This is a genomic window from Pseudoalteromonas sp. LC2018020214, from assembly GCF_016598755.1.
Lineage (GTDB): Bacteria > Pseudomonadota > Gammaproteobacteria > Enterobacterales > Alteromonadaceae > Pseudoalteromonas > Pseudoalteromonas distincta.
Genome location: NZ_CP066804.1, coordinates 3,056,591 through 3,287,276, shown reverse-complemented (window position 1 = coordinate 3,287,276; position 230,686 = coordinate 3,056,591). Strand labels below are relative to the sequence as shown.

Below are 230,686 nucleotides of genomic sequence, written 5' to 3'. Positions count from 1 at the left end.
TGGAACAAGATTTTCGCAGTGACCTGCGCGAAGAAAAACTACGTTATCGTAGTGTTCGCCGCGTAGCAGGCTCCGATCGTATGCGTGTAGAAATGCGTACCGAAGAAGACAAAAATGCTGCAGAGAGTTTCTTAGAAACTCGCTACCCGCTAAATGTCTACATTGATGACAGCAGTAACGATAAAGCATTTTTTGCGACAATGAGTGAGCAAAAACTCAAAGAAATTCGTGACTACGCTATCAAGCAAAATGAAACGATTATTCGCAACCGTATCAACCAAATTGGTGTTGCAGAGCCTAACGTACAACGCCAAGGCGCTGAGCGTATTATTGTTCAACTACCAGGTATTCAAGATACTGCACGTGCTAAAGAAATTTTAGGCGCGACAGCAACACTTGAATTTCGTGAAGTAGACGAAAACGCAGATATTAGCGCTGCTGCCCAAGGTCGTATCCCAGCGGGTACTGAAATGATCATGAGCCGCGACGGTTACCCTGTTGTACTTAAAAAGCGTATTATTTTAGAGGGCAGCCATATTACGGGCGCGCAATCTGGCGCTGATGAATACCAACGTCCGCAAGTAAGTATTACGCTAGATAGCAAAGGTGGGGCAAAAATGAATGCCTTTACCAAGCGTGCTATTGGTAAGCGTATGGCAACGGTATTTATTGAGTACAAGCCATCAGGTAAAAAAGATGCAGACGGTAAAGCGCTTCCGCCTATTAAGGTTGAAGAAGTTATTAACGTAGCAACGATTCAAGCCCGTCTTGATCGCTCGTTCCGTATTACCGGCATTGATAACCCAGCAGAAGCACATAACTTAAGCTTACTACTTCGTGCTGGTGCACTTGTAGCGCCAATTCAAATTGTTGAAGAGCGCACAGTAGGTCCAAGCTTAGGACAAGAAAATATTGAAGCGGGTATGACTGCGGTTGCACTTGGTTTTGCGTTTGTACTTGTGTTTATGCTTGTGTACTACAAAGGTTTTGGTATGGTTGCAAATCTTGCGCTTGCGGCTAACTTAGTACTAATTGTAGGTGTTATGTCTTTAATTCCGGGCGCTACACTTACGCTACCAGGTATTGCCGGGATTGTATTAACGGTAGGTATGGCGGTTGATGCTAACGTACTTATTTTTGAACGTATTCGTGAAGAGCTGGCCGATGGCCGTAGCCCTCAACAAGCGATTCATTTTGGTTACGATAGCGCATTTAGCACTATATTTGATGCCAACATCACGACACTAATTGCTGCCATTATACTGTTTGCAGTGGGCACTGGTCCGATTGCGGGCTTTGCAGTGACACTTGCGATTGGTATTTTAACTTCAATGTTTACAGCCATCGTTGGTACCCGTGCGGTAATTAACTTATTTGTTGGTGGTAAACGCATTGATAAACTTTCGATTTAAGGAGCAGACATGCAAATTTTAAGTTTGGGTAGTAGAACCCTTCGTTTCATGTCTCTTCGAAAAGTGGCTATGGGTTTCTCGACGCTACTAATTTTAGCGTCGTTTGCATCAATTTTTATCAAAGGCCTAAACTTTGGTTTAGATTTTACCGGCGGTACTGCGGTAGAAGTGGGTTTTTCACAACCGGCTGACCTTAAAAAAGTACGTGATGCACTAGCTGATAATGGCTTTGCTGATGCATCAGTGCAGCTATTTGGTTCAAGCCAAGAAATTTTAGTTCGCTTAGCACCACGCGGTAGCGATGTAAAAGCTGAGGTGATTGGTAACCAAGTAATCGACGCACTTAAAAAAGCAGACGACAGCGTAGTAATGCGCCGTATTGAGTTTGTAGGCCCAAGTGTAGGTGAAGACTTAAAAGAGCAGGGTGGCCTTGCCATGTTAACTGCGCTTATTTGTATCTTAATCTACGTTGCGTTTCGTTTTGAATGGCGCTTTGCAGTAGGTGCGGTAGGTGCACTATTACACGATGTTATCATTACTGTGGGTTTATTTTCGGTATTAGGTTTAGAGTTTGATTTAACTATATTAGCGGCAATTCTTGCGGTAATTGGTTATTCACTCAATGATACGATTGTTGTATCAGACCGTATACGTGAAAACTTCCGTAAGGTACGCATTGACGATACGATAGAAATTATTGATATTTCACTTACGCAAACACTTAACCGTACACTTGTAACATCAATCACGACTATTTTAGTATTGATTGCCTTGTTTGCATGGGGCGGACAAACCATTCATGGTTTTGCAACTGCATTACTGTTTGGTGTGTTTATTGGTACTTATTCTTCGATTTATGTTGCAAGCTCTGTTGCTATAGCAATGGGCGTAAGCAAAGAAGATTTAATACCTGAAGTGATAGAAAAAGAAGGCGCAGACCAAGACGCTATGCCGTAACTAGGTTTGTACTTAATAAAAACCGCTCTTATGAGCGGTTTTTTTATGAGCGCATTTTTTTGCGCAATAAAAATGTCATACACACTTGGTACTTTATTGCTCCAATCAAAATAGTTGTAAGGCAAATACGTGACGATTCAGCGCAAAGTATTAGAGTACATTTTAAAAAGCGGTGAAATAACAACGCTGTTTCAGCCTATTTTTGATATTAGTAATCAAGTTATTTTAGGTTACGAAGCACTTAGTCGAGGACCTAAAAATAGCCCGTTAGAAATGCCTAATACGTTATTTAAAGTTGCCCATGAGGAATGTTTAATTTCGGAGCTTGAATTACTATGTCGCTCTAAAGCGATTGAAAACTTTGTAAGGCTTAACCTACAAGGTAAATTATTTTTAAATGTAAGCCCTAAAACACTACTAGACCCTTGCCACCCTAAAGGGGAAACATTGCACCTAATAGAGCAATTTGGCTTAGCTGCTAACCGTGTAGTTATAGAGGTTACTGAGCAAGAAAAAGTAGATGATGGCTTCTTGTTATTAAAAACGATAGCCCATTACCGAGAGCTCGGTTTTACTATAGCAATAGATGATTTAGGCGCTGGGTATTCAGGGTTAAAGCAATGGTCTGAACTATGCCCTGATTTTGTAAAAATTGACCGCTATTTTATTGATCATTGTGATGAAAGCGAAGTTAAAAAAGAGTTTTTGAAATCTATTACTATTTTGGCCAGAGCTACTAATACTCAGGTTATTGCCGAAGGCATCGAACGTCCAGAAGAGCTTACATTTGTAGAAAACTTAGGCATTAGTAATGTACAAGGGTTTTTACTCGAAAAGCCAAGCATAAAGCCAAGTGAAGATTTTAGCTCAGAGCAACTAAAAGCTCTTTCATTTACGCAATCAAACACATTGTTTGATCAATCTATGGCCATAGGTCGCTTATCGGTTACGCAACCTGCAATAAGCAGCGACACTCGCTGTAAAGATGCGCATAAGCTCTTTGAGCAAGATAAATCACTCATAAGCATTGCAGTGTTAAATACTGAAAACCAGCCAGTAGGGTTACTTCACAGAGATCAATTAACAGAAGTTTTTGCAGCGCCCTATGGGCATGCTCTTTACGATAAACGCCCGGTTACTGCACTGATGGATAAGCAGCCCTTAGTCGTTGACGAAAACCAATTACTCGATACCGTAAGTAAGCAAATAACTGAGCAAGACTTTGATATACGCCGCCATATAGTGATAACCAGAGAAAACGCTTATTTAGGTTTAGCGCCGCTTCGCGATATTTTAAAACACATAACCGAAGAAAAAATACGCCATGCACAACACGCTAATCCACTGACTATGCTCCCTGGTAATGTGGCAATTAATGAAGCTATAGAGCAGCGATTAAAAGGTAGTAATCCGTTTTCACTCGCGTATATAGACTTAAATCATTTTAAGCAATTTAATGACTTATACGGCTACGCTAGCGGCGACAGTGTAATTAAACTATTAGCTGATGTAACAGTGCAAGCGTGTAAAAATAGTGCTAACTTTGTAGGACATATAGGTGGCGATGACTTTATGGTGGTGTTTGATCAGCACAACGCGGTTGATATATGTAATACCATTATTGAGCAATTTCAACTCCAGTCTCGTATATTTTTTACACCTGAGCACATAAAGAGCGAAGGGTATTGGGCCACAAATCGTGAAGGAGAAAAGCAATTTGTGCCTCTACTAACGTTATCGGTTGGCTTAGTTGAGCCTGATTTACAACAATGTAAAAACAGTCACCAAGTTGCAGCACTCGCAACTGATGCTAAAAAAGAAGCCAAACGTTATCGCCATAGTTATTTGTTTATTTGCAAACGTAAAGGGCCTGCGCCCGCAGTGGTGCGCCTAGCAAGCAATAAGCAGGTAATTTAAATAAAAGTAGGTAATTATTATGTTGCCAATAAAAATCTCGACCAGTGTACTTGGTCTGCTTGCAAGTTTTGCACTTATGGCGCAAGAGCAAATAATTAATGTAGCCCAAAAGCAAGATACTCAAAACGCACGAGAAGAGTACTTAAGTGAGTTACTGGTACGTGCACTTGAGAGTGTTAACTATCCTGGGGTTATTAGGATGACTCCGATATCAGATCAGCAAAAACGTAAGCTCATAAACCTAAATGATAACGAACTAGATATGTATTGGAGTATGAGTAGTCCAGAGCGAGAGGCACTTGCTTTAGCTATTAAAATACCACTATTTAAAGGTTACATAGGAAAGCGGGCTTTACTCACTAATAAACAAAACGTAGCACGCTTTAAAGACGTAAAAACCCTAGAGCAGCTAGGAGAGTTTTCAGCAGTGCAGGGTCACAACTGGCCAGATACAAGAATAATGTCCTATAACGGCTTACGTGTAAGGCCGCTTACTAATTACCAAGCCATGTTCACTTTAACGAGCCGTGGGCGAATAGATTACTTTCCTCGCTCGTTTATTGAGGTTAATTCTGAGCTTATTGAAAACAAACAAAGTAACTTAGTCGTTGTGCCTAATTTATATATAAGCTACCCAACGGGTATATATTATTTTGTGACTAAGAGTAAACCCGAATTGGCAAAGGCTGTAGAGGAAGGCTTAATATTAATGCAGACAAACGGCGAGTTTGATGCATTATTTAATGAATACTTCGCAAAGGATTTAAATACACTACCTTATACAAAAGGTAAAACGATAGAGATTAAACTCGATAACCCTTATTTTTAAGCACAAAAAAAAGGAGCCTGGGCTCCTTTTTAGTATGCTATTAATAGCATTTAATTAGCGAAGTAACGACTCAGTTAATACTGGACGAATTTCGCGGATAATTGCTTGAGTCAGTTTTGGTGAACCACAGATAATATTGCCGCTGTGGTTATAGTTATTACCACCAGCGAAATCTACAACCATACCGCCCGCTTCTTTAACCATTAGTTCGCCCGCAGCAGAGTTCCAAGGTTTTAAACCAATTTCAAAAAATCCATCAACACGGCCAGCTGCAACGTATGCCATATCCAAAGCAGAACAACCTGCACGGCGAATATCAGCAGTGTGTACAAATAATGCTTTAAACGCTTCAGTGTATGCATCCATGTGGTTTTTGTTTTTGAAAGGGAAACCAGTAGCAAGTACAGTTCCTGCAAGAACCGTAGTTTTGCTAACGCGTAGACGTTTACTGTTTAACTGAGTGCCTTGACCGCGAGATGCAGTGAAAAGCTCACCACGAATTGGATCATAAATAACAGCTTGATCTAAACGACCTTTAACTTTAAGTGCGATAGAAACCGCGTAATGAGGGATACCTTTGATGAAGTTAGTTGTTCCATCGATAGGATCTACAATCCATTGGTAATCATCATCCTTGCCTTTATGCTCACCTAGTTCTTCACCAACAATTGAGTGAGTAGGGTAAGACTGTAAAATAGTGTCACGAATTACGGCTTCGGCTTCTTTATCAATGTTAGTTACTAAGTCGTTAGCGCCTTTTTGTTGCACTTCAACTTTTGATAAATCTTCACTTGCGCGAAGTAAAATTTTGCCTGCGTTGCGCGCAGCGCGAACCGCAATGTTTAACATTGGATGCATGGTATTACCTTTGGGTTGTAAAAGAACGTTTATATATTTCAGCCGGCGTATTTTAGCGACTTTTGCCATAAAGTAAACAATAAACCCTAAATACTTGTGTTTGTTTTTTATACAAGATTGAAAAGTTTAAATATTTTTAAAAAATAATTATCTGAATTTAAATAAATTAATTTTAAATAACACTTTACCTAAAGTTAACTTGAGGTTTTATCGTACTCCTAACTTAACTGATAGGATAACATTATGTATTTAGAGCACGTAAACTTAGTCGTGAGTGATATAGATAGTATGCTTACATTTTATCGCGCTGTATTTCCGCATTGGTCTATTAGAAGTGAGGGCAGAGGCGATTGGCATGGAAAACCAAGACGCTGGGTACACTTTGGAGATGACACGCATTACATTGCGATAAGCAGTCATGGTGAAGGTGAAAACAGAAACTTATCGGGCCATCAAATTGGTTTTGCACACTTTGCTTATGTAACAAATAACTTAAGCGCAGTAGTAATGCGCTTAAATAAAGCGGGTTTTACTCTAAGCAAGCAAGGTAGCGAGAATCCATTTAGGAAAAACGTTTACTTTATTGATCCTGCAGGGTTTGAAGTTGAGTTTGTAGAGTATTTAAGTGATATACCAAGCGAGCGAAATAACGATTTATAATAAAATACTAAGCAGCACGCTAAAGTGCTGCTACTCAATTATAGTGAGCGGTTATTATTACCCGTGCCAAACTGGGTTTTTAGCTCATTTGCAAAGCTTATAAATTTTTCTTTAATTGTGCGCTTTATTTTCACCTCAACCGAGCCCATTACTGCCTTTCCTTCAATATGAATTGTAGGGCCTTGGCGTTTGTTAAGCGACACAGATTTATTTTCAAGGCTACTTAAAATACAAAACATTTTAGACACTACATTGACATGCTCTGGTACGTAAATTTCATCGCTACCAAAAATACAGTTAACGTGAATAGTTACATTTTGATGCGCAAAAATAGCATCAGTGAAATCAAGCACCACCGATCCCATAAAGTTACTCAAATATATATTTTTTGGCACAACCCACTGACCACTTCGCTCGTTAGATCCTAAAATACTGCGTAATGTAAAATCATCATCACTGTTTTGCTGTGCACTATAATGTGGTGTAAATTGCGATTGTTTTTCTGCTTTATATTGCTGATCGGTATTAAGTGTTAAGTCTTCTACTAAGGCTAGCAGTGCTTCGTTATTAGGTGCATCCATCGCATTATCTAAACGTCTTTCAAATGCATCAACAGAAATAACACCATGACTGTAATTATAAATTAATTGATCAATCACTTGTTCGCGTACTTGCTCTATTGGGCGGTCTTCAACTTTTACAGACATGAGTTATTCCTTCTTATATTTACTATTGATACTGCTCTCGTAGTTAGGCTGCAAACCGCGTACCAAATATAATTTCATTAATTATCAATTGGTTATTTTTTAACGGTGTTTTTTGTTTTGTTATATTAACGATAGATTAACCAAAAGAGCAATTATCTAGCTATTTTCACTATTTGAGAAAGTTTTACCGAGTAGCCTGTAAATAGTTACACAAACATAGATAAGGTTTTATCTCTTAATTAATTCAAGTTATTGAATTTTAAGTATAAATAAAGTTGGCCTGAAGCTCGCATTAGTTAAAGTGTCTTTAATCAAAAGGAGAAAGATTATGAAAACATTTAACAAATCTATTATCGCAGCTCTAGTTCTTGGTACTACGGCTATGGGTGCCCAAGCAAACAGCTGGGAAAACGAAAGTAAAGATGCTTGGATTGATGGTAAGGCAGAAACCGTTCTACTTATGAACACTAATCTAAACAACTTTGACATTAACACTGATGTAAAAAATGGCAAGGTAGTACTTACAGGTAAAGTTAATAGCGAACTTGATAAAGAGCTAGCAGAAGAACTTGTACTTAGCCTAGATGGTGTAACTGATGTTGATAACAGCCTTACTGTTGTTAAAAGCATGGACACCGAAGATAAAAGCAACGACATGATGGACGATGATGATAACGACCTAACGGACGCTAAAATCACCACTGTAATCACAACTCGCTTCCTGTTTGACTCAGAAGTAGGTGGTACAGACATTGATGTTGATACCGACAACGGTGTGGTAACTCTGAATGGCTCTGTAGAGTCTGAAGCTGAAAAGCAACTAGCAGTTAAAATTGCTAAAAATGCTGAAGATGTTCGCGATGTAGTTGATAAACTAGCTATTGTTGCTGAATAATACAGTATAATTAAGGCCCAGTAATGCTGGGCTTTAAGTCTTTTCAATGTTTAATTTAAATGGAGTTTGATCATGGATATTATTCGTATAATACTTTCGGTTTTATTACCGCCATTAGGTGTGTTTTTGCAAGTTGGCTTAGGTATGCATTTTTGGTTAAATATTCTATTAACACTGCTAGGTTATTTCCCAGGGTTAATACATGCAATCTACATTATTGCGAAAAAATAATGACAGATTATATATTGTGCAAGCCGACTACTGAGGTTTAGCTAAATACTTTAGTACCGATCGGCTCACAATATTAGTTTTTAAAGAGTTTTTAGATAGTTTTTAGGTTAAATCCAATTTTTAAAGCTCTTCAACCCATTAATTCACTTCCTTAACTCACTCCCAATATTATTTTAAAACTATACTTATTGTTTACTAATAAGCTTTCCAGCTAACAGTCGCGCTCAGATTCTGACTTGATGCCATTTAGGAAATCTTCAACATTAGTGTGTTTATACATCTACAATATACAATTAAATACCTTATTATTTAGTGACAATATTACCTTCACTTCTAGGGCGTGTTGATCTTTGTGGATTGAAATTTGTTCAATCTAGGGGCGATTAAATCGCGGCGCGAGGTTTGTAACCTAGTGGGCTAAGTAAAAACCGAGCAACAAAGAGTTAATCGTCCCTAGAAAGAACCCAAAGGGCAGCGCATGTTTGGTATTTATGCTGCGTTATCGCCTATTCATGGGGAATAACCACACTACATAGGCTCCGCCTTGCCTAAAAACCAAACATACTGCTGCAAATTCACCCACCAAAGATCAACACGCCCTAGTGTTATCATTAAACTAGGTTTTAGGTATATTGAGGTAGTTAATTGAATATTCGACTTATAATGTCAGGCGTTGTGTCTTTCGTTTTTTATTTTAGTTGGGCCTACTGGGCAAATAGTGCGGCAGACATTGCTAAATCGGTCACTCTTCAAGCTGCATTAGTGCAAGGTTTGTATAGTGGATTTGTAACGCTGTTTTTTACCTTTATTTTAGAAAAGGTCGTCAACAAGTATAAGTTTAGTTATGTAACGCTTGCGTTCGTAACTCCAATTATTTGTATGTTTCATTCTAAAACACCACAAAACGTAGCAATACGACAAAGCTTCAATAATGCAATTAACTCTAGCGCCTCGTATTTAAGTAACAAAAAAATAGCAGGTGTACTTTTTGCGCCTATTATTCCGATTACTGTTCAATCGAGCTTAGTGATTATGGTGAATGTAATTAATCAGACACCTAATTTGGCACTGACAGTAGCCCCAAGCATATTTTTTACAGCCTTATATGCCTATACATATATGTTAGCTTTGCTTAAAAAGTAGAGGGTTAAATATAAAAGACTATATGGGATAGGGGTTTTTATAATTTAATGCAGTGAATAGCACGGTAAATATCTTACATTTTATGTTTATTCCCACTTAAAAGATTACTATTTAAGCAGTTAGCTTGTTGATTGTTAAAATAAAGGTTTTTGGTAGTGACAAGCACCTAAAAAGTTTTTATACTGCAACCCGCTTTAGTCGCTCTGTGACTGAACGCTTCAAAAATTAACTGCCTAGCAGTTATATAAAGTTGGCCCCTTAGCTCAGTTGGTTAGAGCACACGACTCATAATCGTTAGGTCCCCAGTTCGAGTCTGGGAGGGGCCACCACTTTTACAAACTTTCCAAAAAATACCTACTCAAATTATTTAAAGCTACATGAACTTAATATCGTGTAATTTATTATTCTTTATTTACCCCTAATAATAAATATAATTTAAATAAAGTTAATCCATAGATTAAGCTAAGCTTTCTTAAATTTGAAAGAGTGCGAATGCACTATTAAATTCCAGCGTTAGATCGGACGCTATTCATGCTCTGTCTTGTAAATAATAATGAGCTGCATCTGATTTCAGAATACAAAAAAAGCCCCTATTGGGGCTTTTTACTTACTAGTGTTTACTTTTATTGCTCAAAACTACAAGAGTTAACTAATTTTTACGGTATATCTCATGCTCAATATCGTAAATATTTACGCTTAGACTGTCTGATGCTCTGCAATATGTTTTTAAACATGAAAGTAGCAGTTCGCTTAACATTTGTTTTTGCTCAATTGAGCGTCCTGCCAAAATATGTACCGCGATATGTATAAACCCTGATTTTCCTGCGCCAAGTTGATATTGCTGATAAGCAATAGCACGTGTTTTTATGGTTTCTAATTCAAATAAGTTACTTTCGAAAGCGGTTGTATGAATTTTTTCTACCAGTACTTGAGGTAAAACGGGGAGGTCTTCTGAGTGTTCAATAATAATGTGCGGCATTTAGGCGTTTCCTATTATGAGTTACTGCATGAGCGAGAGGTAATTGTATCAAATACAAGAGGGGTCACTAAACCCTGAGCTATCTAAAATCTTTACTTTAAACTAATTTAGTCGTATTTATTTTTGATGTTAGTATAAAAACAAACAGGTGAACCTTCGCTTAGTAACTCATCTACTAAGTTACCTATATATTGATTAAGGATAAGTATGAAATTACCACAAAAATTTAAACGTTTAGCTTTACTTGCATGTGCAATTGTTACGTTAAGTGCTTGCTCTGACGATGTTGCGTCGGTAAGCCTTGGGTTATTTACAACTAAAGATGTTGTGGTGAATTCGCAGCAAGATCCTATTATTGAGGGCGTTACTTGTCATATTAGTCATATAGAGGCTAATTTGGACTTTTCAGATCCATCTGATATGTCTATAGCGTGTCGTCAAACGGGGCCAATTACAGCGCAGCAGCTACAAAAAATAGACCGTAGCAAATCGGGCGAGGTGATCTTTAAATCATCTAAAAGTATATTATTTAAATCACTAAAAGTGCGTCGTATTTACGATGCTGAAAATCGTACTTTATTGTACTTATCGTACTCAACTAAAGAGTCCAGTGGTAGCCACCACCATGCGCTATCAACAGTGCCGCTATACAATACTCAAGCGTGGGACTGGGCGCTTACACAAAAAGACTAAGTTAGCACCTACGTAAGCACCTAAACTAAAACCTAAAAGAGCACACTATGTTAGCTTTATTTAAATCAAAGCCATTATTAGAGCAGCAAGAGCAGCAATGGCTTATTGATACATTTATTTGGGCTGTAGAAAACTTTGATGCTGAGTTTTTTACAAAGCACACTCAAATAATACTGCCAACGGCCACTTTTTTCCCTGATTCGGTATCGAGCATTGAAGAAATGGCGAGCAATGTTTTTAACCGCGTTACTAATTACGCGGGTATGAACGCATGGCCTATTCAACTAGTTGCACCGCAGCAATTACAACCGCAAGTTTTTCCACACTTTGAATTTAGCAATGAAATACGTGGCGAAGGCAGCCATTTAATTGTGCCGCCAAGCCATACGATTAATATTTCTTTTAATCCTAATCAGATTAATCAGCCACAAGATTTAGTGGCAAGTTATGCGGGTACTCTGGCCACCATACTTATTCATCACGTTGGGGTGCTGCCGCCTGGTGGTAGGGAGTATTTACCACAAGCTGCTGATGCACTTGCTTGTTTTTTAGGGTTTGGTGTGATGATGAGCAACACGGTGTATCAGTTTAAAGGCGGGTGTGGCTCTTGCTATAACCCATACGCTAACCGTGAAGCTAAGTTAAGTGAAACGCATACGGTATTTATGCATGCCCTAATTAGTTACTTTAAAAACGATAAGGTGTCTAAAAAGCACTTAAAGCCGCATTTACGTGGTCAGTTTAAAAAAGCACAAAAAGAAATTAAAGCATTGGTAAATAACTCGGCCAACCCGCTGTTATTAGCTTATTCGCCAAACTAGCAAGGATTTGCGTGGAATACTTAGATGAATTTTTACTGATTGTTATTGCTCATTTTTTTGCAGTAGCAAGCCCAGGGCCCGACTTTGCCGTAGTACTTAAGCAAAGTGTGCAACAAGGAAGGCGCAATGCATTGTGGACAAGCGCCGGTGTTGGCGCTGCTATTTTACTGCACGTTGCCTATTGCGTTTTAGGTGTTGCGCTTATTTTAACGCAATCGCCTAGTTTATTTATGGCGCTTAAGTACCTTGCTGGTGCATATTTAGCTTACTTAGGCGTACAAGCTCTTAGAGCTGGAAAACCGCCTGCAAGTAATGAAGGCGAGGCTGTAAAAGATGTTGAAAACAAAACCGTTCAAGAGGAACCCGTTTGGGTGGCTTTTAGGCGCGGCTTTTTCACCAATGCATTAAACCCAAAAGCCACGTTATTTTTTATGTCGTTATTTACACTCGTGATTAGCCCAACAACACCTACTAGCATACAGATTGGCTATGGCGTGTACATGGCATTGGCTACTTGGGCGTGGTTTTCAATGCTTTCAATGATGCTTTCTCGCGATAATGTAAGAGGCTTTTTCCAACAACGCGGTTATTGGTTTGACCGTGGAATTGGCATTATTTTAATTGCACTTGCAGTACGTGTTGTTATTTAACTTATTCAAAAAGCGCAGGAGATAAAATGCCGCTATATAATTTTTCGTTTGGTTCTAATATGTCATCTAATCGTTTGTTAGCGCGCTTGCCCAATGTAAAGCGTGTAGGAACTGCGATACTTAAAGACTACGAGCTTACTTTTGATATGCTATTTAAAGATGGCTCAGGTAAATGCAGTATTTGTCCAAGCGATAAAGAAGGTGCATTGGTTTACGGCGTTATTTATGAGCTCAATGAAGAAGAAAAAGCTATTTTAGACAGTATTGAAGGGCCAGGTTACGATTGTGTAGATATAGCCCCAACGCTTTTAACGGGTGAGACTGTAGCCGCACATTGTTATATAGCTAATACCCATGACAGCGATGTACTCCCATATGATTGGTATATAAAACACGTTCATCGCGGTTCACTTGAAGCGGGCGTACCAAAAGAATACAGTGATGCCATATTAAATCGCGCACAAAAAAGCGACACCAATCAAGAGCGCGCAGCAATTGAATTTGCAGTTCATCAAAAATAATAAAATAGGATTGATATGAAATTAACCAAACTTGCCGCAATTGCACTATTAGCAGGCACTACGTTTAGCAGCTGGGCACAAGTTGATACCAACAAAATTGACGACGTAATTAAAGCGTCAATGGCACGTTTTGACGTACCCGGTATGGCAGTTGCCATTGTTGAAAACGATAAAGTAATATTTGCTAAAGGCTTTGGTGTAACTAATCTCGATACCAACAAAAAAGTAAACAAAGACACTTTATTTGGTATTGCTTCAAACACAAAAGCATTCACTACTGCGGCACTGGCAAAGTTGGTTGATGAAGGTAAATTAAGCTGGGATGACCGCGTAATTGATCATTTACCAGAGTTTAGATTGTACGACTCGTACGTAACACGCGAAATGCGTATTCGTGACTTATTAAGCCATCGCAGTGGGCTTGGGCTTGGGCAAGGCGATTTAATGATTTGGCCAAGTACCGATAAATCAGTTGATGAAATTTTAGCGGGATTACAGTATTTAAAACCAGCGAGCAGCTTTCGTAGTAAGTACGCTTATAACAACTTGATGTTTGTTACCGCTGGTGAAGTGGTTGCACGTGTGTCGGGGATGAGCTGGAATGATTACATCGAAAAAAATATATTACAGCCGCTGCACATGGATAACTCACGCGCGGGCTTTTCACGTATTCCTAAAAGTAATAAAAACTGGGCGACAGGTCATATTCCTATGGATGGCACGCTTCATCCATTTTTTGTGAACTACCTTGAGGACTTTAGAGGCGCAGGCGCCATTGCTTCAAGTGTAAGCGACATGAGCCAATGGCTTCGTACGCAATTAGCAGGCGGTAAAATGCCAAGTGGCGAGCAGCTATTTAGTGAAAAGCAACAAGCGCAAATGTGGCACCCACATATTACATCTATGGCGTCTAAAAGTGCGTTTGAATCGTATCATCAGCAGTTTAGGGGTTATGGGTTAGGCTGGAGTATTGAAGACTACCACGGCTTTAAAAAGCTAGGTCACGGCGGTGGTATTTTGGGAATGGTATCGCAAGTTACTTTATTGCCTGAGAAAAACCTCGGTATTGTTATTTTATCTAATCAACAAGCTTTTGGTGCACTTTCGGCAGTAACCCATGAAGTACTTGAAGGTGCACTTGAACTTGAAGATAAAGACTGGGTAGAGGATTTAGCTAAAAGTCATTTTGAAGGCAAACAACAAGCGTATGCTAATGCAAAACCAGAAGCCCCCGCTGACTACCAACCACAATTACCAAATATTAATTATACTGGTACATTGCACGATGATTGGTATGGCGATGTAATTATTGAGCAGTTAGATGGTAAATTACGCATTGATTTTACCCACACTAAACGCTTGAAAGGCACTCTGGAGCATTACACTGGCAATACATTTATTGTTAAGTGGGATGAAAAGCTACTAGAAGCAGATGCGTTTATTCGTTTTGAAATGAGCTCACAAAACCGTGTAAACAGTGCCAAAATGCGTGCAGTATCAACACAAGTTACCGATTTTAGCTTTGATTTTAGAAACCTGCATTTAAAAGCAAAATAGCTAATAATATTGATATTCAAGGTATCGATATTTAAAGTGTCGATATACACCAAAGTCGCAAAGCCACCATTAGGTGGCTTTGTTATATTAAACACTCAATTTACTTTGGCTAGGAGCATTTTATGCGTACTGCAGTTATTTCACACCCTCATTGCCGTAAACATAAAATGATAGACGACCACCCTGAGTGCCCAGAGCGCTTAGATGCAATTACCGACCGATTATTAGCCAGCGGTGTAGATGTTGGCTTAACGCACCTGCAAGCACCTAAGGCCGAGCGTGAACATTATTTACTTGCTCACGATGAAGCTTTAGTTAAGCACGTAGAAAATACACTCCCAACCGAAGGACTCGCTAATTTAGATGGCGATACGTGGTTGTGCCCCGATTCGTTTAAAGCGATTGAGCGAGCAGTAGGTGCGGGGTTGTTAGCTGTTGATGAAATACTTGCCGATAAACTCGATGCTGCTTTTTGCTCAGTACGCCCGCCAGGGCATCATGCTAATAAAAACTCATCATCTGGGTTTTGTGTGTTTAATAATTTAGCTATTGCCGTTAAGTACGCACAAAGCAAAGGGGTTAAACGCATTGCGATTGCTGACTTTGATGTACACCATGGGAATGGCACACAAGACATTTTTATTGATGACGAAAATGTACTGCTTTGTTCGTTATTTCAGTATCCGTTTTATCCAAATACAGCGGTTAAAAATAATAGCCATATAGTTAATTCACCTCTGCCAATTGCCAGTAATGGCGACGATTTAAAAGAGGTGTTTACTGGGCAATGGCTACCAAAATTAAAAGCGTTTAAACCTGAATTACTTTTTATAAGCGCAGGGTTCGATGCTCACCTAGAAGATGATATGGCAAGCTTAAAATTTGTTGAAGATGACTATATTTGGCTTACCGAGCAACTATGTGGTGTTGCTAAAGAGGGCGGTTGCAAAGGGGTTATTTCGTATTTAGAAGGTGGCTATGCGCTATCAGCTTTAGGTCGCAGTGCTGTAGCGCATATAAAAGTGCTTACTGAGGTTTAAATAAAGAGAGTGTTTATAGCCCTAGTAAATCAAACGCCTGCGCTGTGCTTAGGGTTTTGATTTTACCAAGGCAGCATTGTCCTTCATTTAATAAGTAAGCTGTAACAAGCTGTGCTAGTTGCTCGCCATTCAATTTAGGGCAAACAGTGCCTTGTAAATTAAGGTAGTCACCTTGCTTGTTAAGTACTCGCACATCGCTTAGCTCACTTTGCGTAACGCTGTGTAAGCACTCTTGTTGCTCTTGTTCGTTATGGGCTATCTCAAGCTCATTATAAATAACCAATAATTGTGGGTAGCTGTTTAACATAGCCCGTTAGCCTACGGTTACTTCATAAGACGTAAATTTACGTATATTAATAACGCCTTTTTCAAAGATTAAGTACTGACCTTTAATACCTTGTAAAACACCACTTACAACAGGGTCTTTATCAAAGTTAAATGAGCTGATTTTTGTTGGGTATTCGGTTACTGGAAAGTTTAAATCAACCACATCTTCATCAAGTTGCTCTATGGCTGTTGCGCCAAATAATTCACTGAGCTCGTTTAGCTTTTCGCTAATTTGTGGGATCAGCTCGGCTGCCGCTGCCTTTAAGTCAATTGCGTCGTTTTGACCTTTTAGCATATTGCGCCAATTAGTTTTGTCGGCAATAAATTCAGCCAATGCAACTTCTACTAAACCGGATTGCAGGCGAGTTTGCACTTTAAAAATAGGTAATGCCTGAGTAGCGCCTTGATCAACCCAGCGAGTCGGTATTTGTGTGTGGCGGGTAATACCTACCTTTAAACCTGAGGTGTTAGCGAGATATACATAGTGTGGGATCATGCAGTTTTCTTCGCCCCACTGCGGCTCTCGGCAAGTGCCTTGGTCGTAGTGGCAGGTTTCTGGTTTCATTATGCACATATCGCAACTAGCAAGCTTGCGCATGCATACAAAACAGTGACCTTGAGAATAGCTTTTTTTTGTTTTTTTACCGCAGTTAGAACATAAAATAGTGCCACTAAAGGTAAGCGTAAGCTCCTTACCTATAAATGCATTTAAGTCTACTAAGTGCTCACCCACAGGTAAGTGATATTGTACTGGTTCGGTTAAGCTCGATTTTAGTTTACGCAGTGTGCCTTGCATCTTTACTTGGCCCCTAAAGATGTTAAAAAGAGGAGTCTAACATTTTTAAGCTATATTGGCTTTTTAAGAAGTGTAAATAGTCGGTGTAAGGCAGTGCTTTTGCGTATAAATAACCTTGGGCGCAATCAGCGTTCATATCTTTGAGCAAGTGATGGATTTCTTGGGTTTCTACCCCCTCAATTGTTATTGATAAATTGAGGTTATGCGCCATATCAATGGCTGTTTGTACAATAACTTGGTGAGTTGCGTTATTAGGTAAATCAAAAACAAATGACTTATCTATTTTAAGCTCACTAAAGTGATAATTAACTAAGTAGCTAAGTGACGCGTAGCCTGTCCCAAAGTCATCCAGTACCACTTTAATACCTAATGCGGTTAACTCATCAACTAACTTTATAAGTGCATCTTGACTATCTACGAAGGCCGATTCGGTTAGTTCAAATTTAAGTAAGGGTGCCGGCACTTGGTATTTAATTAAAATATTTTCTACTTTTTCGGCTAAATTATTTATGGTTAAGTTTTTAGCACTTAAATTTACGCTAATTGTGTGCTCGTTATAGCCATTTTTTGTAAGCTCAACTATGTCTTTACAAGCTTGCTCTATTACCCACAGTGTTAGCTCGTTAATAATACCTGTGTGTTCAGCAAGTATTATTAGCTCTTCAATTGATAAGTTGCTGTAAGTTGGGTCGGGCCAACGTAATAAAGCTTCAGCACCACTTACGTGGTTACTTAATAAGTTTATTTGAGGTTGGTAGTAAAGCGCCAGTTGATTTGTTTTTATGGCTTGTTGCAGCTTAGCGGCTAAAGCAACGTCCATCATCAGATTATTACCGTTTGACGATGACCCAACTTGATTAACGCTACCTTTTGCTTTTTTAAGCGCTAAATAACCACGCTTTAACCAATATTCAAAGTCGTTACTCTTGCCTGCACTACTAATACCTATACTGTAACTAAGCTGCAGGTTTAGCCCTTTAATTTCATATTGTTTTGGTAGGCTACTAATTATTTTAGTCAGTAGTGCTTCTAGCATTTCTTGGTTTTGTGTTTTTGTAGAAATACAGGCAAATACACCACTGCTTAAATCGGCTAAGCGAGGACTGGTGTTTAAATCTGTTTCGAGGTTTGTAAATTCACGTTCATGGCTGAGTTCTAATTCAAGCTCTTTGGCTATATGCTTTATAAGTGTGTAGCCCTGAGAAGAGGTAATAATCGTATTGAGTGAATTAAAGTGACGTATTTTTATTAAACACAACGTTGTTGAGCGATTTTGGCTTTGTAGTGCCATAAATGCTTGTTTTAGCTTGGAGCTATTAAGTAATCGTGTTTGTTGTGTATGCGTGGCATGATAAAGCGCACGTTCGCGCTGATACCTTACCCTGTCTGCTAATGCCATCGCCATTAAAATAACTTCACACAAAATAGCGACTAAAAAGGCATGGCGGGTTGCAAAGGTATACGGTAAAACACCAGTGAGTTCCATAGGCTGAATTGCCGCACCAAAAATTAGCGGTATCCATGATAAAACATAAAACTTAGCCCACCTAAAACCACTGCGTAACTTGTTATATATTAAAATAATACAGGTAATATAAAGCAGAACCATTACACCAAAAAATATAGGAGCCGCTATATTTTCAGGAATAAACAAGCTACATACAGCAAGAGTAAACATAAGCCAAAGTAGAGCTATGCTCATTTTGTAACGCCAACATTTATCTTTATGATAGCGCAAAAACATGGTGCAAAAAGCAAGGGTGAAAAAGGCGACCCCATAATTACTAAATACAATTTGTTCGTGAATAAAGAGCTGCCATTGCTTAGGCCATAAATAAAAACCAAAGCCCAATACTGCACCCATTAGTGTAATAGCGCTGACGATGTAGCCAATATAAATTAAATAAACACGGTCTTTTATACCAAAATAAAGCACCAAGTTATAAAGTGCAGCCATCAATAGCACGCCTACAAAAATACCCCAGATCCCAGTTTGAGATCGCACTAAGTCAATAAACTCTTTATCACGATACAAGTTTACAGGTGTTTTACTTATGCCGATTGTGTCTATTTTTATTACTAGGCGTTGTGATGATTTTCTTTCTACTAAAAAGCGAATATGCGGCACGCTGTATTCAAATAAAGAGAGGGCTTCTTCTTTATCGCCGAGTTTGTATGTTTCAACTAGTTTGTTATTTTTATCGAGGCGATAAACCGTAAGGTGATCGACCATAGGGTTGTCAAAATGTGCCACAACATTTTGCTTGTTAAGGCTTTTATTTTCTAAATCAAGAAACAACCAATAATTTTGTTGGCTAAAGCTCCATGGAACATCTAAAAATGGTTGATGAGTAAGTAATTCAGGTTGGTTAATGATGGTATCGAATGTCTTAGTTTTGGTTTCGTCAATATAGTAGGCGTAATCGAGGTACATTGGAGCCGTTTTATCAATTGTATATCGTGTAGGCACGACTAAGTTTGATGCCAATGTACTGATTATAAAAAATATAAAAATCAGTATGGCAACAGCAATTGCATGGTAACGTAAAGTTCTTAGTTCCAACGTTAATTTACTTTTAAAAAACCTTTTAATTAGTGTAGCACTAAAAAAGCGCAGGGAAACTGCGCTTTTTTAGTTAAATTAATTGGTTATACCAATGAATAGGTATTATAGGCTATTGCTCGCGTGCAATAGCACGGTAAGCTATATCTGTACGATATTCCATACCATCCCAGCTAATTTGTTTAACAAGCTCATAGGCGCGTTGCTGCGCTTGCGTAACAGTGTTACCAAGTGCTGTTGCGCATAATACGCGACCGCCTGCGGTTACAACGTCATTGCCACTTTGTTTAGTACCCGCATGAAATACTTTTTCACCTGCAGGGTAATCCACTTTTAGCCCCGAAATAGCGTCACCTTTAGGGTAATCACCAGGGTAGCCTTTAGCGGCAAGTACAACACCAACGGCTGCGCGTGGGTCAAACTCAATTGTTGTTTTATCAAGTTCTACACGGTTAGCAGCTTCAATCAATTCAACCAAATCTGATTGCAAACGTAGCATCATTGGTTGAGTTTCAGGATCGCCAAAGCGACAATTGTACTCAATTACTTTAGGGGTGCCTGTTTCGTCAATCATTAAACCTGCATATAAAAAGCCGGTGTACGGATGGCCTTCGCTTGCCATGCCTTCTACCGTAGGGTAGATCACTTCGTTCATAATACGCTGGTGGATTTCATCAGTAACAACTGGCGCAGGTGAGTATGCACCCATGCCACCCGTGTTAGGACCCGCATCGCCATTGTAAGCGCGTTTATGATCTTGGCTGGTTGCAAATGGTAATACGTTTTTACCATCAACCATTACGATGAAAGACGCTTCTTCACCGTCTAAAAACTCTTCAATAACAACACGACTTCCCGCATCGCCAAAAGCATTACCCGCAAGCATATCGCGGATCGCTTCTTCGGCATCGGCCTCTGTCATGGCTACAATTACGCCTTTACCCGCAGCCAAACCATCTGCTTTTACAACAATTGGCGCGCCTTTCTCTTTTAAATAAGCAAGGGCAGGCTCAATTTGTTCAAACGTTTGGTAGTCGCCCGTTGGGATTTTATGACGTGCTAAAAAGTCTTTAGTAAACGATTTCGAACCTTCAAGTTGAGCTGCGCCCGCCGTTGGTCCAAAAATAGCCATGTTATGTTCACGAAACTTATCAACAACACCCAGTACTAACGGTATTTCTGGACCTACAATAGTAAGATCTACCTTATTTTGCTGTGCAAAACTAAGTAAACCATCTAAGTCGTCAACGTTTATAGCTACGTTTTCAAGTTTTGGCTCAAGTGCAGTACCTGCATTACCAGGGGCTACAAATACAGTATTTACTTTGGTGTTTTGAGCGGCTTTAAACGCAAGTGCGTGTTCGCGGCCGCCGCTGCCAATGACTAAAACATTCATGGCGAAAATTCCTATTTAAAGCGGTTTCTTAAATTTCAGCGTCATGCGGTCGCTTTCACCAATGGCTTTATATTTGTCAGCATCTTGTTCGCCGAGTCTTAAGCTTGGTGGTAGCGTCCATACACCTTTAGGGTGATCGGCTGTATCTTTTGGATTTGCATTTATTTCACTGCTTGCTACTAATTCAAACCCAGCTTGTTCAGCAAGATCTACTACGTAGCTCTGCTTCATATAACCTGATGTTTTTTGATCTTCATCAGCACGCTCTTCAGCTAAACGGTGTTCAACTAAACCTAATGTACCGCCTGGTTTAAGGGCTTTATAAAAAGCTTGGAATGCACTTAATGCACCGCTTTTATCTTTGCCCATATACCAGTTATGTACATTGCGAAATGTTAAAACCATATCGGCACTGCCAGCTGGCGCAATATCTAAATGTGTTACAGGTGCAAACTCAGTAATTTTAACGCTACTAAAGCGCTCATCTTCAGCTACTTTTTGTTTAAAGCCTGCAAGAGAGCGTTGGTAGTAGCCAACTGATGAATCAGCAGGAAAGTGCGCGGCATAATAAGTGCCTTGCTCTTTTAATGCTGGCGCTAAAATTTCACTATACCAACCACCACCGGGTGCAATTTCAACAACTGTCATGGTTGGTTTAAAGCCAAAAAATGCAAGTGTTTGAGCTGGGTGACGATATTCATCACGAGCGCTGTTTTTAGCATTGCGTTCGCTTGATTGAAGTGCATGTTCAAGGCTTGATTCGTGGTTATGGCTAAGCGCCATAGTCGATGTCATTGTTAGTGTGGCTACAAGTAGCGATTTTAGCGCAAATTTCATTGTTTGTTCCTTCACATTATAATTTTAAATAGGTTATTGAATAATCAGAATACGTGAATTTATAGCAAACAAAAAGGGTTAAACCAACGTTTAACCCTTTGTGTGATTAGTGGCGGAAATGGCGCATACCAGTTAGTACCATTGCCATGCCAGCTTCATCAGCAGCTGCAATCACTTCTTCATCACGCATTGAGCCTCCAGGCTGAATTACCGCAGTAATGCCAGCGGCTGCTGCTGCGTCAATGCCATCACGGAATGGGAAGAATGCGTCAGACGCCATAACTGAACCTTTAACTTCAAGGTTTTCGTCGGCGGCTTTTATACCTGCAATTTTAGCTGAGTATACGCGGCTCATTTGGCCTGCGCCTACGCCAATGGTCATACCGTCACGGGCATAAACAATTGCGTTTGATTTAACAAACTTAGCTACTTTCCAGCAAAACAGTAAATCTTTAAGTTCTTGCTCAGAAGGCTGGCGCTTAGAAACAACTTTTAAGTCGCCTTGCGTTACCATGCCTAAATCGCGGTCTTGAACTAAAATACCGCCGTTAACGCGTTTAATATCTTGGCCAGCGGCTTTACCTGTCCACTGTCCACACTCTAATAGACGCACGTTCTTTTTAGCTTCAACAATTTTTGCAGCGTCGCTCGAAATACTAGGTGCAATAATTACTTCAACAAACTGACGGTCAACAATTGCTTGTGCAGTTGCTGCATCTAGCTCTCGGTTAAAGGCAATAATGCCACCAAATGCTGATGTAGGGTCTGTTTTAAAAGCGCGCTCGTATGCTTGTAGAATATTGTCCCCAATTGAAACACCACACGGATTAGCATGTTTTACAATTACGCACGCAGGTACGTCAAATTCTTTAACACATTCAAGTGCTGCATCGGTATCTGCAATGTTGTTAAACGAAAGGGCCTTACCTTGCAATTGAGTTGCTGTTGCAACTGATGCTTCAGCAATGTCATTTTCAACATAAAAAGCAGCATCTTGATGTGAGTTTTCACCGTAACGCATATCTTGCTTTTTAGTGAACTGCATATTGATAGTACGTGGGAATTTAGTCTCTACAGCAGCTTCCTCGGTGTAATCAGGCACCATTTTACCGAAGTAGTTAGCAATCATGCCATCGTATTGTGCAGTGTGCTCGTAGGCGGCAATCGCTAAATCAAAACGTGTTTTGTACGTCGTTGAACCATTGTTGTTTTGCATTTCGCTAATAACACGGTCGTAGTCGCTCGCGTTTACCACGATTGTTACATCTTTGTGGTTTTTAGCTGCTGCACGAACCATTGTAGGGCCGCCAATATCAATATTTTCAATGGCATCTTCAAGGCTGCAGTTTTCTTGAGCGACTGTATTCGCAAAGGGGTATAAGTTAACTACAACTATGTCGATAGCAGAAATGTTGTTATCTGCCATTACGCTTTCATCTTGTCCGCGACGAGCTAATATGCCGCCGTGAATTTTTGGGTGAAGAGTTTTTACGCGACCATCCATGATTTCAGGGTGGCCTGTGTGATCTGATACTTCAGTCACTTTTATGGCGTTATCAGCAAGTAGTTTACATGTGCCGCCAGTTGATAAAATATCAACGCCTTGCGCTTCAAGTGCGCGGGCAAATTCAACAATACCGGTTTTATCAGACACACTTAATAGTGCGCGACGAATGGGACGATGAGTATCCATTGTAGTTTGATTTCCTCAGTTAATGAGCTAGCTTAGAAGCGGGCATTTTAACTGATTACTACTCAAAAAACGACTTATAAAGGCTCAATAAGCGTGAGCATTTTGCAATTTAGTTAATAAACTGTAGGCATAAAAAAAGCACCCTAAGGTGCTTTTTTTGCATAATACCAGTTGTATTGGATTAGTAAGTAGTAATAACGATAGAAAAACAAGTCTATAACAAGGCAAAAATTTTGCAGTGTAGTTATTCTACATAAAAAATTTTTAACGACGTTATGGGCTTGTTTAGCTCGTAAGAATACTTACGCGTTCAATATAATTGGTATTAGTTCATGCCGTATTTTTTAAGCTTTTTACGTAAAGTACCACGGTTGATACCTAGTAAAATTGCTGCACGAGTTTGGTTACCACGTGTATATGTCATTACTTCTTCAAGTAATGGCGCTTCTAGCTCTGAAAGAACAAGGTCGTAAACGTCTTGCACATCTTGACCGTTAAGCTGCTTTAAATAGTGGTGAACAGCTTTTTTTACTGCATCACGCAATGGCTGCGGTTTCTCGTGTGACTGAACATGAGGGTTAGTGATAAATGGAGAAGTCACGTTTTGTTCGAACATTATTAAGTCTCTTTCTTTCTTAGTTAGCTGCTAGTGTTTTAAAGTATTGCTCTAATGCGACGACCTGTGCCTGTGGGTTGTCGAGCGCATTAAATACTCGCCTAAACTGACCATCACTGTCATGGGTTTGCAAATACCAAGATACATGTTTGCGAGCAATTCGCGCTCCCATTGGCTCACCGTAAAACATATGGAGGTTTGTTAAATGCTCCATTAATATACTGCGCACCTCTGCAATAGCAGGTGGCTGTAAATGTTCCCCAGTTCGCAAATAGTGGTCTATCTCCCTAAATATCCAAGGGCGACCTTGGGCGGCTCGGCCAATCATAATGGCATCTGCACCCGTATAGTCTAAAACCTGTTTTGCTTTTTCTGGTGATGTAATATCACCATTGGCAACAACAGGAATCGACACTGAACGTTTTATATCCCTAATCGTGGCGTACTCAGCATCACCTTTGTACATACATGCGCGCGTACGCCCATGTACAGCAAGTGATGCAATGCCATAACGTTCAGCTATTCTCGCAATCTCTACACCATTACGGTTATCCGGATCCCATCCTGTACGGATTTTAAGTGTCACAGGTATATCAACAGCATTAACGACTGCATCAATAATCTCTTCCACAAGTTCAGGAAACTGTAATAAGGCAGAGCCTGCGAGTTTCTTGTTCACTTTTTTTGCTGGGCACCCCATATTGATATCTATGATCTGTGCACCATTAGCAACATTGAATTGTGCGGCCTGCGCCATAAGCTCAGGATCTGCTCCTGCAATTTGCACCGCGCGTATACCCGACTCACCGCTGTGATCCATACGGTTCATCGACTTTTCTGTTTTCCAAACCTTAGGATTTGACGATAGCATTTCAGACACAGCTAAGCCCGCACCTAAGCGTCGACAAAGTTGTCTAAATGGTCTGTCTGTAATGCCTGCCATTGGCGCGACAATTACATTATTCTCAAGTTGGTATTTACCGATACGCACTATATTCAATAGGCCTCTTTTCAAGGGGCGCTAAGTTTACGGTTTTTTTCACAAAAATCAAAGGCTATAAATTGAACAAAAGTAACTTTTTTTTGCCCTTTTCGTATTGACATTTGATAACCACATGACAAGTAGGTTGATTTGTTTGAAATTCATACAGATTTTATTTTTTACAAGATAACTAGAAAGTTTTTAGATATGTAAAAAAATAGTAAAGCCTGTTAAATACAGGCTTTACATGCATGTTTTGAGTTAATGCTCTAGATTTGATTGTTCGATTTATTACACTTTTTTAGTGCCATTTACTCGAGTCCAATCACCTTCAACGGCAATGTCATCTAGTTCAATAAACGGTGCATAAATGTCAGCAACCGATTGCGCTTGTTCTTCTAAAATACCCGACATGGCAATTTTACCACCTGGCTTTAATAACCCTAAAATCACACTATGTAATTCGCGAAGTGGCTGGGCTAAAATATTAGCCACTACTATATCTGCACTAAACTCAGGTTGGTTTTCTGGAAGGTATACTTCAAGTTTGTCTGCAACACCATTTCGGTTCGCGTTATCAAGGCTTGCTTCAAGCGCTTGAGGGTCAATATCTATCCCGATCATACGCTCTGCACCTAGTTTTATAGCTGCAATACCTAAAATGCCTGAGCCACAACCAAAATCAACAACCGTTTTACCCGTCAGATCTTGGCTTTCTAACCATTTAAGGCACAAGGCCGTTGTTGCATGTGTGCCCGTGCCAAAAGCAAGGCCAGGGTCTAGCAATACATTTACTGCATCAGGGTCAGGAATGTCGCGCCAGCTTGGGCAAATCCATAGTTTTTCGCCAAATTGAATAGGGTGGAAGTTATCCATCCATTCACGTTCCCAGTCTTTATCTTCAAGTTGCTCGATTTTGTATACTAAATTGTCTTTTAGCTCATCATGGCGCTTTAATAACGCAACGACTGCGTTCATATCATGATTAGCTTCGAACAAGCCAATAACTGTGGTATCAGCCCAGAACACAACGGTGCCAATTTTAGGCTCGTAGATAGGGGTGTCTTTTGCGTCAATAAAGGTTACTGAAGCACTACCAGCTTCCATTAATAGGTCGCTTACGGCATCAGCTGTTGCAGCATTGGCATTAATACGAATTTGGATCCAAGCCATGGTTATTTCCTTCAAATAGAAAAAAGGCCGCTATAGCGGCCTTTTTAGTTTATATAGTAGCGCTAAAATTATTTAGCGTCTAAAAAGCTTTTCAGTAAATCTGAGCGAGAAGGGTGGCGTAATTTACGCAGCGCTTTTGCTTCTATTTGACGAATACGTTCACGTGTTACGTCAAACTGTTTACCTACTTCTTCTAAGGTGTGGTCGGTATTCATATCAATACCAAAACGCATACGTAGTACTTTAGCTTCACGAGCTGTTAAGCCTGCAAGTACATCGTTAGTTGCGCCACGAAGAGATTCCATTGTTGCCGAATCGATTGGCGAATCAATAGTTGTATCTTCGATAAAGTCACCTAAGTGAGAATCTTCATCATCACCGATTGGTGTTTCCATTGAAATCGGCTCTTTAGCAATCTTAAGTACCTTACGGATTTTATCCTCAGGCATCATCATGCGTTCTGCTAATTCTTCTGGATTTGGCTCACGACCCATTTCTTGTAACATTTGACGAGAGATACGGTTAAGTTTATTAATCGTTTCAATCATATGCACAGGGATACGGATTGTTCTTGCTTGGTCAGCAATAGAGCGTGTGATTGCTTGACGTATCCACCACGTAGCATAAGTAGAGAACTTATAACCACGGCGATATTCAAACTTATCAACCGCTTTCATCAGACCAATGTTACCTTCTTGGATTAAATCTAAGAATTGTAAGCCACGGTTTGTGTATTTTTTAGCAATTGAGATTACAAGACGTAAGTTAGCTTCAACCATTTCTTTTTTCGCACGGCGTGCTTTCGCCTCACCTATGCTCATTCGACGGTTGATGTCTTTAATACGCTCAATGCTTAAACCTGTTGTTTGTTCAATAACAGATAATTTATTAATGCTACGAATGATTTCTGGCTTAACTTCTTCAAGTTTAGCTGAATACTTTTCGTTACCTGAAATTTCTAAATCAACCCAAGAAGCGTCAGTTTCGTTATTAGCAAAATGCTTAACGAATGTTTTCTTTGGTAATTTAGCAATTTGAACAGCTTGCTTCATGATTAGGCGTTCTTGAACACGAACACGATCCATCATTTCACGCATGTTATTTACCATGCGGTCAAACTGTTTAGGTATTAATTTAAATGTTCTGAAAAGCTCACCAATTTCAAAAATGGCTGCTTGTGATTCAGGATGCGAACGACCTTTAGCTTCAAACGTATCACGTGCTTTATTATATAAATCACGTAAATTTTCAAAATGAATACGAGCTTCTTCAGGATCTGGTCCTGTGTCTATCTCTTCTTCATCTTCATCATCGCTATCAGCATCATCTTTGTCATCTTTATCGTCGTCCTCAAGTTGCTTAGCACTTAATTCTGAACCGATGTTAGTTGCTGAAATTGGCGCTGTATCTTCATTAGGATCGATAAAGCCAACGATAATATCGCTTAAACGCATTTCTTCAGCTTCAAACTTATCCCACTGCTCTAGTAGGTAAGTGATTGCTTCAGGGTACTCTGCAACAGAAATCTGTACTTGATTAATGCCTTCTTCAATACGTTTAGCGATTACAATTTCGCCTTCACGTGTAAGAAGTTCAACAGTACCCATTTCACGCATGTACATGCGAACTGGATCCGTTGTACGGCCGATTTCTTTTTCTACAGTCGCAAGGGCTGCTGCGGCAGCTTCAGCTGCGTCTTCGTCTGTCGTTGTTTCTTGCATCATTAATTCATCAGCATCAGGCGCGTTTTCGCTAACCTTGATACCCATGTCATTAATCATGCTTATGATATCTTCTACTTGATCTGAGTCTATAATGTCTTGTGGAAGGTGATCATTTACTTCTGCAAAAGTTAAGTAGCCTTGCTCTTTACCTTTCTGAATCAGAAGTTTTAATTGTGACTGAGGAGTTGGATCCATAGAGATTGTTTCTTCCACTCTGATAAGTTGATACAACAGGCGCCATCATGTAGTTTGCATTAAAGCTAACTAGAATAATGTGACGCAGTGAATAGCACAGTATAACAGTTTAAATCAATTTTGACTAGGGTCTGTTGGTCTTTCAGGATTAAAGTTTGTTCTATCCAAGGGTGGTTTAATCGCGGCGCGAGGTTTGTAACCTAGTGGGCTAAGTAAAAACCGAGCAACAAAGAATAAACCTCCCTTGGGTCGAACCCAAAGGGCAGCGCGTGTTTGGCATTTATGCTGCGTTATCGCCTATTTATGTGGAATAACCACACTACATAGGCTCTGTCTTGTCTAAATACCAAACACACTGCTGTAAACTTAACTTCGAAAGATAAACAGACCCTAACTGTTAGTCGCTTTTAACGCTGTCATTAACAAATGACACTCAAGCCTTTCATCGCTACTGAGGCCTTGCGTCTTGTCCTTTATTAATAGGGTCTCGAGTCGATAATTTAAACACTGATCTTCAATAAACTTGAAAGTATTTTTAAAAACCGTCTCTAAACGTTCTTCATTTATCTCATGTTGCCACGTTGCAAGCTTGATTAATGGCTCGTAATCTTCAGTTCCTCGAAAAAACTCGAGCAGTTGCGCTGTGGTCACATTTTCTTTTTCTAAAGCTTGTTCTTGTAATCGTAATAACAGCCCTATGCCAGCAATGTTCATTTGTGCAAGCTCAGGTAAATACGGCACACTTTTAGCTAAATTAGGGTGCTGGATCAATATACCGATAGCTTGGCGCATAGGTGTTATTTTAAATTTACGTTCAATAGAGTGTTGCTGTTTAGGCGTTTTTAAACGGCTATTCAACTGCTCACGCGTTCTGCCAATTAAGCGTCCTAATTGTTCAAGAATGTTTTCTTGATAAAACTCACTTGGAATTTTTTCAATTAGTGGAAGTGCTGCACTAAGAAGTTTAGCTTTTCCTGAATCGAGTGTTAAATCAACTTCTTGGCTTAATTTATTAAACAATACTTTGGTAAAGTCATCTGCTTGGCTTAGGCGCAATTCGAATTGCTCCTTACCTTCTTTTTGTACAAGCGAGTCAGGGTCTTCGCCATCTGGTAAAAATGCAAATTGTAGTGCTTTACCATCGTTTAAATAAGGGAGTGCATTTTCAAGTGCCCGCCAAGCAGCATCACGGCCAGCCCTGTCGCCATCGTAACAACAGATTACTTTATCAGTAGTTCTAAATAAAGTGTGCATGTGCTCGCTTGTTGTTGCTGTCCCCAGTGATGCAACTGCATATTCAATCCCTTGTTCAGCTAAGGCAACAACATCCATATAACCTTCAACAATCATTACATGATCAAGTTTTTTATGGGCTTGCTTTGCTTCGTAAAGTCCATAAAGCTCAAAGCCTTTATGGAAAATTCGGGTTTCTGGCGAGTTTAAATATTTTGGCCCTTGGTCGGCTTGCATTACACGCCCACCAAATGCAATAACGCGTCCGCGTTTATCGCGAATAGGGAACATTAGGCGATCGCGGAAAAAATCAAATTGTCTGCCTGGTGTTTTTTCTGAAGCGAGCTTTAGCTCAACCAATTGCTCTTTTTGTTCTTTATTACGACCAAGCTGTAGGCATAGCCCATCCCATTCACTGGGAGCGTAGCCAATCATAAATTTTTTAACAGTTTCACCGCTTAAACCACGGCCTTTAACATACTCAATAACAGCAGCAGAATTACTATGGTGTTTTAATTGGTGCTGATAAAAGCGAGCAGTATGAAGCATTAAGTCGTAATCGGAGCGCTTTTGCGCAGCCGTACGCTCTGGTGCTGAATTTGCGCCTTGTTCTCGAGGTACTTCTAAATTAAGCATGCTGGCTATTTCTTCAATAGCATCTACAAACTCTAGCTTTTCGTACTCCATTACAAACGAAATAGCATTACCATTAGCGCCACACCCAAAGCAGTGATAAAACTGTTTGTCTTGCGATACAGTAAATGAGGGAGATTTTTCGTTATGAAATGGGCAGCAAGCTTGATAATCCTTACCTGCTTTTTTTAGACCTACTTTTGAGTCTATCAGGTCGACAATATCGGTTCTGGCAAGTAAATCGTCTATAAAGTTACGTGGGATCTTTCCGGCCATTAGTAAAATACAGTCCTGAAATAATAAGAAGAAGAACGAATATGAAATTTACTTTTTTATACTTGCTTGATGCAAAATATAGTGTGCTTTAACTTACCAAAATGACAGCGAAATAAATAGGGAAGCTATAAAAAAGTTCATTTCAAAGTAACCTAATCGGTGTACTTTTTATTAAAGTTAAAAACAAAGAAACCGAGCGCTAGGCTCGGTTTACTTCAATCATACTTTAATGTATGTGGGAGTATTAGGCAGTTAATCTTTGCTTAATTAAACCAGAAATCTTACCCATATCGGCTCGACCTTCAGCTTTGCTTTTGATTATACCCATTACTTTACCCATGTCTTGCATACCTGCTGCATTAGTATCAGCAATAGCCGCGTCAATGAGAGCAATTATTTCTTCTTCACTCAATTGTTGAGGTAAAAAAGTTTCAAGCGCTACTATTTCATTGGCTTCAATATCAGCTAAATCATCACGCCCAGCATCTTTGTACTGAGTGTAAGAGTCACGACGTTGTTTAACAAGCTTCACTATAACGGAGGTAATACCTGCGTCGTCTAGCGTTATTTGCTCGTCAATTTCACGTTGCTTGATTGCAGCAAGTACCATACGAATAGGGTTAAGACGTTGCTTGTCTTTAGCTCTCATCGCATCTTTTTGCGCATCTTTTAGCGTTATTAAAAGGCTCATTTATACAAGACCTAATATATTAGTATAATTTAACGCGACGAGCGTTATCACGAGAAAGTTTTTTCATGTGACGTTTAACTGCAGCAGCTTTTTTACGCTTACGCTCAGCTGTTGGTTTTTCATAGTGCTCGCGACGACGAACTTCTGAAAGGATTCCTGCTTTTTCACATGAACGCTTGAAGCGACGAAGTGCTACGTCAAACGGTTCGTTCTCTCTTACTTTAATTACTGGCATTAAAAATTCACCTACCTAAATTATGAGCGTTGCTCAAGTTGATCAAACATTGATCAAGTGGTTCAAAAATGGTGCGGTATTGTAATCCGAAGCAACACCACATGTAAAGGACAATATTAACAGAAACGCATTACGTTAAACAGTATTAATTTGCTTGTCGCTGGTACAGTTGGCAAAGTACTTGTCCCGCCTTTTTTTCTTTAATTAACAACCAGTTGCTTGATGTTTCTAAGGCGGCTAGCTCTGCCTCTACTTCAACATAAATTAATGCGTCGTTGCTTAACCATTGGTTTTTTTCTAATAAATCGCAGGTTGTTTGCGCTAAATCTTTACGAAATGGTGGGTCAACAAATACAAGATTAAAGGCTTCGTTTGTGTTTTTTTGCTCTAAAAAGGAGAGCGAATTGGTATGTTTAACGTATGCGTTGTCGAGCTTTAAAGTGCTAATATTTTGTTCTAATTGCTTAGCAGCTAATGAGTCGAGCTCGATAAATGTAGCGCTTTTAGCAAATCGAGATAGTGCTTCAAATCCCAATCCACCAGAACCTGCAAAACAATCAAGTACATTTGCGTCACGCGTATCTTGCATTAGCCAATTAAATACAGTTTCTTTAATTCGATCGGTAGTAGGTCTCAAGCCTTCTACGTTTTTAACAGGGAGTTTACGGCCTCGAAATTGACCACTAATCACTCTAATAAAGCCATCATTGGGCTTGTTAGCAGCTTTATTTTGCGTTGTTTTTTTTCTCATTTAGCTCACTAAAAAATGGTATATGGTATCTAGCTCAGATAATATTATGGGCGATTACGTGTAGCTTCATTTTTCAACCGTATTAAAAGTGTTACTATTGAACACTTACGTTTTGAATGGTTGTATTTATTAGCAACTATTGCTGGGCATTGCCAAGCTATTTCAAATTTTAGTTTATCAGATTTTTATAAGTGGTTATTAGCAAGTATGACAAAAAAAAGTAAATTCATGTCGTGGCTCGGTTTTGGCAAGTCAGATAAAAAAGAAGCAGAGCAAAAAGCAGCAGCTGATAAACAACAAGTATTAGCGCAAGAAGAGGCGCAGAAGCTAGAGCAAGAAAAACTAGCGCAGCAAGCTGAAGCTGATCGTTTAAAAGCTGAGGCTGAAACAGAGCGCTTAGAGCAAGAGCGTATCGCTGCTGAAAAAATTGAAGCAACACGTTTAGAGCAAGAAAAACTAGCGCAGGAGCAAGCTGAAGCTGAACGGTTAAAAGCAGAGGCTGAAACAGATCGTTTAGAACAAGAACGCCAGCGTGCTGAAAACGCGGAAAAGATTGCCATCGAGCAGGCCAATGCTGAACTGCTTGCAAAACAGCAAGCAGATGCCGAGGCGCAAAGACAAGAACATGCACAACGTTTAGCCGATCAAGAAAAAGAGATGCGCTTAAAGCAAGAACGATTAGCGGCAGAAAAAGTAGAGGCTGAGCGACTAGAGCAAATACGCCTAGAAAAACAAGATGAGGCAATCAAAGCCGAAAAGCTTGCAATAGAGCAAGCGAATGCTGAGTTATTAGCAAAAGAACAAGCGGATGCTGAAGCTCAAAGGCAAGAGCAGGCGAAGCGCTTAGCAGAACAAGAAGCGCAGATGCTTGAACGTATTGCAGCTGAAAAAGCAGAGCATGAACGTTTAGAGCAAGAACGCCTTGCAGCTGAAAAAGCAGAAAATGAACGTTTAGAGCAAGAACGCCTTGCAGCTGAAAAAGCAGAGAATGAACGTTTAGAACAAGAACGCCTTGCAGCTGAAAAAGCAGAGAATGAACGTTTAGAGCAAGAACGCCTTGCAGCTGAAAAAGCAGAGAATGAACGGTTAGAGCAAGAACGCCTTGCAGCTGAAAAAGCAGAAAATGAGCGTTTAGAGCAAGAACGCCTTGAAGCTGAAAAAGCAGAGAATGAACGTTTAGAGCAAGAACGCCTTGCAGCTGAAAAAGCAGAAAATGAGCGTTTAGAACAAGAACGTATCACAGCAGAACTTGCAATTGAAGAAGCTAAAAAAGCCGAAAAGCCAAAAAAAGAAGGGTTTTTCTCTCGTCTTAAAAAAGGCTTGTTAAAGACTCGCGTTAATATAGGTTCTGGTTTTGCGTCTATTTTTAGTGGAAAAAAAATAGACGACGAATTATTTGAAGATCTTGAAACTCAATTACTCACCGCCGATTTAGGCGTTGATACCACCATGAAGTTGATTGATCGTTTAACTGATGCAGCGAACCGTAAACAGTTAAAAGATGGTGATGCGCTTTATGAGTTAATGAAACAAGAAATGGCTGCGATGCTTAAAACGGCAGAACAGCCTTTAGTCATAAGCGAAGATAAAAAGCCGTTTGTTATTTTAATGGTAGGCGTAAATGGTGTTGGTAAAACAACGACTATTGGTAAAATGGCTAAGCAATTTCAAAACGAAGGTAAGTCGGTTATGCTGGCTGCTGGTGATACGTTTAGAGCGGCAGCTGTTGAGCAGCTTCAGGTTTGGGGTGAACGTAACAGCATTCCCGTTATTGCACAGCATACAGGTGCAGATAGTGCATCAGTTGTGTTTGATGCATTCCAAGCGGCTAAAGCACGTAATATAGACGTGTTAATTGCTGATACAGCTGGACGCTTGCAAAATAAAGATAATTTAATGCAAGAGCTTGAAAAAATAGCTCGTGTAATGAAAAAGATTGATCCTGATGCGCCGCACGAAGTGATGTTAACTATCGATGCAGGCACAGGGCAAAATGCAATTAGCCAAGTAAACCTGTTTAATCAATGTGTTGGTTTAACTGGTATTACGCTTTCAAAACTTGATGGAACTGCAAAGGGTGGTGTTATTTTTGCGGTTGCAGATAAGTTTAATATTCCAATTCGTTACATTGGTGTTGGTGAAGGTATTGATGATTTACGCGCTTTTAAAAGCGATGACTTTATTGATGCGTTATTTAGCCAAGATGAGGACGACGTTTAATTTACCAAAAAAGGGAGCTAGCTCCCTTTTTAATTGCGAGGAATACTAATTTCATTAATGTGTTAATGGAGTTGGCATAATAAAAAGATGATAAATTTTCAGCAAGTAAGTAAGACCTATCCTGGAGGGCACCGCGCCCTCGAAAAAGTTAATTTTCATATTAAACCGGGTGAACTTGCCTTTTTAACTGGCCACAGTGGTGCGGGTAAAAGTACGTTGCTTAAGTTAATTAGCTTAATGGAACGTCCTTCAGCAGGTAGTGTATTTATCAACGGTGTTGATTTAAACAAAGTAAACTCGCGTCAAATTCCTTATGCTCGTCGTGATATAGGTATTATTTTTCAAAATCATAGGTTATTAGAGCGCTATACTATTTTTGATAACGTGGCATTACCTCTCATTATTGAGGGGACTCACCATAAGCAAATAGCTAAACGGGTTCATGGTGCGCTTGACAAGGTAGGCCTAATTGACAAAGTGAAATGTCATCCTTCAATGCTCTCTGGAGGCGAACAACAACGTGTTGGTATTGCCAGAGCTATTGTAAACTCCCCACCAATCTTACTAGCTGATGAACCAACAGGTAATCTGGACCCAGAGCTTTCAATGGAAATACTCAAGTTGTTTGAAGACTTTAATAAACACGGTACCACTGTTCTTATCGCAACGCATGATTTGGGTTTGGTTGCACGTATGAAGTATCGTAGCTTAACCTTAAAAGATGGCCGTATGCTTCAAGACCCGCTTGCTGAGGGGGCACTATGAGTTTACTTTTTAAAGGTCGCCAAAATAGTAACGACAAGCAAAAAAAATCAGTATTAGCTGGCGGTTACTTTTTTATTATTAATATTTTTCGCCAAGGTGTGCATAGCTTAGGTGAAATGTGGCGCACGCCGCTTGCGTCTATGATGACTATCGCTGTACTTGGTTTGAGCCTAACGTTACCTGCAACACTTTACTTAGTCGTTAAAAACGTACAGCAAGTGAGTAGTGGCTTTGAAGAGGCGAGTGAAATATCGTTGTTCGTTAAAGAAAGTATGAACGAGCAAGAAACGCAAACATTAGTAAAGCGTTTAGCACTTTACCCAGAAGTGGAAAGTGTTGAGTTTATTTCAAAACAACAGGCATTAACTGAATTTAAAGATGTATCTGGCTTTGGGCAAGCTTTAGAGTACTTAGATAAAAACCCATTACCGGATGTGGTACTCGTTACTCCTACAAAACGTCACAGACACCCAAATGCCGCTAAAGTACTGCTAACTAAATTAGAAAGTGAACGTGAAGTTGATTTTGGTAAGCTCGATATAGCCTGGTTAGAGCGTTTAAATGCATTACTAGATTTACTCAAAGAAAGTGTAATAACCATTGCATTATTACTACTTACCTCAGTGACACTTATTATTGGTAACACCATTCGTTTGTCGATCATGGATAAAAAAGAAGAAATACAAGTAATGAAGCTAGTAGGCGCAACGAACACCTTTATACATGCCCCATTTTTGTGGACCGGTATTTGGTATGGTGTAATAGGTGGTTTGTTTGCCTTTATATGCGTAGGACTGATGATGTGGTGGCTTTCAAGCGCTGTGAGCAGTGTGGCGGGGGTGTATCAAACAAGCTTTTCGTTAATAGGATTATCGCTTAATGAACTCGGCTTTTTAGTGTTACTTGCAACAAGCTTAGGATTTGTAGGTTCGTACCTTTCTGTAAATCGATATATTAAAGAAATAGAACCCGATAAAGTATAAAAAACCCTGCAAACTATAAGTGAACCAACCCAGCTTGATATGCGTATCGTATCGGACTGGGTTGTACCTCCGTTATTAAAACTGTCATATTTGTGTACTATCCTCCCATAAAGTAATGAGTTGTAAATAAGGTGATGCGGTTAGGTTAATTGGCTGCAATCCCTCAATTCATCACTTATTCAGTCGCTTGTAGTAGACTAAACACATACTAAAAACTGCTTGATTTATACTTTTAAAAAGTTTTAAATTGGGGTTAGCACTCTTAGAGAAAGAGTGCTAAGATAGTTTCAAATGTTTATCACCGAGGTGAAAAATGAGTAAAGATTTATACGCAATGGCACTTACAGTCGGACAACAAAGCGCAAGCATGGACGGTTACCTTCAAGCGGTAAGCACTATTCCTATGCTTAAAGTTGAACAAGAGCAAGAACTTGCTAAAAGACTTCAGGAAGAAGGCGATCTTAGTGCTGCCAAGCAACTCATTATGTCGCATTTACGCTTTGTAGCACATATTGCTAAAAGCTACTCGGGATACGGCTTACCACAAGCTGACCTTATTCAAGAAGGTAATATAGGCCTGATGAAAGCGGTTAAACGTTTTGACCCTACAGTGGGTGTACGTTTAGTGTCGTTTGCAGTGCATTGGATTAAAGCCGAAATTCACGAGTTTGTTCTTAAAAACTGGCGCATAGTTAAAGTTGCAACCACTAAAGCGCAACGTAAATTGTTTTTTAATCTTCGTAAAAACAAAAAGCGTTTAGGCTGGTTCAACCAAGCTGAGGTTAGCACTGTTGCTAGCGAGCTAGGTGTGAGTGAAAAAGAAGTACGTGAAATGGAATCGCGCATGAGCGGCCAAGACATGGGCTTTGACCTAACTGGTGACGATAACGACGATGCACCAACAAGTACATACTCTCCAGTACAGTATTTAACAGATGGCGCAGCAGACTTAGCTGACGACGTTGAACAAGAACAGTGGAAAGAGCAAGCGCATACTCGTTTATTTAGCGCACTTAAAACACTTGATGAACGTTCACAAGATATTGTTAGCGCACGTTGGTTGTCTGATGATAAAGCAACCCTTCAGGAGCTTGCACAAAAGTACAGTGTATCTGCTGAGCGTGTTCGTCAGCTTGAAAAAACAGCGATGAAAAAGTTACAAAGCGCTATGAGCTAATATTGCTCAAGCAGCAAAATTTAAAAAGCCCTGCATGAAAATGCGGGGCTTTTTACTTTTGAGTAGGTTGGTTTGAGCGAAGCGAAACCCAACCATAAAATATCTAATCAAGTAATACCGATACTCTGCATTATTAAATGGTTATACCAATCCGCAATAATACTTAATCATTTTGTGGGGTTAAACGTGTCGCTACCTGCGTTAAAAATTATCATTTAGAACAACTAAATAGCGAATTTTTTGCCTAGCTATCAACACGTTTTTCCGCCCTCAAAATAGACCACTTAATTAAGCGAATTGGTATTAGTTTATTATTCGGATATAGCATTATTTAAAGCTTATATTACCGAGCACTCACTCCTTTTCCCTCAGCATGCGCTAACTGAATGTACTTACGTTCAACTAATTGCGAAACCGGTACGAGTTCAAAACCTTGCTTAGTTAGCTCTGGTAAGGCATGGCGTAAAAATTCGATGGTTTCAGGGTAGGGATGAGCAATTGCAATGGCAAAGCTATGGGAAATGGCTAATTGTTTTAACTCTTCAAGCCTTAGCTGCAGTTGTTCTGGTGTAGTTATGTTGTCTAAAAACACTTGGCGACTAATATTAGCAACACCCAAAAAGTTAGCGGCATTTTGTGCCTGGCTCAAATCGGTTGTGCGACTATCTAAAAAATATAAATGACGCTTTTTAAGTACTTCCATTGTCCACTTCATAGCTTGGCTTTTTTGCGTAAGCGCTGAGCCCATGTGGTTATTAACGCCTTTAACTTGCGGTAAACTAGCGAGAGCTGTTCCAAGAGTTTGCTGAAGCTGCTCTTTATTCATATTTAAAGTAAGCGCACCAGGCCCTAGTTCTTTACCGTTAAGTGCTTGCATAGGTATATGAAGCAATAACTCTTTATTTGATTGACTGGCAAGTGTTGCAAAAATTTGCGAATAAGGGGTATGGGGCAAAATTGAATACGACAATTGCCCAGGTAAGGAAAGGAACTCTAAGTCCCGTTGATGATAGCCTATATCGTCTATCACTATTGCTATTTGCTTGGCGCTAATTGTTGCAGAGCTAAAACAAATAACTAATGTTAGCCATTTTATTATTTTCACGTTTATAGTTTTTATTATCTTTTTAGCTTTGTTTAACAGCTTATACAAGCTATTGCATGCTGAGTAATTGTTTGGCTTTAACCAACTGTAAATCGGTTAGATTACCAGTAAGTAATTGCGCATTATTGTTAGTGTGTTCATTTTTTATTATAACGGCTTTATTACTTTGTGAAAGGTTTGTTTGATTAACCGCCACATCTGGGGTTATTCCTATTCCATCAATCGATTTACCTAACGGTGTGAAGTATTTCGCTGTGGTGAGCTTTAATGCGGTATTGCCATCACCGAGTGGAATGAGTGATTGTACAGAGCCTTTCCCAAAAGATTGGCTGCCAACAATGGTTGCTCGTTTATTATCTTTAAGTGCTGCTGCGAGTATTTCGGCTGCAGAGGCTGAATTTTCGTTTATAAGCACAACTATGGGCGCATTTTTTAGAATGTCTCCACGCTTTGCATAAAATGCTTGGTTAGCATCGTAAAAGCGTCCTTTAGTCGTCACTATAGTGCCACTTTGTAAAAATAGGTCTGATACAGCCACTGCGCTTTGTAATGTCCCCCCTGGGTTATCACGTAAATCAATTACTAAGCCTTTAAGTGGGTAGCCAAAATGGCTTTGCAGGGCGGCAACTTGTAGTGCAACTTCATGTAATGTGTGGTTAGAGAAGTTATTGATAGCTATGTAACCAGTTCCAAAATCTAAACGTTCGCTTGTTACACTTTCGAGGTTTATTTGGCGACGTGTGACATGAAAAGTGAGTGGGTTTTTATTGTTATCGCGATTTACAATTATATCTATATTCGAAAATTCACTGTCTCTTATTAGTGTTGCTACTTCGTCGATAGTACGGTTTTGAGCTGCGTTGTTGTTTACACTTACAATAATATCGCCTGGTAAAATACCTGCCGCTTTTGCGGGCGAATTATTAACCACGTTAACAATAGTCATATTCTCGTCTATGTTTTTAACTTCTATACCAATACCTGTGTAACGACCATTTGTGTTATCAAATAATGAGGCTAATTCATACTCATTTAAGTACTTAGAATAGGAGTCGAGTTTTGAATATAAACGCTCAAACTGCTGGTTGTTATATTTAATATGGTGGCTATTTTGTAAGGTGAGATCTTCAACGTAATAGGTATGAATGTTAAAGAGTATTTCGTCTATTTGTTGTCTTTTAAGATCTTTAATTGAGCTTGCTAGTGCATTACTAGTAAAGGTAATTAGGGTTAGTAATACAAGCAAGTACAGACTTATATAAAAGTCTGCACTTTTTTTATTAACGGTATATATTGTGTGTTTTTTAGTTGTCATCAGCTGCTCCAAGGCGGTGCAGCGATTTATCTAATTAAATACGTTTGCACCATTTTACAGGATTTACTGCGCGTCCTTTGTGGCGTATTTCAAAGTATAGACCAGAACTTGCCTGTCCGCCGCTTTGGCCTACCAAAGCGAGGGTTTCGCCTTCACGTACCATATCCCCTACATCTCTTAGTAGCGTTTGAGCGTGGCCATATAGGCTCATAAAACCTTCACCATGGTCTACAACAATTACCCACCCATAGCCTTTTAGCCAATCGGCAAATACAACTTGGCCGTTGTGCACGCTATTAATATTAGTGCCTTCTTTTGCACCAATTAATACGCCTTTCCAATCAATACCACCATGTTTACGTTGGCCGAATGTGTGCTCTAACTTGCCTTTGCTCGGCCAGTCTAATTTGCCCTTACTCTTATTTAGGCCAAGTAGTTCTATTTTTTGTGTTTTTTCTTTTTCGAGCTCTTTAATCGTTGTTACTAAAGTTTGTTGGTTTTCTTTTAAATAATTTATTGAGCTTTTAGTGCTGTTGAGCTGAGCTTGTAAGTTTTTAAGATTAGCTTGGCGTTCACTTTGTGCATTAAGTAATGCAGTTTGGCGCCTTTTTTGTTCATCAAATAAAAGCTCTAGTTTTTCTTGCGTTTTAACGAGCTCTTCTTGGTTTTGTACTATTTGCTGTTGAAGATCTTTTAGATCTTCGATTTGTTCAATACGGGCTTTATTTAAGTAATTGTAATAGCTAAGTGTGCGCTCAAACTTGGCTGTGTCTTCTTGATTCAACAGCATTTTAGAGTAGTCGTCGCCACCGGCCATATAGGCACTTTTGAGTTGCGCGGCTAAAATTTTCTGAAACTGAGTGTGCTTTTTATCAAGCTCATCGGCTTTACTTTGTAACTCTTTTTGCTGTGTTTTAGTCTCTTTTACGGATTGCTCTGCCATGTTAAGTGCTTTAGCATTTTTAGCTATATCGAGTTCATGGCTTTTTAGATTTTTTTGTAGCGACGCTATTTTTTTTCTTTGGGCGTTATATTCAGCTTGGCTTTGCTCAAGTGCATTTTGAACCTCTGATAAATCTTTTTTAGTACGATCTTCATTAGCAACTGCAGATGCAGCCACTAATGAAGTTAGTATCAAACCGCACTTAATTAACCGGTTAATACGTTTATTCATGTGTTATTTCAACATCATGATAGGCGTACCAGTCATTTCTTTTGGTTGCTCCATACCCATTAAGTGAAGCATTGTTGGGGCTACATCACTTAAGGCTTTACCTTGCATTGGCTCTGCATCGCGACCTACATAAATAAAATGCACCGGTTCGCTAGTGTGGGCAGTATGTGCTTGGCCAGTTTTGAGATCAGCCATTTGCTCAGCATTACCATGATCGGCTGTAATTAGTGCTTCACCACCAAACTCTTCTAGTGCATCAACGACACGTCCGATACAGCTATCTACAGCTTCACAAGCTTTAACAGCGGCTTCAAATACACCTGAGTGACCAACCATATCGCCATTAGGGTAGTTACAAATAATAGCATCGTATTTACCGCTTTTAATTGCTTCTACTAGTTTGTCGGTTAGCATTTCTGAGTTCATTTCAGGTTGTAGGTCGTAGGTTGCTACTTGCGGCGAAGGAATTAGCTCGCGTGTTTCACCTTTAAATTCACTTTCACGTCCGCCACTAAAGAAAAACGTAACGTGTGCGTATTTTTCGGTTTCTGAAATACGAAGCTGTGTTTTATTATTTTTTTCAAACCATTCACCAAGTACGTTTATTAGTGGTGTAGGTCCAAATGCAACAGGTGCGTCTATATCGGCTGCATACTCTGTCATCATTACAAATGCGCTAAGCTCTGGCGTTCTTTTTTTAGTAAAACCATCAAATTCAGGCTCAACAAAAGCGCGGGTAATTTCGCGGGCTCTATCTGCTCTAAAGTTAGCAAAAATAACGGTGTCGCCATCGTTTATTGAAGCCGGAGTGGCACCTGTTGGCGTAATAGTCGTAGCTGCTACAAACTCGTCGTTTTCGTCGCGCTCGTACGCTGCATTAAGTGCTTCAACACCATTATCAAAGTTAAAGTCGCCTTCGGCGAGCGTCATTACGTTGTAAGCTTTTTCTACACGGTTCCAACGGTTGTCTCTGTCCATTGCGTAGTAACGGCCAATAAGTGATGCTAAACGTCCGCATTTAAGTTTACTAAATAACGCTTCAATTCGTTCGATTGATGCTTTTGCGCTACGTGGAGGTGTGTCACGGCCATCTAAAAATGCATGGAAATAGACTTCTTTAGCACCACGTTTTGCCGCCAGCTCAATACTTGCAACTATATGATCTTCATGGCTATGCACACCACCTGGGCTTAAAAGACCCATTATGTGAACCGCTTTACCAGCACTTACTGCTTTGTCTATGTTTTCAACTAAGGCTGGGGTTGAATCAAACTCGCCATCGTTAATTGCTTTGGTGATACGGGTAAAATCTTGATACACAATGCGCCCTGCACCTAAGTTTACATGGCCAACTTCTGAGTTACCCATTTGACCATCAGGAAGACCAACATCTAAACCCGAAGCAGATATTAATGTGTGTGGGCGGGTGGCCCATAAGTTGTCTAATACAGGTGTGTTAGCTGCAAGAATAGCATTACTTTGCGTATCTTCGCGGTGTCCCCAACCGTCTAAAATCATTAATACCAGTGGTTTTTTATGCTCTGTCATAATAGCTCCTGAAAATTAGTATCTGTTGATGGATACTGTGCACCTAAAAAGGTTTATTAGCGTGGTTTTAGCATACCGTGTTTTTAAGCTAGGATCAGCATTGAAAACAAGATATTAAATATTTTTACTTATACCTTATTGACTAACATGAACTCTGCTTGAGATAGATTTATTATCCAGAGTTCTGTTAACTATATATGGGGGGCTTTATCGTTTTTTAAACGTCTCTAAGTGCTCCTAAACTCGCATTTTAGGTTGGTTTGGGTATACTTGCGTGGCTAAAGTACAAAATCCTTAAAATATTAGGGCGTGTTGCACTTTGGTGGTTGAATTTGCAGCAGTATGTTTGGTTTTTAGGCAAGGCAGAGACTATGAAGTGTGGTTACTCCCCATAAATAGGCGATAACGTAGCATAAATACCAAACATACGCTGCCCGTTGGGTTCTTTCTAGGGACTATTACCTCTTTGTTGCCTACATGGATGTAGGTAAGGGGCGTGAGCAGGATGCGGAAGCTTTGCTCGGTTTTTACTTAGCCCACTAGGTTACAAATCTCGCGCCGCGATTTAATCGCCCCTAGATTGAACAAATTTCAATCCACAAAGGCCAACACGCCCTAGGTTTAAAACATAATTTCATAGTGGAAGTAGAATGGATCAATATATTGAATTTATTACAAATCATCCCATTTTAAGCCTTGCTTGGGTTGGTATTGTTTTCCTTATTGTTAGTGGCTGGATAAAAAGTAAGCTTTCAGCTGTTCGTCAAATAAATCCCCAGCAGCTTACGTTACTTATTAACCGTGATGACGGTCAAGTAATCGATATACGTGCGCAAAAAGAGTTTAATGCAGGGCGTATTTCTGGTGCTGAGCACTTAAGCCCAGAGAATGCGAAAAAATCTGACTTTTCAAGCCTTGAAAAGTACAAGACTAAACCCATTATAGTTGTATGTACTACAGGTATGACTGCCCAAGGTACTGCAGCCGCTATGAGTAAAGCTGGTTTTGAACGAGTTTACTTATTAGCAGGTGGCATGGGTGCGTGGCAATCTGCCAGCTTACCAACTACAACAGGTCGCTAACCAGTTTAGCTAGGCCGATAGAGGATTTATTATGAGTAATGTTGTTTTATACACCAAGGCGTATTGTCCATTTTGTCAGCGTGCTCTTTCGCTTTTAAACAGCAAAGGCGTTGAATACACAAATTATGATATTGGTGTGCAGCCTGAGCTACGCGATGAAATGATTGCCAAAGCAGGTGGTGCAAGCACAGTACCGCAAATTTTTATTAATGATGAACATATCGGTGGCTGCGACGACATGATGGCTATTGAAGCGCAAGGTAAACTTGACGCTAAGCTAAACGCTTAATTTAATTATAATAACGAACAAGTTAGGAATAACAATGAACGAAGAAAATCAAAACGTAGCAGCTGCAGAAGCTGGCGCACAATTTACTATTCAACGCATTTACACTAAAGATGTATCGTTTGAAACGCCAAACTCTCCGGCCATCTTTCAAAAAGAATGGACACCAGAAGTTAAGCTAGACCTAGATACACGCTCAAACAAGTTGGACGAAGGTGTATTTGAAGTTGTTTTGGCGCTAACTGTAACTGCATCTATTGGTGAAGAAACTGCGTTCTTATGTGAAATTCAACAAGCAGGTATTTTTACTATTGCTGAAGTTGAAGAAGTGCAACTTGCGCACATGCTAGGTGCATTTTGTCCTAACGTGTTATTCCCATATGCACGTGAAGCTGTTTCAAATCTTGTTAACCGTGGTACTTTCCCACAGCTTAACCTTGCGCCAGTTAATTTTGATGCGTTATTTGCACAATACATGCAACAACGTACTGCGCAAGCTGACCAGGCTTCAGCAGACGCATAACTTATGAGTACAGCAACTACAGCTGTTACTGTATTAGGGGCGGGGTCTTACGGCACCGCCCTTGCTATTTGTTTAGCCCGAAATGGTCACCAGGTGACACTTTGGGGAAGAAATAGCGACGACGTTGCCACGCTTGCAGCTGAGCGGAAAAATCAACGTTACTTACCTGATGCTCCTTTCCCAGATACTCTTACTCTTGAAGCTAACTTACAACATGCCGTTGCTAGCAGTGCTATTGTACTTGTTGTTGTGCCAAGCCATGCTTTTGGCGACACGCTTGCGCAGATAAAACCTGCATTGCAAGACGGTGCTAAAGTAGCGTGGGCAACTAAAGGGCTTGAGCCTAATACTGGACGTTTGTTACAAGAAGTTGCTTTGCAAGAATTAGGTGATGACATTCCACTTGCGGTACTTTCGGGTCCCACGTTTGCAAAAGAAATGGCGATGGGCTCACCTACAGCTATTTCAGTGTCTTCAACGTCACCTGAATTTGCGCAGCAACTGGCTGATTTACTTCATTGTGGTCGCTCATTCCGTGTGTATAACAATGATGACTTTATTGGTATACAGCTCGGTGGTGCGGTTAAAAATGTAATTGCAATTGGCGCCGGTATTTCGGACGGTGTAGGTTTTGGTGCTAATGCGCGTACCGCGCTCATTACCCGAGGCCTTGCAGAGCTCACTCGTTTAGGTTGTGCTCTGGGTGCTAAGCCAGAAACCTTTATGGGAATGGCAGGCCTTGGTGATTTAATACTAACCTGTACAGATAACCAATCACGTAATCGTCGATTTGGTTTGGCGTTAGGTAAAGGCGAGAGCGTTGATGCTGCTATTGAGTCTATTGGCCAAGTAGTTGAAGGCTTTAGAAACACTAAAGAAGTGTATTTACTAGCGCAGCGTGTTGGCGTAGAAATGCCAATCACTGAGCAAATTTATAAAGTACTTTATGAAAATAAAGACATGAAAGAAGCCGCTATGGCTCTTTTAGGACGAGAACAACGCGCTGAATAAGCGCTTGAGCTAGGCCTTAAATAAAAAACCGACATTATGTCGGTTTTTTATTGCCTAACGGATTATATTTACTGGGCGTTAGGGAAGCCCAACTGACGCCACGACTCGTAGACAAACACGGCGACTGCATTTGACAGGTTCATACTACGACTATTTGCTTGCATAGGAATACGTACACGTTGATCGTTTGGTAATGCTTGAATCATTTCATCAGGTAGGCCGCGTGTTTCAGGACCAAACACTAAACAGTCGCCAGCTTCGTAACTTGCTTCATGATGAAATTGACTGCCTTTAGTTGTACAGGCATACACTTTTTTAGGTTTGCATTTTTCAAGGTAGTCCTCAAATGAGGCATGGCGTTGAACATGGCTAAATTCATGGTAATCAAGGCCCGCACGTTTCACGCGTTTATCGTCCCATTCAAAACCTAATGGCTCAATTAAATGTAATGCGTAGCCAGTATTGGCACATAGGCGAATAATATTACCTGTGTTAGGCGGTATTTCAGGTTGGTATAAAACAATATCCAGCATAATGAGCCTTATAAAATAATCTGTAGTTTGACGAAGGGCAGTATACACGAAACCTTTTAAAAAAATGATATACTCAACACATTCAATACAGTGATTAATGGATACACGCGTGCATAACCGTAGCTACGAATTTTGGGTTAAAACTTCCAGCATTGTTACCATGGTCATGGTTAGCTTAATGATCGGCGCAAAAACATGGGCCTGGCTGGCTTCTGGCTCGGCTTCAATGCTTGGCTCGTTAACTGATTCGTTAATGGATATTACTGCCACCGCTATGAGCTTTTTAGTGTTGGGTTACGCACTGCGCCCAGCAGATGATGACCATAGATTTGGGCACGGAAAAGCTGAAGCACTTGCAGGACTTGGCCAAGCCGCATTTATTGCAGGATCAGGTTGCCTACTTGCTTTTCATGGTATTGAGCGATTATTTAACCCTATACAGTTAAGCCATTCTTTATTAGGTGTGTGGGTAAGTATTTTTGCTATTGCGTGTACGCTCGTCATTGTATTTGTACAAAACAAAGTGGTTAAGTATACCGATTCAATTGCTATAAAAGCCGACTCAGTGCATTACAAAGGCGATTTAATATTAAACGCTGCGGTGCTGTTAGCTATTTTGTTAGCTTATTATGGCGTGTTGTATGCAGATCCTATTTTTGCAATAGGTGTAGCGGGTTACTTACTTTATAACAGTTGGGATATAGCTCGCGATAGTGCTGATCATTTAATGGATAAAGAACTCCCTGATGATGAAAAACAAAGCATATTTGACATAGCCAGAGCCCATGCCGATGTACATGGTGTGCATGATATTCGTACTCGCCAAGGTGGAAAAGTTAAGTTTATTCAAATGCACTTAGAGCTTGATGATCATTTAAGTTTGATTCGCGCGCACAATGTGGCTGATGAAGTAGAGGCAATGCTCAAAGAACGTTTTGAGTCTGAGGTAGATATACTGATCCACCTCGACCCTTTGTCAGTACTTGTTAAGCCGTCACCGACTCACAAAATTGATAAAAGTTAGTTAATAGCGGCTTTCGAATTTCATCACGTTCAAAAAGTAGCTCGTGTTTAGCCCCTTCAAAACTCTCAATCGTTGCATGAGCATGCCTTTTTGCAAGACTGTACTGTGCTTCGTTGTTTACCACTGTATCGCTAGCTGCACTAGCTATAAACAAAGGGATTGGTACGTTTAGATTATCAACAGACTTTAAAAACGATATTGTAGCTGCTAGCCAGCCAAACGTAACGCCACCTAATTGTATGTTAGGTTCTAATTTATAGGTTTGCCTAAAGTAGGTGTAACGCTTCTCGCTGCTAGTAAGTACGTTTTCGGTAAATGGGATCGGGTTGTAGTTGCCTTGTCCAAATGCATAGCAAGAGTGTAAACCAAGTAAAGTGGCTAATTTAACAATGAACTTCGTTGGTATTTTTGGTACGTCTTTTGTAAAAATATCAAACATAGGAGCAGACAAAAACACGCCTTTATAGCTATTTTCAAATTTTGCTAAATAATCAATAGCAATGGCGCCACCCATTGAATGAGCCAGCATGACTTTTTTACCTTGCCAATGCTTTGAAACTATTTGCTGATCAAAGTTATTTAGGTCACTGCTGTAGTTATTATAATGTTTTACAAAGCCTTTATGTTTATTTTTAAGGTGCCTGTAAGAGCGACCCTGACCTTGATGATCCATAATAAACACAGCAAAATTATTACAATACAGCTCCCATAGCAGTTCTTTATATTTTTCTAGGCCTTCAATACGCCCTGTACTTACTACTATTGCGGTTGTCGCGTTTTTAGGGATTGCGTATGCGTAAAATAGCTTTCCTGATGGCGTATCTAAGTAGCTTTTAATTAAATTTTCAGTATAAAAAACATTAATGGCCTCTTGATTGCTCTCAAGCTGGGCTTCTGAACTATAAAACATGCTTTACTCTTTTATTAATGGCAAGGTTATATTAGCACACAAGCCACCTAGTTCTTTATTTGATAATACTAAACTGCCGCCATGCGCAGTAATAGCATTTTTAGCAATCGCCAGCCCCAAACCCGTGCCGCCACTTACGCGATCCCGCGCATCTGATTGCCTAAAAAAGGGCTCACAAAGCTTGCTCAGTTGATCATCTGGCACACCAGAGCCATCATCACATATTTCTATATAAATGGCATCTGTGTGCTTTAGAGTAATGCTAATTGTATTGTTTGCATATTTAATAGCGTTACGAAGTAGGTTTTCAAGCGCACTGGCAATAAGTGTTTCGTCGCAATTAATATTTACGTCTACAGCGCCCACTATATTGAGCTGCTTATTATTTTGTTTTGCTTCAAACTGCGCATCGTTAATAACGTGATCTACAATTATTTGTAATGATTGTTTTTGCAGTGAAAGCGCTTGGCTTTTTGCTTCTAAGCGAGAAACTTGCAGCACGTCGGCAATCATCTTATCAAGTTGGTTTGCTTCTTTTTCTATGCGTAATAAATACGATTGGCTAGCGTCGTTAGCTTGCATTTGTGCAAGACCGGTAGCCATTTTTAAACGCGTAAGGGGCGAGCGTAACTCATGTGATATGTCGGCTAATAAGCGTTTTTGTGAACTAATTAAAAGCTCTAACTGATTGGCCATACTGTTAAAGTCTCGCCCAAGTATTCCCAGCTCATCTTTTCGGTTTACAGAAATGTCGGCTCTTGCGCTTAGGTTGCCCGCTGATAGTTTAATAGCTGCTTTTTTAAGACTATTTATAGGGGCTATTAAGTTACGGCTAAATACAAAACTTAAAATAAGAGAGGCAACAATTGCGATGACTATTTTCATCCAATTAGGCATAAGCTTAAAGCGCATTAATAGCGGCGGTTGATGGTTAATATCTATTTCATAAAGATAAAAACTCCCTTCAGGCACGTTTATGTTAACAGGGCCGAAGGCTTGATATTTTTCAGTGAAAATAATTTGTGGTGACATATTTTGAGTAAAGTTTAATAAACTTAAATCGATGCTCTCTGGCACCTCTTTACTGCTAAGAGAGTCCTCGCTTTGAGCTGCGCTTAAGTATAAAAGTTTACGCTTTGATAGGCGAGGGTGTACTAATACATCGCTTAGGCTGCGCTTATGTTTAATAGCAGTGCGCTCAATACTTTTGGCGGTATATATTAGGTTTTTTTTCATAGGGCCATAAAGCGGCTCGTTAGTTACCGCGTTAATAGCGGTAATGTTACTTAAAAATATAAGCGCTGCAACGGTGCCGATTATAGTTAACCAAAACCAAATAAATATTTTAAAAAACAGGTAGTGCCCAGGGTGTTTTAACCAAGCAAAGTAAGTGCTTTTATTCGCCTTGGATAAAGACATAACCCGTACCTCTCATTGTTTTAATTCGCTCACCTGGAATATGCTCTGCTATTTTTTTGCGGATATTACTTACATGCATATCGATAGAGCGATCGAAAGAAGCTAAACGCCTACCTAGTACTTCTTCGCTAATTTGCTCTTTACTAACCACTTCACCTGCATTTTTACACAATAGCGTGAGTATTTCGTACTCTGTACCTGTAAGGGTTAGTGTAGAGCCGTCTATTGAGGCTTCTCGAGCTGCAAGGTTAACAGTAATGCCATTAACGAGTAACTTACTCGTTGTAGCTACATTTAAGCTATTAATGTGCTCAATACGGCGAGTTATCGCTTTTACGCGGGCTAGTAATTCACGATGATTAAAAGGCTTTGGAATGTAATCGTCAGCGCCTAGCTCTAGACCAAAAATACGGTCAAAGTCTTCACCTTTTGCTGTAAGCATTATTACCGGTGTGAGTTTTGTTTGCCTAAGTTGTTTAAGTACTTCAAAACCATCAAGCGTTGGTAACATTACATCTAGCAATATAAGGGCGTAGTCATTTGCTTGTGCTAGTTTAAGGCCTTGTTCACCGTCGTGTACGCTTTGTATTTCAAAGCCTTGGGCAGTTAAATATTCACTTAATAGCTCACAAAGGCCAGTGTCGTCATCAATCATTAATAGTTTCATTTACAAACCCTTAGAGTTGTTTATAGCGTTATTTTACCCGCTAAATAGTGCAAAGGTGAATCTTTACACAACCTTTACACTGCTTTGCGTTACTTTGCGTTGAGTTAGGTATAGTTAACTCAGTTGATTAAGCAGTTACAAACAACCGAACTGAACCAATAGTTAAACCAAATAATTAAGGTAATGATTATGACTAAATTAAACACACTTTCAAAATTAGTACTTATCTGTGGCTTAGCAACAGCAACGCTTGGTGCTGGTAGCGTATTAGCTAAAGGCGATGGGCATAAGCAAGGCCATTCTCAAGCTCGTTTTTTACTTTCTGAGCGCGGCGTTGAAAAATTAAACCTAACAGATGAGCAGCAAACTAAGCTAAAGGCTATTTTTGAAGCGCAAAAAACACAAATGAAAGCACTGCGTGGCGACGATAAAGAAGCCCGTAAAGCGATGCGTGAAGCGCACAAAGCAAAAATGGATGCGTTACTTTCGGCTGCAACATTTGACGAAAATGCAGCAAAAGAGCTATTAAATGAACGTCATGAAAAAGGTGAGCAATTTGGTTTAATTAAACTAAAAACACAACACCAAGTAATGCAAGTGCTTAACGCTGAGCAAAAAGAGAAGTTTGCTAAAATGCAAAAGCGTATGAATAAAAAGCACCGTAAACAAAAAAGTTAATTTTACTTTTTTGTAAATACTAAAAAACCAGCGTAATGCTGGTTTTTGTATTTAGGGCATTATGAAGATAAATTATTTAAAAAAGTCATCTTCATTTTTAGCCATCATTGCTTCAATATCTTCAATCATGTCTTGGCTAAACTCTTCAGCCGAGGTGATTGGTGCAGAAATTTTATTATTTTCGAACGACCATTCACCTAAATCAATTAGTTGGCAGCGCTTTGAGCAAAAAGGGCGAAATGGGCTTTGCTCTGACCATTCAACTTTAGTTTTACAGGTTGGGCAGTTTACAACAGTAGGCATAAATTACTCTCTACAAATTTTTGGTGCATATTACATTACTTAAATATGAGTCTCTAGCTCTAAGCTTAAAGCTAGAGACTCATATATTTTACTGTGGGACTTTTAAAAATTGGTTACGCGGTTAATTTCACCAAGGGATGTAAGGCCATCGGCTGCTTTGCGTAAACCTGATAAACGTAAATTATTAAAACCGGCTTTAAGTGATACGTCTGCTATTTCAAGCGAATTACCACCGCGCATAATAATTTGGGCAATTTCAGGAGTAATTTGCATTACTTCGTAAATACCCACACGCCCTTTGTAACCATCAGTACAGCTATCACACCCTTTAGGCATATATAACGTCATTTCTTCAATTTGCTCGGCACTAAATCCTTGGCGAGCAAGTTCTTCACTCGGAAGTTGTTCTGGCGTTTTACATTTAGGGCACAAGCGACGCGCTAAACGCTGGGCTATTATTAAGCTAATCGAACTTGCTACGTTATAAGCGGGTACACCCATATTTAATAAACGAGTGATTGTTTCCGGCGCTGAGTTTGTATGCAATGTTGATAAAACCAAGTGACCTGTTTGCGCCGCTTTTATTGATATTTCTGCGGTCTCTAAGTCACGTATTTCACCTACCATAACTACATCAGGATCTTGACGTAAAAATGCGCGCAGTGCGTTGGCAAAAGTCATGTCGGCTTTAATATTTATTTGTACTTGGTTTACACCTTCAAGGTTAATCTCAACCGGATCTTCCGCAGTACTAATATTACGCTCAGGTTGGTTTAATATATTTAAACCTGTGTATAGCGATACTGTTTTACCAGAACCGGTTGGCCCTGTTACTAGTATCATCCCTTGAGGCTGGGCAAGCGCATCCATGTAGAGCTTTTTCTGCTCAGGCTCATAGCCTAATACATCAATGCCTAACATAGCGCTTGATGAATCAAGAATACGCATTACTATTTTTTCGCCCCACAAGGTAGGCATGGTACTTACACGAAAATCGATACTTTTGCGTTCAGTAATTTTTAGTTTAATACGACCATCTTGTGGTTTGCGTTTTTCGGCAATATCGAGTCTCGACATAACCTTAATACGCGCAGAAAGCTTGGTGGCTAATGTATTGGGTGGGCTTGCAACTTCATGCAAAATACCATCAATACGAAAGCGAATACGGTACTTGTGCTCATACGGTTCAAAGTGTAAATCAGAGGCGCCTTTTTTAATGGCATCCATTAAAATTTTGTTGATATATACGATGATAGGCGCATCATCTTTATCGTCATCTTGTGGTGCTGTATCTCTTTGGCTTTCTGAGTCTAAATCAGCAAATTCTTGAAACTCGTCATCAGTTAGATTTAAGCTGCCAGTGGCATCTAGCAACTGCTCAATTTTGTTATCGAGTTGAATATAATCAACAACAACAATTTCGCATGAAAGACCGGTACTAAACTCAAAGTTTTCGAATGCGCCGTAATCTGTTGGGTCTGATGCTGCTATATAAACTTTTCGATCTTTTTGAACAAGCGGTAAAATGTGATGTTTACGTATGAGTTTTTCTTTTACGAGATCGGCCGGGATTCTTGTAGGATCAAAATCTTTTAAATCAAAATAAGGTACGCGAAACAAATCAATACATTGTTCAGCTAAATCTTTACTATCGATTTTTCCACATTTAGAAATAAGCTCAGCTGTTGAGGCAAATTCATTTTGTTTGTTTTTAACCGTGTCGGCATCAATGCGGCCAAGGGTTATAAATTTTCTCAATAACGGTGAGTTAATATTCATTGCGCACCTGTTTTATTCCTTCAATAGTAAGCAATTTATCAGAAAAAAGAAGGGGATTACATCACCTTTCATTCTTTGTTGTGATTTTACTAACTAAAATACGAGTTTGTGTGAGTTAGGACAGTGTTAAAGTGAGTTAGTTTTGTTGTGTAATGCATATTGTAGGTACTTTTTATGTAGATCAACAAGTTCTATATGCACTAGGTTTAAACTACGGTCGTTATTTAAAATATCATCCGCTTTTTGCTGTTTATCGGCACGTGACATTTGCGAGGCAATAATACTTTTAACTTGCTCACGACTTGTGTTGTCACGTTTTGCTGTACGCGCTATTTGTACAGAGGTTGGTACATCAATAAGTAAGGTACGGTCGCAATATTTATCAAGGTTGTTTTCAAACAATAAAGGCGCTACTAAAACAACATAAGGGCTAGTTGCACTATTTAAATCGTTTAGTATTTTTATCCGTATAAGAGGGTGTAGCAACGCATTAAGCCATTCTTTGTCACTGTTGTTAGTGAATATTTTTGCGCGCAATTCTGCTCTATTTAATGTGCCATCAGGCAATAAAATATCTTTGCCAAAGTGTGCTGTAATCGCTTTTAGCCCTTTGCTATTTGGGAGTACGACTTCACGCGCAATTATATCGGCATCAACTATTGTAATACCAAGCTCTTCAAACATGTTACTGATGGCCGTTTTGCCACAGCCAATACCGCCTGTTAAACCTAATACCCAGCTATTAACTTTAGTAATTTGCTCACTCATTTTAATAACCAATTAAATTAAAATAAGTGCCTTGAATTTGGTTGCCCCAAAGCATAGTGATCCAGCCTGCAATCGCTAAATAAGGGCCAAAAGGGATAGGGGTCGCTTTGTCTTTACCTTGTATGCTTAACAGTGCAATACCTATAATGGCACCCACTACGCTCGAAAGCAGAATAATAGTAAGTAATGACTGCCAGCCAAGCAAAGCACCAAATACAGCAAGCAATTTAAAATCGCCATAACCCATGCCTTCTTTACCGGTTAGTAACTTAAATAACCAAAACACACTCCATAAGCTTAAATATCCACAAGCCGCACCAATAATTGCATCGGTTGGTGTTATTGTGTAACCCATTACAGAAGCAATAAGTGCAAGCCAAACAAGCGGAAGTGTAAGCTGATCCGGCAGTAGCATGTGGTCAATATCAATAAAGGTTAGTGCTACTAAAATCCACGTTACAAAAATATATAAAAGGGCTTGCTCGGTCGCACCAAAGCTATAGGCAACAATTAAACTTAATAGGGCAGTAATTAGCTCTACAGCAGGGTATCGAGCAGAAATAGGGTTACTGCAGCTTGCGCATTTACCTTTAAGTATTAACCAGCTAATAATAGGAATATTCTGCCAAGGCTTTATGGCTGTTTTACATTTAGGGCAGGTAGAGTTGGGTTTTACTAAGTTAAAAGGCTTATTGATATTGGCTTGCTTAGATTTATTAGCTGTAAGCTCATCATCTAGCAATATGCGGCATTCGCTTTGCCACTCACGTTGCATCATCAACGGTAAGCGATAAATAACCACATTTAAAAAACTACCAATACACAAACTGACTAAGCCAACGGTGGTTAAATAAAACCACAATTGGCTTTGCATTACTTCAATAATACTTTGCATTATGTTACCTGAAAACTGTTCTAAAAGATTAAGTGTCTAAAAATTAAGTGAAATTATTATCACAAAGAGAAGTGAAAGAGAGTAAATGAGAATACATTAATAGCTATGCCTTACCAAAAAGTAAGCCTCTCTTTTATTTCCTGTAAATTGTTATTTTTGGTAATTAAATAACAGAGCCAAGTTGGAAAATAGGTAAGTACATCGCAACAATCAAGCCACCAACAAGTACACCTAGTACAGCCATAATAAGTGGCTCAAGTAGGCTTGAAAGGCCGTCTACTGCATCATCAACTTCTTGCTCGTAAATAGTAGCTACTTTAGCAAGCATACCGTCTAGTGAGCCAGATTCTTCACCAATCGCAACCATTTGTATTACCATATCAGGGAATATTTTTGAGTTACGCATTGCCCAGTTCATTTGATTACCAGAGCTCACTTCAACTTTAATATCTAAAATGGCATATCGATAAACAGCGTTACCTGAAGCGCCTGCGGCAGAGTCAAGCGCATCAACCAGCGGCACACCTGCAGCAAACGTAGTCGAAAGAGTTCGTGCATAGCGAGCAACAGCTGCTTTATTTAAAATCATGCCAATAACAGGCAGTTTTAGTATGGCTCGGTCGGTTGCATCTCTGAGTTTTAAACTTCTAAGCTTGGCTTCTTTAAAAGCGTATCCAAAAGCTACAATAGCGATTAATATCATCCACCAATATGCTTGCATAAAGTCTGATATGCCAATAACAAACAAAGTGAATGCAGGAAGCTCTGCCCCAAAACCTGCAAATATATCTTGAAACTGCGGCACTACAAATATTAATAGTATTGAGGTTACAATGCCGGCAATTACTAATACTGAAATAGGATAGAACATCGCTTTTTTAATTTTTGATTTTAGCGCTTCGGACTTTTCTTTATATAAAGCAACTCGGTCAAATATTTTATCAAGTGCACCAGATTGCTCGCCAGAGGCTACAAGGTCGCAATATAAATCATCAAAATAACGTGGGTGTTTTCTAAGTGCTGTAGATAACGGTTGACCCGCTTTTACTTCATCAGCAATAGTCTCCATTAATTTGGCGACACTTTTATTGGTCGAGCCAGAGCCAATCATTTCAATGGCCTGTATTAAAGGAACGCCCGCCATCAACATAGTCGCAATTTGGCGAGTAAGTAGTGCTATATCTTTAGGGGTTACCTTTTGAACACTTTGAATACCAAACAGTGGTTTTGCTTTACGCTTCACTTTTGAAGGAGTGATACCTTGCTTACGAAGCTGAGCTTTCACTAGTGCAATACTATTACCTGTAAGCTCACCTTCAAGTTTCTTCCCTCGTGCACTAACGCCTACCCACTGAAAAGTGTCGAGACCTTTATCTTGTTGTTTTTTTGCCATTAAGGGTACCCAGCTGAATTTGGTTTAAAACTTCATTATTATAAGCATAACTTAAACTAATGATTCTTGGTAGAAAAGTTGAAGCGCTTTAAAATCGCTGTCCTACGGACCAAAATCTAGGTCCATAAATATAGCCCTTATCTGGGTCAATATTATTATATATGCTTATCGCTTTTTGTAAGTAAAGGTACCATGTAAAAACAAATAAAATGGCAATTAAAGTTTTTAAGGATTTATTTATTGAAATGCTTTGGCCTCTTTTTTTATCAACTCTACCAAGTAGCAACCCCCACATTATAAATAAGAGTGTTTGCGAAACCGGCATTACATGCACACCAGAAAATAGTGAGTATGTAATACCTATAGCAAAAGAGTAAAAGAGGCTTTCAGTAATGATATCTTTTTTATGTTGCTTTAAATGTGTAATCGCTTTTCTAAAGGTTGTAAAAACAACTGTTAAAATACATATAAGGGCGATTAGTCCCCACTCATTTAAAATTTCAATTAATGAATTATGAGGGTGACTGTAAGGAGCTGAACTTCCAAGTGACATTTCAAATACTCCAGGACCATTGCCGATAAATAAATGCTTTAAAGATAGGTGAGAAAGAGTATTAAACCATAGCTCGATACGGCCTGAGGAGGATGTGCGTAGTATTTCAGTAACTCCTTTATTTAATGAATCCAGGGCATAAAAAGTAATACAACTTAAAGCAAGGCAGACTAATCCAATAAGTACTTGTTTTTTTAATGTAGTTTTTAAAGCGAGAGCAAAAATAGAGAAAACTAAAAATGAGAGTAAAGCCCCGCGAGCTTGCCCAATAAATATAAGTAATAAGTTTAAAAATAAAATAATAAATACAATGCGCTGTATGCTTTTAAATTTTAGGAGTAACACTAAAAATGGAAGAATAAATACCTGTACTTGATTAAAAAAGCGAATATTAATAAAGCCTGAGTAAATTATGTATGGATTTAAAGGTTGCTGCTCAGAAAGTGTAAAAATTATATTAAGTAGGCATATTAAAATTAAGCTCGTATGAGCTATCAATAATGCATAAATGATAAATAAAATAGACCTTTTGTCATTTATGGTACTTACGTAATACATAGTTAAAATAAGTAAGCTTATATGAAGCGTGTACAGCAGGCTAAAACTTTGCTCCATACTCATCAGTGCAGATAAGCAGCCACTGAAAATAAAAATTAAGTACAACACACTGCTTTTATTATTCAGTGAAAGCTTAAAAGTAGGTTTTTTATTACCTAAAAAAGCAGTAAGCACTAAAAGGCTTGTGATAAGTAAAAAAGCTATTTGGATGATACGTTGGTGATTATGGTAGTCGTATGAAATTATGGGTATTAAAGGTATTAGCACACATAGAAAAAACAAGCTGATGAGTGATGGTTTTATTATATTTACTATATTCATGAATGCTGATTCTTACGCATTAAAAAAGCGCCAAACTAGGCGCTTTTAGTAATCAAGAAATGATTAAGATTGTGGACATGTTTTAGGTGCCAACGTTGAGTCTGTAAGATTAGATGTTTTACAAGACCAAGCTCCAGCGTCTGTTCTTGTCCAAGTTAGTTTTGCATCTTTGATTTGTGTAGGAGCATTAACAACTACACATTCAATTGTTGTTTCTCCAGGTGTAATTGTGCAATTTTGTGTTGGTGATGTTAAGCCCATTTGCTCTAAAGTTGGTGTTGTATCACCATTGTTTTTTGCAATCTCAAAACCAGTTCTACCAGATGAGATTTCAGCTAAGGCTGCTGTTAATTTCGAAGTCGATTGGTATTTAGAGTACGCAGGCAATGCAATTGCAGCAAGAATACCGATGATTGCTACTACAATCATTAATTCAATTAGGGTGAAACCCTGTTGTTTTTGAGTCATTGTTTTCATGTTTCCTCTCCTAAAGGATAGATTTTTGTAACTTAAATCACTTAAGCGGCAAAATGCCTCACTTAATTTAACTGATTTACTTTACAGTTTTACTTAAAATTAATTTTATTACACTTTAGCTTTAGAGTATGAAACACAAAAGCCGTATGTGAATTCATTATGTTTAGTACTAACTATAAAAGTTTACTAAGTGCACTACATGTTGTAGCAACAAATAGTATAGGCATAAAGTAAGTAGTTTAGTTGCTTTAGTTTTTAATTATGTCTTTAAAAACTAAAGGTACTAGTTATTTATGGCTACCTTTTTAAATAAAATAGTACAACAGAATTAGTCTACCATTTTATTTTAGTATTTAGCACGTATCTTATTATAAAAAAGCGATTTAATTTAACAATTTGTTACAAAGTAAGCCTTTTGGGTTATTTAATGCTTTTTTACTTAACTTGTCAATTAATTAGCGGTATTAATTACCCATTATTGCTTTAAAATCACTCAAAACGCATCGATAAATCGATTGATTGTAAGTTTTTTGTTAATGCTCCGCTTGATATAAAATCGACGCCCGCTTGTGAATAAGTTTTGAGCGTTTCTAGGGTCATATTGCCTGAAACCTCTAATTTTGCGCGCTTATTGGTTAAAATTACAGCTTGCTTAATTTGCTCTACGCTAAAGTTGTCTAGCATAATTATGTCGGCGCCAGCTTCAATTGCTTGCTTAAGTTCAGGGAGTGATTCTACTTCTACTTCGACAGGTTTGTTTGGGTGATTTTGTTTAGCTTGAGTAACGGCTTTGTTTATTGTGCCACAAGCCGCTATATGATTTTCTTTTATTAAAAATGCGTCAAATAAACCAATACGATGATTTGCCCCCCCACCACATTTTACTGCATATTTTTGAAGTGCTCTAAGGCCTGGTATGGTTTTACGTGTATCGAGTAATTGCGTAGTTGTACCACTTAGCTCTTTTACATAATGTGCTGTAGTAGTGGCTGTACCGGATAACGTTTGCACAAAGTTAAGTGCAGTGCGCTCGGCGGTTAATATTGAACGTGCTGAACCAGTGGCTGTAAATAATGTGTTGTTTGCTTTAACTGCGTCGCCATCATTAATGAGTACATTAACCTCAACGCTTGGGTCTACTTGTTTAAACACTTCAAGGATGATGTCTTTTCCGCAAAAAATACAGTCTTCGCGAGTGATTACTTTGGCGTTTGCTTGCTCATTTTGAGGGATCAATTGCGCGGTAATATCGCCTTCTTGTGCGGTTTGATAATTTAAATCTTCGTCAAGTGCTAGAGTAACAAGCTGAGTAATAAGAGTGTGCGAAATAGACATGGAATGCTCATAAGCGTTAATAAATTAAGCAAATTTTACTATGTTTATAAAAGAAAGAGAAGCGATTGCCTTTTCACCAATATAAAGATAAGTGCTTATAGTAAATTAGTATCTACGTGTGGGTTTGTATTATCTGTAGGTGAGGTTTTATACCTCGCTTTTAATTTCAAAAGTTACGTTACATGAGCGGACGTAAATTAGCACCTACGTGTGGGTTTGAATTATTTGCAGGTAGGGTTTTATACCTGTTTGTTACTATCATTGTTTTAATAAATCCTTTAGCATCAGTGCTATGTATATCTTGATATTTATATAATAAACGTATCATGAAAATAGATTTAAACGGTGTTTTAAGTACTGTAGCGCAGCGGCCTTGTTCGCATTTTGATGAGCGCCCTGATGAGGCTGATATTTCTTTATTGGTGATTCACAATATATCTTTGCCAGCCGGGCAGTTTGGTACACCTTTTGTTGATGAGTTATTTATGGGTAGTATTGACTGCAATGCTCACTCGAGTTTTAGTGACTTAAAAAATTTACGTGTATCGGCCCATTGCTTTATAAAGCGCACCGGTGAGGTTATACAATACGTGCCTTTTGAAAAACGTGCTTGGCATGCCGGGCAATCTGAGTTTGAGGGCGTATCTGCTTGTAATAACTTTAGCATTGGGATTGAGCTTGAAGGTACCGACACCACGCCATACTCTTTAGCGCAATACGAAGTATTAGCTACACTTAGTAAATCTATAATACAACGCTATTCAAAAATTACCCCTTCGCGTATTGTTGGGCATTGCGATATTGCCCCGGGACGTAAAACCGATCCTGGCAGTAGCTTTAATTGGCCATTGTTTTTTAATATGCTTGAACAACTAAGTTAAGAGAGTTATTCCCATGATTTTAGTTTCTATAATAATTGCATTAATTCTGGAGCGTTTAGGGGCTCGGTCTGATTACTGGCAGATAAGCTACTACACAAATGGTTATTTAAATCGCTCTAATAAACTACTAGGTGACAAAGGGTTATTTAGTTCTGCACCGGGCTTTTTAATTTGGCTTTTACTCCCAGTAATAGCAATAGCGTTTATTTATTGCTTATCTGATTTTGTACTATGGCAGTTAGCTATTAATATTGCTGTGCTTTTGGTTTGCTTTGGTTGTGCTAAGCAGCGTGCTTTATATAAGTCGTACTTAAATGCCTTAACGCGAGATGACGGTACTGCTGCATCTTTATATGCGCTGCAAATAGGTCAAAAGCGTACTGATGATCAAGATGGTGGTGAAACCTTTGGGCAAACATTAGCATGGGTAAACTTTAGATTTTACTGTGCGGTGATTTTTTGGTTTGTTGTTTTAGGCGCGCCGGGCGCAGTTTTATATGCACTGGTACGTACTTTAGCTGATTTAGTACGAGAAGATCATAAAGTAATATTTGCTAAGCGTTTTAAACTTATACATAAACTACTGTTCTGGCTTGACTGGTTACCTGCACGCATCACCAGCTTTGGTTATTTAGTAATAGGTAACTTTAATAAAGGCACAAGCTGTTGGCTACGTTACGTACTTAACTTTAAATCTCCAAATCGCGAAGTAGTAACATGTACTGCACTTGCTGCAGAGCAAGTTGAAAAGCGTTATTACGGCTGTACCTACGAAGCCACGTGTATGATTAAGCTTGTTAAGCGTAATGTATTATTTTACTTAGTACTAATAGCGTTGCTTACATTATTTGGCGGGCTGTCTTAAGTTAATACCTTTTTAATAAAGTACCTTATGCAATGTAAGGTGCTTTAATCTCTTCCTGCAGTTTTTAAGTACTATAAAATAGAGCTAATATTCTAACCCACTCTGGTCAGACCAATTGTTTTCATCCCAAATACGTTATAGCAATTTTTGCAAATTGCGCATTGTTTGATCTTCGTTCAAAATGCGTTACGCTACTTTAATTGCTCAAACTACCTGTAAATTGACAGCTAATAGTGTTTTTGATACCGTATTGAAAATTTTTGGTATGACCAATTTACCTTTTGGGTAAATCATACTACTTAAAGCCCCGTTTTATGGGCTCTTGGTATTTATACAACGCGGACGTTGATTCATGTCTTTAAAGATTAAAGCAGCAAAATTATCTGATGTTATTTTACAGCAACTTGAGAATATGATTCTTGAAGGCTCGTTAGCACCAGGTGAAAAGTTGCCACCAGAGCGTGAACTAGCAAAGCAATTTGAAGTGTCTCGCCCGTCACTGCGTGAGGCAATTCAAAAATTAGAAGCGAAAGGTTTAGTTACGCGTCGCCAAGGTGGCGGCACGTTTGTAAAAAATCAGCTCGAAGAAGGGCTTACTGATCCACTTTTTGATTTGATTAGTAAACACCCTGAGTCGCAGTTTGATTTACTTGAATTTCGTCATGCATTAGAAGGGATTGCTGCTTACTACGCAGCACTGCGCGGGACCAGCAACGATTTTAGCAAAGTAAAACAAAGCTTTGATGAAATTGCCTTAGTTAATGATGATTTACAGCAAAAAGCAAAAGCAATTAATGCATTTCACTTTAGCGTGGCAGAAGCCTCGCACAATGTGGTGTTACTGCATTTAGTTAGAGGTATGAAAGCGCTGCTTGAGCAAAATGTATTGCAAAATTTAACTGTTCTATTAAAAAAGTCAGATATTAGCAGTCAGTTAGCCCAACACAGGCGTTTATTAATGGATGCCGTTATTGACGGTAATCCAGAACAAGCCCGTTTAGCAAGTAATGCGCACTTAGCATTTATCGAAGAAGCACTACTTGAAGCAGGCAAAGAACATTCGCGAATTGAACGTAGTTTAAGACGCACTAAACAAAATTAAGTTAGTACATAACTACTTTGAACACACAAATTAAGTAGCTGTGATATTAAATTAACAATATTCGTATTTTAAACATAAGGAAACCTCCATATGTCTGAAGTCAATAAAATTGACGTAGACGCGCTAGAAACACAAGAGTGGTTACAAGCTCTTGAATCAGTTGTGCGCGAAGAAGGTGTTGAACGAGCTCAGTTTTTACTTGAGCAAGTATTAGAGCAAGCCCGTTTAGACGGCGTTGATATGCCAACGGGTATTACCACGAACTACGTTAATACTATTCCTGTAGATCAAGAGCCTGCTTACCCAGGTGATGTAAATCTTGAACGTCGTATTCGTTCAATTATACGTTGGAACGCGATTATGATCGTTCTACGTGCATCTAAAAAAGATCTCGACTTAGGCGGCCATATGGCGTCTTACCAATCATCTGCTGCATTTTATGAAGTGTGTTTTAACCACTTCTTTAAAGCACCAAATGATGTAGACGGTGGTGACTTAGTTTATTACCAAGGTCATATTTCTCCAGGTATTTACGCACGAGCATTTGTTGAAGGTCGTTTATCGGCTGCGCAACTAGATAACTTCCGCCAAGAAGTTGATGGCGAAGGCTTACCATCGTACCCACACCCTAAGTTGATGCCTGAGTTTTGGCAGTTCCCTACGGTATCAATGGGCTTAGGTCCTATTTCATCAATTTATCAAGCACGCTTCTTAAAATACTTAGATGGTCGTGGCTTAAAAGACACTAAAAACCAACGTATATATGCGTTTTTAGGTGACGGTGAAATGGATGAGCCGGAATCACGTGGTGCTATTTCTTTTGCTGCACGTGAAAAACTAGATAACCTTTGTTATTTAATTAACTGTAACTTACAGCGTTTAGACGGCCCAGTTATGGGTAACGGTAAAATTATTCAAGAGTTAGAAGGCTTGTTTAAAGGCGCTGGCTGGAACGTAATTAAACTAGTGTGGGGCAGCGGTTGGGATATTCTGCTTGCTAAAGACACAACAGGTAAATTACTACAATTGATGAACGAAACAATTGATGGCGATTACCAAACTTATAAAGCTAAAGATGGCGCATATGTGCGCGAGCACTTCTTTGGTCGCTACCCTGAAACAGCTGCCCTTGTTGCAGATATGACAGATGACGAAATTTTTGCGCTTAAGCGTGGTGGTCATGAGCCATCAAAACTATTTGCTGCATTTAAAAAAGCAGAAGAGACAAAAGGTCGTCCAACTGTAATTCTTGCTAAAACTGTAAAAGGTTACGGCATGGGTGAAGCAGCTGAAGGTAAAAACATTGCACACCAAGTGAAAAAAATGGACATGTCGCATGTTGCACATTTACGTTCACGCCTTGGTCTTGATGACTTAGTATCTGAAGAGCAATTAAAAGAATTACCATACCTAGAGCTTGAAGAAGGTTCACCTGAGTACAAGTACCTACATGCGCGTCGTGATGAGCTTAAAGGTTACACACCAAAGCGTATTCCACGTTTTAGTGAAAAACTTACGTTGCCAGAAGTAGATGCATTTAAGCCACTACTTGAAGAGCAAAAGCGTGATATATCTACTACTATGGGCTTTGTTCGTGCACTTAATATCTTATTAAAAGATAAAGGCATTGGTAAAAATATCGTACCAATTATTGCAGATGAAGCGCGTACATTTGGTATGGAAGGTTTATTCCGTCAAATCGGTATTTACAACCCGCATGGCCAAAACTACACGCCACAGGATCGTGATATTGTTTCTTACTATAAAGAAGCAACTTCAGGTCAAGTATTGCAAGAAGGTATCAATGAGTTAGGTGCTATGTCGTCATGGGTTGCTGCTGCAACATCATACAGCACTAACGATTTACCAATGATCCCATTCTACATTTACTACTCTATGTTTGGTTTCCAACGTGTTGGCGACATGGCATGGATGGCGGGCGATCAACAAGCACGTGGTTTCTTATTAGGTGCTACAGCGGGTCGTACAACGCTAAATGGTGAAGGCTTACAGCACGAAGATGGTCACAGCCACATTCTTGCAAACACGGTTCCTAACTGTGTTTCTTATGACCCAACTTACGCGTTTGAAGTTGCAGTTATTGTACAAGACGGTATTCGTCGTATGTACGGTGACGACCAAGAAAATATTTACTACTACCTAACGCTTATGAACGAAAACTACCATCAGCCAGCTATGCCAGAAGGCGCTGAAGAAGGTATTCGTAAAGGTATTTACAAGCTTGAAAGTTACGAAGGTAAAAAAGCCAACGTACAGCTATTAAGCTCAGGTACTATTATGACTGAAGTGCGCAAAGCTGCTTCAATCTTAAGCGAAGAATATGGTATTGCATCAGATGTTTACTCAGTAACATCTTTCAATGAGCTAACGCGTGATGGTCAAGATGTTGAGCGTTTCAACATGCTTAATCCTGAAAGCGAGCAAAAAACAGCATTTATCACAAGCGTATTAAACGACTCTGTGACTGTTGCAGCAACGGATTACATGAAAAACTACGCAGAACAAGCGCGTTCATTCATTCCAAGCAGCAACTACAAAGTGTTAGGTACAGATGGTTACGGTCGTTCTGATAGCCGTGAAAACCTACGTCGTCACTTTGAAGTTAACGCAAGCTACGTTGTTGTTGCTACGTTATCTGAACTTGCTAAACGCGGTGAAGTTGAGAAGTCAGTAGTTGTTGAAGCACTTAAAAAGTTCAACATCGACACTAACAAACTTAACCCACTGTACGCATAAGAGGTTTGCAATGAGTATTGAAATTAAAGTACCTGATATTGGTGACGACGAAGTAGAAGTAACCGAAATATTAGTAAGCGTTGGCGATAAAGTAGATGTTGACCAATCATTACTAAATGTTGAAGGCGACAAAGCATCAATGGAAATACCTGCTTCTCAAGCGGGGACTGTAAAAGAGATTAAAGTTAACGTTGGCGACACCGTTACAACAGGCTCTTTAGTATTTTTATTTGAAGGCGAGAGTGAAGGCACTGATGAGGAAAATACATCAGCCGCTGCTCCAGCTAAATCTGAAGAGGCAGCACCAGCTGCTTCTACAGGTTCTTCAATTAAAGAAGTAACCGTACCAGATATTGGCGATGATGAAGTTGAAGTAACTGAAATCATGGTTGCTGTTGGTGACACTGTTGAAGAAGAGCAATCTATCTTAAACGTGGAAGGCGACAAGGCAGCAATGGAAGTTCCAGCTCCATTTGCCGGTACAGTTAAAGAAATTAAAGTAGCCGCTGGCGACACAGTTAAAACAGGCTCGTTAGTGTTTGTTTTTGAAGTAGCAGGAAGTGAATCTGCAGCACCGGCTAAAGAGTCGGCTCCTGTAGAAGCGCCAGCTGATAGCTCAACAGCAAGTTCAGCACCAAGCACTAAAGAAGTTAATGTACCTGATATTGGTGGCGATGAAGTTGAAGTAACTGAAATTATGGTTGCCGTTGGCGACGAAGTTTCAGAAGATCAATCAATCTTAAACGTTGAAGGCGACAAAGCTGCAATGGAAGTACCAGCTCCATTTGCAGGTACAGTTAAAGAAATTAAAGTAGCCGCTGGCGATAAAGTATCGACTGGTTCATTAATTTTTGTATTTGAAGTTGCAGGCAGTGCGCCAGCGGCATCTGCACCAGCTGAAAAATCAGCACCTGCAGCAGCGGCTAAAACTGAGTCAGCACCGGCTCAAGCAGCACCTGCAAAAGCAAGTAATGAAAGCTTCACAGAAAACAGCGCGTATGCTCATGCATCACCCGTTGTTCGCCGTTTAGCGCGTGAGTTTGGTATTAACCTAGCTAACGTTAAAGGCACTGGTCGCAAAGCCCGTATAGTTAAAGAAGACGTGCAAAACTACGTTAAAAACCTAGTTAAGCAAGTTGAATCTGGTCAATTATCTGCAGGCAGTAGCGCAGGTGGTAGTGAGCTTGGTCTTATTCCATGGCCTAAAGTAGATTTTGCTAAATTTGGCGAAATTGAAGAGAAAAAACTGTCTCGCATTCAAAAGCTATCAGGTAAAAACTTACACCGTAACTGGGTACAAATCCCACATGTTACACAGTTTGATGAAGCTGATATCACAAGTCTTGAAGTATTCCGTAAAGAGCAAAATGCACTTAGCGAGAAGAAAAAGCTTGGCGTTAAAATCACACCACTTGTGTTTGTGATGAAAGCAGCGGCTAAAGCACTTGCAGACTTCCCAACATTTAACTCTTCACTGTCTAGCGACGGCGAAAGTTTAATTCTTAAGAAGTACATTAACATTGGTGTTGCTGTTGATACGCCAAATGGTTTAGTAGTGCCAGTGTTTAAAGATGTTGATAAAAAAGGCATTATTGAATTATCACGTGAACTAATGGAAGTATCTGTTAAAGCACGTGACGGTAAGCTTACATCGTCTGATATGCAAGGCGGCTGTTTTACTATCTCTAGCCTTGGCGGTATCGGCGGTACGGCATTTACGCCGATTGTTAATGCGCCAGAAGTTGCTATTTTAGGTGTATCTAAATCTGAAATGAAACCTAAATGGAATGGCAAAGAGTTTGAACCAAAACTAATGGTTCCGCTGTCTATGTCATACGACCATAGGGTTATTGACGGAGCATTAGCTGCACGCTTTACTGTGACTCTTGCAAGTTACATGAGCGATATTCGCCAGTTGGTGATGTAACCAGTTTAGTAAAATTGGTATACGCAATAAAATAAATAGAATCAAATCCCAGCCAGTTGTTTTTAGCTGGGATTTTTACCATTTGCAATGATACAATCTTTGTACGAATTGCATCACTTTGTGCGCTGCTCACTCTTTCTGCCTTGCAGAAACATGGCAGTTAAATTTTAGGGCAGTGTCCCGTTCAAACAATTAAGGTAAAAGCATGAGCAACGAATTAAAAACTCAAGTTGTTGTACTAGGCGGTGGTCCTGGTGGTTATTCTGCGGCTTTCCGTGCTGCTGACTTGGGCTTAGAAGTTACATTAGTAGAATCTCGCGAAACATTAGGTGGCGTATGTCTTAATGTTGGTTGTATTCCTTCTAAAGCACTTTTACACGTAGCTAAAGTGATTGATGACGCAGCAGAAATGTCATCTCACGGTGTTACTTTTGGCGCACCAAAAATCGATCTTGACCAAGTTCGTACTTGGAAAGATTCTGTAGTTGGCCAGTTAACTGGTGGACTAGAAGGCATGGCCAAAATGCGTAAAGTGAAAGTTGTATCTGGATACGGCAAATTCACTGGCAGCAATACTTTAGTAGTTGAAGGCGCAGACGGCGCTACAACTATCACGTTTGATAACGCGATTATTGCAGCAGGTTCTAAACCAGTTAACTTACCTTTCATCCCAGAAGATGACCGTGTAATTGATTCAACTGGTGCATTAGAACTTAAAGACGTACCAGAAAAACTACTTGTACTTGGTGGTGGTATTATCGGTCTTGAAATGGGTACGGTTTACCGTGCGCTAGGTTCTGCAATTGATGTTGTAGAATTTGCTGATCAATTAGTACCAGCCGCTGATAAAGACATTATCAAAATTTACCAAAAATATGTAAGCAAAAAATTCAACGTAATGCTTTCAACTAAAGTTGTTGGTGTTGAAGCTAAAGAAGACGGCTTATACGTAACGTTTGAAGGTAAAAACGCACCAGCAGAACCAGTACGTTACGACAAAGTACTTGTTGCAGTTGGCCGTACTCCAAACGGTAACTTACTTGATGCTGAAAAAGCGGGCGTAAACGTTGATGAGCGTGGCTTTATTAATGTTGATAAGCAATTACGTACTAACGTAAGCCACATTTTTGCAATTGGTGACTTAGTTGGCCAGCCTATGCTTGCACATAAAGCGGTTCATGAAGGTCATGTTGCTGCAGAAGTTATTTCTGGTCAGAAGCATTTCTTCGACCCTAAATGTATTCCTTCAATTGCGTACACAGACCCAGAAATCGCTTGGGTAGGTGTTACTGAGAAAGAAGCAAAAGAGCAAGGCTTAAAAGTTGAAACTGCGGTATTCCCGTGGGCAGCATCTGGTCGTGCAATTGCATCTGCTCGTACTGAAGGTTCTACTAAACTTATCTTTGATAAAGAAAGTGGCCGTATAATCGGTGGTGCTATGATCGGTATTAACGCGGGCGAAATGCTTGGCGAAATCGGTTTAGGTATTGAAATGGGTGCTGATGGTGAAGACTTAGCGCTTACAATTCATGCTCACCCAACATTGAACGAATCAATCGGCCTTGCAGCTGAAATTTTTGAAGGTTCAATCACTGATTTACCAAACAAAAAAGCAGCTAAAAAGAAGTAATTTAACTTTTTAGTATTTGCTTGAAAAACCCAACTTCGGTTGGGTTTTTTTATGTCTATTTTTAACTTAGATAAATATAAGATTAAATAACAAGAAGTCGTTACAATGCGCGCTTAATTAATTGAAGGTAAATACAGTGAAAAACTCAGTTCTAGCATTACGCGCTCAACAAATAAGTGAATCTCGTCGAGAGTTTAATGCTCGAGGCGGTAAATTAGATCGCTGTGAACAATGCCTGATTGCTAAGCACTACTGTATTTGTAAAGGTGTTGAGCATGCAGATTGTAAGGCCGCTGTATGCTTACTGATGTATCATAATGAAAGCTTTAAACCTTCTAATACAGGGCGTTTAATTGCTGAAATAGTGCCAGATAACCACGCATTTAGATGGGATAGAACAGATCCTAACCTCGCTCTTTTAGCTTTAATAAATGATTCGCAGTATCAGCCTATGGTCGTCTTTCCTGCTGAAGATGTAGAAGAGGGCAGAGCCATTACAGAAGTGACTATTGAATCAGGTAAAAAGCCGCTATTTATATTCTTAGATGGTACGTGGCGCGAAGCTAAAAAAATGATTCGCAAAAGCCCTTATTTAGATAACTTGCCTGTACTTTCTGTTACTGCTGATAAACTATCTGATTACCGATTACGTGTAGCCCCTCATGCACATCAACTAGGCACTGCTGAAGTGGCTATTATGGTATTAGCACTTGCGGGCGAAATGGATGCATCGACAAAATTAGAGCAGCATTTTATTAAGTTTCGTGATGCGTATTTATTGGGTAAGCGCAACAAGGGCCGACCGCTAGAAGATTAATTTTACGAAGTTAAGCAAATGCTTGCTGATTTTTTAAGTGAGCAAGTGCTTTATTTTGAATAGCTCTGAAGCCTTCTTCAGATGTTAATTGTAAAACAGTATTATACAATTGACTTATACTATTATGCACTTGAATAAACGAGATGCAGTCTTCACCAATCATTTCTTTTGCTTCTTCAACTCGTTTTAAAAAGTAGCAGCTAATGTCTATTTTGCCATTAAATTGAGTCGTTGCAATTGCGTTTGCTATTCTATTAAGTTGATAGCTAAACTCATCAGGTCGAGCACCTTCACCCCACTTGCTAATACGAATGTCGCGTTCTAACTTAATAATTTCCTTAAGTATATTTTTAAACTCACTCATTGGCATATTTAAAAAGTTATAACCTTTGGGGTTAAATAAAGCTTTATACGGATTTTCGTTGGGGGTTTGGCCACTAAATACACCAATTGGTTTTGCTGTACTTGCGTCTGATACTTTACATAAAAAGGCATTACTTTGAGATGTTTTAAAATTCATATCCATTGAGTATTTATGATCCTTGCGTTATTTAGTTATCGGCGCAATTAATAAAAAACTTAGCGAAATTTAAAATATTAATAAAGTATTTTAAGGTCTTAGCATTGATTGGCAGGGATGCGATATATTACTCAGTAAAAATTAGTGATAGTTGCTCAGAGCTTTACTCAACCCAAATTTTAGACAAAGAAAAGCGCGCTCTATCTCTAGGCGCGCTTGCGGAATCTTCTAATTTTCTGCATCCTGCAATTGAACTTAATCAACTCCAATTTTCACTAATCCATGTTTATTACTATATTACTTTTTAGTTCTATGTAATGTAGACCATCCGGGCCTGTATCCTTTAATTCCTAAACATCCTGTAGGGTAAATTAATTACACTTCCTAGTGTATCCTTGTTTTAACCAATCCCTTGTGTTGCCTTAAAGGCCTGTCCATTTATTCCTTCAACATCCTGTTGAACAACTTAGCCTTGTTGTTATCCTTTTCGCATCTTCCTGACGCTGTCCTTTTTACAACATTGCGTTGTGATACTCATCCTGAGCCTGTCCTAAAATCCGTGTTGTCCTGATAACCTAATCATTGGTTGGTTGAGTAAGTAGTCCATTTCCTTTTACTCAATAAGCGTCATTGCTTGGTTGATGCGTAAATTATAGTGCAATAGAGCAACTAAAATAGAGATAAAACTACATTCAATTAGTGTTTTTGCAATAGTAATAAAAATAAATTTAATATAATTCATAGGCTTAACTGTTTTCAGGTTGTTTTTTATCTTGTTTTTTACTCATTAGCTGTCACATCCGTAAGAGATCTCTTACACCGTATTTCCTTTTTGGGCGTTATTTACATATTTACATTTATTTAAAGTGTGCACTTTTAGAATGAGCACGGTAGAATTCGTTGATAATAACAGTTATTTAGGTGGAATAATGAAGAAAGTATTTGCACTTGTTTTAGGGGTAGTTGCATCGGCACCAGTCTTTGCAAACGATGTTGTTAACATCTACTCTTTTCGTCAACCGTTTTTAATTCAGCCAATTTTAGAAGACTTTACAAAGCAAACAGGCATAAAAACCAATGTTGTTTTTGCTAAAAAAGGGCTAATTGAGCGTGTTAAACGCGAAGGCAAGCACAGTAAAGCTGATTTAGTATTAACCTCTAACTTTAGCGCGCTTATTCAATTAGAAGATTTAAAATTAACACAAACTATAAAAAGTGACAGTGTAAATAATAATGTTCCAGCCGCCTTTCGTGACGGTGATGGCCAATGGGTTGCGCTTACTAAGCGAGTGCGTAATGTATATTCATCAAAAGAGCGAGTTGGTGAGTTACCTAAGCTCACTTATGAAGATTTAGCAGACTCTAAATACAAAGGGCAAATTTGTACGCGCTCTGGCAAACATCCATATAATTTAGGTTTAGTGGCTTCTATGATTGCACACCATGGTGAAGCGCAAACTAAAGAGTGGCTTGAAGGTGTTAAGGCTAATTTAGCACGCAAACCTCAAGGTAACGATCGTGCTCAAGTTAAAGCTGTTAAAGAAGGTTTATGTAACTTGGCATTAGGTAATAGTTACTACCTTGGCAAAATGCTAGAAGATAAAGAACAAAAAGGTTGGGCAGAGGCCGTAAATATTAACTTTCCGAATCAAGTTAATCGTGGCTCACATATAAATGTATCGGGTGCGGTTATTACCAAATACGCTAAAAACCCTGAAAATGCATTAAAGCTCATAGAATATATGACCGACAGCAAAGCACAAAACATGTATGCCTCATTAAATATGGAGTATCCAGTTAAGTCGGGTGTTGAATTATCAAGTTTGGTTGCCTCTTGGGGTAGCTTTAAAGAAGACAGCTTGCCACTTGATGAGATTAGTAAATATCGTCCGTTAGCACTTAAGCTAATTGATGAGGTGAAGTTCGATCTTTAATGACTAATAAATTTAAGCTGTCTAAATGGCAGCTCTTTGCGTGGTCGACTGGCTTAATACTATCGGCCCCGTTGTTTTTTCTTCTTTTTGAATCTCTACAAGGTAGCTCTGAGGTGTTTTCTCACCTGTGGGATACCGTGCTTTGGGATTACATAACCAATACCGTATTGTTAATTTTAGGTGTTTGCGTCCTGAGCTGCGCCATAGCTTTGCCGCTTGGGTGGCTAACGGCTTACTGTAGTTTCCCGGGTAAAAAACAGTTTGAATGGGCACTTATGCTGCCCCTTGCTATGCCTACCTATATTATTGCCTATGTATACACTGATTTGTTAGATTATGCGGGCCCGGTGCAAATAGCACTGAGAGAATGGTTTGGCTGGCAATCGCCTAGCGACTATTGGTTTTTTGATATACGTACACTACCCGGCGCCATCGTTATGATTGCCTTGGTGCTTTACCCGTATTTATTTTTAATTTTTAAAACGGCCCTTCGCGAGCAGTCATTCAAATTAGTACAAGCTAGTCAGTTAATGGGGTTATCTCCTTGGCAAAGCTTTTTTAAAGTCAGCTTAGTGCTCTCTCGTGGGGCAATTGTGGCGGCTCTTGCACTTATTAGTATGGAAACCATGGCCGACTTTGCAACAGTGAGTTATTTTGCCGTGAGTACATTAACGACTGCCGTATACGATACGTGGTTTGGTTATTACTCACTTACAGCGGCCGCTAAAATATCGGGTGTGATGTTACTGCTGTTATTTTTAGCATTAATGGCAGAGCGTTTTAGTCGCCGAAACCAAGCGGTATTTGAGCGCCAATCAAGTGTAAATAGTGAATCGCTCTATGTATTAAAAGGAAAGTCTGCTTGGCTCGCAACGGCATTCTGTAGCTTTATTTTACTTATCGCTTTTGTAATTCCTATTGCAGTACTTATAAATTACGCCATTACCTACTTTGATAAAGCATGGGATGTAGAGTTTTTTAGTTACGCTTGGCAAAGTTTAAAAGTGGCAGGGGTTGTAAGTGTTATAACCATTACATTGAGTGTTTTTGTGGTTTTTTATCAGCGTGTGGCAAAGCAAACGTATCCGCTTATTCCTGGGCGTTTAGCAAGCACAGGCTATGCGCTACCAGGAACTGTACTCGCTATTGCGGTTTTGTTACCTCTTACATTGTTAGAGAACACCATTAACACAGCGCTCGAGCCGTATAATTTAGATATTGGCTTACTGCTTACAGGTAGCATTCTTACTATTATTATTGCTTATATTGTTAGGTTTTACGCCATTGCACACGGAGCAATTGAGTCGAGTTTTTTACGTATTAGTCCATCACTTGATATGGCAAGCCAATCAATGGGTAAAAGCCAAGGGCAAACGCTGCGTTTAGTGCATCTACCTTTACTGCGAAGAGGGTTACTCACTGCAGCCCTATTGGTATTTATTGAATGTATGAAAGAGTTGCCAGCTGCGCTATTGCTCAGACCGTTTAATTTTGAAAGCTTAGCTACTCATGTATTTCAGTATGTGAGTGATGAGCAATTAGAGCTTGCTTCAATATCTGCATTATTTATTGTTATTGTTGGATTTATTCCTTTGTATTTTATTAATCGTTCTATGGAGCAGCGTAGTTAAATGAGTAGTTTAATTTTACAAGGCGTGAGCTACCACTATAACGGCACAAAGGTTATTCACGATTTAGATTTAACAGTGGGTAAAGACGAAATTGTTTGCCTACTCGGGGCGAGTGGATGCGGAAAAACAACCACATTAAAGGCGATTGCAGGTTTAATTGAAGCCAAGCAAGGGTCTATTTTTATAGACGGTAAATTAGTGAGTGATGAGCAATCGTTTGTCTCACCCGAGCATCGTAACATCGGCATGATGTTTCAAGATTATGCGTTGTTTCCTCATTTAACGGTGGCAAATAATATCGCATTTGGGCTTGGTAATATGAGCAAAGCTCAAAAGCAGCAACGCGTTGATGAAATGCTTAAGCTTGTGCATTTAATTGGCTGTGCTGACAGGTTTCCACATCAGTTATCGGGTGGCCAACAGCAACGCGTCGCTATCGCTCGTGCATTAGCTTATAAACCTAGTTTATTACTCCTTGATGAGCCTTTTTCAAACATCGACACACAAGTACGCTTTGAATTAATTGCCGATATACGTCGAATTATTAAGGCAACTCAAGTATCTGCTGTGTTTGTTACACACTCAAAAGAAGAGGCGTTTGCGTTTTCAGATACACTTGCCATTATGCATCGCGGTAAAATTGAGCAACAAGGCACGCCTGAGCAGCTTTTTGCATCTCCATGTTCAAAGGAGGTTGCAGAGTTTCTGGGTCAGGGCATATACTTAAGCGCAGAAGTGTTAACCGCAACTGAATATAAAACACCATTTGGTTTAGTCGAATCTTATGTTGAGAGTAAGCATAATGTAAGTGCAGGGCTTATATATGTGCGCCCTCATCAAATAGAATTAGTGGCAGATAACCAAAGTGACAAATTCAGCAAGCGAGCTACAATCATAAGTCGTCGCTTTATTGGTTCGGCGTATGTTTATTCGCTTGTTATTGATGAACAAGAAATTGAAGTTGCTGCACAATATGGCCAGTCATTTGAAAATAATGATCAGGTTATAATAAAAATAAAACCTCACACGGTGAATTTTTTCGAATCGTAATTAATTTGTTATTCGCTGTGTTTTTATCTGTAAAACTAAGGAATAACAATGGCGCAAGCGCAATCAGGGATTTGTGCTGAAGCAAACTTACACGGTTTGCACTTATTTTTTAATGTGTTTGATGGTCAAGATGAATCACTTCGCGCAAAGTTAAAACAAGTAAGCGCTATTGAAGAAGAATTTAGCGATCAATTTTCAGAATCAATGCTCTCTTGTATGGTTGCTATTGGTGCGCAATATTGGCCGCATATCCTCCCTGAATACATCCCAAGCGAATTACAGAGCTTTCCCAATATAAACCATAGCGATCATCAAATGAGCGTACAACCGTGCGATTTATTTGTGCAAATTCGCTCTGACCGCGAAGACGTTAACCATTTATTTGCGCTGCAAATTTTAAAATTATTTGCCCCCGATGTAGAGCTGGTGGAGCAAATTCGTAATTTTCGTTTTTTAGATGGTCGTGATTTTAACGGTTTTATTTATGGTGGCGACACCGCACATGGAAGAAAAAAGCGCGCTACGGCTTTAATCAGCAACCCTGGTAGCTTTGAAGATCAGGGGAGTTATATTCATGTACAGCGTTATAAGCATGACTTAACTATGTGGCAGCACTTATCATTGAGTGAGCAAGAGCAAATAATGGGACGTACGCGTCTTGATAACACGCTAATTACCCCAGCGATCGAAACCAGCCATGCTTCGCGAAGTGAGCTAAAAGACGAACACGGACAACCGCTACTATTAAATCAAAGCATGCCTTATGGCGACGTGTATGAGCAGGGAATGTTATCAATTACATGCGCTTGTACGGGCACCGCATTTGAAAAAGTACTTAATAGTCGTTTAGGGGAAGGGGATTGCTACGACCACTGGCTTGATTTTACTCAAGCCGATATGGGCTCTGCTTTCTTTGCACCTTCAATAGGGTTTTTAAAACAAATTTAATTTGCTATTAAACCGTATCAAATAAAATGCGAACGCGTTCAAGTGTTACATCTATTTCAGATATTTTAGCAGGAGCGATAAAAATAGTGTCATCGCCGGCAATAGTTCCTAGTACGCCATCTGCTTTACCTAATGAATCTAATAAACGTGCAATAAGCTGAGCAGCACCTGGGCTGGTACGAATGATGATCATCATTTCGTTGTGCATAATGTCGATTACTAATTGGCGTAATGGGCTTTTAGCCGTAGGTACACCCATTTCAGCAGGTAAGCAGTAAACCATTTCTTGTTTGGCATTACGTGTGCGTACAGCGCCAAATTTACTTAACATGCGTGATACTTTACTTTGGCTTATATTGTCAAAACCTTGATCTTTTAACGCATCAACTATTTCGCCTTGAGAGCCAAAATTTTCTTCTTTTAATAGTGATTTAAATGCTTTTACCAGTGCTTCTTGTTTATCTTGTGGTTGCATAGTCTTTATTCGTTTTTGTTATTTATGCCGCAAATTCTACACAAAAATGAATAATTATGCAGCAGTTGTTTAGTTAACTTGCCAGTTTGATGCGTTAAATCACATAAGTTTACGACTATGGTCGAAAATATACTTGAAATAGACAGGATAAATTTGTTTTTAGTCGCTAATTTCATTATCTTAAGAGCCACAAATGTTTCCTACCTCAAATTACGGAGAATTCCAATGAAAGTTGCTGTATTAGGTGCTGCAGGCGGTATCGGCCAAGCGTTGTCTTTATTATTAAAAACAGGCTTACCAGCTGGCTCTGAATTATCACTTTATGATGTTGCACCAGTAGTACCAGGTGTTGCGGTTGACCTTTCTCACATCCCAACAGATGTTAAAGTTGCAGGCTTTGGCGCAGACGATTTAAATAAAGCGCTTGAAGGTTCTGACATCGTTCTTATCCCAGCGGGTATGCCACGTAAACCAGGTATGGATCGTGCTGATTTATTCAATGTAAATGCTGGCATCATCAAAACTTTAGCAGAAGGCATTGTTGCCAGCTGCCCTAAAGCGTTAGTAGGTATTATTACTAACCCAGTAAATGGCACAGTTCCAATTGTTGCTGAAGTATTCAAAAAAGCAGGTACTTACGACGCTAAACGCGTATTCGGTATTACTACGCTTGACGTTATTCGTTCAGAAGCATTTGTTGCTGAACTTAAAGGCGTAGACGTAGCAACTGTAAAAGTACCAGTAATTGGTGGTCACTCAGGCACAACGATTCTGCCTCTACTTTCTCAAGTTGAAGGTGTTTCTTTCACTGATGAAGAAGTTGCTGCACTTACTCCACGTATCCAAAATGCGGGTACTGAAGTTGTAAATGCTAAAGCAGGCGGTGGTTCAGCTACGCTATCTATGGGTGCTGCTGCAGCTCGTTTTTGTATGTCTTTAGTTAAAGGCCTACAAGGTGAAGAAGTTGTAGATTACGCTTACGTTGCTGTTGAAAATGGCGATGCAGAGTACTTTGCACATCCAGTACGTTTAGGTAAAAACGGCGTAGAAGAAATTCTTTCTTACGGCGAACTAAGCGCATTTGAAACAAAAGCAAAAAATGACATGCTTGAAACTCTGAAAAAAGACATCAAAGAAGGTGTTGATTTCATGGCGTAATAGCCGGTTTAAGCAACAAAAAAGCCTGCATTTGCAGGCTTTTTTATTGCTCAGAATTAATGTCACACTGTGTAACTAGTTAAAACTAGTGGTCGCGGTCAACCGCAATACGGGCAAGGCTTATAAGTGCTTGCTTATAGTCAGACTCAGCTAAAAAGTCTAAACAGGCAATGGCTTTTTCGGCCTCAAGCTCTGCTTTTTGCATTGTAAACTCAAGCGCATTAGTTTGTTTTAGTGCAGTTAAAATTTCTTCTAAATGCTCCATACCATTACTGTGCTCTATTGCATCACGAATGAGCTGCGTTTGCTGCTCGCTACCATGTTGCATAGCATAAATAAGCGGAAGGGTTGGTTTGCCTTCAGCTAAATCATCGCCAATGTTTTTACCTAGCTGCTCAGCATCTGCATTGTAATCGAGTACGTCATCTACTAGTTGAAACGCAGTACCTAAATGCATGCCGTATAGGTTTAGTGCATCAAGTGTCGCTTGGTCTTGCTCTGTGATAATGGCAGCAAGGCCTGTAGCTGCTTCAAATAATTTAGCTGTTTTAGAGTAAATAACCTGCATATAGCTGGCTTCAGTCGTATCTGGGTCATTGCAGTTCATCAGCTGCAATACTTCACCTTCAGCAATAATGTTTGTTGCATCGGCAAGTACTTGCATAATCTGCATTTTTCCAAGGCCAACCATAAGCTGAAATGAGCGAGTGTAAATAAAGTCACCAACCAATACGCTAGCAGCATTACCAAATTCAGCATTTGCTGTAGGCGTGCCACGTCGTAAGTTTGATTCATCTACAACATCATCATGCAATAGCGTTGCTGTATGGATAAACTCAACAATTGTTGCAAGTGTTATGTGATCTTTACCCTGATAACCGAGCGCTTTTGCTGCTAAAATAGCCAGCATTGGACGAACGCGTTTGCCGCCACTGCTAACTATATATAAACCAAGCTGATTAACTAACGCCACATCTGAGCGCATTTGCGCATGTATAAGTTGATTGACGTCATTCATATCGCTTTCGATTAACGCCTGGATAGCTTTTATATCCATTGATCTCCGAGCCAATTTTTATGTGTGAACGGCGCAGATTGTACAACAAAAAATGCACTAGCTCGATATTTTGTGACGATTGATTGAAAAAACACTATTAAAGTACTTAATTTAGACTGAATTAGCCAAGATAACTGATTAATTGATAATCAATATACAGTTTATGGTGTGCTTAGATATTGAGCTGTGAGGGTCATATTTGAGTACATTAATTTATTTCGGTTAAGAGTTAAAAAGCGCTTGGCAAAAGGGCCAATTAATATAAAATGGGGTAAATATTGAATTGCTCTCAAAGCAGCTACTTTTTATTCATTTTAATTACAAAATAGGCTTGCTAGTTATTTCGCGTTAGCGTAAACTTCGCGCCCTATCGAAGAATATTTTAGTTGCGCCGATTTGAGGGTGCACAGACGGAGTTAATTATGTACGCGGTTTTCCAAAGTGGTGGTAAACAGCATCGTGTGACTGAAGGTCAAACGATTCGTCTTGAAAAATTAGACGTTGAAACTGGTGCGGCAGTAGAATTTGATTCAGTACTTTTAGTTGCTGATGGTGAGAAAATCGAGATCGGTGTACCGTTCGTAAACGGTGGCAAGATAACAGCTGAGGTTGTTTCACATGGTCGCGGTGAGAAGATTAAGGTTGTTAAATTTAGACGCCGTAAGCATTCTCGTAAGCAAATGGGCCATCGTCAATGGTTCACTGAAGTTAAAATCACTAGCATTAGCGCTTAATTAGAGGTACTTAGAAATGGCACATAAAAAAGCAGCTGGTAGTACTCGTAACGGTCGCGATTCAGAAAGCAAACGCCTAGGTGTTAAGCGTTTTGGTGGCGAATCAGTTCTAGCGGGTAGCATCATTGTTCGTCAGCGTGGAACTCGTTTCCACCCTGGTACTAACGTAGGTATCGGTAAAGACCACACTATCTTCGCAAAAGCAGATGGTAAAGTTCAGTTTGAACAAAAAGGTCCTTTAAACCGTAAATACGTAACTATCGTAACTGAGTAATCAGTAAGGTAGTTAAAAACCCCGCCTTTGCGGGGTTTTTTGTTTTGTAGTCAACCAATATATACCCAAGCCTGCATTTGTGCTGGCTTGGGTATATAATAGAGTTATTAAACAAGCCAATCCCTAAAGTGAGTAATCATGAAGTTTGTAGATGAAGTAGAAATTCGCGCAGAAGCTGGAGACGGTGGCAGCGGCATCGTGTCTTTCCGTCGTGAAAAATATGTTCCAGATGGTGGACCAGACGGCGGTGACGGTGGAGACGGTGGTAGTGTTTATCTACAAGCTGATGAAAACTTAAATACCTTAATTGATTATCAGTTTGAGCGCTTCCATAGAGCTGAACGTGGTACTAACGGTCGTAGCCGTAACTGTACAGGCCGAAAAGCTGATGACTTATTTGTTATGGTGCCTGTAGGCACGCGCATCATGGATGTTGATACCCAAGAGGGGCTTGGCGATTTAACGCAACATGGTCAACGAATTTTGGTTGCAAAAGGTGGTTTCCACGGCTTGGGGAATGCGCGTTTTAAATCAAGTACTAACCGAGCACCTCGTCAAAAAACATTAGGCACACCAGGTGAAGTACGTAACTTAAAATTAGAGTTACTATTATTAGCTGATGTTGGCTTACTTGGATTGCCAAATGCCGGTAAATCTACGTTTATCCGCAGTGTATCTGCAGCAAGACCAAAAGTAGCTGATTACCCATTCACGACGCTTATTCCTAATTTAGGTGTGGTACGTCCTGAAGCAAATAAATCATTTGTTATAGCCGATATTCCGGGTCTAATTGAAGGTGCATCTGATGGCGCAGGCCTAGGTATTCGCTTTTTGAAACATTTAGAGCGTTGTCGTGTGTTATTACACATCATTGATGTAATGCCGGTAGATGGTTCAAACCCTGTTGATAATGCGTTTTCGATTATTAACGAGCTGCACCAATACAGCCCTAAATTAGCTGAGAAGCCACGCTGGTTAGTATTTAATAAAATAGATTTATTACCAGAGGATGAAGCAAAAGCGTTATGCGAATCGATTGCAGAAGAGCTGGGCGAAACTGAAAATATCTATCACATTTCAGCAATTAATAAACTTAACACTCAACCATTAATCCACAACATAATGACACTACTTGATAGCATGCCTAAAGAGAAGTTTGTACAAGTGGAAGATGAAGAAGTTGAGTTTAAGTGGGATACCTATCATGAAAAAGCCACTAAAGGTAAGGGAAATGATGATGATTGGGATGACTGGGATGAAGATGATTACGACGTAGAAGTTGTCTACGAGCGTTAATTAAATAGAATTTACTAAAAAGGAGCTTATGCTCCTTTTTCTTTGTTTAAGAATAAAGTACTAGGTTTTTATTATGATAATTTCAATGATTGCAGCAATGGCAAATAACCGTGTAATTGGTCTAGATAATAAAATGCCATGGCATTTACCTGCAGATCTTCAGCATTTTAAAAAGGTCACTACGGGTAAGCCTGTGATCATGGGTCGTAAAACTTTTGAGTCTATAGGCCGTCCATTACCTGGGCGCCGTAATATTATTATTACTCGAAACAGCGAATATACTGCACAGGGTATTGAAGTAGTAACTACGCCAGATGCCGCATTAGAACTCGTTACTACTGCTGAAGAAGTAATGATTATTGGTGGTGGTAATATCTATGAGCAATTTTTACCAAAAGCAGAACGCCTGTATCTAACTTTTATTGATTTAGATGTAAAAGGCGATACACAGTTTCCAGATTACAATAAAGTTGCTAATTGGTACGTGAAAGAAGAGCAAGAAAACCATCCGGATGACAAGAATTTATCTAGTTATAAATTCGTAACTTTATATAAAGAACGTTAACATTATTGCGTAAATTTTGATAGATTGATATAATATTCGATAGTCTATATAAGAACAAAGTATTATAAAGGGTTTGTCATGTTTAAATTACCAAAGCTAGTTGCACTTACTGCCGTTGTAGCTGTTAGTTCGTTTTCGTATACAGCACCTGTAAATGCTGAAGATCAATTAGCAGTATCTATTTGTGAATATATTGCGGCAGACGATAAAAACCGATTACGCAGCAAGCTTAAAAGCTCTCGTGTAAAAATTCGTAATATTTATGATGCAGTACAATGTAATGGTAATAACTTATTACGTCATGCTGTTGCTAGTAATGCAGTAGATACTGGTGAGTATATAGTTAAAAACTTATCAAAAAGTGCGTTAACAGATGGTGCTGATATTGCTTGGGCTGAAGGTAATTTTGCCAGCTCACCACTTATTGCAGTAATTAAAGATCGTGCAGGTCTTTAATTATAAAAAGGTTTTGCAACTCTACCTTTAGTTAGAAATTTATTGGTCTGGGTTTGTTATTTATAGCAAACCCAGGCTTTTTTCGTTTAGCTAATGTAATCTCACCCCACAACAAAATCATTAATAAGTTCACTATTTACCTATCTATTTTATATTCCTAAAGTGTAGAGTCTTCACTTTAAAAGCAGCTTCAAATTTACTTCTTCAAAAGAGGTAACTTTATTCAGCTGGTATCTATTTTGTATCTGCTAGTTTATTTACAAACTTAATCACTAAGGACAGATATGAAAGCTGTAATTCCAGTAGCTGGCTTAGGGACGAGAATGCTCCCTATGACAAAAGCTATCCCAAAAGAAATGCTCCCAATAGTCGATAAGCCTCTAATTCAATATATTGTCAGCGAATGTGTGTCCGCTGGTATTAAAGATATTGTATTAGTTACGCATAGCTCTAAAAATGCAATCGAAAACCACTTTGATACAAGTTATGAATTAGAAGCGACTCTTGAGAAGCGTGTTAAACGAGCTTTATTAGATGAAATTCGCTCTATTTGTCCAAATGATGTAACTATTATGAGTGTACGCCAAGGTGAAGCTAAAGGGCTAGGGCATGCTATTTTATGCGCAAAACCAATAGTTGGTGATAACAACTTTGTTGTGCTCCTGCCTGATGTGATACTTGATGCCTATACTGCGGACCAAGAAACTGAAAACTTAGCGGCCATGATTAAACGCTTTAAAGAAACTCAAGCAAGCCAAATAATGCTTGAGCCGGTAGCTAAAGAAGACGTTAGTAAATATGGTATTGCTGATATAAACGGTGTTGAGTTAATGCCAGGTAAAAGTGCTGCAATTAAAGCAATGGTTGAAAAACCTGATGCAGATTTAGCGCCTTCTAATCTAGCTGTTGTAGGGCGATATGTACTGAGTAAGAATATTTGGCCTCTACTTGCAAAAACGTCTGTAGGTGCTGGCGGTGAAATACAACTTACAGATTCTATTGACGCATTAATGGCACAAGAAACCGTTGAAGCATTTCATATGAGTGGTCGCTCTCACGATTGTGGAGATAAGTTAGGCTACTTAAAAGCAATTGTTGAGTACAGTCTGCGAGATGAAAAGCTAGGTAATGATTTTTCAAGTTTTATAAATGATTTGAATTTACCTTAATACAGCGCGTATTCTTCGTTCTATGGTAGGCTGTTTTGAGCTACTAAGTTAGCCGTACTTTTTATACATAGTAGTAGGCTACGTAGTACGATTGTTACTTATTCTGTATTAATCTTTTCAAGGAATTACCATGATTGAGCAAGGCCAAGAATTACCAGCAGTGACGTTAACGCAATTAACTGACGACGGTATGCAATCTCTTACAAATAAAGAATTGTTTGAAGGTAAAAAAGTCGTGTTATTTGCAGTACCTGGTGCGTTTACACCAACGTGTTCAAATGCCCATTTACCTGAATTTATTACCCTTGCTGATAAAATTAAAGCAAAAGGTGTTGATGCTATTTACTGTGTATCCGTTAATGATGCATTTGTTATGAAAGCATGGGGTGACTCACAAAACGCGCAAGAAATTACAATGCTTGGGGATGGCGATGGAAGTTTCACTAAATCGTTAGGGCTTGATAAAGATACTGCTAGTTTTGGTGGTATACGTTCAACGCGTTACGCTATGATTATTGAAAATGCGCTAGTAACAGGTTTATTTGTAGAACAAGACAAAGAGTTTGTTGTAAGCCGCGCAGAATCAGTACTAGAGAAGCTATAACAGTAATAAAGTGTAGATTTTAGCTTTAACTAATCTGCTAGTTATTATTGAAAAACCGATGTTGGCAACAACATCGGTTTTTTTATTAAAGGCCCAAACTTTAAATTACGGTTGGTATTGCCCGCTAAGCGTTAAACCAGAGAAAGTGCTATAAGCGTTAACGCTTAAGTGCCAAGTACCTGCTTGTGGATTAGTAAATGTACATGTTTCTGCATTGCCATTTTTATAAGGGCGGCAATCGTATGAGCTTGCTGTTGGTTGGCTACCGTATTTTACAAATAAATCAGCATCGCCACTGCCACCCGATGTTGTTACTGTAAACGTACTCATTCCAGCTGGTACATCTAACGTGTAAAGTTTCCACTGCCCAGTATTGGCTGACACATCGCTTATAGTGCCGCCGCCTGCTTGTGGAGTACCTGAACCGCCACCCGATGATGAACCACCAGTAATATTACCTACCAAGCTAACAGCTGAATACGCAGAGTAGCCGTTAAGCATTACGTGGTAAGTTCCCGCAGTAGGGTTATCAATAGAACACTCTTCGCTATTACCGCCTTTATATGGACGACAATCATAGGTAGTAGTTGTAGGTTTACTGCCTGCACGTACGTATAAATCAGCATCGCCAGTACCACCACTCATAGTGAATGTTACGTTAGTTGCACCGCTTGGTACTGTCATCGTGTAAAATGCTTGTGCATTTGCAGCCCCACTTAAACCTGTTTTAGCTTCACCATTAATAAGCTCGCTATCGCCACCTGTAGGTGGAGTAGTGCCGCCACTTGCTGCTGCAACAGCTGCGGCAGCATCAACAATACCCGTACCACAGCTAGTACATGTTGCAGGGAACGAACGGGTAGTTGATTTTAAAATACTTTCTATTTCGTCAGGCGTTGCATCTGGTTTTGCTTGCTTAATAAGTGCCGCAACACCTGCTACGTGAGGCGCAGCCATTGATGTACCTTGTGAAAAGCCATAGCTGTCGCTTGAAGGTGTAGACGAACCTGAATTGTATGTTGATAGAACGCCTTCAGAGTCGTTTGCAAAGCTTTGTGCGCCGCCTGGTGCTGCAACATCAATATTGCTACCGTAGTTTGAGTAATAAGCTCTGCCGCCATTACGGCCCACTGAGGCTACATTTACTACACCGTTACAGTTACCTGGGTTGTAGTTTGCTGAGTTATCGTTATCGTTACCTGCAGCAATAACTACCACAGTGCCGTTACTACGTGCTGTGTTAATTGCATTTTGAGTTGTAGAGCTACATGAACCGCTGCCACCTAAACTCATATTAATTACATCAGCAGGGTTTGAGTTAGCAGGAATACCTGAAACACTTCCACCAGATGCCCAAATAATACCATCTGCAATATCTGAGGTTAAACCACCACACTTACCGAGTACACGAACAGGCACTACTTTTGCGTTATAAGCTACGCCTGCAACACCTTCACCGTTATTGGTTACCGCAGCAACTGTGCCGGCTACGTGCGTGCCATGCCAGCTAGAGTTTTGTGCACCGTTAGTGCCACATTCATTCGCAGCAACTGCATCACCAGGATCGCGTGCATCGCTATCGCGACCACCACCGTCATTAGCTACCGAAAGGTTAGAGATCATATCGTAACCCGGTAAAATATTAGCGTTTAAATCAGCATGAGGGCGGTAGCCCGTATCTAGTACAGCTACAACTACACCGCTACCCGTTGCGGTATCCCATGCGGTCGGCAAGTTTAAACCACCGGCTTGCTCGTAGTAGTGCCATTGGTCATCAAAACGTGGATCGTTAGGAGTTGAAAACGGCTTTAACATTTGATCCACTTCAATGTATTCCACATTGCCAGAATCAACCATTTCTTGCATAAACTCTTGGGCCTCAGCCGCACTTAATTTTTTATCAGCACGCATTACGTGATGATTATTAAGTGCCATTGCACGAACGTATTTTGCTTTTACTTTACCTTTTTTAAAAGCGAAGTTTTTAACAAAGCTTTGTGCGCGCTTTTTCATGCTAGCTGGGCTTGCGTCTGCAGTTGAGAGGCTCGCCATTTCGTTATTATTTTTATATTTAATAATGAACTGAGTTTCGAAACCGCCTTGGCTTTGTAGTTTAGCCGATGTTTCGGCCATTGAACTTGAAACTGATTGAGCCATGCCAGATGTTGCAGCAAAAAGCGTACTAACTGTAATTGCAATTGCGCATCTTTTAAAAGTTTTACTTGTTGTCATAATTATCCCTAGATTTTTATTTATTATTTCGTGATGTAAGATCACGATGCGGGAACAAAAGTAAACGATCTGTTAACTAGGTTAAAATATCAATTTATTATGTACCTCTTTCATTTAGTTATAACTCAGGTTTTTAGCAGTTTACTCGTTGTTTAGTATTTGTCATATAAATTAAAAATAAGTATAAAGGGTTGGTTTGTTGTGCGGGTAATTATTTCCGACTTATTACTGATGCGTTTTTGTTGTGTTATTGCTAATAATTTAAATGCTACGTTGTTAGCTATCAAACTTTGCTATAATCGGAAAAATTTTTTAGTAGGGTAAAATAATGAGTCAAGTAGATGTAATTGTGATAGGTGCGGGAGCAGCAGGGTTAATGTGTGCAGCGCAAGCTGGATACCGTGGCCGAAGCGTTACAGTACTTGATATGGGGAAAAAACCAGGTCGTAAAATTTTAATAAGTGGTGGTGGGCGTTGCAATTTTACAAATGAAAACGCAACCCCTGATAACTACTTATGCGCAAATGCTCATTTTGTTAAATCATGTTTAAGTCGCTATACACAGCATGACTTTATTGAGCTGGTAGACAGACATGGCTTGGCATATCATCATAAAACACTAGGTCAGCTTTTTTGCGATAACAATGCACAAGACATTGTTGATATTTTACTGACCGAATGTGAGTGGGCCGGGGTAAATATAAAACTACGCAGTGAAGTGATCAGCGTATCAAAAACCGAAACCGGCTATAGCGTTACCACAGAGCAAGAAACCTTAAGGTGTGAGTCGTTAGTTATAGCATCAGGTGGCTTAACTATGCCAAAACTAGGGGCTACACCAATAGGTTATAAAATTGCAGAGCAGTTTGGCTTAAGCGTGTTACCAACTATGGCTGCACTTGTGCCGTTTACTTTGCATCAGCATGATAAAGAGCGTTTTGAAGGGCTCTCGGGAATTAGCATTCCTTGTGAAGTTTCAAGCGAAGACGGCACCGTATTTAAAGAAAACATCCTCTTTACTCACCGAGGGTTATCGGGCCCTGCAATCTTGCAAATAAGCTCATTTTGGCGAGCAGGGCAGGCTGTAACTATAAACCTATTACCTGAAATTGATTTAAGGCAGCAACTTGCTGATTGGCGAGAAACGCAAGCCCAAAAGTCCTTAAAAAATAGCCTTGCGACTATTTTACCTAAACGCTTTATAGAAATACTGCACGAAAGCAAAGCGATACCAGATTGTAATATTAATCAGCTTACCCATGCTCAAATAGATGAGCTGGTAAATTATATTCATGCGTGGCAAATTAAACCCAATGGCACAGAAGGTTATAGAACAGCAGAAGTAACATTGGGTGGTGTAGATACCGACGAGTTGAGCTCAAAAACCTTTGAAGCTAAAAAAGCTAAAGGCCTATACTTTATAGGCGAAGTAACTGACGTAACAGGTTGGCTTGGAGGCTACAACTTCCAATATGCGTGGAGCTGTGGATTTGCTTGTGGGCAGTACGCTTAAGTTTAGGCTATAAACCCATTTAAGTAAGTTGATTGAGCGATAACGGTTGAATCGTTATCGCTAACACATACTTTATTGCGTCCATTATTTTTAGCCTTATATAGCGCTGTATCAGCCCGCTCCAGTAGTTTTAGCACTGTATCGTCTTTTTGTATCGTTGCTAATCCAATACTTATAGTAAATGCTACATTTGTAACTGTGTTTTCGGCAATATACTTTCTCAGGTCATCGGCTTTTTTAGCGCTATCATTTAAAGAGGTGTTGGATAAAATAATAGTGAATTCTTCTCCACCCCATCGCGCAATAAGTGCGTTATTTCCCATACTGCTTTTTAATATTTTTGCAAATTCAGTTAGCACGTTATCACCAACCAAATGCCCGTAGGTATCGTTTATATTTTTGAAGTGGTCTATATCGCAAATAAGTAAGCAATGTGGGGTTTTAAAAACGTCATTTTTAGCAATTAACTGTGATAATTCAAAATCAAATTTTTGCCTGTTATAAAGTCCCGTTAACTTATCGGTTTCTGCTAAGTGTTGAATTTCTAAGTTACGGATAGATAATCTAGTGTATGCCGAAAACCGTGTTTTTTCGTAAAACCTAAAAATTAAAATATGAGCAAGGCTTACCTCTATAAGATTAAATAAAGAGCCTAAGCCAATTGTTACAGTTTGCTGTTGTTGTAAATACACAAGATACGCACAAATAGCAAAAGCGACTGTACTAAATAGGCTTCCCCAGTTTCTTCCAACTAAAAAAAAGCTAAAAGGCGGGATCAACGTTGCCCAAAATAAAGAATGCGCATGTCCGCCTACAGAAATCACAAACATCATTATTAAGCTAACAACCATAAGGGCAACGGCCCATGCTGCTGCATTTACGTTGGCTGTTTTATTAAACCAAGTATAGATACCTAGTGATATAGTCAACCCTAAGGCATCAATTAAAGCAATGTCATAGCTTTCAAAGTAGAAAAGGTTGAGGAGTGTTAAAACTAAAAAATAACTCGTAGTTATTAGTAAAGAGTGGGCTATTAAACGAGTACGCCAAAAGTCTTTATGATCTTTAGGGTATTGCGGAAACTCCTTATACCAAAAACCTAGCATACCAAATAATCCTTGAGTCCATTAATTTAAAGATTATTACCTATATAAGATTTTTATTATAGCTTTTTAACTTTGATTAAAAGAGTATTGCAGGTTGGAAGTGAGTTATTGATATAAAAGCTTAACGGGTTAAACGCTAACCACGTTAAGCTTTATAATAATTCAGGTTAGAGCTGAATAGTTAACTATTTATAGCAGGGCGATAATCACTCTTAACACCTGCGTAATTAGGGCCAAATATAGAAAGTCCTTTTGGTGTTGTAAATTCAACAGGTGCTGGCAAAATAACAACGGATACAGGCATACCTATTTCATAATTTGGGTTGGTGATTGGCGTACCCGCTTGTGTGTTTAGGCAACAAATTAAATCAGGGATGGTAACGTGTACTTCTTTATTTAAAAACGCAGCCATATTTTCGTTTTTAACCGTAATTTTATAACTGTTACCAGCAAACTCGCCAGTGCCAGCAAGCATAACTTCGCCTATGGTAAAGCCTTCAAGTGTTTTAAATTCAAACTCACTAACAATTCCTTCAAACGCGACAAATCCATTACCTTGCTCGGCAACTACATTAATAGTGTTTTCATTTGAGTTGTTGGCTTCACGCATGGCTCTTCCAAGCTTTAATGCTTTACTTATCGTGCCGTGAATAACCGCATCTTTCATCTGTTCAATAGGAAGAATATGATCAATGGCCGCGATGTCGTTACGGCTTATTTTGGCAAGGGCACGCACTACGGTTTCAGCGCGTAAGTCATCCATAACGTTTTCACAAATAAAGCATTCGCCAAATTCGTTTGCGGTAATAATTGGTGCTGCGGGTAAATTATTTAAATAATAGGTTGAGTGGGTAATTTCAGGAACTGCTCGTCCAGCAGGATCGGCATCAATAATATAGCCGTCAAACATAGCCGCTAAATAAAACGATACCGCAGTGTTAGCGCCACCTAGTTCGCAACAAATCGTTCCGTAAATGGACTCTTTATTCATGTACTCAAGGGCGCGATCGTAGGCCGCTAAAATAGAATGCTTACCTGTCCGTGGGAGATTAGCGTAAGCTCGCTCTTCCGTATCTGTTAGTGGCGAGATTGCCCCTAAAATATAAGGTGTGCATACAAGTTCGCCTGCGGGTACTTCATCTGCGCTAATAAGTTTAAACGTTTTACCTAGTGCAAGGGCTTCGTCAATGTAATTTATGCCTTCACTTAGCTCACCGCCACCACCGGTACCTAAAATGGCGCAGCCGTATAAAATATCAATTAGTTGTTCACGATTAAGAATTTGCATGTGTGTATCGCTATTGGTTATCTAAAAAAGAGGCTGCCTTAAGATTGTTTAAAGCAGCTATTTGAGAGTTGAAATTAAAAGTCGTAGCTTAGCTCTACGCCGTAACTACGTGGTTTATTAGGTTGGCGCGCAAGTTCAGTAATCCCATCGCCATATAAAAATATATCTTCAATGGCACGCTCATCAGTGAGGTTGTCTACGTAAACTTGCACTGTCCATTGCTCAGATTTAATGCCAATCCCGGCATTGAGGTAGGTGTAGCGTGATGACTCTACATCTGGAATATCAATGCTGAAGGTTTTAGGCCCTTCTATTAATACCTCAGCGCGGGAAAACAGTGACCACTGACCATTTAATTGCGTATTATGATTGGCCGATATGCTGTAGTTGTATTCAGGGACCCAAAACTGTGCTCTGCCAGTAAGCTCAGGGCGCAGTGCAAAGCTTTTTATTTCTGAATCAATAATACCGGCGCTTAGGTTTATGCTTAAATTGCTGGTGGCTGCATAGGCCGCTTCTAGCTCTAAGCCTTTGGTTTGCACTTCATCAATTGATAGATTTTCGAGGGTGTATGTATCTACATTAAATTGCGTAAATTGAGCATCGTCTTGGTCAATAATAAACGCAGCTCCATTAAGGGTTAATTTGCTATCAAACAAAGACGTTTTAAAACCCATTTCGTAGCTATCAGACACTTCTTGGTTAAAGGTACGGCTAATTCCTTCTGCAGGCTCATTAAAGCCGCCACTTCTAAATCCGTGCGAATAACCTGTATAAAGTAAAAAGTCATCCGTAACTTGGTATCCTAAAGTTACTTTTGGCTGTAGTTGGCTAAACGACTTTTTAGCGTAAGTATCTGTTTTATTAGTTGGGTCAAACGACTCGCGAGTATCGTGATCGTAACGTAGTGCGCCGGTTAGCTCTAACTGCGAGGTAATATCGTAGTTAAATTGCCCCGCAAGAGCCCACGCATCACTGCTGTTATTATCGATAATAGATAAGTAAGGTTCATCGTTTGCAAAGTCTTTACGGGTGAGTATTTGTGCATCCGTAAAGTCATCATAAAAAAGTACCGCAGTGTCTCGGTCGCGCTGTTGATAAAATGCCGACACAGACCATCTAAACTCCTGATCTGACTGAGATATAAAGCGAGACTCAACAGTTAACGATTCAATGTCGTATAATCCCTCAGTACCAAACGGTGCTCTAAAAAAACCGTCTTCGTCAATAAAGGTTGCATCAGCTGAGTAGTCGCCATCGTAAAAATGTTCATTTTCAGAATTGCTGTAAGCGGTAACAAATTCAAATTTCCCTAAATCGTAATGTTGCGTCAGCTTAGCGCTTAGCTCATATACATCACGCTCATCTTCGTTAATAATATTTTGTGAGGTATTAATAGAGAAGTCTTCAATGGTGTCATCGTTTACGCTTTGATAGTAAGCAAAACCTGCTTCGCTTGACGTGTATTTACCTTTAAGGTTTATTGATGTGTCTTCAGTCAATTCAAATTCTAATTGCGAAAATACAGATTGTTCTTTTAATGGATCGGCTTTATCACCCGTGTAAGTATTTTTAATAAGGCCATCGGTATCTTTTATATAACCACCGGCTCTAAAATAAGCCGTGTTTTCATCATTTAACGACCCTGACACAACTGCATTTAGGTTATATGTATTACCATTACCAATTGAGCCTTTAACTTTACCTTCAAAGTCTTCAATAGGTTTTTTTGTCGTAACAATGACCGCACCACCAATAGCGCCTCTACCGTATAACGCGCCCTGCGCGCCACGCATAACTTCAATGCGCTCAATATCTACTAAGTCTTGGTTAATAAACTCTAAATCGGGGGCGGTTACACCATCAACAACAAACGCCAGTGGCGGATCGCCTACTTGCGGTGTAATTAACCCTCGAATAGTTATGCGCGCAAGGCCGGGTCTAAAGTTATCAAGTTGCGATAGATTAGGCGTTAAATTAGCAACATCACGAAAGCTGGTAATACGAGATTTTTCAATCGTATCGGCGCTAAAGGCGGTAACAGAGTCTGGCACGTTTTGAATTGACTCAACACGTCCTCGAGAGATAACAGAAATTTTTTCGATAGTGTTGGCTGTATTATTTTGTTCTTGTGCATTAACGTGTGACAAGCACGATAAACTCACCGCCGATGCTAAAAGCGTTTTATGGAATTTTGTTCTATTGTATCTGCTCATGTTATATGTCCTAATGTCACGACTAAGGTAATGTTTTTAACGTACAAACATTGTCGCTTTTTCAGACAAAATAATATTTTGTAAAACCTCAAATGAGCACAAACATATTGTGAAAATACCTAACAGGCGCTAAGTTTTATGTACATTTTGACAATAGGTTTACAAAATTAATTATTTTTCAATGTGAAACCAGTTATGAAAAAAACGATAAAAATAGACAGATATAACCAAAAAATATTAGCAATAGTGCATCTTACTGCCGATCTCACTAATGTAGAGTTAGCAGAGCGAGTAAACCTTTCTCCCAGCGCTTGTTTTCAACGCGTTAAAGCATTAAAAGAAGCTGGGTATTTTCGTACATTTCATGCCGATATTAATCTTGAACAAATATGTGAGCATGTGTTTGCTTATATGGAATTTACTCTTGAGGACAATAATTTAGCTGCTAGGCGTAAATTTTTAGCTGAAATACACGATATCCCTGAAATAATGGATTGCATGCAGTTAAGTGGTGATATTGATTACATTTCGTTTTGTTGTTTTGCAGATATTCAGGCGCTTAACGCAATGTGCGATAAGTTAACGGGCAGTAGTAATTATACGATTAAAAAATTAACCACACGTATCGTGCTTGAGCGAGCCAAGTTCTTTTTAGGCTACCCGCTTGAAAAGCTAAGATGGCGAGACGAAATGAAAATAGAAGAAGACGAACAAGGCGCTGATTAGCGCCTTGATTAGTTATAAGTGCTTATTAACTGGTTTTGGTTTAATTACCTTTACAAAAAAAGTATAAATAATTGCGGTTAAAATAATAGCATCAATAACGGTAATGCCACTCAATGACACGTTAAATATTGCCCCATTACACACAGCAAATGCCGCACCTACAAACCAAGCTGTAAATGCAGGTATAGAAAAGCGCGCGTTATTGGTAAGCGTACTGGCGTTGTACGCATCAGGCTTTATAAATAATGCATCAACAATAATAACGCCTGCAACGGGCACAAAAATATCTGACAAAAATGCTAAAAAGCTAATAAACATATCTAAAATATTTATAAATGCCGCGCCAATTCCTACTAGCCCTAATAAAACAATAACCCACTTTTTATGCCAATGCGGAAAAGTTGCTTCTACACTGAGTGCGGTACTGTATAAGTTTAGTGAATTTAAAATCCAACTTCCTGCAATCACAATAAAAAAAGCCGAAAATCCTAGGTTGAGCGCAAGCATTAAACTGAGTATTTCGGTTTCTTGCATGGCGGCTGCTGCAAATACAGCTACAAAAATAACGAGCAGTTCAATAATCATATAAGCAATAAAAGAGGTGTATATGCCGCCACGTTTTTGTTTAGAAAAACGGGTTATATCGGGCAAGATAATTGCGCCAATAATAACGCCACCAACAATAGCGGCTACACCATCTTCAAGTGATAAGTCTGCCGACTTTTCTAAATTAATAAAATCAATAAATGGCATGTTATCTAATGCGCCAAATAGCATCATTGCGGTCACAACAGCTAAAATGGGAATCATAATAGAAGCCAGTACATTAATAGCTTTAAATCCGTATAATGTGGTTATGAGCATGGCGCAGCCAGCAGCTATATCAATTGGCCACTCAGGCATAGTAATATTAAATTCAGCGCTCAGTAGACGTACTACTGCATTCGAAAACAAGTCAATATTTACTCCAAACCAGCCAATTAATGACAAAGCAAAAGCTATATTTACAATGCCAGCACCTGCATTACCAAAGGCTATTTTCACTAACAGATAAGAGCTTAAGCGGCTTTTTACACCTATTGTGCCCATGGCACCGCCAATTACGGTTAAAATGATAGATCCAATGACTAACGCCCAAAGTGTATTACTCACACTTGAATTTTGATGAATTTCTAAGCCGGTTATAAATGTGGGTAATGAAAAGCTTAGCATTGCAGCAATTGCGGCAATACGTGGCCAAGCAACTTGTTCGCTTGTACATATGGCGTGGGGATCTTTCTCGTTGGGCATTACCTGTTCTCTTATTTTTATATCTTTAATATTACTATACGCTGCTGGCGTGCAAAATTTTCTATTATTGGTGTGGTATTCAAAAGATTAGGTTTAAAAAAATGGCTGTAAAAAAATATTATTTTGTTAAGTTGATAGCCCTTTTTGAGGTGAATTAAATCCAGCGCAAAAAAAACCGCCAAACTGGCGGTTAAAAGGTCTACACAACACTGTAAAAGTTATGACTACATAGTTACTTTAATAGCTCGATCACATCAAAACAGGCACCCATTGTATGGTAATCAGTTTTACCTATTGGGCTTTTCATCGTGTCTATTTTTTTATTGTCAGCGGTTAAAATTCTAAACCAGGCTCCGTATTTATGATCAACTAAATGCTGCCACGAATACTGCCAAATTTTGTCATACCATTGCTGATATTTTTCATCCCCTGTTGCTTGATAAAGATACGCTGCACAACACAGAGTTTCGGCTTGCACCCAAAAGTACTTATCGTCATCGCAAATAGTTTTATCAGGAGCAAAGCCGTAGCAAATACCGCCGTGTTTTTTATCCCATGCTACATTTATTGAGTTATCAAATAAGGCTTGAGCGCGTTCAATAAGCCATTTTTGTGGCTTATGCTTATTTAAAAACATAAGCAGTTTTGACCACTCTGTTTGATGGCCAGGTTGAAAGCCCCACGGACGAAATAAATTTTTAGGATCGTCTTTGTTGTACTCTAAATCGACCTGCCAATTTATATCGTAATGCTCCCAGATTAATCCGCCCATTAAATTAGCTTGGCGGTTAACCATGTTGTCGGCAAGTGTGAGCGCACGGTTTAAAAATATTTCGTCTTTTGTGGCTTCATAGGCGGCAATAAGTGCTTCACAAGTATGCATGTTGGCATTTTGGCCGCGGTATGAATCACATTTTGTGAAGTCGCTGTTATGTTGATCTTTATATAAACCGGCTTTTGCATCCCAAAAATGTGTTTCCATTGTTTGAAATGTATCGTTGAGGTATTCGCGCGCCTCAGTAACACCTGCGCGATATGCCCAGCTGTACGCTAAAATAACAAATGCAAAGCCATAGCAATGATTGGTGTTATCAAGCACGGTGGCTTGGCCGTTTTCAACTTTTAATAACCAGTTGTAGCCACCTGTTTGCTCAACAAGGTGATGCTTACGAATAAACTCAATCCCCGATTTAACACGGTTTAGGTACTTTTCGTCACTAAAGGTTTGGTGCGCGCGTGCATAGTTAAATACAAAACGAGTAGAGCTTACTAAGTGGCGCGTGTGTTTATCAAATACCTCGCCGTTATCAGAAAAGTTTTGGTAAAAACCACCGTGTTCATCGTCAATATTTGGCTCATAAAACGCTAACGTGTCGCTAATGTGCTGCGTTAAAAATTCACGGCTTTTAAAGTTATCAGGTGTGCTTTTCATAGTTCGCTCCTAAAATCGTGTAGAGACTTTTGGTTAGGTAGGGAGTTAAATGCCCCTTTGTAAGATGCGGCATGGGCACCACATAACGAAGCAAATTCAAAAATAGTTGTTAGTATTTCAGGCGTGTTGCAAAGCTCGCTAAAAGAGCTGGGTGTCAGGTTTTGTAAGCCTAGTTGATATAGCAGTCCACCTACAAACGCATCTCCTGCAGCGGTGGCATCAACCATAGTAACCTTTTTAGGGTGAAGCGTTTGCTTGGCATTTTTTGTATACCAATGCATAGGGTTGCCTGCATCGGTAACTACAAATAGCTCACAACCGTTATTAAGTGTTTGGGCAATAAACTCATCGCTCGATTGCTCACCCGCTAAGTATTCAAGCTCTTCTTTTGAGGCTTTAATAATTGAGCAGTCTTTTAATAACGGTAAAATATGCTCGCGAGGGTTGGCATCGCTTGGCCATAAATTGAGGCGCAAGTTAATATCAAAGCTCACAATTGAGTTATTTTGTTTTGCAAATTTAACACCGTAAGCGGTGGTGTTTCTGATGTTTTTGTCGGTTAATGTGTTTGAGCAAATATGAAAAATATCGCATTGCTCAAACCATTCGCGACTAAAGTCATCGTTACTAAAGTGCAAATCGGCAGTGTTATCACGGTAAAACTCAAACGTGCGATCGCCATCGTTATCGAGTGATACAAACGCGAGAGCTGTTTTTGCTTGGTTGGTAAAACGCATAAAGTCGGTTTTTACACCCTGCTCTTTTAATGCAGTATGTAAAAAGTCGCCAAAGCTATCAGTGCTTAGCATTCCTGCAAAGTAGGCATTACCGCCTAGCTTTGCAATGGCTACGCTTACGTTTGCAGGCGCACCGCCTGCAAACTTGGTAAACGCTTCGTGTTCGTTGCTGTTTTGGCTTAATTTATTTGAAAGTAAATCAACCAGTACTTCACCAAAGCATATTGTGTGTTTCATGATCTTGCCTTAGTTATTAGTCAAGTAGCCAATGTAATGCTATTGCCGCTGTCCACGAGAAATCTTTACCACCACAGCCTGCACCTGTTTCTGGGTTAAAATATTCGTAGTAGCCTGACTTAACAACTAGGTTGCGAGTGTCATCTTGAATTTTGTCAGCCGTTGTTGCAAAGCCTGCTTCTTTAAGGCCTATGGCTATCATCCAGTTGATGTGTAACCAAATCGGGCCACGCCAGTAGCGTTGTGGCTCGTATTTTTCCTCTTTAGGGTGAGTAGATGCCACACTAAACTGGCTCGACTCAATAAAATCTTCGGTGGCTGTATTAATTATTTTAGTTTGCTCATCGCTTGTTAAACCTGCATATACAGTTAAGAGCGCGGCTGATGTTTTAACTTTAGCCAAGCTGTTAGTTAATACATCTCTGCAATAAAAGTACTGGCTTTGTTCACACCATAAAGTATTTATGGCTTGCTCTGTTATTTGTAAACGCTGTGCTAAGTAATCAGTGCGAGCATCGTTTAAGCCAAGTTGTTCACCCATTTTGAGTAAATCTTTGGTTGCACGGTGTAAAATAGCAATAATACCTAGGTCATTCATTTTGTACGGACAGGTTTCGTAAATTACTTTACTGTCAAAGTTGTTACGTTTAAAAAAGTCTACAAGGTATAAAAAGCGGTCGTATTCACTTTTATGTGGACGCTGAGAAGAATCTACATGACTTGTATCACGGCGCGTATATTCCCAATCCACACATGGCACAGCATGAAGAGCGTCATCCCACGATGGGCTGTTATCCATGCCCGATTCCCACGGGTGGTAGGTTACTACTAAGCCTGTTTTTTCAGGATCTCGGTCGTTGTACCACCATAAATGATAATCAACTACTTGTGAAAATAACGCTTTAACTTTTTGTTCTGCAAGTGCTTTATCTTTCGCACTGGCAAGCATTTCTTTCATTACAGTGGCGACTACTGGCGGCTGTGAAATAGACGTACTTTTAATTTTTTTATCCGAACCCCATACGTCAGGGCCAGGGAAATAAGTATCAGAATCTTTATGAAACAAGATGTGCGGCACCATGCCATCATCCCATTGGCCTGAAAATAACACATCAATTTCTTGCCATGCGCGGCTTTCGTCTGATTTCATCCAGCCTAGCGCTGTAATGGCTGAATCCCAGTTCCACTGAAACGGGTATAGGCCATGTGTTGGTACTGTATAGCCACCTAAGTCGTTTGCTATAAGTGTTTTAGTAGCAAGGTCTGCAAGCGATGAAGCCGTTGCTGAGTCAATTTTACCGCTGTTTATAGTAGTCATATTGGGTGCTCTTTGTGTGTTATTTCCGATTTGGATAATATTAAAGCACTCATTATGGGTTGTAAATGTTTTTTTTCTGTGCTTAAATCCTGTTCGAAGTAACAAAAAACTAACATGTTTACTTGATTATTTCGGCTTTGCTTAGCCACACTCTAAGTAAATACACACAGACAACTAGCACAATTGGAGAATACCCGTGAATAAAACAACGATCGCCTCTATTGTATCTTTATGCCTTGCACAGGGCGCTTATGCAGCAGAAGAAGCTGCACCAGATACAGCAAAAAAAGCTAACAACGTTGAGCGTATTATCGTCTCTGGTACCAGTAAAGGGCGTGTTATTTCAGACACTCCACAATCAGTAACATCTATTAGTGAAGACGAGCTGGTAAAGCTGTCTTCAAGTAGCCAAGCGGATGTGCTTCGCTATATTCCGGGTATTAAAGTAGAAGGCGGTGGCGGTGAAGTCGCTACTAACCTACAAGTAAGAGGCTTACCTTCATCGGGTCAGTTTCAGTTTACGCCACTGTCGTACGACGGTTCACCTAGTTTGAGTGTTTTTGGTTTAAACTCATCGGCGTTTGATGTGTATTACCGTAATGATTTGGGTATTGAGCGCGTAGAGTTTGTGCGTGGTGGTGTATCTAATTTATTTGGCCAAGGTTCTGTGGCCGGCATTATTAACTATATTTCTAAAACGGGCAGTGATGATCCGCAAAGTACCGTACAAATGGAGCTTTCTGACCAAGGGCGTACTCGCTTAGATTTTGCAACGAGCGGTCCACTTAACGAAGACGGCTTATATTATGCGCTTTCTGGTTTTTACCGTTACGACGAGGGCCCTTTAGATACAGGCCTTGAGACTAAAGGTACACAGTTGCGTGGTAATATTCGTAAAGAATTTGATGATGGCTCTGGCTCATTTACTGTTTACGGACAGTACATTGACGACCAAGCTCAGTTTTACTTACCTATTCCACTTGATGGCGACAGCCGCAAGCGCTTAATTGGTAATGATGGTCGTGAAGTCGAATCACTGCAAACGGCGCAAGTATCTAACTTAACGTACGATACAGCAAATGGTCGTTATGAATCGCCAATCAGTGATGGTGTAGTTACTAAAGGTGGTTCTATTTCAGTGGTGTTTGAAAAAGAACTCGCTAACGATTTTGCCATTAATATGCGCAGTAAATACGCTAAATACCAACACGAATTTAATCTATTTTTAGACGGCGACGGTATTATTAATGTACCTGAAAGCCAAGACGACTTTTTAGCTAACAGAGGGCTAGGTGATGCAAGCGGTGCTGAGTTTTCTTATGTTAATTCAGGTGTCGCACTTGCAAGCGATGACTTACTATTTGCTAACCGTATTTTAGACCGCGACCGCCCAGCTGAAGATTTTTCTGCAGAATTTAATATCATCAAAAGTATTTTTGTAGGTGATTTTAGCCATGATATTACAGTCGGTACATTTTTCTCGCACAGTGAAGCCGACGACGATAACGTTATTACAACTTATTTAGGTGAGTTTAATAACAACCCTCGCTTAATCGACTTAACGTATACCGATGTTAATGGCGATGAGGTTCAGTACACTCAAAATGGTATTAGTGGCCCAGGCATTTCTTATACTAACCAAACCATTAGCGCTACCCGCAGAGCATTGTACGTAGCGGATCAAATGGAAAGCGACGATTGGATTTTTGACTTTGGTGTTCGCTACGAAGAAATTGAAGGAAAAATTAGTCGCGAAGGCAGCCAAGTAGTTCAGATTTCAGATGATCCAACGCTTGCACCTAACTTACAAGTTAACACTACGGGCAGTGGTGTAATGACTTACGGCGAAGTCGACACGTCTGAATTTGCTGTATCAGGGGCGGCGTTATATCGCTTAACTGATAATTTAAATGTATATGCCAATGCATCTCGCGGGTTTTTCTTCCCAGAAATTAGAGGTATTCAGTTTAATGATTTAGGCGAGCCTGCCAGCTACGAAGCCGAAATTGTTGAGCAAGGCGAGCTAGGTGTTAAGTTTTTTGATAACGACTTTAGCGGCAGCATTGCGTTATTTAGAACTGACTTAAAAGACAGACGCAGCGTAGACTTTGTAAATGATGGTAATGGGGGCGTATTAGAGCTGCCAGTTATGCAATCAACTAAAGCAACGGGTGTTGAGCTTACCGGTCGTTACGATATTACCGATGAGTGGGCTGTTGATGCCAACATGACCTATACCGATCACGAATTTACTGAATTTGACTCAGACCCTTCTATTATTGGTAACGAATTACGTCGTAAACCAAAAATATTATTTAACTCATCTATTAGCTACACCTCAGATAACTGGGATGCATCGATTTACCATAACTTTACAGGTAAAAACTTTGCTAATGATGCAAACTCTGTGGAACTTGATTCATTCCACTTATTTAGATTTGATGCAGGCTATAACTGGCAAGTTGCACCAGAGCAAACAGTACGCTTAAGCGTTGGGGTATTTAACCTGTTTGATTCTGACGGTGTTACTGAAGGTTCGCCTCGTCTAGGTAACAGCCAAACGGCAGATAACCCATACTTTGTAGGTCGCCCAATTCTCCCACGACGCGTTACTTTAAGAGTTAAATACGACTTTTAAATAAATGCTTTATGCCTATTAACTCACTTTGGGGTTAATAGGCTTTTTGCATTGTGATGCATTTTTCAGCTAAGTTAGCTACAGGTTTATCTTTTTGACTAGGCTCGTTTATTCAAAAAGGTAAGGGCAGGTAGCCGTTTGGTATTTTAATTTTGAAAAGGCGCAGTGTTTTCATATTGTGAATACGCGAATAAATTATGAATATATTAGATTTTTCAATAGTTGCTCTTTATCTTGGTGCCTTATTGGTAATGGGATTTATGCTACGCGAACAAACCAATAAAAGTGATTACTTTTTAGGGGGTAAAAGCTTAGGTTGGAAACCTTTGGCTTTGTCGGTAATGGCCACTCAACTTTCGGCTATTAGCTTTATTTCGGCTCCTGCATTTGTTGGTTTGCGTGAAGGCGGTGGTATGCAATGGCTCTCGTATGAGTTGGGTGTTCCGCTGGCGATGATTTTAATTTTAGCGACTATTTTACCCAAGCTTTATAAAAGCGGCATTGTCAGTATTTACGATTATCTAGAAATGCGCTTTGGCCGCTCAACCCGTGTGCTTATTAGTGTGGTGTTTCAATTTAGCCGTGCGTTTGCCACCGGCATTATGATTTACGCGGTATCGCTTATATTACAAGGCACCATGGGAATAGAAGCATGGCAAGCTATTGTACTAACGGGTGTTATAACCGTTTTGTATTCATTGCAAGGCGGGATGAAAGCTGTAGTGTACGGTGATGCAATTCAAATGATCATCATTGTACTGGGTACTATTGCTTGTATTGGGTTTGGACTATATCACTTAGGTGGGGTTGATACCTTTATTGCCAATGTTGACTCGAGCCGATTAGAAGCGATTAAGTTTGATTCATTTGGTTTTAGTGGTGATGGCTTTGGCTTTTTACCGATGATTTTTGGTGGTGTGGTACTTTACGCCTCTTACTACGGATGTGACCAAACGCAAGCGCAGCGTGCGCTCAGTGCAAAAGATCCTAAAAATCTACGCTACATGATTTTAGCAAATGGTGTAGTGCGCTTCCCTATTACTATTTTATATTGTGTGTCGGGTTTAATCGTTGGCACACTGGCAATGAGTAACCCTGAATTTTTAGCAAAAATTCCAGCAGATAACCCTGATTGGATGATGCCTATATTTATTTTAGATTACCTACCGCACGGCTTAATTGGTTTGTTAGTTGTCGCTATTTTGTCGGCAGCGATGTCGTCACTTAGCTCTGCAATTAATTCACTTTCGGCGGTAAGTATTGAAGATTACAGCCGTATTTCAAATAAAGAGCTAGACCAACCATCTTACTTAAAGTTAGCTAAATACTTAGGTTTAGCATGGGGCGCAATTACCTTAGTACTATCACTTTTTGCCGGTGACATTGCGCCGACCATTATTGAAGCTATTAACAAAGTCGGCTCGTTATTTTATGGCCCAATATTGGCGGTATTTTTAGTTGCTGTATTAAGTAAACGCAGTGCTGCATTGCATGCCAATATTGGCTTAATTAGTGGTGTATTAATTAATTTGTTGGTGTCGGTATTTGCGCCAGATGTTTTTTGGTTTTGGTGGAATTTTATCGGTTTTGTAAGCGCTGCGGTGATTATTTATGTTACGAGTCGTTTAATTCCAAGAGAGGTAAACGAAGTCACAAAAGTACAAAATGCCGAGACCGTATCAAACTCAATTTTAACTGGCAAAGATATCGTTATGCTACTTAGCATGTTTATTGTGATGATATTAATTTGTTTAGCTATTCCTTCAATTTTTTCGTGAGCTGTGACTAATGGATTCTAAAAAGTCGTTTTTAATTGATTTATTTACCACTGCGGTAAATGCCTGTAAACCAAGTGCTTGCATGAGTAAGTATTTAGAAAATATAGATGCAAGCAAAGGTTTGTGTGTAGTAGGGGCGGGTAAAGCCGCCGCTGAAATGGCCGCCGAAGTTAATCGCTTTTATGGTGATAAATGTTTTGGCGCAGTGGTAACGCGTTATGGCTACGAAAGTAGCGGTGATACTGGGCGAATTAAAGTGCTTAGTGCAAACCACCCAACACCAGACGATAACAGCTTAGCCGCTGGCAAAGAGTTATTAGAACTTGTAAAAAATAATCCGGCTGATATTCCTATTTTGTTTATTATTTCGGGGGGCGGTTCGTCGTTGATGTGCCTACCTGTTGATGATGTGCCTTTTTCACAAAAGCAAAAGCTTAATCAGTTTTTACTTAGAAGTGGTGCAAGCGTTGATGAAATAAATGTAGTGCGTAAGCAGTTGTCACTTGTTAAAGGCGGTAAGTTAGCGCAGGCCGCTAAGTCGGATTACGTTACGCTCATTATTTCAGATGTAGTAGGGGACAAACCAAGTGATATAGCATCAGGCCCTACTATTAGCGATGGCAGTACTAAAGCCGATGCACTGGCTATTTTACAAAAGTACAATTGGCCGGTAATTGCAGAGGTTGAAGCGCATTTATTAAAACCAGAGCAAGAACGAGTTGCTGACACCGTGGGTGAGTACTTTATTGTTGCAAATGCACAGCATGCTATTGATAGCGCTATAAGTGTTGCACAGCACGAAGGCTGGGAAACCCAGGTACTAGGGTATGATATTCAAGGCGAGGCTAAAGAGGTTGCAAAGCAACATGCGGCTATCGCTCTTGATCAAAAATCCCAAGGCAAGCGCGTTATGTTGTTCTCTGGTGGCGAGCTTACCGTAACCGTTGCTGATATTTATGGCGATGGCGGGCCCAATCAAGAATACTTAATGGCGTTGGCTGAGGCACTTAATGGCGAAGCGGGTATTTACGCACTTGCTTGTGATACCGATGGTGTAGATGGTAGTAAAGATGTAGCGGGTGCGTATATAAATAACAGTACGATTGCTCGCGCACAAGATGCTGGCGAAAACTTACATGCACAGTTAGAAGGTCATAATAGCCATCAGTTTTTTAAAGCTATTGATGATTTAATTATTACTGGGCCAACTAACACAAATGTGAACGATTTTAGAGTGATAGTGATTGAGTAGGCGCAGTTTGCCCACTTGTTCTTTATAATGGTTTCACGTAATCTTGTGCTCCAATTTTGTTAGGGTTAATACCTATGTTTTCGTTAAACAACAGTAACTTATTACGCTCTGGTTTTGAGCTTGGAAAAGGCGAAAAGCTATTTCAAGATATTGAGCGCGATATTATAAAAGTGGTGTTTTGGGAAAAGTGCGTAACTCAAAGTCATATTGTGAGCGCAACTCGTATTCCACAGCAAACTGTGTCGCGTTTACTTAAGTCGTTAACCCAACACGGTGTAATTGTACAAACTGATACGCTAATTCCTAATAAAAAAGGCAAACCTGGATTTGGCATTGCCCTTAATCCCGATTACGGATTTACCTTTGGCTTAGCTATTTTGCTTGATGCTATTTCGCTTGCCGTAATGGATTTTACGGGAAAGGTGGTTTATACCCATATGCAGCTAATGTCGGATATGAGCATTAATAATGTGCTTAAATGTGCACAAAAGCTGGTAGAAGATATAAGCGCTGAGCGTGACATTCCAAGTGAAAAAGTACTGGGAATGGGTGTGGGTATCTCTGGCTTTTTTAGCTCAATGGATGGGAAAATGAATACCCACCATATGCTAGAAGAGTGGTCGCAGGTTGATATTATCGATATTGTGTCGCAGCATTTTCAACTCCCTACTTGGGTTGTTAACGATGCTACAGGCGCAGCCGCAGGTGAGGGTGTTGCTGGTATTGGACGCGAGTATAAAAACTTTGTTTATATGTTTGTGTCGGCCGCATTTGGTGGCGGTATTGTAAATAATGGCGACGTACTGCGCGGTACATACGGAAATGCAGGTGAGCTTGGCGACATGCTACCGCCTAAATTATATGCCCACCCCAATCTTGAATTACTAAAACGTATTTTGAAAAAAAATGGCGTAGCGGTTACTTCTATTTACGACCTGCATGACAACTTTGACCCCGATTGGCCAGGTGTTGAAGAATGGCTGTTTAAAGTTCAAGACTCATTTGATTTAGTAGCAACCTGTTGCTCTGCATTATTAGATGCTGAAGCGATTATTATTGGTGGCCATATTCCAAAAGAGTTGGCTGAAAAAGTTATTGCACGAACTGAGGTTTATGCACAATTTAGACGTGGCGCTAAACGCCCTATGCCAAAGCTGGTGGTATCTAATATTGATAATTTTCCGGTATCAATTGGCGCAGCCACATTGCCATTTAGAGAGTTGTGTTTGTAGCTTAATACCAATCCGCAATAATACTTAATCATTTTGCGGGGCTAAACGTGTCGCTACCTGCGTTAAAAAATTCTCATTTACGACTGCATGGATGCAGAAGGTAGAGCAATGCAGGAGCAATTGCCGAGAACAACTAAATATTGAATTTTTTGCCTAGCTATCAACACGTTTTTCCAGCCTCAAAATAGCTTATTTAATTAAGCGAATTGGTATAAGAAATACACATTTTAAAAACGAAAAAGCCGATATTGTTTTATGTAATATCGGCTTTTTTGTGTGGGTTATTTACTCTTCAACGAATGCTTCGCCTTGTGTCATCCACTTTGCAGCTGGTTTGCCTTTTAAGTAATGATCAAAGTACTGCATCATACGTACTGAAAAATCGACCTGATTAGGAAACTTTTTCAAGTGGTGTGGTTCACCTTCGTATTGTAAAAAGGTTGCATCTTTACCAGCGCGGCGAAGTGCTAAGTAGTACTGCACGCCTTCGTGCCAAGGCACTGCATCGTCTTTATCGCCAAACATAATTAAAATAGGGGTATTTACTTTATCTGCAAAAAACACCGGTGAGTTTTCTATGTACAGCTCTGGTGCTTCAAATAAGTTTTTACCTATACGGCTTTGCCCTGTTTCGTATTGAAACTGACGAGCAAGACCTGATTTTAAACGTATGCCACTGTAAGCACTTGTCATGTTTGATACTGGCGCGCCAGATACAACCGCTTTAAACATATCTGTTTGGGTTATCATAAACGCACTTTGATAGCCTGCCCAAGAGTGACCTTGTAAGCCTATTTTATCTGGGTCGGCTATGCCTAAATCTATTAATTTTTGGGTGGCGTTTATCATGGTTTGCGTTGACGATTTACCCGGGTGACCTATTTCAAAACGAATATCAGGTAAAAATACCGCATAACCGTTTGAGGTAAACATAGGGAAATTAGGGCGATGGTTTAATTCCATTTTTGGAAAATCAAACATGCGTTGACTCATGTAACGATAAAAATACACTACCACAGGTACTTTATCGCCTTTTTTATATCCCGCAGGTTTTATTAATACGCCTTGTAAATCTTCATCGTCAAAGCCTTTATAGCTTATTAGTTCTGGCTTTTCGCCCCATGCAAAATTACTAATTTGTGGGTTTAGGGTGGTCACTTGTTTTGGTGCGCTAAAGCTAAAATCTGTTTGGTAGTAATCAGGAAATTGGCTATAAGTTTGCGAGGTAAATAAGTACTTGTCAGCCTTTTTGGCTTTTTTAACCATATCAAAGCGTTTATTACCGCTAAGCACCTTAGTTAGTGTGTTAGTGGTTAAGTCGAGCTTTGCAACTTCGCTTTGTTTAGTTTGTAAGTTAATAGCAGAGACAAGTAATGTATCGCCTTTTTTAAAGCCCACTTGGGTTTTATCAAGCTTAATAACACGGTACTGCGTATTGCTTTGCTTACCATTAGTTAGGCGTTTAGCTTGCTGCGTTTTTACATCAAACGCCCAAATATCGTATTTACTATAAGCAAGCACTTGGCTGTTATCGGTCATCCAACCTGCAAAACCATAACCAGGTTGAGTAGATGGGTAGTCGTGTTTATCATCAGCAAAGGTTGCCTGAATCGCTTTTGTAAGCGGTGTTACTTTATTATTTTTTAAATCTTTTAACTGTATTTGGCTATCGCTAAAATAAGCCGCAAACTCACCATTAGGGGCAAGGCTCGGTCTAAACGGGTAGTTACTTATAATTGGAGTTTGTTTACCGGTATTTATATTTACTGCAAAGTAATCAGCAAAAAAACCGCCGTACATTATTTTTTCTAGGTAGGGGATGTTAGATGAGCCAAGTAAAGACACATCTCGCTGAGGGTTTAGTGCAACCTCTGGCATGTTTGGTGTACTAAGTTGCGCAACTTTTTGCGAGTTAACGTGATACACCGCACTGTAATGGCGATTTTTATTAACTTCGTTCCATTGCTGCTCTTCACGTGGTTTTATTTGCGCATCGTTGTTGTGCCATACATTAAGGCCTTTGTGTTCACGTATGGTATCAAAATCGTATAGTGAGGCTTCGTCGGTATATTCTTTAGTTTTTACTTTGGCTGCCAATTTAGGATGGTTTTCAAAATATAAACGCTCGCCATTTTCTGACCATTCAAGGGTGGCTGTTTTACCTAAAACCCATGCTTTATTAGGTGAATCTATAGTTGAGAGCTTCTCGTTTTTATATAGCTGTAAAGTGTAGTTTCGGCGGCGCGTGTCATCATTTACATAGTTACCCAATGTAAACGCTGCAATATTGTCAGTGGGGTGCCACGCTATTTTATTTGCGATTACGCCCGGTTCATCAATTAATATGCTGCTATTAAAGTCACTGAGCTCAATTAACGCTATTTGGTTGTTATTACCATCGCTGTAACTTTGACTCACTAATAGCTGGCTGTTAGCTGAGTTAATAGCGTAGCTAAATACGTTTTCTATTGTATGGGTGCGTTTATCAGATAAATTTACGATAACAAGCGCATAGCTCTTATCTTTTTTATCGGGCGTGATAGCGTTGTCTTCTTCGTTTTTAGTGCTATCGGTTTTATCTTCTACTTTTGCGTCATCGTCTTTTTTATTTAAACGATAAGCAAGCCACATACCGTCATCAGATAACGTGTAATCTTTTACATCAGCAAAGCTTTGTTGGGCACCTGATTGTGTGTTTACGAGTACCAGATTGTTTTTAAGTGTGTCTTTTTTTTTGGTTGTTTCTTTTTCAAGTAAGGTAGGTACTTGTGTAAAAGCGACCCAGTTAGCGGCTTTATTAATATGAGGCTTAGTGCCGCGTTCTACTTCTGCGATGAGTGTATTGCTTTGTAGTGAGTAAACTTGACCAGTTGCATTTCCACGATACGGCGTTGCACTAAAAGTGAGTACTTGACCATTGTCAGATAGTTGTGTGCTTTTAGCTGATTTAAAACTAAATACGTCTTTAAATTGTAGCGATTCTTTGGCGTGTATGCCGGTGCTAGTTAAGCTGGCAACGAGTGCCGTGCTTAATAAGGTGAGTTTTGTTTTCATTATTGATTCTCGTATTATGACATTGTTTCATTGTAACGAGTTTGGTTCATAATTCGAGCGGATCAGATAAATGGCAGCTACATACGACAAAACGACCCGTAGGTCGTTTTTTAGTATTCAATTTATTAATTTAGCAAACATTACAGCCAAATTTTTTGTAGCTCAAGCCATTGCTTTTCAAATTGAACACTTGGTTTTGCTTTAAAATCGCTACGTACAAATTGATTCATTTTGCCTTCAACGTAGGCTAGTAAAAAGTTTGCAAGTGTAAGCTCATCACTTTGAAAGTTTTTACCTTCACGTAATTTGCGCTCACGAAGTACTTGTTTAAACTGAGTTTCTAGTTTTTCAAACAAGGTTTGTACACGTTCGCGTAAACGTTCTTGCTCACCTTGCAGAGCATCACCCGTTAAAATACGAGTAATGCCTGGGTTTTTTTCAGCAAAGGTTAGAAGTAATAATAAAATGTTGTAAATGCGCGTTTGGCTTTCTTTTTCGTTTTCAATAATAATATTTATACGAGATAAAAGGGTATCTTCAATAAACTCAATTAAGCCCTCAAACATACGCGCTTTGCTCGGAAAATGACGGTATAGCGCGGCTTCAGACACACCCACCTCAGCAGCTAGTTTTGCTGTGGTGATGCGTTGCCCTAAATTAGTTTCTAACATTTGTGCGAGTGCTTGCAGTATTTGCTCTTTGCGATTACTTCTTTTTGTCGCAGGCATGAACATTCCTTTTTATTAGTTATTCTTAGTGGCGCAGTTAAGAACCCTAGTCATTTTTTGTTCAAATGATTGGCGTATGTTAATGTTTTATTCAGTTTGTTTCCAGCCTTTTTATAGATGTTTAGCCAGCTGTTCGATCACCTTGCGAGCTATTTCTACTTTACTTGTTGTTGGTAATTCTAGTTGTTCATTGTGCCAGTACAGTGTTAAAGCATTATGATCGGAATTAAACCCTAAGCCACTTTTTGATACGTCATTAGCGCAAATCATATCTAGATTTTTATTTTGTAGTTTACCTTTAGCATAGCTTTCTACATTTTGAGTTTCGGCGGCAAATCCAACCGTATAAGGGCGGTTTTGTGTAAGGTTTGCAATAGCTGCAATTACGTCAGGGTTTTTAGTTAAAGTAAGAGTGAGTTCGTCGCCTTGCTTTTTCATTTTTTGAGTCGCAATGCTTGCAGCTCGATAATCCGCAACAGCAGCGCAACCTATAAAAGCATCAGATTGTGGTGCATAGGTAAGTGACTCAGTTAATAGCTCCTCAGCGCTTTCTATATTAATAAGGTTTACGCCAGTAGGGGCTTTTATAGTGACAGGACCCGAAATTAAATTAACCTTAGCACCGAATTGCAAAGCGGCTTCTGCTAGTGCATAACCCATTTTTCCAGAACTGTGATTTGATATAAACCGTACCGGATCGAGAGGCTCACGCGTTGGGCCTGCCGTTATTGTAATTGTTTTTCCTGCAAGTAATTGCGGTTGCTCTTTTGCTGTACATAGTGCAACTAGCTCATGTGGCTCTAACATGCGCCCAGCGCCGATATCGCCACAGGCTTGTTCACCTTTACCTGGGCCCCAAATAAGTACGTTACGTGCTTTTAATGTGGCTAAATTTGCTTGTGTAGCTGCGTGTGCATACATTTGCTGGTTCATGGCTGGTGCTACGGCGACTTTTGCAGGCGTTGCTAGCAGTAACGTTGTTAGTAGGTCGTCAGCAATGCCGGCTGCCATTTTTGCAATAATATTACAGGTAGCTGGGGCAACTAAAATTAAGTCAGCCCATTTTGCAAATTCAATATGCCCCATTGAAGCTTCAGCAGAAGGGTCTAGTAATGAGTCAGAGACTGTTTCTCCACTAACGGCTTGCATGGTCAGTGGTGTAATAAAGTGTTTAGCTGATTCAGTCATAACTACTTTTACTTCACAACCAGCGTCTTTTAATCGCCTAACGAGTTCTGCGCATTTATAAGCTGCAATACCGCCGGTAATACCTAGTACAATTTTTTTGTTTGTTAAGTTAGTCATGAATGTTCATCAGTTTTTATTAAATATTGGGCTTAAAATAACAAATCTTTACCCGTACAGCGAAGTTTTTTAATTCGAAATAACAGGCTAAATTTTAAATTTGCATTACATTTATAAGACACTTTCGCCTCTCAAGGATGAACAATGCAACTTACTTCACTTCCAAACTCACTTCGACCTCGTGAAAAACTCATCTCCAAAGGAGCTAAAGCGCTTACTGATGCAGAGCTCCTTGCCATATTTTTACGAACAGGGTTACCGGGAATGAATGTAATTGAGTTGGCTCAGCATCTATTAAATGAAAATAAAACCCTACATAATTTGTTTAATGCCAGTATTGAGGAGTTTTGCTCTCAAAAGGGGTTAGGGACCGCTAAGTATGTGCAGCTACAAGCTGTATTAGAGCTAAGCCAACGTTATATGCAGGAGCGTTGCCAACGAGATGCCGTGTTTAATTCGCCAAACTCAGTTTATGACTATCTAACAATCCAAATGCGAGGCTTGCAACAAGAAGTATTTATGGTGTTATACCTAGATAGCCAAAATAGATTAGTAAAAGACGAAATACTTTTTTATGGCACAATTAATTCTGCCAGTGTTTATCCGCGTGAAGTGGTAAAGGCTGCCCTTAAAAATAATGCAGCCGCTGTTATTTTTGCGCATAATCACCCAAGTGGTATTGCAGAACCGAGCCAAGCAGACAAACTTATTACTAATAAATTGCAGCAAGCACTGCAATTGGTCGACATAAGTGTGCTCGATCACATCATTGTTGGTGGAGAAACCTGTGTTTCGTTTGCCGAGCGAGGCCTGATTTAGCTTTGTTAGACACATAAGTGTGTTAAAAATGAGCTGTTTAACGTGTTTTGGCAAATTAGTTTAATTTAAATGCAGTTTTTACTTTCCCTAAGGGCATTCGATCTTTATAATTAGCCGCTATCAAATTTACATATATGAGCTGATTGGATAGATCAGTGTTTGATCTTTGCCTGTAAAAGCTGTATAAAGAGCGCCCTTCGATTTATCTCTAGGGCGGAAATACACGGCCTTAGATTAAATTAAGCTCGAGCGAAGTTATTGGAGATATATAGACATGTCTAAAGTATGTCAAGTTACAGGTAAGCGTCCAGCGGTTGGTAATCACCGTTCACACGCGAGAAACGCGACTAGACGTCGTTTCCTACCTAACCTACAAACACACCGTTTTTGGGTTGAAAGTGAAAAACGTTTTGTAACATTACGCACTACTACTAAAGGTATGCGTATTATCGATAAAAAAGGCATCGACACGGTTCTTACAGAAATCCGTGCTCGCGGCGTTAAAGTTTAAGGATCTGAATCATGCGCGATAAAATCCGTTTAGTTTCAACTGCCGGTACTGGTTTTTTCTACACTACTGACAAAAACAAACGTAACATGCCTGAGAAGATGGAAATCAAAAAGTTTGATCCAAAGATTCGTAAACATGTTCTTTTTAAAGAAGCTAAAATTAAGTAATTTTAGTTCTTCTTTTAGAATTTAAAAACCCAGCTTAGGCTGGGTTTTTTGTTTTTAAACTATGATTAGCGAATTGACGTAAAAAACCTCGTTGGCATAACCAACAAGGCTTTTAAATCAAAAAACGTTATACCAATAGCATTTAATTAGTGATTTATTTAATGCGATAAAATAATCATGTTTTTAATAAAATTGGTATCATTAGATTTTTGTGAATGCATCTTGTAGTGGTGGTACTACTTGCTTTTTACGGCTCAGTACACCATCTAACCATACTTTATCATTCTCTGGTTTTACACCGTAAGCCTGCTCAACTAAGTTTGCATCGTCAGATACAATTAGCATTTCTGAGCCTTCTTTCATTATATCGGTAAGCAGTAAAAATACAGAGTGGCGGTTGCCCTCAACTTTTAGCTTAGCAATATCGGCTGCAAGGTCTGCTTTAATATCGTCAAAAACAGCAAGGTCGATTACTTCTAGCTGGCCAATGCCTACTAGGTTACCGTTCATGTTGAAATCTTTAAAGTCACGCATTACTAAATCACGTGCTGGTGTGTCTTCTACCGCAGATTTAACGCGGAACATATCCATACCAAGTTCTTTAAAGTCTTCGATGCCTGCAATTTCAGCAAGCGCTTCAACACATTTAATATCGGCTGTGGTACATGTTGGCGACTTAAATATAACTGTGTCGCTTAAAATTGCACACATCATGATACCAGCGATGTCTTTAGGGATTTCTACGTTGTAGAAGTCATACATCATTTTAATAATGGTGTTTGAACAACCAACAGGACGAATCCAACATTCAAGCGGAGTCGATGATGTTAAGTCACCTAATTTATGGTGATCTACCACACCAACAACGCGAGCTTGGTCGATATCATCAGGTGCTTGTGTTTTTTCTGTGTGATCTACAATATACACATCTTCACCAGCGTAGCTTAACTTAAGCTCTGGTGCTTCAAAACCAAATCTATCAAGAATAAATTGAGTTTCAGGTGAAACTTCACCAAGACGAGTTGGAATTGCTGGCTCATCAATTTGGTTTTTTAAATAAGCCAGTGCAATTGCACCACAAATAGAATCTGAATCTGGGATTTTATGGCCCACTACATACATAGACATTGACGGAACTCCTTTAAATTTGTCGATATTCTAACAAAGTCTGCGGCCTTTAACATATAGACAGCGCAATTAAGTTTTAGTTACACTTTAAAATCTTGAATTTACTAGGTGTATTTATATGCGACTGGGCCGTAAAGGTTGGAACAACGTTATAATATTTTCGATGTTGATTATGATCTTCTTTTTAAATGGCTGGCATAAGCAATTTTTAGGAGGTGAGGATAAACCAGCGTTACAAGCTGTACTCCCCCAGCAAAGTTTTGTACTCACACTGCAATTTGTTGATCAAAAAATTGAGCGAATAGGAACAAGCTGGCGTACAACACCACTACAAAAAGATATACCGCTCGTGTGGAAAGCGTCTGAGCAGCAGCTTAGTGATTTAGTTAACCAATGGCAAGGCGCGGCGTTAATGGGGGTTAATGAGTCTGTTGTTTTTAATCCTAATGCGCCTTTATACGTTGCTACATTTGAGTTAGCTGGCGAAAGTATGCCGTGGGTTTATTTGCTCTACAAAGGCGATGGTCAATATTATTTACTCGAAAAGAGAAGCCAGCGAATACTCGCACTCGATTTAAAAACTGCTCAGCAGTTATTCCCTAGTTTTGATTTTTCACAAAGTGAGTCTAATTAATGCCTGAATTACCAGAGGTAGAAGTGAGCCGAATGGGCATCACTCCCCACGTACAAAACCAAGTTGTTACAAAGGTAAATATTTACAATGCCAGTATGCGCTGGCCAGTGCCCGATGACGTGTATCAACTTGAAGGGCTAATTGTTACAAGTATTGAACGACGAGCTAAATATTTACTTTTACATTGTGAGCTTGGGAGCACTATTTTACATTTGGGTATGTCAGGTAATTTGCGTGTAGTAGATAAAAGTGAGCCGCTTAAAAAGCATGACCATGTAGAGTTTATTTTTGGCAACGGTAAAGCGCTGCGCTTAAACGATCCTCGTCGTTTTGGTTGTTGCTTATGGCAAGAGCCCGGTGAAGTGCATAAGCTACTCTCTAAGCTTGGACCTGAGCCGCTTACCGATGATTTTTTTGCTAAACGCGTGTACGAACAATCGCGCAATAAAAAAGTACCGGTAAAGCAGTTTATTATGGATAACGCAGTGGTGGTTGGTGTTGGTAATATTTACGCGAATGAATCATTATTTAAAGCGGGTATACATCCAAAGCGAGAAGCGGGAAAAGTATCGCTCAAACGCTATCAAGCACTTATCCCTATTATAAAAGACACGCTTGCGGCGGCTATTACACAAGGTGGTACAACGCTTAAAGACTTTGCACAAAGTGATGGTAAGCCTGGGTATTTTGCTCAAGAGTTATTAGTATATGGGCGTAAAGGCAAGCCATGTATGACGTGCGAAAACGAATTAGAAGAAATTAGATTAGGGCAACGCAGTACTATTTTTTGCTCAAATTGCCAAAAGTAGTTATTTGAATTTTACCGACTCTAAATTTAATGAGATTTAAGGGCCAGCTTTAAAAGCGGGCCCTTTATTTTAAAGCTCGAACGGTGCTACACCGACTGCCTTCATTTTATATCCTACCTGCGCTATTTCGCCCGACCATGTTTCTGTGCTTATTATTCCGGTTACAACGATTGCGTCGTACAGACTATCTATAGGCACACCACCTTTAATCGTTACATGGACTATTTGATTTGGCGGTGGTGGTGGTACGTGTATACAGGCGCCAAAATAAGGCACGAGTAAAAACTCAGTAATAACTTCGCTATCGCCCTCAAGTGGCACAACAAAACCTGGCAAACTTACCGATTGACCATCAAGCGCTTTTACCACTGGAGCATCTAAATCGGGTTGCACCCAGTTTTGATCGCTGCCTTCGTGATTAGCTTGTGCTTGAGTGTCTATTTGCATATGACCTTTGGGAATTAAGTCTTCCCAAAAAATTTCTTTTGGTGGATTGGCATAACTCGCTACGCTTATAAATAATAAGCTAATAGCAGCAATGTATTGAAAAGCTGTTTTAAAAAATGTCATAAAATACCTAAAAATTATGCTTTTATACTCATGCCATCGCTGAGTGAATAAAAATAAGCGCGAGTAGCGGGTATTAAGCCAATAACAAAACCTGCGGCCATAATAACCCCGATTAAGCCCAGTTCATAGTAAGAGAGCATTGTGATATTTACGCTTATACCGGCATGGCTTTGTAAGTAACCGCCGGCTGAAAAAATAACTAAATAGTAAAGCGCACTACCCACTAGGCAACCAAGTAAAGTTGTCAGTAATGATTCAATACTTATAAGTGTAAATAAATGCCAAGGGCGAGCGCCTACTGAGCGCAATATAGCAAGTTCGCGACGTCGCTGGCTCAGATTTGCAAGCAATGTCGTTAACATGCCAAGTAGGCTAACTAACACGACAACAGCTGAGAATAGTAATAGTATTTTTTCTACTATGGCGAGCATTTCCCATAACTCTTTAAGTGTTACGGTTGGCATAATGCCAAGCAGGGCTTCTGGCTTATATTGATTTATATTGCGCCTAATTTGTAATGTGTACAAAGGCGAATTAAATCCCATTAAAAATGCTGTAATTTGCTTAGGGTGACCGACTAGGTTGTTATGTTCGTCATGCTCATGCTCATGCTCATGCTCATGCTCATGCTCAAGGCTCGCTTTACCGCCGTGAATTAAATCGATTGCAGCCAAAGGAATATGCAGCGTTTTATCAACTGGCGTGCCTGTTGGGCTTAAAATGCCGACGACTTTAAATGGGTTGTCGTCATGATGATGAAAACTGGTGTTCCCCATGCCGTGCGATATAACAATAGAGTCGTTAAGTTTGTAGCCTAGTTTATTTGCAACTTCACTACCTAGCACTACTTCGTTAATTGCGGCAAAAGGGCGGCCTTTGTTAAAGGTTAGGTTTTGTTTTTTTGCAAAGCGATAATGGCTAAAGTAATCAAGTGTTGTGCCTAGTACCGCTTGGCCTTTATGGCTGTCGCCTAGGCTTATAGGTATGCTCCATTTTACGCCTCGCTGACTTGTTATGTATTTATAACTTTTCCAACTTACGCCGTTATTAGTATGACCAATTCTAAATACTGACGAAAGCAGCAACTGTATATCGCCGGTACGCGCACCAACAATTAAATCAGTGCCCGAAATAGTATTACTAAAACTACTTTTAGCATCAATTCGTACACGTTCAATACTCAAAAGTAGCATTACACTAATTGCGATAGTAAATAATGTAAGCAGTACACTTGCACGGCGATTTAATAAGCTTTTGTAAGCAAGTTTAGCGATGATCATACCTGCTCCTGCAAATTTATAAGGTCAATGGAGCGGTTAAATAAAGGCTTTAGTGTTTCATCGTGGCTCACAAATACCAGCGTACTATTAGATAACTTTGCTTGTTCAAACAGTAGCTTTATAAAGCTTTCACGGTTATTTGTATCGAGTGCAGATGTGGGCTCATCAGCAATTATTAATTCAGGGCTGCCTATAAATGCGCGAGCGGCAGCAACGCGCTGTTGCTGTCCAATGCTCAGTGTCGCTACATCTTTATGGTGATACTGGGCTGTAAGGCCTAAAGCATTTAATAACCGTATCGCTTCTTTTTGTAAGGCAGAGTTTTTATTTGATGATTGCTTTAATATTTTTTGTTTTCGACTTTTTGAAAACTCACACCCAAGCGTTATATTTTCAATAGGAGTTAAATAAGGAAGCAGGTTAAAGTTTTGAAAAATGTAGCCAATGTGATCCGCTCTAAAAACATCACGGGTGGTATTGCTTAATGTAGTTAGGTTTTGGTCTAAAATTGATACCTCACCGCTAGTGGCTGTATTAATGCCAGCAAGAATCGCTAATAAGGTCGATTTACCTGAGCCACTAGGACCGTGTAAAAAAATATGCTCACCTTTTTCTATAACTAACTCTTTTATGTTGAGCGTGGGTGAGCTATCGCTTTTATGCCACTTAAAAGTTACGTTTTTAAGGTTTATCATTATCAGATTACCAACCCCAGTAGTTTAGATCTTTACGCATTTTTAGCTGTCTTATTATATTTAATGGCTTGGGTTTTAGTTTTTCGTTACTTTGTAAAAATTCATTAGCTGCATTTAATACGCGTTGGCTAGATTGGCCATCGGTATACGGATGAAGTTCCTGGCAATAGCTTTCAATATTTTGCATTAAATCACTAGGTTTAGTAAGCGCGTGTTCAATAGCTGCTTCTACTTCATCTGCGTCGGTAATATCAAGTAAATGAGGAAGTGGTTTTTGATTACAAAACGTGACTACCGGTTTACGTAGTAGTAAAAACATTAAAAGAACTGACGATGTATCGCACAGCATAACATCAGCAGCTTGCAGTAACGGCAAAACGTTATCGGTTTCAATAAATGTTAGATTTTTATTACTCAGCGCTTTGTATTTATTAACCCATTCGGCAGGCATTTTAGGATGAAACTGCATCAAAATACGCCACTTGCCTTGTTCACTAAAATGTTTTATTTGCTTATATAATTTAGGAGCAAGTGATAGCTTTCGTGAGAAAGTAGAGCATATAAGTAAAGTAGGGCGAGGGTCGTCGCTTACATAAGGATTATTTGAAGTATTACTAAAAAGTGGATCGAGTGTTGGCCAGCCAGTTTCAGTTACTTTAAAGAAACCATGCTGCTTAGCTAGCTCTTTAAATCGGGTTGTTGTATTTGGGCCTTGCGTACAATATAAATCGTAACAACCACGAATAGTAAAATGACCACGATTACCTTCAGAGCTGCGCTTTTCAGAATTAAAACCATGAAATACAGCTACTTTTTTACCTGGAATAAAGCTAGGTACTATATTACCCGGTATAAATGTAATGTTTGGAGCCCAGCTTTTTACATCTTTTATGGTATGCAAACGTGGCTCGTCTGTGGTTAAAAAATCGGGGTTTACTTCGCTACCCGCTAAAAACCAGCGTACTTCACCACCATGTGCCAATATTTGCGCCTGCAAAGGTCTCAAGATAGCGTATGAATAATTCTGAGAAATATACATTAAGTATTTTTTATTTTTAGTGGCAGTTAAGTAGTTCAAGCTATCTCCTCAGGCTGGTTAGCACATTAAGTTTACCTCATTGCGACTCGCTTATAAATATATGCCTTTATTTGTTTTAAGCATCCGATTGAGCTTTGAGGTTGGCTAGATTATTATACAGCCCATATAACCCCATACCATACTTTGCTCAAAGAGCATCCCTAACCCCGGAGATAGCATGACTAGCTATAAAGTTTTAGACGTAAACGATGATTTACCCATTCGTACCAAAGGTGAAGTACACAGCGGTAAAGTTCGTTCAGTTTATTGGTTAACTGATGAAGACAGCGCTCGATTAATTAAAGATAAAGGCTATCAAGTACCAACAGGTACTGAGCTTGCGATTATGGTTATTTCAGACCGAATCTCTGCATTTGATTGCATTTGGCAAGGCGAAAACGGTTTAAATGGCGTACCAGGTAAAGGTATAGCGCTAAACTCAGTGGCAGCCCATTGGTTTAAGTTATTTGATAAAGCGGGTCTTGCGGGCAATCATATTGTAGATATTCCGCATCCGTATGTGTGGATTGTACGCAAAGCCAGTACAGTAAAGGTGGAGGCAATTGCTCGCCAATATATTACGGGTAGCATGTGGCGCGATTACGCTAAAGGCATACGTAACTTTTGTGGTATTGAATTACCAGAGGGTTTAAAAGCGAACCAAAAGCTTGATAACGTTTTAATTACGCCATCAACAAAAGGTATTATTGAAGGCGTTGCTGATATTCCGCCAGTTGATGATGTAAATATTACTCGCGCTAACATTACTAATAACTTAGATGTATTTAACTTTAAATCGGCAGATGATGTAACCAAATACGAAAAACTGTTAGTTGAAGGTTTTAAATTAATTAGTGATGAACTAGCGAAGCTTGACCAAATTTTTGTAGATACTAAATTTGAGTTTGGTTATGTAGAGGATTTAAATGGCGCGCAACAGCTTATATATATTGATGAAGTAGGCACGCCTGATTCGTCACGTATTTGGGATGAAGCTGCTTACAAAGACGGTAAAATTGTTGAAAATTCTAAAGAAGGCTTTCGTCAATTACTGATTAATAACGTGCCAGAGAGCGACGTATTATTAAATAAAGATCGCATGAGTGAGCGTGAGCAGTTAGCTAAAGATTATATTTTACCAGAATCAGTAATGCTTGAAGTGTCAAATACCTATGTTGGCATAGCGAGTAAAATTGTTGGCAGAGATATCGTGATCCCTGAAGATCCTCGCCAAGAAGTTATTACTATTTTAGATAACGATTACGGATTAATTGTTAAATAACAGCACTTAAGTGCTAATAAAGCCAGTAACTAAATCTTTATTTTTAGTTACTGGGCTATAATTCTTGCAATTAGTGCTCGTCTCTAATTAACTTAACCTAACATTAATGTTTAGGTATTGTTATGTTTGAACGGGCATTGCAAAAGTTTGCTAAAAGTCATTACTTTTTAGCTATAGGTTTGTTTTTTAGTCAGTTTGCTTTAAGTGCAAATATTGAACTAGTAATAGAAGATCAACACGGCCAAAAGTTATCAGGTGCTGTGGTTGAGCTAAATATTGCTGGTAAACAAGCCACACCATCAAATTTGCCCATTGCTATAATGGATCAAGTCCATAAGCAGTTTTTACCCGAATTATTAGTTGTACAACAGGGTCAAAAAGTTAACTTTCCTAACAGCGATAATATTCGCCATCATGTTTATTCTTTTTCACAAGCTAAGCCTTTTCAACTAAGATTATATTCAGGCCAACCAAAAGAGCCCATTACGTTTGAGCAACAAGGGGTTGTTGTTTTGGGGTGTAATATACATGACTCTATGGTTGGCTATATTTATGTAGCTAACAGCGAATTCGTATATAAAACAGATAAAAAAGGCTATGTAAGTTTGCCTATTAATACACTGCCTGCACAAGTGAGTGTATGGCATCCATTACAAACAGCACCATTGGAGAATAAAAAAATGATAACAATTAATTCTCAAAAACAGTTACAGATAACAGTAAACACATCAACTCCAGCACCTAGAAATACCTTTGGTAGTAAGTTTAAGGCTGGTAATGACTAATAGTTTACGAAATCGCATAACCATTTTATGTGTTGGCTTAGTGTTATTAACCACTATGGTCAGTTTGTTTAGTTTTTGGTGGTCTACAAGTAAGTTTCAAGAAGAAAAAGTAAATCAAGATATTACCGTAGCGCAAAATGTTTATAAGCAATATTTAAAGTCAAAAGAAAGCCTACTGTTAACCGCTGCAAAAGTACTCACCTCCGATTTTGGTTTTAAGCAAGCTGTAGCAACGCGAGATGCAGGTACAATCAGCAGCGTGTTGTTTAATCACAGTCAGCGTATTGATGCCGAATTAATGTTGTTACTTGATTTATCGGGTAAGCTAATTTCCGCTAATACTGATGAAGACGTTTTTGCACACAACTTAAAGCCCTTGATGGAAGAGCTTTTAAGTGCGCCAGAAGAGTCTAGCTTTGTGGTGCTTAATAACGAACTGTATCAAATTATTTTATTACCTGTAAAAGCGCCACGTACAGTAGCCTATAGTTTGGTGGGCTTTAAAATTGACGACAATGTAGCCCATGAACTAAAAAGCTTAACAGGCATGGATGTAAGTTTTATAGGCAGTGCTGACGATATTGTTATTAGCTCATTAGCTAACCGCCCTGAGCAATTTGAACCTGTTAGCTATTTTAGTACCGTAACCACATCGCGGTTTTTTGGTGAGTATTTAGTGTATCGTAACCGAGATATAGATTTACCATCGTTGTTGACCCATCCCATAATTATTTTACTGAGTGCCGATTTAACACAAAGTTATAGTGACTTCGAAAAACTGCTTTTTACACTCATTATTTTAGCTATTTTAACTATGTTGGTGGGTGTTATTACAAGCAGCATATTTGCAAATAATTTAACTACGCCACTTACTCAATTAGCTGTAATAGCAAGGCAATTTGCACAAGGTAATTATGCATTTGAATTCAAAGGGCGAAGGCAAAGTACCGAAATAGACACGCTAGTCGCAGCGTTTGATAGCATGGGTAATGATATTAATCAGCGCGAGCAACAAATTAGCTTTCAAGCCAGGCACGACTCCCTAACAGGCTTTTATAACCGCTCAGCAATGCTTGAGGTGCTTGATGATGAGTTAGATTCATCAGCCGAGTACACGCTCGTTGCAATAGACATAAAAGGTCTTCGCCACATAAACGATAAGCTCGGTCCGCGCATTGGTGATGACTGCCTAAAGGCCGTTGCTTGCAGAATAAGTGAGTTTTCGGATGAGTTAGGGGGCTTTCATGCCCGTATTGGCGGCGATGAGTTTTTAACTGTATTTCCGACTGCTGCAGCGCGTGAACACAAAAGCGGTATTGTTGGATTAATGGCACAATTACAAGCGTGCTACACCATTCAAAAACTAAAAATTAATTTACGCTTTAGTGCAGGCATTGTGCAGTATCCTACACAAGGTATTGCAAGTGATGACTTAATGCGCCGTGTGCTAATTGCAGTTGAAAGTGCTGCAAACAAACAAGAGAGCATACATTACTATCAAAATGGCGAAGACGAAGCGCACTTAGATCGCTTAATAATGCTTGATGAATTAAAGCAGGCTATTAGTGATGACGATGGTCAATTGTTTATGACTTATCAGCCAAAATTACATTTAAAATCGCAAAAAATAGATAAAGTTGAGTCGCTTATTCGCTGGCAGCGAAAAGATGGTAGCTGGGTCAATCCTGAACTGTTTATCGACTTAGCTGAGCAGTCGGGGCTTATTGTTGAACTTACTGGGTGGGTTGTTAATACGGTTGTAGCACAAGTAGCTGATTGGCAGTCTAAAAATATAAACTTACAGGCTGCAATAAATGTATCTGCGCAAGATATAGCATTTCCAGGCTTTCATGCAGCATTAGTTCGTACGCTTAAAAAGTACAAAGTAGATTCTAAGCTGATCACTATTGAGCTTACTGAGCGCGATATGATCGAAAACGAAGAAAAAGGTATTAAAGCGCTCGAAAACCTAAAGGCAATTGGCGTTAAAATATCATTAGATGATTATGGTGTAGGGCAAACATCACTTGGTAGATTAAAAATGCTGCCTATTGATGAGCTTAAGCTAGATAAGTGCTTTATCCTAAAACTTGATGAATCGCAAAAAGATCAATTTATAGTGCAATCATCAATTACGCTGGGACATCAGCTAGGGTTCTCGGTTGTAGCTGAAGGGGTTGAAACGCTTGGCTCATTAAATTTACTTAGAGGCATGCAGTGCGACCATGCACAAGGCTATTACTTAAGTAGGCCTTTAAAAGCAGAGCTATTAGAAGAATGGCTGGAGGAATACTATGCAAAAAATTAAATACTTATTAGCAAGTTTGTTTTTAATAGTTAGTGTGCCGAGCATTGCAAGCAATGGAAAACTGCTAGCTACGCCGGGAGTTTCTCAAATTGAAGGCAGTGGCGGCGGGGGGATTGTACCGTGGGCACAACTTGCTGGGTACGCAAGTGATGATGAATTCTCGGTAAATGGCTTTTGTAGCCGCGCAGATGTAACCGACTACACACTTGACGTATGTGGTGCACAACTTAATTTATTTAATCGTGTTGAGCTTAGTTATGCCCAACAGCGCTTTGATGTACCAGCACTTGATGCTGAAATAGAGCAATCAATTACAGGTGCTAAAATACGTTTGTATGGCGATATTGTTTACAGTGATTGGCCACAACTTAGCTTAGGGATTCAGCATAAATCACTGGATGATGGCAGTATTTCAACACTTGTAGGTGCAGAAGATACCAGCGGCACTGACTACTACCTCGCTGCTAGTAAATTACATTTAGGGGCTATTGCTGGCTATAACTGGTTTTGGAACGTAACTACACGATACAGCGAAGCTAATCAACTTGGTTTACTTGGTTACGGTGGAGAAAATACTAGCGGAAAAGTATTATTTGAAGGCAGCACAGCACTATTTTTTAGTCGCGAAATAGCCGTAGGTGTTGAGTATCGTCAAAAATCAAATAACTTAAACTTAGGCGAACAAGATTGGAAAGACTTATTTGTAGCGTGGATGCCTAACAAGCATGTGAGTGTGACAGCGGCTTACCTTGATTTAGGAAGCATTGCAGGGGCTGACGATCAAACAGGTTGGTATTTATCGGTAACAGGGTATTGGTAATGAAAAGCGTTGGTATTTTTTTGATTTTTTTAGGGTTGCTTAGTGGGTGTGCAAATTCTACTAAGCTCTCACTTTATCAAAAGCTGGATGGTAAAGCGGGGATAGGCAGAATTGTTGATAGCTTTATCTATCAAATAGGCAATGACGAGCAGATAATTCATTACTTTGAACACAGTAATATAGCGCATTTCCGCCAAGGATTTATTAATCATGTGTGCATGTTAGTAGAGGGCCCGTGTACATACGATGGCGACTCTATGGTGGCAATTCATACTGGTATGCATATTACAGAGAAAGATTTTAATCATGTTGTTGATTTGCTTATAAATGCAATGAATGAGCAAGATGTTAGCCATAGCTTACAAAACGATATTCTTTCTAGAATGGCGCCACTTCGTGATGAAATTATAAAAATGTAACTATAAAGCTTTCAAAGTAATTATTAAGTAAAGGGAACCTTGCTTTGATTGCATTGTCCACATAGAATTATTTCATAAAAACAACAATTGGCAAATATAGCTTGTATGGCTTATCTATTTATTTCTCGCAAAAATGTACACGCAAAATACTATAAAAAAATAATCAAAAGATTGTCGATGAATTGCCAATTACACATCATGGGAGCGCCTAAGCTTTCTGCTGTGAAATATTTAAAAGATGCGTTCCAAGTTAATTTTACTGGTGTAGTAAACTCTCAACTAAAACGTAAAAGAGCACGTAATACAACTTGGAATAATTCTATCATTACTGCGGTTTATAGTGCTGGTTTAGTTTTATTTGAACGATTACGATACGCTAAGTATTTAGCCTTATTAACCGAGACTAATCCTGAATGCATTGTTATTTGGAACGGCAATAAACTTCCAAATACAACCGTTGCTATGGCTGCAAAAGCATTAGGTGTAAAGCAGTTTTATTATGAAAATGGTTTACTACCCGGTACAAGCAGTTTAGACCCTAATGGTATAAACTATAATGCGTCGTTAAGCCGTGACCCTTCTTTTTACCTAAATTTTGACCCACAAAATAAGTTAAACTTTTCTGCGCCGGATTTAATTCCAAGAGCTGATCATAAAAAACGCTGTGAATTTGAGTGCGCCGATGTGCCAGAACGCTATATATTTGCGCCTTTTCAAGTACCTCATGATACTCAATTAGCTAGCTTTTCTCCGTGGATAAACTCTATGGACATGTTTTACGACGAGGTGATTAAAGCTGTCAAAAGCTTAAATGATCCAAGTTTAAAAGTGGTTTTTAAAGAGCATCCGTCGTGGCATAAGCATTACGCTCATCTTTATGAAAAAGATCCGATTGCAATCTTTGCTAATGGAAATCAAACGAGTGATTTGATTAAGTGCGCAGAAGCCGTATTAACGATTAATTCAACGGTCGGCTTAGAAGCATTACTGCTAAATAAACGAGTTTTAACTCTTGGACAAGCCTGTTACAACATTGAGGGTTTGGTAAAGCATGCGAGCACTGCAGAGCAGCTTGCAGCAAATCTGAACGAAGTAATGCAGGGCTGGCAACCAAATACATTATTAAAGGATAAGTTTTTTAGCTTTATTGAACATGTATATTGTATTCCTGGCGTTTGGAAACACACTGAAGATAAACACATTAAAGCGATTGAAGCGCGTTTTACGGGTAATGACGAGTTTGCTAAATATCATGGTGATAAGGAATCGTAGTGAAAAACCTAATTAGCTGTCAGCAATTACACGAGCAACTCCACAACCCTGCATTAGTGATATTTGATGCAGGTATGCTGCGCCCAGGTGTTTTGGGTACTTATTCGCCGCAAGCAATGCTGCCCAACGCTAAACGTTTTGACATAAAAATCGAGTTGGCCGATAGATCAAATTCCTTACCAAGTACGGTATGCAGCGAGCAGCAGTTTACCCACGTGATGCAAAATGCAGGTGTAAATAACGATTCGTTTATAGTTGTATATGAAGATGGCGGTTTATTTAGCGCAGCAAGGGCGTGGTGGATGTTTAAAGCTATGGGGCATCACAACGTAAAAGTACTCAGTGGTGGCCTTAAAAAGTGGTTAGAGAGCAGTTACGCCACACAGCAAGGTTATAGCAAATCGTTAGGTAAAGGTGATTTTACGGCAAGCTATAATTCTGAGTATTTTATCAATAGCCAACAAGTGGTTGACGCAATCGATGAGCCCAGCACTGTATTGCTAGATGCACGTGCTTATAAGCGTTTTACAGGCGAAGAAAGTGAACCCCGAAAAGGCATGCGTAGCGGGCATATCCCAAATAGTCGCTCGTTGCCTTTTATGGATTTACTTAATAAAGGTGAAGCTAAACCACTTGCCGAAATTAAAGCGATATTTAGTGACGTGGTTGATGATACGCAGCAGTTACAGTTTAGCTGTGGCTCAGGTATTACAGCCTGTGTTTTAGCGTTATTTGCTACTGAATGTGGTTACAGTAATTTAAGCGTTTATGATGGCTCGTGGAGTGAGTGGGGTGCAAGTGATTCATTACCCATCGCCACGGGAGAAAAATAGATGTGTTGGATATGTAAAGCTTGCTCACGTTAAAGCCGCAGCGCCTCTAAACCTCTTTGTGAATAACAGTATTTAAAAATATTACTCACAAGGAGAAGTGAAAGAGAAGAAAATGAGAAGGTAAAAACCAGTGCTTGCTCGTATTTGAATACTCTTTTTATACAATCACTTACTCTAAAAGCGCAGCGCCTCTAAATCTCTTTGTGAATAACAGTATTTAAAAATATTACTCACAAGGAGAAGTGAAAGAGAAGAAAATGAGAAGGTAAAAACCAGTGCTTACTCGTATTTGAATACTATTTTTATACAATCGCTTACTCTAAAAGCGCAGCGTCTCTAAATCTCTTTGTGAATAACAGTATTTAAAAATATTACTCACAAGGAGAAGTGAAAGAGAAGAAAATAAGAAGGTAAAAACCAGTGCTTACTCGTATTTGTATTAAATAGCTTTTACTTTCTAAAACCATAAGGGCAGTTTTTACAACCATTTTTGCAGCACGAACCACGCTTTAAAAAAAACCACTTACTAAATATCATGTAACCACTTTGCATGGTGTAGTCGAGCCCTTCAATTAAATTGTCGTTACCTCTATATTGCTTTGCAAAGTCTATTTGGGTTTTAATAGGTTGTGTATAAACACCCTCTAAAAAAGTATTTATTTTATTAAGCGTGCACTTGCGGCATAAACAACTTGTTGCTGTGATATCAAGCGGTAAAATAGCCGGCAGCTCATTGCACCAACACGCTGATATATCGTCTACATTACACGTTAAAGTACTGTGGCATTGAGTGCAGTTAAGTTCAGTCATTATAATTCTTTTTAGTAACAGTGAGCCAAGAATAACAAATATTATGAATACACAAAAAGCATTAGCTGAATTTATTACATTTGGTGAGCAAAGGGACGAAGCTATATCGGTTATCGTTTCAAGCCCTGCTGATAGCAATAAAACTCATTATACTCTCTCAACCGAGGTTTTAATTGATGTGCTTAAACGCTGTTTAAGTAACGAAATAGACTTAGATGATTTAGAGCTTTGGGCAAACGTAATTGAATCGCGAGATGATATTGATTGTACTGAGCACGAAGGTTTTATTTATGCGCTCAGTAATAGCGAGCAAATGGGAGAGCTTAATCATCAAAAGCTTGCTCAAATAGTTGCCTTAGTAAAAGTTTGATTTTTTTAAAAGCGAGGTGTAAAACCTCACCTACAAAATACACCAAACCGTAGGTGCGAATTTATTTCGCGCTCATGTAACGTGGCTTTGGTGTTTAAAAAGCGAGGTATAAAACCTCACCTACAACATGGGGCATAGACCTGTAAGTGCGAATTTATTTCGCGCTCATGTAACGTGGCTTTGGTATTTAAAAAGCGAGGTGTAAAACCTCACCTAAAAAAAACCGCACTTCAATTGAATGCGGTTTTTTAAATTGAGAACAACCGTTTTAAGCGATTATTTATGATATCCCAAGCACGTTTCTACTTCGTTTTTAGAACCTAAAATAACAGCTACTCGCTGGTGGATTGCATCAGGCTGAATATCCATAATACGCTCAGTACCGGTGGAAGCGATACCGCCAGCTTGCTCTACTAACATAGCCATTGGATTTGCTTCGTAAAGTAGGCGTAATTTATTTGGCTTTTTAGGATCTTTAGTGTCTGTAGGGTAAGTAAACAAACCACCACGGCTAAGCACGCGATGTACATCGCCCACCATTGCTGCAATCCAGCGCATATTAAAGTTTTTAGCGCGCGGGCCTGTATCGCCTGCTAGCAAATCATTGATGTAGTTTTGCATAGCTGGCTGCCAATGGCGTTGGTTAGACGTATTAATGGCAAATTCGTTTGTATCAGCAGGGATTTCGGCAAAATCTTGTGTAAGTAAAAAGCTGCCTTGTGTTTTATCAAGGGTAAACATGCGCGTGCCTTTACCTGTAGTCAGCGCAAGCATTGTTGATGGCCCGTAAAGTACGTAACCTGCTGCAACTTGTTTGTGGCCTGGCTGCATAAATATGCTTTGATCAGCAGCGTCAGAGCCTTCAGGCGCTTCCATAATAGAAAATATAGTACCCACAAGTGAGTTAATATCCGTATTTGACGAGCCATCGAGTGGATCAAATGCCACTATAAATTTAGCGTCTGGGTTACCTGCTACTGTGTAGTCTTCTTCTTCAGAGGCGATTGCTTTAACCGTACCTGATTCCAGTAAAATATCTTTTAACAGCTGATTAGATAATACATCGAGCTTTTTTTGAGTTTCACCTTGAATGTTTTCATCAAGGGTTGAGCCTAATACGCCAGAAAGCGCGCCTTGACCAACGCGAAACGAAATTTCTTTACATGCCGCTAAAACTGTTCGAATTAATGATAAAAGTTCTCTTGAACAACCATCTTCAAGTAATACTGGAGGGAGTCTACGCATTCTATTTTCCTGATAACGTGTTAAAACCAATCATAATGTGAGAGAGATTAGCTTAGAGCGCTGAAATTCGTCTTAAATAACTGTATTGTTTAAATAGCACCCTATAATGGGACCACCTAATCGTACTTAAAACACAAATAACAAAGATAAGATTATGAAAAAAATACCACTACTAAGTTACATATTCTTTACTGTGCTGTGCTCTATCATAACTCAAGCGCACGCAGCAATTAAGTCAATTGATGAATTTACTACGCAAATGAATCATTTTCCGGGCTATTATTCGTTTTTTTACGATACCCAAAACGGAAAAGTATATTTAAAAGTTGATAAGTTTGAACAACAATTTTTACTGCAGCAAAGCTTGCCTTACGGTATTGGCTCTAACGACATAGGCCTTGATAGAGGTCAGCTTGGTAATACTCACCTTGTGCAGTTTGAGCGTTTTGGCGACAAAGTAATGCTACGCGCTGTAAATACTTACTATCGTGCTAACACAAGTAACAAGGCTGAACAGCAAAGTATTAAAGAAGCGTTTGCATCAAGTATACTTGCTGGTTTTAAAGTGGTTGCAGAAGATAAAGCCACAGCACTTATTGATTATACGCCTTATTTATTAAGTGATGTACATGGCGTAAGTCGCAAGCTTGCTGCACGTAAGCAAGGCAACTTTAGCCTTGATGAATCACGTAGTGCCGTTTATATGAATCGCTCAAAAGCATTTGTAAAAAACACCGAGCTTGAAGCTGTACTTACATTTAAAGGCACAAAACCAGGTGAATTTGTTCGCCAAGTAAGTGCCGACCCTTATGCGCTTACTGTTCATATGCATCATTCACTTATTCAATTACCAGATGATAACTACACACCTCGTAAGTTTAATCCGCAATCAGGTTTTTGGAGTATAGAACATAAAGATTACGCAGCGCCGCTTGGTGAGTCTATGTATGTGCGTTATATACCACGTCATCGTCTAACTAAAAAGGACTCAAGCTTACCTATTAGTGAGCCTGTTAAACCAATCGTTTATTACCTTGATCCTGGCGTTCCAGAGCCCGTTAAAAGCGCTTTGCTTGAAGGTGGAAAATGGTGGAACGACGCATTTACGGCTGCAGGATATAAAAATGCATTTATAGTAAAAGTGCTGCCAAGTAGTGCCGACCCTATGGATATTCGTTACAACGTCATTCAATGGGTACACCGTGCAACGCGTGGTTGGTCATACGGAAGTTCTGTAATCGACCCACGTACAGGTGAAATACTTAAAGGGCATGTAACACTTGGCTCATTGCGTGTTCGCCAAGATATTTTAATAGCTGAAGCACTCGCTGCTCCTTATTTAAAAGGCAATGAAGTTGCTAAAAACTTGCAAGCAATGGCGCTTGATCGTATTCGCCAATTAAGTGCGCATGAAATTGGTCACACGTTAGGTATTGCTCATAACTTTGCGGCATCGGTAGGTGATAGAGCTTCTGTAATGGATTACCCACATCCGCTACTTAGTTTTAATGAACAAGGTAAGCTTGATGTAACGCGCGGGTATGCAACAGGCATGGGCGTATGGGATACCCAAGTAATTAAATATGGCTATAGCGATTTTACTAACCAAGATGAAAGCGCAGAACTCGCTGCTATTTTAAAGGAGAGCAAAGCCAAAGGCCTTGAGTTTATATCAGATAGCGACGCTCGTGCTAAAGGTGGCGCACATCCAACCGCTCATTTATGGGATAACGGCACTAATCCTTCGCAGGAGCTTTTACGAGTACTCGACGTACGTAAAAAAGCGCTTTCGCAGTTTGGTATTAATAATATTAAAACGGGCGATTCATTATCGCAATTAGAGGAAAAACTAGTTCCGCTTTATCTGTTTCACCGTTTTCAGGTTGAGGCTGCGGTGAAGCTTATAGCCGGTGTTGATTACGAATACGAAACACGCAGTGACTCACCCGTAAAAGGTGCGCAAGTGGTTGATAAAAAAATGCAACAAGAAGCGGTAAACGCTATTTTTGCAACGCTTAAGCCAAGTAACTTGTTACTTCCTGAATCGGTACTATCACTTATTCCACCAAAAGCATACGGCGAGTCTAAGTCGCGCGAGAGCATAGTGGGGCGCACAGGGTTAACGCTCGATGCAATGGCATTACCCGAGGTTGCAGTGCAGCACAGCTTGTCGCTTTTATTAAACGCACAACGTTTAAACCGCCTAGCGCAGCAGCAAGCACGTAGTAATGACTTTTATAGTTTAGATGAGTTACTTGAGGAGCTATATGGCCAAGTGTTTAACGCGTCATCACCTAATACAATGACAGGTAAAATAACTCAGCGCGTGCAATTTTTAACTGCAAAAGCCATGGCTGATTTAGTAGCAAGCGATAGTGCAAGCCCTGAAGTGCAAGCGCAGTTACGTTACTACTTAGTTAAATTGAGTGAAGACTTTAACCAAAACTCAATGCTGAGCCATACAAGTACTGGCGAGAGTGCGTTTAAGCAATATTTAGCTGAGCAAGTAAATCAGTTTTTAATTAAAGGGCAATGGCCAAACAACTTTAAAGTGCTGCCAATCCCACCGGGCTCACCAATTTAGAATAAAAAGTAGAAGCGCTTATTTTAAATCAATCATTTAATCAATCATAAAGCAAAACACCGAGTATATTTATACTCGGTGTTATTTTATTCTAAAAACGAATACGTACTCTAAGACTTTATTTGCACTAAATCGTAATCGGCCATACCAGGTACTATTGCCTGTAAGCGAGATTCGGTTACATCGAGTGCATTTAAACATTCGCAATACTCAGAAGCCTTAAGCTCTAATTGATGTGCCTTTTTTTGTAGCGATTTATCAATTTCTCTTGAGATAATATCCATGCGTTGCCCCATGTCGTTAATGCGATCTTCTATATTACCTTCACGCGATTTAAACGCATCTCCAAGTGATACCAAAATAGCACCTAACGATCCATGCACAGCAGAGTGAATTTGCTGGCTGATCTCTTTAGTAAAAAAATCATCTATTTGCGAAAGTGATTGAGGGGCTATAAAAAAGAAGTCATCTCCGCGCTTAAACTTATCCATTAGCGCGCGCTCTACATACTGCAATTGTGTTTTAAGTACTTCAGGTTCTTTGTCTGACATACCTTCAACTACGTGTTCAATAGCGCTTAAACCTAAGTTAACACCATCGGTAGCAAGGTTTACTAATTCGGGGACTGTGTGGCGAATACCATTACTAAACTGTTCGAGTACTTTGCTTTCGTCATCGCTTAAATCAACCCAATAACCGCGAATAAACAGTTGGTTATTGTTATTAATTTGGACACGAGTTTGGCCTTTATCTAATATGCGAATTGCATCGTCAGTAATAATTAAACCATGACGTAATTCAACATCGCATTGGGCTTGAGCAAAGACACTAGTGCTTGAGAGCGCCATGGATAACGCCAATATCGAACGAGATAGAAACGCCATAAACACCTCAAAAAGACTAAAATGGAAGGCGAGTAGGTTAACAAAAAAACAACTTTATGCAAGGGAAAATAAACCTATCAACTATCTCACAGAATAGTTGTATAGAGTGCAGCTTGAGTTTTTAGATACGGTTATGTTGGGCAAAATCAACAGTCCAACAAAGGGCTTAATATATAGCTGGAGAGGGTAGAATTGGCTCATAGTAAAATAAGAACACGTGGTTTTTAAATGAAGTTTAAAAAGATACAGCTATTTATATCAATTAAGCTTAATAGCCGACTCTAAATTTACTCTGGAGTCGGCTCAAAAAACTAAATATTTAGTGTGAAACCACTATTAATCGAATTGCATCAAGTTGTAACTGCGTTTTTTCAATATACGTAGTTAGGTCGTTACGTTGCTTATCGTAGAAGGTAATTTCTTCTTGGCGAATATTCGGATTAATTTGCTTAAGGGCAACAAGTCGCTCTTGCTCTTCACTGAGTGACGTTTGCATTTTTGCAAGTGACGCTGCGCGAATAACTTCAAGTTTTTCTTGTGCCATATCTTTAGCGGTAGTGATCATCGGGTGAACAGCGCTTTGCAATGCACCTGCAAGCTTACTTGCTGTTTGGCGGCCAACGGCTGATAACTGCTGATTAAAGCCTTCAAATGCCACGTTTTCACCTAGGTTATTACCTGCTTTATCGAGTAATATACGAATTGGTGTAGGCGGTAAAAAGCGACCAACTTGCAATACTTTTGGTGCCATTGCTTCTGCAACAAAAATAAGCTCAACAAAAAAGGTACCAGGCGGTAACTTTTTGTTTTTAAGTAAAGCCACCGATGCGCTACCAAAGTCGTCGTCACAAATCATATCCATGGTGCCTTGCACCATAGGGTGATCCCAGCTGATAAAATGTACGTCTTCTTGCGAAAGTGCAGTGTCGCGATCAAAGGTAACCGTCATACCGTCTTCTTTAAGCGATGGGAACGATGCATTTAACATATGTTCCGTTGGCTTTAAGATAATGGTGTTTTCGCCTTTATCTTCTTGGCTTACGCCAAATGTGTCAAACACGTTGATCATGTAGCTTGGCAATTCAAACTGGTTATCGAGTTTTTCGATATCAGTTACAAGCGAATCGGCAGCACCTTGACCCGATGAATGTAGCTCTAGTAAACGATCTCGTCCGCTTTCCATTTTTTTACGCAGTACCGCATTTTGTTGTGCTACTTGCTCAAGTAATGGATCGAGTTCGTCTTCATCGCAATTATGCGCAGAAATATATTCAAGTAGGTCATCACGGAATTCTTTATAAAGCATTTGCCCAGTTGTTGATGTAGATTCGAATGCATCTAGACCTTCGTTATACCAACGTAGCAGTACTTCTTGAGCGGTGTTTTCAAAATATGGCACATGAATGTTCACATCTTGTGTTTGGCCTATACGGTCTAATCGACCAATACGTTGTTCGAGCAAATCTGGGTTCAGTGGTAAATCAAACAACACTAAGTGATGCGAGAACTGGAAGTTACGACCTTCTGAGCCAATTTCTGAACACAGTAATATTTGTGCATTATCGTACTCGTCTGCAAAAAATGCAGCAGCGCGGTCACGCTCAATAATCGACATGCCTTCGTGAAATACCGACGCTTTAATAGCTTCGCGTTCACGCAGTATTTGCTCAAGGCTGATAGCTGTTTCAGCTTTAGCACATATAAGCAGTACTTTTTCGCGCTTAAGTGTTTTAAGGGTGTCGATTAACCAATCTACGCGTGGATCGAATAAACCCCAGCTTGCGCTTTCGCCTTCAAATTCTTGAAATATTTTTTCAGGAAACAGAGCACGGTGTGCACTTAGTTCAGGGTTTTGAATGCCGCCCATGTTACCAAGAACCGACATAGCCGTTTTATACTGCTTTGGTAATGCCATTGGGTAGGCGTGTAATTTACGGCTTGGGTAGCCGTCAATGCCGCTGCGACTATTTCTGAATAATATACGACCTGTGCCGTGGCGATCGAGTAGCATGTTAAGTATTTCTTTACGCGCTGGTAAATCACCTTGCTGTGCTTTTTCAAGAATATCAGTAATATCGGTTTCTTTTAATAGCTCAATTAGCGTGGCTTTGGCTGCGTCGTCCAGAGCTTGCTCTTGCAGTAATTGATTTGCAGCTTGCGCTACGTCTTTATAATTTGCTTCTTCTTCTTTAAACACGTCGTAGTCGTAAAAACGATCCGGATCGAGTAATTGTAAACGCGCAAAGTGACTGCTGTGACCAAGTTGATCAGGCGTTGCTGTAAGCAAAATAAGGCCCGGAATATCTTGGCTAAGCTCTGCCATACGTTGGTACTCTGAGCTTGGCTTGCCGTTATTGATACTTAGATGATGGGCTTCATCTATTACTAAAAGATCCCAATCAGCAAGCGTTGCTTGTTCAAACCAACGTTTTTTCTTGGTTAAAAACTCAAGGCTGGTAAGTACTAGTTGCTCTGTATCAAATACGTTTGGAGAATCTGCAAACGCTTCGTCGCAGCGCTCTTCATCAAAAATAGAAAAGCGTAAGTTAAAGCGGCGTAGCATTTCTACTAACCATTGGTGCTGTAAGTTTTCAGGCACCACAATAAGTACGCGACTCGCACGGCCACTAATAATTTGTTGATGTAGTATCATGCCCGCTTCAATTGTTTTACCAAGGCCTACTTCATCTGATAAAAGTACGCGTGGTGCAAAACGTTTACCCACTTCTTGGGCAATATAAAGCTGGTGTGGAATAAGATTAGCACGCTGACCAATTAAGCCTTTAATAGGCGATTGCTCACGTTCAAATTTATGTAACCACGTTTGGTAGCGAAGTGTGTAGCGATCAAAACGATCGACTTGGCCTGCAAATAAACGATCTTGTGGTTTATTAAACTTAATAAAATGATCTAAAAAGGTTTCTTTAAGTTTAGCCGTTTCGCCATTATCAACACGGGTGCCGTGATAACAGAGTAACTCGCCTTGTACTTCAATAGACTCTACTTCTAATTCCCATTCTTCAACGCTTTTGATCACATCGCCAGGATTAAATGCCACACGGGTAACAGGTGCCTCTGCACTAGAATAAACACGGTTTTCACCACTGGCAGGAAATAATATGCTGACCTGACGGCCTTCAATGGCAACAACGGTGCCTAATCCTAAATCTGACTCTGTATCACTGATCCAACGCTGACCTAAGGAAAAATTCATGTATGTCTCGTCTATGATGAAAAAGGCGGCTATGTTACCTGTAAGCTAACACCACTGCAAGGCGCTATTTGGCTCACTTTTAATTAATTTTGTAAGTGTTAATTATTACTATTAAAACAGCTTGTTTATGACTCTTTTTTAGGTAAATCAAAACTAATTACAGTTTGTAATAAAACGGACTTTTATGACAAATAGACTAAACTTACATTATGCCTTAGCAATTAAGTATTGCAGGTTTAAGTTTTGCCCGTTTTACTTAGTTATTTTGGTATAGCATAAAAATCATAAAACGTAAGGAAAGTGCTATGGAAAAAGCTTCGAACCTTGAAAGTAAAATGTATGTGCTAGATACCAACGTACTACTTCACGAACCACTCGCTTATTTGTCTTTTCAAGAGCATGACGTTGTAATTCCGATGACGGTGCTTGAAGAACTTGACCATATAAAAGACAGAAAACACGACGTAAGCCGTGATGCGCGCGTCGCTATTCGTGGATTAGATGAAGTTCTTAAAAATGCAACGCCTGAACAAATGCTACAAGGCGTGGCGCTGCCGAGTAACAAAAAGGCAAAAGCGAGCTCTGCAGGTACCCTCATTATTGTAAACGACCATTTATTTGCCGACTCCATTTCTGGTTTGCCTGGTAACGAAAACGACCACCGTATTATTAATTGCGCCGTGTACTTACAAAAGCAGCACAGTGATTCAAAAGTAATACTTGTTACAAAAGACATAAACATGCGTTTAAAAGCCAAAGGCGCCGGGCTTAAATATGTTGAGGATTACCGCACCGATCAACTTATTGACGATATAAGCCTACTCACTAGTGGTTATAAAAAAATTGAAGGGGATTTTTGGGATCATGTAGGGGAGTGTAATACGCAGCAGCACGGGCTCGATACGTTTCATCATGTGCCTAAAAACTTAGTACCTGATGTATTTTGTAATGAATATTTACTTGATGGAGGGGAGCAGTTTGCGGCGCGCGTTAAATCGTACGATGACGAGCACATAACGCTCAAAGATATTGGTATTGAACGTTTAATGCATCAACAAGCATGGGGCGTTAAGCCCAAAAATATTTATCAAGGGATGGCATTAGATGCATTACTGGATACAGGTATTGAACTTGTTATTTTAACAGGACCAGCAGGGTGTGGTAAAACCTTGTTAGCACTTGCCAGCGCCCTTGAAATGGTCATCGAAAAAGGTATTTACGATAAAGTAATAGTTACCCGTAATACGCCAGAAATAGCAGAGTCTATTGGGTTTTTACCAGGCACGGAGGAGGAAAAAATGGCGCCATGGCTTGCAGCTATCACTGATACGCTGGAGGTATTGCACAAAGGCGACGAAAATCCAATATCGAGTCGAAATTACATAATGGAGAAGGCTAATGTACAGTTTAAATCGGTTAACTTTATGCGCGGGCGTAGCATTCAAAATGCAGTGGTAATTTTAGATGAGAGCCAAAATTTAACGGCATCTCAGCTTAAGACGATTATTACTCGCTGCGGCGAAGGTACTAAATTAATTTGTACAGGTAACTTGGCGCAAATAGATAGTAACTATTTAACGCCAGTAACATCGGGCTTGACGTACATAGTAGAGCGCTTTAAAAACTTTGAAGGCAGCGCAACAATAAACCTCAACGGTGTTGTGCGTAGTCGCTTAGCGTCATTTGCAGAAGAAAATTTATAACTTGCGCTTAACAAATTGGCTCGATAGTCTATCGATTGATTTTCGAGCCAAATGGCAGGCAGTACATTGAATTTTTTACCTCTGAAGCATTATTATCGTTCATTATTTATTGCGCTGTTAGTGCCATTGATTGTCGCTTTTTTACTGTGCTTGCACTTATATAATATAAAGCTTGAGCGGACGGTTGAAAAACGCCAAGCTGACTTTACAAATGTTTCAGCACAGGTTACTCACGGGATGGACTCGGTGAGTAATCTACTTACCACCATGTTTAACTTATACGAGCAAGCGACTTATCCCAAAATAAACCAAGATTTGCTCGAAGGCATAAATCAATATGATGGTTACTATTATCGTCATTTTATTGATCAAAGTACTGAAATAGTGGGTAAAGGTGAGTTTGCGTTATCTGCTAAGGCATTAATGCAGTGGCAGCAGGCTATTACATTAGGGCCTTCGTTTAATACAACGCTTGCGTTAATGCAGTCGTTATCTGCTGTAGCGTATGTTGATGATAATGGTTTTGCTTATGTAAGCAGGCACAACAAAAGCCAAAGTTTAATGCTTACTGAAATTTTAAATGGAAAATTTAAGCCAAAATTTGCGCAAAACAAACTTACTTCAAGCCCTATTGTTAAAGTGAATGACAATTCGTATTTTGCTATTGGTCGACAACGAAGCACTGGCTCAGCCGATTACATTATTTTAATTTATGATGTTCAAGCAATTTCTGGATGGTTAAAAAAGGTGTCACCGAACAGTGGTGAATACGTTTTTATGAACCAATCGCATCAAATTATCGCCAGCTCTAAACAGATAATAGAGCAAGCGACTGCGTTAAAAAATTATTGGCCAGACTTGGCCAATTATCAGAGTCAAAAAACAGTATTAACTAGTGATAGTAATTACTTTATGCAGCCTATGGATGAGTTACCTATTCACGCAGCATTTTACGAGCACAAACCCCAATTAATAAGCTCAATTAAGTATGAGATATTACTAGAGTTTACTTTTTTAACGCTATTTTTAAGTATTATGTTTGGCGTGTTTTTTTGGTTAAGTCAGCGCATTTTTATAAAGCCGATGACTCACTTAATGTCATACCTTGAGAGTAACGGTACACAACAAGAAGAGCAGCTAAATTACAAAGTACCACTGAGCTGGCAACCTTGGTTTTCTAAAGTGAAGCGTGTATTTACTAAAAACAAACAGTTAGTTGATTCATTACAAAGTGCAAATAAAGCTCTGGACGACCAAGTTCAGCTGCAATCAGAAAAGCTTAGCCGCAGTTACGAAGCGAAAGAGCGCCACTTAGCTTTACTCAACACTATGCTAAACAGTGTGCCAGACCTTATTTACTTTAAAAATATTGATGGTTCATTCTTAGGATGCAATAAAGCATTTGAGGCGTATATCGGTAAAGATCAAACTGCATTAGTTGGTAAATATGTAGATGATTTAGGTGACAATGATCAGCAAATAAATGCGCTTGAAAAACAAGTATTACAAAACAGAAATAGTGTTGAACAGCGAATAGAAACCGATACAAAATCGTATCAACTTACTATTGCACCTTTTTATAACGAGCACCAACACCTGTTAGGAACCATGGGTATTGGCCGCGATATTACTGAACAGCAACAAACATTATTGGCCTTAAAATCATCTGAATCTAAATTTAGAAGTGCCATTGAATTTGCGGCTAACTGCGTGGTTTTACTCTCGCTTGAACACACAATATTACAAGTTAATAAAGCAGCAAGAAAGCAGTTTTCTGATCAGCCAGTACTAGTTGGGGAGCAGTTAAAAGCATTATTTGATGACTCCCAATGGCAGCAAATAAAAAGCACATTAGCGCAATTGCTAGATGACAAAAAACGCGTATACCATTTAACGCTTGCTCAAGGGGGTTTAACAAGCTGGTTGCAACTAAGTGTATCGCTTGTCTGGGATGAAAACCGCGATCCAGCTTATTATGTTATACACATTCAGGATGTAAGTGCCTTAACTAAATCAAAACTTGATGCCGAACGAGCAACCCTAGCTAAAAGCCGCTTTATAGCCAATTTAAGTCATGAAATACGTACCCCTTTGAACGCTGTTTTAGGGTTGCTTGATATGTTAATTGAGCAAGGCTTAACGCAAAAGCAATTACAACAAACGGATCAAGCTAAGCATGCAGCACAAAGCTTGTTATTAATGCTTAATAGAATGCTTGATTTTGCACGTATTGAAGGTTCGCAAACCGATTTAAAACAAGCGTCTTTTAGCATGGTTGAGCTAGTAGATATTTGTGAAAGCTTAACGGCTCCATTGTGCGAAGGAAAAGGTATTGAATTTTTTATTGATATTGACCCGCTAATAGCACCTGATTTGATATGCGACAGTATACGTTTGCAGCAAATATTAGGTAACTTATTAACTAATGCCGTTAAGTTTACAAAAACAGGTTCCATTACTTTAAAAATGGAACTTATTGAAAGCGATAGCCTAGAGCAACAGCATATTTGCTTTAAAGTAATTGATACTGGCATGGGTATAGATGAAGCCGATCAAAGTCGCTTATTCGATGCTTTTACTCAAGGTGATGAATCTTCAACCCGCATACACCAAGGGGTTGGGCTAGGTTTAGCTATTGTTAAACATGCAGTGTCGTTAATGGGTGGGGAGATTGCTTTAAAGAGTAAAAAAGGCCACGGCAGCGAATTTTATTTCAGTATTAGCTTTTTAGTTGATACCACTAAAAACACAGTGTTACCGACTAATACATTGGCTATTTTATCTGATCAAAGTAAAGAGCTTAAGCAGGTGACAAATGCATATAACGAACTTGCTAATATTAATTTAGATGAAGTACTAAAATACCCAATTAAGCTCTCTAATACTCAAAAAATAATAATTGATGCAGCTGACTTACCTGCACTTTTAAATGTTGAAGCGATTAATGATTCGTTATCAGCTAAAGAAACATCGGTAATTATTATTAATCATCAGCACACACTTAATTTACCGACAAGCGAGCACTTAGCTGCGCATCACGTTAAAGCATCGGCATTAGGGCAAAGGCTATTTAGTTTGAACTCTCAGCAAAAGCCTATAGTTAATACAAGTGCGGCAGTTCACAGTGCAACTGAAAGTAAAGCTGATATATCGGGTCTACTTGTATTAGCAATTGATGATAATCAGCTTAACTTAGAAATAATTAGCAGTGTTCTTCGCCAAGCAAACGTAAATGTTGTCACGGCTTTAAGCGCATCAATTGGTATGGAATTATTGCAAGTTTTAAAGCCTGACTTAATATTGATGGATGTGCAAATGCCGAAAATCGATGGCTGTCAAGCAACCGCTTTGATTCGTCAACAGTTTGACGCAAAGCAACTGCCTATTTTTGCTTTAACGGCTCATTGCGAGCCTGCTGATGTAGAACGTTCTTTAAAGTGCGGCATGAATAAACATTTAACTAAACCGGTTGTTGCTAAAGTACTTATTGATGCAATTGCTGACTTAAACTTAGTTAAACCAAGCTTTTTTGAAAAATCATTTGCTTTAACGCAGTTTAGTATGGATGAAAAACTACTTAATACGATGATTGATAAGTTTGCTAGCTTGTGTGAAACCCAGCTATCGCAACTAGAAGAAACAACCAATAAGGATGATTTGGTACGTTTAGTGCATAGTATCAAGGGTGTAGCAGGTAATTTAGGTTTTAGACGATTATCACATTGTGCTTTATTGTGTGAAAGAACGCTTAAAACAACTAATAAGCCTATTGAGATTACACTACAAGAGCTTATCATACAGCTAGAACAGGTAATTGTTTTTATAAAAGGGCTAGGGGTTAGGGATGTCGAAAAGAGCTAAAGTACTTATTGTGGATGATGATCCAATCAACAGATTAGTACTTGAAAAAACACTTAAAGCAGAACACGACGTGTTCTTAGTTGAAAGTGGTGAAAAAGCACTGACCTTTGTAAAAACAGCGCAAGTTGATTTAATAATCCTTGATGTAATTATGCCTGGAATTGACGGCTATCAAGTACTTGTGGAGCTTAAAGAAAACCCAATAACTCAGTCTATTCCTATTATATTTATATCAGCCAATCGTAGCCATGATGATGAAGCAAAGGGCTTAGAGCTCGGTGCAATGGACTACATAACCAAGCCATTTAGTCCTTCTATTGTTCGCGTTAGAGTGCGCAACCAACTCCTCATAAAGCAAAAAAATGATTTGCTAGAAATGCTAGCTTCGATAGATGGCTTAACTGAAATACCAAATAGACGCTACCTTGATGAAAACTTATCTCGAGAATGGCGCCGCAGTAAGCGAAGTGGAACACCGCTATCGGTGTTACTTATGGATATAGACCACTTTAAACGTTACAACGATTGCTACGGACACCGTGCTGGCGATGAGTGTTTAAAGAATGTTGCGCAAGCACTTGCGGCTCAATGTGAACGTGGCAGTGACTTTATTGCTCGTTATGGCGGAGAAGAATTTGCTGCTGTGCTACCAGGAATTGATAGGCATGAAGCAATGGAGTTTGCTAATAAATTACGCAATGCTGTAAATGCTTTGAATATAGAACACAAAGCTTCATTAAATGCAGACCACATCACTATAAGTATAGGTATTGCCACTACACAAAGTGGTAAAGTGTATGCTGAGCAAGCATTATTAGAAGAGGCCGATTTAGGCTTATATGCCGCTAAAGATGCAGGGCGAGATAGAATAGTCGCACGCTAAAAACTTAATATACAAAAACGCCAATATTTATATATTGGCGTTTTTGTATCAAACATTTTTTATTGGTTACTGCGTGATCATACCTAAAGCGGTGTCACCAATGCCCACTAACTTATCATTTTTAAATACAAGTGGCGTACATTCATCTTTTGTTGTTTTTGAATCTGAATGCTTGCTATGCGTTACATAAAAAAGTACTTGGTATACATCATCATCTTTTTTTAATAGCTCAGTGAAATTAGGCGTTTTTAATTGCGTTAAAACAGACTGATAGCTGCTATCCATTTTTAGCTCTGATATAACTTCACGATTATTTTTATGCTGTGCTTGCCAGCTTGATGAGTTTTTTCCTGCCCAATGAGTCTCAGCTTCGCCATCTGACACGGCAATAACACAGCCTGTTAAAAATGGAGCGATTAAAGCGGCTGCTAAAAGTGATTTTTTCATTTTTATTTACCTTAATAAGATTTTTAATTGGTTATTAACTGTATTAAAGCAAAGAGTAGACCATATTGATAAGTTGTTATGAATCAGTTTGTTAAGTGAGTTAAGCTGTTTTTATCTAATAAAATATTAAATATATTAGTAAAAACAGCCATTTTTTAGCTTATTTGATTACTACAATAAAATGACTAAACCAAGCGGTTGCGTGATTCACCTTTAGTAAATGCCGCAATATTTAAACTTACTTCATTAATTAAACGCACAATAGATTCAGTACTTGCCCATGCAATATGTGGAGTAAGTAATAAGTTATTGCCTGTGTAATTAGCAAGTGGATTTGAAGCTTCAGCAGGTTCTTTAGTTAGTACATCAACACCCGCTCCAGCAATTAGGTTTTGCTCAAGCGCTGTTGCTAAGTCGGCTTCGTTAATAATACCACCACGTGCTGTATTAATAATTATAGCGCTTGGCTTCATCATTTTAAGCTCATTAAGTGCAATTAAATCACGTGTTTCATCTGTAAGCGGGCAGTGTACGCTGATTATATCGGCTGTTTTAATGACGTCTTCAAAAGGCGTACGACCATCACGACATTTAACCCCTTTGCGCTCTGCAACAATAACATTAGCGCCAAATGCCTCAGCCACTTTAGCAACGCCTTTGCCTAGTGTACCGCCGCCTATAATGGCAAATGTTTTACCTTGTAAGTCGTTAAAGCTGTAATCGAGTATGCAAAACATTTCACTTTTTTGCCATGCGCCTTGCTGGCAATCTGCCTGATAGCGGTGGGTGTTACCCAGTAAGTTAGTAATTAAAGAAAATGTATGTTGAACAACTGAAGGGGTTGAGTAGCCAGCTACATTAGTTACGGCAATACCAAATTCTTTAGCGGCTTCTAAATCAACATTATTAGTACCGGTTGCACTTACGCAAATTAATTTCAGCGGTGTTAGCTGACTAATCGTATCGCGATTTAAAACTGCTTTATTAGTGATTAATACATCAGCGCCTTGGCAATGCTCAATAACTTGCTCTGGGCTGGTAAGCTCATAAGTCGTTAATTTACCAAGTTGTTCTATACACGAAAGAGATGTTTTAGCTAACGTTGCGTTATCAAGAATAGTAATGTTCATTATGAGCCCTAAAATAAGTGGATCTGAAAGAGTTAAAATCGTAAAAAAGAGGCTTACGATCCATCAAAAATCTAAAATATGGGCTTAAGGTACTACGAAAGAAAGGCTTTGTTAATGGTATTACTACCAAATGATTAGAGGGCTATGTAGTAGTGGTCTGCCCACTAACAGATTGAGAACATGGTATTTTGCTAGACTGATCAGTTTTTTTGCACTTATAAGCAAGCCTGTGGTCATAGAAGGTAATTAAACTCGGCTTTAAAGCAAGTTGCTAAAATAAAAAATCGTTTTTTTGGTTATTTCGCATTTTAGATTGGCTGAGTTATAATCGGATATAGACATAAACGGTGCGCTTTAGCGTGCCGTTTTTTAACATTGTAGATGTAGTAATGAGTGAATTAGAAGATAAATACGCAGATATACGCCCATACAACGACGACGAAGTTGCGGCGTCGCTTACACGTTTGATTAACGATGATGCGTTTATTGATGTAATAGCAAAGTATAATTTACCGCGCTTTTTGTCGGCAGTGCCTTTTATTGCACGTCCAATGGTAAGAAGTCAGTTACGCAAAAAATGGGGCAAAGTAAGCACCGTTGAAGATGTGCAAAATGAAGTGGCGCAATACTTAGATAAACTAGTGAAGCGCACCACATCAAAAGTTACCTTTTCTGGGCTAGAGCAGTTAGACGCTAATCAGGCCTATTTATTTATTTCAAACCACAGAGACATAGTGCTTGATCCTGCATTAGTTAATTGGGGTTTATATCAGCATAAAATGAAAACAGTGCGTATTGCTATTGGCGATAATTTATTGCAAATACCTTACATTACTGAGCTGATGCGTTTAAATAAAAGTTTTATTGTTAAGCGCTCTGCTAAAGCACCAAAAGAAATGTTAAAAGCATTAACCCAGTTATCGTCATATATCTATGACTCTTTAATCGGTGGAAATTCTATTTGGATTGCACAAAAAGAAGGGCGTGCAAAAGATGGTTTTGATCAAACAGATCCTGCCCTTTTAAAAATGTTGCAATTAAATGGACGTAAACAAAAGAAAGAATTTGGCGATTATATTAAAGAGTTAAAAATAGTGCCTGTTTCTATTTCTTATCAATATGAACCGTGTGCAATTGCTAAGGCTAAAGAGCTTTATCATAAACAGCATCATGGTGAATATATTAAGTCAGCGGGTGAAGATATTGCCAGTATTGTTGAAGGTTTTAGTTCAGCTAAAGGGCATGTGCATTTAGCATTTGGACAGCCAATCGAATCTAAATGTGATAGTGCTGAAGAGCTTGCTAAAACAATTGATAGGCAAATTGTAGATTCGTTTTATTTGCACCCTGGTAATTACATTGCTGGTGGCTGTAAAGAGGCGGTAATAGACTCTCCAGATACAGCGACGTTTGAACAGCGTTTAGCCTGTGTACCAGAAGAGTTAAAACCGTTAGTGCTGGCCATGTACGCTAAGCCATTTCACCGTAAAACAGAGATAAATACCAATAGCTGTGAGTATTAATAATCCCAGCTCAACAAAACTAAGCAGCAATTAAATTGCTGCTTTTTTTTTGCTCAAAAATAACGCTATACTAATACCTCCTCTTCAACTGGGCGGTCCTTATGCATGCAACAAATTGAAATATTTGATATTCCAAGTCCTTGCAAAAGTATTTGCTTAGTTAACAACAGAGGGTATTGCAAAGGGTGTTATCGTAGTCGGGATGAGCGCTTTTCGTGGAATACCTTATCGAACGACCAAAAAAAGAAGGTGCTTAGTTTGTGCCAGCAGCGCTACAAGCGCTACCTTCAAAAAAAGCAGCAAAATGCAGTGCCAAGCACACAGGCGCAGCAGCAAGGGTTCGACTTTTAAAAGCTTAATCCATATTTGGCTCTTAGTGCGTACACAGTGCCATTGTTAGTTAGGTTAATTAATGACATTTTAAGCTTTTCTACTAAGTTTTCATTACGTTTATTTAAATAATGATAAAGCGGATAAGTACTCAATACTTCTTTTACAAAACAGCCTTGAGGTGACGGGAGCTCATTGTTTTGCATTATAAAGTTAATCATTAAAGCTCCCTGTACTTTTTTCTGAGCAAGCAAATTAAGTTGGGTATTCATGCTTTTAACTTTAATAATATTTCCTGCAAACTGTGTGCTTGCTAAATAATGTTCTTGCACAGGGTAGCCATCAACAATTGCGACGCTATCGAGCTGTTCTAAACTGTTAGGTAAACAGTTTTTATATAATACTAAGTCAAACTTAAATAGCTCATAATCGACCCTAATTAAGTTTTCGTAATTTTCTTCAACGCTTGCATCTCTTCCTAACTGCCCATCAAGTACGCCATTATTTGCAGCGAGCAAAGCATTTTGGTGACTAAAATCGATTATATGTATTTTAAAACCGATATCTGCGTATGCTAACTTTAATAGCTTTAAGGCATAATCAGCTTGAGGTGTACTTTGCGGACGATTAAAAGTGAGGTTGTATTGATGACTAAAACAAGAGGCACTAAAAAATAAATTTACCAATAATAACAAGATACTAAAATGTCTATTCATTATCAGTTCCAATTACTACAGAAATAAATAAAATAAGACGCGTATAATAACAAGGAGATTACCTCTTGCCCAGTTTAGAGGGGGAATCAAATAATCTTAAAAGCGAATGAGGAAGTATTGTGAGTTTTAATTTATGCCTATTACCACGTGAAGAAAAATATCAAATTCAGTTAGATTATGAAGCGTCTTTTTGGGCGTATCAAATTAAGCGTAATAAAAAAACGAGAGAGCAAGTTTACAACACAATCCACAGCCGCCCAATGGCAGAGCAAATGGTTTTGAAACAAAAGTTTGAACAGTATTTAGCGCTAATGCTTAGCTAAATATCGATATAAAAATGTATAAAGTTGAAGTGTTAAATGAACTAAAAACCCCACTTGTGAATAAATTTTACAAAAAGCACAGCGTAAGAGGGCGTGCTAATAAACAAGATAAGGTATGGGTTACTTACTATAATAATGAAATAGTGGCAGCATGTAGGTTACAAGATAAAACAGAGTTTTTATTTTTATCTACCATGTTTGTTGCGCTGGAACATCGCGGTAAAGGGATTGCAAAACAATTGCTTTCAACACTCTTAAAGTCGCAAAATAGAGAGATAAAGACCTTCGCATATGAAAACGTAGCTGATTTATATTGTGCTATTGGTTTTAACCAGGTGTTAACATATACTCTTGCTTTACAAGTACTTTTTGATACTTACAAACATCGAAATATAGTCGCTCTAGAGTACCCATAATAATAAATAATAATATGGAATAAGCATGAGTAAATGCGTTAATGGGATCATTAGTTGCTTTGTAGTTTTAATAACTATTCTAAGTTGCCAAGTAGGGGCACAAGTAAAACGTTTATCTCCAAGCGAAGGCTTATCGCAAAGCTACGTTAATACAATGCTTATAGACACTAACGGTTACCTTTGGCTTTCGACAGAGGCCGGGCTTAATCGTTATGATGGCTATCAAGTTATTCCAATAAATGGCCCTAATGGTGAGTTAGAAGAGGCGATCATCGATCGTATTTACCAAGACCCTCAAGGACACATTTGGATTGCCTCGTTACTTGCAGGCCTATTTAGATACGACCCCGTAACAGATTCATATCAGCAATTTCTAGAAAAACCTACCAGTGAAGAAGAAATTATCAATCAGTCTGTTTTTAGTATGGTGGCCGTTGATAAAAAAACACTTTGGATTGGGCGAGGCCGCGATTTTGCAAAGCTTGATATAGCAACCGGAAAAATAACAACTATTTTTGAGCTGCCTGCTAAATATAAAAATACCCTTGTGAGAAAGCTGTTTGCCTACAATGGTTATATATTTATAGGTACAAGCCATGGTGCATACGTATTTGATATTGCCACAGAGCAAGTTAGACCCCTACAGCACTTAAAAGGTGAAGCTGAACATATTTACCAAAATAATGTTAAGTCGTTCGCATTAGGTGAAAATAAACAGTTGTTAGTCGGGGCGGTACAAGGCTTATACGAAGTTGATATTAGTAACTTATCAAAAATGTTTGAACGCCCAGATTTACCTTTTAAAAGTAAAGTATTACTAAGTGACTTAAATGTTTGGAGCATAGTAAACGAACACGGAACAATAGATTTAGCTACCGACAAAGGCTTGTTTAAATTTGATTTAAACACAAAAGAGATGATTAAAAATACTCGAATAGCCAAAAGTAAGTACACACTTGCCGATACCAGTATTATTGATATGGCTAAAGATAAATCGGGTGGTACATGGGTTGCGACTAAGACTGATGGAGCGTTTTACTTATCTCACGACAGCTATCATTTTAATAATGTCGATGGCACTTTGCTCGGGGGGGATGGTTTATCACATCACTCTATCTGGGGGATTACCGAATATAAAGACAAGCTTTGGCTTGCAACGCATAACGGTATTACTGAGGTTGATTTAAAAACAAATATTGGTAAAGCTTATTTAAAAGACTACAAAGTCGACTTACTCACCACGGAGTTTACCGTATATGAAATAACGCCCTATAAAGATAATTTATGGCTTTATACAAACCGTGGTTTATTTATTTTTGACCCTGTAACGCATCAAGTTAGCGAACCTAAAGTACATAATCCTGCTGATCAAGAGCTGATTACTGGTAGAGTGCATGGCGTAACACTCATGCCAAATGGCGATCTATACTTTGTGCACTCAGATCATGGGGTATTTATATACAATATAGATTCTCAAGTAATAACGCGTCTGGGTGGCCAGTTTGATCAATTCGAACCCTTTTTAGCTCATGGCTTTTTACCCGCGTTGAGCAATAAGCCAGACTCGCCACTATTTTTTAATGCTGGAATTTTATATCAAGTAAACCCAAGTGATTTAGCACTTAAAATGATTTACAAAGTGCCAAAGCAGCACGAAAACGTAGCCATTAGCGTGCTTTCTTATTTAATTGATAACAACAATATATTGTGGATATCACTTTCTAATTTTGGCTTGATAGGCCTTGACGCATCTACTTATCAATTAGTACATACAATCGATTTAGAGAAGAATAAATTAGGCACATTGCTTTACGATATGGTGCTAGATGATGATGGCATGATCTGGATGAGTAGCCATAAAGGCATTTGGCGATTAAACCCAGAAACACTTCATTTTCAACAATTTTCTACGTCAGAAGGGCTACTCTCTGCTGAGTTTAATAGTAACGCCATGGCACAGCTCAAAGATGGCCATATTGCGTATGGTAGCTTAAAAGGTTTTACTTATTTTCACCCAATGGAAAACCAAAATTACCAATCACTTATCGATCACGTAAATATTACGCGAGTTGATTTAATGTCACGAGATCTATCGCTTGATTTAAAACAGCCGCTCAACGAAGTTGTGTTAAATCATGATGATATTGGGCTTGAAGTGGCATTTTCGGCTATGGCATTTAGTAATCAAGAACGCATCATTTATGAGTATCAACTCGATAACGGACAAAAAAGTTATACTCGAAATAACAACCGCGTATTGTTTCCAAAATTGAATCCAGGTAATTACCAATTAAAAGTTTGGGCTAAAGACCCCCTGACTGGCGAATATACCTCGCCTGCTATTTTAAAAATAAAAGTAAAGTATCCGCTTTGGCGTGCACCTTATTTTATGGTGCTTTACGCCATGCTGTTTATTGGTTTTGTTGCTATGTGGGTTATGCGCCGTAATAAAATTCAGCGTATTTTATTGGCAGCAAATAAAGAAAGTAAAGAAAGCGAAGCGCGTTTAAAATTAGCGCTTGAAGGCAGCGAATCGGGTGTATGGGATTGGGAGTCGAGCAATCCAAGCATTTACCAACCTCGCTTAGCGAGTGAGTTAGGCTACGAAAATGAAACCGTAAGCCTTGATGAATATTTATCTAAAATTCATCCGCAAGATAAACAATTATTTCGCTTAGAGTGGCTTGAATTTTTATCTACTGATAAAGGTTACTTTAATTGTACTTATCGCCTGCGTCATGCAAAAGGCTATTGGCGCTGGTATAAGGACTTTGGAAAAGTCGTTGAGTGGGATGATAAAACACCACAAAAAGTAGCGGGAACTTATACAAATATGACCCGTGAAATGGTGTTTGAAGAGCATGCTTTACTATTTACGGCAGCGTTTGAGCAAACGCGTGATTGGGTGTTTATACTCGATAAAAACTTAAATATTCGGGCTTCTAATAAATCACTGCAAACCGCCTTTAACTTCTCCGCAGAGTCGTTATCTAGCCGAACTTTAAATTTAGGTATATCGCGCAGCAATCGTTTTGATTATTTACGTATTATGCAAAAGCTATCTGTTGGGGAGCATTTTTCGTGTGAAGACAGTGTGGTTTTAGCTAATGGTGAATCGCGTCATGTACTTGTGAAAATAAGTGCAGTGGCCGATAACGAGCAGCGCCTTAATAGTTATGTCATTATTTTAACCGATATAAACGCACAAAAATCAGCTGAAAACGAACTGCACTTATTGGCCAACTACGATGCCTTAACTGGGCTGCCAAATCGTACATTATTTAATGACCGCGTTGAACACGCCCTTGAACAAGCAAAACTGCATGGATGCAAAGTGGCTTTGTTACATATCAATATTAAACGTTTTAAATACTTTAATGACTCATTAGGGCACGAAGCGGCTGATGAGCTAATTAAAGAAGTTGCTGAGCGCTTAAAGTGCTCTTTGCGACCATCGGATAGTGTTGCGCGATTTGGTGGCGATGAGTTTGTTGTGCTAGTAGAAGATATTCATCAGATAGAGCAAGTACTTATAATATGCACTAAGTTGATGGATTGCGTGAATCAAAATATTGCGATTAATGGCCAAGTTGTAAACGTTAATTTAAGTATTGGTGTGTCGATATCGCCAGATGACGCAGAGCAAGGCCCCGCACTTTTAAAAGCTGCGAGCATAGCGTTATATCATGCAAAAGACTCTTTAGAAGGGCGCTACCAGTTTTATAAGCAAGAGATGAACCAGCATGTTCAAAGAGCGCTGCATCTTGAATCTCAGCTTACTAGAGCGTATCGAGAAGAAGAGTTTTGTAATTACTATCAGCCTATTATTAATGCTAAGAGCCAAAAAACAGAAGGTTTTGAAGTACTGCTGCGTTGGCCCGAAAATAAACTAGTACAAACTCAAGAGTTTTCGCTGGCTGCAGAGGGGATAGGCTTAATTACAAAAATTATGCTGCAGACCTTTGCGCGCGCTTTATTGGAGTTAAAAGAGTGGCGAAAAGCCTCACCTAACCTGTATTTATCTATTAACTTATCGGCACTAGATTTTGAGTTTAAAGAACTCGTACCTGAAATTAAAAAAGCGTTAAATAATTCAGGTGTATCATCTGAGGCAATTGTTTTTGAAATAACCGAATCAATATTAATGCGTGATTCAAAAGAAGCGCTGCACAGCATGGAACAACTTAAAAAGTTGGGTTGTAGATTGTACATGGATGATTTTGGTACAGGTTACGCATCGCTTACCTATTTAAAACGTTTTCCTATTGATGTACTAAAAATAGATAGAAGCTTTGTACAAGACATAGGCATAGATTCTGATGATGAGGCCATTATCCAATCAACACTCGCGCTTGCAGATAGTTTAGGCAAAGAGTGTGTCGCGGAAGGCGTAGAAAGCTCGCACCAACTTGCTTTTTTAAAGGCGAGAGGGTGCAAGCATTTCCAAGGGTATTTATTTAGTAAACCGGTACCTAATACCGAAGTACTCGCGCTTATTAATCGCGATTGGAGTGATATATTTAATTAATAATAGCAGTACTTATTTAAGGCCTTTTACCGCAGTGTCTGCAAAACAAATGGCTGTTATGCTCATTTAACTGCGTTTTAATGGCCTTGTTAGCTTCTAGTTTACTCAAGCCTAGCTTATGGCGTAGCTCTTCTAGGTGTACTTGTTGGGTGTCATTAAGTGTGCCATCTTGAATTGACTCGTGCACAGCGTCTTCAAAAAACTGACGCCGTTTACGTATCTGTTCTGAAAAACTAGATGCCAGTAATCCGGTAGGAATAGCGACCATACCCATGCTCAGTAGTGTGATAACGCCACCGAAAAACTTACCCAATGGCGTTATAGGTACTACATCGCCATAACCAACGGTCGTTAGTGTTGCCATTGCCCACCACATAGCCGCAGGAATAGAGCCAAATTTATCGGGTTGTATATCGTGCTCAATTAAATAAATTCCGCATGAAGCTAAAATAAGCACAACGGCCATTATAAAAAAAGCAGCCATTAATGAACTACCTTCATCGTTAAAGGCTTTTAAAAGTAGCTGCATGGCGCGTGAGTAGCGAGTGAGTTTAAATACTCTTAATAATCTGAGTATGCGTAAAAAACGTAAATCGAGAGGAAATAAAAACATCATTAAGCTTGGCAAAATCGCTATTAAGTCGATTAACGCCAGTGGTGATAAAAAATACTTTAATCTGCGTTTATTGTTCGAGCCTTCCATTGCTACATAGTGTGTTTTATCTACACAGGCCCAAAGTCTGGCTAAGTATTCAATAGCAAAAATAGCGACCGATACAATTTCTAAAACTAAGAATTCGTTGTAATACTGCTCTGCCACACTTGGGATTGACTCAATAACAATGGCTACAACGTTAATCATTATTAAGCTAATGAGTGCAATATCAAGAATATGCCCTGAACGTTGATATTGACCTGTACCTTCAAACAGGCAAGCCATTTTTTGGCGTAACGTTTGCGGTTCATTCATTATTTAAGTTTAAGTACCATGTTAATACTGCCTTCTTCAAAGTCGCGACTAATTTTAAAACCTAACTTACGGGCAAGCTCAATCATCCCTGTATTCTCTGGTAAGGTTATGCCTTCAATCGATTCCACACCTTGACGTTTACAGTGGTTAATTGCTGCACTCATTAGTATGCGACCAAGCCCTAAGCCTTGGCAGTCTGAGCGAACTACAATAGCAAACTCAGCATGTAGGTTATCGGGATCCATAATGACGCGAGACACACCCAGTGTACGGGTTTTACCTTCAAAGCGTTGGCACACAATAAACGCCATTTCACGGTCGTAATCAATTTGGGTCATTTTAGCGAGTTGATCGTGGTTAAACTGTGGTAGTTCGCCAAAAAAGCGTTTATATCTGTCTTCTTTATTAAGTGACTCGTCAAATGCTTTATGGGCTTGTTCATCTTCTGGTTTTATAGGCCTAAGCGTAGCTTGGGTGTTGTTTTTAAGTGTTACCACTTCAACAAGTTCAATAGGGTAGGGACGAATAGATAAGCGCTTACGATTGCTCTGAGCTTGATAGCGGTTAAGTGTCATAGTGGCATCGAGCACTAAAAACTGCCCATTGCTGGCAAGTATAGGATTTAGTTCCATTGAGCTTATATCGGGTTGATCAATAACTAACTGAGAAATACGCGTTAGCAGTGCACATAAACGATACTTATCAACTTTTTCGGGGAGTATGCGCTCCTTTAATACGCCTTTGTCGTGCGCTGCAGCAATTAAATACTTTGCCAAGTTCATATTTAGTGGAGGCAGAGCAACGGCGGCTTGTGCATATTCAAGGCCGGTGCCTGCTTCACCTAATAATATAACTGGGCCAAAATTAGGCTCGGTTTTAATTGCAATTCGCAGCTCATTTGCGCCTGCTCGCGGCGCCATTTTTTGTAATGAAAACCCTTCAATAACAGCATCCGGATAAGTGTTTTTAATACGGATAAGCATTGCAAAAGCGGTTTGTTCAACTTCGTTGGCGTCGTTTAAATTAAGCACCACACCACCTACTTCAGACTTTGAGGCAATACTTGGACTAATCAGTTTTAATGCGACTGGAAAACCAAGCTCTATGGCTTGCTCTTTGGCTTCTGTTGGGGTGTAAGCGACCTCAGTTTGAATGCATTTAATACCATAGTGGTTCAATACTTGGCTTGCCTGATGAGTAGGTAAGTAGCTTTGTCCATCATCTAAAAACTCATTAATAAGGGTTCTAGCTGCCACCTTATTTATTTTAGCGTCATCAGTGTTCGACTCGGGTGTTTGCGTTAAATGCTTTTGGTTACGACGATACGTTACCAAGTGCATAAACGCGCCTACAGCCCCTTCGGGCGTACGATAAGTGGGTATTGCGTTGTTTGAGCACACTTTTCTGGCAGCGTAAGATGCGTCTTCACCCATAAAATTAGTTATAACGTAAGGGCGTGCCATTTTAGGTAATGTTTGTAAGGTTTCTACAATAATGTTGGCGTAGTCTTCGCTGGGCGCAAGCGCTGAGGGAGTATGGATAATCAGTAAGTTTTTAACTTCTTTTGCGTGCAGTAAAATTTCTAATGCTTGCTTATAACGCGCAGGTGCAGAGTCGCCAAAAATATCCACAGGGTTTGAGGTGGTTTCTGATTGCGGAATGACTTTATTTAGCGCATTTCGGGTTTCAATGCTTAGTTCTGCTAATTTACCGGAGTTTTGAATAAGTTCATCAACGGCCATAACACCCGGGCCACCACCATTAGTTAAAATTGTCAGTTGTTCTACTTTTAATAATTTTGGATGCATGGCGAGTGTTTGTGTCGCTGCAAATAGCTCTCGTAAATCATTTACACGCAGCATACCCGCTCGTTGAAATAACGCATCGTAAACAGCATCAGAGCTTTGCTTTCCGCCGGTGTGAATTTCGGCTGCAAGTGCGCCCGCAGTTGTTTTACCTGTTTTAATCGCAATTACAGGCTTACTAAAGGCGGCGGCCCTTGCTGCTGATATAAAGCCACGAATATCTTCAATGTTATCTATGTAGAGTAAAATAGCTTTGGTTTTAGCATCACGACCTAAAAAGTCGAGTAGTTCATTAAAGTTTATATCAAGGCAATCGCCTACTGATACAAAATATGAAAAGCCAATTTCTTTGTTTTTAGCCCAATCTAAAATGGTTGAGCATACTGCTGCTGATTGCGATACAAATGCAATTTTACCTGGGCTTGCCACGGTATGTGAAAAGCTCGCATTTAAACCAATATGAGGGATCAGCAAGCCTAAGCAATTGGGTCCAAGCAAAGTAACTTGTTTGGCTTGAGCGCATGCTTTAAGCGCGCTTTTTTGCTCCCCAGACAGCCCATCGGCAATAACAATAGCGGTTTTACAGCCAAGCTCTCCAAGCTGCTCAATAATATCAATTAAGGTATTTTTGTTAGTACAAATAACAGCAAGGTCGGGTACTTTTGGTAAGTCAGCAATAGAGGGGTAAGCAAGTACGCCATGTACTGCGCTATGGCTTGGAGTAACGGGCATTATCGGCCCTTTAAAACCGCCTTGAAGTAAGTTGCGCATAACCACAAAACCAGCCCGAGTTGATATGTTAGAGGCGCCAATAACGGCCACTGAGCTTGGGTTAAAAAATTGGGTTATACGCTTAAGGCTCATGGTTTTTCCTAGGCTGATTAAATTTTGCGTTATTTATAGTCTCAATGTACCCTGTTTACTGTGTTATTTCGAGCGTCTCGATGCTTATTATTGATATCAATCAAGGAGATTATTGTGAATAAAACCCCCGGTTTTTACATTGTTATAGCGGCTATTTGTTTAAGTATAGGCTTAATTAGCTTAGGGTTTATTTTAAAAAGTACCGCTTTGAGTGTGAAAGGGATGGAACGTACTGTGCAGGTTAAGGGATTGGCCGAGCGAGAAGTAATAGCCGATACGGTAATTTGGCCTCTGCAATTTAGTGATGCCGACAATAACCTTGAAAAATTAGTAAGCCGGGTTGAGAAAAAAAATGATGCGGTAACTGCTTTTTTAAAACTCCATGGTTTTGACGACGATGAAATAACAATAGGTAGCCAGTCAGTTATTGATAAGCAAGCACGTGAATACAGTAATGAAAATCAACAGTTTAGATACATAGTGCGCTCAAATATTATTGTTTATTCTGCTGCGCCAGATAAAGTGCAAAACGCGCTGAGTAAAGTAAGCCAGCTTGCTAAACAAGATATCGCAATAGTGCAAGATAGCTACGAAACAAAAGTTGAATACATCTTTACTGGCCTCAATGATGTAAAGCCTGCGATGGTGCAAGAAGCAACTGAAAAAGCGCGTGAAGTCGCTAATAAATTTGCTAAAGACTCTAATTCAAAATTAGGCAAAATAAAAACAGCTCGCCAAGGGCAATTTAGTATCAGTAATCGAGATTCAAACACACCGCAAATAAAAAATATAAGAGTGGTAACCAGTGTTGAATATTATTTAAATGACTAGGAAATAATATGTCAGAGTCTAAATATGGTCAGTTTGTACTGGCGCCCCGTTCGTATTTTTTCACTGCTATAGCGAGCGTAGTATTTGCGTTTATAGGCTTTAGTTATAATGCATGGCGGATGGAGGCAAGTGAAGATAACAACAATACACGCATTGCTAGCTTTCAAATCTTACAAGAACTAGCCGAGCTTGAGCTTATTGTATTTGCGGCACATTACGATAATAACAAAATAGATGGCAGCCCCAGAAAAGGCTGGGTTAAAGTTAACCTAATTCATGACTTAAGCTACTTAGCCGTTGATGAAGTACATTTAAAAACAAAAGACTTACAAAAGGTCTGGCAAACAAATTGGCCAAATATGGTTGATCACCAAAGTGCTGCGCAATCTATTACACATGCCATAGACAGTGTGCGTACAGAAGTTGTGAGTGAATTAAAGCGCCTTGATTAAGTGAGCAACTTGCGCCGTTGAGCGTTGCAAGTAAGCGGCGCTCAGTAAAATTGTGGTCTCGTTAACTTTTTGCCCTTTTATTACGTTGGCAAGCTGTTGTTTAGCGTTAGGATTTTGTTTTTGCTCTATTTCCATTAATGCTAACAAAGCTGAAAATTCATGCTTTACCGGTGTGCTAGGTTTATTTGCATAGGCTATGTAGCAGGCCACCGGTGTTAAGCCATGAGAGTTGGGCTGCGCCAGCGCTTTAGCTAACTCATCATTTGATTCAAACAGCATCAAAGAGCGCACATAGTTAAATGGCAGCTTTGTCGCATCGGCATGCTTAAACACATTGTGCAGTACGTTATTTCCTTGTGTATCTTGTACTAAAAAGCCTTTATTTACTTTCAGCGCAGGGGTAAAAAAGCTCAATGCGTCAATATTAGTGAGTTGATTGATAAATGGAGTAGGCGCTGTGTTAGAGCTTAATATCCGCGTTGCTATGTTTTGCATAAAGTCATACTTAACACTCAACCGTTGGGCGCTGTCATATAAATGGTTAAGCTGCAAAGTTTGCTGAGCAGGGCTTAACTGCTTAAAGTCGTTATCGAGCTCATTTAACTGTTGCTTTGAAATACGCGCATTAAGTAGTTGTATGCTTAAATCCATTATTATTTCCAAAAATCTTTTTTACTACTATAAAACAAAAAAGGCCGCAAATGCGACCTTTCATATTTAAAGCAATTGTTTAAATTGGTTTTAAGCTTTTTTGCTTGCTACCCATTCATTAACAAAGTTCTCTAGTACATTTAGTGGTACAGGACCATTTTTAAGTACTACGTCGTGGAACTGGCGAATATCAAACTTATCACCAAGTTGCTTTTTAGCATCTTCACGAAGTTCTAAAATCTTAAGCATACCCACTTTATAAGCCGTTGCTTGTGAAGGCATTACAATGTGACGCTCAACCATTTTAACACCGTCAGATGTTGCATTAGGCGTGTTATTTACGTAGTAATCAATACCTTCTTGGCGAGTCCACTTCATCGCGTGAATACCCGTATCAACCACTAGACGACATGCGCGCCATAGCTCCATTGAAAGACGACCAAAATCTGAGTAAGGGTCTGAGTACATGCCCATTTCTTTAGGAATGAACTCTGAGTATAAACCCCAACCTTCAATATACGCTGTGTAACCACCAAATTTACGGAACTTAGGAACGCCTTCTAGCTCTTGCGAGATAGCGATTTGCATGTGGTGACCCGGAATACCTTCGTGGTAAGCAAGTGCTTCCATTTGATATGTTGGCATAGCTTCCATGTCATAAAGGTTAGCGTAGTAAATGCCTGGGCGTGAACCATCTGGAGCTGGCTGTTGGTAAAATGCTTTGCCCGCTGCTTTTTCACGGAATGCTTCAACTGCTTTTACTTTTAAATCAGCTTTTGGTTTAACAATGAATAACTCATCTAAGCGTGTTTTCATTGTATCAATAAGTCCAGTGGCTTCATCAAGGTAGCGTTGCTTACCTTGTGCATCATTAGGGTAGTAAAATTGTTTGTCAGTTTTCATAAACTGCATAAACGCTTTTAAGTCGCCTTTAAAGCCTACTTTATCTTTAATTTCACGCATTTCATCATGAATACGTGTCACTTCAGATAAACCAATTGCATGAATTTCTTTAGCCGTTAAATCTGTTGTTGTAGTGCGCTTAAGTGCGTTGTTATAAAACGCTTCGCCATCTGGTAATTTCCATGCGCCATCGCGATCATCAGCACGTTTCTCAAGCTGCGCTAGGTAATTAATTAGCTTAGAGTAAGATGGTTTAACAGCTGATTTTAATGCATCTGATGCATCGCTGATTAACGAGTCTTTTTCGCCTTGGCCAATTTCAAGCGCTGTTACTTTGCGTTTAAAGTCAGCAAGCAATGTAGAATCATCGCCTTTTTCAAACGGTGCACCGTGAATAATGTTTTTACTTGAATCAATAACATGCGGGAACACAAATTTAGGGGCGATAATGCCTTTTTCTGCACGTACATTTAAATCAGTAATAAGCTGATCAATAACACCAGTTACACCATTTAGGCGTGAAATGTAGTCTTTAGCTTCTTTTACATTACTAATTGAGTGCTGATTAATTAAAAACGCAGGGATCATAGAATGCGTACCAAACATTTGGTTCACAGGGTAATTATGGTAGCGCCATTTAAAGTCAGCAATTGAGCTTTCAAGATCCTGTTTTTTTAAGTCGTAGCTAACTTTTGTTGCATCATCTAATAAATCACGATTAATTGCTTTTAATGCAACTAGGTCAGCTTTTGTTTGTGCTAAATCTTTGAGCTTTCTTTCTTCGCTGCCATCGTCCCATTTATCGTAATCTTGCTTAATCCCCATGTATGTTTGATATACAGGGCTGCTCATTACATCGCGGTTAAATGTATCTTCAAAAAATGCATTGGCTTTGTCTATTTCACTTTGTTGTGATTGAACTGCTTGTGCAATAGGGGCTGAAGTAGATTGTTGTGTTGTTTGCTGGCAACCAGCAAGTAGTGCAACGCTTACTGCGGCCGCAATAAAAGTGAGTTTACGCATTGTTTTCCCTTTTGTTGTTAGAAACCCATTAGGGTGATTTATATTTATTAGTTTTATATTGTTGTGCAGTGCCTTAGCGCTACACAAACAATTCTAGCAGGTCATTTAAAAAGCGATGACCTTTTAAGGTTACCTGCCAATGGCTGTCTGTTTGAGTCAATAAACCTTTATTTATTGCTTGGTTTAATGCACTTTGCTGACTTTGCAGCGGCAGTGTTGTTAGTTTATTAAAGTCATTAATTGGGCAAGGCTCAACAAGGCGAAAGCGATTCATAAAAAATTCAAATGCTAAATCGTCTTGCTCTACATGCCAGCTTTTATACATATACGGTTTAATTAAATCCATATAGCCGCGTGGGTGTTTAACCTTTTCAGTACGCGTAATAAGCCCTGTATTTGCATCAGTAACCTTACCATGTGCGCCGCAACCAATACCGAGATAATCGCCAAAACGCCAATAATTTAAGTTATGTTGGCATTGATAGCCTGGTTTTGCATAGCCCGATATTTCGTATTGCACGTAACCTGCTTGCGCGAGTAACTCAACCCCTTGTTCTTGAATGTCCCACAGTGTTTCATCTTGTGGCAAGGTAGGGGGCTTTGAAGCAAACTGAGTATTGGGTTCAATAGTTAATTGATACCAAGATATATGCGGTGGATCGAGCGCTATTATTTGTTTTAAATCACTCAGAGCATCATCAAGTGTTTGCCCAGGTAAGCCATGCATTAAATCAAGATTAAAGCTATTTAAACCGGCTTCTTTAGCTTGTTGCGCGGCATAGTTTGCCTCGTCGCTGCCATGAATCCGACCAAGTGCTTTTAACTTGTCATTTTGCATGCTTTGCACACCGATAGAAATACGGTTAATGCCTGCTTTTACGTAATCTTTAAAGCGACCTGTTTCTACTGTACCAGGGTTGGCTTCAAGGGTTATTTCGCAGTGTTCTTCAAGCCCAATTAGGTTGTCGACTTCATTTAATAAACGGGTATAAGCTGCACCAGTTAATAAGCTTGGCGTGCCGCCACCAATAAAAATGCTGTGAATTTTACGCCCTTGCACTAAGTGCAAATCTGCTTTTAAGTCATCAATTAAGTGTTGAACATATTCAGCTTCAGGTATTTCACCTTTTTGTCCGTGGCTATTAAAATCGCAGTACGGGCATTTTTGCACGCACCAAGGCACATGCACATATAAGCTCAGTGGTGGAAGGTTCACAGGCCGCCTTTTTGCTGTAGTTCTAGTAATAACTTTTGCAGCGCTTGTCCGCGATGACTCACTGCATTTTTTTGCTCTTTTGTAAGCTCAGCACTCGTACAATTTTTCTCTGCTACAAAAAACACAGGATCGTAACCAAATCCACCGTTGCCATTTTGAGTGAGCGTAATTTCGCCCTCCCAGCTTGCACTGCAAATAAGCGGAGTAGGGTCGTCTGCGTGGCGCATTAACACCAGTACACACCAAAAGCGTGCACTGCGAATAGGGTTATCACCTAAATCTACGAGTAACTTATCAATGTTATCTTGATCGCTGGCACCTGGGCCTGCAAAGCGGGCTGAGTAAACACCGGGTGCGCCATTTAGGCCATCAACTTCTAAACCTGAGTCATCGGCAATAGCTGGCATGCCGGTAATTTTAGCGGCATGGCGCGCTTTAATAATGGCATTTTCAACAAAGGTAGTGCCGGTTTCGGCAACTTCACCTACGTTAAAATCGCTCTGTGGAACTACATTAATATTCAAAGAGCTTAGCATGTTAGCGAGCTCTTTTACTTTGCCAGGATTACCTGTAGCAAGTACTAAAGTTTTGGTCATGTTATTAATCTACGTAAAATTTTTGCTGAAACTGTAATTTTTGAAATTGATTATTTTGTTGTATCTCAATCTCAAAGCGTAAAATCTCTTCGTTGGTGTAATCAACTTGGGCAAGGTAATAAATTGACTCACCTTCTTTTACTTCTTTAAAAGTAAGCGTTTGTTTGTTGCCAAGTAGGTTTTTAGCTGTGCCTGTAAGCTTTGCCGTTTGTGCTGTTTTATCGGCATCATTTTTTAATATAGAAATGTTTACAACCCCTTTGTAGCCACTGCGCTCAAGGTTGTACGCTTTTGCTATTTTTGGCTGAATAAAAGTAGAAGGAAAGGCGATGTAATGGACTTGCCAAGGGCCAAGCTCTTTGTATTGTGCGCCTTGCATTTCTTCGCTTTGCGCGTTAAATGCAAATGCTAAACAAGCAATAAAACAAAACTCAATTAAACGGTTCATTATGTATTCCTCAAAACATATAAAAAAGAGGCCTTTGGGCCTCTAATTAAAAAATCCATATTAGACTAAAAAATCCATAAGCAGCATTTGCAAAAACTGAATACCAATAATAAGCACTAAAACTGATAAATCTAAGCCACCCATTGATGGCAATATTTTACGAATTGGTTTTAGCATTGGTTCAGTAAGCTGGTGGAAAACCGCTTCTATAGGGTTATAGCCTTGGCTAACCCAACTTAAAATAGCGCGAATAATAAGTACCCAAAATACTAAATTAAGGCCTTCTTTTAGTACCGTTATAAGTGATTGGATAAGCACAGGCTGTATTGCCCACGCATTATATATAACAAGCATTAAAGTACTAATTTTGGCTACAGCCACTATAAATGCCAGCAACAGAGATGCTAAATCAAGTCCGCCAAACCCCGGAATGATTTTACGCAGTGGTTTTACCGCAAACGACGTGGCTTTAACCACAAACTGGCTCATTGGATTGTAAAAGTCGGCTTTTGCCCACTGCAGCCAAAAGCGCAGTAATACCACCATTAAAAACAAATCAAACAGGGTACTGATTAAAAATTGCATGGCATTCATAGTGTAACCTTCAATAAAAAGTGGTTTTAAAGTTCTTTTTCCATTTGCTCTGCACGCGCAATACACGCATCCATTGCATCGCCAACGGTTTTAGTTAAGCCTTCATCTTTTAAGTGCTCAACAGCTGCGTGAGTAGTGCCGCCTTTAGATGTTACGTTTGAACGTAGTTGCGAAATACTAATATCAGGCTGGCTAAGTGCCATTTCGGCGGCGCCAAGGGCTGTTTGTTGTACCAGGCGACGAGCGTCTTCATCGTTAAAGCCCAGCGCTTTAGCTTTTTCTTCTATGGCTTCCATAAATAAGAAAAAGTAAGCAGGTGATGAGCCGGTTACAGCAATAATATCGTTAATTTGTGACTCTTTTTCCACCCATACAACAATGCCCGTGCATTCAAAAACTTGTTGTACAAATTCGTGTTCGCTTTGTGTTTCGCCCGCGCCATATAAACCTGATACACCACGGCCTAATAAAGACGGTGTATTTGGCATACAACGTACCATTTTAACGTCTTGACCTAGCATTTCACGTAAACGTTTTACAGTTAAGCCCGCAGCAACAGAAATAAACAGTTTATCGCTAAAGTCTACGCCTGACTCTTGAAACGATTTACATAAATCGCCCATCATTTGTGGTTTAACAGACAAAACAATTACATCAGCATCGCGCAGGGCTTCGTTATTGTCACTGGTGGTTTGCACCTTGAAATCAAATGCTACCTTTTCAAGCTTTTCCTGGTTGCGGTTAGTCGCAATTATGTTACTTGCGTTAAAGCCGTTTTTTACCATGCCACCAATAATGGCGTAGCTCATATTACCTGTGCCTATAAATGCGATTTTTTTATCTGACATAAATCTGTTATCACCTTTTAAGTTCGTGTTCCAAAAATGTCTGTGCCGATCCTTACCATGGTTGAGCCTGCGCTAATGGCAGCTTCAACATCGTTACTCATACCCATCGACAAAGTATCTACTTGAGGATATTGGGTCTTTAGTTTATCAAAGCAAGTTTGTAATTGCTCAAAAGATTGAATTTGCGTATCCAGTTTGTCGCTTTTAGCGGGAATTGCCATTAAACCTCGAAGTGTTAAGTGCTCACATTGGTTAATATAATCGGCAAGTTCATCTATTTCATCGCGGCGGCAACCGGACTTTGCTTCCTCATTACTTATATTTACTTGAATAAGTATATTAAGAGGTGGTTTATCGTCTGGGCGCTGTGAATCTAATCGCTTTGCTATTTTTATGCGATCAACACTTTGCACCCAATCAAAGTTAGCAGCTACTAATGCACTTTTATTTGATTGAATAGGGCCAATGAAATGCCAAATGATGTCGCTATATGACTGTAGTTGAGCTATTTTATCTATAGCCTCTTGAACATAAGATTCACCAAATTCGCGCTGACCATGCTCATAAGCTGCAATAATATCTTCGCTTGGTTTAGTTTTAGACACTGCTAGTAGAGTAACTTCGTTAGTGTTTCGCTGTGTGTTTTTTGCCGCGTCTGCAATTCTAGCGTAGGCGGATGTGAGTCGTTCTGCTATTGTAACCATATATTTATCAGTTAGTTGTGGAGTCATAAATGGATATTACCGAATTATTAGCGTTTAGTGTGCAACACAAAGCATCCGATTTACATTTATCGTCGGGTGTTTCACCTATGATACGCGTAGACGGTGATGTTCGCCGCATTAATATACCAGCCCTTGCAGACAAAGACGTAAACAGTCTGGTTTACGATATTATGAACGATAATCAACGCAAGGACTACGAACAAAATCTCGAAGTGGATTTTTCGTTTGAAGTGCCTAATTTAGCACGTTTTCGTGTGAATGCATTTAACTCTAATCGCGGGCCCGCTGCGGTATTTCGTACTATACCAAGTGAAGTGTTAACGCTTGATGATTTAGGCGCGCCAGATATTTTTAAAACAATCTCTGATACCCCACGTGGACTCGTGTTAGTAACAGGCCCAACGGGTTCTGGTAAATCAACAACACTTGCCGCTATGGTCGATTATATAAATCAAAATAAACATCACCATATTCTAACAATAGAAGATCCAATCGAGTTTGTTCACGATAATAAATTAAGTTTAATTAACCAACGTGAAGTTCACCGCGATACACATAGCTTTTCAAACGCGCTACGTAGTGCATTGCGAGAAGACCCTGATGTAATACTTGTGGGTGAGTTACGTGATTTAGAAACAATTCGTCTTGCAATGACTGCTGCCGAAACGGGTCACTTAGTGTTTGGCACGCTACATACAACATCTGCACCAAAAACTATTGACCGTATTATTGATGTATTCCCAGGTGAAGAAAAAGCTATGGTGCGCTCAATGTTATCTGAATCTTTACGTGCGGTAATTTCACAAACACTGCTTAAAAAAATTGGTGGTGGGCGAGTTGCAGCACACGAAATTATGATTGCAGTCCCTGCTATTCGTAACTTAATTCGTGAAGATAAAATTGCACAAATGTATTCGTCTATTCAAACCGGTGCGTCTGTGGGCATGCAAACAATGGATCAGTGTTTAACTAATTTAGTTAATCACGGTATTGTTACAAATGCGGCAGCGAAAGAAAAAGCGCAAGACAAAACACAATTTGGTGGGTAAGAAATTATTATGGCTTTATCTTTAAACGACTTTTTACTCATAATGATTGAGAAAAAGGGTTCTGACCTATTTGTATCGAGTCAGTTACCTGTAAGTGCAAAAATAAACGGTGAACTAACAGCTCTCAGTGACGATAGACTGACTGATGAGCAATCGCTTGAGTTAGTAGAATCTGCAATGAGCGAAAAGCAAAAAGCAGAGTTTCATACAACGAAAGAATGTAACTTTGCGATTGCTACCGACGAAGGGCGTTTTCGTATTTCTGCTTTTTGGCAGCGCGATAGAGCAGGTATGGTTATTCGTCGTATTGTGACGCAAATTCCTGATGTAAGTGATTTAGGTCTGCCATCTACGCTGACAGATGTAATTATGTCTAAACGCGGTCTTGTCTTATTTGTAGGTGGTACAGGTACGGGTAAATCGACCTCACTAGCTGCACTTATTGGTTATCGAAACCGTAATCAACGAGGTCATATACTGACGATTGAAGATCCGATTGAGTTCGTTCATGAGCATCGTAAAAGTATTATTACTCAGCGCGAAGTAGGGCTTGATACAGAAAGCTTTGAGTCGGCACTTAAAAGCTCATTACGCCAAGCTCCAGATGTTATTTTGATTGGTGAAATTCGATCGCAAGAAACCATGGAATACGCCCTAAGCTTTGCTGAAACCGGGCACCTATGTGTTGCGACACTACATGCTAATAATGCGAACCAAGCGATTGACCGTATTATGCATTTAGTACCAAAAGAAAAACACGATAAGCTTAAGTACGACTTAGCACTTAACTTACGCGCCATTGTTGCTCAGCAACTAGTGCCGACTGCTGATGGTGAAAGCCGTGTTGCAGCTATTGAAATATTGCTTAACTCACCAATGGTCGCTGAGCTGATTAAAAATGGTGATATTGGCGGAATTAAAGAGGCAATGGCTAAGTCGAAAGAAATGGGCATGCAAACCTTTGACCAAGCGTTATTTGAGTTGTACAGACAGCAGCGAATTAACTACGCTGATGCACTGCACCATGCTGACTCGCCAAATGATTTACGCTTAATGATAAAACTGCGCAATAACGAACAACAAGGTGCGGGCTTTTTACAGGGCGTTACTATTGATGGCCTTGATGATAAAAATAGCGATCAATAATTTAAAAAGTAATTAATGAAAAAGCGCCAATTGGCGCTTTTTTTATTTGTATAAAGGGTTGTTTATATAGCCAGCTTATTCACCGTAACTAGACTCAAAAAAGCTTTCTAAAATAATAACCGCAGACATATTATCTACGTTACCTTTACCTAAGTTTTTATAGCCGCCACTTTCAAAAAGTCGCGCTTTAGCATCCGCTGTTGTTAAACGCTCATCCTGTGTTTGCACAGGAATGCCATAATGATTATGCAATCTGTTGGCAAACTTTTTTGCTTTAAAGGTAACCTCTTGTGATGTTCCATCCATATTCAGTGGTAAACCAACAACCATTAAGTCAGGCTGCCACTCGGCTACTTGTACGGCGATATGGTCCCAATTAGGAATGCCATCTTGTGCTTTTACAGCCTTAAGGCTAGACGCACTGCCGGTTAACTCTTGCCCAATAGCAATACCAATACTTTTGGTGCCAAAGTCAAAGCCCATTACAGTGCGTTCGCCTTGCGGCTTAAGCGATTTTTTTGTCATGTGTATCTTGTTTAAGTTTGCTAAGGGTTAGTTACTATTATGCGTGACCAGCTTCAGGGCTAAGTTGGCTAATATCAAAGCCCAACATTGAAACTGCTTTTTCCCATCGTTTTTCAACGGGGGTATCAAAAATGATCTTCGGATCGGCTTCTATGATCAACCAGCTGTTATCAAGTAACTCTTGTTCGAGTTGTCCTTGCTCCCACCCTGAATAACCAAGTGTAATAATAAACTGCTCTGGTGCTTGTGCAGTGGTTAAGTTTGCTAAAACGTCTTTTGAGGTAGTGATCATAATATCGCTACTGAGTTTCTGACTTGCTGAATAACCCGATTGGGGAGAGTGCAGTACAAAACCACGGTCAGTTTTAACGGGCCCACCTGCAAACACACTTACTTTTGCTGCGTTTTGCGTTTTGTCGTTATCAATTTCTATTTTATCTAAAAGTTCGCCAACAGTAACATCAATAGGTTGGTTTATTACCAAACCCATAGCCCCATCTTCATTGTGCTCACAAATATAGGTAACAGCACGTTTAAAAAAAGGGTCTTGCATTGACGGCATCGCGATTAAAAAATGATTTTCTAATGACTGCATAGATTTCACCCTTTTTAGTTAATGAACTTTGAGTATGGCATAGTTATTTAAATTGACATAAAAAGCCCATTAATTGCATGAAAGGCTTAAACTAATGGGCTTTTTATTGTGGTAATTACTTACCTAATTTACGCTCAATCGCATCAAATAAAATACCTGTGATAGAAATATCATAAGCAGCTTCAATTTCGCGTACGCACGTTGGTGCAGTTACGTTAATTTCAGTTAATTTATCGCCAATAATATCTAAACCTACAAATATTAAGCCTTTTTCTTTGAGCGTTGGTGCAACAGCTTGCGCTATTTTTAAATCTGATTCGCTAAGTGGACGAGCTTCGCCTCGACCGCCTGCAGCCAAATTACCGCGTGTTTCACCATTTTGCGGTATACGCGCTAAACAATATGGAATAACTTCGCCATCAACTACTAGTACGCGCTTATCGCCTTGTTTGATCTCTGGAATGTAATTTTGCACCATTGCGAAGCGGCTGCCGTGCTCGGTTAACGTTTCACAAATTACACCAATGTTGGCATCGTCTTCTCTAATGCGAAAAATAGATGCGCCACCCATGCCATCAAGCGGTTTTAAAATAATGTCTTTATGCTGTGCTAAAAATTCACGAATTTGTTTTTGGCTACGTGTAACAAGTGTGTCTGGCGTATGTTCGCTAAACCATGCTGTAAATAGCTTTTCGTTAGCATCGCGAAGGCTTTGTGGCTTGTTAATTATTAACGTACCTTCTTGTTCAGCCCGCTCTAAAATATACGTCGCGTAAATGTATTCAGTATCAAAAGGAGGGTCTTTACGCATTAAAATTACGTCAAGATCGGCAAGGGCTATAGTGGTTTTTTCTTCAAGCTCATACCATTTTTCTGTATTATTAAACACTTGCGCTTTAGACGCTGTAGCGTACGACTTGCCTTTACGAAGAGATAAATCGTCCATCTCCATATAATAAATTTCGTAGCCACGTTCTTGCGCTTGCATCATCATTGCAAAACCGGTGTCTTTTTTGATGTTAAATCCACTAATAGGATCAGAAATAATACCTAACTTAATTGCCATGCGCTGTGCCTTACTATAAATGTTACTGTTTATATGAGGGTGCTTTTAGTTATTTCAATTAGCTAAATCGCCAAATTGAAGTTGTAATGCACTTAAGACCGTTAAAGCGGCTGTTTCCGTTCGTAAAACGCGCGGGCCTAAGCGAATATCTACAAATTCTAGTTGTTTGGTTAATGCCATTTCATCGTCGGTAAAGCCACCTTCGGGGCCTACTAAAAAGCGTACGCCATCTTTAGGTACCGTAATGGTTTTAATGCTGTGCTCAGCACGAGGGTGAAGAGTGAGCTTAATTGCATCGGTTTGTTGTGCAAGCCATTGTTTTAAATCTATAGGTGGGTGAATAATTGGCACAAAATTACGCCCTGACTGCTCAGCCGCGGCAATTGCAATTTTTTGCCATTGTTGGTGTTTTTTCTCAAGACGATCGCCCATTAGTTTCACGCCACAGCGCTGACTAAAAATAGGGGTGATTTCGGTAATACCTAGTTCAACTGACTTTTGAATTGTAAAATCCATCTTATCACCACGGGATACACACTGACCTAAATGAATTTTAAGTGGAGATTCTACATCGTGAGGGTTAAGTTCTAATGGCATTACGACGACTGTTTTTTTTGTTACCTCAATTATTTCACTAAGGTATTCGCCACCTTCGCCATTAAAAATAGATACATGCTCGCCTACTTTCATGCGCAGCACTCTGCCAATATGCCCTGCAGCATCGTCATCTAAAGTTACAGGGGTGTTTAGGGCAATACTCGATGTTTGATAAATATGAGGAACTCGCATAGGGCGTCACTTACTACATAGCGTAAAAATATATATTGCTATGGTAAGTAAGCTGGGGGCTGTGCGCAATTATTTATTTTTATTAAGTTGTTCGGCGAGATCTATTAAATCTTGTGGGGTGTGCGCTATATCGTGATGATTTTGCGAAGGTTCCGTTAACGTCTCATCGGTAACCCGGCTTAGTGTATAGCCTGTATCATCAAGATTTATTAAAAAGCGTTCTTTATGCAAGGAGTTATAAATAAAGCGCTGCTTATCACTTGCGAGTAAATAATCGGTGCTATTGAAAAGGACTCCGTGTAAATCGTGATGATCTTTTAAATAATTAATTAACTCAGAAACGCTTATTTCGTTTTCAAGATCGCAATAACTATAGTCTTTAATAAGCTCGTCAAACATCATTTTTACTAATTGGCGGGTATTACTCCCTGCAGCAATAAGTGTACTCGCTTTTGTTATGCCATTACTATTTACATAGTATTCGGCAAATGCGCGGCTAAATTCGTTGTCTATGTCAATTAACAAATAGTTCGTTATTTCAGGTGGCATAGAGCTAGGACCTTGTTGCATCTAAGTAATTACCATTATTACTTAAATGCAGACGTTTTAATTGCTGTATTTTCAGTAAAAAGGTCTAAAGAGAAAACATACTAATAAGTAAATAACCTATAGCACAAAAAACAGCAAATTCTATGCATGCTACCCCAATATTATCTTGATGGTCTATTTCAAGAGCCGTATCAATATTTGGTAAAGAGATAATTTTTATCACATACGTTAAGCTGTAAAGTAGTATCCACATTACACCGCAATGCATTACAAGTGTAAATATGTTTTCAACCATTTTACCGTTTTGAAATGCTGCGCTAGATAAACCAGCATATACAGCCAACGCTAAGCCAATTGATTTTCCAGCATATCTTATACCAATAGATGTATTTTCTAGGTTAAAGTTACTTTGTAGTGACGCACCTTGGTTTGCTTTTGCAAAACGGTGTTCTCGTATTTTGCTATCAAGTGCAAACATCCCTTGGAGTGTAAAAAAGCTAACGCAAGCAATAAGTAAGTTGCTAAACCCTTGCGTGTGGGTCCACGTGTACAAGCCCAGTGCAATAATACAGTTAGCGATTAACATTCCTGAGTCTACCAATGCAGCACATACATTTTGTTTTAGTATGGCAGCTTCTTCATTAAACCTGTGGAGTATCCATTTTCTGTGAATTAAATGGCCCACTTTTATAAAAGTGAATAAGAGAACAATAATAATTAACACTTTTAACGGGTTTGACTGTGCCGTGCTTACGCTTATTTCGTCAAATAAAAAGGCTATAGTGGCTATAACGACTGATATTTCAGATGCAAAACTAATACCCATGGCAAAGTTGTCGTGTTGCGCTAACTCATCTTTAAGCGCTTGTTTTGCTTTGATTTGAGTGACAACTCGTAAACAAAAAATAGTTATGCAAATAACCGCAAAACTAATGGCAATCGCAATAAAACTAGTGTTAGATAAAGACAAATATGACATGGTGATCCTAATTAAGTTAACCTTTCTAGGTTTTAATCATTCTAGTACGGTTATTGATGATATAAAAGAGAGGATTGATGAGTAACGTAAAGCAACTTCCTATTCAATTACAAAAACTTGGCTTGATGCGCTTTGAACAGTTATACCCGCAGCAAAGTAAACAAAGTGAAGTTGTAAGGTTATTAGCATTAAGCGACTTTGCTTGGCGCAGTTTAGAGTCACAACCTGATTTAAATACCTGGCTATTATGCAAAGACGAAATACAAAATAGAGTAATAGATTCTCCTTTTAAAAACCTGAATTTAGCTGACCTTGATGAAGCACAGTGCCATAAAGTACTTCGTCAATATCGTGAAAAGTACTGGCTTAAAGTCGCCTTTTTAGATTTATGCTGTAACAACCCCATTGCCGATAGTATTAATTACATAAGCCAACTGGCTGACATGTTAATTAATAGCGCCAACCAATGGGCGCATGCACAGGTGGCAAAAGTAAATGGTGAACCGCTTGATGAGCAAAACCAAGCAATGCCGCTAATGGTATTGGGGATGGGGAAGCTTGGCGGACAGGAGCTAAATTATTCCTCTGATATTGATCTTATTTTTGCGTATCCGCGCAGCACAAAAACCCAAGGTGGCCGCAGAAGCCTTGAGGCCCAAGTGTTTTATACCAAAGTTGCACAAAAACTGATTGCAGCACTTAACCAAGCCACCGGTGATGGGCAGGTATTTAGAGTTGATATGCGCCTACGTCCGTTTGGCGAAAGCGGCCCTTTGGTTATGAGCTTTAATGCCATTGAAGATTACTACCAAGAACAAGGGCGCGACTGGGAACGCTACGCCATGTTAAAAGGGCGCTTAATTGGCACTCCTAATAAATATTGGGATGAATTTATTAAGCTTTTAAAGCCGTTTGTTTACCGCCGGTATATTGATTTTTCGGTGATTGAATCCTTGCGTAAAATGAAGTTAATGATTGCACAAGAGGTTCGCCGTAAACGCTTAACTAATAATATAAAACTAGGCGCTGGTGGTATTCGTGAAGTTGAATTTATAGTGCAAGCCCTGCAAATGGTAAGAGGTGGGCGAGAGGCTAATTTACAAACCCAATCTTTACTCAAAGCATTAAATGAGTTGGCACTTAACCAAGTTATAGATGAGCAAGAAGCAAGCGAGCTGAGGCGCAATTACCTTTATTTACGTAAAGTTGAGCAGTACCTTCAAATATTTGACGATCAGCAAACGCAAACACTCCCCGATGATGAATTGAATCAGCAGCGCTTAAATTTATTATTAGAACAAGCTGATTTTTCTGCCACTTTAAACACTATAGAAAAGGTGATGAAACAAGTTAACGGTGAGTTTGCACTTGTGATTGGCGAGGAAACCGTGCCACTTGATACCTGTGAAGGCGCATTTATTAGTGCTTGGGATCATGGTGATGTGAGCTTTTTAAAAGAAGCCAGAGATGAATGGCAAGCACCCCTTAACGATTTTAAATTAAGGCTGTCTAAGGTAAATATAGGTAACCGAGGGCGTGACACTCTTGATAAGTTAATGCCCGTTTTACTAAATCAATTAAATGACTTTAATGCCAGTGCAGCAGCCTTCACAATGGTTTGCCAAATTTTTAATAAGATAATTTCGCGTACTGCCTATTTAGAATTGCTTTACGAAAACCAAGGTGCATTAAAGCAACTTGTTTTACTGTGTTGTCATAGCAAATGGATAGGCGAGCATATTTCTCGCTACCCCATATTACTTGATGAACTAATAGACCCCGCAGTTCTTTATAAACCAACCCCGCTCACAGCGTATAAAGATGAAATAAGACAGTATTTTTTACGAATAGAGCATGACGATTTAGAACTGCAAATGGAGTCGCTTAGGCAATTTAAGCAAACGCATCAATTACGAATTGCTGCCGCCGATGCAACCGGTGTTCTTGACGTAATGAAAGTAAGCGATCATTTAACCGTACTGGCAGAGGCGATTGTTGACCAAGCTGTTAATATTGCATGGCATAACACTGTTAAGCGCTTTGGTATGCCCCCTGGCACAGATGATGAAAATAAAGGTTTTGCTGTTATTGCATATGGTAAAACAGGTGGCTTAGAAGTCGGGTACGACTCAGATCTAGATTTGGTGTTTGTGCATAATCATGATGGCTCAAGCCTAACTAATGGTGAAAAACCGATAGATTCTCGTCAGTTTTATTTAAAGCTCGCTCAGCGCCTAATGCATTTATTTAATACCCGTACTGCATCGGGCATTTTATACGAGCTTGATACACGATTACGTCCTGAAGGAGCCTCTGGTTTATTGGCTATCAATTTAGAGAGCTTTAATCACTATCAGCAAACTCAAGCATGGACGTGGGAGCATCAAGCACTTGTTCGGGCTCGATTAATTTTAGGTCAAAACGATCTGATAGATCGTTTTTCACAAATTCGTAAAAATATACTTTGCCAGCCACGCGATGATACCGTGCTAAAAGCTGATGTAATAAAAATGCGCGAAAAAATGCGCGACCATCTAGCGAAAGGAAATATTGATCAATTTGATTTAAAACAAGATGTTGGTGGTATGGCTGATATTGAGTTTATTACGCAATATTTAGTACTTAAACACGCAAACGAGTTTGAACAGCTTACAGTTTACTCAGACAACGTAAGAATATTAACGGATGCGGCAAATATAGGTTGTATTACTAAAGAGCAAAAGCAGCAGTTGATAAAAGCGTATATTGATTACCGCTCGTGTTATCACGTGTTGAGCTTGGAGCAAAAAGGCAAATTGATCCCGCGAGAAACGTTTTTACAAGATATTACTAACGTAACTAATATTTGGAATAGTATTTTTGAATTGAATTGAATTGAATTGAATTGAACTGAAAAACCCAAGCGCTTGCTTGGGTTTTTGTATGTGTAAACCCTTAAACCTTTAGTTTTAAACAGTTTGTACGTACAAATTCTGATGGTAACTCGGTAATAACCGCTGCTCTTTGTTTATGGCAAAAGTAAGTATAAACCTCATGCTCAAAGTCATCATTTATAGCGCGTCCAATTTGGTACAGTGCTGAAGTAAAGTTACTGTCTACTCTAAAATGATCTTTAACTACGTAATCTTTACTTAAGTACCAGTAGAGCTCAATCCCCTCGTTTTTAGCATATTGATTAAGTACATCTTTAAGAGTTGTGCCATTTTCAAAGCGCCTAGGTTCAACTTCTCCAGTCCAATTTGTAGGCATTGGATCTACTGTTCGCGCACGTTCAGCCAATACTCTATCTAAGGTTTGTTCTGGTGTTTTAAGTTTTAAAACAAATTGATCTCGTTCTTTATTACTTTTTACTTGGTTACGAATGGAGGAGTAAAAGCGTGATAATCCTTCGGCGGCTGCATTTTTAGATTTTTTAATATCAAATACAGAACTATCACCCACTAAAAAGTATACGGCGAGTGCTATTAGCACGGCTGCAAATGATAAATGTCTAATCCAAAACCACATGATTATTACCCACCTTATTTGTTCCTATTATTGTTATACCATTACTTTTTGTAAAAAGAAGGGGTATTTTTATCCGGTCGAGTTTTAAAGCGACGGTGTAGCCACATGTATTGCTCTGGAGCGGCATTAACAGATTGTTCCATGCGTTGATTTACCCGTGTTACATCAGCCTTATCATCACCACTTGGGAAGTTTTCAAGCTCAGGTACTACCTCTAAATGATACTTTCCATTTTCGTCACGACGCGAGATTAAGCTCATAGTTTCGCAGTTTTTACTGCCAGCAAACATAAGAGTACCTGTTGTCGTTGCAGTGTCAGGGACGGCGTAAAATGGCACAAACTCACAGCGGTTACGTCCGTAATCTTGGTCAGGTAAGTAATAGCATACTTTTTTGTTTTTTAATGATTTTAGTAAGCCTTTTACATCTTTTCGGCCAATTAGGTATTCGTTAGAACGAAGGCGGCCATTCGTTGTAAAGTATTCCATTAGAGCGTTGTTGTGAGGGCGGTAAAAGCCTAAACCTTGGCATTTTAATCCCATTACACGACTCGCCATTTCAAGATGCAGAATATGAGGTACAAGTAATAAAACACCTTTACCAGATGCCTGTACGCGCTTAAAATGCTCCAAACCTTTGATTGAGCCATATACACTTTTTACTCGCCACTGCGGCCACCACCAAGCCATGCCGGTTTCAACCATTGCAATGCCGGTGTTTTCCATATTTTTGAGTACAAGGTCTTTTTGATCTGCTTCGCTCATATCAGGAAAACACAGCTTAATATTTACTTCTGCAATATGGCGACGGCGCTTCATAAATTTATGGACTAAGCGGCCAAGTTGCTTACCCATTGCCAGCTGTAGCTTTTGTGGTAGCCAAGAAATTAAGTATAAAAATAAAACGCCAACCCACGTTAGCCAGTATCGAGGGCCTAAAAAAGATGCTTTAAAAGGAGATGAGGTGACCACAAAAATCTCTCTGAGAATAAAAACGATAGTTTAACGCTAAGCGCTATAAAATACAAAAAGCCAGCTACATGCTGGCTTTGAATAAATCTATATTATGTTTAGCTGTAAAAGTTAAGCTGATTTTAAACCTTGGTTTATAGCAACCAAATCTTCACTTGTTAGTGTACCCGCAGCTTGTTTTAAGCGAAGGGTAGATAACACATAACGGTAACGCACATCAGCAAGGTTACGTTTTGCATCGTATAAGTTTTGCGTACTCACTAGTACGTCAACAATGGTACGAGTACCTACTTCAAAACCGGCTTCAGTTGCTTTAAGGGCACTTTGAGCTGAAACAACCGCTTGCTCTAGCGCTTTGTAAGTCGCAATATCTGAAACAACTTGATTATAAGATGTAATTACTGTGCGAGTGACTGCGCGGTAATTTGTTTCATAATCTTGGCTCGCTGATACGTAAAACGCACGCGCTTGGTTTGTTGCAGCAACCGTTGCGCCACCTGAATATAAAGGTACGCTAAAGTTAAGCCCAACAGAACTTGAGTCTGAACGCGGTTGGTCATCAAAATTAGCGCCATTTATTTGAGTGTCTGTAAGAGAGTCACCATAACTTGCACTTAGAGTTAGTTTTGGATAATGACCTGCTTTTGCTAATTCAATTTGATCTTTTGCAATATCAACCGTTACTTTAGAGACTTGTAAGTTGATATTTTTATCTTCAGCTACTTTAACAAAGTCGCTTGAGCGCTTAGTTGGCTTAGTTGTTGAGAAAGTATCTGTATTTAAAAAGTCTAATTTTTCGTGATATTTACCAGTTATCTCACGAAGTTGCTCGCGTGCAGTTTCTACAGCATTACTGGCAATAATTTCTTGGGCTACTGAGTTATCAAACTGAGCTTGTGCTTCGTGTACGTCTGTTATAGCTGTTAAACCTACTGCATAACGTTGTTTTGTTTGCTCAAGTTGACGTGCAATGGCACGTTTTTCAGCTTCGACAAATTCAAGGTTATCACTGGCACTTAATACGTTAAAATAACCTTCAGCAACGCGTACAATTAAATTTTGTTTAGCTGCATCATATAGGCCGCTTGCTTGTAGAGCTTGCTTATCGGCAATATCTAAAGTGTTCCAAGCACCTAAATCAAATAATGTTTGGCTTAAACTTACACCACGAGAGAATTGGTCTGTGTCACTTTCAACTTTAACTTGGTTAGATAAGTCGCCAACGCTTTGGTACGACGTTGCATCGCTTTTCGTATAACCCATAGTTAAACCAATTTGAGGTAATAGTGCACTCATCGCCAAATCGCTTTGGTAAGACTGCGCATCGGCTTGGGCTTTTGCTTTTAAAACAGTAGGATCGTTAGCTGTTGCTATTTCAAAAACTTGTAGTAAATCTTCAGCTTTCACTGCTGTTGCACCTAGTGCGCATGATAAACTAACTAGCGCCGCAAGAATGTTCTTTTTCATGTGGGGTTCGGTCCTTAGACAATTTTTGTACTAAAAGCATGTTAACCTGTTTTACTGCATAACAAAAAAAATAATTAGTAAAACAGTATGTTCAAGTGTAACAGAATATATTAACGCATTTTAAAGCTTTAGATAAGTAGGAGGTAGGTACGTGGTTGATAAAACGCTCGTTCAATTTACACATAAAGATGTAAATTTAAAGCCAATAAAAAACCTTTATAAAGGTTTTTTTCAGGTTGATTTATACCAGTTTGAACATGCTCTTTTTGCGGGTGGAAAATCAGAGCTAATTAGCCGAGAAATATTAGAACGTGGCGATGCAATTGCAGTACTCCCTTACGACCCAATATCAGATACTGTTCTTTTAATTGAGCAAATACGTATTGGCGCTATTAAAAGTAAGCATTCGCCGTGGCTACTAGAATGTATAGCCGGAATGACTGATGGCAGTACGGATTACGAATCAGTTGTAAAAAAAGAAGCGTATGAAGAAGCAGGGCTTGAATTAACCGAGCTTGAATTTATGCTTTCATACCTATCAAGCCCAGGTGGAACAACTGAACGCTTACATTTATATTTAGCACGTGCTGACTTAAGCCAAGTGAAATCAGGTGTATATGGTCTTGAAACTGAAGGCGAGGATATAAAAACTCATATTTTATCGGTTGATGATGCGCTAATGCGCCTCAATAACGGTGAAATGGATAATGCGGCAACGGTTATTTGTATGCAGTGGCTTGCGCTAAATCGCGAAAAAATGGCAAGTAAATGGGCATAAACTCTTACTAATATTATGGCGGAACTTTGACAGCACAATTAGCAACAAATCGATATATTCAAAGCCTCCCAAAGTATTTAACACTTTGTGAGCATAACTATGTGCGACTATTAAAGTTGTTACCGAGCGAGCGCAATATAGGAAGCATTCGTGAAGTAAAACTTGGCAACAGTGAATTTGCTACAAAAATTGATGGCAGCGCAAAATACACTATGGATATTTCAATTAAGCAGCTAACAGGAATGGTTAAAGGGATAGCGCCGCTGTATTTAACGGTGCGTTTGTATCACGATGCGAAAGTAGCTGAAATTATTCATCACGATTACCATCAACGCATAAAACCATCGTACGGATACCCCAACCCTAAAATGCATCAAAAAGATGAAAAGTATCAACTTAATGCTTTTTTATACGACTGGTTAGTGGCCTGTGTAGAGCACGGGCAAGCAACATTAAATTGGGATGTAAATAATGGCTTGGTTTGATGATACATATACATTTGATAAATCATCTTTGTGCATTGCGCATATTACCGACAGCCATTTATTTGCAGATAAAAAGGGTGAATATTTTAATGTAAATACTGCAGCCCATTTTGAACAAGCTTTGGCACACATCGCTGAGCAGCCAGTAGATTGCGTAATTTTTGGTGGTGATTTAACACAAGACCATAGTTTCGAATCGTACTTATTATTTAGTGAACTTATAAATGCCAGTGACATCACTTGCCCTGTATTTTGGGTACCAGGTAATCATGATGAACTAGTAATGCTTAATCGCATAAGTGGCGGAAAAATAAATTCGGCTAAACATATTATTGCTAACGGGGTTGAGCTGCTTCTTATTAATTCTAAAGGACCCACGCCCGCAGGATGGGTTACTGGCGCGCATTTAGATGAAATAACTGATACTTTAGTCAACTCGAATAATAGTAAAGTTATCTTTTGCCATCATAATCCGCTGCCAATAAATGGCTATCTTGATAAGCACTTATTAGAAAATGGTCCACAGCTTTTAAATATTTTAGTTAATAGTAATAATGTATCTGCGCTTTTTCATGGTCATGTACACAACGATTATGAACAAAACTTTAGAGGCTTGCCTATATATGCAAGTCCTGCCAGTTCAGTCCAGTTTGTAAAATACACTCCAAAGTGGGAGCAAAAAAATGCAGGGCCTGCTTACAGAATGCTAAATATAAAGAGTAAAAAAGATAAAGTTGAAGTAAAAACGGAAGTGGTATGGCTAAGCGCGTAATTTATATTCATGGCTTTAATAGTTCACAAAAATCATATAAAGCTGTGCGCTTTGGTGAGCTTATGGCAAACTATGACGTTGATTATTGTGTACCGAACTTAAACCACGAGCCCCTACAAGCTATAATTGAGCTTGAACAATTACTAACGCCAGATACCGTTTTATTAGGTAGCTCGTTAGGTGGTTTTTTTGCCACGTATTTATCGCAGCGTTATCAAATTCCTGCAGTGGTCATTAATCCCGCGGTCGCACCTTATAATTTATTACAGTCGTTACTTGGGCCTAATTATAATCCGTATCAAGATTATCATTACGATTTAAATAACAGTCATATTGAGGCGCTGAAATTACTCGCTGTAGATAAATTAGCACATCCTGAGTTACTGTATTTATTACAGCAAACAGGCGATGAAGTGTTGAACTTTCAACACGCAGTAAAATATTATTCGCAATGCAAGCAATTGATAGAGTTTGGTGGCGATCATAGCTACGTTGAATTTGAACGCACCTTTGCAAGTATTGTAGATTTTCTTAAAATCACGTAAAACTAGTTAGCCTGAACTGAGGTTAGTTACTATATTAACGCTTTAGCGCATATAACAATAAAACTAGTAAACGTATTAGAGCCTTAGCGGATATAAAGACAAAAACTATGAGTGATCAAAATTATAACGCCGAAGCCATTGAAGTACTTAATGGATTAGATCCGGTAAAACGACGCCCAGGGATGTACACCGATACCGTACGCCCAAACCATTTAGGCCAAGAGGTTATCGATAACAGTGTCGATGAAGCTATGGCGGGCCACGCTACTCGTATTGACGTAATACTCCACGAAGATAACTCGCTCGAAGTGAGCGATGACGGACGTGGTATGCCTATTGATATTCACCCTGAGGAAGGTATCCCTGGGGTTGAATTAATCTTCACTAAGTTACACGCCGGTGGTAAGTTTTCTAATAAAAACTACCAATTTTCGGGTGGTTTACATGGTGTAGGTATCTCTGTAGTAAATGCGTTATCTACACGTGTAGAAGTAACCGTAAGGCGCGATGCTCAACAATACAGAATGGCATTTGAAAATGGCGATAAAGTAGAAGACTTGAGCGTAATTGGTACTGTTGGTAAGCGCAATACAGGTACCACCGTTCGTTTTTGGGCTGATGTTAGCTACTTTGATTCACCAAACTACTCAATTACCAAGCTTAATCATTTATTAAAAGCCAAAGCGGTCTTATGCCCAGGACTGCGTATTAAGTTTGTTAATAAGCAAACAAAAGAAACCAAAGAATGGTTTTATGAAACAGGCTTAAAAGATTACCTAATTGAAGCCGTTAAAGGGTTTGAAACATTACCGCAAGACCCATTTGTAGGTGAATTTAAAAGCTCAATTGAAGGCGCTGATTGGGCTGTTGTATGGCTACCTGAAGGTGGCGAATCAATAGCGGAAAGCTACGTAAACTTAATTCCTACTGCGCAAGGTGGTACACATGTAAATGGTCTGCGCCAAGGCTTGCTTGAAGCAATGCGAGAGTTTTGTGAGTTTAGAAATTTACTACCTCGTGGCGTAAAGCTAACACCGGATGATATTTGGGAGCGTTGTAGTTACGTATTGTCGGTTAAAATGCAAGATCCACAATTTGCAGGGCAAACCAAAGAAAAACTTTCATCGCGCTCATGTGCCGCATTTGTATCGGGTGTTGTAAAAGATTCGTTTAGTTTATGGCTAAATGAACATACCGATACTGCAGAATTATTAGCTGAGTTATGTATTTCAAACGCGCAAAGCCGTTTGCGTGCAGCTAAAAAAGTCGTACGTAAACGAGTTACTGCAGGCCCTGCATTACCAGGTAAATTGACCGATTGTAGTGCTGCCGATAATGACCGAACCGAGCTGTTTTTAGTGGAAGGTGATTCTGCTGGTGGTTCTGCTAAACAAGCGCGAGACCGTGAATTTCAGGCAATTATGCCGCTACGTGGTAAAATTTTAAATACCTGGGAAGTAGAGTCGGGGCAAATACTAGCATCACAAGAAGTACACGATATTTCAGTGGCGCTGGGTATTGATCCAGAATCAACAGATATGTCGGGACTGCGTTACAATAAGATTTGTATACTGGCCGATGCTGACTCGGATGGACTACACATTGCAACATTGTTATGTGCACTGTTTGTTCGTCATTTTCCAGAGTTAGTAAAAACAGGGCATGTGTATGTTGCAATGCCACCATTATTTAGAATAGATATTGGCAAAGAAGTTTATTACGCCCTAGATGAAGAAGAAAAAACCGCTATTTTGGCGCGCATAGAAGCCGAGAAAAAACGCGGAAAAGTAAACGTACAACGATTCAAAGGTCTGGGTGAAATGAATCCGTTACAGCTTCGTGAAACCACTATGGATCCTAATACACGACGCTTAGTGCAGCTTACGCTTGATGAAGAAGTAGAAACCATGGAAATGATGGATATGCTACTTGCTAAAAAACGTTCGCCTGATCGTCGTCAATGGTTAGAAGATCATGGTAACAAGGCGCTCGTTTAATTGCTTGTGCCTAACACTAGGAGAGACGAATGAAAAAATTACTAGGAAGTTTGCTGTTACTTGGGCTGACTAGCGCTCCTGCAATGGCTAAAAATATACTTGATAAGCTCACCGTAGCACCTGGGTTTGAAATTAGTTTATTTGCAAATGATGTAGAAAATGCACGTCAAATAGCCGTTTCAAAAAAAGGTATTGTGTATGTTGGCTCTCGTAAAGCGGGCAACGTATATGCGCTTATTGATCACAATAGCGACGGCGTAGCAGATAAAAAAATTGTTGTGGCTAAAGGCTTAAACATGCCCTCTGGCATAGCAATTAAAGATGGCGATTTATATGTAGGCGAAGTGCATCGTATTATTCGCTTTAAAAATATTGATACCCAATTAAAAGATCCAAAATTTGATGTGGTCTACAACAAACTACCAAGTGAGCGTCATCATGGTTGGAAATTTTTACGTTTTGCACCAACGGGAGAATTAATCATTCCGGTGGGTGTACCGTGTAATATTTGTGCTGAGGATGAGCGTTTTGGTCGTATTTTTGCGCTTAATGTAGAAACAAAACAAATAAAAACAATAGCTAAAGGCGTTAGAAACACAGTGGGTTTTGATTTTCATCCTGCTACTCAAGCTTTATGGTTTAGTGATAACGGTCGCGACATGATGGGCGATGATATTCCACCTGATGAGTTAAACCGTGCAACGCAAGAAGGTGAGCATTTTGGCTTTCCATATGTTCATGCCGGTGCAATTATCGACCCAGAGTTTGGTGAAGGTAAAAACATTGCCGATTACACGTCGCCAGCACTTGCACTTCCAGCGCATGTAGCGCCACTAGGTATTCATTTTTATAACGGTAAGCAATTTCCAGCAAGTTATAAGCAACAATTATTTGTTGCTGAACATGGCTCATGGAACCGTTCTAAGAAGTCAGGCTATAAAGTAGGGCTAGCAACAATCGAAGTAGGTCGCGTAACTAAATATACGCCATTTATTACTGGCTTTATGAAAGACGAAACAACATTTGGACGCCCTGTTGCATTTGCAGAATTAGGTGACGGCAGTCTGTTAGTAAGCGATGATTACGCCAATGTAATCTACCGTGTAAGCTATAAGAAAAACTAGGTAAGCTTTAATGAGTGATACAGATACCTTGCTAATGCAAGGAATTGAGCAACAAACAATGGGGCGTTTTACCGAAGACGCCTATTTAAATTATTCCATGTACGTGATCATGGACCGTGCCCTACCGCATGTAGGTGATGGCTTAAAACCAGTGCAGCGTCGTATTATTTATGCGATGAGCGAACTGGGCTTGTCGGCTAACGCTAAGTACAAAAAATCAGCCCGTACAGTGGGTGACGTACTTGGTAAGTACCATCCACACGGCGACAGTGCCTGTTACGAAGCTATGGTATTAATGGCGCAGCCGTTTTCTTATCGCTATCCTTTGGTAGATGGACAAGGAAACTGGGGGGCGGCAGATGACCCTAAATCGTTTGCAGCAATGCGTTATACCGAAGCGCGTTTATCTAAGTTTTCAGAAGTACTGCTTAAAGAGCTTGGCCAAGGCACTGTTGATTGGACGCCAAACTTTGATGGCACCATGGATGAACCTGTAGTATTGCCTTCTCGTTTACCGCATATTTTACTCAATGGTATAACGGGTATCGCCGTAGGTATGGCAACAGATATTCCGCCACATAACGTACGTGAAGTGGCTAGCGCATGTTGTTTATTACTTGATAAACCAAAAACAGAGCTTGAAGAATTACTTGAGCTTGTACATGCACCAGATTACCCAACAGATGCTGAAATAATTACCCCAAAAGCCGATATTCATAAAATATATAAAACCGGTCGTGGGTCAATCAAAATGCGTGCGGTTTACACCGAAGAGCATGGCGATATTGTTATTACAGCGCTGCCGCATCAATGTTCAGGTGGTAAAGTACTTGAGCAAATTGCAGCGCAAATGAACGCTAAAAAATTACCTATGATTGCTGATTTACGTGACGAGTCAGATCACGAAAATCCAACGCGCATTGTAATTATTCCGCGCTCAAACCGCATTAAAGCTGAGCCATTAATGGCGCACTTATTTGCAACCACCGATCTTGAAAAAAATTACCGCGTAAACTTAAACATGCTAGGCCTAGATGGTCGCCCGCAAGTTAAAGACTTGCGCTGTATTTTAAGTGAGTGGCTAACATTTAGACGCGAAACAGTGCGTCGTCGTTTACAGTATCGTTTAGATAAAGTATTAGCACGTTTGCATATTTTAGAAGGTTTATTAGCCGCCTTTTTAAATATCGATGAAGTGATTGAAATCATTCGCAGCGAAGACAAACCAAAGCCTGTATTAATGGAGCGCTTTGATTTAACTGATACCCAAGCAGAAGCTATTTTAGAATTAAAACTTCGTCATTTAGCAAAACTTGAAGAGTTTAAAATTCGCGGTGAGCAAGATGAACTAGCCAAAGAGCGTGATAAATTAGCGCAAATTTTGGGCTCAGAACGTCGTATGTCGACACTGCTTAAAAAAGAAATTCAAGAAGCCGCTGAAATGTACGGTGACGATCGTCGCTCGCCAGTGATTGAGCGCTCAGAAGCGAAAGCACTTAACGAAAAAGATTTAATTCCATCAGAGTCAGTCACTGTTGTGCTATCTGATAAAGGCTGGGCACGCGTTGGTAAAGGCCACGACTTAGATGTACAAGGCTTAAATTACCGTTCAGGTGATGGCTTTAGAGCCTCGGCTCGGGGTAAGAGCAATCAACCTGCTGTATTTTTAGATTCAGCAGGGCGGGCATTTGCAACCGATGCGCACAGTCTGCCTTCGGCGCGTAGCCAAGGGGAACCAATGACAGGTCGTTTTAACTTAACACCAGGTGCTAATTTTGAGCACGTGGTAATGAGTGAAGACGAGCAAGTATTGCTTATGGCGTCAGATGCAGGTTACGGCTTTATTACCGACTTTAAAGATTTAGTGAGTAAAAATAAAAATGGTAAAGCGCTGGTAAGTGTTCCTAAGGGGGGAATATTACTTTCTCCTATTAGGGTGAACGATGTTGCTAGTGATTACTGTATGGCTATTTCTAACGAAGGTCGCATGCTTTTATTCCCGCTACGTGACTTACCAAAACTTAGCAAAGGTAAAGGGAATAAGATTATTTCTATTCCTGGAGCTAAAGTACAAGCCCGTGAAGAGTTTGTAAAAGTGCTTGCTGTTGTGCCACAAGGAAGCAGTGTTACGCTTCATGCTGGTAAGCGTAAACTAACGCTTAAACCATCTGATTTAGAGCATTATCATGGTGAGCGAGGGCGTAGGGGTAATAAACTACCGCGCGGCTTACAGCGTGTTGACGAAGCCGTTGTTGAGCTAACCCCACAAGATGATGAACCAATAGAAGCCATTAACGAAGAGTAACCAATTACTTTTTTGTATAAATAAAAACGGTCTGCATTTGCAGGCCGTTTTTGTTTTAAAATAAAGAGCTTGCATATTTCAGCGTACACTTGTGCGCTATTGACTCGTTTGTGTCACAAAATAACGCTATAATAATCATAATTGATCTTTGGAGAAACTCATTTGCTAGCTGTTATACGCGTTTTTATTATGCTGATGTTTATATTATTCAGTTGTATTTTTGGTTTATTACTTTCGATTGTAAGACCATTTCACCCTAATAATGTACATATTATAGCGGGCTGGTTTGGCTCAATGGCTAAAATGATTGGCGTTAAATTAGTTTTAACACGTCATAAAGATGCAATTGATGCAGGCCCTGCAGTTTATGTTGCTAATCATCAAAATAGCTACGACTTATTTACAGTGCCTGCAATGGTGCCTAAAAACTGCGTAAGTTTGGGGAAAAAGAGCTTAAAGTGGATCCCATTTTTCGGTCAGCTTTATTGGTTGTCGGGTAATATATTAATAGACAGATCGAATCGCTCTAAAGCAGCGGGAACTATCTCCAAAGCAGCCGAAAAAATTAAAAATAATGGCTTATCTGTATGGATGTTTCCAGAAGGCACACGAAGCTATGGAAGAGGGTTGCTACCGTTCAAAACAGGTGCTTTTCACACCGCAATGAGCGCAGATGTACCCATAATTCCGGTATGTATGAATACAACACATAAAACCATTAAGCTAAATCGTTGGGATAATGGTACAATTTACATCGAAATGTTAGCGCCTATACCGCTTGATAAAGAAATTAGCGCGCGTGAGCATGCTAAAAGCGTGCATAGCATTATGGCTGCTAAAATAACTGAATTAGATGCTCAAGTGAGAGAAAAATAATGGAAAACTGGCGTGAAATAAGTGAAGACATCGTAAGTTCACTACTTGAAGATGGATCAGATCCTGAAATACTTTATGAAGTAGAACACCATTTTGTGTGTGAAGACTTCCCTAAACTAGAGCAAGCTGCATTGGCTGCTTTTAAATTAGGCTACGATGTTGAAGAGCCAGCAGAGCTTGAACTTGAAGATGGCAGTAAAATTTGGAGCTTTGACATTGTAGTTGAAGCTGAGCTAGACGTAGACGTTATTATGGAAGACGTTGATAAGCTAGCGCAACTAGCCGTTGAGTGCGATGTTGAATACGACGGTTGGGGCACTTACTTTCAAGAGTAATTAGCTGACTGTTATATAAACAGGCGATCATTGCAAAGTGCTCGTCTTTTTTAATGCCTATAAAAGCGTGCTAGCAAACATGCGCTGCCCTTTAGATAATCTCTAAAGGCGATTAACTCTTTGTTGCCTAAATCGATGTGGTAAGGGGCGTGAACAGGACGCGGAAGCTTTGCTCTGTTTTTACTTACTTTTCACATAAAGGTAAGCCAGTCGCATAACGTAGGAATTGCTACCTGGCTGGCTAGGTTATAAACCTCGCGCCGCGATTTAACAGCCCCTAGATTAAACTAATTTCAACCCACAAAAAAACACGCCGAGTTCTGCTAAAAAATCTAATATGAGCTAAATTAAATTAAATTAACCATCTAGGTATTTTTAATACTTTATTTAAAACTTATTGGTATTTTTTGTATAAATATCATTAATAAATTATCTACAAAAAAGAATTCCTCCCACTGAGCTCAAATACCTCTTAAGTTCTTTAAGCTAGCTTTCACTAATATTTAATTTTTAAATTCTTATTTCAAATGCATCTTGTACTGCCATGCTTAAATTTTATTTATACAAATAGTACGAGGTAATTGGTTAACCAATGTTATTTTAGTGCATTAAACTGAACGTAAGCTTTACTACGTAAAATAAAAACTAATAAATTTTATTATTACAAAAGTATGATTTTTTGGTTGTTTAATAAATTACCAATCAAATTGTTAAAATTAATGATTTTTTATTATTTTATATTTTGTTCCTCATCTGGGTTTTCTTTTTTATTTGATATTTTTTATTTTACTTGTTGATTTTAAATGCTTTAATTTATTTTTAATTCGGTTAATCTAAATAGAATTAATACTTATTGCTTATTAAATAAATTGTTGCAAATTTATTACAAGCAATATAACTTATGTCTCAGCCCAGCTGGCTGTCATTATTGGTAATAATTATTTGTAGACCAAATTTGGTTTTTTAATTGTTTTATTGTTACCAATTTCACATAAAAACATAAATTAAAACCTGCTTACAGGCGGTGATCTAGGCTTGAGTGAAATACTCATTTAAAGCCATGTAGTAAGATTTTTCATGTACAGGTTTGGAGAAATAAAGATAATGATTAACCAAAAATCCCTATTTATGCTTGCAGCCATGACTGCAAGCTCAAGTTTTGTACAAGCGGCGACGATCAATAATGCTGGGTTTGAAGATGGTTGGAGTAACTGGAATGAAACAGAACCTGCAGCTATCTCAGGTAGTGCTTATAAGGGCTCTAAATCATTAAAAATTCAAGGTAGCCCAGGGCGTGTTTACCAGAATGTAGATGTAGATCGAAATACTCAGTACACGTTAAGTGCGTATGTACTTGGTAAGGGTCAAATCGGCATTAACGATCTTAATGGTTTGTTTAAAAATGAGAAATTTAACGTTTCTTCATGGACAAAAGTATCTAGAACTTTCACCACAGCAAATACAGGTACGCTACAAGTATTTGCCAAGCACGATAAGAGCTCAAACGATGTTCGTTTTGATAACTTTTCGTTAACTAAGGGGAGTTCTTCTGGCGGCGGAGACACAGGTGGTGGTGATACTGGCGGTGGCGACACTGGTAGTGGCTCTGGTATAGCAAGCAACATCACCAACGGTAGTATTTTTGACCTTGAAGGTAACAATCCTCATCCATTAGTAAATAGCAATACTTTAGAGTTTGTTCCTCTAGAAGCGCGTCATATCACTCCAAACGGTAATGGCTGGCGTCATGAATATAAAGTAAAAGAAAGTGCTCGTGCTGCAATGACCGAAACCTATGAGGTTTTTGAGGCAACTGTAAAAGTGGAAATGTCTGATGGTGGTAAAACGATTATTTCTCAACACCATGCTAGCGATACAGGTACGATTTCAAAAGTATATGTTTCAGATACTGATGAATCAGGTTTTGATGATAGCGTAGCGGGTAATGGAATTTTTGATGTGTATGTTCGCCTGCGTAACACCAATGGTAAAGAAGAAAAACATGCACTAGGTACTATCAGAAGTGGTGGTTCATTTAATCTAAAAGTAGTAAATAATTACGGTGATGTAGATGTAACTGCACTAGGTACTACTTTTGGTATTCCGGTAGAAGATGATTCAGAGTCTTACTTCAAGTTTGGTAATTATCTTCAATCACAAGACCCATATACACTAGATGAGTGTGGCGAGTCAGGTAACTCAGATTCATTTAAAGAGTGCTTTAAAGATTTAGGTATTACTAAGGCTAAAGTAACAATGACTGACGTTAGTTACACGCGTAGAACTAATTAATTATTTAGTAGTCGAGAGGGCCACCCAGTTTAAAGCTGAGTGGCTTTTTTTATTTTTTAACGGGATAAACTTAATTTATACCATTGGCTTAATTAAGTGATCTATTTTGAGGTAAGAAAACCGTATCGACAACAAGGCGAAAATTCGTTATTTAGTTGTTATCACTAATTGCTCCTGCATTGCTCTACCTCCTGCATCCATGCAGTCGTATATCAGAAATTTTTAACGTAGTTAGCGTCAGATTTAATCCCTCAAATTAATTAAGTATTATTGCGGATTGGCACTATAACCATTTTTTATTTTTAAAATACACACCAATCCCGCCAGTAAGCACAATTAAAAATATGACAAAAGCACTAAACGCATAAGGGCTCTCTGTGCCTGGAATGCCTCCTACGTTTACACCTAAAAGCCCCGTTAAAAAGCCCAGTGGTAAAAAAAGTGCTGCCACTACAGACATAACATACATTCGCTGGTTTAACTGCTCAGAAACTTGGTTAGTGATTGTTTGCTGAATAATTTGCGCACGCTCAATCGAACTATCTAGCTCTTCAAGATAACGAATTAATAAGTTGGTGGTTTCATTAAGTTTTGCTTTATCGTCATCTAATAACCATAGGTAGTGGTTATTTACCATTGAACTAAGGGCTTCTTTTTGCGGTTTTAAATAACGTTTTAAGGCAATAGTTTGGCGTCGCAACTGTGATAAACCTTGGTTGTCAAACTTTTTACTTGGTTCATCTATTTCTTCTTCAAACTCGTCGAGTGTTTCATCTAGTGAGTCAATAACGCTTTGCATACGTGAGGTTAATTTTTGTGTAATAGAGCACACTAATTCAGAAATATTGCATGGGCCTTTATTTTCATTTAAACAGGCGAGCGTATCTTGCACCGATAATAAACGGCGCTTACGGGTAGTAATAAGAATGTCTTCGCTAATAAATAAACGAATTGAAACCATGTCTTCAGGGCTTTGTGCTGGATTTAAATTTACACCACGTAAAAATAACATATGCCCGTTAGTTGTAGCCGTAATACGTGGGCGTGTTTCGTCAGCAATTAAAGACTCTAGTTCGTAATCGTTTAAATGAGACTGTGCCTTGAGCCACTCAACTGCCTCACTTTGGCTATAATCCATGTGCACCCAAAGTTTACCTTGGCTTGGTTGCCAGCTATTTAGCTCATTAGTGCTTCCAATAGGACGAGCGCCGCCTTGTCCATCAAGTACAAGTGCATGTAGTAAACCATTAATCATAATTAGTTCTCATAATAGTGTATTTTTAATACTGTTAACTATAGTGTATCTACTTAGTTGCTTACAGGCTTACCTTTACTTTTAATAAGTTAAGCTTAAATAGCAAAATATATGCAGAGCCTCTGTGTTGAGCAAAGTGGCATTAAAGTACGGCTTAGCAAGGCGTGCATTGTGTGACCAGTTGCTTAAAAAGATCAATTTAATTTACTAATCGACTAGATAAATTTATTTCGTTGGTGTTTTTTGACCTGTAGCGTATAAGTCACTTTTTTATTAAGGGCACATTTATGACAGCAAAGATCACAGTTGGTTGGCGTGAGTGGTTAAGTTTACCTGAGCTTGGTATTAACGAGATAAAAGCAAAAATTGATACTGGCGCTCGCACTTCATGTATTCATGCAATTAACATTGAAGAATACGAAGTTGACTCAGAAAAATGGGTTAAATTTACGGCCCAACCACTGCAAGATGATGAACAAACGCAAGTCACTTGCAATGCAAAAGTTAAAAAAATGAAGTACGTAACCAGCTCAAGTGGGCAAAAAGAGCTACGCTACTTTATAGAAACTACATTACATGCAGGCGAGCATAGCTGGCCTATCGAGCTTACTTTAACAAGCCGTGCAACAATGAAGTTTAGAATGTTATTAGGGCGTACAGCCATGGAAAATCGTATAGTCGTTGACCCGGCTTTATCTCAACTATTAGGTCGTAAGGTTTAACTATGAAAATCGGTATTTTATCTCGTAACAGAAAGCTATATTCAACACGTCGCTTAATTGAGGCAGCAGAAGCACGCGGCCACGAAGTTAAAGTGATTGATGCATTGCGTTGTTATATGAATATCAACTCTGAGCAACCAGAAATTCACTATCGCGGTGAAAACTTAAAAGAATTTGACGCAATTGTCCCGCGTATTGGTGCATCGGTTACATTTTATGGCTGTTCGGTACTTCGTCAGTTTGAAATGATGGGCGTTTATCCTGTAAACGAATCAGTCGCTATTTCTCGTTCGCGCGATAAATTACGTTCACTTCAGTTACTTTCGCGCAAAGGCGTTGGTATGCCAGTAACAGGTTTTGCCAGCAAACCCGATGACGTAAAAGACTTACTAGAAATGGTAGGCGGTGCACCTGTTGTAATTAAATTACTTGAAGGCACACAAGGCATTGGTGTTGTACTTGCTGAAACACGCAAAGCAGCTGAAAGTGTTATTGAAGCGTTTATGGGCTTAAAAGCCAATATTATGGTTCAAGAATATATTAAAGAAGCGGGTGGGGCAGACATACGTTGTTTTGTACTAGGCGACAAAGTAATCGCAGCAATGAAGCGCCAAGCACAAGAAGGTGAGTTCCGCTCCAACCTTCACCGTGGTGGTAGCGCTACATTAGTTCGCATTACTCCAGAGGAACGTAAAACGGCAGTAGCAGCGGCTAAATCAATGGGCTTAAATGTAGCGGGAGTTGATTTACTTCGCTCATCTCGAGGGCCACTTGTGATGGAAGTTAACTCATCACCGGGTTTAGAGGGCATTGAAATAGCAACAGGTAAAGATATTGCAGGTATGGTGATTGATTTCATCGAAAAAAATGCCTCAAGTAAAGGAACAGCAACACGTGGCAAAGGTTAAAATTAACCGTCCTTTTTCCTTATTAGGAGAAAATGTAGGCGTAGGCGAGCGTAAAACGCTTGCCTTAGAAGCTGCTAAGCTTTACACCCATTCACCACTTAACATTCCTATTGAAGTGGTTAATGGTGTAATGGAAGGCCCAGTGCTTATGGTGTGTGCGGCTATTCATGGTGATGAGCTAAATGGTGTAGAAGTTGTGCGTCAGTTACTTGCTAAAATAGATCCAAGCCAACTGCGCGGAACAATAATCGCTGTGCCTATTGTGAATGTGTTTGGCTTTATTCACAAATCGCGTTATTTACCAGATAGACGCGATATGAATCGCAGTTTCCCAGGTTCTGAACGTGGTTCATTAGCTGGGCGTATGGCTTATATGTTTTTTAATCAAGTGGCAGTACATTGTACTCACATTATTGATTTGCATACTGGCGCTATTCATCGTACTAATTTACCGCAAATTCGCGCTAATTTAGAAGATGAAGCAACCGCTGAAATGGCTAAAGCATTTGGTACGCCGGCGGTTATAAATGCATCCCTTCGTAATGGTTCATTACGCAGTGAAGCCGCAAACTTAGGTATACCTGTTATTACTTATGAAGCAGGCGAAGCGCTACGCTTTGACCCTATCGCTATTGCGGCAGGTGTGCAGGGCGTTGATTATGTTATGCGCCATTTAAAAATGATCCGTGGCAAGCGCCCTAAAAAGTTACCAGATCCTATTATTGCAGGTTCGACTAGTTGGATACGTGCAGAGGTTGATGGCATTGTGCGTGCACAAGTATCACTAGGGGAGCATGTAACTAAAGGGCAAGTGCTTGCATATATAAGTAGCCCTCTAGGGGATTCTGAGCTTGAGCTTTTAGCGCCTAAAGGCGGTATTGTTATTGGTCAGCAGACGATGCCATTGGTAAATGAAGGTGATGCGGTATTCCACCTTGCTTACTTTGCAAATGACAATAGTTTAGTAGAGCAGCAACTAGAGAACTTTATTGATGAGATAAATGATTTAGATGACGAGCTTAAAACAGCAGAACTAAATAACTAATAGCTAGGGCGTGTTTAACTTTGCGGATTGAAATTTGTTCAATCCAAGGAAGATTAAATCGCGGCGCGAGGTTTGTAACCTAGTGGGCTAAGTAAAAACCGAGTAACAAAGAGTTTATCGCCCCTAGGCAGAACCCGAAGGGCAGCGCATGTTTGTGGCATTTATGCTGCGTTATCGCCTATTTATGGGGAGTAACCTCACTTCATAGGCTCTGCCTTGCCTAAAAACTAAATATACTGCTGCAAATTCAACCATCAAAGATCAACACGCCCTAGTCTTAATTTTGGCTAGTTAAGCATTAAAAAGCCGCAGTAGGTATTTTGACTACTGCGGCTTTTTTGTGAATATGATTTTTTACTATGTTTTTTTAGGACCAATAATACGCTTTATAACAGGGGTTTTAGTTGGCTTTGGTTCTTTATCCAAAACCATGACAGGACGGGTCACAAATAAATTGTTAGGGTAAATTACACGGTGCCCATCAATATGTTCAAGTACTACATTCATTAAGCCCATTTCAACAATGCGCCCTTCAACATGATTCGCACCATCAATAATTCGTACCCAATAACCAACGCGGCAATCGTTTTGAATAAACATCAGTAAAAATGCGGTGAGGTTACTCAATAATGACCAGGCGGCAAAAAGTGCTACCCCTAACATGGCAAATAAAGAAGAGCCTAAAACCAATAAACCACGCAGCTCTATACCCCAAAATACTAAAACCAAACACAGTACTACAAAGGCGAGTATAATTTTTAGTAAAAGCTCTGCACGGTATTTTCGGTGTAAATCTACTTTGCCTTTAATCGCTTTTTCGAGTAGTTTTTTGGTTATTTTTAATAGAAGAGGGAAAACCAAAATAGCGATTATAGTTACAACTAACTTATATTGTGATGCAAACAATTCTAAAACTTCTATTATTTCCACATTAGGTCCTGAGCTTTCATAACAATTTAATGCAATTGGTATTAGTTTAACGTGTTTGTATTATTTAAAAAGTGTTTTTAACGCTTACTAGCCACTGGACTGAGTCTACATCATCGTAGCTATCAACTGGGGCGGCAATATCAATGTGGATCATGGTTCCTGAGTTTGCGCGACTCGGTGCCAAACGCAGACCAACGCCTACATTTTTCAATACATGTGCATTTTCACCGTTATCTTCATCGTTAAACCATGCTCTGCCTACATCTACAAAAGCTGCGCCACCCACTTTAAATAGTTGCAGTAAATCGTACTCCCAGTAATAGCGCTTTTCTAAATTAACTAAAAAGCTGCGGTCGCCATGTTGATAATCCATAGGGTAACCACGCAGGCCTGTTTCGCCACCTAAAGTAAGCTGTTGATCCGCAGTCAGGTTTTTGGCGTATTGCACGCGGGCTTTAACATACCAAGATTGGTCTTCACTGGTATTTAAATAATATTGTACTTGGCTGGTGGCCATAAAGTTTTCGAGTTTTTTCTGTTCTTTATTCCAATAGCCATCAATATCAGCACTAAAACGCCATAAGGTATTATCGTTAGTAAAGTGGGCTTTTTTAAAGTTAAAAGAATACACCGCGCGGCTGTCGTCATTACTTAATGACTCATCTGAATAGCCAATTAAGCTTTTAATATTCCAACCTAAATTTAAATCCTCAGTGCGAGATATACTGTCAAAATTGCGCACCTTTATGTAGTTATCTTCAAACCAATGGCCGCTTATAAAGGGGTAACTTAAACTTCTGTCATCGGCAAGTGGTGCAAATGTAGTGTCTATAGCTTCAAAGGTATGTTGCTCATCGGTATAACCTAACGTTAAGCGTTGGGTCCAATTATTATTAAGCGCTTTAGAGTGTCCTATAAATACACGGTTTAAATCGGTAGTTTGATCAAATTCGCTAAACTCTTCGCCGCGTTTATATAGTGACTCTTCGCGCTGCTCAGAATAGCTTAAAATACCGTAACTAAAGGGGGTGTCAATTGCGTAAAATGGATAGGTTAGCTCAAGCAAATGGCGCTTGCCGTCGCTGTTATCGGCGTATTCTAAACGGCCTCGGTAGCGAGTAGATAAAATATTCGGATCGTCGTAAACAAATAAGTAACCGCTGCGATCGCTGTCAGTGGTGCGCGAAAAAGAAAGGCGCTTACCCCACCCAAGCAGGTTAGATTCTCTAAAACCTATACTCGATTTGTTTTCTCCACCGCTTCGACTAAAGTTCACTTCAGGTAAAAGTGTCCATAAATCACGGGTAACCACTTCTACATTAACGTCGCCGTCGCAGTTTTCGGTAGCACTAATTTGTGCATCATATAAGTAGCTTTCTTTACGAAGTAAACGCTCAGATTCTGCGAGCTTTTTAGCGTCGTACTTGTCACCTGGGGAGAATAATAAAAGGTTATTAATGACATCGGGCTCTGTTTGAATGTGAGCGCGATTAGCAAAACGGAATAAAGCATTATTTTCCTCTTCAAGCTCAGTATTAAATACATTAAGTTGCTTGAGCTTTATTGAGGCTATTTTAGCGTTACTATTACTGTGCGTGAGGGTTGTTTTGTCTTGAACTTCTCGGCGTAGGTTTTTATTTGTGCTTAAATCTGTCTGTTCTACAAGGCAGTTATCAGTTTTCATTGAAGATTGTTGTGCGAACGTATTAGGCACATAAAAGCTTAAAACCGTTAAACTAATACAACATTGTGCTATCCATTTCTTGCTCACCATTAAACCTCTTACTGCTACGTAGCAAATGACTATCGTAATATCAGCTTACATCATTGTTATTATAATGTAAGTAAAAGGTATGGATTTTGAAATTAATTAATTGTTACTCATATTCACTTTTGTTAATAGCCAGCTGGTTTGCAGCGACCTATGCACTAGGCATTAAAAGCTAGCTTAAATAAAATGCTAAAGCGGCGAGTAAGTGTTCAGCTTCATGACCTTCGGCATTAATCCAGATGCTTTGGCTGTAATGCTCATAGTTTAAATTAAAGGTTTGATGATTATAGGTAAAGCGAACTTGATGGCGATCGGCGCCTGCAGAGTACTCATTGAGTGTTACTTCGTCTGAGTGTAAAAATAATGTACTCCACAGCTCAAAGTCTTCATCGTTTGGTAGCTCAATGGGATTAATCAAAATACATTTGTGTGTATGGTCATATTCTATTTGGGTCATAATGCTCTTAATTAGTAGCTAGGTAATGTCGAATTGCCGTTAAAAATTCGCCGCCGTACTTATTTAACTTAGTAAAACCAACACCTGAGACCTTTAAAAATTCACTGTCGTTTGTTGGCATAAGCTGCGCCATTTCGGCTAACGTTTTATCATTAAATACTACATAAGGTGGCACATCGTCGGCATCAGCAAGTTCTTTACGAAGTGCGCGCAGGCGAGCAAAGAGTTTTTTGTCGTAATTAAATTGCGCTAACTTATCTTGATAAACGTGTTTGGCTTGCAGGCGTGGCTCGGCTAATTGCAGTGCGTATTCACCTTTTAAAATTACACGCGCGGCTTCTGTTAATCTAAGTGACGCACCTTGTGTTATATCTTGGCTAAGTAAGCCTTGATGAATAAGTTGGCGTAAAATACTGAGCCAAAACTCACTGCTTTTATCTTTACCTATGCCGTAGGTACTTAACTCATGATGATTATTATCGCGGATGCGGCTCGTGTTTGCACCGCGAAGTAATTCAACAATATAACCAAGTCCAAAACGTTGTCCCGCTCTGTACACACACGAAAGTGCTTGCTGGGCGACTAACGTACCATCAAAGCTTTTTGGCGGATTTAAGCAAATATCGCAGTTGCCACAAGGTTCGCGTTGATATTCACTAAAGTAGTTAAGTAATATTTGACGACGACATGTTTGCGCTTCGGCAAAGCTTGCCATTGCGTTAAAGCGTTGTTCTTCTACGCGGCGGCGTTGCTCGTCGTCTATGTCTTCAAAAAAGCGCCTTACGCGACCTATATCAGCTGGGTCAAAATACATTATAGCTTCTGCGGCAAGTCCATCTCGCCCAGCTCGACCTGTTTCTTGATAGTACGACTCTATACTTTTTGGAATATCGTAATGCAGTACAAAACGCACATTAGGCTTGTTTATGCCCATGCCAAAAGCAACGGTTGCGACCACTATCTGTATATCGTCACGGGCAAACCCGGTTTGTACAAATTGTCGTTGCTCGTTACTCATACCAGCATGATAAGCGGCAGCGTTTAGTCCTGCATCTGCAAGCTTTTCAGCAATGTCGTCTACGCGTTTACGGCTGGTGCAATAAATAATACCGCTTTGGCTTTTTTGCTCCTTTAGGTAGCGAAGCAATTGCACCATAGGTTTAAATTTTTCTTCTATGGTGTAACGAATATTGGGGCGATCAAAGCTGCCAGTATGAATATAAGGCTGTTGTAGTTTTAATTGCTCAACTATATCAAACCGTGTGGCTTTATCGGCGGTGGCGGTTAATGCCATCATTGGGACATGTGCAAAACGTTGCTTTAATTCGTTTAAGCGAAAGTAGTGAGGTCTAAAGTCATGACCCCAATGCGACACACAGTGCGCTTCGTCAATAGCAAATAAACTCACATTTAAATGTGATAAACGCTCTAAAAATTCGCGTTGTAATACTTTTTCAGGCGCCACATATAAGAGCTTAATTTGCCCCTGATGAAGCTGTTGATACACCAATTGCTGTTCTTCTCGTGCTAAGCTGTTATTGACGTAAGCGGCTTTTACCCCAAGAGCTTGCAGTTGCGTTACCTGATCTTGCATTAGCGATATAAGCGGAGATATAACAATGGTTACGCCTTCGAGTACTAAAGCAGGGATTTGGTAGCACACCGATTTTCCGCCGCCAGTAGGAAGCAATACAAGCGAATCTTGGCCGTTAATAGCGGCATCAATAACTGCTTTTTGACCGTCGCGAAATTCACTGTAGCCAAACACTTGTTTGAGGACAGTTTCGGGTTTACGCACAAGGGTGCTCGAAGGTGGAGTTGATGTATTCATTGGCGGGTATTTTAGTGGTTTTTTAGTGAGATGTCTTTAGCTGAGTTACTTGATAAATTATTTAAGTGGAGTCTCGTAGTTTTACACTATGTATGTTTTACTCATCTTACCTGTTTTGACATAGAGAATAATAATGAATAAAGAAATGTTAATTGAACAAGTGGGCGCGTTATTTGTAAATGGCATGCCGTTTAACCAGTTTTTAAAAATATCGGTTGAGTCGTTAAGCCCTGAACAGGCCAAAATTACGTTCCCGTGGCAGGATGTACTCATTGGTAATCCTGCGCAAAAAATACTCCATGGTGGTGTTATTTCAGCCGTACTTGATAATGTAGGCGGTATGCTCGCTGCAGCAAGTGTAATTGATAAACTCACCGATTTAGATATCACAAGTGTGCAAACAAAATTAGCCACGCTTGGGACTATCGACTTACGTACTGATTATTTGCGCCCTGGTAAAGGAGAGAGCTTTACTGCCAGCGCAACACTTATTCGTTCAGGTAATAAAGTATGTGTATGCAGAATGGAATTACATAACGAACAGTCTGTTCAAATTGCTTTTGGAACCGGCACGTATTTAGTTGGATAAAACGCGTATGGCAAGTAAACTAGCGGCCTTTTAAATCACTAAGTGTTTATTATGTCGATTGATACTGAGCAGCGTAAAGGTGCTATTTTTGCTTGTCTTGCTTTTTTAATGTGGGGCCTTGCGCCAATATACTTTAAGTTGATTCAGCATGTTTCTGCTTTTGAAATTTTAATGCATCGGGTTATTTGGTCGGTTGTGTTTTTAGTATTGGTAGTAAGTGTTTTACGGTATTGGGGTAAAATTAAACGCATTATCGTTCAACCTAAGCTTTTGCTTATGCTTGTTATAACCTCTGCACTGCTTGGGTTTAATTGGGGTTTATTTATATGGGCTATAAATAATAACCACATGCTTGATGCAAGCTTGGGCTATTACATAAATCCTCTTTTAAATGTATTACTGGGTATGCTTTTTTTAGGCGAACGCCTGCGTAAATTCCAAGGCGTAGCAGTAGCCCTTGCCTTTAGCGGTGTAGTGCTGCAGCTAATTAGTTTTGGCTCGTTTCCGGTAGTTGCCTTTTCACTGGCTATATCATTTGCACTTTATGGTTTATTACGTAAAAAGTTACCGGTTGAAGCCTTGCCTGGCATTTTACTCGAAGCACTTATATTACTGCCTGTTGCACTTATTTATTGGTGGTTAATGGTGCCTACAGCAACATCAAGCCTGCCAGCTAACGATTGGCATACTAATGTACTACTGATTAGTGCAGGTATTGTAACTACATTACCACTGCTGTGTTTTACCGGTGCAGCTAAGCGTTTGCAATATACTACACTTGGCTTTTTTCAATACATTGGGCCAAGCTTAATGTTTATACTAGCTGTGGTGTTTTATGGTGAAGTGTTTGATGCAGAGCGTGTAGTAACATTTGCATGCATTTGGAGTGCACTGGCTATTTTTAGTTGGGACTCTTACCATCAATCACGCAAACGTAAAAAAGCGGCTATTACAGCCGCAGAAGTATAATTAACTAATAAAATGGTTAACTAACTACTTTATTACGACCAGATTCTTTAGCGTCGTAAAGCTTTAAGTCGGCCTGTTTTAAAAGTTCATCAATTTGATAAACAGGCCCGTTTGCAAAGCCAATAGAAATGGTGAATTTTATTTTAGCTTTACTAAACTCTTGGCTATTCATTTCTATAAAATACCTAAAGCCTTCAAGGCGTTTAAGGGCTTCTTGTTTATCTACATCTATAAAATAAACTGCAAACTCTTCACCACCTAAGCGCGCTACTAAGTGCTTTTTAAAGTATTTACTGAAGCAAATAGAGAGCCCTTTTAATACTTCGTCGCCAACATCGTGCCCGTATGTATCGTTAATTGATTTAAAGTGATCAATATCAAGCATAGCTAAAGCACCATCACCTTTAGTATGTTTTATTTGCTTTAATGATTTTTCAGCTTCTTCAAAAAAGTAACGACGATTTGGTAAATTAGTTAAATAATCCGTGTTGGCTTGTCGCCTTATGGTGGCTATAAGTTCTAACATATCGACGTTTTGACTAAGCCTGCAGTAAAACTCTTCGCTGTTAAAAGGTTTGTGCAAATAATCGTTTGCGCCATTTTTTAAAAATAAGCTAGAAAGCCCTATAGAGTCAGAACCCGAAATACCAATAATAGCTTTTTCATCATTGCTATATAAGCGGCGAATCTCGCTACATAGTTCATCGCCATTCATGTTGGGCATTTCATTATCAGTAATAATAACTGAAATATCAGGTGAAGCTTCAAGTAGGTTTAACGCTTCTTGTCCGTCTTGCGCTTCAATAATTTGATATTTATGGCGCACTAATAAACTACAAATGTATCGTCGGGTCGATTTAGAGTCGTCAACAACGAGTACTTTTACATTTTCGTTGCGAGGCAGGCGCTGTAATTGTTTTTCGAGGTACTGATAAGCTTGTTTATTTTCTTTAATGATGTAATCGATGATTGGGTATTTTTCTACAGTGTCGCGGGTTTTTTTATCAATATTGCCTGTCATTACAATAGTTGGAATGTCTGCATTAATAGTACAAGGTACAGCTTCACCAGATGGGGCATCAGGTAATATGAAGTCAACTACAGCGCAAAAATAGCTATTTTTACTTATAAGCTCTTTTGTTTGCGCTAATGACTCAGCTATATCAACTTCATAACCAGCCTTAAGCGCGATGTGCTTTTGCACTCGCGCCATGGCAGGTGTATCTTCAACTATTAGTATTTTTCGCGTCACGGAACAACCCTATATATATTTTGCAAAAATATTTGCTTATACAAGTTGTAACTGTTAAAACGCAAAAAAGCAAATAACTTAAGTACTTACAGATTATCCGCTTCTGAATAATACTCTTGGCTAATCGGTGCCGGGCTCGACATTTTTGAACGGCCAAATAAAGTATGAAACTTAGTTTTGCAGGTCGTTAGTTTTAAGTATTTTACCCAAGCTCGTTCGATTGGGTTGGTAGGTTCTTGTGAGCCAGTTACGACTGCTACAAACTGTTCTTGGTGTTCGTTTTGCGGCTCAATTGTTTTACTGTATAAGCCTTTTAAAACAACTCCGTGTTGTTCAAGTATGCTGGCTTCTAATAAGGTGAAGTTTCCGCTGCGGCTAAAGCCTCGTGGAAAGTTTTGATCATCATAAAATTGACGTTGGCTAACAAATGCTTGGCGTAGTAATGAAATGTTATTGCTCATAGCTTTATCCTCATACCTTAGTAATTAGCTGGAGTATGATGCAAGTTTGGCAATTTATTAAACAAATTATTTTTATCGTGAGGATAAAAAATTGGATATCGATTTATTAAAAACATTCGTTGAGGTAGTGCGTACGCGTCACTTTGGTAAAGCGGCCGAAAACCTTTATATTACGCAGTCTGCAGTGAGCTTTAGAATTCGCCAATTAGAGCAAGGACTTGGTGTTAATTTGTTTATTCGCCAGCGTAATAACATTCAACTTACAGCACCTGGCGAGCGTTTATTACCCCATGCACAAATGATTATTACGGGCATGCAACGTGCCAAAGTGGATGTTGCGCTTGCCGATAATATGCATAAGCAAATTAGCTTAGCAGGAACGCCCAATATTTGGGATGCTTTTTTACAGTTTGGTATAACAAATATTGTATCAGCGATGCCGGGCGTGTCATTAGTCGCAGAAGTTAAAGCACAACAAGAAAGCACTCGGCTGTTATTAGAACGCACGCTTGATTTGGCAATATTGTTTGATCCACCAAAAGTAGACGAGTTAATGGTAGAGCGAATCTGTGAGTTGCCAATCATTCCCGTAAGCGGATACGACACTGCAACGAACGAAAACTTTTTTGATAATCAGTATGTATATGTTGATTGGGGAACTACTTTCTCACTTTGGCATGCGCGTCAGTTTACCGGTAAAACACCGCCTTATTTTAGAACCAGCACAGGACGTATTGCACTTGATTTAATACTGCAATGTGGCGGCAGTGCATTTATACCTCAAGTATTGGTAGAAGGGCATTTAGAAAAAGGTGAACTGTTTCATGTTAAAGATGTAGAAAATACCTCGCGAGACGTGTTTATAGCGTATCACAGAGACAACGAGCAAAAAGAGTTAATAGAAACCTTAGTTAATTTACTATCGCAAATGACCCCAAGCTTGTCATTAAAGAAAAGTAAGTAAGTTCGGCCGCTTATTAAACTTTCATGTTATTTTGATTTCACATTTAATGCATTTTTATTAATAAAAAAAGACATTAATATTTCCATTGTAATATTACTGTCATTTAGCGGTGACAAAATGCAGCAGTTTTAAAAATTAGTCTTTTGTGATTATCCAAGGAAATAACATGAAATTTGTAAAATCGAGCTTATGCTTAGCACTATTAAGTGGTTTATCTTTCAATGCACTTGCCGATGTAGACATTTACGGTAAAGCAAATGTAACAGTGCAATCATCTGATGACGGCGAAGGGTCTTTTACTGAGATAAAAAGTAATGCATCTCGTCTTGGTGTTAAAGGTTCTGAAAAAATAAATGATAGTTTAGAAGCGGTATATAAGTTTGAGTTTCAAGTTGATGTGTCTGATGCTGATTCAAAAGGCGATAACGACGACAATATTTCTGCGCGTAACCAATACGTTGGTTTAAAAGGTGCGTTTGGCCAAGTGGTTATTGGTCGTAACGATACTGCGCTTAAACAATCTCAAGGTAAGTTAGACTTGTTTAACGACCTTGAAGGCGATATTAAAAATGTATTTAAAGGTGAAAACCGTTTAGGGAATACTATTAGTTATTCATCAAACTCATACGAAGGCTTTAAAGTACTTGCTACTTTTGTCGCTGAAGATGATGTAGACGCTGATAACGGTTACTCAATGGCGGTTACTTACGGTGACGTGGCACTTAAAAAGAGCGCAGTATATGCCTCTATCGCAGCCGATAGTGAAGTAAATGGCTACGATGTAGTACGCGCGTCAATCCAAGGTAAAGTTGAAAACTTTAAGCTAGGTGCAATGTACCAAACACAAGAAAAAGTTGACGGCAGCGCAGAAGCGGATGGTTATCTATTAAATGCAGCTTACAGCATGGGTAACAACACATTTAAAGTACAATACCAAGACATGGACTTTGACGACAGCGACGATAAGTCAGCAATATCAGTTGGTCTTGATCACAAATTAAATAAGAACATTAAAGTATTTGGCTTTTACTCAAGCTTCGATATGGACAACAACGTTGACCAAGACTACGTAGGCTTAGGTATGGAATACAAGTTTTAACTATTCGCTAAATTAGTTAAAACACTCCCTTTTTAACCGCGCTCTTTTGAGTGCGGTTTTTTTTGCTTTAAATTATTTACTTAGCCGCCCATAATAGAGCTTCATTTGGAATGAGGTGCGAGTCCTCGACTGTTCCCGCAACTGTAATTAGCGCAAAGCTTTAAGTCAGATACAAATGGTATAATACCAATTTTATTAAAAACATGATCTTTCTAGCGAATTAAATAACTTACTAACTTCGTTAAAAATTATTCATATAGAACAAGTATATGTCATAATTTCCGCCTTGTTATTAAGCTATTTATTTGTCGCTATAATAAATCACTAATTTAATGCAATTGGTATGAATTCTTTTAACGAGCGGGTTTACTCATTTTTTCTTGTAGTGCATTAGTATTTTTATCGCATTTTTAGTGAGTTTAACCTAGGGTCTGTTGAACTTTGCGGATTAAAATTTGTTCAAACTAGGGGCTATTTAATCGCGGCGCGAGGTTTGTAACCTAGTGGGCTCGGTAACTGCTCCTGCGTTACCCTACTGGCTTACATCCATGTAAGAATAAGTAAAAACCGAGCAACAAAGAGTAAATAGCCCCTAGGAAGAACCCTTTGGGCAGCGCCTGTTTGGCATTAATGCTACGTTATCGCCCATTTATGGGGAATAACCACACTACATAGGCTCTGCCTTGCCTAAATACCAAACAGACTGTTGCAAATTTAACCTTGAAAGATCAACAGACCCTATCTAGGACTGACTATTGCACACTCAAACGCCATTAAATATACCATTACTAAACGTTAAAAACGTATCGTGGGGTATTGGCAATAAAACGATCCTCAAAAAAATAAACCTTAAAATAACCACAGGTAAATTTGTTGGTTTAATTGGACCTAATGGCGCAGGTAAATCGAGCTTATTGCGTTGTTTATATCGTTTTAATAAACCCAGTGATGGCGTTGTAGAGTTTAACAACACCGATATTTGGCAGCTAAAAAGCGATGAGTACGCAAAAAAAGTAGCGGTTGTTTTGCAAGAAACCCCGTCGCAATTTAACTTAAGCGTATTTGATGTTATTGCGCTTGGGCTAACGCCTCATAAATCGCTATTTAGCTCGGTAACTAACATTGATAAACAAAAAATTACCCAAGCTATCAACACTGTAGGGTTGGCAGATCATAGCGATCAAAGCTTTGAGTCACTTTCGGGTGGTGAAAAGCAACGTGCCTTGATAGCCCGCGCCATAGTCCAGCAACCTCAGTTGTTAATAATGGACGAACCAACTAGCCATTTAGATGTTAAATACCAAATACAGGTAATGGAGCTTGCTAAATCGTTGGGTGTAACGGTGTTTGCATCGTTTCACGATTTAAACTTAGCTTCTGCAATGTGCGATGAACTAGTGGTTATTAAAAATGGTGAAATTACACATACAGGCACGCCAAGTGAGGTATTAACCGAAAACATGCTAGGCCACGTTTTTGGTGTCTGCGCCCAAGTAAATAATCACCCGCAAATATCGAAGTCGGGAAATAGCATCCCTCATATCACTTACTTTTATGGTTACGAATAATATGAGCGCAGTTAATACTCGCCACTCACTTGCGCTATTCATCAGTGCTGCAGCTGCTTTATTTAGCTTATTTGCAGCACTTAGTTTTGGTGCAGCAGAGACCTCACTTCAAGATGTATTTAATAGCTTTTTACTCTCAAATGAGGCGTCTTTTAATACGCGTATTATTTTTGAACTAAGAATGCCACGCACATTACTCGCCTTTTTAGCAGGCTCTGGCTTAGCAATTGCGGGGCTTATTTTACAAACGGTAACGCGTAACCCTTTAGCCGATCCTTACTTGTTTGGTATATCGTCGGGCGCCTCATTTGGGGTGGTGTTACTTATGGCATTAGCAGGCATTAGCGCAGGTTTTATGTTATCGGCAGCAGCGTTATTAGGTAGCTTACTCGCTATGAGTTTATTAATTCTTATTGCAGGTAGGCAGCAAAGTGCACAGGTAGAATCAATGTTATTAGCTGGCGTTGCTCTGTCGTTTTTATTTAGTGCATTTACCAGCTTGTTGCTTTATTGGAGCGACCCTCAGGCGGTAGCCGCTATTTTATTTTGGACACTGGGCAGCTTTGCACGTGCGCAGTGGGCAACGCTTTGGTTGCCTTTATTGGTAATTACATTGTGTACGTTTGTAATGCTGAGCTTTAGAAGGCAGCTCAATGCTATGTTACTGGGCGATGAAAGCGCAATTACATTAGGTGTTAGGGTCCAGCGTTTTAGAGTACTTATGCTGGTTTTGAGCTCATTAATTACCGCTGTGTTGGTGGCTATGTGTGGTGGTATTGGGTTTGTAGGATTAATGGTACCGCACATTGTGCGCTTTTTTATCTCCCAAGGCACCATCGCGGGATTGCTAGTAACCAGCTTAGTGGGCGGTACATTTATGGTGTGGGTTGATGTACTTTCGCGCTCATTGCTAAAAAACCAAGAATTGCCCGTAGGTGTTATAACCGCTGCTATTGGTAGCGTGTTCTTTTTGAGTTTATTGTTTTTTAGAAAGCGAAGGGTGTAATTCCATGAAAACCTTAATGGTGCAAGGCACTACATCTGATGCTGGTAAAAGTACCCTAGTTGCTGCCCTTTGCAGGGTGTTTGCTAAGCGTGGGGTAAAGGTTGCGCCTTTTAAACCACAAAATATGGCACTTAATAGCGCAGTAACAAAAGATGGCGGCGAAATTGGTCGTGCGCAAGCTTTGCAAGCAATAGCAGCTAAAGTAGAGCCCGAAATAGACTTTAATCCTATATTACTTAAACCTAATAGCGATACGGGCGCACAAGTGATTATTCACGGAAGAGCCATTAGCAATATGGAAGCGGGCAAATATCACGACTATAAAAAAGTGGCGATGGATGCAGTAATAACCTCACATAACCGTTTAGCTAAACGTTTTGATTTACTCCTTGTTGAAGGGGCTGGGAGCCCTGCTGAAATAAATCTGCGTGAAAACGATATTGCCAATATGGGGTACGCCGAAGAGGTCGATTGCCCAGTAATTATAATTGCTGATATTGATAAAGGCGGCGTATTTGCACACTTGGTAGGTACGCTTGCTTTGCTAAGCGAGTCAGAACAGGCGCGCGTAAAAGGCTTTGTTATAAATCGCTTTAGAGGCGATATAGGTTTGCTGCAAGGCGGGCTAGATTGGCTTGAAGAATACACAAACAAACCCGTGCTTGGCGTATTACCTTATTTGCACGACCTTGCGCTTGATGCTGAGGACGCCGTCGCAATTGATAATAACGTAACCAACGCCACAATTAATATTGCAGTGCTACTTGTTCCCCACATTAGTAACCACACCGATTTTGATGCACTGCGTTTGCATTCAAACATTAATATAAATTATGTGCGCCATACGCAAACGATCCCAGACGTTGATCTGATAATTCTTCCAGGCAGTAAAAACGTATTGGGCGATTTAAATTTTTTGAAAAATGAAGGCTGGGACACTCAAATTAAACGCCACTTACGCTATGGTGGTAAAGTACTTGGTATTTGTGGCGGCATGCAAATGCTAGGCAATACAATCAACGATCCCGAGGGTATTGAGTCATCATTAAAACAAGTAAATGGACTTGCCCTGTGCGATTTTGAAACCACGCTAACAACACAAAAAGTATTAACTAAAATAACCGCTACACTGCTTTTAAATAACCAACAAACACCCTGTAGCGGTTACGAAATACATGCAGGGATTAGCCAAGGTGCAGCGCTTAATAAGCCATTTTTAACCTTTGATGAAAGCCACCCACATGGTTTTATGTTCGATGGCTTTATTAGCGATGATAACGCCATTGCGGGCACTTATTTACATGGCTTGTTTGATGAAGCCGATGCTACATCGCAAATTCTAAAATGGGTAAAACCAAGCGCCTCAATTAACCCAATTAGTATTGCCACTCATCGCGAGCAGCAGTTAGAACGATTAGCAACCATGTGCGAAACGCATTTAAACATACAGCAAATTATCTCGATTTATGAAGGGCACAATAATGACTGAACAAAACAACGATAAGCATAAGCAGCGCCAACAAAAAGTCAAAGAACAAGTGGATGCACGTGTTGCCGCCGCACAAGATGTAAAAGGTATTTTTCAGGTAATCACCGGTAACGGTAAAGGTAAATCAACCTCGGGCTTTGGCGTTGTAGCACGCTGCGTTGGGCATGGTAAAAAAGCAGCTGTTTGCCAATATATTAAAGGTACGTGGGAATGTGGCGAGCGTAATCTATTACAAGGTGCAGGCGTTGAGTTTGTTGTAATGAACACCGGTTTTACCTGGGATACGCAAAATAAAGAAGCCGATACTGCAGCCGCCCAAGCAACATGGCAAGAGTCAAAACGCATGCTTGCAGATAGCAGTATTGATTTAGTATTACTCGATGAGCTTACGTATATGGTGACCTACGGCTACGTTGATTTAGATGAAGTGGTAACAGCGCTTAATAACCGCCCACCAATGCAGTCAGTTATTATTACAGGGCGTGCAGCGCATCGTACTTTAACAGACCTTGCCGACACAGTAAGCGAAGTGCGTAATGTAAAACACGCATTCGACTCAGGCATAAAAGCGCTCGAAGGGTTTGATTACTAATGTTTAAAGCGTTTTTTATTGGGCTACTGCTTTTTAGTGTATCGGGCAGTGCACTTGCAGAGCAGGTTAATGATTCTAAAAAACTGCGAATAATCGCGCTTGCACCACATATAGTCGAAAACCTATTTGCCATAGGGGCGGGCGATAATATTGTGGGCACTGTTGATTACGCCGACTACCCAAGTGAAGCCCAAAGTATTGAGCGCATAGGGGGTTATTACGGCATCTCGCTTGAGAAAGTATTAGCGCTTAAACCTGATTTAGTAATTGCGTGGAAAAGCGGAAACCAAAGCGAAGATTTAGCCCAAATAGAGCGTTTAGGTATAAAAGTGTATTTGAGTAATCCCACCACAATCGCTGGTGTAGCCGACGAGTTACTTACTTTTGGTGAATTTACAGGGAATATTGAGCAAAGCCAACAAGCGGCAAGCGCATTTACACAAAAACTAAACGCGATTATTAAAAGCCAGCAAGATAAAAAAAATATTACCGGGTTTTATCAGTTATGGGCTGAGCCTATGATGACGGTAGGTAAAAACACATGGATAAATCAGCTGATTGAAACATGCCATGTAAGTAATGTATTTGCACAGAGCGTTACAGATTACCCGCAAATTAGTATCGAAAATGTCATTGTTACTAAGCCACAAGTTATTATTATCCCTGATGAAAAATCAAAAACGCCACAGCCGGTTGTTAATTGGCAAAAGTGGCCAGAAGTGCCTGCAGTTAAAAACGATCAATTTATTAGCGTAAATGCCGATTTATTACATCGTTTTACTCCGCGCATGCTAGATGGACTCGCGGATATGTGTGATAAAATAGACGCATCACGTAACCAGATTAAGAGTACACAATGAGCGATTGGGCTACATTTTTAGAAAGTGAATTACAGCAACCTTACATGCAGCAAACGTTAGAGTATGTGGCTAATCGCCGCAATGAAGGTGTTGCTGTTTATCCGCCTGAACCTCAAGTATTTAGTGCTTTTGATGCCACAGCACTAAATGACATCCGCGTTGTAATTTTAGGACAAGACCCATACCACGGAGAAGGGCAAGCGCATGGCTTGTGTTTTTCGGTATTGCCTGATGTAAAAAAGCTGCCGCCGTCACTTAAAAATATGTACAAAGAGTTAGCTGTCGATATCAGCGGGTTTATTATTCCTGAGCATGGTTACCTGCAAAGCTGGGCAGCTCAGGGCGTGTTTTTACTCAATACAGTATTGACCGTTGAGCAAGGGCAAGCGCATTCTCACAAGCATTTAGGGTGGGAGCAATTTACCGATAATGTAATAGCGCATATTAATAAGCACTGCGAAGGTGTGGTATTTATTTTATGGGGTGCACATGCACAAAAAAAAGGGAAAGGCATAGATAGCGCTCGCCATCATGTTTTAAAAGGGCCGCACCCATCACCGCTTTCGGCGCATAGAGGCTTTTTTGGCTGTCAGCATTTTTCAAAAACGAATGAGCTATTACAAGCCCAAAAAGATAAGCCAATTAACTGGCAAATCTAATTTATTCCAAAGAACTCAAATTGTTTAAACCGTTAAAAAAGGCTTCCATATAGTGGAAGCCTTTTTGTTTAGTTGGGGCGTATTGAATTAAAAATCGAGCTCATCAATTGCAATACTGTCTGTAAAGTAGTCTAGTTCTTGTAGTTCTTTACGTAGGCGCTGTTTATCTTTTATTGCTTCTATTTCACGCCATTTTCTTTTTTTATTTTTCTGAGAGGTTTTCCTTGTTGTATCTGGTCCTTCTAATATCTCTAATATATCGTTTAGGCTATCCATGAACTTCTCCTATTGATTTTATTGACCTCAAGAATACCTATACCACAGGCCTAGTTAAAATAGAATAAAAAAGTGACAGTTATGTTACATAAGTGTGATTAATTGATGAAGGTTTATACGAAGATTATATGAAGGTTAAATAGAGAAGTAGCCTATTTTAGGCATAAAAAAACGCCGCTATTGCGACGTTTTTAAAACACGATTATAGCAAATTACATTGCTTTAAAACGCGCTTCTAGTTGTTCTTGTGCATCAGCAAAAGAGCGAATACCTTCAGCCAGTTTTTCAGTAGCCATAGCATCTTGGTTATGTAACCAACGGAACTGCGCTTCTGTAAGTGGCTCTGGTTTTGGCTCTTTAGGAATATCTGTTTCTAGCAAGTATTCCTGTGCGCCTTCAAGGTTACCTAAATCTTCTAAAAGATTAGGGCTAATAGTTAGCTTGTCACAACCAGTAAGAGCAATAATTTCGCCTGTATTACGGAAACTTGCACCCATCACAACTGTTTTGTAGTCATGGCGTTTGTAAAATTCAAAAATGCTGCGTACAGACTGAACACCTGGATCTTGTAGCGGATCGGTTGGTTTTTCCATACCGTTAGCAACATGCCAATCTAAAATACGACCAACAAATGGCGAAATTAGAAATACGTTTGCATCGGCACATGCGCGGGCTTGGGCATCGCTAAATAATAAAGTAAGGTTACATTTAGTCCCTTCTTTTTCTAGTTGCTCAGCGGCTTTAATACCTTCCCACGTAGACGCTACTTTGATTAAAATTTTGTCTTTGCTTACACCTTCTTTTTCGTAAAGGCTAAGTAGGGTATGTGCTTTATCAATAGTAGCTTGCGTATTAAACGAAAGGCGTGCATCTACTTCAGTAGAAATATAACCAGGTACAATCTCACTAATTTCTTTACCAAGTAACACGGCAAAGTAATCACATGCTAGTTCAAGTTGTTTAGCTGGCTCTTGCTCGGTTTCTTTTGCATAGCTCCAAGCTTTATCTAGGTAAGGCTTATATGCTTCAATCTCGCTCGCTTTTAATAAAAGCGACGGGTTTGTAGTTGCATCTTCTGGTTGATGCTTTTTAATAGCTTCAATATCACCAGTGTCGGCTACGATAGATGAATGTTGTTTTAGCCTTTGTAGAGCTGAAGTCATTTGCTTTCCTCATTCCAAGCAAGTTAAAAGAAAAATCTAATCACTCTTAATATATACAATCCATACTGCAACAGTGTGACAATGCTTGATAGGTCTTATGTCCTTATCAATAGAAAAACGGCAATGCATGGGTTATTAAGAGAGGATTTATTTAAACAAAACGTGCTTTTCGTTTCATTTAATGTTGAAATTGACACTAAATAAATTACAAGTCAATAGCTAACTATGATCACTGTTATTTCACCTGCAAAAAATCTTGATTACGAAACGCCACCCGCAACAGACAAGTTCACTCAGCCTGAATTACTAGAGCACAGCGAAGAGCTCATGAAAGTATGCCGTGAACTAACACCAGCGCAAATTGGCAGTTTAATGAAAATTAGCGATAAGCTATCTGGGCTTAACGCAGCACGCTTTAGTGAGTGGGCACAGCCGTTTACACAAAGTAATGCTAAACAAGCAGTGCTTGCCTTTAATGGCGATGTATACGGCGGTTTAGATGCAAGTACGCTTAAAGCTAGCGAGCTTGATTACGCACAAAACCATTTGCGTATTCTCTCAGGTTTATACGGCTTATTAAAACCACTTGATTTAATGCAAGCCTATCGCCTTGAAATGGGCACCAAGCTTGAAAACTCGCGTGGCAAAAACTTATACGAGTTTTGGGGCAGCGTAATAGCGAACAAACTAAACGAAGTATTAAAAGCACAAGACGCGCAATACTTAGTTAACCTTGCTTCAAACGAATACTTTAAAGCGGTAGATAAAAAAGCATTAAATGCACAAATTATTACCCCACACTTTAAAGACTGTAAAAACGGTCAATACAAGGTAATTAGCTTTTACGCTAAAAAAGCACGCGGCATGATGGCGCGCTACATTATCGAAAATAAACTAACGCAATTAAGCCAACTTAAAGAGTTTACGGTAGCAGGTTATTACTTTAGCCCTGAGGCAACAGTTAAAGAGCTTGAGCCGGTATTTATGCGCGACGAACAAAATTAGGTCATAAGCTTAAATAAACAATTGAAAAGCCATGCATTGCATGGCTTTTTTGATACTGGCGTTATATTTGCAACTATATCTAATATTAATGAGATTATTAATTAAATAGGTGCAAACAAAATGATCAGTATTCCGTCAGTTGGCGAAGCCGAAAAGCTAATAGAGGAAAAGCTCGGAGGGTGGTTTGATGTTGTTATCAGCCATATCCCTAATTTTATAGTGGCAATTGTAATTGCCATAGTATTTTCAATATTGGCACGCTTTGCTGGCAAGCTGATGAAAAACGTGTTGCGCCGCTCTCTCGACTCAACACAAATTGCCGATTTAATGGCGTCAATATTTAAAGTTATTGTGTTGTGCATAGGTTTATTTATTGCGCTCGATTTTGTTGGCTTAAAAGGCACCGTTACTTCGCTACTTGCTGGTGCGGGTATTGTGGGTTTAGCCATTGGTTTTGCGTTTCAAGACATGACCGAAAACCTAATTGCAGGTATAGCAATGGGTGTACGTAAGCCATTTAAAACAGGTGATGTAATAGAAACCGATGATGTGTTTGGTTCGGTGCATTCTATAAACCTACGTAACACGCTAATAGAGAGTTTTTACGGGCAACTAATACTTGTACCAAACAAAGTCTTATTTAGAAATGTGCTAAAAAATTACACCACGCTAGGTATAAGACGTATAGAAGTACCCGTAGGTATTTCGTATGGCGACGACATAGAAAAAGCAAAAGACGTTATAGTCGATAAAATTAACGAATTTGACTTTGTAATACGTAAAGACGAAACCGCTGTATACGCTGAAGGTTTTGGCGACAGCAGCATTAACTTACTGGTGTGGTTTTGGATTAAATACCCAGGCGAGCCTGACTTTATGACGGTACGCCACAAAGGTGTTGTTGCCGTTAAGCAAGCACTAGATGAAGCTGATATTAGTATTCCTTTCCCAATTCGTACTTTAGATTTTGGCATTAAAGGCGGTGAAAAACTCGATGCCATGATAAGCGATAAAATAAGCCAGCAGTCATCCAATAAAGACAGTAGCGACGGTGCTGACTCTAGCCAAAGTGAGTAATTTAGTTAAAACTCATTAGGCAAAAGCATTGGGAAATAGTTACTTACCAACAGCGCATTTTTACAGAGTAAAATTGCGCTTTTTTTTATAAACGGATTATTAGCTAAAAGTTTAAATATCTAGTTTGTGTTTATTGAATATCAATTCTGATTAGTTGCGTTTGGCCATGGGAGTATTAACAAGTAAGATTAGTGTTTACCCAACGATTTTTTTACTGCCTTGCTGCACACTCTGAAATAACGCTCTCATCTATTTCAATAACTAAATAAATCATCCTTTTTAAGCCCGTTAGGTCGGCTAAAGAATCTGTGTAAGCTTTTTCAGTATCAATTGGGTTAACTTAAGGGTTAAAAGAGCAAAGACAAACACGCTAGCGTCAATTCTAAATCTATCTTCTTAAGGATAAGTGTGAGCTATCGTTTTAGAGGGAGGAATAATCGTATTGCTTAGGCTTTATTTTATCTTCTTCACAGCTGCAAAATTTGCCTTAAAACAGAATATAAAAAAGCGCAGCTTGTGTTGGAGTAACAAGCCGCGCTTATGAATTAGTTATACAAATAGGTTTTGTGGTGCGTATTAAATAACGCTAATTTTGTTGCGAATGATTTTAACCCCATCTATATTTTCTAGAAATTTTTGAGCCAGTGCGCGCTGAAAACCAGTTTGTGCTTCACCGTATAAATCTACTTCACCATTTTTTACCTGCACACGAATATCACTTAACGCTAGGTTAGGGTTAGTTCGTAGGGTGTTGGTGATAGTTTGTTGTAGGTTAGGTTGAGTGGCTACACTGCTTACTACGGCCATGTTGGTTGCTGCACTTACCTTTGTAGCGCAAGCTAATAAAAATAAACAACAAAATGATACTAAAGCGATAGTTAACTTGAAGCGGTTCATAACTTAATCCTTACATTACGGTGAATAGTGCAGCCACAAAATGGAAATTCCATCGGCTAGGTTATCTTTGTAGTTACAATTTCGGTGCCAATATTAACGCTATGAAATATAAGGTAATTTTATTAAGTGGGAATTAAGGTGGGCAAAAATTACATTTAAATGAGTATGAGTTACATGCTTGGGTTACATATGTAACAGGTACAAACACCAGAGCCTGTAAGGCTTGCATTAAAAAAGCCGACAAAAGTCGGCTTAGAATAAAAATATGTTAGGTTACTTTTTCTTTTTAACCTTAGCCTTTTTCTTGGCTTTCATTTTTACTGGATCTTTACGCTTTTTAGCCGGTGGCTTAGCTTCTTTATGCTGTGGCTCAACACCTTTAATTACACGGCGTTTTAGTTTTTGTTCAACGTAGCGCTCTACTTTATACAAAATACCAATGTCGTGTGCTTCAACTAATGATATTGCAATCCCTTTTTTACCAGCACGGCCAGTACGACCAATACGGTGTACGTATACGTCGGCAGTGCGCGGCATATCAAAGTTAATAACGTGGCTAATGTCAGATACGTCAATACCACGTGCAGCTACATCGGTCGCAATTAAGATACGTGTTTTGCCACTGTGAAAGTTTTCCATGGCTTTCATACGTTTGTCTTGTGGCATTTCGCCGCGTAACCAAGCTGCTTTAACGCCGTTATTGGTTAGCTCGCCAATCAGTGTTTCTAAACGCTCACGGGTTTTAACAAACACAATTGCTTTAGTCACGTCTGGACCATTTAAGGTATTTACTAAAAGCTCTAGTTTATGATGATAGTCATCGGCTAAATGTACCCACTGGTGAATTTTAGCTTTTTCTTTACGTGACGATTCAGCTTCTAATAGAGCTGGGTCGTTTAATGTTTTTTCAGCAAACCTTTCTACGCTGTCACCTTCGAGTGTTGCTGAGAATAAAAAACATTGGCGACGATTTTTAGCTTCGTCACAAATACGGCTCATTTCTTTTTTGAAACCCATATCTAACATGCGATCTGCTTCATCGATAATAAGCATTTCTACGTGTTCAGCATGAAAGTTTTCGGTTTCTAGGTATTCCATTAATCGACCTGGTGTGGCGATTAAAATATCGTTATTTTTTTCAAAAATTTCTTTATGCGTGCCGTAGTTAATACCGCCTGTTACTACACCAATTTTTAGGTGTGTGCGTTTAGCTAGCAGTTCACATTGTTCATGAATTTGATAAGCCAACTCACGAGTCGGGGTCATAACGAGGACGCGCGCAAAACCAGGATCACGACGTGGGAAATCCAGTAAGTACTGAATAGCCGGAATTAAAAATGCCGCTGTTTTACCTGTACCAGTAGGCGCAGATGCTAAAATATCGCGCCCCTGTAGTGCTTCAGGAATAGCTTGTTGTTGAATGCTGGTTGGCGTCTCGTAGCCCATTTTATTAATGGCATCGAGTAGCTTGTTATCAAGATCAAATTCAGAAAATTGCATAGAGTGTCTAAAATAAGGGACAATTACCCTGATTATACGCGCTATGCTGCGCTTGGTGAATGAAAAGGTGAAAAAATGTCTGGTTTTGTATTTAAACAATTTAAAGTTGAACACGACCACTGTGCAATGAAAGTTTCTACCGATGGCATTTTGCTTGGCGCATGGGCTAATTTAAGCGGTGCAAAGTCATTACTTGATATAGGCACAGGCACCGGCTTACTAGCATTAATGTGTAAGCAGCGCAGTAATGAGCTTGATATAACTGCGGTAGAAATTGACGAAAGCGCCTATACCCAAGCATTACAAAATGTAGCTAATAGTCCGTGGCCAACAATATGTATTAAGCACCAAACTATTCAAAGCTTTAGTAGTGAAGTTAAATTTGATGTTGTTATCTCTAATCCACCGTATTTTAATCACAGTTTAAAAGGCGATAATGCTGCGCGTAATACCGCGCGCCATACCGACGGCTTAAGTTTTGAAGAGTTAATTAATGCCTTTAAACGTTTAAGCCATAGTGGTTCTCGCTTTAGCTTAATACTCCCAAGCGTTGAAGGCGCATTATTTATAGAGCTTGCTACTCAAAATGGGCTTTATTTAAATGCTCATTGCCAAGTAAAAGCTACGCCTAATAAAGATATTAGCCGCAGTTTAATGGCATTTAGCTACGTAAAAAGCGATATAGAAACATCAATTCTGTGTATTAGAAACTTAGATAATACCTACACCGCTGATTATATAGCCCTGTGCAAAGCATTTTATTTGAAAATGTAAATTGCCAAGTTATGTAGGTTATCTAGTAATAAAGGATAATTTACCTATTATGCATACGTATTCAGTTTTTATTTAATCAATTCTCAATCTAGTGTTAACCACTTGTAAATAATTTCGAGTAGTTGTTTTGCTCGCTCAACAGTTGGATCACACACTATGAAACTCAATAAAATAATCACCATCGCAGGTTTAAGCCTAGGGTTGCTCTTACCGAGTATTGCCACAGCTACGCCCACCACATTTGTGCATTTGTTTGAATGGAATTGGCAAGATGTAGCGCAAGAATGTGAGCAATACCTAGGACCAAAAGGCTACGCTGCAGTACAGGTCTCGCCGCCTAATGAGCACATTACAGGAAGCCAATGGTGGACACGTTATCAGCCAGTAAGTTATGAACTGCAAAGTCGTGGCGGAAACCGTGCGCAGTTTATCGATATGGTAAATCGCTGTAGTGCAGCTGGGGTTGATATTTACGTTGATACGCTTATTAATCATATGGCAGCAGGAAGTGGCACTGGCACAGCGGGAAATAGCTTTGGTAATAAAAGCTTTCCTATTTATAGCCCACAAGATTTTCATGAAAGTTGTACCATTAATAGCTCTGACTATGGCAACGATCGCTACCGAGTACAAAATTGTGAACTCGTTGGACTTGCCGATTTAGATACCGCTTCAAACTATGTGCAAAATACCATTGCAACATATATTAACGACTTGCAAGCTATTGGCGTAAAAGGCTTTCGGTTTGATGCTTCTAAACATGTTGCAGCAAGCGATATCCAAAGTTTAATGGCTAAAGTAAATGGCTCGCCAGTGGTTTTTCAAGAAGTGATTGATCAAGGTGGGGAGGCTGTTGGTGCCTCTGAATATTTAAGCACAGGTTTAGTAACTGAATTTAAATATAGCACTGAGCTTGGTAACACCTTTAGAAACGGCTCGCTTGCATGGCTGAGTAATTTTGGCGAAGGGTGGGGCTTTATGCCAAGCTCTTCTGCGGTGGTTTTTGTAGATAATCACGACAATCAGCGCGGGCACGGCGGCGCTGGTAATGTAATTACCTTTGAGGATGGCCGCTTATATGACTTAGCCAATGTATTTATGTTGGCTTATCCGTACGGTTATCCAAAAGTAATGTCGAGTTATGATTTTCATGGTGATACAGATGCTGGTGGGCCAAATGTACCTGTACATAATAATGGTAACTTAGAGTGTTTTGCTAGTAATTGGAAGTGTGAGCATCGTTGGTCATATATTGCAGGCGGGGTCGATTTTAGAAATAACACCGCCGACAATTGGGCAGTAACAAACTGGTGGGATAACACAAATAATCAAATTTCATTTGGCCGAGGTAGTTCGGGTCATATGGCTATTAACAAAGAAGACTCAACACTTAGAGCAACTGTGCAAACCGATATGGCGCCAGGGCAATACTGTAATGTGTTAAAAGGCGAGTTGTCAGCTGATGCTAAAAGTTGTAGTGGTGAGGCTATAACGGTTAATTCCGATGGTACTATTAATCTTAATATTGGCGCTTGGGATGCGATGGCAATTCATAAAAATGCCAAGTTAAATACAAGTTCTGCCCCAAGCACTGAAAGTGACTGGCAGCGAACGGTTATTTTTATTAATGCACAAACACAAAGTGGACAAGATATGTTTTTGCGCGGTGGAATTGACCACGCTTATGCAAACGCAAATCTGGGTCGAAATTGCCAAACAAGTAATTTTGAGTGTGCAATGCCCATTCGTCATAATAATTTAAAAAACGTGACAACAAGCCCTTGGAAAGCAAATGATAACTACCTTGATTGGTATGGCATAGAAAATGGACAAAGTAGCGAAGCAGAAGGTTCTGCTACCGACTGGACAACGAATGTTTGGCCTGCAGGTTGGGGCGCTGAAAAAACGCTAAACACAGATGGTTTTGGTGTAACACCATTAAATATATGGGGCGAACACTATTGGATGCTTGATGTGGATATGGATTGCAGTAAATCGGTTAATGGATGGTTTGAACTAAAAGCATTCATTAAAAATGGCCAAGGATGGGAGACTGCTATTGCTCAAAACAATACACCTTATACAAGTACTAATCATATGGCGCAATGCGGAAAAGTTAATAAATTTGAGTTTAATAACTCAAGTGTAGTAATTCGTAGTTTTTAAAAGTAAACAAAAAAGCTCATATGAAAACCTAAACTAATGATTATTAGTTTAGGTTTTTTGCTTTTTAACCTGAACTCTGGTTAAGAGATTTACTAACATATTGAATCATGGTGATATTTAAATTTATTTTCTCTAGCCAGAGATTTTCAGTGAAAACAAGGCGAATTTACGCGTCAATAGCTGGCCTATTGCAAGTAAAGTCAACGCAGTTAGCGCTGAAAATAGCTGCTCGAGATAGATTTATTATCCAGAGTTCAGGTTTATTATTTTAAGTACAGCGCTTTAATAGTGTGTTTATAAATCACCTGTTATGATTCACTCATTAGTTACATTGAATTAAGACAACACAATGAAAAAATTAAATAAAATAATACTACTAAGTACATTCTCTGCGGTTGTTTTGGCAAGCCAAAGTGCACTGGCAGCCATGACCCCAGTTGGGCTTTGGAAAACGATTGACGAGGATACAAACCAAGCTAAGTCGTATGTACGTATTACCCAAACCAACGGTACTTTAAGCGGTAAAGTTGAAACTATTCTAGACCCTACAAAACAAAATGATATATGCAGTAAGTGTGATGATGAGCTAAAAGATCAGCCTATTTTAGGAATGACTATAATCACTGATGTAAAAGCACAAGATGATGGCACCTGGGGAGACGGTGAAATACTCGACCCAACAAATGGTAAAACCTACACCTTACAATTAACCCCACAAGATGAAGGTAAAAAGCTCGAAGTGCGCGGTTACATTGGCTTTTTTTACCGAAACCAATATTGGCTAAGAGTAGAGTAAGTTTTACTACTTACTTAATTACTAAACGTTAAATAATTAAGCATTAACTGAAATCATTTTTGCGCTTTGCCTTTCTTACTCACTAAGCCTGCCATATTTAATTGGCATAAAATTTTGAGTAAATAAAAGGGTAAAATATGATTAAGTACATAGTTGCTTTAATAATGCTTAGCACACTGTTAATAAGCGGTGCGGCAAACGCAAAGGATGATGCGGTAAACACTGGCTGGTTTAATAACACGGCTATTAAAGGGTATGACAGTGTTGCTTATTTTACCCAAAATAAAGCCGTTAAAGGCAGCGACAAATATACGTTTAGTTATTTAGATGCCGACTGGCATTTTTCGAGTGAAGAAAACAAAACGGCATTTGCAGAAAACCCAAAGCGTTATGCACCGCAATACGGTGGCTGGTGCGCTTATGCAATGGCTGATGAGGGGAATGCCGTAGGGATTGACCCAGAAGCATTTTATATTCACGAAGGTAAGCTTTACTTAAATTACAGCCAAAGCGTACAACAAAAATGGTTAAGTAATTTATTGCCGTACATTGTGATGGCTGATGGATATTACCCACAAACGACCAATGTTATGACGTTTCAATAAATTACTCATATTATTAGGGTCTGTTGAACTTTGCGGATTAAAATTTGTTCAAACTAGGGGCTATTTAATCGCGGCGCGAGATTTGTAACCTAGTGGGCTAAGTAAAAACCGAGCAACAAAGAGTAAGTAGCCCCTAGGAAGAACCCTTTGGGCAGCGCCTGTTTGGCATTAATGCTACGTTATCGCCCATTTATGGGGAATAACCACACTGCATAGGCTCTGCCTTGCCTAAATACCAAACAGACTGCTGCAAATTTAACCTTAAAAGATCAACAGACCCTAGTTAAAAAGCCCGCAACTAAACTAGTTGCGGGCTTTTTACTTATTAGCTTATTAATTAAAGCGTTTCGCTATATTCAGTCATTACCTGTTCAACCCATGTTGCAATACGATCATCGCTTAGCTCGTATTGGCTGTCTTCGTCGAGCGCAAGACCAACAAACTGTTTACCATCAGGCGTTAATGCTTTTGAAGCTTCAAACTCGTAACTACTGTCGTTTGGCCAAAAACCAAGTTGAGTAAATGTTTGCGTATTTATTTCATCGTGTAGCATGCCTAGGGCATCTTGAAACCATTGCCCGTAACCTTGCTGATCGCCCATGCCAAATAAAGCAATGGTTTTACCGTTTAGGTTTACGTCGGCTATGTCGTCCCACTTTGACTCCCAGTCTTCTTGTATTTCACCAAAATCCCATGTTGAAATACCAAAGATGATAAAGTCGTACTGCTCTGCATTTTTTAGTGGCTCGTCTTTAATATTGTGCAGGGTAACTATATCGGCACCAATAATGTCGCGAATCTTTTCTGCTGCCATTTCGGTGTAGCACGTAGTAGAACCAAAAAATAAACCAATTTGCATCGTATTTATCACTGTGTAATTGCCTGATATGATAGGCTCAAGTTTACCGTAAGGTATTTTTAATTGATACCTTAGCAAAGCATGAGAGCATAATGTGACAACGCTATCTGACGATTCTTTTGAAAATAACAGCAGTATGAGCAGTAATAGCGACTACCTAGAAACCTTTTTAGATAGCCTGTACTTAGAACAAGGCGTAAGCGAAAATACATTAAGCGCTTATCGCAGTGATTTAGATAAGTTTTGCCTATTTTTAAAGGGCGAAAATTTAATGACGGTAACGGGGCTCGACATAGAAAGCTATTTAGCGCATCGAGTTGATTTAGGTTTAAAACCACGCAGTACAGCACGTAGCATTAGTGCGCTAAAGCGTTTTTATCAGTACTTTGTGCGCGAAAAAATAATTAGTGATTCGCCCATGCTAAACATAGCTCAACCAAAAGCCGGACAGTCGTTACCTAAAACACTCTCAGAAGCTGAAGTTGAGGCATTGTTAAATGCGCCCAACACAGAAGAAGCGATGGGACTGCGCGACAAAGCCATGCTAGAGCTACTTTATGCAACGGGGTTGCGTGTAAGTGAGCTTGTTGGGCTTCGTATGGAGCAAATTAATTTGCGCCAAGCGGTGGTGTTTGTAAAAGGTAAAGGTAACAAAGAGCGCTTAGTGCCATTGGGTGAAGAAGCCATGTATTGGCTGGAGCAATTTTTAAAGGGTGGGCGTGCACAAATGATAAAACACGCCACCGATTTTGTGTTCCCATCTAAGCGCGGAGTAGGCATGACGCGACAAACCTTTTGGCATAGAATTAAACACTATGCTATTTTGGCATCAGTTGAGTCTCCATTATCGCCCCATACCATGCGCCATGCTTTTGCTACGCACTTATTAAATCATGGGGCAGATTTACGTGTGGTACAAATGATGTTGGGCCATAGCGATTTATCAACGACGCAAATTTATACCCATGTTGCCAATGAACGGTTAAAGTCGGTACACGCAGAGCATCATCCGCGAGCGTAAGTTTGAAAGTAAATATTATTAAGCCGGTCAATATATTAAGTATTTTTAGGATAGAGAGAAGTTATGAAAAAATTAATGTTAGCAGGTGCCATGTTGTGCACAAGTATTAGTGCATTTGCAAATGGCGTTGCTGTAACACCAGATGCTAATGATCCTATTATTACTAAATTTGCCGAGCTTGGTGTAACTGTAAAGCAAATTAACCCAAGCCCAGTAGCGGGTTTAAAAGAGTTGATCACTAATAAGGGCGTGCTTTACGCAAGTCCAGATGGTCAATTTTTAATGCAAGGTACGTTAATCGATTTAAATAATCGTAACAACTTAACAGAGCAAGCATTAAACGGCGTGCGTGTTGAGGGCATTAAAGAATACGAAGATTCGATGATTGTGTACAAAGCACCAAACGAAAAACACAGTATTACCGTATTTACCGACATTAGCTGTGGTTACTGTCGTAAATTACATCGCGAGTTAGACGATTTACTTGATGCGGGTATTACCGTTAAGTACCTTGCGTTTCCACGTGGTGGCTTACAAGGTTCAGGCTACGCCGATTTAATGAACGTATGGTGTGCACGCGATCAGCAAGAAGCACTAACAGAAGCTAAGTCGGGTACAAGTACTAAAGTAGTTGCAGGCTGTAGCGCACCGGTTGCAGAGCATTACCAGCTTGGTCAAAGCTTTGGTATTAGCGGCACACCTGCCATTATTTTAGAAGATGGTACGATGATCCCTGGTTACCAGCCAGCAGCAGCACTAAAAGCAGCATTAGATGCTAACAAAGCGTCGTAATACGTTTTATAGCTAATAAAAAGGCCTTAATGGCCTTTTTTTGTCTTTTTAATACGACCCAATAAGTTAAAACTCTGCATGAAAAAACTAATCATTGCGCGTGAAAACGTTGACGACTCGCATCTACCGAGTAATTTACATCCTGTAATTAAACAAATTTATGCTAACCGCAATGTATTTAATGCCGACGAGCTAAATAACAGCGTAGCTACGCTTCACGACTTTAAATTGTTTAAAGATATCGACAAAGCCAGCGATTTATTAATTGAAGCATTAAAAGCGCAAAGCCAAATATTAATAGTCGGCGATTTTGATGCCGATGGCGCAACAAGCACTGCAACATTAATGCAAGGCCTTGAGATGTTTGGTTTTAAGCATTTAGATTACTTAATTCCTGACCGGTTTAGCTTAGGTTATGGTTTAAGCCCCGCACTTGCAGAGCAAATAGTACAAATAAAGCCTGATTTAGTGATCACCGTAGATAACGGCATATCGTGTATTGCTGGTATTGATATTTTAAAAGCGGTTGGTATAAAAGTGCTGGTAACAGATCACCACTTACAAGGTGAGCAGCTGCCAAATGCCGATGCAATAGTAAATCCAAATAGGCACGAATGTAACTTCCCGTCTAAATCTATAGCAGGTGTTGGCGTTGCTTTTTACTTACTGATAGCACTGAGAAGCGTAATGCGAGACCTTGGTTATTTTGAGCAGCAACCGCCGCCTAATTTAGCTAACTTGCTCGACATTGTAGCGCTTGGTACGGTTGCTGACGTGGTCGCACTTGATGCAAATAACCGCACCTTAGTACACCAAGGTTTAGCACGTATTCGCAGTGGTAAAACACGCCCTGGTATTACCGCGCTTATTGAAGTGGCTAACCGCAATGCTGCCCGCTTAAGCGCAAGCGACTTTGGCTTTTCACTTGCGCCGCGTTTAAATGCAGCAGGGCGATTAGACGACATGAGTTTGGGTATAGCATGCCTACTTAGCACCGATATAAACCAAGCACGTAGTATTGCCAGCGAGCTCGATAGCTTAAACTTTGCAAGACGCGAAATAGAACAAGGCATGCAAGCCGAGGCGCAAGCCGTGCTTGATAGACTCGCATTTAGCGACGATAACGTCCCTGATGCAATCTGCTTGTTTCAAGACGATTGGCACCAAGGTGTTATTGGTATTTTGGCTGGTCGCTTAAAAGAAAAATACCACCGACCAACCGTTATATTTGCTGGTGGCGAAAACGGTGAAATAAAAGGTTCGTGCCGCTCTATAGAAGGGTTGCACATGCGCGACTTACTCGAAGGGCTTAATACTGCTGAGCCACACTTAATTAATAAATTTGGTGGCCACGCAATGGCCGCTGGTTTAAGTATTAACGAGCAACACTTTAACGACTTTAAAAAGGCATTTGATGCTGCCGTGAGTGCACAACTGAGTGAAGAAAGTAAACGCTGTATTGTATTTACCGACGGTGAGCTGCCAAACGACTGCTTTACGATGGAGTTTGCTCAGCTATTAAAGCAATCGGGTCCGTGGGGGCAGCAATTTCCTGAGCCTGTGTTTGAGCACACCTTTGAAGTAATACAGCAGCGCATAGTCGGCGAAAAGCATTTAAAGCTGGTGCTAAAGCATCAATCAGGGCGATTAGTTGACGCCATTGCCTTTGGTATTGATGTAAAAGAATGGCCCGACACAGAAGCGAAGTTTGTAAAAGTAGCCTATCAACTCGATATAAATGAGTTTAGAGGTAAATTTACGCTGCAATTAATAGTTAGAGAGCTTGAAAAAGTGCACTAAAAAATATGCACAAATCATGTATAAAAGGCTAATAAAGCGCGCGGTTTTTTGTTAAAATCGGGCGTTTTTATCATTTGACGATAATTTGTTGCGAAAATCCCATGTAAAGGGGCGCAATTACCTAGCCATTTTGGAGTGATGTACATGTTTGAAGTGAATCCTGTGATTAACCAAATCAAGGAAATTCGCGAACGTACTGAATTGCTTCGGGGGTACCTTTGACTACGCTCTTAAACAAGAACGCCTAGAAGAAGTTAACGCCGAACTTGAAGATTCAGCCGTATGGAATGAGCCTGAACGCGCACAAGCGCTTGGCCGTGAAAAATCAGCATTAGAGGCTGTTGTTGAAACAATCGACAACCTTGTAGCCGGTACTGACGACGTTGAAGGTCTACTTGAACTTGCTGTAGAAGCCGAAGATCAAGATACCTTTGATGAAGCACAAAGCGAACTTAGCGATCTAAACGAGCAGTTAGAAGGTTTAGAGTTTCGTCGTATGTTTTCAGGTCCTCATGACTCAAACGATGCGTACCTTGATTTACAATCGGGTTCTGGCGGCACTGAAGCACAAGACTGGTGTAACATTCTACTTCGTATGTATTTACGTTGGGGCGAGGCTAAAGGCTTTAAAGTTGAGCTAGTTGAAGCAACCGACGGTGATGTTGCCGGTATTAAAGGCGCAACAGTTCGCTTTGTTGGCGAATACGCTTACGGCTGGTTACGTACAGAAACAGGCGTTCACCGTTTAGTGCGTAAAAGCCCGTTTGACTCAAGTGGTCGTCGTCATACCTCATTTGCTTCTGCGTTTGTATACCCAGAGATTGACGATAATATTGAAATTGATATTAATCCGTCAGATCTACGTATAGACGTTTACCGAGCATCAGGCGCGGGTGGTCAGCACGTTAATACCACCGAATCGGCGGTTCGTATTACTCACGTACCAACAAATACCGTAGTGCAGTGTCAAAACGAGCGTTCACAGCATAAAAATAAAGCCCAAGCGATGAAGCAGTTAAAAGCTAAATTATTTGAGCTTGAGCTACAGCAGCAAAATGCTGAAAAACAAACGCAAGAAGACGCTAAATCTGATATAGGTTGGGGTAGCCAAATACGTTCATACGTACTTGATGACGCACGTATTAAAGATTTACGCACAGGCGTTGAAAACCGCAATACCCAATCGGTACTTGACGGTAACTTAGATAAATTTATTGAAGCCAGCCTTAAATCTGGCCTATAACCACCAAGCTAATAAAGAGCTAAAAAATGACTGATAAAATCCAAGACGAAAACAAGTTAATCGCTGAGCGTCGCGGCAAGTTAGACGCGATACGCGAAAATTGCCCAGCCAACGGTCATCCAAACCAATTCCGTCGTGAGCATTACACGGCTGATTTGCAAGCCCAGTTTGGTGATAAGAGCAAAGAAGAATTAGTTGAACTACAAGAAGTTGTGTCTATTGCTGGACGTATTTTAGCAAAGCGTGGACCGTTTTTTGTAATTCAAGACATGAAAGGTCGCGTACAAGCGTATGCATCTAAAGATGTTCAAAAAGACCTTAAAGAAAAATATGGTCAGCTAGACACTGGCGATATTATAGGTGTTAAAGGCGCGTTAAATAAATCGGGTAAAGGCGATTTATACGTAGAAATGACTGAGTATCAATTACTAACTAAGTCACTTCGCCCGCTACCTGAAAAATTCCATGGCTTATCAGATCAAGAAACAAAGTACCGCCAACGTTATGTTGACTTAATTACTAACGAAGCAACGCGCGAAACATTCCGCATTCGTTCACAAGTAGTTGAAGGCATTCGTCGCTTTTTAGCAGACCGTGACTTTATGGAAGTAGAAACACCTATGCTACAGGTTATACCTGGCGGTGCATCTGCGCGTCCGTTTGTAACTCACCATAACGCGCTTGATATCGACATGTACCTACGTATAGCGCCAGAGCTTTACTTAAAGCGCTTAGTGGTAGGTGGTTTTGATCGTGTATTTGAAATTAACCGTAACTTCCGTAACGAAGGGTTATCTACACGTCACAACCCAGAATTTACAATGATTGAATTTTACCAAGCATACGCTGATTACATCGACCTGATGAACATCACCGAAGATATGCTACGTACTGTTGCAGAAAACGTACTAGGTAGTGCAATTGTAGTTAATACAACTAAGGACGAAAACGGCGAAGTTATCGATTCAGTTGAATACGACTTTGGCCAACCGTTTACACGTTTAAGTATGGCGGATGCTATCTTAAAATATAACCCTGAGTTTGATGCTGCGGTATTTAACGATCCAGAAAACCATTTTGAAGAGTTAAAAGCGTACGCTAAACAAGTGCACGTTAAAATTCCTGAAAACTGTGTTTGGGGTCCAGGTAAGTTTCTTTGTGAAATATTTGAAGAAACAGCAGAGCACATGCTTATTCAACCTACGTTTATTACTGGTTACCCGTGGGAAGTATCACCACTTGCACGCCGTAACGACGAAAACCCATTTGTTACCGACCGTTTTGAGTTTTTTGTTGGCGGTCGTGAACTTGCAAATGGTTTCTCTGAGCTTAACGATGCACAGGACCAAGCTGAGCGCTTTACTCGTCAAGTTGAAGAGAAAGACGCAGGCGATGATGAAGCAATGCACTACGACGAAGACTACATACGCGCACTAGAGTACGGCTTACCGCCAACGGCTGGTGAAGGTATTGGTATTGACCGTTTAGTTATGTTGTTTACTGATTCATCAACAATTAAAGACGTTATTTTGTTCCCGCATATGCGTCCACAAGCTGACTAATCTTTAGTAGAACAAAGTAAGTTAATAAACGCCGCTTAATAGCGGCGTTTTTTTGCTTATAATTAGTGTTTTAATTAATAAGTACTACACTAAAAATTAAAAGGTAATTATTAGTGCTGATTAATGTGCAATCAGCTTCACTAACTTATTGTTATTGGAAGTTTTTAATATTAAAACTAACAGTGCTATAGCTTTTTAGTATGGTTGTTTTTTTAACACATGTTGTATTTATGTAAATATTTAGGCTAGAATACGCACGAAATTTACACTGCTTGGTATTTAGCAGCTAAATATTGATTCTTAAAGGACCTAGAAAAAGAGTATGAAAGACAAGCGATTAGATGATTTATCAGAAGAATGCACATCAGAGCAAGAACGAAACGCTTACTACCGTGCTTGTATCGCTGAATTTCAACAATTAGGTTACCAAGAACAGTATTTGGCTCAGTTAACTGATGACTTAGTTCCCGTGCTAGGTGTTAATCCTTCAAATAAAAATACGTAACCCGCTTAAATTTCAAACTAATTACACTTTTAAACCAAGCATATGTGCAATCTGTAACCATATAGTCGTTTTTGGTAGAAAAGTGTTTGACATATTTTCTGAAATCTTTATTATACGCCCCACAAGACGGAGAGGTGTCCGAGTGGCCGAAGGAGCTCCCCTGCTAAGGGAGTATAGAGTTTGTAGCTCTATCGAGGGTTCGAATCCCTCCCTCTCCACCATTTCTTTTAATGGCGTGTTTTGTAAATTTTAAAGTATGGGTGCATAGCTCAGCTGGATAGAGTACTCGGCTACGAACCGAGCGGTCGGAGGTTCGAATCCTCCTGCGCCCACCATACTTTAATAACTCTGCTTAGAGTCTAAATAAGCAAACTATAAAGTGGGTGCATAGCTCAGCTGGATAGAGTACTCGGCTACGAACCGAGCGGTCGGAGGTTCGAATCCTCCTGCGCCCACCACTTTATAAACTCTACTTAGAGTATAAATAAGTAAAACTCTCACTTAGAGTAAAAAAATAATAAAAAAATGAAAGTGGGTGCATAGCTCAGCTGGATAGAGTACTCGGCTACGAACCGAGCGGTCGGAGGTTCGAATCCTCCTGCGCCCACCACTTTCATATTTTCATACACTTTTAAGTGTAAAAAAAAAAACCGATGGAAATCGGTTTTTTTATGCCTGAATTAATACGCTCTGCTTAGAGTTTAAATAAGCAATCTATGAAAGTGGGTGCATAGCTCAGCTGGATAGAGTACTCGGCTACGAACCGAGCGGTCGGAGGTTCGAATCCTCCTGCGCCCACCACTTTCATAAACAAGCCGACATTAAGTCGGTTTTTTGTGCCTAAAATAAAGTGAAATAAAGTGAAGTGTTGGTTTAGGCGAACTGAGAACCAAGCAGTCGGAGGTTCACTCTTACAAGATACGTCCTGCGCCCACCACTTTCATAACAAGCCGACATTAAGTCGGTTTTTTTGTGCCTAAAATAAAGTGAAATGTAGGTTTAGGCGAATTGAGAACCAAGCAGTCGGAGGTTCACTCTTACAAGATACGTCCTGCGCCCACCACTTTCATAAACAAGCCGACATTAAGTCGGTTTTTTTGTGCCTAAAATAAAGTGAAATGTAAACTACCACTCCTGTAGACGCAGAGCTTGCTCGCGTGAGAAGCGCCAGCTTCTAATCTATAAAATTCACAGCACGTTTACGAGCTTCGCTCGTCGCGTCAGCAAGCTGCACGCCTACAAGTAAAACCAACCCAATATTTAAATCCAAACTCCGAGTTTATTCATCCTCTGTAGCCGCTGAGCTTGCTCGCGTGAGAAGCGACAGCTTCTAATTACTTGCCACCGATATAACTGATACTTTATTTACGAACTTCGCTCGTCGCGTCAGCAAGCTGTACGCCTACAAGTAAAGCCAGCCCTAATCTTTAAATCTAAACTCCGAGTTTATTTATCGGTTGTAGACGCTGAGCTTGCTCGCGTGCGAAGCGACAGCTTCTAATTACTTACCACCGATATAACTGATACTTTATTTACGAGCGTTGCTCGTCACGTCAGCAAGCTGCACGCCTACAAGCAAAACCATCTCTAATCTTTAAATCTAAACTCCGAGCTTATTTATCCGTTGTAGACGCTGAGCTTACTCGCGTGAGAAGCGCCAGCTTCTAATCTATAAAATTCACAGCACGTTTACGATCGTTGCTCGTCACGTCAGCAAGCTGCACGCCTACAAGTAAAACTAGCCCTAATCTTTAAATCCAAACTCCGAGCTTATTTATCCGTTGTAGACGCTGAGCTTGCTCGCGTGAGAAGCGACAGCTTCTAATTACTTGCCACCGATATAACTGATACTTTATTTACGAGCTTCGCTCGTCGCGTCAGCAAGCTGCACGCCTACAAGTAAAACCAACCCAATCTTTAAATCTAAACTCCGAGTTTATTTATCCGCTGTAGACGCAGAGCTTGCTCGCGTGAGAAGCGCCAGCTTCTAATGGCTATATCTAATCACTATATCTACTCAAGCCCACTTAACCCCTTTCTAAAGCTGCTCTTTATTATTACCTATGTTATTTTAAACGCCTTGTTTAAAAGGATATTGCAGTATGTTTAAAACCCTATTTATTACTTTATTTTTTATTTTTAGCACCATTTTTATTGCAAGCGTGCAAGCTAACGAAGTTAATAACTCACTTGTAGTAGGTGCGCAGCAATATGCTAAATATTTACCGCAGTTAAAAAATAAACGTGTAGGGCTAGTAGTCAATCAAACATCAATGATGGGGCAAACTCACTTAGTAGATGCGCTGCTGACTAAAAATATTAATATAACTAAAATTTTTGCACCTGAGCATGGCTTTCGTGGCGATCACGATGCGGGCGCCCATGTAAAAAATGCCGTTGATGGTAAAACTGGTATTCCGCTTATTTCTATTTACGGTAAAAATAAAAAACCAAGCCAAGCTGCTTTAGCCGATGTTGATGTCATTATTTTTGATATTCAAGATGTGGGAGTGCGTTTTTATACCTACATAAGTTCAATGCACTACATGATGGAAGCCGCTGCAGAGCAGGGGATAGAATTTTTAGTACTCGACAGGCCCAATCCAAATATTGCCTACGTTGATGGGCCAATATTAGAGCCAGAATTTAAATCGTTTGTAGGCATGCACCCAATTCCTGTGTTACACGGTATGACCGTTGGCGAGCTTGCCAAAATGATCAAGGGCGAGGGCTGGATCAATAAAGCGGCCGATTTAAAATTAACGGTGATCCCTGTTGATCATTACACTCGCAAAAGTACTTACAACTTGCCTGTAAAACCCAGCCCTAACTTACCTAACGATCAAGCCATTGCGCTTTACCCATCACTTTGCTTTTTTGAGGCAACGCCTATTAGCATTGGTAGAGGTACCGACTTTGCATTTCAAGTAATTGGCTATTCGCCAGTTGCATTAGGTGATTTTAATTTTACACCGCGCGCAATTAAAGGCGCTGCTTTAAACCCTAAATTTAAAAACCAAACCGTGCAGGGGCTCGATTTAAGACAAGCAAATATTTCAGGTCTAAATTTAACTTACTTAATAAATGCGTACACGGAGCTTAGTAAAAATAACATCTCGTTTTTTGAGCGCGCTGACTTTATGGATAAGCTAGCGGGTACTAATAAATTGCGCTTAGCTATTGAAACAGGGCAATCTGCAGCGCAAATAAAGCAAAGCTGGCAGGCGGGGCTTGCGCTATTTAAAGCGCAAAGAGCGCCTTACTTGCTATATAAATAAGGGCTAAGCATGTTTATTGCTGTAAAAAATCACAGGTGTGGTTATATCAAACAAGCTTTTATAGTGGCATTGAGCTTTATTATTGTGGGTTGTAGTACACCGCCTGAGCCTATTAGCTCGATGCTACCACTTACAAAGAGCCAACTTGTAGAGCTGCCTAATGCACAAGTGGTTGTAACGTTTCCTGAGGTAAATCCAAGTAGCCGGTTTTATGTAAATAACCGAGGAACGTTTAAAGCTTACAAAGGGCGCGGGCAATTATTAATACAAAACCATAACGCACAAAGCGCCGATATTTACATTAATAATCAAAAGCTCGACGTTAACCAACTAAGCGCCAACACCTTATACAATTACAGTTTGGCAAAAAATACTCACAACGGTGTTAATACCTTTAAAGTTGAAAATATTCTCCCTGCTGGCGCAAGTTTAACGCTGCGTTTTGCATTTCCTACTTTAAGCGATGAACCAAAAAAGCATATAGATTTTACTGAAGTAGACATATTAATTGAACGCGATGTAAAAGCAGGTTTTCCTGGGGCTGTGTTGGCCGTTGTTAAAAATGGCGAGCTAATAAAATTAACCGCCTATGGCGATGCAAAGCAATACCAGCAAAGTGATTTAATGCTACTACGCCCAGAGCCCATGCAAACTAATACTTTGTTTGATCTTGCCTCAAACACCAAAATATTTGCCACAAATTTTGCACTTATGAAATTAGTAAGCGAAGGGTTATTAAATATTAATAAACCCGTGCAAAGCTACCTAAGCGAATATAAAGGTGAAGGGCGAGCAAAGCGCACAGTAAAGGACTTACTCACACACAGCGCCGGATACCCGCCAGTATTTGACTTTCATCGTAAAGATGGCAGCTACGGCGACGCGTTTTATTCGCAAAATAGTAAAACCACCAAACAGCTATTACTTACCAGCGTACCTTTTAGCAATAAATCATCTGGGCAGCATGTTTACTCAGATATTGATTACATGATTTTAGGCGTACTCATTGAGCGCATAACTGGGCAGCCCCTTGACGAATACCTAGAGCAGCAAGTGTACGCGCCATTAAAATTAACTAACACGTTATTTAATCCACTTAAAAAAGGCTTTAAGCCGCAGCAATTTGCAGCCACTGAGCTTAGCGGCAACACACGAGACGGGCGCATTAAGTTTGATAATGTTCGAACTGGGGTTTTACAAGGCCAAGTGCATGATGAGCGCGCTTACTATTCTCTTGATGGCGTAGCAGGGCATGCAGGATTATTTAGTAATGCTCATGACTTAGCGGTGCTTTGCCAGCTATTACTAAATAATGGTGGCTACGGCGACCAACAATTATTTAGTGCAAGCGCCTTAGCGCAATTTTTAACGCCGCAATCAAGCGATGAGACCTACGGGCTTGGCTTTAGGCTTGCTGGTAATAATCAAGCAAGGCGCTGGCACTTTGGCCCTTATGCAAGCGCGCAGGCTTATGGCCACACAGGTTGGACGGGTACAGTGACCGTAATTGACCCCGCTTACGACTTGGCTATTGTTTTACTTACCAATGCTCGCCATAGTGCAATTAAAGGCTCGCTAAAACGTTACGAATTTACAGGTAAACAATTTGAAACCGCGCAGTATGGATCGGTGGTGTCGCTTATTTATGAAGCGCTACTAAATCAATAAGCTATCGTATAGGTTAAAACGTACTAACAGCATTACTCTAAGTGATTTATTTACAGGTGACTTGAGTAAGGCAATCCATTAAGCTAAGCGGTTTACAAATCTAAGCCAGTTTATGCTGCTAGGCTTAACAAATAAGCGATAAAACGCGTACAAAGCGAGAGTGGCTCGCTAATAATTAAGGTTAACTTTTTATGCATTGGTATTCTATTTTACCGCCGCTAATTGCGATTGCTATCGTGTTTTGGCGCAAAGAAGTGATTATGGCGCTACTTGTTGCTGTTGCTTCTTCTGAGTTTTTACTCGCCTTTCAGGGCGAAGGTAATAGCTTGTTTGACACTTTTTTAAATACCATTGAACGTATTATTTCGGTTGCCAGTTCGCCAGGTAATACACGCATATTAATATTTAGTATTTTAATTGGTGCACTGCTTGCCTACATTCGCGAATCTGGCGGCGTAGCAGCAACGGTTAATATGCTAATGAACAAAGGAATTGCAAAAAGTAAGCGTCAAGTGGGCTTTTTAACCATGTTTACCGGCATTGCGGTGTTTATAGAATCTAACTTGAGCGTACTTACCTCAGGGATTTTATCGCGTGGCTTATTCGACAAATTTAAAATGAGCCGAGCACGTCTAGCGTACATTATTGATAGCACCAGTGCGCCAGTGTGTATTTTAATTCTGCTTAATGGCTGGGGTGCGTTTGTACTTGGTTTGTTAGGTAACTACGAGCTAGGTGAGTCGGCTGTATCGGTGTTGTGGGGCAGCGTTGGGTATAACTTTTACGCCATAATTACCCTTGCCATTGTTTTTTATACCATCGCGTTTGATAAAGTGCATGGCCCGATGAAAGAAGCCGAAGAAAAACTAGAGCTTCAAACAACTGACTTAAAAGAAGAAGTAAAAGGCTCTAAAGCGCGTTACATGTTAATCCCGCTTATTACGCTTATTACCAGCATGGTTGGCTTTATGTACTACACCGGTAATGGTGTATTAGCAGAGGGCAGCGGCTCTAAATCCGTATTATATGCAACGGTTTTAGCCATTGTTGTCGCTTACTTTTTAATGATTGGCTCACGTAAATTTACGCATCATCAATTAGTTGATACCGGCTTTAAAGGCATGGGCGAATTAATGCCACTGGTCGCCATTGTACTGCTTTCGCTTACACTTGGCGCAAGCTTAAAAGAATTGGGTACTGGCGTATTTGTAGCGTCGCTTGTTGGCGACTACCTACCTATTTACTTAATAGTACCGGTGCTGTTTTTAACCGGCGCAGTTATGTCGTTTACTACGGGTACATCGTGGGGCACGTTTGCCATATTAATCCCAATTGGCGTGCCACTTATTCAAGCGCTAGGTTTACCACCGTCGCTTGTGGTAGGTGCTATTTTGGGTGGTGGTATATTTGGCGATCACTGCTCGCCTATATCCGACACCAGCGCTGTATCGGCTATTGCATCGGGGTGTGATTTGCTCACCCACGTTAAAACGCAGCTACCGTACGCCTTATTTGGCGGTGCATTGACGTTTATAGCGTACTTAATAACAAGCATTATTGTTTTATAAAATACAGTTATTTAAATACTCAAAAGCCTGCTTATTGCAGGCTTTTTTGTTTTTAAATTAAGACAGAGGCTAGTAATACCAAGCTTAACGGCGCTCTAGCTATTAAATAAACTATTTAAATATAGACTTAAGTACCCGTATTTATATTTTTTAGGTTATTGTATAGCATGAGCTTTAAGCTTTTTGGTAGCTATAAATTCTTACTTTTTAACTCATATAAGGCTGTAAACCCACACTATGTTTGTAATCGATAATATCATTCTCGTTAGTGCCATTTTAATTTTACTTGGAGTGATCTCGAGCAAGTTATCTGCACGCGTTGGCTTACCGGTGCTGGTGCTATTTTTACTTGTAGGCATGCTCGCAGGTGAAGACGGTATTGCAGGTATTTCATTCGACAACGCAGAGGCCGCACATGCTCTGGGTACTTTAGCGCTTGCTATTATTCTATTTGATGGTGGCTTACAAACGCCCACCAGTTCAATTAAACAAGTGTGGAAACCCGCGTCTGCTTTAGCAACCAT

At 39.5% G+C, this 230,686-nt stretch carries 206 protein-coding genes, 6 tRNA genes and 1 riboswitch (2 of these 213 cut by a window edge); of the genes, 121 read left to right on the top strand and 91 right to left on the bottom strand.

The features are described from left to right. The 4 genes from secD to JG479_RS14625 form a co-directional block, all read left to right on the top strand. Positions 1 to 1,412, top strand: the 3' portion of a protein-coding gene (gene secD, locus JG479_RS14640; protein WP_002957829.1) for a protein translocase subunit SecD. The gene continues 448 nt to the left of window position 1, outside the view; 1,412 of the gene's 1,860 nt are visible here — the last part of the coding sequence; its start codon lies beyond the left edge, outside the window; its stop codon occupies positions 1,410 to 1,412. Positions 1,413 to 1,421: 9 nt separating this feature from the next. Beyond that, entirely contained in the window at positions 1,422 to 2,369 is a 948-nt protein-coding gene (gene secF, locus JG479_RS14635; RefSeq protein ID WP_002957828.1) for a protein translocase subunit SecF, read from the top strand. Positions 2,370 to 2,498: 129 nt separating this feature from the next. Next, positions 2,499 to 4,286 carry a GGDEF domain-containing protein gene (locus JG479_RS14630; RefSeq protein ID WP_193225557.1) on the top strand — a complete coding sequence of 596 codons (1,788 nt, stop codon included), beginning with the start codon at positions 2,499 to 2,501 and terminating at the stop codon, positions 4,284 to 4,286. Positions 4,287 to 4,305: 19 nt separating this feature from the next. Beyond that, positions 4,306 to 5,115 carry a substrate-binding periplasmic protein gene (locus JG479_RS14625; protein WP_193225558.1) on the top strand — a complete coding sequence of 270 codons (810 nt, stop codon included), beginning with the start codon at positions 4,306 to 4,308 and terminating at the stop codon, positions 5,113 to 5,115. Between the two features lie 54 nt (positions 5,116 to 5,169). Here JG479_RS14625 and suhB read toward each other — a convergent pair whose 3' ends face one another. Beyond that, a complete protein-coding gene (suhB, locus tag JG479_RS14620) occupies positions 5,170 to 5,973 on the bottom strand; it encodes an inositol-1-monophosphatase (protein ID WP_002957826.1) in 804 nt (267 codons plus the stop codon). Between the two features lie 243 nt (positions 5,974 to 6,216). Here suhB and JG479_RS14615 point away from each other — a divergent pair, with 243 nt between their 5' ends. Further along, positions 6,217 to 6,633, top strand: coding sequence for a VOC family protein (locus tag JG479_RS14615; protein WP_039488232.1), 417 nt, complete (start codon positions 6,217 to 6,219; stop codon positions 6,631 to 6,633). 38 nt (positions 6,634 to 6,671) lie between these two features. Here JG479_RS14615 and JG479_RS14610 read toward each other — a convergent pair whose 3' ends face one another. Beyond that, the gene (locus JG479_RS14610; protein WP_039488234.1) at positions 6,672 to 7,340 is read right to left on the bottom strand and encodes a LiaF domain-containing protein; all 669 of its coding nucleotides are present in this window, start codon (positions 7,338 to 7,340) and stop codon (positions 6,672 to 6,674) included. A 328-nt stretch (positions 7,341 to 7,668) separates the two neighbouring features. Here JG479_RS14610 and JG479_RS14605 point away from each other — a divergent pair, with 328 nt between their 5' ends. From JG479_RS14605 to JG479_RS14590, 4 genes are all read left to right on the top strand, one after another. Beyond that, the gene (locus JG479_RS14605; protein ID WP_024597541.1) at positions 7,669 to 8,235 is read left to right on the top strand and encodes a BON domain-containing protein; all 567 of its coding nucleotides are present in this window, start codon (positions 7,669 to 7,671) and stop codon (positions 8,233 to 8,235) included. A 72-nt stretch (positions 8,236 to 8,307) separates the two neighbouring features. Then, positions 8,308 to 8,466, top strand: coding sequence for a YqaE/Pmp3 family membrane protein (locus JG479_RS14600; RefSeq protein WP_002957822.1), 159 nt, complete (start codon positions 8,308 to 8,310; stop codon positions 8,464 to 8,466). Positions 8,467 to 9,111: 645 nt separating this feature from the next. Continuing rightward, complete coding sequence (locus JG479_RS14595) at positions 9,112 to 9,609, top strand: hypothetical protein (RefSeq protein WP_442793182.1); 498 nt, start codon at positions 9,112 to 9,114, stop codon at positions 9,607 to 9,609. A gap of 252 nt (positions 9,610 to 9,861) precedes the next feature. Further along, positions 9,862 to 9,938: transfer RNA gene (locus JG479_RS14590), tRNA-Ile, on the top strand. A gap of 320 nt (positions 9,939 to 10,258) precedes the next feature. Here JG479_RS14590 and JG479_RS14585 read toward each other — a convergent pair. Continuing rightward, positions 10,259 to 10,588: a 5-carboxymethyl-2-hydroxymuconate Delta-isomerase gene (locus JG479_RS14585; protein WP_002957818.1), complete on the bottom strand. Its 330-nt coding sequence runs from the start codon at positions 10,586 to 10,588 to the stop codon at positions 10,259 to 10,261. A 207-nt stretch (positions 10,589 to 10,795) separates the two neighbouring features. Between JG479_RS14585 and JG479_RS14580 the strand changes: the two genes are divergently transcribed. The 6 genes from JG479_RS14580 (at position 10,796) to JG479_RS14555 (ending at position 15,870) form a co-directional block, all read left to right on the top strand. Beyond that, positions 10,796 to 11,281: a CreA family protein gene (locus tag JG479_RS14580; RefSeq protein WP_200219567.1), complete on the top strand. Its 486-nt coding sequence runs from the start codon at positions 10,796 to 10,798 to the stop codon at positions 11,279 to 11,281. A gap of 47 nt (positions 11,282 to 11,328) precedes the next feature. After that, the gene (locus JG479_RS14575; protein ID WP_002957816.1) at positions 11,329 to 12,102 is read left to right on the top strand and encodes a hypothetical protein; all 774 of its coding nucleotides are present in this window, start codon (positions 11,329 to 11,331) and stop codon (positions 12,100 to 12,102) included. Between the two features lie 11 nt (positions 12,103 to 12,113). Next, positions 12,114 to 12,752 carry a LysE family translocator gene (locus JG479_RS14570; RefSeq protein WP_200219566.1) on the top strand — a complete coding sequence of 213 codons (639 nt, stop codon included), beginning with the start codon at positions 12,114 to 12,116 and terminating at the stop codon, positions 12,750 to 12,752. Between the two features lie 26 nt (positions 12,753 to 12,778). Continuing rightward, positions 12,779 to 13,273: a gamma-glutamylcyclotransferase family protein gene (locus JG479_RS14565; RefSeq protein ID WP_200219565.1), complete on the top strand. Its 495-nt coding sequence runs from the start codon at positions 12,779 to 12,781 to the stop codon at positions 13,271 to 13,273. 15 nt (positions 13,274 to 13,288) lie between these two features. Then, on the top strand, positions 13,289 to 14,830 hold the full coding sequence (locus JG479_RS14560; RefSeq protein ID WP_200219564.1) for a serine hydrolase: 1,542 nt from the start codon (positions 13,289 to 13,291) through the stop codon (positions 14,828 to 14,830). A 122-nt stretch (positions 14,831 to 14,952) separates the two neighbouring features. After that, on the top strand, positions 14,953 to 15,870 hold the full coding sequence (locus JG479_RS14555) for a histone deacetylase family protein (RefSeq protein WP_200219563.1): 918 nt from the start codon (positions 14,953 to 14,955) through the stop codon (positions 15,868 to 15,870). Between the two features lie 13 nt (positions 15,871 to 15,883). Here the strand turns inward: JG479_RS14555 and JG479_RS14550 are convergent, their stop codons facing one another. The 14 genes from JG479_RS14550 to rsmD all read right to left on the bottom strand — a co-directional run bounded on the left by JG479_RS14550 (position 15,884) and on the right by rsmD (position 31,991). Continuing rightward, positions 15,884 to 16,177, bottom strand: a complete 294-nt coding sequence (locus JG479_RS14550; protein ID WP_149603272.1) for a hypothetical protein — start codon at positions 16,175 to 16,177, stop codon at positions 15,884 to 15,886. 6 nt (positions 16,178 to 16,183) lie between these two features. Then, on the bottom strand, positions 16,184 to 16,993 hold the full coding sequence (locus JG479_RS14545; protein WP_024597548.1) for a DUF2797 domain-containing protein: 810 nt from the start codon (positions 16,991 to 16,993) through the stop codon (positions 16,184 to 16,186). A gap of 22 nt (positions 16,994 to 17,015) precedes the next feature. After that, on the bottom strand, positions 17,016 to 19,556 hold the full coding sequence (locus tag JG479_RS14540; protein ID WP_200219562.1) for an EAL domain-containing protein: 2,541 nt from the start codon (positions 19,554 to 19,556) through the stop codon (positions 17,016 to 17,018). Positions 19,557 to 19,668: 112 nt separating this feature from the next. Then, entirely contained in the window at positions 19,669 to 20,952 is a 1,284-nt protein-coding gene (purD, locus tag JG479_RS14535) for a phosphoribosylamine--glycine ligase (RefSeq protein ID WP_200219561.1), read from the bottom strand. Positions 20,953 to 20,967: 15 nt separating this feature from the next. Next, entirely contained in the window at positions 20,968 to 21,789 is an 822-nt protein-coding gene (locus JG479_RS14530) for a class I SAM-dependent methyltransferase (RefSeq protein ID WP_182671440.1), read from the bottom strand. 106 nt (positions 21,790 to 21,895) lie between these two features. Continuing rightward, positions 21,896 to 23,482: a bifunctional phosphoribosylaminoimidazolecarboxamide formyltransferase/IMP cyclohydrolase gene (gene purH, locus JG479_RS14525; protein ID WP_024603688.1), complete on the bottom strand. Its 1,587-nt coding sequence runs from the start codon at positions 23,480 to 23,482 to the stop codon at positions 21,896 to 21,898. Between the two features lie 325 nt (positions 23,483 to 23,807). Then, positions 23,808 to 24,098: a DNA-binding transcriptional regulator Fis gene (gene fis / locus JG479_RS14520; RefSeq protein ID WP_002957804.1), complete on the bottom strand. Its 291-nt coding sequence runs from the start codon at positions 24,096 to 24,098 to the stop codon at positions 23,808 to 23,810. Between the two features lie 19 nt (positions 24,099 to 24,117). Next, positions 24,118 to 25,089, bottom strand: a complete 972-nt coding sequence (gene dusB, locus JG479_RS14515) for a tRNA dihydrouridine synthase DusB (protein ID WP_024603689.1) — start codon at positions 25,087 to 25,089, stop codon at positions 24,118 to 24,120. 282 nt (positions 25,090 to 25,371) lie between these two features. Then, positions 25,372 to 26,253, bottom strand: coding sequence for a 50S ribosomal protein L11 methyltransferase (gene prmA, locus JG479_RS14510; RefSeq protein WP_200219560.1), 882 nt, complete (start codon positions 26,251 to 26,253; stop codon positions 25,372 to 25,374). A gap of 68 nt (positions 26,254 to 26,321) precedes the next feature. After that, positions 26,322 to 28,172 (bottom strand): RNA polymerase sigma factor RpoD, encoded by a 1,851-nt coding sequence (gene rpoD, locus JG479_RS14505; protein WP_002957800.1) that lies wholly within the window; start codon positions 28,170 to 28,172, stop codon positions 26,322 to 26,324. 390 nt (positions 28,173 to 28,562) lie between these two features. Continuing rightward, a complete protein-coding gene (gene dnaG / locus JG479_RS14500) occupies positions 28,563 to 30,314 on the bottom strand; it encodes a DNA primase (RefSeq protein ID WP_165744708.1) in 1,752 nt (583 codons plus the stop codon). A 244-nt stretch (positions 30,315 to 30,558) separates the two neighbouring features. Next, on the bottom strand, positions 30,559 to 31,005 hold the full coding sequence (locus JG479_RS14495; protein ID WP_007376027.1) for a GatB/YqeY domain-containing protein: 447 nt from the start codon (positions 31,003 to 31,005) through the stop codon (positions 30,559 to 30,561). A 19-nt stretch (positions 31,006 to 31,024) separates the two neighbouring features. Beyond that, complete coding sequence (rpsU, locus tag JG479_RS14490) at positions 31,025 to 31,240, bottom strand: 30S ribosomal protein S21 (protein WP_002957797.1); 216 nt, start codon at positions 31,238 to 31,240, stop codon at positions 31,025 to 31,027. Positions 31,241 to 31,385: 145 nt separating this feature from the next. Continuing rightward, complete coding sequence (rsmD, locus tag JG479_RS14485) at positions 31,386 to 31,991, bottom strand: 16S rRNA (guanine(966)-N(2))-methyltransferase RsmD (protein ID WP_200219559.1); 606 nt, start codon at positions 31,989 to 31,991, stop codon at positions 31,386 to 31,388. A gap of 207 nt (positions 31,992 to 32,198) precedes the next feature. On the opposite strand from rsmD, the gene ftsY reads away from it, so the two are divergent. The 4 genes from ftsY to rpoH all read left to right on the top strand — a co-directional run bounded on the left by ftsY (position 32,199) and on the right by rpoH (position 37,136). Next, a complete protein-coding gene (gene ftsY / locus JG479_RS14480; RefSeq protein WP_200219558.1) occupies positions 32,199 to 34,211 on the top strand; it encodes a signal recognition particle-docking protein FtsY in 2,013 nt (670 codons plus the stop codon). An 87-nt stretch (positions 34,212 to 34,298) separates the two neighbouring features. Then, positions 34,299 to 34,976: a cell division ATP-binding protein FtsE gene (gene ftsE / locus JG479_RS14475; RefSeq protein WP_002957793.1), complete on the top strand. Its 678-nt coding sequence runs from the start codon at positions 34,299 to 34,301 to the stop codon at positions 34,974 to 34,976. After that, positions 34,973 to 35,959: a permease-like cell division protein FtsX gene (gene ftsX / locus JG479_RS14470; RefSeq protein WP_002957792.1), complete on the top strand. Its 987-nt coding sequence runs from the start codon at positions 34,973 to 34,975 to the stop codon at positions 35,957 to 35,959. Before ftsE ends, ftsX begins: the two co-directional genes overlap by 4 nt. A 313-nt stretch (positions 35,960 to 36,272) precedes the next feature. Continuing rightward, on the top strand, positions 36,273 to 37,136 hold the full coding sequence (gene rpoH, locus JG479_RS14465) for an RNA polymerase sigma factor RpoH (protein WP_002957791.1): 864 nt from the start codon (positions 36,273 to 36,275) through the stop codon (positions 37,134 to 37,136). A gap of 343 nt (positions 37,137 to 37,479) precedes the next feature. Here rpoH and JG479_RS14460 read toward each other — a convergent pair whose 3' ends face one another. The 4 genes from JG479_RS14460 to gpmM are packed head-to-tail and all read right to left on the bottom strand — an operon-like array spanning position 37,480 to position 42,278. Then, positions 37,480 to 38,241, bottom strand: a complete 762-nt coding sequence (locus JG479_RS14460; RefSeq protein WP_200219557.1) for a divergent polysaccharide deacetylase family protein — start codon at positions 38,239 to 38,241, stop codon at positions 37,480 to 37,482. A 49-nt stretch (positions 38,242 to 38,290) separates the two neighbouring features. After that, positions 38,291 to 39,556 carry a S41 family peptidase gene (locus tag JG479_RS14455; RefSeq protein WP_200219556.1) on the bottom strand — a complete coding sequence of 422 codons (1,266 nt, stop codon included), beginning with the start codon at positions 39,554 to 39,556 and terminating at the stop codon, positions 38,291 to 38,293. 34 nt (positions 39,557 to 39,590) lie between these two features. Next, a complete protein-coding gene (locus JG479_RS14450; RefSeq protein WP_024603730.1) occupies positions 39,591 to 40,730 on the bottom strand; it encodes a murein hydrolase activator EnvC family protein in 1,140 nt (379 codons plus the stop codon). Positions 40,731 to 40,733: 3 nt separating this feature from the next. Then, a complete protein-coding gene (gene gpmM / locus JG479_RS14445) occupies positions 40,734 to 42,278 on the bottom strand; it encodes a 2,3-bisphosphoglycerate-independent phosphoglycerate mutase (RefSeq protein WP_002957786.1) in 1,545 nt (514 codons plus the stop codon). Between the two features lie 650 nt (positions 42,279 to 42,928). On the opposite strand from gpmM, the gene JG479_RS14440 reads away from it, so the two are divergent. The 4 genes from JG479_RS14440 to gpsA are packed head-to-tail and all read left to right on the top strand — an operon-like array spanning position 42,929 to position 45,180. Further along, on the top strand, positions 42,929 to 43,360 hold the full coding sequence (locus JG479_RS14440) for a rhodanese-like domain-containing protein (protein ID WP_002957784.1): 432 nt from the start codon (positions 42,929 to 42,931) through the stop codon (positions 43,358 to 43,360). Between the two features lie 31 nt (positions 43,361 to 43,391). Further along, positions 43,392 to 43,649, top strand: coding sequence for a glutaredoxin 3 (gene grxC, locus JG479_RS14435; RefSeq protein ID WP_002957783.1), 258 nt, complete (start codon positions 43,392 to 43,394; stop codon positions 43,647 to 43,649). 34 nt (positions 43,650 to 43,683) lie between these two features. Further along, positions 43,684 to 44,169 (top strand): protein-export chaperone SecB, encoded by a 486-nt coding sequence (secB, locus tag JG479_RS14430; protein WP_002957782.1) that lies wholly within the window; start codon positions 43,684 to 43,686, stop codon positions 44,167 to 44,169. 3 nt (positions 44,170 to 44,172) lie between these two features. Beyond that, positions 44,173 to 45,180, top strand: a complete 1,008-nt coding sequence (gene gpsA / locus JG479_RS14425; RefSeq protein ID WP_200219555.1) for an NAD(P)H-dependent glycerol-3-phosphate dehydrogenase — start codon at positions 44,173 to 44,175, stop codon at positions 45,178 to 45,180. 68 nt (positions 45,181 to 45,248) lie between these two features. Here the strand turns inward: gpsA and trmL are convergent, their stop codons facing one another. Beyond that, positions 45,249 to 45,713 carry a tRNA (uridine(34)/cytosine(34)/5-carboxymethylaminomethyluridine(34)-2'-O)-methyltransferase TrmL gene (trmL, locus tag JG479_RS14420; RefSeq protein ID WP_002957780.1) on the bottom strand — a complete coding sequence of 155 codons (465 nt, stop codon included), beginning with the start codon at positions 45,711 to 45,713 and terminating at the stop codon, positions 45,249 to 45,251. A 160-nt stretch (positions 45,714 to 45,873) separates the two neighbouring features. Between trmL and JG479_RS14415 the strand changes: the two genes are divergently transcribed. After that, positions 45,874 to 46,737, top strand: coding sequence for a cation diffusion facilitator family transporter (locus JG479_RS14415; protein WP_076914922.1), 864 nt, complete (start codon positions 45,874 to 45,876; stop codon positions 46,735 to 46,737). Here the strand turns inward: JG479_RS14415 and JG479_RS14410 are convergent. Genes JG479_RS14410 through JG479_RS14400 form a run of 3 tightly spaced genes read right to left on the bottom strand, consistent with a single transcriptional unit; the run spans position 46,700 to position 49,733 of the window. After that, positions 46,700 to 47,647, bottom strand: coding sequence for an alpha/beta fold hydrolase (locus JG479_RS14410; RefSeq protein WP_138489704.1), 948 nt, complete (start codon positions 47,645 to 47,647; stop codon positions 46,700 to 46,702). The two genes, JG479_RS14415 and JG479_RS14410, sit on opposite strands and share 38 nt — an antisense overlap. Before the next feature lie 3 nt (positions 47,648 to 47,650). After that, a complete protein-coding gene (locus tag JG479_RS14405) occupies positions 47,651 to 49,066 on the bottom strand; it encodes an ATP-binding protein (protein ID WP_002957777.1) in 1,416 nt (471 codons plus the stop codon). After that, positions 49,044 to 49,733: a response regulator gene (locus JG479_RS14400; protein ID WP_002957776.1), complete on the bottom strand. Its 690-nt coding sequence runs from the start codon at positions 49,731 to 49,733 to the stop codon at positions 49,044 to 49,046. Before JG479_RS14400 ends, JG479_RS14405 begins: the two co-directional genes overlap by 23 nt. 189 nt (positions 49,734 to 49,922) lie before the next feature. Between JG479_RS14400 and JG479_RS14395 the strand changes: the two genes are divergently transcribed. Further along, entirely contained in the window at positions 49,923 to 50,411 is a 489-nt protein-coding gene (locus JG479_RS14395) for a periplasmic heavy metal sensor (RefSeq protein WP_039488264.1), read from the top strand. A gap of 72 nt (positions 50,412 to 50,483) precedes the next feature. On the opposite strand, the gene yacG is transcribed toward JG479_RS14395, so the two are convergent. From yacG to nadC, 8 genes are all read right to left on the bottom strand, one after another. Then, positions 50,484 to 50,714, bottom strand: coding sequence for a DNA gyrase inhibitor YacG (yacG, locus tag JG479_RS14390; protein ID WP_002957774.1), 231 nt, complete (start codon positions 50,712 to 50,714; stop codon positions 50,484 to 50,486). A 102-nt stretch (positions 50,715 to 50,816) separates the two neighbouring features. Continuing rightward, positions 50,817 to 52,493, bottom strand: coding sequence for a type IV-A pilus assembly ATPase PilB (pilB, locus tag JG479_RS14385; RefSeq protein WP_149603263.1), 1,677 nt, complete (start codon positions 52,491 to 52,493; stop codon positions 50,817 to 50,819). 126 nt (positions 52,494 to 52,619) lie between these two features. Beyond that, on the bottom strand, positions 52,620 to 53,261 hold the full coding sequence (gene coaE, locus JG479_RS14380; protein ID WP_200219554.1) for a dephospho-CoA kinase: 642 nt from the start codon (positions 53,259 to 53,261) through the stop codon (positions 52,620 to 52,622). Between the two features lies 1 nt (position 53,262). Then, complete coding sequence (locus JG479_RS14375; protein WP_200219553.1) at positions 53,263 to 54,156, bottom strand: prepilin peptidase; 894 nt, start codon at positions 54,154 to 54,156, stop codon at positions 53,263 to 53,265. 163 nt (positions 54,157 to 54,319) lie between these two features. Continuing rightward, entirely contained in the window at positions 54,320 to 55,549 is a 1,230-nt protein-coding gene (locus JG479_RS14370) for a type II secretion system F family protein (RefSeq protein WP_024597567.1), read from the bottom strand. A gap of 88 nt (positions 55,550 to 55,637) precedes the next feature. Next, positions 55,638 to 56,981, bottom strand: coding sequence for an O-antigen ligase family protein (locus JG479_RS14365; protein WP_200219552.1), 1,344 nt, complete (start codon positions 56,979 to 56,981; stop codon positions 55,638 to 55,640). Positions 56,982 to 57,044: 63 nt separating this feature from the next. Continuing rightward, positions 57,045 to 57,458 carry a pilin gene (locus tag JG479_RS14360; RefSeq protein WP_200219551.1) on the bottom strand — a complete coding sequence of 138 codons (414 nt, stop codon included), beginning with the start codon at positions 57,456 to 57,458 and terminating at the stop codon, positions 57,045 to 57,047. Positions 57,459 to 57,947: 489 nt separating this feature from the next. Further along, entirely contained in the window at positions 57,948 to 58,793 is an 846-nt protein-coding gene (gene nadC / locus JG479_RS14355; RefSeq protein ID WP_200219550.1) for a carboxylating nicotinate-nucleotide diphosphorylase, read from the bottom strand. Positions 58,794 to 59,119: 326 nt separating this feature from the next. Here nadC and ampD point away from each other — a divergent pair, with 326 nt between their 5' ends. The 7 genes from ampD (at position 59,120) to JG479_RS14320 (ending at position 68,772) form a co-directional block, all read left to right on the top strand. Beyond that, complete coding sequence (gene ampD, locus JG479_RS14350) at positions 59,120 to 59,674, top strand: 1,6-anhydro-N-acetylmuramyl-L-alanine amidase AmpD (protein ID WP_200219549.1); 555 nt, start codon at positions 59,120 to 59,122, stop codon at positions 59,672 to 59,674. A gap of 13 nt (positions 59,675 to 59,687) precedes the next feature. Next, complete coding sequence (gene ampE / locus JG479_RS14345) at positions 59,688 to 60,539, top strand: beta-lactamase regulator AmpE (protein WP_200219548.1); 852 nt, start codon at positions 59,688 to 59,690, stop codon at positions 60,537 to 60,539. Positions 60,540 to 60,891: 352 nt separating this feature from the next. Continuing rightward, the gene (gene pdhR, locus JG479_RS14340) at positions 60,892 to 61,641 is read left to right on the top strand and encodes a pyruvate dehydrogenase complex transcriptional repressor PdhR (protein WP_002957764.1); all 750 of its coding nucleotides are present in this window, start codon (positions 60,892 to 60,894) and stop codon (positions 61,639 to 61,641) included. 90 nt (positions 61,642 to 61,731) lie between these two features. After that, the gene (aceE, locus tag JG479_RS14335; RefSeq protein ID WP_200219547.1) at positions 61,732 to 64,398 is read left to right on the top strand and encodes a pyruvate dehydrogenase (acetyl-transferring), homodimeric type; all 2,667 of its coding nucleotides are present in this window, start codon (positions 61,732 to 61,734) and stop codon (positions 64,396 to 64,398) included. A gap of 10 nt (positions 64,399 to 64,408) precedes the next feature. Beyond that, positions 64,409 to 66,325, top strand: coding sequence for a pyruvate dehydrogenase complex dihydrolipoyllysine-residue acetyltransferase (gene aceF, locus JG479_RS14330; protein WP_182737053.1), 1,917 nt, complete (start codon positions 64,409 to 64,411; stop codon positions 66,323 to 66,325). A 205-nt stretch (positions 66,326 to 66,530) separates the two neighbouring features. Continuing rightward, entirely contained in the window at positions 66,531 to 67,955 is a 1,425-nt protein-coding gene (gene lpdA / locus JG479_RS14325) for a dihydrolipoyl dehydrogenase (RefSeq protein WP_002957761.1), read from the top strand. 136 nt (positions 67,956 to 68,091) lie between these two features. Then, positions 68,092 to 68,772 carry a tRNA-uridine aminocarboxypropyltransferase gene (locus JG479_RS14320; protein WP_200219546.1) on the top strand — a complete coding sequence of 227 codons (681 nt, stop codon included), beginning with the start codon at positions 68,092 to 68,094 and terminating at the stop codon, positions 68,770 to 68,772. 10 nt (positions 68,773 to 68,782) lie between these two features. Here the strand turns inward: JG479_RS14320 and JG479_RS14315 are convergent, their stop codons facing one another. Further along, positions 68,783 to 69,298 (bottom strand): hypothetical protein, encoded by a 516-nt coding sequence (locus JG479_RS14315; protein WP_200219545.1) that lies wholly within the window; start codon positions 69,296 to 69,298, stop codon positions 68,783 to 68,785. Between the two features lie 607 nt (positions 69,299 to 69,905). Next, positions 69,906 to 70,034: a hypothetical protein gene (locus JG479_RS20200; protein WP_002957758.1), complete on the bottom strand. Its 129-nt coding sequence runs from the start codon at positions 70,032 to 70,034 to the stop codon at positions 69,906 to 69,908. Positions 70,035 to 70,221: 187 nt separating this feature from the next. On the opposite strand from JG479_RS20200, the gene JG479_RS14310 reads away from it, so the two are divergent. From JG479_RS14310 to JG479_RS14295, 4 genes are read left to right on the top strand one after another with little or no spacing between them, the layout of a single operon-like run. After that, a complete protein-coding gene (locus tag JG479_RS14310; RefSeq protein WP_165744813.1) occupies positions 70,222 to 71,226 on the top strand; it encodes a Fe(3+) ABC transporter substrate-binding protein in 1,005 nt (334 codons plus the stop codon). After that, positions 71,226 to 72,857 carry an ABC transporter permease gene (locus JG479_RS14305; protein ID WP_200219544.1) on the top strand — a complete coding sequence of 544 codons (1,632 nt, stop codon included), beginning with the start codon at positions 71,226 to 71,228 and terminating at the stop codon, positions 72,855 to 72,857. Before JG479_RS14310 ends, JG479_RS14305 begins: the two co-directional genes overlap by 1 nt. Then, entirely contained in the window at positions 72,858 to 73,907 is a 1,050-nt protein-coding gene (locus tag JG479_RS14300) for an ABC transporter ATP-binding protein (RefSeq protein ID WP_024597753.1), read from the top strand. 48 nt (positions 73,908 to 73,955) lie between these two features. Beyond that, entirely contained in the window at positions 73,956 to 74,855 is a 900-nt protein-coding gene (locus tag JG479_RS14295) for a Dyp-type peroxidase (protein WP_200219543.1), read from the top strand. Between the two features lie 7 nt (positions 74,856 to 74,862). On the opposite strand, the gene argR is transcribed toward JG479_RS14295, so the two are convergent. Further along, positions 74,863 to 75,330, bottom strand: coding sequence for a transcriptional regulator ArgR (gene argR / locus JG479_RS14290; RefSeq protein ID WP_002957753.1), 468 nt, complete (start codon positions 75,328 to 75,330; stop codon positions 74,863 to 74,865). 225 nt (positions 75,331 to 75,555) lie between these two features. Between argR and mdh the strand changes: the two genes are divergently transcribed. Further along, a complete protein-coding gene (gene mdh / locus JG479_RS14285; protein ID WP_002957751.1) occupies positions 75,556 to 76,488 on the top strand; it encodes a malate dehydrogenase in 933 nt (310 codons plus the stop codon). 85 nt (positions 76,489 to 76,573) lie between these two features. Here mdh and ispB read toward each other — a convergent pair whose 3' ends face one another. Continuing rightward, the gene (ispB, locus tag JG479_RS14280) at positions 76,574 to 77,545 is read right to left on the bottom strand and encodes an octaprenyl diphosphate synthase (protein WP_024596483.1); all 972 of its coding nucleotides are present in this window, start codon (positions 77,543 to 77,545) and stop codon (positions 76,574 to 76,576) included. 422 nt (positions 77,546 to 77,967) lie between these two features. On the opposite strand from ispB, the gene rplU reads away from it, so the two are divergent. The 7 genes from rplU to JG479_RS14245 all read left to right on the top strand — a co-directional run bounded on the left by rplU (position 77,968) and on the right by JG479_RS14245 (position 82,643). Further along, positions 77,968 to 78,279, top strand: a complete 312-nt coding sequence (gene rplU / locus JG479_RS14275; RefSeq protein WP_002957748.1) for a 50S ribosomal protein L21 — start codon at positions 77,968 to 77,970, stop codon at positions 78,277 to 78,279. 16 nt (positions 78,280 to 78,295) lie between these two features. Then, positions 78,296 to 78,553 carry a 50S ribosomal protein L27 gene (gene rpmA / locus JG479_RS14270; RefSeq protein WP_002957747.1) on the top strand — a complete coding sequence of 86 codons (258 nt, stop codon included), beginning with the start codon at positions 78,296 to 78,298 and terminating at the stop codon, positions 78,551 to 78,553. A gap of 138 nt (positions 78,554 to 78,691) precedes the next feature. Next, positions 78,692 to 79,849, top strand: coding sequence for an Obg family GTPase CgtA (gene cgtA / locus JG479_RS14265; RefSeq protein WP_002957746.1), 1,158 nt, complete (start codon positions 78,692 to 78,694; stop codon positions 79,847 to 79,849). 73 nt (positions 79,850 to 79,922) lie between these two features. Further along, positions 79,923 to 80,414 carry a type 3 dihydrofolate reductase gene (folA, locus tag JG479_RS14260; protein ID WP_002957745.1) on the top strand — a complete coding sequence of 164 codons (492 nt, stop codon included), beginning with the start codon at positions 79,923 to 79,925 and terminating at the stop codon, positions 80,412 to 80,414. Positions 80,415 to 80,492: 78 nt separating this feature from the next. Continuing rightward, positions 80,493 to 80,870 (top strand): DUF3718 domain-containing protein, encoded by a 378-nt coding sequence (locus JG479_RS14255; RefSeq protein WP_002957744.1) that lies wholly within the window; start codon positions 80,493 to 80,495, stop codon positions 80,868 to 80,870. Between the two features lie 284 nt (positions 80,871 to 81,154). Then, entirely contained in the window at positions 81,155 to 82,039 is an 885-nt protein-coding gene (gene galU, locus JG479_RS14250) for a UTP--glucose-1-phosphate uridylyltransferase GalU (RefSeq protein WP_024594811.1), read from the top strand. Between the two features lie 130 nt (positions 82,040 to 82,169). Continuing rightward, positions 82,170 to 82,643 carry a peroxiredoxin gene (locus JG479_RS14245; protein ID WP_024594812.1) on the top strand — a complete coding sequence of 158 codons (474 nt, stop codon included), beginning with the start codon at positions 82,170 to 82,172 and terminating at the stop codon, positions 82,641 to 82,643. A gap of 105 nt (positions 82,644 to 82,748) precedes the next feature. On the opposite strand, the gene JG479_RS14240 is transcribed toward JG479_RS14245, so the two are convergent. Continuing rightward, positions 82,749 to 84,875: a S8 family peptidase gene (locus tag JG479_RS14240; RefSeq protein WP_200219542.1), complete on the bottom strand. Its 2,127-nt coding sequence runs from the start codon at positions 84,873 to 84,875 to the stop codon at positions 82,749 to 82,751. A 328-nt stretch (positions 84,876 to 85,203) separates the two neighbouring features. Between JG479_RS14240 and JG479_RS14235 the strand changes: the two genes are divergently transcribed. Continuing rightward, positions 85,204 to 86,388, top strand: coding sequence for an NAD(P)/FAD-dependent oxidoreductase (locus JG479_RS14235; protein WP_200219541.1), 1,185 nt, complete (start codon positions 85,204 to 85,206; stop codon positions 86,386 to 86,388). 2 nt (positions 86,389 to 86,390) lie between these two features. Here the strand turns inward: JG479_RS14235 and JG479_RS14230 are convergent, their stop codons facing one another. The 3 genes from JG479_RS14230 to JG479_RS14220 form a co-directional block, all read right to left on the bottom strand. Next, a complete protein-coding gene (locus tag JG479_RS14230; RefSeq protein WP_197120794.1) occupies positions 86,391 to 87,494 on the bottom strand; it encodes a GGDEF domain-containing protein in 1,104 nt (367 codons plus the stop codon). A gap of 181 nt (positions 87,495 to 87,675) precedes the next feature. After that, a complete protein-coding gene (locus JG479_RS14225; RefSeq protein WP_200219540.1) occupies positions 87,676 to 88,782 on the bottom strand; it encodes a DUF917 domain-containing protein in 1,107 nt (368 codons plus the stop codon). A gap of 74 nt (positions 88,783 to 88,856) precedes the next feature. Then, positions 88,857 to 90,998: a TonB-dependent receptor gene (locus JG479_RS14220; protein WP_200219539.1), complete on the bottom strand. Its 2,142-nt coding sequence runs from the start codon at positions 90,996 to 90,998 to the stop codon at positions 88,857 to 88,859. A gap of 195 nt (positions 90,999 to 91,193) precedes the next feature. Here JG479_RS14220 and JG479_RS14215 point away from each other — a divergent pair, with 195 nt between their 5' ends. After that, a complete protein-coding gene (locus tag JG479_RS14215; protein ID WP_002957736.1) occupies positions 91,194 to 91,724 on the top strand; it encodes an Lrp/AsnC family transcriptional regulator in 531 nt (176 codons plus the stop codon). 12 nt (positions 91,725 to 91,736) lie between these two features. Here JG479_RS14215 and JG479_RS14210 read toward each other — a convergent pair whose 3' ends face one another. The 4 genes from JG479_RS14210 to JG479_RS14195 form a co-directional block, all read right to left on the bottom strand. Continuing rightward, positions 91,737 to 93,014 (bottom strand): purine-cytosine permease family protein, encoded by a 1,278-nt coding sequence (locus tag JG479_RS14210; RefSeq protein WP_200219538.1) that lies wholly within the window; start codon positions 93,012 to 93,014, stop codon positions 91,737 to 91,739. A 232-nt stretch (positions 93,015 to 93,246) separates the two neighbouring features. After that, positions 93,247 to 94,446, bottom strand: coding sequence for an AGE family epimerase/isomerase (locus JG479_RS14205; RefSeq protein WP_200219537.1), 1,200 nt, complete (start codon positions 94,444 to 94,446; stop codon positions 93,247 to 93,249). Then, on the bottom strand, positions 94,443 to 95,420 hold the full coding sequence (locus tag JG479_RS14200; protein ID WP_200219536.1) for a carbohydrate kinase family protein: 978 nt from the start codon (positions 95,418 to 95,420) through the stop codon (positions 94,443 to 94,445). The genes JG479_RS14205 and JG479_RS14200 overlap by 4 nt, the downstream gene beginning before the upstream one ends. Before the next feature lie 16 nt (positions 95,421 to 95,436). Then, positions 95,437 to 96,738 (bottom strand): MGH1-like glycoside hydrolase domain-containing protein, encoded by a 1,302-nt coding sequence (locus JG479_RS14195; RefSeq protein ID WP_200219535.1) that lies wholly within the window; start codon positions 96,736 to 96,738, stop codon positions 95,437 to 95,439. 196 nt (positions 96,739 to 96,934) lie between these two features. Here JG479_RS14195 and JG479_RS14190 point away from each other — a divergent pair, with 196 nt between their 5' ends. The 4 genes from JG479_RS14190 (at position 96,935) to JG479_RS14175 (ending at position 103,638) form a co-directional block, all read left to right on the top strand. Then, complete coding sequence (locus JG479_RS14190) at positions 96,935 to 99,376, top strand: TonB-dependent receptor (RefSeq protein ID WP_200219534.1); 2,442 nt, start codon at positions 96,935 to 96,937, stop codon at positions 99,374 to 99,376. A gap of 197 nt (positions 99,377 to 99,573) precedes the next feature. Beyond that, positions 99,574 to 101,154 (top strand): sodium:solute symporter, encoded by a 1,581-nt coding sequence (locus JG479_RS14185; RefSeq protein ID WP_033020476.1) that lies wholly within the window; start codon positions 99,574 to 99,576, stop codon positions 101,152 to 101,154. 10 nt (positions 101,155 to 101,164) lie between these two features. Then, positions 101,165 to 102,406: a glycerate kinase type-2 family protein gene (locus JG479_RS14180; RefSeq protein ID WP_138489680.1), complete on the top strand. Its 1,242-nt coding sequence runs from the start codon at positions 101,165 to 101,167 to the stop codon at positions 102,404 to 102,406. A 74-nt stretch (positions 102,407 to 102,480) separates the two neighbouring features. After that, positions 102,481 to 103,638 (top strand): ROK family transcriptional regulator, encoded by a 1,158-nt coding sequence (locus JG479_RS14175; RefSeq protein ID WP_002957728.1) that lies wholly within the window; start codon positions 102,481 to 102,483, stop codon positions 103,636 to 103,638. Between the two features lie 285 nt (positions 103,639 to 103,923). On the opposite strand, the gene JG479_RS14170 is transcribed toward JG479_RS14175, so the two are convergent. The 3 genes from JG479_RS14170 to coaBC all read right to left on the bottom strand — a co-directional run bounded on the left by JG479_RS14170 (position 103,924) and on the right by coaBC (position 108,725). Next, a complete protein-coding gene (locus JG479_RS14170) occupies positions 103,924 to 106,692 on the bottom strand; it encodes a S9 family peptidase (protein ID WP_200219533.1) in 2,769 nt (922 codons plus the stop codon). Between the two features lie 140 nt (positions 106,693 to 106,832). After that, positions 106,833 to 107,420, bottom strand: coding sequence for a nucleoid occlusion factor SlmA (gene slmA / locus JG479_RS14165; protein ID WP_004335558.1), 588 nt, complete (start codon positions 107,418 to 107,420; stop codon positions 106,833 to 106,835). A gap of 111 nt (positions 107,421 to 107,531) precedes the next feature. Next, the gene (gene coaBC / locus JG479_RS14160; RefSeq protein ID WP_138489677.1) at positions 107,532 to 108,725 is read right to left on the bottom strand and encodes a bifunctional phosphopantothenoylcysteine decarboxylase/phosphopantothenate--cysteine ligase CoaBC; all 1,194 of its coding nucleotides are present in this window, start codon (positions 108,723 to 108,725) and stop codon (positions 107,532 to 107,534) included. Positions 108,726 to 108,869: 144 nt separating this feature from the next. Here coaBC and radC point away from each other — a divergent pair, with 144 nt between their 5' ends. The 3 genes from radC to rpmG all read left to right on the top strand — a co-directional run bounded on the left by radC (position 108,870) and on the right by rpmG (position 110,222). Then, positions 108,870 to 109,544 carry a RadC family protein gene (gene radC, locus JG479_RS14155; protein WP_024590645.1) on the top strand — a complete coding sequence of 225 codons (675 nt, stop codon included), beginning with the start codon at positions 108,870 to 108,872 and terminating at the stop codon, positions 109,542 to 109,544. Between the two features lie 274 nt (positions 109,545 to 109,818). Then, positions 109,819 to 110,055 (top strand): 50S ribosomal protein L28, encoded by a 237-nt coding sequence (rpmB, locus tag JG479_RS14150; protein ID WP_004335549.1) that lies wholly within the window; start codon positions 109,819 to 109,821, stop codon positions 110,053 to 110,055. Between the two features lie 11 nt (positions 110,056 to 110,066). Beyond that, positions 110,067 to 110,222 (top strand): 50S ribosomal protein L33, encoded by a 156-nt coding sequence (gene rpmG, locus JG479_RS14145; RefSeq protein WP_004335545.1) that lies wholly within the window; start codon positions 110,067 to 110,069, stop codon positions 110,220 to 110,222. A 201-nt stretch (positions 110,223 to 110,423) separates the two neighbouring features. Here the strand turns inward: rpmG and JG479_RS14140 are convergent, their stop codons facing one another. Next, positions 110,424 to 111,350, bottom strand: coding sequence for a manganese-dependent inorganic pyrophosphatase (locus JG479_RS14140; RefSeq protein WP_004335532.1), 927 nt, complete (start codon positions 111,348 to 111,350; stop codon positions 110,424 to 110,426). A gap of 118 nt (positions 111,351 to 111,468) precedes the next feature. Here JG479_RS14140 and JG479_RS14135 point away from each other — a divergent pair, with 118 nt between their 5' ends. Together JG479_RS14135 and mutM are read left to right on the top strand one after the other, a co-directional pair. After that, positions 111,469 to 111,984, top strand: a complete 516-nt coding sequence (locus JG479_RS14135; RefSeq protein WP_200219532.1) for a hypothetical protein — start codon at positions 111,469 to 111,471, stop codon at positions 111,982 to 111,984. Continuing rightward, the gene (gene mutM / locus JG479_RS14130) at positions 111,984 to 112,793 is read left to right on the top strand and encodes a bifunctional DNA-formamidopyrimidine glycosylase/DNA-(apurinic or apyrimidinic site) lyase (protein ID WP_004335526.1); all 810 of its coding nucleotides are present in this window, start codon (positions 111,984 to 111,986) and stop codon (positions 112,791 to 112,793) included. The genes JG479_RS14135 and mutM overlap by 1 nt, the downstream gene beginning before the upstream one ends. Positions 112,794 to 112,862: 69 nt before the next feature. Here the strand turns inward: mutM and JG479_RS14125 are convergent, their stop codons facing one another. The 4 genes from JG479_RS14125 to JG479_RS14110 are packed head-to-tail and all read right to left on the bottom strand — an operon-like array spanning position 112,863 to position 116,416. Beyond that, the gene (locus tag JG479_RS14125; RefSeq protein WP_004335523.1) at positions 112,863 to 113,363 is read right to left on the bottom strand and encodes a DUF3299 domain-containing protein; all 501 of its coding nucleotides are present in this window, start codon (positions 113,361 to 113,363) and stop codon (positions 112,863 to 112,865) included. Positions 113,364 to 113,377: 14 nt separating this feature from the next. Beyond that, the gene (locus JG479_RS14120; protein WP_200219531.1) at positions 113,378 to 114,643 is read right to left on the bottom strand and encodes an ABC transporter permease; all 1,266 of its coding nucleotides are present in this window, start codon (positions 114,641 to 114,643) and stop codon (positions 113,378 to 113,380) included. Then, positions 114,640 to 115,338, bottom strand: coding sequence for an ABC transporter ATP-binding protein (locus JG479_RS14115; protein WP_200219530.1), 699 nt, complete (start codon positions 115,336 to 115,338; stop codon positions 114,640 to 114,642). Before JG479_RS14115 ends, JG479_RS14120 begins: the two co-directional genes overlap by 4 nt. A gap of 7 nt (positions 115,339 to 115,345) precedes the next feature. Further along, a complete protein-coding gene (locus tag JG479_RS14110; RefSeq protein ID WP_193225597.1) occupies positions 115,346 to 116,416 on the bottom strand; it encodes a CDP-glycerol glycerophosphotransferase family protein in 1,071 nt (356 codons plus the stop codon). Positions 116,417 to 116,594: 178 nt separating this feature from the next. Between JG479_RS14110 and JG479_RS14105 the strand changes: the two genes are divergently transcribed. From JG479_RS14105 to JG479_RS14075, 7 genes are all read left to right on the top strand, one after another. Next, the gene (locus tag JG479_RS14105; protein ID WP_004335513.1) at positions 116,595 to 117,698 is read left to right on the top strand and encodes a phosphoribosylaminoimidazolesuccinocarboxamide synthase; all 1,104 of its coding nucleotides are present in this window, start codon (positions 116,595 to 116,597) and stop codon (positions 117,696 to 117,698) included. 122 nt (positions 117,699 to 117,820) lie between these two features. After that, entirely contained in the window at positions 117,821 to 118,483 is a 663-nt protein-coding gene (locus JG479_RS14100) for a methylamine utilization protein (protein ID WP_200219529.1), read from the top strand. Next, positions 118,476 to 120,791 (top strand): bifunctional diguanylate cyclase/phosphodiesterase, encoded by a 2,316-nt coding sequence (locus tag JG479_RS14095; protein ID WP_200219528.1) that lies wholly within the window; start codon positions 118,476 to 118,478, stop codon positions 120,789 to 120,791. The genes JG479_RS14100 and JG479_RS14095 overlap by 8 nt, the downstream gene beginning before the upstream one ends. Then, complete coding sequence (locus JG479_RS14090; protein WP_200219527.1) at positions 120,778 to 121,611, top strand: DUF3034 family protein; 834 nt, start codon at positions 120,778 to 120,780, stop codon at positions 121,609 to 121,611. Before JG479_RS14095 ends, JG479_RS14090 begins: the two co-directional genes overlap by 14 nt. After that, a complete protein-coding gene (locus JG479_RS14085) occupies positions 121,611 to 122,030 on the top strand; it encodes a group I truncated hemoglobin (RefSeq protein ID WP_200219526.1) in 420 nt (139 codons plus the stop codon). The genes JG479_RS14090 and JG479_RS14085 overlap by 1 nt, the downstream gene beginning before the upstream one ends. A 177-nt stretch (positions 122,031 to 122,207) precedes the next feature. Continuing rightward, a complete protein-coding gene (locus JG479_RS14080) occupies positions 122,208 to 123,302 on the top strand; it encodes a capsular polysaccharide export protein, LipB/KpsS family (protein WP_234047860.1) in 1,095 nt (364 codons plus the stop codon). Beyond that, positions 123,302 to 124,135, top strand: a complete 834-nt coding sequence (locus JG479_RS14075; protein ID WP_200219524.1) for a sulfurtransferase — start codon at positions 123,302 to 123,304, stop codon at positions 124,133 to 124,135. Before JG479_RS14080 ends, JG479_RS14075 begins: the two co-directional genes overlap by 1 nt. Before the next feature lie 450 nt (positions 124,136 to 124,585). Here the strand turns inward: JG479_RS14075 and JG479_RS14070 are convergent, their stop codons facing one another. Then, positions 124,586 to 124,945, bottom strand: coding sequence for a DUF5522 domain-containing protein (locus tag JG479_RS14070; RefSeq protein ID WP_004335496.1), 360 nt, complete (start codon positions 124,943 to 124,945; stop codon positions 124,586 to 124,588). 43 nt (positions 124,946 to 124,988) lie between these two features. Between JG479_RS14070 and JG479_RS14065 the strand changes: the two genes are divergently transcribed. Then, positions 124,989 to 125,315 (top strand): hypothetical protein, encoded by a 327-nt coding sequence (locus JG479_RS14065; RefSeq protein WP_004335492.1) that lies wholly within the window; start codon positions 124,989 to 124,991, stop codon positions 125,313 to 125,315. Between the two features lie 276 nt (positions 125,316 to 125,591). Here the strand turns inward: JG479_RS14065 and JG479_RS14060 are convergent, their stop codons facing one another. Beyond that, complete coding sequence (locus JG479_RS14060; protein ID WP_154903726.1) at positions 125,592 to 126,560, bottom strand: class 1 fructose-bisphosphatase; 969 nt, start codon at positions 126,558 to 126,560, stop codon at positions 125,592 to 125,594. Between the two features lie 154 nt (positions 126,561 to 126,714). On the opposite strand from JG479_RS14060, the gene JG479_RS14055 reads away from it, so the two are divergent. Next, a complete protein-coding gene (locus JG479_RS14055) occupies positions 126,715 to 129,144 on the top strand; it encodes a zinc-dependent metalloprotease (RefSeq protein ID WP_200219523.1) in 2,430 nt (809 codons plus the stop codon). Positions 129,145 to 129,254: 110 nt separating this feature from the next. Here the strand turns inward: JG479_RS14055 and JG479_RS14050 are convergent, their stop codons facing one another. Further along, on the bottom strand, positions 129,255 to 130,028 hold the full coding sequence (locus tag JG479_RS14050; protein ID WP_024595182.1) for a YggN family protein: 774 nt from the start codon (positions 130,026 to 130,028) through the stop codon (positions 129,255 to 129,257). 319 nt (positions 130,029 to 130,347) lie between these two features. Beyond that, complete coding sequence (gene rapA / locus JG479_RS14045) at positions 130,348 to 133,242, bottom strand: RNA polymerase-associated protein RapA (protein ID WP_024595181.1); 2,895 nt, start codon at positions 133,240 to 133,242, stop codon at positions 130,348 to 130,350. Between the two features lie 305 nt (positions 133,243 to 133,547). Between rapA and JG479_RS14040 the strand changes: the two genes are divergently transcribed. The 3 genes from JG479_RS14040 to JG479_RS14030 are packed head-to-tail and all read left to right on the top strand — an operon-like array spanning position 133,548 to position 139,689. Beyond that, entirely contained in the window at positions 133,548 to 134,945 is a 1,398-nt protein-coding gene (locus JG479_RS14040) for a PhoH family protein (protein ID WP_200219522.1), read from the top strand. A gap of 51 nt (positions 134,946 to 134,996) precedes the next feature. Beyond that, positions 134,997 to 138,806 (top strand): PAS domain-containing hybrid sensor histidine kinase/response regulator, encoded by a 3,810-nt coding sequence (locus tag JG479_RS14035; protein ID WP_200219521.1) that lies wholly within the window; start codon positions 134,997 to 134,999, stop codon positions 138,804 to 138,806. Continuing rightward, complete coding sequence (locus JG479_RS14030) at positions 138,790 to 139,689, top strand: diguanylate cyclase (protein WP_039488304.1); 900 nt, start codon at positions 138,790 to 138,792, stop codon at positions 139,687 to 139,689. Before JG479_RS14035 ends, JG479_RS14030 begins: the two co-directional genes overlap by 17 nt. A gap of 66 nt (positions 139,690 to 139,755) precedes the next feature. On the opposite strand, the gene JG479_RS14025 is transcribed toward JG479_RS14030, so the two are convergent. Further along, entirely contained in the window at positions 139,756 to 140,136 is a 381-nt protein-coding gene (locus JG479_RS14025) for a DUF3192 domain-containing protein (protein ID WP_024596200.1), read from the bottom strand. Between the two features lie 185 nt (positions 140,137 to 140,321). Continuing rightward, on the bottom strand, positions 140,322 to 141,266 hold the full coding sequence (locus JG479_RS14020) for a D-2-hydroxyacid dehydrogenase (RefSeq protein WP_200219520.1): 945 nt from the start codon (positions 141,264 to 141,266) through the stop codon (positions 140,322 to 140,324). Positions 141,267 to 141,655: 389 nt separating this feature from the next. On the opposite strand from JG479_RS14020, the gene JG479_RS14015 reads away from it, so the two are divergent. Beyond that, positions 141,656 to 142,789 carry a 1-acyl-sn-glycerol-3-phosphate acyltransferase gene (locus JG479_RS14015; protein ID WP_039488367.1) on the top strand — a complete coding sequence of 378 codons (1,134 nt, stop codon included), beginning with the start codon at positions 141,656 to 141,658 and terminating at the stop codon, positions 142,787 to 142,789. A gap of 105 nt (positions 142,790 to 142,894) precedes the next feature. Further along, positions 142,895 to 143,140 (top strand): DUF1289 domain-containing protein, encoded by a 246-nt coding sequence (locus JG479_RS14010; protein WP_008170756.1) that lies wholly within the window; start codon positions 142,895 to 142,897, stop codon positions 143,138 to 143,140. Here the strand turns inward: JG479_RS14010 and JG479_RS14005 are convergent. After that, positions 143,137 to 143,835 (bottom strand): substrate-binding periplasmic protein, encoded by a 699-nt coding sequence (locus JG479_RS14005; protein ID WP_200219519.1) that lies wholly within the window; start codon positions 143,833 to 143,835, stop codon positions 143,137 to 143,139. The genes JG479_RS14010 and JG479_RS14005 overlap by 4 nt on opposite strands. A gap of 119 nt (positions 143,836 to 143,954) precedes the next feature. Here JG479_RS14005 and JG479_RS14000 point away from each other — a divergent pair, with 119 nt between their 5' ends. The 3 genes from JG479_RS14000 to JG479_RS13990 are packed head-to-tail and all read left to right on the top strand — an operon-like array spanning position 143,955 to position 149,102. Next, entirely contained in the window at positions 143,955 to 144,158 is a 204-nt protein-coding gene (locus JG479_RS14000; protein WP_002962585.1) for a DUF3283 family protein, read from the top strand. Positions 144,159 to 144,172: 14 nt separating this feature from the next. Next, complete coding sequence (locus JG479_RS13995) at positions 144,173 to 144,574, top strand: GNAT family N-acetyltransferase (RefSeq protein WP_024596205.1); 402 nt, start codon at positions 144,173 to 144,175, stop codon at positions 144,572 to 144,574. Positions 144,575 to 144,599: 25 nt separating this feature from the next. Continuing rightward, positions 144,600 to 149,102, top strand: coding sequence for an EAL domain-containing protein (locus JG479_RS13990; RefSeq protein WP_200219518.1), 4,503 nt, complete (start codon positions 144,600 to 144,602; stop codon positions 149,100 to 149,102). 16 nt (positions 149,103 to 149,118) lie between these two features. On the opposite strand, the gene JG479_RS13985 is transcribed toward JG479_RS13990, so the two are convergent. Continuing rightward, positions 149,119 to 150,072, bottom strand: a complete 954-nt coding sequence (locus tag JG479_RS13985; protein ID WP_200219517.1) for an ion transporter — start codon at positions 150,070 to 150,072, stop codon at positions 149,119 to 149,121. Then, positions 150,072 to 152,741 carry a bifunctional acetate--CoA ligase family protein/GNAT family N-acetyltransferase gene (locus tag JG479_RS13980; protein ID WP_193225614.1) on the bottom strand — a complete coding sequence of 890 codons (2,670 nt, stop codon included), beginning with the start codon at positions 152,739 to 152,741 and terminating at the stop codon, positions 150,072 to 150,074. Before JG479_RS13980 ends, JG479_RS13985 begins: the two co-directional genes overlap by 1 nt. 114 nt (positions 152,742 to 152,855) lie before the next feature. On the opposite strand from JG479_RS13980, the gene JG479_RS13975 reads away from it, so the two are divergent. Beyond that, entirely contained in the window at positions 152,856 to 153,572 is a 717-nt protein-coding gene (locus JG479_RS13975) for an SIMPL domain-containing protein (protein ID WP_002962579.1), read from the top strand. Positions 153,573 to 153,580: 8 nt separating this feature from the next. Next, complete coding sequence (locus JG479_RS13970) at positions 153,581 to 154,024, top strand: hypothetical protein (protein ID WP_002962578.1); 444 nt, start codon at positions 153,581 to 153,583, stop codon at positions 154,022 to 154,024. Here the strand turns inward: JG479_RS13970 and JG479_RS13965 are convergent. The 8 genes from JG479_RS13965 to JG479_RS13930 form a co-directional block, all read right to left on the bottom strand. Further along, entirely contained in the window at positions 154,007 to 154,675 is a 669-nt protein-coding gene (locus JG479_RS13965; protein ID WP_138489661.1) for a hypothetical protein, read from the bottom strand. The two genes, JG479_RS13970 and JG479_RS13965, sit on opposite strands and share 18 nt — an antisense overlap. Positions 154,676 to 154,765: 90 nt before the next feature. After that, the gene (locus JG479_RS13960; protein ID WP_200219516.1) at positions 154,766 to 156,601 is read right to left on the bottom strand and encodes a DUF885 domain-containing protein; all 1,836 of its coding nucleotides are present in this window, start codon (positions 156,599 to 156,601) and stop codon (positions 154,766 to 154,768) included. A 79-nt stretch (positions 156,602 to 156,680) separates the two neighbouring features. Further along, positions 156,681 to 157,817 (bottom strand): radical SAM family heme chaperone HemW, encoded by a 1,137-nt coding sequence (hemW, locus tag JG479_RS13955; protein WP_002962575.1) that lies wholly within the window; start codon positions 157,815 to 157,817, stop codon positions 156,681 to 156,683. Then, on the bottom strand, positions 157,814 to 158,413 hold the full coding sequence (locus tag JG479_RS13950) for an XTP/dITP diphosphatase (protein WP_002962573.1): 600 nt from the start codon (positions 158,411 to 158,413) through the stop codon (positions 157,814 to 157,816). Before JG479_RS13950 ends, hemW begins: the two co-directional genes overlap by 4 nt. 4 nt (positions 158,414 to 158,417) lie before the next feature. Continuing rightward, positions 158,418 to 158,861: a DUF4426 domain-containing protein gene (locus tag JG479_RS13945; RefSeq protein WP_149603225.1), complete on the bottom strand. Its 444-nt coding sequence runs from the start codon at positions 158,859 to 158,861 to the stop codon at positions 158,418 to 158,420. Positions 158,862 to 158,921: 60 nt separating this feature from the next. Then, positions 158,922 to 159,455 (bottom strand): YggT family protein, encoded by a 534-nt coding sequence (locus tag JG479_RS13940; protein WP_200219515.1) that lies wholly within the window; start codon positions 159,453 to 159,455, stop codon positions 158,922 to 158,924. 26 nt (positions 159,456 to 159,481) lie between these two features. Next, a complete protein-coding gene (proC, locus tag JG479_RS13935) occupies positions 159,482 to 160,303 on the bottom strand; it encodes a pyrroline-5-carboxylate reductase (protein WP_002962567.1) in 822 nt (273 codons plus the stop codon). Positions 160,304 to 160,320: 17 nt separating this feature from the next. After that, complete coding sequence (locus JG479_RS13930) at positions 160,321 to 161,034, bottom strand: YggS family pyridoxal phosphate-dependent enzyme (protein WP_002962566.1); 714 nt, start codon at positions 161,032 to 161,034, stop codon at positions 160,321 to 160,323. A 2-nt stretch (positions 161,035 to 161,036) separates the two neighbouring features. Between JG479_RS13930 and JG479_RS13925 the strand changes: the two genes are divergently transcribed. Together JG479_RS13925 and JG479_RS13920 are read left to right on the top strand one after the other, a co-directional pair. Further along, positions 161,037 to 162,077 carry a type IV pilus twitching motility protein PilT gene (locus JG479_RS13925; protein ID WP_039488318.1) on the top strand — a complete coding sequence of 347 codons (1,041 nt, stop codon included), beginning with the start codon at positions 161,037 to 161,039 and terminating at the stop codon, positions 162,075 to 162,077. A gap of 9 nt (positions 162,078 to 162,086) precedes the next feature. Beyond that, entirely contained in the window at positions 162,087 to 163,223 is a 1,137-nt protein-coding gene (locus JG479_RS13920; protein ID WP_024596219.1) for a PilT/PilU family type 4a pilus ATPase, read from the top strand. Positions 163,224 to 163,298: 75 nt separating this feature from the next. Here JG479_RS13920 and ruvX read toward each other — a convergent pair whose 3' ends face one another. The 6 genes from ruvX to JG479_RS13890 all read right to left on the bottom strand — a co-directional run bounded on the left by ruvX (position 163,299) and on the right by JG479_RS13890 (position 167,726). Next, on the bottom strand, positions 163,299 to 163,748 hold the full coding sequence (ruvX, locus tag JG479_RS13915) for a Holliday junction resolvase RuvX (protein ID WP_002961947.1): 450 nt from the start codon (positions 163,746 to 163,748) through the stop codon (positions 163,299 to 163,301). A 37-nt stretch (positions 163,749 to 163,785) separates the two neighbouring features. Next, a complete protein-coding gene (locus JG479_RS13910) occupies positions 163,786 to 164,343 on the bottom strand; it encodes a YqgE/AlgH family protein (RefSeq protein WP_002961948.1) in 558 nt (185 codons plus the stop codon). A 115-nt stretch (positions 164,344 to 164,458) separates the two neighbouring features. Beyond that, entirely contained in the window at positions 164,459 to 165,409 is a 951-nt protein-coding gene (gene gshB / locus JG479_RS13905; protein ID WP_138489656.1) for a glutathione synthase, read from the bottom strand. Positions 165,410 to 165,463: 54 nt separating this feature from the next. Next, a complete protein-coding gene (gene rsmE, locus JG479_RS13900) occupies positions 165,464 to 166,198 on the bottom strand; it encodes a 16S rRNA (uracil(1498)-N(3))-methyltransferase (RefSeq protein ID WP_002961950.1) in 735 nt (244 codons plus the stop codon). Between the two features lie 69 nt (positions 166,199 to 166,267). After that, positions 166,268 to 166,768, bottom strand: a complete 501-nt coding sequence (locus JG479_RS13895; RefSeq protein WP_002961951.1) for a hypothetical protein — start codon at positions 166,766 to 166,768, stop codon at positions 166,268 to 166,270. Positions 166,769 to 166,832: 64 nt separating this feature from the next. After that, a complete protein-coding gene (locus JG479_RS13890; RefSeq protein ID WP_039488320.1) occupies positions 166,833 to 167,726 on the bottom strand; it encodes a DUF350 domain-containing protein in 894 nt (297 codons plus the stop codon). A gap of 77 nt (positions 167,727 to 167,803) precedes the next feature. Here JG479_RS13890 and glnE point away from each other — a divergent pair, with 77 nt between their 5' ends. Continuing rightward, the gene (gene glnE / locus JG479_RS13885) at positions 167,804 to 170,599 is read left to right on the top strand and encodes a bifunctional [glutamate--ammonia ligase]-adenylyl-L-tyrosine phosphorylase/[glutamate--ammonia-ligase] adenylyltransferase (protein ID WP_039488321.1); all 2,796 of its coding nucleotides are present in this window, start codon (positions 167,804 to 167,806) and stop codon (positions 170,597 to 170,599) included. Between the two features lie 61 nt (positions 170,600 to 170,660). Here the strand turns inward: glnE and JG479_RS13880 are convergent, their stop codons facing one another. The 3 genes from JG479_RS13880 to tolC form a co-directional block, all read right to left on the bottom strand. After that, the gene (locus JG479_RS13880; RefSeq protein ID WP_149603221.1) at positions 170,661 to 171,233 is read right to left on the bottom strand and encodes a toxin co-regulated pilus biosynthesis Q family protein; all 573 of its coding nucleotides are present in this window, start codon (positions 171,231 to 171,233) and stop codon (positions 170,661 to 170,663) included. A gap of 41 nt (positions 171,234 to 171,274) precedes the next feature. Next, positions 171,275 to 172,204, bottom strand: a complete 930-nt coding sequence (lpxL, locus tag JG479_RS13875) for an LpxL/LpxP family Kdo(2)-lipid IV(A) lauroyl/palmitoleoyl acyltransferase (protein ID WP_200219514.1) — start codon at positions 172,202 to 172,204, stop codon at positions 171,275 to 171,277. Between the two features lie 111 nt (positions 172,205 to 172,315). Then, a complete protein-coding gene (gene tolC / locus JG479_RS13870) occupies positions 172,316 to 173,671 on the bottom strand; it encodes an outer membrane channel protein TolC (RefSeq protein ID WP_002961956.1) in 1,356 nt (451 codons plus the stop codon). 151 nt (positions 173,672 to 173,822) lie between these two features. Between tolC and JG479_RS13865 the strand changes: the two genes are divergently transcribed. From JG479_RS13865 to JG479_RS13820, 10 genes are all read left to right on the top strand, one after another. Beyond that, a complete protein-coding gene (locus JG479_RS13865) occupies positions 173,823 to 174,449 on the top strand; it encodes an NUDIX domain-containing protein (protein WP_200219513.1) in 627 nt (208 codons plus the stop codon). A 26-nt stretch (positions 174,450 to 174,475) separates the two neighbouring features. Beyond that, positions 174,476 to 174,934 carry a DUF1249 domain-containing protein gene (locus tag JG479_RS13860; protein WP_039488324.1) on the top strand — a complete coding sequence of 153 codons (459 nt, stop codon included), beginning with the start codon at positions 174,476 to 174,478 and terminating at the stop codon, positions 174,932 to 174,934. Continuing rightward, positions 174,921 to 175,706, top strand: coding sequence for a metallophosphoesterase (locus JG479_RS13855; RefSeq protein ID WP_197121702.1), 786 nt, complete (start codon positions 174,921 to 174,923; stop codon positions 175,704 to 175,706). Before JG479_RS13860 ends, JG479_RS13855 begins: the two co-directional genes overlap by 14 nt. Then, complete coding sequence (locus JG479_RS13850) at positions 175,691 to 176,251, top strand: YqiA/YcfP family alpha/beta fold hydrolase (protein WP_002961960.1); 561 nt, start codon at positions 175,691 to 175,693, stop codon at positions 176,249 to 176,251. The genes JG479_RS13855 and JG479_RS13850 overlap by 16 nt, the downstream gene beginning before the upstream one ends. A 107-nt stretch (positions 176,252 to 176,358) precedes the next feature. Continuing rightward, positions 176,359 to 178,248, top strand: coding sequence for a DNA topoisomerase IV subunit B (gene parE, locus JG479_RS13845; RefSeq protein WP_002961961.1), 1,890 nt, complete (start codon positions 176,359 to 176,361; stop codon positions 178,246 to 178,248). A gap of 29 nt (positions 178,249 to 178,277) precedes the next feature. Further along, positions 178,278 to 179,372 (top strand): PQQ-dependent sugar dehydrogenase, encoded by a 1,095-nt coding sequence (locus tag JG479_RS13840; RefSeq protein WP_024605067.1) that lies wholly within the window; start codon positions 178,278 to 178,280, stop codon positions 179,370 to 179,372. A gap of 10 nt (positions 179,373 to 179,382) precedes the next feature. Beyond that, a complete protein-coding gene (gene parC, locus JG479_RS13835) occupies positions 179,383 to 181,677 on the top strand; it encodes a DNA topoisomerase IV subunit A (RefSeq protein ID WP_002961963.1) in 2,295 nt (764 codons plus the stop codon). Between the two features lie 162 nt (positions 181,678 to 181,839). Further along, a complete protein-coding gene (locus JG479_RS13830) occupies positions 181,840 to 182,553 on the top strand; it encodes a 1-acylglycerol-3-phosphate O-acyltransferase (protein WP_149603218.1) in 714 nt (237 codons plus the stop codon). Beyond that, positions 182,553 to 182,888: a ribonuclease E inhibitor RraB gene (gene rraB / locus JG479_RS13825; protein ID WP_002961968.1), complete on the top strand. Its 336-nt coding sequence runs from the start codon at positions 182,553 to 182,555 to the stop codon at positions 182,886 to 182,888. The genes JG479_RS13830 and rraB overlap by 1 nt, the downstream gene beginning before the upstream one ends. Positions 182,889 to 183,992: 1,104 nt before the next feature. Beyond that, complete coding sequence (locus tag JG479_RS13820; RefSeq protein WP_200219512.1) at positions 183,993 to 185,180, top strand: polysaccharide lyase family 7 protein; 1,188 nt, start codon at positions 183,993 to 183,995, stop codon at positions 185,178 to 185,180. A 283-nt stretch (positions 185,181 to 185,463) separates the two neighbouring features. Here JG479_RS13820 and JG479_RS13815 read toward each other — a convergent pair whose 3' ends face one another. Continuing rightward, complete coding sequence (locus tag JG479_RS13815; RefSeq protein ID WP_200219511.1) at positions 185,464 to 186,435, bottom strand: zinc transporter ZntB; 972 nt, start codon at positions 186,433 to 186,435, stop codon at positions 185,464 to 185,466. 287 nt (positions 186,436 to 186,722) lie between these two features. Here JG479_RS13815 and JG479_RS13810 point away from each other — a divergent pair, with 287 nt between their 5' ends. From JG479_RS13810 to JG479_RS13800, 3 genes are read left to right on the top strand one after another with little or no spacing between them, the layout of a single operon-like run. Beyond that, positions 186,723 to 187,157 carry an ATP-dependent zinc protease family protein gene (locus JG479_RS13810; RefSeq protein WP_002961974.1) on the top strand — a complete coding sequence of 145 codons (435 nt, stop codon included), beginning with the start codon at positions 186,723 to 186,725 and terminating at the stop codon, positions 187,155 to 187,157. A 2-nt stretch (positions 187,158 to 187,159) separates the two neighbouring features. After that, positions 187,160 to 188,065, top strand: coding sequence for a 30S ribosomal protein S6--L-glutamate ligase (rimK, locus tag JG479_RS13805; protein ID WP_002961977.1), 906 nt, complete (start codon positions 187,160 to 187,162; stop codon positions 188,063 to 188,065). Continuing rightward, the gene (locus JG479_RS13800; RefSeq protein ID WP_002961978.1) at positions 188,052 to 189,110 is read left to right on the top strand and encodes a succinylglutamate desuccinylase/aspartoacylase family protein; all 1,059 of its coding nucleotides are present in this window, start codon (positions 188,052 to 188,054) and stop codon (positions 189,108 to 189,110) included. Before rimK ends, JG479_RS13800 begins: the two co-directional genes overlap by 14 nt. Before the next feature lie 357 nt (positions 189,111 to 189,467). Here JG479_RS13800 and JG479_RS13795 read toward each other — a convergent pair whose 3' ends face one another. The 4 genes from JG479_RS13795 to recQ form a co-directional block, all read right to left on the bottom strand. Continuing rightward, entirely contained in the window at positions 189,468 to 190,040 is a 573-nt protein-coding gene (locus tag JG479_RS13795) for a mechanosensitive ion channel domain-containing protein (RefSeq protein ID WP_200219510.1), read from the bottom strand. Between the two features lie 64 nt (positions 190,041 to 190,104). Beyond that, positions 190,105 to 191,814 (bottom strand): BamA/TamA family outer membrane protein, encoded by a 1,710-nt coding sequence (locus JG479_RS13790; protein WP_165724270.1) that lies wholly within the window; start codon positions 191,812 to 191,814, stop codon positions 190,105 to 190,107. A gap of 169 nt (positions 191,815 to 191,983) precedes the next feature. Continuing rightward, positions 191,984 to 192,268, bottom strand: a complete 285-nt coding sequence (locus JG479_RS13785; protein ID WP_002961372.1) for a DUF3630 family protein — start codon at positions 192,266 to 192,268, stop codon at positions 191,984 to 191,986. Positions 192,269 to 192,275: 7 nt separating this feature from the next. Beyond that, positions 192,276 to 194,099 (bottom strand): DNA helicase RecQ, encoded by a 1,824-nt coding sequence (gene recQ, locus JG479_RS13780; RefSeq protein WP_024603604.1) that lies wholly within the window; start codon positions 194,097 to 194,099, stop codon positions 192,276 to 192,278. A gap of 133 nt (positions 194,100 to 194,232) precedes the next feature. Here recQ and JG479_RS13775 point away from each other — a divergent pair, with 133 nt between their 5' ends. Both JG479_RS13775 and rarD read left to right on the top strand, forming a co-directional pair. Then, the gene (locus JG479_RS13775; protein ID WP_002961375.1) at positions 194,233 to 194,688 is read left to right on the top strand and encodes a thioesterase family protein; all 456 of its coding nucleotides are present in this window, start codon (positions 194,233 to 194,235) and stop codon (positions 194,686 to 194,688) included. 51 nt (positions 194,689 to 194,739) lie between these two features. After that, positions 194,740 to 195,657 (top strand): EamA family transporter RarD, encoded by a 918-nt coding sequence (rarD, locus tag JG479_RS13770; protein ID WP_039488332.1) that lies wholly within the window; start codon positions 194,740 to 194,742, stop codon positions 195,655 to 195,657. A gap of 16 nt (positions 195,658 to 195,673) precedes the next feature. Here rarD and JG479_RS13765 read toward each other — a convergent pair whose 3' ends face one another. Next, complete coding sequence (locus tag JG479_RS13765; RefSeq protein ID WP_200219509.1) at positions 195,674 to 196,909, bottom strand: response regulator; 1,236 nt, start codon at positions 196,907 to 196,909, stop codon at positions 195,674 to 195,676. 86 nt (positions 196,910 to 196,995) lie between these two features. Beyond that, positions 196,996 to 197,370 (bottom strand): DUF413 domain-containing protein, encoded by a 375-nt coding sequence (locus tag JG479_RS13760; protein WP_024596244.1) that lies wholly within the window; start codon positions 197,368 to 197,370, stop codon positions 196,996 to 196,998. A 91-nt stretch (positions 197,371 to 197,461) separates the two neighbouring features. On the opposite strand from JG479_RS13760, the gene JG479_RS13755 reads away from it, so the two are divergent. The 8 genes from JG479_RS13755 (at position 197,462) to ung (ending at position 205,607) form a co-directional block, all read left to right on the top strand. Continuing rightward, positions 197,462 to 198,334 (top strand): LysR family transcriptional regulator, encoded by an 873-nt coding sequence (locus JG479_RS13755; RefSeq protein WP_200219508.1) that lies wholly within the window; start codon positions 197,462 to 197,464, stop codon positions 198,332 to 198,334. Between the two features lie 166 nt (positions 198,335 to 198,500). Continuing rightward, positions 198,501 to 199,433: a porin gene (locus JG479_RS13750; RefSeq protein WP_200219507.1), complete on the top strand. Its 933-nt coding sequence runs from the start codon at positions 198,501 to 198,503 to the stop codon at positions 199,431 to 199,433. A 43-nt stretch (positions 199,434 to 199,476) separates the two neighbouring features. Further along, positions 199,477 to 199,628, top strand: a riboswitch (cobalamin riboswitch). A 560-nt stretch (positions 199,629 to 200,188) separates the two neighbouring features. Beyond that, positions 200,189 to 201,001: an ABC transporter ATP-binding protein gene (locus JG479_RS13745; RefSeq protein ID WP_200219506.1), complete on the top strand. Its 813-nt coding sequence runs from the start codon at positions 200,189 to 200,191 to the stop codon at positions 200,999 to 201,001. Position 201,002: 1 nt separating this feature from the next. Continuing rightward, positions 201,003 to 202,007: a FecCD family ABC transporter permease gene (locus tag JG479_RS13740; RefSeq protein WP_200219505.1), complete on the top strand. Its 1,005-nt coding sequence runs from the start codon at positions 201,003 to 201,005 to the stop codon at positions 202,005 to 202,007. A 4-nt stretch (positions 202,008 to 202,011) separates the two neighbouring features. Beyond that, positions 202,012 to 203,496, top strand: coding sequence for a cobyric acid synthase (locus tag JG479_RS13735; protein ID WP_200219504.1), 1,485 nt, complete (start codon positions 202,012 to 202,014; stop codon positions 203,494 to 203,496). Continuing rightward, complete coding sequence (gene cobO / locus JG479_RS13730) at positions 203,489 to 204,088, top strand: cob(I)yrinic acid a,c-diamide adenosyltransferase (RefSeq protein ID WP_007376484.1); 600 nt, start codon at positions 203,489 to 203,491, stop codon at positions 204,086 to 204,088. The genes JG479_RS13735 and cobO overlap by 8 nt, the downstream gene beginning before the upstream one ends. Then, the gene (locus JG479_RS13725) at positions 204,088 to 204,948 is read left to right on the top strand and encodes a cobalamin-binding protein (protein ID WP_200219503.1); all 861 of its coding nucleotides are present in this window, start codon (positions 204,088 to 204,090) and stop codon (positions 204,946 to 204,948) included. The genes cobO and JG479_RS13725 overlap by 1 nt, the downstream gene beginning before the upstream one ends. After that, a complete protein-coding gene (gene ung / locus JG479_RS13720) occupies positions 204,945 to 205,607 on the top strand; it encodes a uracil-DNA glycosylase (protein ID WP_200219502.1) in 663 nt (220 codons plus the stop codon). The genes JG479_RS13725 and ung overlap by 4 nt, the downstream gene beginning before the upstream one ends. 87 nt (positions 205,608 to 205,694) lie before the next feature. Here the strand turns inward: ung and JG479_RS13715 are convergent, their stop codons facing one another. Both JG479_RS13715 and tal read right to left on the bottom strand, forming a co-directional pair. After that, entirely contained in the window at positions 205,695 to 205,883 is a 189-nt protein-coding gene (locus JG479_RS13715; RefSeq protein ID WP_002961395.1) for a DUF3545 family protein, read from the bottom strand. Positions 205,884 to 206,095: 212 nt separating this feature from the next. Further along, the gene (tal, locus tag JG479_RS13710) at positions 206,096 to 207,046 is read right to left on the bottom strand and encodes a transaldolase (protein WP_002961397.1); all 951 of its coding nucleotides are present in this window, start codon (positions 207,044 to 207,046) and stop codon (positions 206,096 to 206,098) included. A gap of 225 nt (positions 207,047 to 207,271) precedes the next feature. Here tal and yaaA point away from each other — a divergent pair, with 225 nt between their 5' ends. Next, positions 207,272 to 208,051 (top strand): peroxide stress protein YaaA, encoded by a 780-nt coding sequence (gene yaaA / locus JG479_RS13705; protein WP_200219501.1) that lies wholly within the window; start codon positions 207,272 to 207,274, stop codon positions 208,049 to 208,051. A gap of 120 nt (positions 208,052 to 208,171) precedes the next feature. Continuing rightward, positions 208,172 to 209,128, top strand: a complete 957-nt coding sequence (locus JG479_RS13700; RefSeq protein WP_024596180.1) for a mechanosensitive ion channel family protein — start codon at positions 208,172 to 208,174, stop codon at positions 209,126 to 209,128. 576 nt (positions 209,129 to 209,704) lie between these two features. On the opposite strand, the gene JG479_RS13695 is transcribed toward JG479_RS13700, so the two are convergent. Both JG479_RS13695 and srmB read right to left on the bottom strand, forming a co-directional pair. Then, the gene (locus JG479_RS13695; protein ID WP_002961403.1) at positions 209,705 to 210,025 is read right to left on the bottom strand and encodes a BON domain-containing protein; all 321 of its coding nucleotides are present in this window, start codon (positions 210,023 to 210,025) and stop codon (positions 209,705 to 209,707) included. Positions 210,026 to 210,298: 273 nt separating this feature from the next. After that, positions 210,299 to 211,525 (bottom strand): ATP-dependent RNA helicase SrmB, encoded by a 1,227-nt coding sequence (gene srmB / locus JG479_RS13690; RefSeq protein ID WP_002961405.1) that lies wholly within the window; start codon positions 211,523 to 211,525, stop codon positions 210,299 to 210,301. Between the two features lie 75 nt (positions 211,526 to 211,600). Between srmB and JG479_RS13685 the strand changes: the two genes are divergently transcribed. The 4 genes from JG479_RS13685 to JG479_RS13670 all read left to right on the top strand — a co-directional run bounded on the left by JG479_RS13685 (position 211,601) and on the right by JG479_RS13670 (position 215,866). Beyond that, the gene (locus JG479_RS13685; protein ID WP_200219500.1) at positions 211,601 to 212,299 is read left to right on the top strand and encodes a tRNA1(Val) (adenine(37)-N6)-methyltransferase; all 699 of its coding nucleotides are present in this window, start codon (positions 211,601 to 211,603) and stop codon (positions 212,297 to 212,299) included. 156 nt (positions 212,300 to 212,455) lie between these two features. Beyond that, on the top strand, positions 212,456 to 214,465 hold the full coding sequence (locus JG479_RS13680) for an alpha-amylase (RefSeq protein WP_200219499.1): 2,010 nt from the start codon (positions 212,456 to 212,458) through the stop codon (positions 214,463 to 214,465). A gap of 349 nt (positions 214,466 to 214,814) precedes the next feature. Further along, on the top strand, positions 214,815 to 215,261 hold the full coding sequence (locus JG479_RS13675) for a DUF2147 domain-containing protein (RefSeq protein WP_200219498.1): 447 nt from the start codon (positions 214,815 to 214,817) through the stop codon (positions 215,259 to 215,261). Between the two features lie 137 nt (positions 215,262 to 215,398). Then, positions 215,399 to 215,866, top strand: a complete 468-nt coding sequence (locus tag JG479_RS13670) for a YHS domain-containing (seleno)protein (RefSeq protein WP_200219497.1) — start codon at positions 215,399 to 215,401, stop codon at positions 215,864 to 215,866. A 337-nt stretch (positions 215,867 to 216,203) separates the two neighbouring features. Here the strand turns inward: JG479_RS13670 and fldB are convergent, their stop codons facing one another. Continuing rightward, positions 216,204 to 216,725 (bottom strand): flavodoxin FldB, encoded by a 522-nt coding sequence (fldB, locus tag JG479_RS13665; RefSeq protein ID WP_182711884.1) that lies wholly within the window; start codon positions 216,723 to 216,725, stop codon positions 216,204 to 216,206. A 94-nt stretch (positions 216,726 to 216,819) separates the two neighbouring features. Here fldB and xerD point away from each other — a divergent pair, with 94 nt between their 5' ends. From xerD to JG479_RS13590, 15 genes are all read left to right on the top strand, one after another. Next, the gene (xerD, locus tag JG479_RS13660) at positions 216,820 to 217,746 is read left to right on the top strand and encodes a site-specific tyrosine recombinase XerD (protein WP_002961416.1); all 927 of its coding nucleotides are present in this window, start codon (positions 216,820 to 216,822) and stop codon (positions 217,744 to 217,746) included. Positions 217,747 to 217,809: 63 nt separating this feature from the next. Further along, entirely contained in the window at positions 217,810 to 218,538 is a 729-nt protein-coding gene (dsbC, locus tag JG479_RS13655) for a bifunctional protein-disulfide isomerase/oxidoreductase DsbC (protein WP_002961417.1), read from the top strand. A 78-nt stretch (positions 218,539 to 218,616) separates the two neighbouring features. Beyond that, a complete protein-coding gene (gene recJ, locus JG479_RS13650) occupies positions 218,617 to 220,338 on the top strand; it encodes a single-stranded-DNA-specific exonuclease RecJ (protein ID WP_182695430.1) in 1,722 nt (573 codons plus the stop codon). A gap of 144 nt (positions 220,339 to 220,482) precedes the next feature. After that, positions 220,483 to 221,581 (top strand): peptide chain release factor 2 gene (gene prfB, locus JG479_RS13645; RefSeq protein ID WP_100218355.1). Its coding sequence is split into 2 segments (ribosomal slippage): positions 220,483 to 220,557 and positions 220,559 to 221,581, totalling 1,098 coding nucleotides; the frame shifts between segments, so codons are not numbered across the junction. A gap of 26 nt (positions 221,582 to 221,607) precedes the next feature. Then, on the top strand, positions 221,608 to 223,143 hold the full coding sequence (gene lysS / locus JG479_RS13640) for a lysine--tRNA ligase (RefSeq protein WP_002961420.1): 1,536 nt from the start codon (positions 221,608 to 221,610) through the stop codon (positions 223,141 to 223,143). A gap of 322 nt (positions 223,144 to 223,465) precedes the next feature. Continuing rightward, the gene (locus JG479_RS13635) at positions 223,466 to 223,648 is read left to right on the top strand and encodes a hypothetical protein (RefSeq protein WP_002961421.1); all 183 of its coding nucleotides are present in this window, start codon (positions 223,466 to 223,468) and stop codon (positions 223,646 to 223,648) included. 128 nt (positions 223,649 to 223,776) lie between these two features. Beyond that, positions 223,777 to 223,869: transfer RNA gene (locus tag JG479_RS13630), tRNA-Ser, on the top strand. 37 nt (positions 223,870 to 223,906) lie between these two features. Beyond that, positions 223,907 to 223,983 (top strand) — tRNA-Arg (locus tag JG479_RS13625). Between the two features lie 46 nt (positions 223,984 to 224,029). Then, a tRNA-Arg gene (locus tag JG479_RS13620) sits at positions 224,030 to 224,106 on the top strand. 75 nt (positions 224,107 to 224,181) lie between these two features. Then, a tRNA-Arg gene (locus tag JG479_RS13615) sits at positions 224,182 to 224,258 on the top strand. Between the two features lie 114 nt (positions 224,259 to 224,372). Next, a tRNA-Arg gene (locus JG479_RS13610) sits at positions 224,373 to 224,449 on the top strand. 1,301 nt (positions 224,450 to 225,750) lie between these two features. Beyond that, entirely contained in the window at positions 225,751 to 226,926 is a 1,176-nt protein-coding gene (locus tag JG479_RS13605; protein ID WP_200219496.1) for an exo-beta-N-acetylmuramidase NamZ family protein, read from the top strand. 9 nt (positions 226,927 to 226,935) lie between these two features. Next, positions 226,936 to 228,594 carry a penicillin binding protein PBP4B gene (pbp4b, locus tag JG479_RS13600; protein ID WP_200219495.1) on the top strand — a complete coding sequence of 553 codons (1,659 nt, stop codon included), beginning with the start codon at positions 226,936 to 226,938 and terminating at the stop codon, positions 228,592 to 228,594. A 191-nt stretch (positions 228,595 to 228,785) separates the two neighbouring features. Further along, on the top strand, positions 228,786 to 230,162 hold the full coding sequence (locus JG479_RS13595; RefSeq protein WP_200219494.1) for a Na+/H+ antiporter NhaC family protein: 1,377 nt from the start codon (positions 228,786 to 228,788) through the stop codon (positions 230,160 to 230,162). 237 nt (positions 230,163 to 230,399) lie between these two features. Further along, positions 230,400 to 230,686, top strand: partial view of a potassium/proton antiporter gene (locus tag JG479_RS13590; RefSeq protein WP_200219493.1) — the beginning only. It continues 1,456 nt past the right edge of the window; the window shows 287 of its 1,743 coding nt (coding positions 1–287); the start codon lies at positions 230,400 to 230,402; its stop codon lies beyond the right edge, outside the window.

What these genes read in the sequence shown, in the direction of transcription:
- secF (WP_002957828.1), top strand. Translation starts at nt 1,422, where the DNA reads ATGCAAATTTTAAGTTTGGGTAGTAGAACCCTTCGTTTCATGTCTCTT.
- JG479_RS14625 (WP_193225558.1), top strand. Translation starts at nt 4,306, where the DNA reads ATGTTGCCAATAAAAATCTCGACCAGTGTACTTGGTCTGCTTGCAAGT.
- suhB (WP_002957826.1), bottom strand. Translation starts at nt 5,973, where the DNA reads ATGCATCCAATGTTAAACATTGCGGTTCGCGCTGCGCGCAACGCAGGC.
- JG479_RS14615 (WP_039488232.1), top strand. Translation starts at nt 6,217, where the DNA reads ATGTATTTAGAGCACGTAAACTTAGTCGTGAGTGATATAGATAGTATG.
- JG479_RS14610 (WP_039488234.1), bottom strand. Translation starts at nt 7,340, where the DNA reads ATGTCTGTAAAAGTTGAAGACCGCCCAATAGAGCAAGTACGCGAACAA.
- JG479_RS14605 (WP_024597541.1), top strand. Translation starts at nt 7,669, where the DNA reads ATGAAAACATTTAACAAATCTATTATCGCAGCTCTAGTTCTTGGTACT.
- JG479_RS14600 (WP_002957822.1), top strand. Translation starts at nt 8,308, where the DNA reads ATGGATATTATTCGTATAATACTTTCGGTTTTATTACCGCCATTAGGT.
- JG479_RS14585 (WP_002957818.1), bottom strand. Translation starts at nt 10,588, where the DNA reads ATGCCGCACATTATTATTGAACACTCAGAAGACCTCCCCGTTTTACCT.
- JG479_RS14580 (WP_200219567.1), top strand. Translation starts at nt 10,796, where the DNA reads ATGAAATTACCACAAAAATTTAAACGTTTAGCTTTACTTGCATGTGCA.
- JG479_RS14575 (WP_002957816.1), top strand. Translation starts at nt 11,329, where the DNA reads ATGTTAGCTTTATTTAAATCAAAGCCATTATTAGAGCAGCAAGAGCAG.
- JG479_RS14565 (WP_200219565.1), top strand. Translation starts at nt 12,779, where the DNA reads ATGCCGCTATATAATTTTTCGTTTGGTTCTAATATGTCATCTAATCGT.
- JG479_RS14560 (WP_200219564.1), top strand. Translation starts at nt 13,289, where the DNA reads ATGAAATTAACCAAACTTGCCGCAATTGCACTATTAGCAGGCACTACG.
- JG479_RS14555 (WP_200219563.1), top strand. Translation starts at nt 14,953, where the DNA reads ATGCGTACTGCAGTTATTTCACACCCTCATTGCCGTAAACATAAAATG.
- JG479_RS14550 (WP_149603272.1), bottom strand. Translation starts at nt 16,177, where the DNA reads ATGTTAAACAGCTACCCACAATTATTGGTTATTTATAATGAGCTTGAG.
- JG479_RS14545 (WP_024597548.1), bottom strand. Translation starts at nt 16,993, where the DNA reads ATGCAAGGCACACTGCGTAAACTAAAATCGAGCTTAACCGAACCAGTA.
- purD (WP_200219561.1), bottom strand. Translation starts at nt 20,952, where the DNA reads ATGAATGTTTTAGTCATTGGCAGCGGCGGCCGCGAACACGCACTTGCG.
- JG479_RS14530 (WP_182671440.1), bottom strand. Translation starts at nt 21,789, where the DNA reads ATGAAATTTGCGCTAAAATCGCTACTTGTAGCCACACTAACAATGACA.
- purH (WP_024603688.1), bottom strand. Translation starts at nt 23,482, where the DNA reads ATGGATACTCATCGTCCCATTCGTCGCGCACTATTAAGTGTGTCTGAT.
- fis (WP_002957804.1), bottom strand. Translation starts at nt 24,098, where the DNA reads ATGTTCGAACAAAACGTGACTTCTCCATTTATCACTAACCCTCATGTT.
- prmA (WP_200219560.1), bottom strand. Translation starts at nt 26,253, where the DNA reads ATGGCTTGGATCCAAATTCGTATTAATGCCAATGCTGCAACAGCTGAT.
- rpoD (WP_002957800.1), bottom strand. Translation starts at nt 28,172, where the DNA reads ATGGATCCAACTCCTCAGTCACAATTAAAACTTCTGATTCAGAAAGGT.
- dnaG (WP_165744708.1), bottom strand. Translation starts at nt 30,314, where the DNA reads ATGGCCGGAAAGATCCCACGTAACTTTATAGACGATTTACTTGCCAGA.
- JG479_RS14495 (WP_007376027.1), bottom strand. Translation starts at nt 31,005, where the DNA reads ATGAGCCTTTTAATAACGCTAAAAGATGCGCAAAAAGATGCGATGAGA.
- rpsU (WP_002957797.1), bottom strand. Translation starts at nt 31,240, where the DNA reads ATGCCAGTAATTAAAGTAAGAGAGAACGAACCGTTTGACGTAGCACTT.
- rsmD (WP_200219559.1), bottom strand. Translation starts at nt 31,991, where the DNA reads ATGAGAAAAAAAACAACGCAAAATAAAGCTGCTAACAAGCCCAATGAT.
- ftsY (WP_200219558.1), top strand. Translation starts at nt 32,199, where the DNA reads ATGACAAAAAAAAGTAAATTCATGTCGTGGCTCGGTTTTGGCAAGTCA.
- ftsE (WP_002957793.1), top strand. Translation starts at nt 34,299, where the DNA reads ATGATAAATTTTCAGCAAGTAAGTAAGACCTATCCTGGAGGGCACCGC.
- ftsX (WP_002957792.1), top strand. Translation starts at nt 34,973, where the DNA reads ATGAGTTTACTTTTTAAAGGTCGCCAAAATAGTAACGACAAGCAAAAA.
- rpoH (WP_002957791.1), top strand. Translation starts at nt 36,273, where the DNA reads ATGAGTAAAGATTTATACGCAATGGCACTTACAGTCGGACAACAAAGC.
- JG479_RS14455 (WP_200219556.1), bottom strand. Translation starts at nt 39,556, where the DNA reads ATGACAACTAAAAAACACACAATATATACCGTTAATAAAAAAAGTGCA.
- JG479_RS14450 (WP_024603730.1), bottom strand. Translation starts at nt 40,730, where the DNA reads ATGAATAAACGTATTAACCGGTTAATTAAGTGCGGTTTGATACTAACT.
- gpmM (WP_002957786.1), bottom strand. Translation starts at nt 42,278, where the DNA reads ATGACAGAGCATAAAAAACCACTGGTATTAATGATTTTAGACGGTTGG.
- JG479_RS14440 (WP_002957784.1), top strand. Translation starts at nt 42,929, where the DNA reads ATGGATCAATATATTGAATTTATTACAAATCATCCCATTTTAAGCCTT.
- grxC (WP_002957783.1), top strand. Translation starts at nt 43,392, where the DNA reads ATGAGTAATGTTGTTTTATACACCAAGGCGTATTGTCCATTTTGTCAG.
- secB (WP_002957782.1), top strand. Translation starts at nt 43,684, where the DNA reads ATGAACGAAGAAAATCAAAACGTAGCAGCTGCAGAAGCTGGCGCACAA.
- gpsA (WP_200219555.1), top strand. Translation starts at nt 44,173, where the DNA reads ATGAGTACAGCAACTACAGCTGTTACTGTATTAGGGGCGGGGTCTTAC.
- trmL (WP_002957780.1), bottom strand. Translation starts at nt 45,713, where the DNA reads ATGCTGGATATTGTTTTATACCAACCTGAAATACCGCCTAACACAGGT.
- JG479_RS14415 (WP_076914922.1), top strand. Translation starts at nt 45,874, where the DNA reads ATGGTCATGGTTAGCTTAATGATCGGCGCAAAAACATGGGCCTGGCTG.
- JG479_RS14410 (WP_138489704.1), bottom strand. Translation starts at nt 47,647, where the DNA reads ATGTTTTATAGTTCAGAAGCCCAGCTTGAGAGCAATCAAGAGGCCATT.
- JG479_RS14405 (WP_002957777.1), bottom strand. Translation starts at nt 49,066, where the DNA reads ATGTCTTTATCCAAGGCGAATAAAAGCACTTACTTTGCTTGGTTAAAA.
- JG479_RS14400 (WP_002957776.1), bottom strand. Translation starts at nt 49,733, where the DNA reads ATGAAACTATTAATGATTGATGACGACACTGGCCTTTGTGAGCTATTA.
- JG479_RS14395 (WP_039488264.1), top strand. Translation starts at nt 49,923, where the DNA reads ATGACTAAATTAAACACACTTTCAAAATTAGTACTTATCTGTGGCTTA.
- yacG (WP_002957774.1), bottom strand. Translation starts at nt 50,714, where the DNA reads ATGCCTACTGTTGTAAACTGCCCAACCTGTAAAACTAAAGTTGAATGG.
- pilB (WP_149603263.1), bottom strand. Translation starts at nt 52,493, where the DNA reads ATGAATATTAACTCACCGTTATTGAGAAAATTTATAACCCTTGGCCGC.
- coaE (WP_200219554.1), bottom strand. Translation starts at nt 53,261, where the DNA reads ATGAGTGAGCAAATTACTAAAGTTAATAGCTGGGTATTAGGTTTAACA.
- JG479_RS14375 (WP_200219553.1), bottom strand. Translation starts at nt 54,156, where the DNA reads ATGCAAAGTATTATTGAAGTAATGCAAAGCCAATTGTGGTTTTATTTA.
- JG479_RS14370 (WP_024597567.1), bottom strand. Translation starts at nt 55,549, where the DNA reads ATGGCAAAAAAACAACAAGATAAAGGTCTCGACACTTTTCAGTGGGTA.
- JG479_RS14365 (WP_200219552.1), bottom strand. Translation starts at nt 56,981, where the DNA reads ATGAATATAGTAAATATAATAAAACCATCACTCATCAGCTTGTTTTTT.
- JG479_RS14360 (WP_200219551.1), bottom strand. Translation starts at nt 57,458, where the DNA reads ATGAAAACAATGACTCAAAAACAACAGGGTTTCACCCTAATTGAATTA.
- nadC (WP_200219550.1), bottom strand. Translation starts at nt 58,793, where the DNA reads ATGTCTATTTCGCACACTCTTATTACTCAGCTTGTTACTCTAGCACTT.
- ampD (WP_200219549.1), top strand. Translation starts at nt 59,120, where the DNA reads ATGAAAATAGATTTAAACGGTGTTTTAAGTACTGTAGCGCAGCGGCCT.
- ampE (WP_200219548.1), top strand. Translation starts at nt 59,688, where the DNA reads ATGATTTTAGTTTCTATAATAATTGCATTAATTCTGGAGCGTTTAGGG.
- pdhR (WP_002957764.1), top strand. Translation starts at nt 60,892, where the DNA reads ATGTCTTTAAAGATTAAAGCAGCAAAATTATCTGATGTTATTTTACAG.
- aceE (WP_200219547.1), top strand. Translation starts at nt 61,732, where the DNA reads ATGTCTGAAGTCAATAAAATTGACGTAGACGCGCTAGAAACACAAGAG.
- aceF (WP_182737053.1), top strand. Translation starts at nt 64,409, where the DNA reads ATGAGTATTGAAATTAAAGTACCTGATATTGGTGACGACGAAGTAGAA.
- lpdA (WP_002957761.1), top strand. Translation starts at nt 66,531, where the DNA reads ATGAGCAACGAATTAAAAACTCAAGTTGTTGTACTAGGCGGTGGTCCT.
- JG479_RS14315 (WP_200219545.1), bottom strand. Translation starts at nt 69,298, where the DNA reads ATGGATATGAATTTTAAAACATCTCAAAGTAATGCCTTTTTATGTAAA.
- JG479_RS20200 (WP_002957758.1), bottom strand. Translation starts at nt 70,034, where the DNA reads ATGAATTATATTAAATTTATTTTTATTACTATTGCAAAAACACTAATT.
- JG479_RS14310 (WP_165744813.1), top strand. Translation starts at nt 70,222, where the DNA reads ATGAAGAAAGTATTTGCACTTGTTTTAGGGGTAGTTGCATCGGCACCA.
- JG479_RS14305 (WP_200219544.1), top strand. Translation starts at nt 71,226, where the DNA reads ATGACTAATAAATTTAAGCTGTCTAAATGGCAGCTCTTTGCGTGGTCG.
- JG479_RS14300 (WP_024597753.1), top strand. Translation starts at nt 72,858, where the DNA reads ATGAGTAGTTTAATTTTACAAGGCGTGAGCTACCACTATAACGGCACA.
- JG479_RS14295 (WP_200219543.1), top strand. Translation starts at nt 73,956, where the DNA reads ATGGCGCAAGCGCAATCAGGGATTTGTGCTGAAGCAAACTTACACGGT.
- argR (WP_002957753.1), bottom strand. Translation starts at nt 75,330, where the DNA reads ATGCAACCACAAGATAAACAAGAAGCACTGGTAAAAGCATTTAAATCA.
- mdh (WP_002957751.1), top strand. Translation starts at nt 75,556, where the DNA reads ATGAAAGTTGCTGTATTAGGTGCTGCAGGCGGTATCGGCCAAGCGTTG.
- ispB (WP_024596483.1), bottom strand. Translation starts at nt 77,545, where the DNA reads ATGGATATAAAAGCTATCCAGGCGTTAATCGAAAGCGATATGAATGAC.
- rplU (WP_002957748.1), top strand. Translation starts at nt 77,968, where the DNA reads ATGTACGCGGTTTTCCAAAGTGGTGGTAAACAGCATCGTGTGACTGAA.
- rpmA (WP_002957747.1), top strand. Translation starts at nt 78,296, where the DNA reads ATGGCACATAAAAAAGCAGCTGGTAGTACTCGTAACGGTCGCGATTCA.
- cgtA (WP_002957746.1), top strand. Translation starts at nt 78,692, where the DNA reads ATGAAGTTTGTAGATGAAGTAGAAATTCGCGCAGAAGCTGGAGACGGT.
- folA (WP_002957745.1), top strand. Translation starts at nt 79,923, where the DNA reads ATGATAATTTCAATGATTGCAGCAATGGCAAATAACCGTGTAATTGGT.
- JG479_RS14255 (WP_002957744.1), top strand. Translation starts at nt 80,493, where the DNA reads ATGTTTAAATTACCAAAGCTAGTTGCACTTACTGCCGTTGTAGCTGTT.
- galU (WP_024594811.1), top strand. Translation starts at nt 81,155, where the DNA reads ATGAAAGCTGTAATTCCAGTAGCTGGCTTAGGGACGAGAATGCTCCCT.
- JG479_RS14245 (WP_024594812.1), top strand. Translation starts at nt 82,170, where the DNA reads ATGATTGAGCAAGGCCAAGAATTACCAGCAGTGACGTTAACGCAATTA.
- JG479_RS14240 (WP_200219542.1), bottom strand. Translation starts at nt 84,875, where the DNA reads ATGACAACAAGTAAAACTTTTAAAAGATGCGCAATTGCAATTACAGTT.
- JG479_RS14235 (WP_200219541.1), top strand. Translation starts at nt 85,204, where the DNA reads ATGAGTCAAGTAGATGTAATTGTGATAGGTGCGGGAGCAGCAGGGTTA.
- JG479_RS14230 (WP_197120794.1), bottom strand. Translation starts at nt 87,494, where the DNA reads ATGCTAGGTTTTTGGTATAAGGAGTTTCCGCAATACCCTAAAGATCAT.
- JG479_RS14225 (WP_200219540.1), bottom strand. Translation starts at nt 88,782, where the DNA reads ATGCAAATTCTTAATCGTGAACAACTAATTGATATTTTATACGGCTGC.
- JG479_RS14220 (WP_200219539.1), bottom strand. Translation starts at nt 90,998, where the DNA reads ATGAGCAGATACAATAGAACAAAATTCCATAAAACGCTTTTAGCATCG.
- JG479_RS14215 (WP_002957736.1), top strand. Translation starts at nt 91,194, where the DNA reads ATGAAAAAAACGATAAAAATAGACAGATATAACCAAAAAATATTAGCA.
- JG479_RS14210 (WP_200219538.1), bottom strand. Translation starts at nt 93,014, where the DNA reads ATGCCCAACGAGAAAGATCCCCACGCCATATGTACAAGCGAACAAGTT.
- JG479_RS14205 (WP_200219537.1), bottom strand. Translation starts at nt 94,446, where the DNA reads ATGAAAAGCACACCTGATAACTTTAAAAGCCGTGAATTTTTAACGCAG.
- JG479_RS14200 (WP_200219536.1), bottom strand. Translation starts at nt 95,420, where the DNA reads ATGAAACACACAATATGCTTTGGTGAAGTACTGGTTGATTTACTTTCA.
- JG479_RS14195 (WP_200219535.1), bottom strand. Translation starts at nt 96,738, where the DNA reads ATGACTACTATAAACAGCGGTAAAATTGACTCAGCAACGGCTTCATCG.
- JG479_RS14185 (WP_033020476.1), top strand. Translation starts at nt 99,574, where the DNA reads ATGAATATATTAGATTTTTCAATAGTTGCTCTTTATCTTGGTGCCTTA.
- JG479_RS14180 (WP_138489680.1), top strand. Translation starts at nt 101,165, where the DNA reads ATGGATTCTAAAAAGTCGTTTTTAATTGATTTATTTACCACTGCGGTA.
- JG479_RS14175 (WP_002957728.1), top strand. Translation starts at nt 102,481, where the DNA reads ATGTTTTCGTTAAACAACAGTAACTTATTACGCTCTGGTTTTGAGCTT.
- JG479_RS14170 (WP_200219533.1), bottom strand. Translation starts at nt 106,692, where the DNA reads ATGAAAACAAAACTCACCTTATTAAGCACGGCACTCGTTGCCAGCTTA.
- slmA (WP_004335558.1), bottom strand. Translation starts at nt 107,420, where the DNA reads ATGCCTGCGACAAAAAGAAGTAATCGCAAAGAGCAAATACTGCAAGCA.
- coaBC (WP_138489677.1), bottom strand. Translation starts at nt 108,725, where the DNA reads ATGACTAACTTAACAAACAAAAAAATTGTACTAGGTATTACCGGCGGT.
- radC (WP_024590645.1), top strand. Translation starts at nt 108,870, where the DNA reads ATGCAACTTACTTCACTTCCAAACTCACTTCGACCTCGTGAAAAACTC.
- rpmB (WP_004335549.1), top strand. Translation starts at nt 109,819, where the DNA reads ATGTCTAAAGTATGTCAAGTTACAGGTAAGCGTCCAGCGGTTGGTAAT.
- rpmG (WP_004335545.1), top strand. Translation starts at nt 110,067, where the DNA reads ATGCGCGATAAAATCCGTTTAGTTTCAACTGCCGGTACTGGTTTTTTC.
- JG479_RS14140 (WP_004335532.1), bottom strand. Translation starts at nt 111,350, where the DNA reads ATGTCTATGTATGTAGTGGGCCATAAAATCCCAGATTCAGATTCTATT.
- JG479_RS14135 (WP_200219532.1), top strand. Translation starts at nt 111,469, where the DNA reads ATGCGACTGGGCCGTAAAGGTTGGAACAACGTTATAATATTTTCGATG.
- mutM (WP_004335526.1), top strand. Translation starts at nt 111,984, where the DNA reads ATGCCTGAATTACCAGAGGTAGAAGTGAGCCGAATGGGCATCACTCCC.
- JG479_RS14125 (WP_004335523.1), bottom strand. Translation starts at nt 113,363, where the DNA reads ATGACATTTTTTAAAACAGCTTTTCAATACATTGCTGCTATTAGCTTA.
- JG479_RS14120 (WP_200219531.1), bottom strand. Translation starts at nt 114,643, where the DNA reads ATGATCATCGCTAAACTTGCTTACAAAAGCTTATTAAATCGCCGTGCA.
- JG479_RS14115 (WP_200219530.1), bottom strand. Translation starts at nt 115,338, where the DNA reads ATGATAAACCTTAAAAACGTAACTTTTAAGTGGCATAAAAGCGATAGC.
- JG479_RS14105 (WP_004335513.1), top strand. Translation starts at nt 116,595, where the DNA reads ATGACTAGCTATAAAGTTTTAGACGTAAACGATGATTTACCCATTCGT.
- JG479_RS14100 (WP_200219529.1), top strand. Translation starts at nt 117,821, where the DNA reads ATGTTTGAACGGGCATTGCAAAAGTTTGCTAAAAGTCATTACTTTTTA.
- JG479_RS14095 (WP_200219528.1), top strand. Translation starts at nt 118,476, where the DNA reads ATGACTAATAGTTTACGAAATCGCATAACCATTTTATGTGTTGGCTTA.
- JG479_RS14090 (WP_200219527.1), top strand. Translation starts at nt 120,778, where the DNA reads ATGCAAAAAATTAAATACTTATTAGCAAGTTTGTTTTTAATAGTTAGT.
- JG479_RS14085 (WP_200219526.1), top strand. Translation starts at nt 121,611, where the DNA reads ATGAAAAGCGTTGGTATTTTTTTGATTTTTTTAGGGTTGCTTAGTGGG.
- JG479_RS14080 (WP_234047860.1), top strand. Translation starts at nt 122,208, where the DNA reads ATGAATTGCCAATTACACATCATGGGAGCGCCTAAGCTTTCTGCTGTG.
- JG479_RS14070 (WP_004335496.1), bottom strand. Translation starts at nt 124,945, where the DNA reads ATGACTGAACTTAACTGCACTCAATGCCACAGTACTTTAACGTGTAAT.
- JG479_RS14065 (WP_004335492.1), top strand. Translation starts at nt 124,989, where the DNA reads ATGAATACACAAAAAGCATTAGCTGAATTTATTACATTTGGTGAGCAA.
- JG479_RS14060 (WP_154903726.1), bottom strand. Translation starts at nt 126,560, where the DNA reads ATGCGTAGACTCCCTCCAGTATTACTTGAAGATGGTTGTTCAAGAGAA.
- JG479_RS14055 (WP_200219523.1), top strand. Translation starts at nt 126,715, where the DNA reads ATGAAAAAAATACCACTACTAAGTTACATATTCTTTACTGTGCTGTGC.
- JG479_RS14050 (WP_024595182.1), bottom strand. Translation starts at nt 130,028, where the DNA reads ATGGCGTTTCTATCTCGTTCGATATTGGCGTTATCCATGGCGCTCTCA.
- rapA (WP_024595181.1), bottom strand. Translation starts at nt 133,242, where the DNA reads ATGAATTTTTCCTTAGGTCAGCGTTGGATCAGTGATACAGAGTCAGAT.
- JG479_RS14040 (WP_200219522.1), top strand. Translation starts at nt 133,548, where the DNA reads ATGGAAAAAGCTTCGAACCTTGAAAGTAAAATGTATGTGCTAGATACC.
- JG479_RS14035 (WP_200219521.1), top strand. Translation starts at nt 134,997, where the DNA reads ATGGCAGGCAGTACATTGAATTTTTTACCTCTGAAGCATTATTATCGT.
- JG479_RS14030 (WP_039488304.1), top strand. Translation starts at nt 138,790, where the DNA reads ATGTCGAAAAGAGCTAAAGTACTTATTGTGGATGATGATCCAATCAAC.
- JG479_RS14025 (WP_024596200.1), bottom strand. Translation starts at nt 140,136, where the DNA reads ATGAAAAAATCACTTTTAGCAGCCGCTTTAATCGCTCCATTTTTAACA.
- JG479_RS14020 (WP_200219520.1), bottom strand. Translation starts at nt 141,266, where the DNA reads ATGAACATTACTATTCTTGATAACGCAACGTTAGCTAAAACATCTCTT.
- JG479_RS14015 (WP_039488367.1), top strand. Translation starts at nt 141,656, where the DNA reads ATGAGTGAATTAGAAGATAAATACGCAGATATACGCCCATACAACGAC.
- JG479_RS14010 (WP_008170756.1), top strand. Translation starts at nt 142,895, where the DNA reads ATGCAACAAATTGAAATATTTGATATTCCAAGTCCTTGCAAAAGTATT.
- JG479_RS14005 (WP_200219519.1), bottom strand. Translation starts at nt 143,835, where the DNA reads ATGAATAGACATTTTAGTATCTTGTTATTATTGGTAAATTTATTTTTT.
- JG479_RS13995 (WP_024596205.1), top strand. Translation starts at nt 144,173, where the DNA reads ATGTATAAAGTTGAAGTGTTAAATGAACTAAAAACCCCACTTGTGAAT.
- JG479_RS13990 (WP_200219518.1), top strand. Translation starts at nt 144,600, where the DNA reads ATGAGTAAATGCGTTAATGGGATCATTAGTTGCTTTGTAGTTTTAATA.
- JG479_RS13985 (WP_200219517.1), bottom strand. Translation starts at nt 150,072, where the DNA reads ATGAATGAACCGCAAACGTTACGCCAAAAAATGGCTTGCCTGTTTGAA.
- JG479_RS13980 (WP_193225614.1), bottom strand. Translation starts at nt 152,741, where the DNA reads ATGAGCCTTAAGCGTATAACCCAATTTTTTAACCCAAGCTCAGTGGCC.
- JG479_RS13970 (WP_002962578.1), top strand. Translation starts at nt 153,581, where the DNA reads ATGTCAGAGTCTAAATATGGTCAGTTTGTACTGGCGCCCCGTTCGTAT.
- JG479_RS13965 (WP_138489661.1), bottom strand. Translation starts at nt 154,675, where the DNA reads ATGGATTTAAGCATACAACTACTTAATGCGCGTATTTCAAAGCAACAG.
- JG479_RS13960 (WP_200219516.1), bottom strand. Translation starts at nt 156,601, where the DNA reads ATGCGTAAACTCACTTTTATTGCGGCCGCAGTAAGCGTTGCACTACTT.
- JG479_RS13950 (WP_002962573.1), bottom strand. Translation starts at nt 158,413, where the DNA reads ATGACCAAAACTTTAGTACTTGCTACAGGTAATCCTGGCAAAGTAAAA.
- JG479_RS13945 (WP_149603225.1), bottom strand. Translation starts at nt 158,861, where the DNA reads ATGAACCGTTTAATTGAGTTTTGTTTTATTGCTTGTTTAGCATTTGCA.
- JG479_RS13940 (WP_200219515.1), bottom strand. Translation starts at nt 159,455, where the DNA reads ATGAATGCCATGCAATTTTTAATCAGTACCCTGTTTGATTTGTTTTTA.
- proC (WP_002962567.1), bottom strand. Translation starts at nt 160,303, where the DNA reads ATGTCAGATAAAAAAATCGCATTTATAGGCACAGGTAATATGAGCTAC.
- JG479_RS13930 (WP_002962566.1), bottom strand. Translation starts at nt 161,034, where the DNA reads ATGACTCCACAACTAACTGATAAATATATGGTTACAATAGCAGAACGA.
- JG479_RS13925 (WP_039488318.1), top strand. Translation starts at nt 161,037, where the DNA reads ATGGATATTACCGAATTATTAGCGTTTAGTGTGCAACACAAAGCATCC.
- JG479_RS13920 (WP_024596219.1), top strand. Translation starts at nt 162,087, where the DNA reads ATGGCTTTATCTTTAAACGACTTTTTACTCATAATGATTGAGAAAAAG.
- ruvX (WP_002961947.1), bottom strand. Translation starts at nt 163,748, where the DNA reads ATGACAAAAAAATCGCTTAAGCCGCAAGGCGAACGCACTGTAATGGGC.
- JG479_RS13910 (WP_002961948.1), bottom strand. Translation starts at nt 164,343, where the DNA reads ATGCAGTCATTAGAAAATCATTTTTTAATCGCGATGCCGTCAATGCAA.
- gshB (WP_138489656.1), bottom strand. Translation starts at nt 165,409, where the DNA reads ATGGCAATTAAGTTAGGTATTATTTCTGATCCTATTAGTGGATTTAAC.
- rsmE (WP_002961950.1), bottom strand. Translation starts at nt 166,198, where the DNA reads ATGCGAGTTCCTCATATTTATCAAACATCGAGTATTGCCCTAAACACC.
- JG479_RS13895 (WP_002961951.1), bottom strand. Translation starts at nt 166,768, where the DNA reads ATGCAACAAGGTCCTAGCTCTATGCCACCTGAAATAACGAACTATTTG.
- JG479_RS13890 (WP_039488320.1), bottom strand. Translation starts at nt 167,726, where the DNA reads ATGTCATATTTGTCTTTATCTAACACTAGTTTTATTGCGATTGCCATT.
- glnE (WP_039488321.1), top strand. Translation starts at nt 167,804, where the DNA reads ATGAGTAACGTAAAGCAACTTCCTATTCAATTACAAAAACTTGGCTTG.
- JG479_RS13880 (WP_149603221.1), bottom strand. Translation starts at nt 171,233, where the DNA reads ATGTGGTTTTGGATTAGACATTTATCATTTGCAGCCGTGCTAATAGCA.
- tolC (WP_002961956.1), bottom strand. Translation starts at nt 173,671, where the DNA reads ATGAAAAAGAACATTCTTGCGGCGCTAGTTAGTTTATCATGCGCACTA.
- JG479_RS13855 (WP_197121702.1), top strand. Translation starts at nt 174,921, where the DNA reads ATGGCTTGGTTTGATGATACATATACATTTGATAAATCATCTTTGTGC.
- JG479_RS13850 (WP_002961960.1), top strand. Translation starts at nt 175,691, where the DNA reads ATGGCTAAGCGCGTAATTTATATTCATGGCTTTAATAGTTCACAAAAA.
- parE (WP_002961961.1), top strand. Translation starts at nt 176,359, where the DNA reads ATGAGTGATCAAAATTATAACGCCGAAGCCATTGAAGTACTTAATGGA.
- JG479_RS13840 (WP_024605067.1), top strand. Translation starts at nt 178,278, where the DNA reads ATGAAAAAATTACTAGGAAGTTTGCTGTTACTTGGGCTGACTAGCGCT.
- parC (WP_002961963.1), top strand. Translation starts at nt 179,383, where the DNA reads ATGAGTGATACAGATACCTTGCTAATGCAAGGAATTGAGCAACAAACA.
- rraB (WP_002961968.1), top strand. Translation starts at nt 182,553, where the DNA reads ATGGAAAACTGGCGTGAAATAAGTGAAGACATCGTAAGTTCACTACTT.
- JG479_RS13820 (WP_200219512.1), top strand. Translation starts at nt 183,993, where the DNA reads ATGATTAACCAAAAATCCCTATTTATGCTTGCAGCCATGACTGCAAGC.
- JG479_RS13815 (WP_200219511.1), bottom strand. Translation starts at nt 186,435, where the DNA reads ATGATTAATGGTTTACTACATGCACTTGTACTTGATGGACAAGGCGGC.
- JG479_RS13810 (WP_002961974.1), top strand. Translation starts at nt 186,723, where the DNA reads ATGACAGCAAAGATCACAGTTGGTTGGCGTGAGTGGTTAAGTTTACCT.
- rimK (WP_002961977.1), top strand. Translation starts at nt 187,160, where the DNA reads ATGAAAATCGGTATTTTATCTCGTAACAGAAAGCTATATTCAACACGT.
- JG479_RS13790 (WP_165724270.1), bottom strand. Translation starts at nt 191,814, where the DNA reads ATGGTGAGCAAGAAATGGATAGCACAATGTTGTATTAGTTTAACGGTT.
- JG479_RS13785 (WP_002961372.1), bottom strand. Translation starts at nt 192,268, where the DNA reads ATGACCCAAATAGAATATGACCATACACACAAATGTATTTTGATTAAT.
- recQ (WP_024603604.1), bottom strand. Translation starts at nt 194,099, where the DNA reads ATGAATACATCAACTCCACCTTCGAGCACCCTTGTGCGTAAACCCGAA.
- JG479_RS13775 (WP_002961375.1), top strand. Translation starts at nt 194,233, where the DNA reads ATGAATAAAGAAATGTTAATTGAACAAGTGGGCGCGTTATTTGTAAAT.
- rarD (WP_039488332.1), top strand. Translation starts at nt 194,740, where the DNA reads ATGTCGATTGATACTGAGCAGCGTAAAGGTGCTATTTTTGCTTGTCTT.
- JG479_RS13760 (WP_024596244.1), bottom strand. Translation starts at nt 197,370, where the DNA reads ATGAGCAATAACATTTCATTACTACGCCAAGCATTTGTTAGCCAACGT.
- JG479_RS13750 (WP_200219507.1), top strand. Translation starts at nt 198,501, where the DNA reads ATGAAATTTGTAAAATCGAGCTTATGCTTAGCACTATTAAGTGGTTTA.
- JG479_RS13740 (WP_200219505.1), top strand. Translation starts at nt 201,003, where the DNA reads ATGAGCGCAGTTAATACTCGCCACTCACTTGCGCTATTCATCAGTGCT.
- JG479_RS13735 (WP_200219504.1), top strand. Translation starts at nt 202,012, where the DNA reads ATGAAAACCTTAATGGTGCAAGGCACTACATCTGATGCTGGTAAAAGT.
- cobO (WP_007376484.1), top strand. Translation starts at nt 203,489, where the DNA reads ATGACTGAACAAAACAACGATAAGCATAAGCAGCGCCAACAAAAAGTC.
- JG479_RS13725 (WP_200219503.1), top strand. Translation starts at nt 204,088, where the DNA reads ATGTTTAAAGCGTTTTTTATTGGGCTACTGCTTTTTAGTGTATCGGGC.
- ung (WP_200219502.1), top strand. Translation starts at nt 204,945, where the DNA reads ATGAGCGATTGGGCTACATTTTTAGAAAGTGAATTACAGCAACCTTAC.
- JG479_RS13715 (WP_002961395.1), bottom strand. Translation starts at nt 205,883, where the DNA reads ATGGATAGCCTAAACGATATATTAGAGATATTAGAAGGACCAGATACA.
- tal (WP_002961397.1), bottom strand. Translation starts at nt 207,046, where the DNA reads ATGACTTCAGCTCTACAAAGGCTAAAACAACATTCATCTATCGTAGCC.
- yaaA (WP_200219501.1), top strand. Translation starts at nt 207,272, where the DNA reads ATGATCACTGTTATTTCACCTGCAAAAAATCTTGATTACGAAACGCCA.
- JG479_RS13700 (WP_024596180.1), top strand. Translation starts at nt 208,172, where the DNA reads ATGATCAGTATTCCGTCAGTTGGCGAAGCCGAAAAGCTAATAGAGGAA.
- JG479_RS13695 (WP_002961403.1), bottom strand. Translation starts at nt 210,025, where the DNA reads ATGAACCGCTTCAAGTTAACTATCGCTTTAGTATCATTTTGTTGTTTA.
- srmB (WP_002961405.1), bottom strand. Translation starts at nt 211,525, where the DNA reads ATGCAATTTTCTGAATTTGATCTTGATAACAAGCTACTCGATGCCATT.
- JG479_RS13685 (WP_200219500.1), top strand. Translation starts at nt 211,601, where the DNA reads ATGTCTGGTTTTGTATTTAAACAATTTAAAGTTGAACACGACCACTGT.
- JG479_RS13680 (WP_200219499.1), top strand. Translation starts at nt 212,456, where the DNA reads ATGAAACTCAATAAAATAATCACCATCGCAGGTTTAAGCCTAGGGTTG.
- JG479_RS13675 (WP_200219498.1), top strand. Translation starts at nt 214,815, where the DNA reads ATGAAAAAATTAAATAAAATAATACTACTAAGTACATTCTCTGCGGTT.
- JG479_RS13670 (WP_200219497.1), top strand. Translation starts at nt 215,399, where the DNA reads ATGATTAAGTACATAGTTGCTTTAATAATGCTTAGCACACTGTTAATA.
- fldB (WP_182711884.1), bottom strand. Translation starts at nt 216,725, where the DNA reads ATGCAAATTGGTTTATTTTTTGGTTCTACTACGTGCTACACCGAAATG.
- dsbC (WP_002961417.1), top strand. Translation starts at nt 217,810, where the DNA reads ATGAAAAAATTAATGTTAGCAGGTGCCATGTTGTGCACAAGTATTAGT.
- recJ (WP_182695430.1), top strand. Translation starts at nt 218,617, where the DNA reads ATGAAAAAACTAATCATTGCGCGTGAAAACGTTGACGACTCGCATCTA.
- lysS (WP_002961420.1), top strand. Translation starts at nt 221,608, where the DNA reads ATGACTGATAAAATCCAAGACGAAAACAAGTTAATCGCTGAGCGTCGC.
- JG479_RS13635 (WP_002961421.1), top strand. Translation starts at nt 223,466, where the DNA reads ATGAAAGACAAGCGATTAGATGATTTATCAGAAGAATGCACATCAGAG.
- JG479_RS13605 (WP_200219496.1), top strand. Translation starts at nt 225,751, where the DNA reads ATGTTTAAAACCCTATTTATTACTTTATTTTTTATTTTTAGCACCATT.
- pbp4b (WP_200219495.1), top strand. Translation starts at nt 226,936, where the DNA reads ATGTTTATTGCTGTAAAAAATCACAGGTGTGGTTATATCAAACAAGCT.
- JG479_RS13595 (WP_200219494.1), top strand. Translation starts at nt 228,786, where the DNA reads ATGCATTGGTATTCTATTTTACCGCCGCTAATTGCGATTGCTATCGTG.